We start from the raw sequence: 185,090 nt of genomic DNA, 5'->3' as shown, positions 1-185,090 counted from the left end.
GTTCCGCTATGCGGTTGTCAATTTGCGAAAGAAATTATGCGTCACCCTGTGGCACGCCGCCCCAGAACTCGTACATGTGCACGTGGCAGCGCAGCCAGGTGCGCTCCCTCATGTCCAGCGTCGGCTCGAAGTAGGCCTTCTGGCTGAACGGGAGCACGCCGACGAACAGGTAGATCTTCGAGACCTCCCCGGTGACCGGGTTCACCAGCCCCCTGCCGACCGTCGGGCCGGACCAGTCGACCTCGCAGGACACGCCGGCCTTGTGCTCGATGCGCTTGGTCAGGTTGTTCGCCACGGTGTAGTCCCCGTAGCGCTCGCAGAACCTGGTGTAGCCCATGGCGACCATGTGCTCGCGCGAGCACTTCGACTTGTACTCGTCGTGCAGCAGGCGCAGGTTGACGCCGACCTTCGCCATCTCGGCGTGCACGTAGGACCAGTCGGGCTCCTCGAAGACGCTCTCGCGCGCGTTGCGGTCGGGGTAGAACAGCTCGTAGACCCGCTCGTCCCCCATACCCTTCACCTGGTCCCAGGTGATGCCGCGATCGTCCGCAATGTCGAACACCTCGCAGACGCTGCCCATGGACATGTGCCTGGTCTTGGCGATCGACCTCCTCGACATGCCCTGGTCGCGGAGCTCCATTATGAGCTTCGCCCTTATCTTCCTTGCCATGTGGTTTCTCCTTCCGTGGATCGGTTGCATGGCAAGCCGATTCTACGGGCGGAGGAGGGGCGATACGGAAATGGCGGAACGGGCGATACGGAAGGAGCGAAACGTCTGGATGGGAAGCGATACGGAAAGCGCGAAACAGGTGCTACTCAGAGCGCGCAATACTCACCGCCCGCGGCGCGCTTCAGTACCGCTCGCATACGCGCCCGCGCCCCACCGGTCCGCCGCCTATACGATCGAGACGCCATACCGGTAGTCGAGAGAAAGGAATGGATCATGGCGAGAAGGATACCGGCGAGGGAGGTGCCCAGGCTGAGGTCGTCGAACCTATCGCTCAACGCGATCGCCGCCGCGCTGCACGCGTCGAAAGCCAGCGTCTCCGTCGTGCTCAGGGCCGCGGCCGAGCACGACGTCGCCTGGGAGGAAGCGGAACGGATGAGCGCCGGGGAAGTGTACGCCCGCCTGTTCCCGGAGCGCGAGCAGCCGGGGCCGGTGTACCCGGACCCGGATTGGGACGCGGTCCACGCCGAGCTCGCGAAGGTCGGCGTCACGCTCAGGCTCCTGCACGGCGAGTACCGCGAGGAGTGCGCCGCGCGGGGCGAGGCGGCCACGTCCTACGACCGCTTCTGCAAGCGGTACAGGCAGTTCACGGTCAGCAGGAACGTCGTGAGCAGGGTCGGCCGCAAGGCGGGCAGGAACATGGAGGTCGACTGGTCCGGTCCGACCATGTCCCTCGTCGACCCGGCGACCGGCGTCGTCTCGAAGGTCTACCTGTTCGTCGCCCGCCTGCCCTTCAGCAGGTACAGCTACGTCGAGCCGGCCCTCGACATGAAGCAGGACACCTGGCTGCGCTGCCACGTCCACGCGTTCGAGTTCCTCGGAGGCGCCACCCCGTGCATCGCGCCCGACAACCTCAAGACCGGCGTCACCGCCCACCCGAGGGAGGGCGAGGTCGTGCTCAACGCCGCGTACGAGGACCTCGCCGCCCACTACGGGTCGGCGGTCATGCCGGCGAGGGTCCGCAGGCCCCGCGACAAGGCGACCCGGCGTCGTCGACCTCCTCGGTCAGCCACTAGTCTATAACCAGCAGCTCGCCGCGTGGCTGGCCACCAAACTACCAGATTACTATGAAATAATACGAACATGCTGCGGAGAAAAAGACCATAATTGACGTAAGAAGCAGCATAGTTATTCTTGTCGTGCTTTCTTCCTTTATCAATTTGCCTGAATTACTGATCTGTATGCCCCCTGTAGAAAAAGAAGGGGCAAGCAAGGCAGCGTATAGCAACAGCGGAGTAAGGTATCGTGCTTGACAACCTGCAATGGTATCCGATCCAACTGATGTAAAGCTCACATATAAAGCCGTGCAAACAAGAGCAATCGATGATGCGACTATAGTAAGAACCCACAACCTACCACACAGGCTCAATCCAAAAGTCTTCGTTTTTGGACTATCAATTAAAGATCCAACGACGAGAACCGTAAAGGGCAAGGCTGAGCTCCATTGCAACACAACCGGAAGAGAGACGCCCATATAAGAGAATGAAAGCGAGTACATATCGGAATTAACAGGGGAAATATAGCCCAATATGAAGTTGATGAGCGTGTATGCGTAATCCAACGGATGAGAGAGAATATACGCGATTTGACCTGACGCACTAACATCAGATCCCCCGCGGGCATCCCCTGCTTGCGCATCAGCGCTAAATAGCATTGGCAACACAAATGATAAAACCATTACGAGCCCGAAGGCGACTACGAAACCGATATAGCGTTTGTAAGCGGTGCGCGAGGAAAACTTGGCTCGGGGCATAAGAAGTAGCAGACCAATGACTGGAAAGTAAATTGCCTTTGGAGCAAGCCCTAGGAATAACGCAGTGACGATTTTTAGCAGGCTTTTGATTGTAAGTCGCTCGAGCGGACGGCTAATTTCTCTCACTACCAAAGCAGCTGCAAGCATGAGAAATGACGTCACAACAGGATCATACGAATAATTTGAAGCGAGAAAAATACTCGTCGGAAGAAGACCAATGAGCATCATGGACAACTTTTTAGTAGGGATAATACGGATGGCGAAAGCAACAACTACTGCATATGAAATAAGGTTGCCCATCTTACCAAACATGAAGCTCACCAAAATTGGAACATGGAATACGCGAGCTACCCACAGACCGATTGCCGATGGAACATACCCGAATGTGGAGACCGTAGTGAGGCTGCTTTTCGATATGGGCGATGCAAAACTTGCCTGCTCCATATATTCGCCCGACTGTTCAGCAGAAGCACCCGCTTCAGCGACCTCATCCACCGACTCGCGGAGCAATTCATGGTCTAAATTCACCGCAGCCCAGGGCTTGGTGACGAGCAGTTGATCCGCGTATGAATACTCCGAATGTCCTAGGTATGACAAACCGAGAGCCCTGTCGTAATGAATCTCGTCATCCCAAGAAATCGCGGTTACCGGAGGTGCGATGAAAACTAAGAAAGATCCCAATAGTAGGCAAGAGCTGAGAAAAAAAAGCTCGACCCTTCCCTTCTTCCAGAAATAAAAGAACGCACCAACGCCGACAAGGAACAAGCAAATCAACAGATAAGTTAAACGACCCGCAACTACACCGATTATCTTAGAGACAAAGTAACTAGGCACCAAGCAAATTATTGCGACAAAGAGGGTCATCAGCGTGACACCCGGAATAGAGTAGACAAACAGTTTGCCAATAGACCTTTGATACGAATGCCCTGAAGGCCCGATCTTGGGAACCGCGGCGTACGAATTGGAGACATGTACGATTATGCAGCCCGAAATAGCGACGAAAAAGATTAGAATACGTCGCTTGCTCCAATCTGATAACTCTAACGGGGTAGACAACGGCGCTCCCCAAAGCGTAAACACCTCAAGAAGAATGGCACCTATAGCGCTTAACCCAATGATACAAGCGAGCATCTTGGGAGAAGAAACGCCATATTTGGTCTGTTTCGGAGTCCTAAGAAAGAAATGATACGAATAAGCAATGAGTACAGCTCCGACAAACGCAGCCAGGGCATAGACAAAAGCCGCGGAAGGACGTAGCTTGATAAAGGCCAGCGACGCAGCAGATAAAACGCCGACGAGCAACGCGGCAATTACCCCAATATCCGCCTTACTCAGATCGGCCTTCCCAATAGTCATCTTTCTTTATCCTCCAAACCTCAAGCGGGGCTAAGGGCAGTTTCAGAGTTTTCCCCTCACTTGCTATTCTGCACTGGTTAGTATCGATACAGCATGCCTGGGCTCAATCGATTTCTCATCATCTGATGATACAGTGAGCCCTCTTGGCTATTTGCTCATTCTCAAGTTCTTGTTCCAAGATTAGCAACATCCCGCGCAATTTTGAACGGCGCCTTGCAAGGCATGCCCTAGACGCAATAAATAAGATGAGAATTACACATGAAGCGGAAAACCAAATAATCAGAGAGGCAATGGTGCTATCCGCAGAAATCTCACCATTGCCTCCCTTGTACCATTCTGAGAAGGCCCAGCCGATAGTAGCTCCCGGAAAACCCATGCCACTGACATAAGCGAAACGATCTCGCCGTCCCCATTTGCGGCATCAAGCAGTGCAAGCAGGATTCTTACTTACTGCGCCAAACCAAGCTCCATCTTTTGAGGAGCCTCGGATGTGCAGCTTGAACAAAAAGAAATTCTAACCAAACGCCTCCCGGAAACTTTCTTATCGTTGTTACTCATTTTGAGCTCATACTCCGCACAGCCCAAAATCCCAGAATCGCCGTGACATCGTTTATGCGAAAGCATATCCGGGATTTTTATATTTGGCTATGTCACAACAAACAGTTGATAAATAGCCATTTTTATAGGGGAGTATCAGAACTCCCCTACAAACTGTTATTTGCAGTTATCTATACTCATTTGGAATTTCGATATGAAGTGTCTCACACAATAACTTCACATCATGTGCATCATTTTCATCAAACTCGTATCCCAGATGGAACATTACTTGACTATATGGTTCAATACAGGAAACCTCTATTTCCTCAATTCTTCCTTTACCCGAAAAAGTTTCTACCGGAAAACAATCCCCATCATAAAGAATTTCACCTTCGTCCGTATATTCAAAACAATGCAAATCAATAATTCTGTTTTTCAAATCTTCCCATACAGTATGGTTCAATGTTGTATATTCCATCTTAATCTCATAAAAGCCATTAGCTTTCATTATTTCTATAAAGTTCTGATAATCGTTCTTTTCTACAAAAATGTCAATATCATTATGGGCTCTTGACTGATATCCAAGAAGAGCATCTACACCCCAGCCACCATCAAGAAAGACTTTAATCTCCGCATCTATTGCAAATTGAAGAATCTGTTTTACATCTGTTATATTGACCATCTTATCATCTCCACAAATTCTAATTAGGCGACCAGAGGAACTGCTGGTCTGTTTGATAAATCTCTGCATTTAGCAGTTTTCAATGTTGCCAAAACGAAAGTTAAGAAGATGTTCCTTTTCTCCATGTCGCTTTCTTTGGCGTAATTTACAAGGTTATTCCACACAAGATAGTTGTTCAGATACTTGGTAGAAACACCGTTAAAGCCACGCATAAACCTCTTTAGCTGGCTATGGTAGCTATTGATATGTTGGATATTATAAATGCCTTTCTTGGCTTTGCCAGTCTTTAACTGCACAAGGTCAATGCCATTGGCATTTGTAAATCTCACATAGGAGTTCATCTTGTCCGTAACAAGAGTGGAATTGGTCTTAATCCTACCATCATAAATATGATGTAAATCTCTTGTAGAAACTCTACCAGTATTCGTAATCTTGGAGATAGACAAGCCATTCCTATTAACCGCACAAGGAACACATACCTTTTCTTGGGACAAGCCTCTGATATGTGTAGAATGACCACGCTTATGAGCCTTGCGTGGCATAGCAAATGTCTTACTCTTGCTATGATTGCCCTTGTACGAGATGGCGAAAAAAGTTTCGTCAGCCTCAATAATGCCGTCAAGGGTAACATCGTCTGCCATATTCTGAAGTGCATCCAAAATCTTGTGTCTCCAAAGGAATGCGGTGTTTCTGTGAATCCCACAAGCAACAGCAGTCTTACGAATGGATAAGCCATTCATCATACAATCAATGTACTGCTCCCACACGGACAAGTCTTTTCTTGTACCAGACACAATGGAGTTCGTAGCAATCACGAAGGACTTGCCACAATCCTTACATACATATCGCTGTGTGCCATCTTTACGATGACCATTGCGAACCACATGGATACAGCCACAAAGAGGGCATACACGACCATTTGCAAAGCGTTCCTTTGCTACGAAATCTTCAATATTCAAAGACTTTACAAAGGCAGGACTTAAAAGCATTGTTTTAAGGCTTTCCTGCTCTGCGACAGTCAACTTACCGATAATATCTAATGCGTCTTTGATAGTAGGCATATCCAATTACCTCCTTCGGTGGTACTGTTTCTTACTATTATTATACGCTATTTCTCGTCAAAATCAACCATTTGTTGTGACAGAGCCTTATATTTAATATCCCTAACACACTCCCCAACTCGCCTGCAGCGCTACGTATCTTCTTGATCGTCCAATCACTTCATAAGCGCAAGCTATTCAACGCGAGAATTCTCGCGGCGTTTCAGTTTGGGGATTTTTACCATGGTTGACTCGTCAGGAGATGACGAGTCTAGCACCGGGGCTGCGCCGCGAGGTGGAGTATAATCACTTTTCGTTGAACGTTTTGTCCGTGAAAGGCAAGTGCATGCAAAGCGATGATACTCAGACTCCGTCCCCGAAGCCGATTCTGTGGATGGTCATTCCTTGTTACAATGAGGAAGCTGTCTTGCCGGAAACATCTGGGACGTTTTTGTCTGAGCTCAGCGGATTGATTTCGGCCGAAATCGTAAGTGATAAAAGTAGCATTCTGTTTGTAGACGATGGGTCGAGTGATAGCACATGGACCATCATTGAAAGACTCTCAAACGACGATGCTCATTTCAGGGGAATATCACTGTCAAGAAATCGAGGTCATCAGAATGCCCTTCTTGCGGGGCTTATGGAAGCGCGTAAGTACTGTGACGTCTCCATTTCTTTGGATTGCGACGGGCAAGACGATATCTCGGCCGTATCTAAAATGATTGAAAAGTACCTGGACGGTAGTGACGTCGTATATGGCGTTAGAAACGACAGGTCTACCGATACGTTCTTTAAAAGGATGACTGCGGAGGCTTTCTACGGCATGATGAAAGAGATGGGGGTAGATACCGTCTTCAATCATGCAGATTATAGGCTCTTGAGCCTTGCCGCTCTGGATGGGTTGTCGGAATATGGAGAATCAAATCTGTTCTTGCGCGGAATGGTTCCGTTGATTGGGCTTCCCAGTTCAACCGTTGAGTACTCGCGCGCAGCTCGCGTTGCGGGTGACAGTCACTATCCCCTACGAAAGATGATAGCTCTCGCTGTTGACGGGATAACGAGCCTTTCGATTAAGCCTATCCACCTAATTAGCGCGGCGGGCGCTGTAATTGGCTTCGTTGGCCTATTGGGGACCTTTTGGGCGATCCTCTCTTATTTCTCTGGGGCGACGGTTTCGGGCTGGACGAGTACCATCTGTGTCATCTTGTTTTTGGGTGGCACGCAACTCCTGAGCCTCGGTGTTATCGGCGAGTATGTGGGCAAGGCGTATCTTGAGACAAAGAGTCGCCCGCGCTATCTAATCGAAAAGAGAACGTATGAAAGCAACCGACGAAACCTAAGGGGCTAACGTGGTCGAATCTTGTCCTGCGACACGTGGAGTCGTTAAGATTCCGTGGTTTTTGCGTTTTGGCAGATGTGTCGCTTTGGCGTATTTCTCGCTTGCCCTGCTTGCCGTTGCTTTCCTTGCCCCGCGCCTGCCTTATGCCTGCAAAGGGGAGGAGGCATCCCTTTCTTTACCTAGTCTGGCTGTGGTTGTGATAGTGGGGCTCGTTGTCTCTGTGGCATTGGCTAAGAGACGGCCAAAGGCGAACGTGGACTTCCTTGGTCTTCAAATGTTTAGACGCGTTAGCATTTCATTGGCCGTGGTAGTTTTCGTGCTTCAAATCTGCCTAATCAATAGCATATATTTTGAGACAGGCTGGGATGTCGGTGTGCTGATGTCGGGGTTGTCCGATGAGGGAGCCACGCTGGATTATTTCTCGCGCTATCCCAACCAGCTGTTTTTGCTTTTTATCTTCAAGACTGTGGGCCACTTTTGCCAACTTATTGGATTCCAAAACGTATACCTCATGCTTGACGTGGTGGGAGCAGCGTGTGTTACTTTGGCTGTTGTTCTGACCTCCTTTGTTGTGGCGAGGCTGGCGGGTTTTGGTCCTGGGTACTATACGCTTGCGTTCGGCTGTTTGTACTTGAGCTTCTCTCCTTGGATTGCGGTTCCTTATTCAGATACGTATGGAACTATCTGCCCCGCGCTGGTCTTGTTTCTGTACAACAATACTGGCCGAAGCCCGTTACGCACATTCGGCATGCTCTTTTTCGGCGTGGTCGGATACTTTATTAAGCCTACGGCCATCTTCGTTGTTGTCTCAATTGTGCTTATAGAGGCTGCATGCGCGATAAGTCGTCGAAGGTTTGTCGTTGACGGGCAGTTGGATTGCTCTCAAATCAAATCGCTCTTTTTCCAATTCGCTGCGATCACATGTGCTCTTGTTCTCTCGTTTGGCGCCAACTCACTCGCAAGGGAGGCGGGTCCGGTGATTGACGCCGATAAATCCTTTTCGATGGCTCATTTCTTGATGATGGGATTTAATGACGAGACTTATGGGTGCTACTATGAAGACGACGTTATCTATTCCGCCTCATTTGGTAGCCAACAGGATAGATCACATGCAAATTTCGAAAAGTGGGCTGAGAGGTTAGAGTCTCTGGGTCCCCAGGGTGTTTTGAAGTTGATGGTCCAGAAGACTATTTCGAACTATTCGGACGGTACTTTTGCGTGGGCTGCTGAAGGAAACTTTTTTTTGAGTACTCCTCATTCTGACAACACGCTGTCAAAGTTCTTTGGAGAAGACGGCTCTTTCACGCTGTTCCAGGTTTTTGCCCAGCTTTGCTGGATGTTTGTCCTGGTCGGTATGTGTCTGAACTGGCTGAAGTTCCCTAGATCAAAGACGGAGTATGTGGTTTTATGTTCGGTGTTCTTGCTCAGCGTGTTTTTGATGCTGTTTGAGTGCAGGGCCAGGTATATGTTTCTCTATTCTCCATTTTTTATTGCGCTCGCGGTGCTTGGATGGAGAAACCTGATTGATGTGTTTGCGAAGCGATTCTCGGAAAACAGACTGTCTGGCCGAGAAAGACTCCGCGGGGTTTAACTTGCGGCGAGAAACCTCTTTCTAGACCAGTAGTTCTACATCATAACAACGGCTATGGCGGCAATCTTTAACTATTCTGTAGTCCAGGTTCGCCAAGTAGGTTCTAATCCACATGCAAATCTCATTGATGACCAGACCTGGTAGTGCAAGGGGTTGAATTGTCACTCTTGGATATTTAAATGAAGGCCGCATTTAGATGGTAGCTATCGAGGAGGGACCTGCCGGCATCCGTAGCGCATTGAATGCCGTGAACATGTCGTGCATGAAGCGAGGGCTAAGCTGTGGGTGAGCTTGTCGAGCACGGTCACGTGCACCCCGGGGTAGTTCTTCACTACGTAGTGCACGAAGCTGGACCCGATGAAGCCGCAGCCACCGATGACGATGATGTTGGTGGGTTCGAAGGGCATAAAGACTGGTGTCATGCTACTTGAGAGCGAGCTCTTCAACAAGTGCGTTCACGCGACGTCTGAGCTCTGCAATCTTTACCGTGTTGGAGAACTCTCGATAAAGAAGCAGCGCAATTGCATAGAGGAATACGAAGTTCGACGGGCTTTCGAAGCCAAGGGCCCCTGCGAGCCAGAAGGCAATCTGGGGAACGGCTGCAAACACGACAAAGCTCAAAGCAAAGAACAACCAGAACACGGAGTCGAGAACCTGTATCTGAGCCTTACGGAGCTTCTTCACTATCACGAACAAGATGGCAAATGCACCCAGAATGAGTACGACCCTTAAAACGCTAGACATATAATCACCTGAACCACTGAACGAAAAGAATGGAGATGCAAGCTCGCGCCATGTAAGCAATCGACTTGGAGATATTAAGATAGCTCTCCCCCGCCTGGCGTTCACGCATCTCAACTTGAACCTCGCTCACCTTCGCCCCCTTTTTTATAAGAAGCGAAATGCTCTCGGGCTCAGGGTTAAGCGAGTCGTCCTGCGCGAAGCGCTTAATCATTTCCTTGCTAAACATTCTCATTCCCGAGGTAGGGTCAGCTACGCGCTTTCCCGTAGTCAGCTTGATCATGACTGTAATAAGGCGTGAGCCAATCATTCGAGTGGAGATTTCCTTTTTCACGTGGAGGAAGCGTGAGCCAATTACGATATCAGCGTTTTCATTAATAGCGGTCTCGAGCATTTCATCGATATACTCAGGCATATGCTGACCGTCCGCATCAAACTGAAGGGCATAATCGTAGCCGTTGCGGAGCGCGTACTTCATGCCCGTCTGAAATCCAACGGTGAGGCCAGAATTGACTGGCAGTGTTACGTAGTTGTACCCACGATCGCGACAAATCCGCTCAGTTAAATCCTTGGAGCCGTCGTTTACTACGAGATAGTCAACACTTGGAGCGACACCTACCAGCTCGTCAACCGTGGCCTCGAGCGATTCTTCCTCATTATACGCTGGAATAATAACCAGCAATCGATGATGCTTATCCATACATCCACCTTACCTTTTATCTTCCGAAACGTAATCCAGGCATCACATACTATTTCCAGTAGCCTTTTAGCTGAATAACTAACACGGTTGCCATGAAGCCTATTCCACAAAGAGCAGAAATGAGACAGACATATGTAACACCATCCATCGAATACAGAGCAATTAAAGGTAAGGCGCAGAGAGAGGAAATTAGAGCAGCAACATTCCCAACAAAGGCACCCCGGAAGTTTCTGATAGCCATTAGCAAATCGTTTACAAACCACATATACCCCGTAAGCATCGCAAGCGCCACAAGCGGAGGAAGTAGATATGAAAAGCCAGACATCTTTTTCCCATACACAAGAACAAGAACCGGCTCACCTAAAACCATTACTCCAATAGCGCACACCAGCCCCAGAACAACGATCCCGACCGTCGCCTTTGTCAAAAGCGCATTGAAGCCTTTCCTGTCCCTAGCAGCAAAACTCTCCGAAAAATAGCCTAGAAGAGGATTGTAGATATAGGAGGCGCCCGTCTGAATAAGCGCAACAGGAGCAGCTGCGGCAGCATAAATGCCAAGAGCAGCCTCCCCTTGAACACCAACAAGGTATTGCCTTGGAATCGAAGATGCTGACGCCGCGGCAATGGACGCAAGAACGATGGGGAGACATCTCAAGGCCAGTCGAAGGCACTTTTTGAACGAGATGCTTGGGGCCAATGGGCCGAATTGAAGGGTCCTTGGCAAATCGTAGACAGCACCAACGAGGATCACGACAACGGTCATTGCAACTATCGCCGCCTCGAGCGATTCGCATAAGCCAAACACTACGGTAAAGGCAACAAGAGATAGAATCCCCTGAAAAGACAGAGACTTACCGATGTAATCCATTCGATGATGGCGCTGATCGCACGCGTGAAAGACGTCTACAACCAAGGAAATAGACTTGTAGACGGCATAGAGCAGAATAGCTGCAATCGCTCCCGATTCGCATGTAAACAGCGAATAGCCGGTGCACAGAGCGAGCGCGACTCCGCAAGTGAAAAACCGAAACGCCAGGTATTCACCCGTGGTATTCTCATTCTCAACATCTGAGACCTGGTACGTATACATGCGATACTGAGCGATAGGGGCAAAGATGTTGTAGATGGACATTGCCAAAGAGAAAACGCCGGATGCCTCGTAACCTGAACCAAGGCGAACGATCAGAATCGTAATCAGCCATTGGCAAGCAAGGTTAACGATGGAACCGAACGAGTTCCACAGCATATTCTCTTTAAGAGAGAGCTGCTTAACCTCACTCATCTACCGAACCAATGCTTCCCCGAGACTTTGCAGCCCCTTCTCCAGAACATCAGCAATTCGCTCACTCGCATGACCGTCACCATACGGGTTGCTGGCATGAGCCATGCGGGAATATGCTTCTTCATTCTCTAAGAGGTCGCAACATGTTGAGAAAATAGCATCTTCACTTGTGCCAACAAGCTTAAGCGTGCCCGCCGCAACGCCCTCAGGGCGCTCGGTCGTATCACGCATCACCAAAACCGGCTTACCCAAGCCCGGGGCCTCTTCCTGAATGCCGCCTGAATCGGTAAGAATCAAGTAGGAGCGGGCCATGAAATTATGAAAATCAACCACGTCTAGAGGATCAATTAGATGAATGCGGTCGCAGCCGTCCAACTCTTCATGAGCCGCCTTGCGAACGACAGGATTCAAATGTACAGGATAAACAGCGCGCACGTCATCATGCTTTTCAACAATTCTGCGAATAGCCCTGAACATGTGGTGCATGGGCTCGCCAAGATTCTCTCGACGATGAGCCGTAATCAAGATCAGGCGCCTATCTCCAACCCAATCAAGCTCGGGATGCGAATAATGATCGCGCACCGTCGTACGAAGCGCGTCAATGCCAGTATTTCCCGTCACGAAAATTCGACTGGAATCCCGATGCTCAGAAAGCAGGTTGTTGCGAGCTGCTTCAGTTGGAGCAAAGTGCCAAGCGGCAAGTATGCCGGTTGCCTGCCTATTAAATTCCTCGGGATACGGTGAGTGGATGTTGTATGTACGCAGACCCGCCTCGACATGGCCCACGGGAATGCCCTTGTAGAAGCATGCAAGTGCGGCGGCAAAGGACGTCGTCGTATCACCGTGAACAAGAACAACGTCGGGCTTGAGCTGATCCAGCACGCCGTCCAAGCCATTAAGAACAGCCGTGGTAACATCGAACAAAGTCTGTCTTTGTTTCATGACGTGCAAATCAAAATCGGGCACAACCCCAAACTCCTCAAGGACCACGTCGAGCATCTGGCGATGCTGGCCGGTAACGCAAACCTTCGCGTTAAGGCCAGATCGGTTCTTCAGCTCCTTTACGAGAGGACACATCTTGATTGCTTCGGGCCTTGTTCCAAATACCAACAGGACCGTCTTCTTCGACAAAGAGCTCATGCTGCACTCCATACTTCACTCAAGCCTATTTGCACAAACCAAACATTTTCAATAACGAACGGTACATAAATCCACAAAACGGAATGGCTTTTGCCCTTATTCCGACTGTGCTATGCATCAACTCTGAAACGTACAGGCGATATCCCTTCCAGTTCGTAATGAGCAGCCGATCAGTATTCTTCGTGTAGCCATCGGCAAGGTATTCGCACACGTAGAGAGGAAAGGCGTACCCACGAATTAGATATCCATCGTTGCTGAATCTATTAAAGACAACTGCTTCAGGAACAAACCGCTCATCTTCAAAAACCGGGAATCGGTACTTCCTCAACCGTTCCGTCACAAAGGCCTCGGCAAGGTCACCCGTAATCCCCTTCGATCGGCGATCAATTGACGAATAATCGATGTACGAACCCACATTGTCTTGCAGAATTCCTCCCGTAAGCTTGTTGCCCGGAAAAATACGAACTCCCGACAAGGCAATCAGGCGCTCGTTAGACATAACGGTTTCACAGTTCTCCCCAATACGCTCCAAGGCATCATCGGTTAGATAATCGTCGCTGTCTACCGGGAAAAACAAGGCTCCCTTCGCCTCATCAAGACCCTTATTCCATGCAACGTGCTTTCCGCTATTGACCTGGAAAAAATAGCGGATAGGAAATTTCACCTGACAATCTTGCTGCATCGCCTCGACGAGCTTTCGCGTATCATCCGTGCTTCCATCATCAACAATTATCCATTCGAAATCTCGAAAAGATTGTCTTTTCAGACTTTCGAATAGCTTGGGAAGGATATATGCGCGATTATAAGTCGGGGTAAAAACCGTTATAAGCATAGACGACCCGCTCACTTTAGCAACTGGACCCAACGCTTCCCAAATCCCTGGCAAACGGGATGAGGGAATTTGCAAAAGAAACCTTTTGCACCAGGCGATCACATGAATCCCTGTCGCATACCGCATTGTCCATTTTCAAAACGAGATCATCCACATCCCCGTTATACAGAAGTCCAACACCATGTCTATCAATCTCTTCGGCAATGTCGTAAACGTAAGGAGTAGTGATTACCGGCCTGTGCGCCGCGACGTATTCCAAGAACTTGTTAGGGTAAGCAAAGTGGTTCGTTGGAACGTCCTCTCTCAACATCACGAAGAAGTCCGCAGCACAGAACACGCTAGGGAGGTCAGATGGCTTGAAGCTATCGAATTCAACGTCGTCACAATCACCGATTGCGGCGCGTGCAGAAGTAACGTCACCAGACAAAACAAGTAGCTTTGCCCCACGCCTCTTCAGTATTTCGCGATACAACTCTGCAGTTTGCGGAAGGCATTGCCACGACGAAGCTCCGCCTGAGTAAACGAGCAGCCACTCGTCATCTTCTACGCCGTACTTCCTCCTATAATCCTCTCGATACTTAAGCTCCTCCGCACGACCAAAGCTTGGCTTCGCCCCCGTCGCACACGGAACAATGTAGAACTGACCCTCTTTGCAGCCGCACTCTCGACAAAGGAAACTGCGATACGCTCGAGAAACACAAAAGATACGGTCGAACTTACGCAAATATTTGCGCTGCTCGTATCTCTCAACAAAAGCGGCGGCACGGTGGAATGAGCCAAGGAAGAGGGGCTCGTCGCGTGCAAGAAGGGAGCCGTCGCCGTAATAACCATGAACATCAGCACATACAAAAGCTCCCGACGCCTCGGCGGCGCGCTTCATCCGGTCGACATAACGAAACAGCCCCACGCCAGAAAGGATGATCGCCTTGTAGGAGCCACTCAAAACCTTTTTTTCCGCAGTGGTAATTAGCTCTTCATATCCCGACAGCAGCTGCATGGGATTCATAAAATCCCGCCGAACATAAACGCCGGGTCCAAAAGCTTCACCACCCTCAGAAACACCCAAGCGAACATTGCAAAGAGCCGCAACATCAGACTCAATGCCCCACCCATTCTTTAGAGCATCTGCTCTATTTTTAATCAGGCTAAACTCGCCGCCCGAGGTGGCAACATTCCTTGAGGTCACAATAAGAATATCGTGCATCACTATACCTTCTCATTCTCCTACTTCTGAAGAAAACAATATCCGAACGAGGAAACAAAACCGCGGCAAACCCCAGTCAACGGAAAAGCAACACCAACGTAATTGCTACGCACCAAGAAGTTCAACGAGCCTCTCTGCAGTATTGCCCCACGTACAATACTCTCGAACTCTACTCTGGACCAGCCGTCCCTTTCGCCGCGTCTCCGCTTTCGATGCGCACGCCACTCGTATTGCTGCGGCAATTTGGTCGGGAGCACAGCCATCCAACAAAAAACCGCAATCTTCCTCACCAAATACTTCGTCAACTCCGCCCACCAAGGGAATGATTGCCGGGGTGCCGCACGCCGAAGACTCGAGAAGGGTCGTACAAAAACCCTCTGATCTCGTAGGAAGACACAGCACGTCTGCGGCCTGAAGCAAGGACGACACATCCGCCGGACGCAAAGGACCAACATAGGAGACATTCTCAGGAGTAGAATCCATCAACTCACGCAGGGGACCATCACCCGCAACCACCAACTTTACGGGCGTTTCATTCAGTTGCTTCATAGCCGCAAGAAGGGAGTCGATACCCTTCTCGGGAATCAACCTTCCAACAAAACAGGCAAGAACAGAATCCGTCCCGACGCCCAATTCGGCACGAAAATCTCGATTTGAGGCATTGGAGCAATAAGCATCAACGTCAATCGCGTTAGGCAGGATATCAATGCCAGAAATACCAAATTGTCGAAGCCAATCCAGGCTTTTCTTAGAAACACCGCAAAACACTGGATGAAACCGCTTGGCAATCGAAGTAATTATGTGTTCATAGGCGCGAACGAACACATCCAATACTGCGTTTCCGAATGTAAGATACTGCGATCCATGGTCAAGAACGATGGGGGTAAGATGATGGCGCCTGGCGAACCGAAGCCCACAGATTGAATGGGGATAAAACCTCGTATTAACTAGGACGCCATCGAAGCACTCGCCATCAAGAGCCCTCAGCATGCTCCGATAAGCTCTTCCAAAACGCGAGACAGGGAACCTGCCACCAAGCAATGGAAAACACGGCAGTCTTACAACCTCAATACCATCGTCTGTTACCTCTCGAGACGGCAGCGAATCGCAATTACACGTGACCACGACCGGCTTATGGCCCATGCCAATGAGCGTAACTGCGAGGTTTCTGGTATAGGACTCAACACCGCCAATGTGAGGCAGATATTGAGCGGAAAAGATTGCTATTCTCAGCGCTTCAGCCATTGATTCTTTCTTACTCTCTCGTCATCTCTATCTCGCTCTAGAAAAGCCAGAACGAGCTTGAATCTTGGCATAAGAGCTCCCAATCTCTTAGCAAAAGATATAGTTTATGGTAGCAGACCGCCCTACAAACAAAAGGACGGAGCTCACGCTCCGTCCTTTTGCTACTTGACGGTCACGGGATTAGTCGTAAAACCGTTACCCAGATACTCGCTTGGTCGACGAGGGACATGGTCGGACCGGACCAGTCGACCTCCATGTTCCTGCCCGCCTTGCGGCCGACCCTGCTCACGACGTTCCTGCTGACCGTGAACTGCCTGTACCGCTTGCAGAAGCGGTCGTAGGACATCGCCGCCTCGCCCCGCGCGGCGCATCCTCGCGGTACTCGCCGTGCAGGAAACTGAGCGTGATGCCGACCTTCGACGCGTGCAGTGCAGAGGCGATCACGTTGAGCGACAGGTTCGACGACGTCAGCCTGAGCACCACCCTCGCCGGTATCCTTCTCGCCAAGATCAGTTCCTTTCTCTCGACTACCGGTATGGCGTCTCGAGCGTATAGGCGGCGAGCCGGTGGGTCGCGGGCGCGGATGTGAGCGGCACTAAAGCGCGCTACAGGTGGTACAGAGAAGGACGATTACTCATGTAGACCCATTACATGCACAAAACATCAAGGACAATTGCATTTAAGCCTTCGCCGTAACCTTTACCGGGAACGGCCCAACGTCCATTTAGGTCCGTCGTCTTGGGAGCACACCCACGGGAAACAAGATTAAAGCGTGGGTCAATACACGGATTATTCAAAGGTTCAGTTGTTGCGTACGCTTTTAAATGCTGCGCCTGAACCCTAAGCCCTTCTCTAACGGAAGAAAAAGTATATCCGGGATTTCCAGGACCGGTGGCTCCAACACCTCCAAAATTGCACTGATTTGCCTGGACCAAATTTCCGAATCTTAAATAGCCCGTCTCTTTCATGACTTGAGCATATAAAACTTCAGGACATACTCCCTCAAATGAGGCTTCTTCGTAAAGGATCTTACAAAACTCATCAATAGAGGCGCTGCCTTTGCTTTTATACACGCTTGTTGGATAAGTATGCTTCCCAACAGTCCTGCCGTAATGAACGGCAGCATCCTCGTAAGAAGTGAAAGACGAGGACATTATATAGCCCTCAAATCCAGTCATGCTCGAACCATTACGGTGCTCTTTCATCCCATATTCGAGATAGTGGAGATAATACTCTTTTAAATTACTTCCGTAAGCCTTCCTAAGATCGAGGTACCTCGTTCTATAACTATAAACGTCGAACGCCTCGGAGCCGCGGCGGCCCTCCGACATTCCGTAGTTGATGAAGTGCCGCAGGACGGCCGAGTCGTCGACCACAGTCACGCCGCCGTAGGTCGACTTGGTGAAGGCCTTCTCGACGTCGCCGTTGCGGGAGAGGTAGTACTCGGGGTCGTAGACGGGAGCGTAGTCCACGCCGCCCGCCTTGGTTGCGGCGCCCTTGAGCTTCGAGCAGCCGGTGGCGTGGCGCCCCTCCTTCTTGCCGTACATAAGGTAGTGCGAGTAGTAGCTGGCGAGGTCGGTGCCGAAGGCGGCGCGGAGATCGGGGTACTCATTGTAGTAGCTCTGCACGTCGAACGCCTCGGAGCCGCGGCGGCCCTCCGACATTCCGTAGTTGATGAAGTGCCGCAGGACGGCCGAGTCGTCGACCATAGTCACGCCGCCGTAGGTCGACTTGGTGAAGGCCTTCTCGACGTCGCCGTTGCGGGAGAGGTAGTACTCGGGGTCGTAGACGGGAGCGTAGTCCACGCCGCCCGCCTTGGTTGCGGCGCCCTTGAGCTTCGAGCAGCCGGTGGCGTGGCGCCCCTCCTTCTTGCCGTACATAAGGTAGTGCGAGTAGTAGCTGGCGAGGTCGGTGCCGAAGGCGGCGCGGAGATCGGGGTACTCATTGTAGTAGCTCTGCACGTCGAACGCCTCGGAGCCGCGGCGGCCCTCCGACATGCCGTAGTTGATGAAGTGATCCAGGGCCTTATCTTTGCTTCCGTTTGCCCATTCGTTAACATCTGGATACTTATTGAGATAGTAGTCGGCATCGAAAACAGACGAATAATCAAGCCAAGAGGATTTGGGGAACTGCGCGATGATGGCATCCGCATCAGCTTCTCCAAGACGTTTGCACCCGGCATCACTAAAGTACTTGTTCGCATCGCCCCAATTGGAGATAAATCCGTGTTCAATCAAAATACCGGGGATTCCAGCTTCACGAGCACAACGAATAACGGCGAATTCGTCGCCTACCTGCATCTGAAAGACACCACGGTTTGTAAGTCCGAGAGCAACAAGATTGTTCTGAACCTTCTGGGCCAGTTCGTACGAAACCTGGGTATAGTCAGCCCCGTTCACGGTAGGCGAATATACCTCGGCACCATGAGCTGCTGACGAACCCGAATTGATATGGAAACTGATATAGGCCTGAGCGCCCTGTTTGACGCAACGCTGAACGCGGTAAAGGAAGTCGTTGCTTCCGTAACTGCCCGACTGCTCACGAGCGAGAATTACCTTAAATCCGTAATTCTCAAGCTTGGTCTTACACGCGCTAACAATCTTCCAAGTTAAGTCGGCTTCGCTCTTCCCATTGCCCTGAGCGCCAGAATCGGATCCACCGTGACCGGCATCAAGTGCAATCACACGAACGTTTTTACGAGCTGAACGGGAATCGATGCTATAAGCCGCAATGCCGTCATCATCTTCAGAACCGGAAAGCGCCTCTTCAATAGAGAAAGCCTCGACAGGATTGCCGTTCTCATCGGCATAGTAGACCGACATATCATCGGAATTGTCAACGCGATCAGATGAAGAAGACGAACTGACTACGTCAAAGCTGTAATCCTCAGACGAGAGGTCCACTGAATAGACTGCTTTCGAATCCTTCACCTGATACGTAATACCGGTTAAAAAATACCGCGCTACCAACAAATCTTGTCCGAATGTAAAGCCCGCAGCATTCCCAGAGAAAGCCGAAGCTTCAACGGAGCGCTCTTCGCCAAAATTGCTGACGAATGATAGGGACGCAGAGGTCAAAACATCAGAATCAGATGCAGTTGCGAACGCCGCCTCTTGCATAGCACCCAAAGAAAGAGAGGGCTGCGCAATGTACAAGTATTGGAAAGAGGCATCGACAGAAGAGGAATCGGGAGATTGGGCCGGCTGAGCGGCCGATTCGACTTCCGAATTACAAGAGTCGGCTTCGGCGGTCTCCTCAGTATCCTCACAAGAGTCGGCTTCGGCGGTCTTCTCAGTATCCTCGGAAACGAAATCCGAAAGTGAAGAGGAGCTAGAGGTCTCGGCTTCATTATTTGAGAGCGAGGAAAACTCAAGTGCATAGGCCGACGAAACGGGAGCAAGGAAGGAAGAGGAAACCAGAACAGCGGTAACCAAATTAGCAACTGCGCAACGAACCTTTTTCATATATGCACTCCCAATAAATTACGTAAATCTAAATAGTAGACTTTAACCAAAACAAAATAGAGCTCAAGCAATTCTAACTGAATTACTTGACCTACTGTTAACCCAATTTCGCCCTTACACCATTATCGGAACCGAGCTGAGGAAGGCAGCGTAGGAGAAACGCGATTACGAATTTGTGCACAGCTTGGGACTTGGCCCAACAATGGCCTACCTTGGCAAAGAGACCCCTGCAATCTTGTCCCACAAAACATCAAACACCCTACCCGGATGCTTGAACAGCGCCCGATACAGAACCTGTCGAATCGCCTCGACGCAGGACGCGACAACATACACGCCGGTCACTACAAGCATTACGGACAGCAGCCCCCACGCTGGGTGGCAGTGGGAGAACACAAGCAAGTTCTTCCACAGCAGCTCCTGCATGTACGCGCTGTCCGTGGCAAGGTACACGCCAAACGACAACGTGGCCAAGTAATTGACAGCAGGCCAATGCGCAGGTTGAGCATTAAAGACAAACAAGCACACCGGAAGTGCGATCGCAAGCGACAAGAGGCTTCCAGGATTAGTCACCACCGATCCGTACACGCTGGAAGCGAAAGCGCTCAAAAGGAGCACGTCCTTTTGAGCCACAAAGTAGCAAACGTACACAGCAACGTACGAAAGAACGGGCAGCACCAAAACCCTCGGACCCGCCCCACCGCAATAATGCCACTTAAACCAACATGTCACGCACGCGATCACGACCGTCTGACCCGTCAGGGAGGAAACAAAGCCACCAATTGTCGAATACGGCACAACGGGCAAGACCCCATATAGCACGACCAGTAGCATACAGAGCTCGCCCAGCCGCCGGCTCGTCAACGCACGCAACCCGTCGAACAGATAGGGTGCCACAAGAATCAGCAGAATATACACCGTAGGAAACCACCACAGCGAGGCGAGCGGAGCAAAGACGGCAGCCATCAGCTCTCCAGCTTGCAGCCCATCCCCCGCATTAAACACGCCAAAGTACAGGACGAGCGGCACACTGTAAAAGAGCATCTGCCCCAGCAGGGTCCAAGCCCTTCGCAGCTGACCCTTAAGTGTCAGTTGTGCGTCGGCCAGATACCACACCGTAATGATAAAAAACACGGCAACGGCAATACGCCCCGAAGGGTACAACACGCCGTGCAGTACCATGCGTGCAACGGTCCCGGGGAAAACGGAAATAGGCTCAGCATTATGAATCACGAAATGATGAGCCACTATGAACCACATCGAGATGATGCGCAGAAGCTCAACCTTTGAATTGCGCCCTTTTGAACGTCCCAAACTCTCCCCCATCAACCGTGCAACTTTTATGAGTCGCTAACGTATCCCGCATACCAACAATTTAGCCAATTACACCTGGAGGGCAAGTTGTGTCACGAAAAGTGGTGTAAGCCCCTCCAGGGCCGTTGTCGGCCGATATCCTACGCGACCTTACCGAGCTTGTCCATGAAGGCGGCCTTCAGCGCGGCAACGGTGGCGCCCCCGACGCGCTTGTGGCGGCACCACTCCGCGACGTTGCGCTCCAGGTGGACTGCTTCTGTCAAGGCTAAACTGAACACCGGGGACTGCAGTGGAAACCCCGGACTGTGTTCCTACGCTACAGGACCTAGGCTTCTTCGGAACTGCATCGGGCTCATATAGCCCAGGTCGCTCTTGCGGCGCTTGTCGCGGTACCAGAACAGATAGGCGTCCGGCATCTCCATGAACTCCCCCATGCCAGCATCGTCCCAGCCCCTTCCGTGGAAGGACTCCACCTTCAGCCTGCCGAAGAAGCCCTCCGCCCTTGAATTGTCGGGTGAGCACCCCTTCCTCGTCATCGAGCGCACGATGCCGTGCCCATCGCAGATGGCGATCCAACCGGGCCACCGGTAATGGCTGCCGCGGTCGGAGTGCACCCAGTGGTGCTCACCATACGCAAGCTGCGAGCAGGCCCGCAGGAGCGATGAGTTGGCAAGCACCGCGTTCGGGGGCGTGCCGATGGACCAGCCGACGGGCATTCCGTTGAAGCAATTGATCGCCGGCGAGAGGTGCACTTGCCGGCGGGGATGCGGAATTCCGTGATGCCTGTGACCCACAGCCCGTTTGGCTGGCCGCGAAGCGGTGTCTGCCCCTCTCGTCCAGGCAGGTGTTCCCAGGCGCCACGTAGACCTCGCCCACGTACGGGCTGTACCTGCGCCTCCTCCGCGGCGCGCAGGCGACCAGCCCCTTTGAATTGCCCATGGAAGGAGAAGACCTATGGGCATCAACTGGAGGGTCCGCACGAAGCCGCTGGCGTTCTGGCTGGGCATCGCGGGCGCGGCGGCGACACCGGTGCTCGCGTACCTGGGACTCGGCTACGAGGCCATTCCACGCGCATGGGCGGCCCGCGGCGCGACCGACCCAGCTCGGCACCCGGAGCGAACGCAAGTTCGGCGCGGGCGGCCCCCGACGGGCGAGCACGTGGCAGTGGTTGCTCCGCTGGGGGGCATAATAATGAACGGTTGGCCTGCGTCCCGTGGCGGTTGCTGCAAAGGCTCCGCTTGGGAACAGATGCAATATTGCGTCCGCACCTTCTGTTAGAATTGTTCACTAGTGTTTTATGCTGCGGTTTTCTGATCCGCCGGCATGGGCTAAGGGGTGTTTTTTGGCTGTACAGGGTAAATCAAAGGAGCGCGTTCAGGACGTTGGCGAGGTCTTCACCAACGAGTGCGAGGTGAACGCCATGCTTGACATGGTGAAATCCGAGACGGAGCGCATCGACTCCCGGTTCCTGGAGCCGCCGTACGACAACGGCAACTTCCTCGCTGAGGTGCTGCGACGCAAGCTTTCCGTGGTGGCCTCGCGCTACCGCAAGAGCGCGACCGACTGCATACACGGTGCCGTCGCGGCGAGAAAGGCTGGCGCAGAGAAGCCGAAAACCGCGGCCGACAGCGGCGCGGCCGGCGTCGAACAAGGCCCAGTTGAACGCACTGGGAGCCGGGTGCAAGGTGCGCCACAAGGCATGGGGCGCCGGCACCGTGACGAGGATAGACGGCGGCTCGATCTACGTGAGCATCGGGGGCAAGGAGCGGATGTTTCAGTTCCCGGGCGCGTTCGAGCAGGAGTTCTTGAGTTTATTGGGAGCATGCATGTCTGACAACGCAATAAACATACCGGGCAACGTGTCCTCCGATATGCAGAAAGAATCCTCCAAACCCCTTTTTACCTTGCAGAGGGGTGCAACAAGGCGTGAGGTAAACGCGGTAGAAGCCAGACATTTTGTTCAAGGCATTCTTTCCAGGTCGATTAACCTAGCCACGCTTATCGGCTCTGGCGCATCTACTCCGGCCATTCCCCTGATGGGTGAAACCTTCAGGAACTTGCGAGCGGACCTCAAGCTCAACGATCCCGATCTATCTATCCTTCTGGAAAGTCGGATAACTAAAATTGCCTGTCGAGATAACGAAGACCCTGCGAAGTACTCGAACATAGAGAACCTCCTCTCGTGGCTGAGTCAGCGCATCGAGGGCTCTCTAGATAGCGCCGATGACGACAAGAGGGTTTCCGATGCAGTTCGCAAGGCCTTTCTCGAGTCCGTCGACATCAAATACAGCGCGGAGCACTCCGACGTCCTTGATAGCTATCGTAAGTTTGTTCAGGGACTTGGCGTATCGCGACAGATCCTTGCGCGCGGTGGTCAAGCTGCCTTCGACGTCGTTAATCTCTTCACAACAAACTACGACCTATTTCATGAGATGGCCCTTGAATCGAGCGGCTACGCCTATGTGGACGGGTTCTCGAACGGGCTGATACCCACATTCAACCCGCGGGAATACCATCGCAGGCCGATTGACCTCGACGAGAGATTCAGGGATCACTACGAACCGGTGAACCCCTTCTTTCGCCTTTACAAGATGCACGGGTCCATCAACTGGAGGATTTATGACGGAAACGTCGTAAAGGTCCCCAGGTTTCCCGACATCACCGACGAGTACCAAGGCGACAGACAACTTATCGCCCCGATGACTTCCAAATACGCCTTGACCCAGGGCTCCCCCTATAGCGATATGTTCCGCGAGTTCGTAAATGCCCTCGCCGTCCCCAACACAGTCCTTCTGACTTGTGGATTCAGCTTCGCGGACTCTCACATATCAAACCTTATCAGCCAGGCTCTTGCGAGGCCCGATTTCACGCTCCTCGCCTTTATCGGCAACCCGGCAGAAGCAGATGTCGGTTCCCCTACACGTGTGTTCTACGATAAGGCAGGTGGCGCGAACACCTATTTCGTATATCCAAGTGAAAGGGAACTGGACCGCAAGCGCCCGCTATACTTCTCGGAATTTGCTGACTTTATCGGGCCCGAGATCACCTTCGGAGACGATGTGGCATCTGGATCTTTGGGGCTTGGTGACAAGAATGACTAATGAGGTTCCCAATCCGGGTTGGCTCATCGGCACCATCTGCTATATGGATCAGGAGAAGATAAGACTACGCGCATCACGTTCCGACTTTTCAGACCGGATGCTCGATGGCGAGCCAAGGCATCTAAACGGGCTCAATCAATATCTCTTTTCCTATCTCTCTATCTCGACAAAGATCATTTTTCGCGTGACTTCCGTAGAAGAGGCCGAGAGGCCGTATTCCGACCAGCCTTCGTCGAGGTTTAGCACGAGCTATATCTTCACCGCCGTCCCCATTGGAGAGATTGAAGGATCTTCCTACGTGCCCGGCGTAGTTGACCTCCCCATGGTCGGCTCCAATGTCTATGCCTGCGATGAATCAATCCTCAAGAGGGTCTTTTGCGTGCGGGAAGGAGTCGAGATTGGGTCCCTCGCTGGGTACGATTCAGTAAGACCCACTTTTGATATCGATTCCCTGTTCTCTGGTCATCTCGCTATTCTCGGTAATACCGGCTCGGGAAAGTCCTCAACCGCGCGGCTCCTGCTTGATAGGGCGGCATCGCTCTTAGATGCCGAGGACGCGCTCGATGCAGAGCCCCGATTCTTCGTCTTCGATCTGCACGGCGATTATGACTTTCTCACGCGCGGCGGTTACGGCTGCACGAGACGAATCGGCGCTGATGAGTACCACCTCGCGCCCGGAGAGTTGTCGATGGATGACTGGTCAGCTATTCTCGACCCCTCGCGACGCATCCAGAAACCTCTGCTTGAGAGGGCCGTGAGATACTCCCACCTCAACGAGGAGGGCAAGAAGAAGCTATTTGCTGCCTTTGCATATACCGCAATTCGGGACACGAGCATCGATAGCCACGCAGCGAGGAAGTTTCAGGTCTCAAAGTATTACCAGCCGATTGAGGGAGAACTTAACAAGATTCTCGAACGCGAGTCCGGACCTTTCTCTCGCCCTCAGACCGCTCATAACCTGTTAGTGTCTTTCAACCTGGAATACGGAAACATATCGAAAGATGTCGTCGAAGGGCTTGAGTCCCTTTTGAAGGAGTTCATCGAGGACGAATACATGTCCGATGGACTTCCCAATATCGAACGCATCTTATGTGAGTACGAAAAACCTAAAAGCGAGGTCTCAATCTCTGACGTCGTTGATGCGCTTGACTTCGTGTTCGACGAAGAAGAAGTGCGGGGCAACCGTCAGATAAGGTCGTATTCAGAGGGGCTGGTTACTCAGCTTAGAAACCTTAGGGAAAGGTATTCGCAAGACCTCTTCTCACTTGAGCGGGGCGAGTCAATTGCTGCCCTCTTAAACAAGGGGCATGGCATTCTTGTGCTAGACGTATCTCAGATAATCGACGAGTCAGGATTGAAGTTGTTTTCCCACTACGTTGCGCGCACCCTCTTTCAGGCTAGCCTAGATGCAGGAAGAGGCTCCTCGACACCCATCTATCTCATTTTTGACGAGGCGCATCGCTATATCAGGGATGCAGACCTGACAGACGACTCAGTGTTCAATCGAATTGCACGGGAGGGCCGTAAGTTTGGCATTTACCTTACCGCCATCAGCCAAATCCCCAGTGAGCTTTCCCGCGTCGTGCTCTCTCAGACGGGAACCTTCATAATCCACCGCATTCAGAACTCTTACGACCTCGATTACGTTCGCCGCAATATCCCTTCCATATCAAATGGCCAGGTCATGCGCCTTCCCGCATTCGCCCCGGGAACCGCGACCGCGCTGGGAAGCTCCATTACGGTGCCCCTTGAACTACAGATAGACGATGACTTTGCCGACGAGACGCCAACGATCCGGATGATGAAGAGCAATCGGATTCGATAAAGCTATTTGTGGCCGGCCCGGAGAATGCCCGCAACGGAGACGTTGTGGGCATTTCCTTTTGCCCGCTCGGGGCATGGGAGTCATACGTGGGTGAGTAGGATGGTAAGCCGCAGGGCAGCAAGGGCAGCCGGAGGAGCCGCAGGAGCAGGCGCCGCAGGTAGAGGCGGTGTCGAACTACTGCGAGCTTCTCAACCGGCGGGACGCGCGCTACGCCTAGCAACAAGCCAGAACAAGCACAGTAATTTTCAGCGCACCATACACGCACTCGCTGCTAAGGTTCGGCCCCAGCCACGGATCACCCGTCAAGAAGAACTCCAGCCAGTGCTGCATAAACAGTGCCTGCTCGCGCTTCCAACGGCGCAGCTTTTCCTCGCTGGCCTCTTCCCTGCTGCGCGAAGTGAACTCGTAGTGGTGCAGCTCAGCATAAGGTGTAAAGATGGTGCGGTAGCCCCCATACGCGCAGGCAAAAATCCGCATCGTTAAAACCGACGGCAAACTTCTCGTCGCAGCCTTCAACCCGTTCATAAACGTCGCGACGGACCATCTGGCAGGCGCCCGTAACGGCGCTGAAGTTGCCCGGGTGCACGGCACGGGCAAGATATCCCTCGCGCTTTGCCGAAAAGTCCCAGTTGGCATGGGCAAGGGCGCCGCGCACGCCGACCACAATGCCAGCTAGCTGAACCAGATGGCCAGCAAAGTAGAGCTTGGCACCCACTAAAGCCCATTACTTGCTCAGGATGACCAGGAAGGTCAAGAGAAGTAGGAGAAGGATAATCCTATCCATCTGGCTACCCCCTGCCTTGTAGAACCGCGGCCCGGAATACAGCTGGCTTCGGAGAACAAGGCAGAGGACGACACACCGCCGCGTCCAGCTAAAATTTAAACAGAAATACGTACGCATGTTCGCGTTTCGTGGTACACTGTATCTACCAGAATAAGACAGAGTGAAAGTCGCTTCGGAGGCCCCCAATGGTACGAAGCGCCGGCGCCGCGGATCCCCGCTGCCCCGACCCTGGCTTAGCCGGCGCACGCGACGCCGACTGACCGGCGGGATGCCGGTTGAAGCTACGCAATACCGGCATGTTGAAACCACTCGTCCTCCGGCGTGCGGATCATAGCATGTCGACTAAACCGAAGGGGCATACATCATGGACAATTCCAACGCAAGCCAGCAGATCGCTTTGTACGAGGACCCCGACCACGCAGTCCACCTTGACGTGCGCGTCGACGGCGATACGGTCTGGCTAACCCAGCAGCAGATGGCGACGTTGTTCGGGCGCGGAGTGCCGACTATCTCCAAGCACATTCATTCCGCAGCAAAGGAAGAGCTTGCCGGAATTCGAACTATTTCATTTTTTGAAATAGTTCGCTTAGAGGGAACAAGAACGGTCAAACGTCAGGTCGAGCACTACAACCTCGACATGATCATCTCGGTTGGCTACCGCGTGAAGTCTCAGCAGGGCGTGTACTTCCGCCGGTGGGCAAATGGCGTGCTCAAGCAGCATCTACTCCAGGGATACTCCATCAACCAAAAGAGACTCGAGGCGCTCGGAACGGTCTTCAAGGTCCTCGAGAGGTCGAGTACTCCGGAACTCTCCGGTGCGGCAGAAATTCTACAGAAGTACCTTCCGAGCCTGACTCTGCTCGATGAATACGACACGGGAAGGATGAAGGCGCCCCGGGGCAACGAGCCCAACTGGGAGCTCGGTTACACCGAAGCCCTCGAAGTCATCCGCAGCCTACCGTTCTACTCGTCGTCCACCCTGTTCGGACGAGAGCGGGACAACCAGTTCGCCGGAATCATCAGCGCCCTCTATCAGGGCTTTGGCGACCAAGACCTATATCCCTCCGTTCAAGCAAAGGCCGCCAACCTTCTCTACCTCGTAGTGAAGGACCATCCATTCTTGGATGGCAACAAGCGCTCTGCAGCGGCGCTCTTCATTCACTTCCTCGACAAGAACGGGATACTGCGCAACGGCGAAAGACTCCGCGTGGAGGGCAACGCGCTCGCGGCCATGACGCTCATGATTGCCCTCTCTGACCCAAGCGAGAAGGACTCCATGGTTACGCTGGTGGAGAATTTCATCGCGTAGCGCCTTCGCCCGAGCACCAGAATCGACGTTCCTTCATATAGCAGATGCAAACGAGGAAAGGGCCATCAAAGTAAGGCACCGTCATGGCGAGGGAGGTGCCGCAATGAGTCGTTCCATGAAAAGCCATATAAGCCTACAATTGTCATCAGATGTAGGCTTATATGGCTTTCGAGGGGAGGCCGGCATGGTGATCACCTACCGGGAGGCGCTGGCTGAACTCGGGAGCAGGTACCGCGTTCGCAAGGCGGTGTCGGAAGGGACGCTCCACCCCGTCGGCCGAGGGATGTACTCGACCAACCGGGACGAGGACGCCCTCGCCGTGATCGCGAAGCGCTACCCCGGGGGCATCCTGACCGGGCAGACCGCGCTCTACGCCCACGGGCTCGTGACCGCGCCCCCCGACCGGATCGACCTGGCCACGAAGCGCGGTGGGACCAAGATACGCGACGCCGCCGTGCGCCAGCACTTCATCCCGGAGGGATGGCTGGGCGTCGGGAGGTCGACCGTCTCGGTGGACGGGACCGAGCTTGCCGCTTACGACCCCGAGCGCATGCTCCTCGAGCTCATGCGCTCGCGCAACAAGCTGCCCTACGACCTCTACCGGGAGGCCGTCGCCTCGTTCCGCAGGCGGTCGGAGCGGCTGGACATATACAGGCTGCAGGACTACGCGGAGGCAATCCCGCACGGCGAGGCACACCTCGAGCGCGCCATGGAGGAGGTATTCTGATGGACCTGAACGAGATGAGGGCGCGCTACGAGCGCGAGGAGGGCTACTCCTGCCTCAACGCGACCGCGCGCGTCTGCCAGGACGTGATCCTCTCAAAGCTGGCGGCATCCGGCATGCGCGACCGAGTGACGGTCAAGGGAGGGGTCCTGATGTGCGCGCTGTCGGGGAGCGGGCGCCGCGCAACCCAGGACATAGACCTCGACTTCGTGCGGTACCCGATGACCGACGCCTCCATTCGCTCCTTTGTGTCCGCCCTCTCGAACCTCGGCGACGGCGTAACCGTCCGCATCGCCGGCGAGATAGAGGAGCTGTCGCAGCAGGACTACAAGGGCAGGCGCGTCAACCTCAAGGTCAGCGACGGGCGCAGCACGTTCGACACGAAGCTCGACCTGGGGGTCCACGCGAGCGCTGCGATGGAGCAGGACGAGCTGTGGTTCGACGTGGCACACCGGCAGGAGGGCGTCTGCCTGCTTGCGAACTCGAAAGAGCAGGTGTTCGCCGAGAAGCTCAAGTCCCTGCTGCGCCACGGCATCCGAACGGCCCCGGAAACTCGTTTCATGGAGCGTTTCATGGAAAATCCCCCCAATCTAGCAACGGTTCAGAGTCTACTAGATTGGGGGGGACGCGAGCCAAGTCGACAAGGGCAGTTAACCGGCGGCTATTCATGCCTCGATTTAGAACCGCTCGAGAATCTCCGCGGCGTTCTCTCGCAGATAGATATCTAGGTCCGGCACGGCAAACTGCACGTAGCCCCTCTGCGGAGCTTGAATAACCTCTCTTTGAAGCAGCTTAGCCCTAATAGAGCTGACCTCATTGGTCTTTTTACCCATGCGTTTAGCAATCTCAGATGATTTGGACTGCTGCTTATCCTCGCACATGGCCAAAAGGTATTTGATATCGTTGAGTCCAAGTCCAGAAATCGCGGGCTCGTGAACAACATCGTGAAAACGAGCCTCTGCCAGCGCAATGCCTTCGGTGACGTCGCCCTCGCTCACAATGGCACTTTTGGCACGATGCAAGTTGGCGCGTTGCCAAATGGAGTAACCGACCAGTTGCACCAGATAGGCATAGCCCTTAGTGGCCTTAGCGGCTCTCGACAGAAGATCGTCCTCTATGGTCAAACCAGTCGCGACAAAGCTATCGCCCATAGAGAGCGCTACCTCCACCTGGTTGATAGGCGCCAGATCTTCGGAGAGGGCACGACGCAAGAACGTAAGCGCCTTGCCGTTAATAAGATCCATAACGCCGGCGGGTAAGCCGGCAAAGGCAAGTGCGATATCTACTTATATCGAATAATATCGAGCTGTATAAGCTTGTATAAACTTATCGCGGAAGTATCGAGCTTTCGTAATATGACTTAGTTAGTAGTCCACCATTGCTTTCTTCCAAGCTCATAGCGAAAGAAAGTTCAGGACTTCCTAAACCCATTGCCTTAGACCGAGAAATACTCACTCTCGGCAGATAGGTTTGGCCCCAACCACGGATCGCCATCGAGGAAGAACTCCGGCCAGCGCTGCATGAACAGTGCCCGCTCTCGCTTCCAGCGGCGCAGCTTTTCCTCGTTGGCCTCTTCCCTGCCGCGCGAAGTGAACTCGTAGTGGTACAGCTCGGCATAAGGCGTAAAGATGGTGCGGTAGCCCGCCTCCCATGCGCGCAGGCAAAAATCTGCATCGTTAAAGCCAACGGCGAGCTCCTCGTCGTAACCTTCAACCTGCTCAAACACCTCGCGTCGGACCATCTGGCAGGCGCCCGTTACGGCACTAAAGTTGCCCGGACGCACAGCGCGGGCAAGATAGCCCTCACGCTTTGCCGAGAAGTCCTGGTTAGCATGGGCAAGCGCACCACGCACGCCAACCAAAATGCCGGCATGCTGCACCAGATGATCGGCAAAATAGAGTTTGGCACCCACCACGCCCGCATCGGGACGCTGCAGATAACCCATCATCTCTTCGATAAAGTCCGGGCTTATGACCTCGGTATCGTTGTTGAGCAGCAGTAGATAGTCGCCCTTAGCATGCTCAACGCCAAAGTTGATGATCTGGGAGTAATTGAACTCACCCGGCCAGTACACAACGCGCGCAGTGCCCTTACCGCCAGACGTAGCGGTCACGCGCTCCGGCAGGATTTCGTAATACGCAAACGTCTCCGGGGCTTCGCTGTTGTTCTCCACCAAGACGATCTCATAGTTGGCATACGTGGCCTTCTGGGCAATCGACATCACACAGGCATCGAGCGTCTCAACGTGGTCCTTGGTGGGAATCACAATGCTCACCAGCGGCGCAGGCTCCGGCAGCGCATAGCGCATGCGATAGACAAACGGCGTCTCGGTCTCCTCGACCGTTCCGCAAATGCCCAGCTCGTTAAAGTGACGCTGCAGCGCAAGGCGCCCGGCTTCAATGGCATACGGCTTGCTATCGGCAGAGCCATCGGCGGTCGACCCCGGATGAACGCGCCAGTGATACAGCACGTGCGCAACATGCTCAAACCGCGCGCCCGCCGCAAGGCAGCGAAGCGTCAGGTCGTAGTCCTGGGCGCCCGCAACGTCTTCTGGGGACATGCCAATACGATCGATAAGCGCCTTCTCCACCATCAGGAAATGCGTCACGCAGTTATGGCTATAGAGCAGGTCAACGTTGAGCTGCGTCTTAAAGACCGGCTGGCCCCACTCCCCCGTTTTCTGGAACATGTCCTCGTCGCAGAACAGGACCTGGGGACGCTCGCCCTCGGCAGCCTTGTTCAGCGCGGAAACATACTGGAATAACGCGTCCGGTTCCAGAATGTCGTCATGGTCCAAGAACGCGATGTAGTCTCCAGTCGCCTGCTGAATACCAGCGTTGGTGTTGAGCACAATGCCGCCGTTGCCAGGCAGCTCAATACGACAAACCCGCTCGTCATTGGCGGCAGCCGCAAGATTGGCCACCGCATCCCATTCGGGCGAGGCGTCCATAAGCAGCAATTCCCAGTTGTCATAGCTCTGGGCTAGCACCGAGTCCAGCAGCTCGCGCAGGTAGACCCGATCGGTTTTGTAGCACGGCACCACAATGCTCACGAGCGGCCTATAGGCAAAGGTCACCGAAGCGACACGCTGGCACGCCAAATCGCCCGACTTTGCGCGATGCTGCTCAAACCAACGTCGATAAGCTGCGTCGTCTGCACGCGCGTCCTTCATGCGGTTCCAACTGTCGTCGACCATGCCGTTGTACAGGCGACCATCCATAGCGCAAAAACCACTCTGAATCTGCTCCGTGAGATCGCTCGCAATCGCGACAAAATCTCGTATATCCCAAGGCATCTCAACGCTCAGATACGTTTTATTGACACGGCATCCGTTCTGTTGCGGCACATCGGTCTGCGACTCAAACACATGCACGGTGACATCGATGGCGTTCATATGCGTATCGAAGATCTGGAACTCAGGTGCGCACTGGGGGTCTCCCGCCCAGGTAACCTCATAGCGCCACACCGCGCCGGCGTCTGCCGGCAAATAGCGAATGGCATCGATCTCGTAGCGACCGCTGCATTCGCCGCGCTGCGCATCGCGAATCAGTGCGCACAACGCAGACTTTGCTTTGTAGTTAATCTTGGATTCCAGCTTGGCCACGCGGCTATCGAGGCGAATGGAGCCCAACCTTTGGCCACCGGATGCAAAAACGACATCCATCGACGAGCTGTCCAAAAAGGGAAGCACCAAGACGGCGAGCTCGCGCTCGTAATCGGAAACGGAAGGGCAAAGCGCCAGCACACGGCCATGATCGACCGGGAGCACCAGCGACGGCACACAAGAACCGCTCGTCGTCGCATGGGCAAACGCTTGAGAACCCTCCCGTTCAATAAGCGCGGCGACATCCTGACCGGCAAAACGAAGCAGCACAAACAGACGGCCCTGACTGCGGCAAAGTGCCAAACGCTTGATACTCATCTACACTTCTCGCTTTCCCAGGGCGTTCGCTGCCATACGTTTGCAGGCACCCAGGCGTCCAAACCTCAAGACGTCGTAATCGAACATGAGCTTTTTGCACTCACGGGCATTGGGGGCCTTGCTGGTAAGCGCCGCACGCACCATAGCGGCAACAGAAGGAGCGCATTGTGCGAGCGCAGCATCGCTGCCCACGGCAGAACCGGCAAGCGCCGCGGCAACGGCGGCAAACACCTTGCTGCAGTCCGAACCCAGCAACCTGAGCGCATCGTACAGCACCAGATCGCATAGGAAGTACGCCAGGTCATCGGCATACTGGACATCGAGACCGTCGCGTTGCCAGTCAGCCAGCACCGCGGAGTAAATCTTCACGTGCTCCAGCAGTCGCGTCTCGTCGTCATAACGCATGGTGTCCATAAGCGAGCCCTTGCGCGCCACGCGGTAGTCATACAGCTTGTTCGAGATAAGCGCGGTCTTACGCGAACGACCGTACACGGCAAAATCGAAGACCTGGTCCTCGCCATACTTAACGGTTTCGTCAAACACGATCCCGTTGCCCAGCAAAAACTCACGCTTGCAGGCGGTGCGCCATGCAAAGGGGCGAGACGCTTCCTTAAACAGCAGGTCAGAGCTATAGCCTTCAAACGACACATCGCGCGGGCTCAGCACATATTTAAGCCACGGATACCCCGCCTCGAGCGGATACGGATTCGCGCCAAAGGTCAAAACGTCGCAGTCCTCGCGCTCAAAGGCATCGACGATCACGCGGCATGCATCGAGCGTAAACCGGTCGTCGGAATCCAAAAACGCAACGATAGGCGCCGTGGACGCAGCAATGCCCGCATTACGCGCGCTCGACAGGCCGCCGTTCTCCTTATCGACCAGCGTAAAGCGCGCGTCCTTTTCGCAATAGGCAGCCGCAATATCGCGCGAACCATCCGGCGAGCCATCGTTAACCAGTACGCCTTCCCAATCGGGCATGTCCTGCGCAAGCAGGGAGTCCAGGCACCAGGCCAGGCACTCCTCCACTTTATAGATGGGAACGACAACAGAAATCTTGGAAGTAGCCATAGTCAAGTGCTCCTACTGTGCGGCCGGAACGTCATCGGGGTGCGGATTGTCGCCGTAGACGTGCTGATACGTCAGCACGCGCCAGACCAGCGGCAGGCCGCCGATCTTAAAGTAGTGCTTAAACGTATTGAGCTTGCCCGGTTTCTTAAAGTCAAAGCGCGAATCGATATAGACACGGGGCGATTTGACCATCAGGCGCAAGTCGGTCTCGCCACGCGGATCGAACAGCGACAGGTCAAAGCGACCGGCATCCCAATCGGCCTTGAGCTCGGGCGAGGCTTTCTTCCAAAACTGCTCACGCAGCTCATCGACCAGGCGTTCATCATTCCAACGGTACGCATCGACCTTCATGCGCATTAAAATGCCCTGGAGCTGAGCCTTGAGCTCGGGACGCTCGTCCAAAAAACGTTGCATCTCGGCATATTCGTCGCACACGCAAAACACCTTGTTGGGCGAATTAACGGAGCTCTTCTCGTTATCCTGGCGATAGCACAAAATGGGGTCCGCAATAAACGCGGCACGCTCGGCGCAAGCCCAAACCTTAAAGTTAAAGCCTGCGTCCTGATACGAGGCACCCGGCGTGGGAAGGAACCGAATCTGATTGTCGTTGAGGAACTCGCGTCGATAGATAGCCGACCAAATGGAAGGTTTGCGGTAGAAGATCCCCGGACGATCGACGGGGCGATACGCCGCGCCTGTCATGTGCTCGTCAATAATCCCAAACAGTTCACGGCGCTCGCTGGGCGTGGACCAATACAGGTAAAAGTCGCCCTTTACCACATCGGCATGTTCAGCATCGGCCTTGGCGACCAGCTTTTGGAGCGAGTCCTCAAACATAAAGTCATCGGACTCAAGGATGCCCACGTACTCACCGCGCGCCATCTCCAAGCCGCGGTTCATCGAGTCGCCGTAGCCGCTGTTGGCCTTGTCGATCATCTTGACGCGCTCATCGCGCTCCATGTACTCGCGAATGATATCCGGCGAGCTATCGGTAGAGCCATCGTTGATGCAAATGATCTCAATGTCCTTGAGCGTCTGCGCCACGGCGGAATCGAGGCACTCGCGCAGATAGCGCTCGACATTGCAGATGGGAACAAGCAGCGAAACTTTAGGGGTATCAGAGTTCTGCAAGAGAACCTCCTGTTGAATAACGTGTAACAGGGTTATTTTAGCAGCCGAGTTGCGGCGGGCGGCAGCGCTTGGAATTAGATAAAGCGCTCCAGGCAGGCTTTGAGACCGCGAGTCGAAAGATAGAACAGCGTGGCGTCTGCCATCGAAACGCCCGAGGTCGCCGCAACGAGCTTGTGGGCAACACGGCAAACGGCGCCCTTAGCAGGCATATCCGCCCACTCCGTTCCCAAAAACGTCGTGAGGTCCATGTTGACGCGAGCCGCCACGCGATGGAAGTCATCGGCATCCAAGCGCGCCAGGTCGAACACAATGAGGTCTAAAAACCAAGTTATCAGCTCGCCGGGACACAGGTCCAAAAGACCGTAGGCCGCCCAGTCCTCCAAGACCTCCTCGAGCATCCTCATGTGGGTGTCAAGCTTTTTGGCGCGAGCCTCGGCACTGTTGAACTCGTGCGTCGCCGATTCGCTCTCCATCACGTAGTGGTAGAACTTGTCCGGCATGACGACGGTCTTGCGGGCAAGCGCATAAGCCGCAAATTGGAAGACGACGTCCTCGCCCAAAGCCAAACCGGGGGCGAAGCGAATGCCTTCGCGATTGAGCAGCTCGCGCGAAAAAGCCGCACGACAGGCATAGGGCTGCGCATTCGAATGGAACAGCAGTTGGGGATCAAGGGCGCCGAAGGTACCGGCTTTGGGGCTCATGAGTTGCTGGACGCGTTTGGGGGCAGCATCGGCAGGTTCACAGACGCCGCCAAAAACGGCGGCCTCGGCATCTGCAGACTCCATGGCATGCAGCACGCGCTCGACCGTCTGGGCATCGATGCAATCGTCGGCGTCCACAAAAAAGACGGTCTCGCCCTCGGCGGCATCGATACCGGCATTTCGAGCACACGAGACGCCCGCGTTTTCCTGGTCAATCACCAGCACGCGATCGTCGGCCTGCGCGATCTGGCGCAACACGTTCAACGAATCATCAGTCGAACCGTCGTTGACGCAGACAACCTGAATCGAGCGCTCGGACTGGGCCAACAACGAATCGAGGCATCGCTGAATGGAGCGCACGGAGTTGTAAACGGGGACGACAATGGTAGCTTTAGGACACGAGGCCTCTCCCATGCCGACCTACCCCCTCAGCGATTCGATGAGGAAGGCGGCGACCACGCCAGGGCCTCCAACCGAGGCGTAATACTTAGCGCGCCCCAAGGCACCATCCGTCGCAAAACTCGGATGCTCGTCAACCCAGCCCTCAGGATCTTTGAGGATGGCAGCGAGATTCGCGCGCTTCCACGGCTTGAGGTCGTCAAGCGAAAACTCCCCCGCGTCCAAGGCCGCCTGAAATTCCTTAGCCATCTGAACCAGGAACTCCTTATAGAACTTAGGCGCCAGGCGCACGTAGTTCCACATGTACGAATCGTACTTAATGAGCTGATTGAACTTGAGCATACGCTCGACGTCATCGCTTGTGTGATTGCGAGCATAATCCTCTCGAATCCAACGCTCAATCTCGGCATACTCGGTATTGACGCAAAAGACCTTAGCCGAAGAATTGACCGAGGAATTCTCGTTGTCCTGGCGATACGACAACACGGCATCATGCAGATAAACAGCTTTATCGGCACACGCGATCACCTTAAAGGCAAATGACGTGTCCTGAAAGGATGCCCCCGGAGTCGGCAGGAACTTGATACCGTTGTGCTCAAGAAAATCGCGACGGTACACGGCCGACCAAATCGACGGCTTTTGCTTAAAGAACTGCGTCGTATCGCTCGGGTTCACCGGCTTGCCGCAATCCTGAGGTCTAAACATCTCGTGCAGCGAACGGCGCTCCTCGGGCTTAGACCAGTAGAAATCAAAGTTCGCCTTTGCAAAGTCGGCATTATTGGTATCGGCGGCCGAGACAAGCTTTTCGAGTGCGTCGGGCGCCATAAAGTCATCGGACTCCAAGATGCCAACGTACTTGCCACGCGCCATCTCCAGGCCGTGGTTCATCGAGTCGCCGTAGCCGCTGTTGGCCTTGTCGATCATCTTGACGCGCCCATCGCGCTCCATATACTCGCGGATAATCACCGGCGAGTTGTCGGTCGACCCGTCGTTAATGCAGATGATCTCAATATCCTTGAGCGTCTGCGCCAGGGCGGAATCGAGGCACTCGCGCAGGTAGCGCTGAACATTGTAAATGGGAATAAGCAGCGACAGAACAGGGCTGCCAGAGGCGTTAGTAGACAAATGTGCTCCTTAGGAAATACCTGTCGTTTCATAGTATCAAAGGGTCAGCTCGCCAGCAGGCGTTTATATAATCTATGGAGCCTCTTGCGGGCAAAGTAGCCGCACGTCATGCGGCGGGCCCATGGCAGGTTCCTGCGTTTTATTCAAAGCTTGCCGTCAAGGTGCGCCGAGCCTTTACAATAGGACAGTCCCAAGGACGTATTCGATAGCTTCCGCGCAGCGCTCGCCCGCCGCGCGTGAAAGGATATATTGCCCCATGCCTTCAACCCTTCCCGCCCCCATCGATAAGCTCGCCATCGTTGTCGTTACGTACAAGCGCCAGGAACTCCTGGCCAACTTGTTCGACTCCATGACCGAGCTCACGGCAACGCCCTGGCGCATCGTGATTGTCGATAACGAGAATTCGCGCGAGACCGAGGCCATGTGCACCGCATTTAACGAGCGCCTGGCCAACCTGTGGGGCATCGACACCGAGCAGCCCGACGCGCAGGGCGGCACCGACCGTGTCATCTACGCCCCGCAGCTCGAAAACGGCGGCGGTGCGGGCGGCTTCTCCGCCGGCACTAAATGCGCCTACGATCTGGGGGCCCAGTGGTTCTGGGTGATGGACGACGACGTGCTCGTCATCCCCGAAGGCATCGAGCGTCTTGCCAAGTGGACCGACCGCTACGATGTCATCCAGGGTTCGCGCCTGGACTTTGACGGCGGTGCCTTCTTTTGGCAGTACCAGCTCATCCTTTCGCTCGGCATCCCTAACCCCATCGCCAAGTGGGACTTGGGGCCCGAGGGCTACCGCACCATGAACCAACTGTGCTTTGAGGGCGGCATGTTCTCGCGCCGCGTGGTCGACAAGATTGGCCTGCCCGACGCGCGCTTCTTTATCTACGGCGACGATGCCTGCTACGGCTACGTGGCCAGCCAGCACTTCCCCGCCGCCGTGGTTGCCGACGTGGTGCTCAAGCGCGCCCGCGCCGTCTCCAACTGGGATATCGCCGGCAAACGACAGCTCAACTCCACGAGCGACACCAACCGCTACTACATCATGCGCAACCGAGGCTTCCTCGCTCGCTATATGCAGATCTACGGTGACTACCACCCCATGCTGTTCCGTCTGGGCAATGCCGCGACCTTCTGCAAGGAGTTCATTCGTCTGGCAGCAGTCGACAAATGCTTTAAGACCGGCATTCCGGCGCTGCGCCGCGGCATGAAGGACGCCCGCAAGATCGTTAAGGATCCTAACTGGAAGCCCATGCCGCCCCTGAAGGACGCGGAGTAGTAAAGGGCTTTCGCCCGCCGCTACAGTCGTTGGCACACCACGGACACACGCTGACCGTCAAAACCAAAGCCCCAACGCATGCGCCCGACGGCGGGGCGCGGCACGCGGATATCATCGATGCCGTCGCGCTCGATTTCGAGCAGCGCCTGAACCGCCAACAGTTCCAGGCCCAGGGCATCGACGCCAGGGTCGTACATCATGTTGATCGTAATGAGCGGTCGCTCATCGAGCATGCCGAACGTGTCAGCCACGTCAAACACCCGACCGGTGGGAATCACCTGGATATCCCAGCGATCCGAGACGCCACTTCGCTTGGAGCTGGGATTGCAATAGCCAGGCAGTCCAAAGCAGAGCCCCTGAAGCACCAGATGATAGGCTGTCGGCATATCTGATTGGCCCACATCGATGCCCAGATCGCCGATAGCACAGCTCAAAGCTTGCTTTACAGCGTCCTCGTCTCCTCGACACAGCCCGTCATGGAACGAGTCGATAACTCCAACGTCCTCAACGGCGCACTCAAACCATTCCAGAATTACAAGACGGAGCGCCTGACGCACTTCGTTGTTAGGCAGACGCAGGGAACGAAGGCACGCGCCGTTTTCCGAATGCCCCGTCATGTCCGTCGTAAGAAATCCAGACAGATACAGCGCTGTCCAGATATCTTCGGGCTTGGCGGCATCGGCCTCCTCGGCATGCACATGCACTGGCACCTCAATAAACCCATGCGCCTCAAGTAAATCGAACAATGCGGACAGGCGCATGAGATTCCAGTCGCCGACGCATGCGCTCAGACGGTCGGCGTAACCATACAGATCTGCCCGAACGGGCGCGACGCAACCGCGATGTGCGTAGTCCACCACGCGCTCCGGGCTCGAGCAATAAAAACCGCCAAGCAGATAGCCCTCGAGCCACTCACGCGCGTCATCCAGACAGCCGTTGCGACCGATGCAATCCAACAGCACTTGGACTTCGTCGTCCGAAAAACCGAACCATCGATCACACCAACTCGACAACGCTGTCGCCGACCGATAGGAAACCCCACGTTGGGACAACGCAAACTCGGCATGACCGGGGCGTTCGCACATCAGACACGTCAATCGCAACGAGTCGCCGGCATCGGCAATGGTGTCGAACAACATTCGGCTGAGCGACTCTAGGGAATCCACGCTACCGTCGTCCTTAGCGTCCAAACGCTTTGGACATACCGCGTCGTAGTCGTCTATCAGAAGAACAACCTGCTCATCGAAAGCTGCCTGGAGCAGTTTAATAAGCACGCCAAGCGCCGCATCGATCTCCTTATCGCTGGCCACCCCACGCGCCGCCCTCTCGATAAGACGAACCTCACGTCTTGACAGATCAGGCGCGGCAAGCAGCGGCAGTAATCGGGCGCACTCGCGCACGACAGCCCCGCGAATTGCTGCCGCAGCACCAGCGCCATGCCTCGAAGCGGCAGCTGTAAAGTCGAGCATGATGACCGGATAACTCGCGTACTCATCACGATAGCGACCGCCGCCCGCCTGCCAAATCTGGGTACCAGCGAACAGGCTTCGATCCGGCAGCCGGCGATCAGGTCGTTCCAAATAGCACTTGAGCATCGATAAATTCATGCTCTTGCCAAAACCCTTGGGCCGACAGCAAAGCGCAACAGGTGCTTCACTGTCCAATATATCGGCAATAAACATAGTCTTATCGACGAGTAAACACCGATTGATTGCATCGGAAAAGTCGCGTGCATCAACCGGTAGAGCTGCGCTATCCGCATGATTGAGCAACCGTGCACCAAACGCATGAGTAAAACCACAATTCACCTGTTCAGACACCGTAAACTCTCCTTCTAACGCAGCACGATGCCCATTGTAGCGAGCGGGTAGAGCGCAACAATATCGACATGCAAACGTTTCGGGCAGCGGTAGCAACAGACCCCCGAGGGGGCATAACAAATCGTTGCACAACAAAAAAAGGGGGGGCCGATGCCGCCGCACCGGACCCCGTCCCAAACTCTTATAGAAAACGATCTGGAAGATTACTCCTCCAAGCCGTCCTCCCCAGAAGCCTTCTTCTGCTGATCGAGCTTATGCTTACCACTTACGATAGACGTAGCGCCCAGTGTGGCCAAGCTTGCACTGGCAAGGCTCGCCATCACAATCAGATCGCCCGTCTTGGGCATGTTGCCGCCCGAGGACTTGGTAGTTGTAGTCGTCGTGGTCGTGGTGGTCACCGTTTTGGAGTCATTTTGCTCTTGGACCTGGTTGTCAGCACCGCTCTTGTCGTCGTCTTCGGACTGTTTCTTTTCGCCCTCGGCCTTGCTCTTGTCCTTCTCCTCAGATTCAGACTTCTTATCCTCGTCCTTCTTCTGTTCGGACTTGTCGCTCTTCTCCTCAGAGCTAGAACCCTTATCGGATTCGGTCTTCTCGGAAGCCTTGTCCTTGGAGTCGCCCTTTGCGGCTTCGATCTTTTCCGTGGAAACCTGATCAGAGTTGCCCTTGTTCTGGGTCGAGCCGTTATTGACGCCAGCCATCAGCGAAGAGCCCAGCGTAGAACCAAGCTGCTCGGAGAAAGAAGGCTTCTTGTCCGGCGAAGCAACGGGAACGTCCGGCGCCTTATTCGAGTCATCCTTGGAAGCATCGGAACCAGGGGTTGCGTCAGAGCCGGAGCCGTTGTTAGAGCCGGTGCCAACGGACGAATCGCTCGAGCCGGTGGATGAGTTAGAGGTGCCAGCGCCGGTCGAACCAGAAGCGTCGCTGTCCGTATTGCCTGCAGAGCTTGAAGACGAATCGCCCGCAGCAGAGCCGTTCGAAACGGAGCCGTTCGAGGTAGAGCCGTTGTTGGTAGTGCCACCAGCAGAGCCATCACCGTCAGCATCGGTCGAGGGCGAATCCATCCTGTCATCGTTGGCATCGTCGCTCGAGTCGTCATTCGAATCAGGCGTCGGCGTGGGCTCGGGCTGCACGGGCGTCGCAGCGGCAGCGGCCTCGTCCTCGGCGATATAAACCAAGCAGTCCTTCAGCTCGTTGCGGTAGCGGTTCTTCCAGCCCTCATGATACTGGGGCTGGCTCGAATACTTGGTCGCCACGTTATTGACCACACTGTTGGAAAGCGCCGTCACAAACTCGCGATCAGTCATACTGTTAGAAAGGTTTGCCCAACGGAAGAAGTCCCTGCAGCCACCGGTGCCGCACATGTTGGTGATGCTCCACACCATGCCCTTAACGCAATCGGCACGGCCCGAAATATCAATGCCCAGGCCGCTCTTGAGCCACGCCTCGGTCACCGCATAGTACGAGTTGTACGCATACGCATCCTGCAGAGCCGAGAACTCAACAGGGTCGGTGTTATAAGCACCTTGGAAAGCCTCCTGCGCAATACGGCCCAACTCGGTGAGCTGGCCGTTCTCGTACATGGCATTGCTCGTGTTGGAAATCTCGCTGCCGCGATCAATCGCATCCTTGAGCATGCTGTATTTTTCGGGGTTGTAGTTGTAGGCCTGCTTCATAAACGGAATGAGCGACCATCGACGGTCGAACTGGTAATAACCCAGCGCGTTATAGCCGTCGCCATACGAAAAGCCCTGGTTATAGTTGCCATGGCTCTCGTACTTGGTAAAGTACTTCATCTCGGGGGTAACGTTAACAAACGAAACGCCCTGGACCGACCTCAGCACGCCCGAGAAGGACTGCTGGGTATAGAGACCCTTATCGATATCGGTGGCACCCGAGGCAACGCCCGGCGTGGGCTCCTCGGCGGCAGCGGGCGCGGGTGCGGTAACGGCGCCAAACGAAAGCGCCAGCGTCAGGCCCGCGACAATCGCAGAATGCTTGGGCTGCATAAAATCCTCCCTGCATTGGTGTAGTTAAAGTGCAGTTTGCAAAGATAAAAGTAAGTATTGCAGCTCGCCCGTTGTTGCACAACAACCCCTCGGTAAACGGCAACAACCCTCCGCGAAAACTTAAGGAATTAAACAAACTGGTCGTCGGGCGCCATCAGAAGCTCGCCGTATCGCTCCATCAGCCCGTCCCTCAACTGACAAAAAGCGGGAATATATACGTTCAAGATGCGCTGAATCAAATCTTGAGCGAGCTTGTTGTCATAGATATGGACGTTCGTATTGCGGTCTTTGAGCATATCTAGCCAGGCCGCCTCATCAATAAAGTCGTAGAATCGGTAGGACTCCTTCAAGATGGCACGAGGAGACCCCGACGCGGCAAGCGTGGCGCCCTCATACTCGAGCAGACGCTTAAGGAGCTTCCAGCTCAGTTCAAATTGAAGATTGAACTTATTAATCAAACCACTCTGAACAAAATCATTGTTGAGATCCTGATTGGGCGCATCCTCAAGATTCGCCAAGGCGCTGACAAAGTTCTCATATTTTTTCATACAGAATCACACCATCCCTGGCAATTTCATCGAGCAATTGACGCGATAAGGACTCGTCGAGATTGACGACATCTACATCTAAAAGAGTATCAAGACGCTCCTCGATCAAATATGACAACCGGCCGAAATCCCGGCAACCTGCTACGGCGATGTCAATATCGCTCTTAGGCAAGTTGTCACCTCGAGCGCGGGAACCAAACAGCACAACCTTCTCGGCGTCACATTCCCGAGCAAAAACTTCAATTTGCTTATACACCTTGTCGAGAGATGTCATTTGCAGCCCTATAGTTTGATGTCGAAGTTGATCTCGGGGACGGCAGCAAGGTCGGCCAACGTCACGCCGTCGACGTAGTTTTCGATCACGTCGTCCAGGCCGCGCCAGAACTTGACGGTTGAGCACAGATCGCTACGGGCGCAGCTGTTGTCGATGCCGTCGCACGCCACCGGAGCCGTACTGCCCTCGACAGCGCGCAGGATGTCGCCAGCACGCACCTCGGCCGGGTCCTTGGCCATCATGTAGCCGCCGCCCTTGCCGCGCACGCTCTTAAGTAGGCCCGCCTTCATGAGCGGACGAACCAGCTGCTCCAGATACTTTTGCGAGATACGCTCGCGGTCGGCGACCTCGCGCAGAGCGATCTTGCCCTCGGCGTCGCCCAGCGCTGCGATATAGATCATCAGTCGGAGGGCATAGCGGCCCTTAGAAGAAATGAGCATACCTACCCTCCCATCGCATCTTGGACAACATAACCAGGTTTGTTTGTCCCAAATCTTAAGTAAGTGGGACAAACACAACAGGTTATTATGTCCCACATCTAGAAAAGTCGAGTGGATTAGTCGGGTTTTCCCTTGACTAACGCCGAACCCATAGTAACTTTATTCCGAGAAGATTCCTAGGGTTTCGTACACCCATGAGTACACCATATACAGAGAGGGACAGCATGAGCGCAAATCCGCTGCTTTCCATCGAAGGTCTGACCGCCTCCGTGGACGAGAAGACCATCCTCCACAACGTCAACCTTAACGTCGCCGCCGGCGAGACCCACGTGTTGATGGGACCCAACGGCGCCGGCAAGTCCACCCTTGGCCACCTGGTCATGGGCGACCCCGTCTACACGGTCAACGACGGCCGCATCGTCTTTGACGGCCAGAACATCACCGAGCTCACCACCGACAAGCGCTCGCGCGCCGGCCTGTTCCTGAGCTTCCAGGCCCCGATCGAGATCCCCGGCGTGCCACTGTCGAGCTTTTTGCGCGCCAGTATCGCCGGCCGCCCCGGCCTGGAGATGAAGGGCAAGGAATTCCGTCGTCGCGTCAAGGAGCTCGCGGCCGAGCTTAACATGGATACCGCCTACCTCAACCGTGAGCTGGGCGTGGGCTTCTCGGGCGGCGAGAAAAAGAAGGTCGAGATGCTCCAGCTTCTGCTGCTGCAGCCCAAGCTCGCCATCTTGGACGAGACCGACTCCGGCCTGGACGTCGACGCCCTGTCCACCGTCAGCCACGGTATGGACGCCTACCGCAAGAGCTGCGACGGCTCCATGCTCATCATCACGCACAACACGCGCATCCTGGAGCACCTGGATGTCGACCGCGTCCACGTTATGGTCAAGGGCCACATCGTGCGCGAGGACGATGCCTCGCTGATCCCCTGGATCGACAAGAACGGCTTTGAGACCTTCGAGCGCGAGGCCGCCGAGCAGCGCGCCCAGGCCGAGGCCGCCGCTGCCGAGCAGCAGGCGTAAAGGGGCGACGCAATGACCAAGAACCGCACCGAGGTTGCGGACATCGACCGCAGCCTCTACGACTTCACCTACGGCGAGGAGGGATTCGAGCGCCTCGACGCCGGCATCACGCCCGACATCGTGCGCGAGATCAGCGCCAAGAAGGACGAGCCACAGTGGATGCTCGATCTGCGCTTAAAGTCCCTCGAGATCTTCAATCGTTTTCCCGACCCGACGTGGGGCCCCTCGATCGAGGGCCTGGACATGGACAACATCGTCACCTACGTCAAGCCCAACACCGACCAAAAGCACGACTGGGAGTCGGTGCCCGACGACATCAAGAACACCTTTGAGCGCTTGGGCATCCCCGACGCCGAGCGCAGCTACCTGGCAGGCGTCGGCGCGCAGTACGACTCCGAGCTGGTCTACCACAACATGCAGGACACGGCGTCCAAGATGGGCATCGTCTATTCCGGCATCGAGGAGGCCCTGCACGACCCGCAGTGGGAGCCGCTCATCCGCGAGAAGTTTATGACGCTCATCCCGCCTACCGACCACAAGTTTGCGGCCTTGCACGGCGCCGTATGGTCGGGCGGCTCGTTTGTCTACGTGCCCAAGGGCACCAAGTTAGACTTCCCGCTGCAGAGCTACTTCCGCCTTAACGCCAAGGGCGCCGGTCAGTTTGAGCACACGCTCATCATCGTCGAGGACGATGCCGACCTGCACTTCATTGAGGGTTGCTCAGCGCCCAAGTACAACGTGGCCAACCTCCACGCCGGCGCCGTCGAGCTCTTTGTGGGCAAGCGTGCACACCTTCGCTACTCGACCATCGAAAACTGGTCCAAAAACATGTACAACCTCAACACCAAACGTGCGCGCGTGGACGAGGATGGCGACATCGAGTGGATCAGTGGCTCCTTCGGCAGCCACGTGGGCTACCTCTACCCCATGAGCGTGCTCAACGGCCGTCGCGCCCGCTCGAGCTTTACCGGCATCACCTTTGCCGGCACCGGCCAGAACCTGGATACCGGCTGCAAGGTCGTGCTCAACGCGCCCGAGACCTCGGCAACCGTCGAGACCAAGGGCATCTCCAAGAGTGGCGGCATTCAGACCTTCCGCAGCTCTATTGTGGCGACACCCAAGGCCGAGGGCTCCAAGGCAACCGTGAGCTGCCAGTCGCTGATGCTCGACGACCAGAGCCGCTCCGACACTATTCCGGCCATGGACATCCGCGCCAAGAACGTCGACATCGGCCACGAGGCTACCATCGGCCGCATCGGCGACGACAAGGTGTTCTACCTGATGAGCCGCGGCATCTCGGAGGAAGAGGCCCGCACCATGATCGTCAACGGCTTTGCCAACCCGGTCTCCAAGGAGCTGCCGCTGGAGTATGCCGTCGAGATGAACAACCTGATCAAGCTCGAGATGGAAGGAGCGATCGGATAATGAAACAGACCACGAACACCGCTGCTACCACGCTCGAGCAGGTTAATGCGATGCCTGCTGCCACTTGGGGTTGGCTCAAGATGAACCAGACCAAGCTTGAGCTTTCGGACGAGCTTGCCGTCGCTCCTGCCGAGGCCGTCGAGGTCGAGGGCTTGGACGAGCAGTTTGCCGGCGCTGCCGACGCGTTTGGCACCGCCATGAACGCCATGGCCGAGCGCTTCCCCGAGCGCCGCGCCTCCGCCCCCGGTGATGCCGCCGACCGCGCCCGCATCACGCCCGAGACCGAGCTCGACGTGCCCGCCACCTCCGTCTACCAGGCCGGCGCCATCAAGCTCGAGGAGGAGCTCTCCCCCGCCGAGGCCTTCGAGACCGGCATGGGCGAGGCTGCCTACGCCTACTTGGCCGAACACGCTACCAAGCGCATCGTCATCGATGTGCCCGCATACAAGCACGTTACGGTTGCTGTGCGCGTGAGCGGTGTCGATGCCGCCGCGGCCATCGCCGCCATCGACATCGTCGCTCGCCCGCAGGCAACGCTCGACCTGCAGATCGCCCTGGACTCCCCCGTTGCCGGCGAGGGTGTCGTGGGCTCCGTGCTACGCGTGTGCGCCCACGAGTATGCCACCGTCAACGTGACCTGCACGCAGACGCTCGACGATAGCTGGATCGCGCTCGACGACACCGGCCTGTTCCTGGACGAGGGCGCGCGCGTCAACGTGCAGCACACCGTCCTGGGTGCCGGCGCCAGCGCCACCGGCCTTGCCGGCGACCTGCTGGGCGATACCGCCAAGGTCACCATCGATACCGATTACCTGGGTGCCCGCGAGCAGGTGCGCGACTTTAACTACGAGCTGCGCCACCGCGGTCGCAAGACCGAGTGCGAGATCGACGCCAACGGCGTGCTGACCGGCACGTCCAAGAAGGTCTACCGCGGCACCATCGACCTCGTGCACGGCTGCAAGGGTGCAACCGGCACCGAGCGAGAGACGGTGCTTTTGGCCAACAGGGGCGTCGACAACAAGACCGTTCCCGTCATTCTCTGCGACGAGGACGACGTCGCCGGCAACCACGGCGCCACCATCGGTCACGTCCGCGACGAGCAGCTATTCTACCTCGCCTGCCGCGGCCTTGACCAAAACGCCGCCGAGGACCTGTTCATCCGCGCCAAGCTGGAGGACGCCGCGCTTTCCGCCACCGACGAGCGCACCCGCGCCGCCGTCGTCCGCCTGGGAAACAACCTGATCGACAACTTTGAAGAGGAGCTCGCATGATCGACACCGAGCACGTTAAATGCGATACCTGCACTGCCCCCGAGCCCATGGAGCTCGACGCCAGCGACGAGGCTTCGCGCGGCTGGCCCACCGTGGACATCGAGACCAACCCCTACAAGGGCCAGTTCCCGCTGTTCCAGCAGCACCCCGAGATCGCCTTCCTCGATAGCGCCGCCACCGCGCAGCGCCCTGCCTGTGTGCTCGACGCCGAGCGCAACTTCTATCAGCGCATGAACGCCAACCCCCTGCGCGGCCTGTACTCGCTGTCCGTCGAGGCCACCGAGGCTATCGCGAAGGTGCGCCAGCAGATCGCCGACCTCATCGGCGCCCCACAGGCCAACGAGGTCGTCTTCACCCGCAACACGAGCGAGTCGCTCAACCTGGTCGCCAAGAGCTTTGCGCCCACAGTGCTCGAACCGGGCGACGAGGTCGTCATCACCATCATGGAGCACCACTCGAACCTGATTCCGTGGCAGCAGGTCTGCCGCGAGACCGGCGCCAAGCTCGTCTACCTCTACCCCACCAAGACCGGCCAGCTCACCACCGAGGAGGTTCTTGCAAAGGTGGGTCCCAAGACCAAAATCCTGGCCGTGGGACAGGTCTCCAACGTGCTGGGCGTCGAGAACCCGGTCAAGAACCTCGGCAAGCTCGTGCACAAGTACGGCGGCTACCTGGTCGTCGACGGTGCGCAGTCGCTGCCGCACATGCCGGTCGATGTGGCCGACCTGGGCGCCGACTTCTTTGCCTTTAGCGCGCACAAGGCCATGGGCCCCATGGGCATCGGCGTGCTGTGGGGCAAGATGGACCTGCTCAACGCCATGCCGCCCATGCTCACCGGCGGCGAGATGATCGATTCGGTCACCGAGCAGGACGCCGTCTGGGCTCCTGTCCCCGAGAAGTTCGAGGCGGGTACGCAGGACGCCGCCGGCATCTTCGCCACGGGTGCGGCACTCGACTACCTGGTCAACACGGTGGGTTACGAGAACATCCAGACCCGCGAGCAGGCACTCGTCCACTATCTGATGGGCGAACTCATGCAGCTCGACTTTGTCCAGATCATCGGCTCCATCTATTGGGACAACCACCACGGCGTTGTGAGCTTTAACGTCAAGGGCATCCACCCGCACGACGTCGCGAGCATCATGGACATGGACGGCGTCTGCATCCGCGCCGGCCACCACTGCGCGCAGCCACTGCTCACCTGGCTGGGCGTCGAGAACCTTGCCTGCTGCCGCGCCAGCGTGGCCTTCTACAACGACAAGGCCGACATCGACAAGTTCATCGCCGGTCTGCATCACGTTTGGAGCACGTTCAATGGGTAACCTTTACACCTCCACCACATTTATGGAGCACAACTCGCACCCCGACTATAAGTACGAGATGGATGCTCCCACGCACGAGCACGACGGCATCAACCCCAGCTGCGGAGACGAGCTCACCTTGCAGTTGCGCGTCGAGAACGGCGTGATCGAGGAGGCCTCCTTTACCGGCCACGGCTGCGCCATCAGCCAGGCCAGTGCCGACATCATGGCCGACCTCATCACCGGCGAGACCGTCGAGGAGGCACGTCGCTTGGCGGGACTCTTCCTCGCCATGATCCGCGGCGAGAAGCTCTCCGAGGAGGACTTGGAAGACCTGGACGAAGCCGCCCAGCTTCAGGACATCTCGCACATGCCCGCCCGCGTCAAATGCGCCGAGCTCGCCTGGCGCACCCTCGACGGCATGCTCGAGGGGCAAGCAAACCAGTAGCGTATGCCCCGAATCCAAGGTTTTTGATTGCCGAGCCGCCCGATACGGGCGGCTCTGTTTTTTCTAATGAGCGCGAACGCACAAAGTCCGCGCGTCCGGCACCCCGTCTGTCATTTACCACACAGCCAGACGCGAACACGGGCGTTTTCCACAGCACCAAAGGCCTGCGGCAGGGCCACGAGCACGCCTAGCATCGTCCCATGCCCCATCCAGCTGGGCTCCGATTCGCTTCGCGCCTGCTGCAGACGGGTCCCATAGGGAGCGGCGTGCATTTTTGCGAGTATTCAGCACGCCAAGCTGTGTGTATACGCATCGAAAGCGTTAATCAACGTCTCCAGGCGCATATATAGTGCGTTTTAAAACAAGCATCGTGGTCTCAGGGGCGCAAACATGAGCTTCGGGAGTGCATCGGCAGACATAAATAGTTTCGGGGCCCGTATGTTGCAAAATTGCGACGGTAGTGGCAGTACCGCGATGCTGAAAACTCCGTTTTTTGCACGGCGCAGATGGGGGTAGGCACGGGCAAACCCGGACTGAGCCCTTATTTTATGCAAGATGGCGATTGTTCTATGCATATTAAGAAGTGCAGTTACCGCACCAAGCTTTTGAACGCTTGTTGCGGCGTATGGACGACCCCATCTGCGGTGCACAGGCGACCCTACATCACGTTTCCGCCAGTCCGCATCGCCGTCCGCGCGCGGGCACGCACAATACGAGAGACGGTACTTTTGCCAATCCCGGTATAGCGCTCAATCTGGCGCACCGTGAAACCGGCATCGTGTAATCCAACAATAACGGTATCGCGCCGCGCCGGCGGTGCGGCTTTAACCCCGCGGAGCGGAACCCCGAGGCTCTTCGCCAACTTGTCGGCAAAGGCGTGGCGTTCCCACTCCGTCTCTTTCATATCGCCCAGCGTTGGCTCGCCGCCCTCGGGCGTCGAAAGCGAATAGGCAGCAAAGGCCTCGGCAGAACCAAAAAGCTCAAGCATGCAAGAAGGATCGGAAAATCCCCTCGTGGCATCTGCCGCATCACTGTCGTAAGCGCGCAGATGCTCCGCAAAGCTGCTCCAGGGATAACGCTCGATTAGGCCAACGCCCGCCTCCTGTGGATCGGCGTGTACGGAGCGAATAGCCTCCATCACCTGCCAGTCGGTATCGAGCGAGCGCCGGTCAAAACGGTTCTGGAACAGATGCCCCGTGCGCCCCGTGCGTTTATTGAACCGCCGCGCGTACGTCAAAAGCAGCCGGTGCATCGCCGCGCTCATCGCGTCCTCGTAATCTGCAAGCACCAGATGCACGTGATTGCCCATAAGGCACCAGGCGATAACCGTCACGCCCGCCTCGCGGCAGCACTCGCGCATCAGCTCCAAAAACTCCCACCGGTCTTCATCGCCCTCAAAGATGAGCTGCTTGCCCGTACCGCGGGCACAGACATGGTAAAAGCCGGTAACCGTTCTCCAAACGCGCTGCATGGCGCTCCCTTCGCCGGGATCTGATTGCCATCCAATACAGCACGATTGAAGCGTGCCATCAAAACATTCACGCAAAACAATACACTCGCGCGGCCAAAGGCAGTAAACGGGCGGCGAACGGCACCGTTGCAACAGGTCAGACCCCGCAACGCATACAAGAGCTGACCAAAAGCTTGCCCAAGACGAACCCCCTCTACGGAAGTTCGCGACCACAGAACATATAGTTAAACCGTTTCAATTAAAACTTCCGGACTTCTCGCTACGAAAACTGAGCCGTTCGCCGAATATTCCGTGCATTTCGCGGTATTATAGGGGCTGCATGTCATGTCCCTTTCGAAGGGTCGCCCGGCAATCGCCAGCCACGACCCCCAGACGGGACGCCAACACGATAGAGAGGAGAGGCATGCAGTACTCACAGGAAGTGGAGAACATGTGCCCCGTTGCCAAGGGTGCATACCACGGCCCCGCACCCATCCCCGAGGAGGGCAAGTGGGTCCAGGCTAAGGAGATTTCCGACATCTCCGGTCTTACGCACGGTGTGGGTTGGTGCGCACCTCAGCAGGGCGCCTGCAAGCTCACGCTGAACGTCAAGGACGGCATCATCGAGGAGGCCCTCGTTGAGACCATCGGCTGCTCGGGCATGACCCACTCTGCCGCCATGGCTTCCGAGATCCTTCCCGGTAAGACCATCCTCGAGGCCCTCAACACCGACCTCGTCTGCGACGCCATCAACGTTGCTATGCGCGAGATCTTCCTGCAGATCGTTTACGGCCGCAGCCAGACCGCGTTCTCCGAGGGCGGCCTGCCCGTGGGCGCCTCCCTCGACGACCTCGGCAAGGGCCTTCGCTCTCAGGTCGGCACCATGTTCGGCACCAAGGCCAAGGGCGCTCGTTACCTCGAGCTCGCTCAGGGCTACGTCACCCGCATGGCTCTCAACGACAAGAACGAGATCATCGCATTCGAGTTCCTGAACCTCGGCAAGTTCACCGACGCCGTCAAGGCCGGCAAGACCCCCGAGGAGGCCATCGCTGGCGCTATGGGCCACTATGGTCAGTGGGAGAACGCTGCCAAGTACATCGACCCGCGCACCGACGAGGAGACTCACTCCGTCGCCAGCGTGTTCCCGGTTCACGAGTAGAAAGGGAGGGAAATAACTATGACTGTTACGTTCGAAGGTTACGAGCGCCGCGCTGACAAGATCAACAAGTGCCTCGCCGACAACGGCATCGCCTCCCTCGAGGAAGCTCTGCAGATCTGCACCGACAAGGGCTTCAACCCGCGTGAGATCGTCAACAACACCCAGTCCATCGCCTTCCAGAACGCCGAGTGGGCCTACACCCTCGGTTGCGCTCTCGCTGTCAAGCGTGGCGCCAAGACCGCTTCTGAGGCTGCCGCCATCATCGGCGAGGGCATCCAGGCCTTCACCGTTCCCGGCTCCGTTGCCGAGGACCGCAAGGTCGGTCTGGGCCACGGCAACCTGGGCGCTATGCTGCTCTCCGACGACACCGAGTGCTTCGCCTTCCTGGCTGGCCACGAGTCCTTCGCTGCCGCTGAGGGCGCTATCGGCCTGGCTCTGAACGCCAACAAGGCTCGCAAGAAGCCGCTGCGCGTTATCCTCAACGGTCTGGGCAAGGACGCCGCTCAGATCATCGCCCGCATCAACGGCTTCACCTACGTGAAGACCCAGTTCGACTACTACACGGGCGAGCTCAAGGTCGTCGAGACCATCCCCTACTCCGATGGTCCCCGCGCTGCCGTTAACTGCTACGGTTCCGATGACGTCCGCGAGGGCGTTGCCATCATGTGGCACGAGAACGTCGACATCTCGATCACCGGTAACTCCACCAACCCCACGCGCTTCCAGCACCCCGTCGCTGGCACCTACAAGAAGGAGCGCCTCGAGGCTGGCAAGAAGTACTTCTCCGTCGCTTCTGGTGGCGGCACTGGCCGTACCCTGCACCCGGACAACATGGGCGCCGGCCCTGCCTCTTACGGCATGACCGACACCATGGGCCGCATGCACTCCGACGCCCAGTTCGCAGGTTCTTCCTCCGTGCCTGCGCACGTCGACATGATGGGTCTCATCGGCATGGGCAATAACCCCATGGTCGGTGCCACCGTCGCCTGCGCTGTCGCCGTCGAGGAGGCCCTCAAGGCCTAGTCGCGCCCGCGCGATGCTCACATAGTTGAGCTTTGGAGCCGCTACCTTTCGGGGTAGCGGCTCTTTTTGTTTACGCTGTCGCAGGGCAGCTAATGCCGATATATCAGTTGGGGCGAAATACGAGATGTGATGAGACGGAGCGTCAGAACGTCCATGACGCCCACCTGCCATATGTGCCCTTTACCGATTTGCCGAGTCTTTGCGGCCCCATTGCCGATCACCCGTGCGACAATGCGCCGGACGAGAAAGGAATCCGATGGAATCGACTGATGTACTGGTAATTGGATCTGGCATTGCGGGACTTTGCGCCGCCATAGAGGCAGCGCGTACGGGCGCAACCGTCACTGTAGCAAGCGCCGGCAAGACCATGAGCGGATCGAGCTTCTTCCCGGGCACCTGGGGTCTGGGCCTTATTGGCCCCGTCGACGAGGGCGACGAGCAGGACCTCATCGACACCATCCAGACCGTCGGCGGCGGTGTCGCCGACCTCGAGCTTGTCCAGACGTTTGTGCACGGCATTCCCCAGGCAATTGAATGGCTCGAGCAAGACCTGGGCGTTGAGCTCCAGCGTCCGCAAAGCGCTGAGAGCGCTCAGCAAAAGCAGTTTATCCCCTGCTTTGACCACAAAACGCGCATGTGGCGCGGCCTCACCCGCAAGCCCCTTGAGGACGCTCTGACGGCCCGGCTCGAGTCGCTCGGCATTCGTCTGCTCCCCCGCCATGAGCTTATCGACCTTGTTGAGGACACGAACGGCAGAATAACCGGAACCGTGCTCTACGACCTCACCGAAAATCGAATCGTGCCCTTTGCTGCCAAGGCCACGATCATCGCAGCCGGTGGCACAGGTGGCCTGTTCGAGCGCAGCCTTACGTCGGCTGATGTGCTCAGCTCCTCGCAGGCCATCGCGCTGGCGCACGGCGCAACACTTACTAATATAGAGTTCATGCAGATGATGCCCGGCTTCATCGAGCCCAAGCGCAACCTGGTCTTCAACGAGAAAACCTGGCGCTACGTACATGTTGACCAGCCGGTAGATATTGCCGACAACAAGCTGGACGACCTGCTCGAGCAGCGCTCTGGATATGGTCCCTTCACGTCACGCTTGGCCTCCCGCGCTATCGATCTCGTCATCGATCAGGCAGGTGTCGAAGGCCTGGCACTCCACTACGACTTTCCCCGCGAGGATGTCCCAGAGTTTGTGCAGACCTTTGCCACCTGGCTGCAAGACGAGCACGGCATCGCCCCGACTGACGAGATGCGCGTTGCGATGTATGCCCACGCCGCTAACGGCGGCATCAAGATCGATAAGACCGCGCAAACGGGCGTTGAGGGCCTCTACGCTTGCGGTGAGGCGACAGGCGGCATGCACGGCGCCGACCGCATTGGTGGCTTGTCAAGCGCCAACGGCATCGTGTTCGGGCGCATCGCGGGCGCATCGGCAGCCCAAGCAGCACAGAAAGAGCCCGAGACAGCCCTGAAGGCGGATATCGCCCTCCCCCAGTACGGCATAGCCGCAACAGATGCCGAACGCCTGACACACAGCCTAAGGCACACGATGAGCACCTATTGCATGATCAACAGGACCGAAACAGGCCTATCCGAGGCACTACACGAGCTTGAGGGCTTGAAGACGGAGGCAACGACCTTGAGCACACAGAAAGCCCAGGACAGCGAAGTCGCAGCCCTCGCCCGCCTGCAATCGCAGATTCAACTAGCACAGGAAATGATCAAAGCCATGCGTAAGCGAACCGAAAGTCTCGGATCGCACTATCGAGCAGACTAATTCGATTCTCACTTAGAGTTTAATCACAATTTCTCAACATGTATCGAGCCCTGTAAGCATGATTCCCCCAAGGAGAACACGCTTACGGGGCTTTAGCCGTGTTTTCCCTAAGGGAATCACGGTGCAGATAGCTCAGCTCCGTGCCCTTTCGGGTTCGACCGCATGCGAGGTTAACAAAAAAGCGACCAGCCTAAGCCAGTCGCTTTAACATACTTTGGGTGGGCCGTCAGGGGGTCAGCCTGCTTTGCAGGCGGCCGCTTCGGCGCTTTGCGCCTTGCGCGCTGCGCTGGTAAATGCTCACGCATTTCCTCAGCTCCGCGCCCCGACGGGTTCGACCCCATGCGAGGTTAACAAAAAAGACGGCCAACTTTCGCTGACCGTCTTAACATGCTTTGGTGGGCCGTCAGGGGGTCGAACCCTGGACCTTGGGATTAAGAGTCCCCTGCTCTACCAACTGAGCTAACGACCCAAAGCTAAAGTCCGTGGTGGCGGACTTTAGAGGAGATATCGTGTGGTGGGCCGTCAGGGGGTCGAACCCTGGACCTTGGGATTAAGAGTCCCCTGCTCTACCAACTGAGCTAACGACCCGATATCAACACGAAGCAAGAACTGGGGTGGGTAAAGGGACTCGAACCCTCGACCTACGGGACCACAACCCGTCGCTCTAGCCAACTGAGCTACACCCACCGTGTCCTGTGCGCTTCGCGCTCGACTATTATTGCAAGGAACGCCACGCGATGCAAGCCCCAATTTTCAAGAATTTTGAAAAGAGTTTTTCGAGGCCGTTTCGAGCAAATCCCACCGGTTCCATAGGAGTAAACTTGCTCCACCCAATGCTCGAAAGGATAGGCATGAAAGAACTCTCCAACCGCACGGCGGCGTTTACCGATTCCGTCATCCGCCGTATGACGCGCATCTCCAACAAGTATGGCGCCGTCAACCTGTCGCAGGGCTTCCCTGACTTCGATCCCCCGGCGCAGCTGCTCGATAGCCTCAGCACCATCGCCACCGACCCCAAGCCGCTTTACCACCAGTACTCCATCACCTGGGGCTCCCAGGCCATGCGTGAGGCGCTTGCCGCCAAGCAGGAGCACTTTATGGGCATATCGATCAACCCCAACGAGAACATCGTGGTCACCTGCGGCTCCACCGAGGCCATGATGGCCGCCATGATGACGATCACGAACCCCGGCGACAAGGTCGTCATCTTCTCGCCGTTCTACGAGAACTACGGCGCCGACACGATCCTTTCGGGTGCGGAGCCTATCTACGTGCCGCTCAACCCGCCCACCTTTGACTTTGACCGTGAGGTCCTGGAGGCGGCCTTCCGCGACAACGATCCCAAGGCGATCGTTCTATGCAACCCGTCCAACCCCTGCGGCAAGGTCTTTACCCGCGAGGAGCTCACCCTTATCGCCGACCTGTGCAAAAAGTATGACGCCTACTGCATCACCGACGAGGTCTACGAGCACATCGTCTACGCGCCCCACGAGCACGTGTACATGGCCACGCTGCCCGGCATGTTTGAGCGCACCATCAGTTGCAGCTCGCTATCCAAGACCTACTCCATCACCGGCTGGCGCCTGGGCTACACCATCGCTCCTGCCGAAATCACCGAGCGCATCAAAAAGGTTCACGACTTCCTCACCGTGGGCGCCGCCGCTCCCCTGCAAGAGGCCGTCGTCACCGCCCTCAACTTCGACGACAGCTATTACCAGGAGGTCCTCGACCTCTACACCGCCAAGCGCGACCTATTCTGTCAGGGACTCGACAGCATCGGACTCACGCACAACGTGCCGCAGGGCGCCTACTACGTGATGATGGATATCTCGGAGTTTGGCTATAACAGCGACCTCGACTTCTGCGAGGATTTGGCCTCCAAGGTGGGCGTGGGCGCCGTGCCCGGCTCGAGCTTCTTCCGCGAGCCCGTCAACCATCTGATTCGTTTCCACTTTGCCAAACGAGACGAGACGCTTAACGCGGCACTGGAGAACCTCAAGTCTCTGCGTGATAAAATCGAACCGCGCGGGTAAGGACGGCCCGGCACTAAATGCACCCCGAGGCCGGCCACATCCTGGTCACTCGCGACCCGCGCGACACCATTGGCGAGCACAGCGCCTGCCCCTTCCATGACAACTGCCTCGATGGCCTCATCGCCGGCCCCGGCGTTAAAAGGCGCTGGGATGGCAAGAGCGCCGGAGAGATGGCCGATGACCCGGAGGCCATGGGCCTGCTCGCCGGCTATCTGGCGCAGGCGCTCATGACCTACATCCTGTGCTACGCACCGCAAAAGATCGTCATCGGTGGCGGCGTGGCCGACCACACCCCCATCGTGCCGCTCGCGCGCAAGAAGTGCGCCGAGATGCTCAACGGCTACATCGTCACGCCCGAGATGGCCGACATCGATAACTACATCGTCAACAACAGCCTCGAGGGCAAGCAGGGCATTATGGGCTGCCTGGCCCTGGGCGCACAGGCGCTTCAGTAGCAGACGCACCCACAGGGCGTGGCGCGCCCGGCAAATCCGACCTACGGAACGACGCCACCACGTCTCATATAAGCCCTCAAATAAAAAAGGCCGCCTAGGACCAAACAATACGTCCTAGGCGGCTTTTTTGGCGCGCATCAGCGGCCGTAAGAGATATCGGAGCACAACGCCCGTTGCCGCTCCGCAGCAGTCGATCATCACATCGGTGATCATGCCGGCGCGTCCCGGCACAAAGAGCTGAATCGTCTCGTCGATCGAAGGAATCAGCAGCAGGAACACCGCCGTGGGCAGCAGCACGTCAAAGGTGCGCCGGCCCTCAAAATCAAAGGCGTGCGTTGCCAAGATGCCGAGCACCATATACTCGGTAAAATGCGCGCATTTGCGAACAACAAAGTTGGTCACCCATGCATATGGAAGTCCCACGCCGTGCAGGAAACCGCGGATAGCTTCCATGACCGTTAGGCTCAGCGAGCCCGACCCCGAGCCGGGAACCAGCGAATTGCCCCAGATCAAGAGCGCCATCAGGCAGGTCACGACCGCCCATTTTCGATTGATCTTAACCATGCAGAAGTTATGCCTCCGCGCGGAGCGGCGCGAAGCTGGCGGTACCGCCCTCGATAACGCTCAGATAGGCACGGCCCGTACGCTTGGCGGTAGAGGACTGCAGGCGCTCGATCTCTTCCTCGAGGATCTGATTGACGCGCTCGTGACGACGATTTTCCATAATGCCGGCGGCAATAGCCTCGGCTCGCTCGATGCTCTCACGCGAGATGCGGGCAGTATCCTCGGGGAACACAGCGCTGTGACGGCCGACATAGGCGGGGGCAGCAGGCTGAGGGGCAGTGACGGGAGCGGGGGCTGCAACAGGAGCAGGCTCGTCAATCTCATCCAGAATCGCGGTGGCGGCGGCCCACATGTCCTCGTGGCCCGAGTAATCGGCCATGGGGACATCAACCTCGAGCGAGGCGTCCGGAAGGTCGCCGGTGTCGATGCGATCTTGGGCATCAATCGATGCGGTGATGGCTGCAGGCTCATCGAGGTCATCGAGATCGATGTCCGCGGCACCGGAAATGATAGGCATGCTGGCGAGGTTTGCGTTGTACGGCGCAGCCTCAGCCGCCTGCTGCTGGGCAGGAGCGCCCCAAAGCGAGCTTTCGGCGGCACGGCGGGCGGCAACGGCCTCCTCGTCCGCGGTCATGGCTTCATCAACGTACGAATTATCGGCAGAAACGTTCGCGTCCGCCGAGGTAGCGCTGTAGGCGTTATTGGCTGCCGCGTTGGCAACGAGTGCCACAAAAGCCGCCGTGCTGCCCGCAGGGGCGGCCTGGGAGCCCGACACGGCACGCGCCGCGGCGGCGATGTCGTCGCGATTGAAGGAGCCGGTCTGCCCGCCGTTGGTGAGCTCGTCGATGGCGACTTGATAGACGTCGCGCGAGCGCGCAGGGTCGCAGCTAACCGGCGAATCGTCGTCGAGCATGCTGTCGATCATGGACCAAGCCTCGGCCTCGTCCATAGCATCTGCGGCACGAGCAATGGTAGGAACACCATCGTCGGCATGACGGCGCTGGAACGCACCAGTCAGGCCGGAAAGGAATGCCGAGTTAGACTGCTCCGACTGAGCCTGAGAAGCAGAAGTCGCAGCGTAAGGAGTCGCATCCTGCTGCTGAGCTGGAATCGAGGCGGTCTTGAACTCGCTTTGATGCTGATTGAGATTGGCGGCACCGCCCATGGCATCGGGCTGGAACAGACGCTCTTCACGCTGCGCACGATACTCGGAGATACCCAGCGAGGCGGCATAGATACCCACGCCCGCCACCGCGCCCACGGCGAAGGGAACTGCACCCGCCACGACCGTCTCGTTCACCGACGAAAACGGCAGCGTCGCGGCATACATAACCACGGGAGCGGCAAGGCCGATCCCACACGAAAGTCCGGCAAGGACTGCTCGTTGTGTTGCATCAGAAGAAGCCATGAGCTCTCCCCATCTTCCAGCACCCAAATCGCATCATTCAGTTGGCTGCGCGAGAGAAGATGAAGCGGGGCTATGCCCCAAAGCAACGGTATATGGTTCGTTTCATCTGCGTTTTCCGTCGCGAAGCTTAAAAGCTATTATGCGAAACCGCCCTGCCGATTGCAAGCGACGATGTCGGATTGAAACGGGAAACCTGCTGCTCGTCGGTCTTACGGTCAAAAATAAGCGCGGAGCGGCGCTATGGAAAGGGCCGAGGCTCAAAGCCCCGACCCTCTATCGCATTGATGACTATCGTTGCGTGTGGATGACAACCTAGAACGTCTGCTCGTAGTCGCTGTGTTTTTTGGCCGAACGCACCAGGAACTCCTGGTTCGTGTTGGTGCCCTTAAGACCCTTAATAAACGATGCGGCCGCGCGCTCGGTGTTGTTCATGCCGGCAAGAATGCGACGCAGACCAAAGACAAACGGACGCATCTGCTCGTCGACCAACAGATCCTCGTTACGCGTACCGGAGGCAACGGGGTCGATAGCCGGGAAGATGCGGCGGTCGGCCAGGTCGCGGTCGAGCTTAAGCTCCATGTTGCCGGTGCCCTTGAACTCCTCAAAGATGACCTCGTCCATCTTGGAACCGGTGTCGATGAGGGCAGAGGCCAGGATGGTGAGCGAGCCACCGTTCTCGATATTGCGGGCTGCGCCTAGGAAGCGCTTGGGCGGATACAGGGCCGCCGAATCGACGCCGCCCGAAAGGATGCGGCCTGAGGCGGGCGCCGCCAAGTTGTAGGCGCGGGCGAGGCGCGTGATGGAGTCGAGCACCACCACGACGTCGCCACCCAGCTCCACGATGCGCTTGGCGCGCTCGATGACGAGCTCTGCCACGCGAGTGTGGTTGTCGGCGGGCATATCGAAGGTCGACGCCACAACCTCGCCCTTGATGGAACGCTGCATATCGGTGACCTCTTCGGGGCGCTCGTCGACGAGCAGGCAGATGAGGTGCACCTCGGGGTTGTTAATCGAGATGGACTGGCAGATCTTCTTGAGGATCGTGGTCTTGCCGGCCTTGGGCGGGGACACGATCAGGCCACGCTGGCCCTTGCCGATCGGCGACACGATGTCGATGGCGCGACCGGTAATGGAGTCCTTGCCGTGCTCCATGCGCAGCGGCTCGTTGGGATAGACCGGGGTGAGGTCGCCGAACTTGGGGCGGTTGCGAATCTGCTCGGGGTCCAGACCGTTGACGGTCGTGATTTTGGCGAGGCCGGCGCGCTTGTCGCCGCCGCGCGAAGGACGCAGCGAGCCCTCGATGACGTCGCCCGTGCGCAGGCGCGCGGAGCGGATGAGGTAGGCGGGCACGAAGGCGTCGTCGTTGGACTTCATGTAGCCATGGGCGTGGATGATGCCGGAGCTATCCGGGCGAATCTGCAGAATGCCCTTGATGTCGCGGAAGCCCTCGGCCTTCGCGGCGGTGACGTAGATCTCCTCGACGAGCTCGGCTTTCTTCTTGCCGGTCGTCTCGATCTCGAACTCCTTGGCCTTCTCGCGCAGTTCGGCGACCTTCATGGCAGCGAGCTCCTCACGCGAAAGCGTGGGCTCGGTGGGGGCGGCGTTACGCTCCTTGTTGCGCTGTTTGCGATCGCGCTGGCGGTTGCGACGGTCGTTGTTGCGCTCGTCCTTGCGCTCGTTGCGCTCCTCGTTGCGCTTGTGCTGGCGACGGTTGGGGCGAGCGTTGTCATCGGCCTCAGCGGGCGCGGCGCCATCGGTTGCGGCGGCGTCGGCATTGGCCGCAGCGGCGTCATTGGCCTCGGCGCCGGAATCAATCTGCGCTTCGACATCAGCCTGCTGCTCGGCGGCCTTGGCCTTAGCGGACTTCTTACGACCGCGCTTGGGCTTCTCGGACGCAGACTGTTCGACGTCTTGGGACTCGGCGGCATCAGTCGATGCATCGGCGGTCGTCTCGGCGGAATCCTCGGACGCACCCTTCTTGGCAGCCTTGGCCTTGGACGTGCGCTTAGCAGCAGTACGATGGCTGCGACCGGGACGGACGTCGGCGGGCTCGACATCGGCGGGAGCGGCCTCGGAAGTCGTAGCATCCTGGACGGGTGCGTCGGCGGCGGTTGCAGACTCGGCGGTCGCCGCAGCATCCCGAGCGGCTGCAGCTGCGGCTGCGGCCTTCTCTGCCTCGACGAAGGCCTTGGGCTTGCGACCGCGACGGTGCGGGCGCAAAGCCGGATCGACAACGGGAACTTCGCTGGCCTCGACAGGCGCAGCGGGCTCAGCAGGCGATGTGCCCTCCCCTGCCGCGGAACGGACCGAAGCCTCAGTGAGCTCGGGGGCTGCCTGTTCAGCAACCTGCTCGGCTTTAGCAGCCGTGAGACGGCGTGTGCGCGGTGCCGGCTTCTCGGTCGGCTGGTCGGCGGCAGGCGTCTCGGGCACAGACGGAGCTGCGAGCTCGGTCAGAGCCGCGGCCTCGCGCTCGGCAGCACGACGGCGGGCGCGCACCACCTGAGCCTCGCTAATCTGCGCCAACGCACGTGCCTGCGCGACCTCATCGGAAATCGGCGCCGAAGAGTCAGCTGCAACGGTGCGCTTGGCGCGCATCGTGCGCGTGGTACGGCGCTTGGGCTTGGTGGCCTCCTCGCCGTCAGTGGCAGGTTTGGCCGTGCGGCGCGTACGCTTGGGCTTTGCCGGAGCAGCCTCCTCACCAGTTGCAGACACGGCCTTCTCAGCCGCTGCAGGCGTAGGCGTCGAAGCAGCCTTGGGCATCTCAGGAGCCGAGGCTTGCGCGGGCGCCGCGACCTGGTCCGACGCAACCGGTGCAGCGGGAGCGGCCTGCGTCGTCGTTATTTCGTTTTCTTGCTGTTGATCAGACACAGTGTTTGCTCAACTTTCTTTTCAAGCCCTGTGATCACATGCTCCCTGCATAAACCTTCAGGGCGGCTAAACAGTCTAGTTCCGTTCAAAACGACGGACATCATTGATCTGTATCGAGATGATTGCGTCAACTACGCAGCGTTAGTGTAACACAACCGCCGCCACCTGCAACTTAGTCATTGGGGGCGTTCTTAAACGACTAGTCAAAAGGGACACTCTTTGGTCTACCACCCACAAATCAGACTGCCTCCGCCAAAACTATGGCGGTTTACTACGACGAATCGCTCAACCGCGACCACTCCGAAACTTGTTGAACTAAAACCGCAGGTAGATGCCTTGCGCTTTTTTGCGAAAAGCCGGCGTGGTTGGAAATTCCCAATTCATCGTAGTAAACCGGCATAGTTTCGTATTTCCAGCAGTTCCAAATTCGTCAATACGTCGGCATTTGCGAAAAAAGCCCGACCTCCGTGGGAGATCGGGCTTATAGGGCTCAGTTAAACCAAACCTACACGGTCAAATGACCCGCAGGTTACATCTGCTCGGGCGCGGAAACGCCAACAAGGGTGAGCACCAGGGCGAGCGTCACGCGGACGGCATCGCAAGCGGCCAGACGGGCACGCGAAAGCTCGGGGTCGACGGGACGGCCCTCGCTCGGCAGCACCTGGCAGGCAGCATAGAAGCTGTGGAAGTCACCAGCGAGTTCCTCGGCAAAGTGCGTCAGACGGAACGGGGCGCGGTCGCGAGCGCAGCTGGCAATCAGGTCGGTAAGCTCGTTGAGCTTGCGCGAAAGGGCGAGCTCGGTCGGGTCGGTCAGCAGCGAGTAATCAACTTTCTCGCCGATGGCCTTGGCGGCGACGGCCTTCATACCCATCTCGTCAGCCTGCTCGGGCGTAACGTCGGCGGCACGGCGCAGGATGGAGCATACGCGGGCGTGAGCATACTGCACGTAATAGACCGGGTTGGAGTTGTCGCGCTTCTTAACGGCCTCAATGTCGAAGTCGACCATCTGGTTGGAGCTCTTGGAGATAAGCGTGTAACGGGCAGCGTCGGAGCCGACCTCGTCGACGAGCTCCTGCAGGGTCACCATGGTGCCCTTACGCTTGGACATACGGACGGGCTTGCCGTTGCGCAGCAGGTTGACGAGCTGGCCCAGTAGAACCTCAAACTTGCCGGGGTAACCCAGAGCGTCGCAGACGCAGCGGACGCGCTCGATGTAGCCGTGGTGGTCGGCGCCCCAGATGTCGATGACGTGGTCGACGCGCTGGAACTTATCCCAGTGATAGGCAACGTCGGAGGCGAAGTAGGTGTACTCACCGTCGGACTTGATCAGGACGCGGTCCTTATCATCGCCCAAGTCGGTGGAGCGGAACCACAGGGCGCCGTCCTTGGTGTAGAGGTAGCCCATCTTGTCGAGCTTCTCAAAAGCGCGGTCGACGGCGGAGGTACCGGCGGTCTCGCCCTCGGTGTCCTTCACGTACAGCGAACGCTCGGAGTACCAACGATCGAAGTCGCAATTGACGGCGTGGCAGAGGTCGCGCATGTTGTCGACCATCTTTACGTAGCCGCGCTCGCGGAAGCTCTCCATGCGCTCCTGGGGATCGGCGTCGACCCACTTATCGCCGTCGGTGCGCCAGAACTCGGCAGCCTCGTCGATGATGTAGTCGCCGCCGTAGGAGTCCTTGCCCAGAGTCTCGGCAAAGTTGTCCTGATACGGATGGGTCTCGGGGTGCTCGTCGTTCTCGTCGGCAACAAAGGCGTCGCGGTCGGCGATCAGCAGCTTGTGAGCCTCGTCGATATCAACGCCCTGCTTGGCGATGATGTCGGCAAGCTGCATATAGCGCGTGCTGATGGAGTTGCCGAAGGTGTTCATCTGAGAGCCGTGATCGTTGATGTAGAACTCACGCTGGATGTCGTAACCGGCGTGGTCCATAACACGGCAGAGCGAGTCGCCCAGCGCGGCCCAGCGGCCATGGCCGATGTGCATGGGGCCGACGGGGTTGGCGGAAACGAACTCGACCTGGGTCTTCAGGCCACCACCAACGTTGGACTTAGCGAAGTCCATGCCCTTCTCGCGAGCCTCGCCAAAGATGGCATTCTTGACGGCGACGGAGAGGTAGAAGTTGATGAAGCCGGGGCCTGCGATCTCGACCTTCTCGATCGCGGGGTCCTCGGGCATATGGGCAACAATGGCCTCGGCGATCTTACGCGGGGCGCAGTGGGCCAGCTTGGCGGACTTCAGGGCCATGGTAGAGGTCCACTCGCCATGAGAAGTATCAGCCGGTCGCTCGATAGCGCAATCGTCAAGTTCAAATGCGGAAAGGTCGCCGGCCTCCTGGGCCGCAGCAAGCGCAGCGCGTACCAGCTCTTCAATCTTCTCGGGCATAGATCCTCCTTGTGTTAAAGCCCCCGAGCTCTTGGTCACTCGTAGGGCAAAAGCCAGAGTTTGTAGCACTCTATCACAAGCGACGGGCACTGTCGCAGGGTAAAGCCAATCGATATTGCATATGCACAAAATTGACTACAGCTTGTATGGAGTCACTCAAAGATGCCGGTCTGCCTGCAGATTATGCAGGCGTTGAAAATGCATAAAGGTGTGAATGAGCTGTGTCTGTTATCGAATACTCTTACCTATCGGAGTTGTGTGCTTTTCCTGCATAAAGTGATGGTTTGCGCACGTCAGCGTGGTATTCTTAACATACGTAAATACGTATAAGTTGGAGGTAGCATGTTCTCAATCGGTCAACACGTCATTCATCCGGGTCAGGGAGTCTGCACCGTCGTCGGCTTTAGGGACGACACGCCGCAGCCCATGTTGTTGCTCGAGGCCAAGCAGGGGCATGCGCAGACGATCCTTATGTACCCCGTGGCGCAGGCCGACCGTCTGCATGCCGCCATCTCTCAGCAAGATGCCGAGCATCTGTTGAGCCACTATGACGAGCTGGAGTGCGACACCTTTACCGAGCGCAACAGCTCGCTTGAAGAGACACACTTTAAGCAGCAGCTCAAGCTGGGCGCGCCCGAGACGGTCCGCGTGGCAAAGACCATGATGCACCGCATTCGCCAGGCCGAGGAAGCCGATAAAAAGCCCAGCTCTTACTATATGCGTGTACTCAAGGAAGCCAAGCGCCGCTCCATCGAGGAGTTCGCCGTGGCATTGGGCGTCACCGAGGAGGCCGCCGAAGCCCGCCTAGCCCAAGCCGCCCTCAACTAACCTGCCAAAAAGGGACAGGTTTATTTTGGCAGGTTCTATCTGGCCAAACATCAACAAACAATCAGTAAATGGTCGGGTGCTCCGTTTTGTTTAAGAGCGCCCGACCATTTTTCTATCGCCGCAAAAATGCGTGAAGCCCATTTGCGATGACATCACGCGAGGGCCGTCCAGATCGACGTAACCAACGCCCGCATCCACAACAAGCGCGCCCGTCTTACTCAATTACCATTAAAAAGCATCAATTTGAAAACGCAATTATATTTCGGCAGGTAGCAGCTATAGTCGGTGAACTGAATCTCGACAACCGAAGCCCCCGAATGAGGAATCTTCAGCCCATCCAAGCTAAAGGAGGGGCCATGCCGAGAAAACCTCGTTCAAAGTCACCAACCGGTTATTTCCACATCACGTTGCGTGGAAACGGAGGGCAATTGCTGTTTGACGATGCCGAGGACCGAATCGCCATGCTTCAGATCCTCGATGCGATCCTCCCCAAACACAATATCGAGCTTATCGCTTGGTGCCTTATGGGAAACCACATTCATCTGCTCATCGACGATCCGGACGACCGCAAGAGCGACGCGATGCATGCGATAGCCGTATCGTATGCGGGCAGGTACAATGCGCGGACGGGGCATATCGGCCACGTGTTTCAGGAGCGGTTTTGGGATTCGCCCATTAAGTCAGAAGTATTTTTACTCGAGGCAATTCGATACATTCATTTGAATCCACAAAAAGCGGGACTGGCAGCATACGACGAATATCCCTGGAGCAGCCATCGCGAGTATCTCATGAGTGCCAGGTCACGGCCGCATGTTACCGGCAGCGTTGTCGGTGTTATATTCCCAACACCTCGCTCATACCTTCGGCTCATGGAAAGTACGCCGTCGCTTCCCTATCGCCCCAGCGCAACAGCCAAGGTTCGCGAGGAAGATCTATGCGAATTTGGCACGGCAATCGTGCAGAGTGTCGCAGGATGTGCTCCGACGGAACTCAAATCCGCCTCCAAGCCACTTCGCAATGAGGCGATTCTCGCGCTTCGAAAACAAGGGCTAACGATTAAGCAGGTTCAGCTGCTGACCGGACTGGGAACATGGATTATCAAGAACGCGTCGTAGCGTCGCGTTTGCCGAGTTACGGATACGGCGAAGCGCAGCTGTCTGCCGCGAGGCGCCGCCATTCGCCAGCTTCACCATGTCAAACAGAAAACGCTTCCGCTGAATAACATCCAACGGAAGCGTTTTCCCAGATAAAACCTACCAAAATAAACCTGTCCCTTTTTGGCAGGTTAGGCCTGGAAGGTGTCGCGGTCGGGCGCGAAGGACTGCATGGCCGCGATGGTGCGGTCAAAGAGCTCGAGGAGCTCCCAGCCGAGCATCAGGGCGCCCTGCGAAATCACGTCGCGCGAGCAGCCGGCGGCAAAGCGCTTGTCCTTGAACTTCTTCTTGAGCGACTTGGTCGTAAAGTCCATAACGCTCTTGCTCGGGCGCATGATGACGGCGGCGCCGATCAGGCCGGTGAGCTCATCGCAGGCAAACAGGATCTTTTCCATCTGCAGCTCGGGTTTGGGCAGCGAGGTGTTGAAGTCCGACGTGTGCGTCTGGATGGCGCGAATGAGCTCGGGAGACGCACCTTCACCCTTAAGAATCTCGGCAGTATAGATGGTGTGGTTCATGGGGTCGTCCTCATGCTCCTCCCAATCCAAGTCGTGCAGCAGGCCGACGATGCCCCAAAACTCCTCGTTCTCGGGGTCGAACTCGCGCGCAAAGTAGCGCATGGTGCCCTCGACCGTCTCGCCATGGGTGATGTGGAACGGGTCTTTGTTGTGCTCGTTAAGCAGTTCAAACGCGCGGTCGCGGGTGATTCCGGCGGAAAGCGTCTGGGACATGGCAATACCTCCAGGTGAGTCGATGTTAGGACACGGTGTCACTATCGTATATCGCCGCGACTCAAGCCGAAAGGCAAAAAAGTTATGCGGAGAAAAAAGCCGGGCGAACGTGTCGCCCGGCAAAACCGCAGATAAAACCTGCCAAAATAAACCTGTCCCTTTTTGGTAGGTTTAGGGGCGGACCTGGCCGGTGCCTCGGAGCTTGTATTTGTAGGTGGTGAGGGCCTCGGCGGCAAAGGGGCCACGGGCGTGGAGCTTTTGGGTCGAGATGCCGATCTCGGCGCCCAGGCCAAACTCGCCGCCGTCGGTAAAGCGCGTGCTGGCGTTGGCGTACACGGCCGAGGCATCGACCGCGTCCAGGAAGCGCTCGCAAGCATCCGTATCCTCGGCAACGATGGCCTCGGAGTGCATCGTGCCGTAGCGATTGATGTGTGCGATGGCCTCGTCCTCGTTTGCCACGACCTTCACGCTCATCTCGAGCGCCAGGTACTCGCGACCCCAGTCCTCCTCAGTCGCGGCGACGTAGTCATCGCCCTCCACAAAGCCGGCATCGGCGCACGCGGCGCACGTGGCCTCGTCGCCGTGAATGAGCACGCCGTGGTCGTGCAGCACGGCAACGACCGCAGGCAAAAACACATTGGCCACAGCATGGTCGACCAGCAGCGACTCGGCGGCATTGCACACGCCTACACGCTGGGTCTTGGCATTAACGATAATATTGAGCGCTTTATCGAAGTCGGCGGATTCATGCACGTAGATGTGGCAGTTACCCGTGCCCGTCTCGATCACCGGCACAAGCGACTCGCGCACGCAGCGCTGGATCAGGCCCGCACCGCCACGCGGAATGAGCACATCGACGACGCCGCGGAGCTTCATGAGCTCGCCAGTGGCCTCGCGGTCGGTGGACTCGATCATCGAGATAGCCTCGCGCGGGAAGCCCTTGGTCTCGAGCGCATCGGCCAGCAGCTCAGAAATCATGGCACACGAGTGATAGGCCAGCGAGCCGCCGCGCAGAATGCAGGCGTTGCCGGTGCGGATGCAGATGCCCGCGGCGTCGGCCGTCACGTTGGGGCGCGCCTCGTACACCATGGCGACCAGGCCCAACGGCACGCTCACGCGGGTGAGGTCCACGCCGCTTGCGAGCACGCGGTGGTCGAGCACGCGGCCGACAGGATCGGGCAGCTCGGCGAGCTTCTCCAGGCCGGCGGCCATACCCTCAACGCGCTCGGGCGTCAGCAGCAGGCGGTCGAGGAGCCCCGCCGAGGTCCCCGCATCGCGCGCGGCGGACATATCGAGCTCGTTGGCGGCAACGATGGAGTCGACACCGTTGCGCAGTGCTGCGACCATGGCGCGCACGGCCTCCTGGCGCTGCTCGTCGCTCGCCGTGGCAAGCGAGGCCGACGCTGCCTTAGCGGCAACGGCAAGATCGTGGACATACGTGGCTATATCGACCGACATGGGCGGCCCTTTCTCCTAGAAGTTTGCAACCATGGTAGCCGATTTGCGCATGGCCTCGCCCGCGGCGGTAGAATTGGTCAACCCGAAACACCGCAACGAACGGAAGACTCACATGGCCCTCATCACTTCGTACCACGTCCCCGGCCTGTATGTCGAGGACCACAGCATCGACGTCCCCCTCGACTGGCGCGGCCTGGAGCCGATGCTCCTGGCCGTCGGCAGCACCATGCGCCGCGGCGCCATGCCGGCGCCCATCGCAGGTGCGCCCGAGAGCATCAAGCTCTTCTACCGTGTGGTTTGCGCGCCCGACCGCATCAACGACGATCTGCCACTGCTCCTGTTTTTGCAGGGCGGCCCCGGCGGCGAGAGCCCGCGTCCGCTGTCACCCACAAGCGACGGCTGGATCGAGGAGGCCGTCAAGCACTTCCGCGTCGTCCTGCCCGACCAGCGCGGCACCGGACGCAGCAGCTGTGTAGACGGGCGCACGATTGCCGCACTGGGCGAGCGTGCCGAGGCAGCCGGCGCCGATGCGGACCGCTCGCAGGCGGACTTCCTCAAGCGCCACCTCGCCAGCTCCATCGTGCGCGATTTTGAGTACCTGCGCCTGGTGGGCTTTGGCGGCAGGCCCTGGGTCACGCTCGGGCAGAGCTACGGCGGCTTTTTGACGCTGAGCTACCTGTCGCTCTTCCCCGAGGGCGTGGCGGCAAGCTTTACCTGCGGCGGCATCCCCCACGTACCGGCGAGCGCAAGCGAGGTCTACGCGCACACCTTCCCGCGCATGGCCGCCAAGACGCAGCAGTATTACAACCGCTACCCCGCCGACGTCGAGCGCGTGGCGGCCCTGGCAGATGCCCTCGAGGAGCAAAAGCCCGTGCTACCCGACGGCTCGCCGATGACGGTCGAACGCCTACAGCTCATGGGCAGCGACTTTGGCATGAAGCCGAGCTTTGAGCGCATGCATTGGATTATCGATCATGCTTTTGTTGACGGCGACGGCACGCTGGCCTGCGGCGCCTCGGTATCTGACAGCTTTTTGATGCGCGCCTTCGAGCGCACCAACACGCGCACGAATCCGCTGTACTGGACGCTTCAGGAGTTCATCTACGCCGACGGCGACACCATGCCCATTCGCTGGGCCGCGGCAGAAGAGAAGGCCCGTCGTGCCGAGTTCGACACGCTCACGCGACCGCTCATGTTTACCGGCGAGGCCATGTTCCCGTGGATGTTTGAGCAGATGCCCGAACTTAAGCCCTTCAAGCCGGCGATGGATCTGCTTATGGAAGACACAAGCTGGGACAAGATCTACGACCCGCAGCGCCTGGCGTGCAACGAGGTGCCCCTGCAGGCCGCGGTGTACTTCGATGACATGTACGTGGACTCGGGCATGCAGCTCGATACGCTCAGTCGCGTGGGCAACTCGCATGCCTGGGTGACCAACGAGTTCGAGCACGACGGCTTGCACGGCAGCGTGGTGTTCAAGCACCTCTTCGACGAAGCCCTCAACCGCGGAGACCTGCGCCAGATCTTCTAGCAAAGGAGTGTCCCAAAGTACCGGCACATAAGGAACGTCCCCAAGTGCCGGAAAAGGAGAGGCAGCACTGCTGGCAAAACGAGCCGCAGCGCTGCCTCTCTTTATGCAAACACTATCAAGTTGTCCCTATGGATCGCGGGCTTCTCGGCCAGGTCTGCGAGCAGGCGGTTGCTGGCAATCTGGTCCTGGCGGCGGCCGGCGGCAAGCTCCAGCACGTCCGAATCGGCCTCGGCGATACCACGGGCGACAACCATGCCGCTCGGGTCGCACACGTCGAGCACATCGCCCTCGGAAAACACGCCATCGACCTCGCGAATACCCACCGCGAGCAGCGACGAACCGCGGCTGACCAGCGCCTTCGCGGCGCCGTCATCGACCGTCACCGAGCCGTGCGCCTTGTCGCCCAGTGCGATCCACAGCTTGCGCGGCGCAATGTCCAGGCGCTCCGCCGGCGGATCGAACAGCGTACCCACGCTCTCGCCGCGGGCGAGACGCACGAGCGCATCGGGCTCCTCGCCCGAGCAAATCACGCTCTGAATGCCCGCCGTCATGAGAATGCGGCTCGCGCGGATCTTGGTGATCATGCCGCCCGTGCCCACCGATGTGGAAGAATCGCCCGCCGAGGCGATGATCTTGGCGTCGATCTTATGCACGACCGGGACGAACTCGGCCGTGGGATCCTCGTGCGGATTGGCGGTGTAGAGGCCATCGATGTCCGAGAGCGTCACGCACAGATCGGCAGAAACCAGGCAGCTCACAAGCGCCGCCAGCGTATCGTTGTCGCCAAACTTGATCTCATCGACGGTGACGGTATCGTTCTCGTTGACGACCGGCACCACACCCAGCTCCACAAGGCGCAGCAGGGCGTCGCGCGCGTGCAGGTAGGACGTGCGGCGCGCCGTGTCGTGACGCGTGAGCAGCACGAGCGAGGTGAGCAGGTCGCGCGCATGGAACTCCTCGTCGTAGGCCGACGAGATGATGCACTGACCGGCCGAGGCGCAGGCCTGCAGGCTCGGCAGGTCACCGACCGGCTTACGGTCGAAGCCCAGCACGGGATAGCCGCAGGCAATGGCGCCCGAGCTCACCACGACCAGGCGCCAGCCAAGCTCGCGCAGCGCTGCGGCCTGATCGGCAAGCCCGCCGATAAAGGCGCGGTTGACCTTGCCGTCGGCGCCCACCACCGTGGACGAACCGATCTTTACCACCATCGTTTTATAAGAAGTCGTCATACGTCAAACCAATCAACTGTTCAGCGAACGGCCGAGCCGGCGGCAAGGGAAGCGTAACTCGCCCCTACCGCCCAAGGAATTAGTGAGCCCAGGGAAAGGCAGAGGCCGCGGCCATGTTCTTGCGCACGAGCTCGTCGCGCACCTGAGCCAGGCCCTGCTCCATACCCACCACATAGGTCTGCGGGTACAAGAAGCGCTTGAAAGCTGCGTCCAGATGGTCGAGCGCCCAAGCACAGCGCTCGCGCGCGTCCTGGATGCTCTCACGTGGAGCCACCGCACTGCCATCGCGCACGATCGGCACCAGCAGCTCGCGATACTCAAGTTCGGACACGTCGGTCACCAGGGCGGCATCGTTCACGGCCACAAGGGTATTGCCGCGCGCGGCGCCCTCCCCTGCCAGATGGTCCTCGTCGTAGATCATGTCGCAGACCGGGCCGCCAAAGCCGTCGTAATAACGGCGCACGCGTTGCACACCCGGGATCGTGCGCTTGTATGGCTGCTCAGAGAGCTTGACCACCGGCGTCCATGGATCTGCCTCGCTCGCACGGCGGGCGGAAAGCTTGTACACGCCGCCCAGCGCCGGCTGGTCATAGCAGGTCGCAAGCTTGGTACCCACGCCAAAGCTGTCGATGGGCGCGCCCTGGTCGAGCAGCGACTGAATCGTGTACTCATCCAAATCGTTAGAAACCGAGATCCCCACATAGGGCAGGCCCTCGGCATCAAAACGGCCGCGCACATACTTGGAGAGCTTGGCGAGGTCGCCGGAGTCGATGCGAATGGCCGACAGGCGCTCGCCCACCGCTTCCATCTCCTTGGCAACCGTAATGGCATGCTCGCAACCCTCGCGTACGTCGTAGGTGTCGATGAGCAGCGTGCAGTTCTTGGGACTCGACTTAGCAAAAGCCCGGAATGCCTCGAGCTCGGAGTCGAAGCTCATGACCCAGCTGTGCGCATGCGTGCCAAAGACGGGAATACCGTAGCGGCGGCCGGCGAGCACATTGGACGTAGAGGAGCAGCCGGCAACGTAGCTCGCGCGCGCGACGGCCAGCCCGCCATCGGGACCCTGGGCGCGGCGCAGGCCAAACTCGGCAACGGGACGGCCGTCCGCCGCCAGCACCACGCGCGCCGTCTTGGTGGCGACAAGCGTCTGGAAGCCGACGATGTTGAGCAGCGCCGTTTCGAGCAGCTGGCACTCCAGCGCGGGACCGGTGACGCGAACCATGGGTTCGCGCGGAAAGACGAGCTCGCCCTCGGGGACGGCGTCGATGTTTACATGTGCACGAAAATCGCGCAGGTAGTCGAGGAATGCAGGCTTGAACATCGCGCCGCCGGCCGGGGCCTGGAGCGAGGCGAGGTAGTCGATGTCCTCGGGCGTAAAGTGCAGATTCTCGACCAGCTCGGGCAGTTCGGCGGTGCCGCACATGACGGCATAGGCGCTGCCAAAAGGATGGTCGCGGTAAAACGCGGTAAAACAACCCTGCTCATTGGCCTTGCCGCTCTCCCACAGGCCCTGGGCCATAGTGAGCTCGTACAGATCGGTGAGCATTGCAATGTCGGTGGGATGCGAGATGTCGGTCAAAGCCATGGGGCGACCTTTCGGATGCGTTGTGCAGAGGTTGAGGGTTGGAAAAGGGCAGAGTGTTCGGGCATGGCACCCAGCGCGAATGGGCTAGAGCAGGCCCATGCTGGTCAGGATCGTGTAGCCCATAAAGATGACAAACGCGATGAGGGCAAGGACAATGATGATTTTTTGAGCCGGCGCCATGCCAGGGATCTCGTTCTCGCCCGTAGGCTCCTTGGAGGTAACCATGCGCTGGGCAAAGGTCATCTCGTCACGGCTCGGCTTGGGCTCGACGGACTTGGAACGAGCGACCTTTTTAGGCTGAGGTTTAGGTGCGGTGGGCGCGGGCTTCGCGGCGGCGGGCTTGGGCGCGGGGGCGACGTTCGCGGCGGCCTCCTCGGCCTTCGCACGCTCGGCACGCAGGGCGGCCAGCTCCTCACGCTCGCGGCGTGCCTCTTCCTGGGCCTCGCGACGAGCTTTCTCGGCGCGGAGCTCTTCCAACTCGGCGCGTTCCTCGGCAGACAGTGGTTGGGACTCAAGCTTGGCCATGGTACAGCCCTTTCTTTTAAAAAAAGCCGCCGACACAATGTCAGCGGCTTATCAAATCCAAGGGTGGAGACGAAGGGAGTCGAACCCTCGGCCTCTGCCATGCGACGGCAGCGCTCTCCCAACTGAGCTACGTCCCCAGGACAAGTCGATATTTTACCTACGGCTCGCCAACTGTCAACGCCCAATAATCAGTCTTTTTGGGGCGCGGCTATTTTGACAACTTTTCGAGCAGGCGATCCTCTCGATGATTTTTCTGGGACGGGGATTAAAAAACATTGTGTACCGAATGATTTTTTAATCCCCGTCCCAGAAAAATCATCGGCGAATGCGTTACTTTGTGCTGGTAAGGACGCCGGTGGTATCGAAGGCTGGGGTGAAGCTCTCGTCTACCGCGCCGCCCTCTTGCCAGAACATCGTCGTAAAGCCCAGGTCGTCGGCATGGTCGAGCACCTGCTCATACTCCTCGCGCGTCACGGCGCGCGCCAGGTCGCCGCCTTGTTCGCGCATGAGCGCATTGGGCGTGTACTGGTTCATGACCGAGATCGGCACGTCGCCCACCGTCTGCCACACAAGGTCTAGCACGCGGCACGAGTCATCCGCATGCCCCGGCAGCACCAGGTGGCGCACGATCATGCCGCGCTTCATGAGCCCATTCTCGTCCACTAGCTCTCCCCCGCGGCGCTCGATCTCGCGTGCCATCTGCGCTAAGCCCGACACGGCCACACGCGGGTAGTCCTTAATGTGGGAGAGCGACTGCGCAAGCCCGGCATCGGCATATTTAAAGTCCGTAAGCCACACGTCGACCAGGTCGCCGAGCGCCGCCACGGCACTCGCGCGCTCATAACCGCTCGTGTTGTAGACGATTGGAATGACCAGTCCGCGCTCCCGAGCTGCGGCAATCGCGGCCGGCAGCAGGTGAGCATAATGCGTCGCCGTCACCAGATTGATGTTATTGGCACCTTGGTCCTGCAGCTCCAGCATAATCTCGACCAGGCGCTCGGGCGAAATCTCAAGCCCAAAATTGCCCGTCGAGATCTCGTGGTTCTGGCAATAGATACATTTGAGCGAGCAGCCGCTAAAGAAGATCGTGCCCGAACCGGCCTCGCCCGAGATAGGCGGCTCCTCCCACATATGAAGCGCCGCGCGGGCCACCTTGAGCGTGTCATCGGCACCGCATACGCCGTGCGCACCCTCGTCGCGCACCGCACCGCAACGGCGCGGACACAAATGGCAGGCGGGCGAAAAAAGTTCGGTCAACGGCGTCGGCATAAAAACATGCTCCAAAACAACGATTCAGCAGCTCAAACGTAAAGGGACCAACCGCACAGACGGCTCGAGCCCAAGGCGCCGTAATCGTCCGACACGATTTTTGTAATGTCAAGACTGGAATCGATAAAGTGCCGCTTTATGATGTAGGTATTCCGCCCCCCGCGGAGCAACTGGGTGAACCGTCGCGTTTATTTAGGGAGCCCACACAGTCGTACCTAGTACAGGTATCCTTCGTTGTTAAGGACGCTGGAACAGTCGATGAGGGCACCCACCTGTTTTAGGTGGGTTCATTTTCGTAACGTGGGGGGTGGTTTTTATTTGCCGAAAACCACCATTACAGCCCATATGGATCCCCGCCGGTATCCCGACAATCCATCGACAACATCCCATTATCTGGTAAGCGCGTGATTATCGCTGCGTGCAATTCCATGCACCCCCCTTGGTCGAGTATCATGGTTCGGCTATGCCCTTTGCGCTTAGCAACCTTTGACCTTTTCCTTCGACGCTTGGCGGTTTTTAGATTCATGGCTTCATCCCCGAGCTACATACCGTATCTATGCGTGGCAGCGGCGGCCTTTATCACGACCTTCCTCATGGTGCCCCTGGTCAAGCGCTTGGCAATTAAGCTCGACGCCGTCGACTATCCTTCCAAGCGCCGCATCAACACCAAGCCCATCCCGCGTTTGGGCGGAACGGCGGTGTTTTTGGGCCTGGTCGTTGCCTGCATTGTGCAAATCCTAGGCACCTGGCACCTAGGCTGGCCGCCCGTCCTGGTGCCGCACCCGCGCCTTCACATTAGCTATCCTATGCTGGCCCTCTCCTTTACCGTCATCTTTGCGACCGGCGCTATCGACGACGTCTTCCAGCTCAAGCCCAAGCAAAAGCTAGCCGGACAGGTCCTCGCTGCGCTTATCGCCTGTATCGGCGGCCTGCGGATCGGCGTCATCGTCAACCCGTTTGCCCCCGGCGAGATCATGCTCGGATGGCTCGCCTACCCCATCACCGTGATCTATCTGGTGGCATTCACCAACATCATTAACCTCATCGACGGCCTCGACGGCTTGGCCACGGGCATCTGCGGCATCGCGTCGTTCACCATGTTTTCGATGGCCGTTCTCTCGGGCCGCATCGACGCCGCCGCGCTCTCCATTGCGCTCTTTGGCGCCTGTCTGGCCTTTTTGCGCTACAACTTCAACCCCGCAAGCATCTTCTTGGGCGACTCGGGGTCGTTGCTTCTGGGCTTTGCACTGGGCTCCATCTCGCTGCTCAACGTGAGCCGCACCGCCGCGCTCACCTCGCTTATCATCCCGCTCATCGTTGCCGGCGTGCCCATCATCGACACGTTTAGCGCCATCGTGCGCCGCAAGCGCGCCCACATTAGCATCGGGCAGGCCGACAAGGGCCACATCCACCACCGCCTGATCCAAGAGGGCTACAACCAAAAGCAGGCAGTGCTCCTCATCTACGCCTGGTGCATCATGCTTTCGGCCGGCGCCGCCGCGATTAACCAGGTCGAGGTGCCCATGCGCGTGCTCATCTTTACCGTACTCGCCATTGGCTCGGCGGCCTTTGCCAAGCACCTGCACCTGTTTGAGCCCGTGCTGCGCCACCATTACAACAAGCGCACGCACGAGGACGAGCTCGTCACCCCCGACGATCCCGCCTTTAAGCAGGAGGAGCAGGCGGCAGAAGAACGCAAGGAGGAGCGCCACCACAGGCGCTAGGGTAAGCTGCCGAGGATGCGTCCAGACGCCGCCGGCCAAACGTGCAGCCACGCCGCGCCCATCGCACAAGCCGCCGCTCTCCCGCCCCTCGCCTACTTACGACCTGCCCCTCCAATAAACGCGTTATCATCTTGACCCATGAACATACGTTAGGAGCAATCATGCCAAACGAGAACAGCTACGAAGTCGCGCTGCAAAAGAGCAACGCCATTCGCGAGGGCCTGGCAAAAACGCCCGAGAAGTTCACCATGCTTACCGGCGACCGCCCCACCGGCCGCCTGCACCTGGGTCACTACTTCGGCACCCTCAAGGGCCGTGTGGAGCTGCAGAACATGGGTGCCAAGACCAACGTACTCATCGCCGACTACCAGGTCATCACCGACCGCGACACGACCGAGCATATCCAGGACAACGTGTACAACATGGTCATGGACTACCTTGCCTGCGGCATCGACCCCGACAAGACCATGATCTACGCGCACTCCGCCGTGCCCGCCGCCAACCAGCTCATGCTGCCGTTCCTGTCGCTGGTGTCCGAGGCCGAGCTGGCGCGCAACCCCACGGTCAAGGCCGAGATGGAGGCCTCGGGCCACGAGCTCACCGGCCTTCTGCTCACCTATCCGGTGCATCAGGCCTGCGACATCCTGTTCTGCAAGGGCAATGTGGTGCCCGTCGGTCGCGACCAGCTGCCGCACATCGAGCTCACCCGCACCATCGCCCGCCGCTTTAACAACCGCTACGGCAAGGTGTTCCCCGAGGTCGACGCGCTGCTGTCCGAGACCCCGCTGCTGCCCGGCCTGGACGGTCGCAAGATGAGCAAGAGCTACGGCAACGCCATCAATATTTCGATGACCGCCGAGGAGACGGCCAAACGCATCAAGAAGAGCCAGACCGACTCCGAGCGCATGATCACGTTCGATCCCGAGAACCGCCCCGGCGTGTCCGGCCTGCTTTCAACCGCCGCCATCTGCACTGGCCGTTCCGAGGTCGAGATTGCCGAGGAGATTGGCATGGGCGGCTCCGGCCAGCTCAAGAAGTACGTGACCGAGGCCGTCAACGAGTACTTCGCGCCGATCCGCGAGCGTCGTCAGCGCTACGAAAACGACCTGGACTATGTGAAGGACGTGCTGCACGAGGGCAACCGTCGCGCCAACGAGATTGCCGAGCAGACCCTGGCCGAGGTTCAGGACGCCATGGGCATGGTGTACTAGCGACATGCCCTGCGGTGCTGTCGCCAGGATTTGAACACATAAAGACGGTGAGGCTAAATCCTCCCCTAACAGGAACAGGCCCGCTGGCAGTCAGTTGCCAGCGGGCCTGTTCCCGAAGTACACCGTTGAATCGCACAGAGGGGAGGAATGCGAATCAAACTCAACAGGGCAGGCTTTTTCATCGCCTATTGCCTGCTCCGTTGCTGAATACAATATAGTTCACCGTGGTTTACTTTGCTGCGACAAACCGCGCCGCCACACCTTCTCCATAAGTTAACTCAGGTAAACTAAAACCACCACAAAGGGAACAGGCACCTTTGTGGTGGTTTTGACACGAACGAGCCGCTAGAGCCCTCCTGGCCAGCGACAGACGGCCAAGTCGACGTGCATGTCGTCCTTAAATGCCACACCCTCCCCTAGCAAAAGCTCACGTTGAGCATCGGGGCCGCCAAACGCAAAGCCCTCGCAAATGCGGCCATCGGCAAACACCACACGATGGCAGGGAATCTGACCAGGGCGCGGATTGCTGTGCAGCGCATAGCCCACATAGCGCGCGCTTCGTGGACGACCGGCGAGCAGCGCCACCTGACCATACGTGGCGACCATCCCCTCGGGAATCTGCTCGACCACCTCGTACACCCGCTCAAAAAAGCCCTCAGACGCCATTGCTCGCTCCCTTCCACCCGGAATAGCATAAACCACCACAAAGGTGCCTGTCCCCTTTGTGGTGGTTTTGGCAGGTGGGCTAGTTAACGGGCTGGAAGAAGGCTACGGCTACGGCGCCGGGGCCTACATGGGTGCCGATGGTGGCGCCGATGGTGTGAACGGGCAGTTCGCCCTCGGTGTGGCCAGCCCACAGTGCCGCGCTGTCCTCGATATACTTCTTGAGCACCGCATCCGAAAGGCCCGTATAGCCGAGCGCCAGCGGCATGGAAAAGTCGATGCCGCCCGCCTTTTCGACCTTCTGGTTGAGCAGGTTACGTCCGTTCTTGGAACCGCGCGCCTTGCCCAGCTGCACGATCAGACCGTCCTCGGCAGCCACAACAGGCTTTACGTTGAGCAGCGTACCCACGGCACCGGCAGCAGCAGACAGGCGACCGCCGCGCACCAGGTACTCCAGCGTCTCGAGCAGACCAATAACCACCACGCGGTCACGGACGGCCTCGACAGCCGCCGCGATCTGGGCCGCGCCCTGGCCCTCGTCCACTAGGCGCAGGGCATACTCGACCAGCACGCGCTCACCCAGGGTAACGTTATTGCTATCAACCACATACACGTCGCCGCCCGGCGCCTCGGCAAGTGCGGTACGGGCGCTCTGATTGGTCCCCGAAAGTTTGGCACCCACGGTAATAATCACCGCCTCGTCGCCGGCCTCACGTGCTTCGGCAATCGCCTGCGAAAAGGCGTACGGGTTGACCTGACCGGTCTTGGGCAGCTCGTCGCGCTCCACGAGCATCTCGTAAAAGCGCTGGTGATCGATGTCGACGCCATCCATATACACATCGGTGCCAAAGGTAACGGACAGCGGCAAGACGGACAGCGCCGGGTGCTCCGCCGGCGACATATCGCTGGCGGAATCGGTAATAATGCGGACGGACATAGCGAATCCTTTCTTGCGCAGGTCTCGCGCAGGGAATTTTGACAGCAATGTCCCGGGACGGCATACGCGCTCAAACGGGACGATGCAGTTTTTAATGGGAAGCAAATGCCTTGGCGGCCTTAGATCTCACGCAGGGTGTTGAGAATCGTACGCAGCGACGCATACATCTGCTCGCGCTGCTCCACACCCATAGCCTTACCGGTGGTGTCGAGCACCTCGCGAATGATGCGGTCCGCCTCGCTCATGCTCTCGCCGCCCAGAGCGGTCAGGCGCACCGGGGCACGATACTTAACGGCCGCATCACCCGAGTCGTCGACCTCGACGTAGCCGCCCTCCTCCAGATGCGCGAGCGTGCGCGAGACGGCGGCACGGGTCACGCCTGCCATGCGAGCCAGGTCAGCGCCAGTCAGGCCGTCCTTGCTGCGCTCAAGATAGTACAGGCACATAACGTCGGAGCCCTTGAGGCCCAGCCTTGCGCCCTCGGATGTCTTAATGCGCTGGATCTCCTTGTAGAGCCCGCTGATCAGTCCGACAAAGTCCTCGAAACGTGTCTCGTCGTTCTGCTGCATGGGAGACGACCGCCTTTCGCTTACATGATGCTAACGGGTAAACATCTTAGCCGCACGAGGCAACACCTCTACCCAAATATCCCATTTGTTAACCCATCAACATAAAAACCACCACAAAGGGGACAGGCACCTTTGTAGTGGTTTTGACCGGCGAACATGATCCGCAGGCGTCGTTACAGTTCCACGCAGGGATTGTCGCGGGTCACAAGCGTCTTAACGACAACCGTCGCTCCCAGATAGCGCTCGAGCAGCCAGGCCAAGCGATCGATGGCGGCCTGACAGTCCCCCATCCGCTCGGGCTCCACGCACTCAATCGCCAGGAAAGCATCGGCCGAATCGTCGGACAGGGCCGTTCGAACGCCGTCGCGCCAGTTCCAGCAGCGGCATACGGCGCCCGCATCATCGATGTAGGCGAGCTCGCCGGGAAGCGTCGGGTCATCTGTCTCCTCGCCAAGCGGCAGAAATGAATCGCCACCGTCGGTCACCTTCAGGCAAAGGTCTCCCTCAATCGCGTGCAAATCCTCGCCGCCTACGGGCAGCGCGTAGGACAGCGACACCGTGTTGTAGATGTCCACCGCGGGCGTAATGTGGCCCACCGGCTTGCCTTTGAGCACGCGCTTGAGCAGGTTCTCAATTGAGCAACGCACGCCCTTCTTGGTCTTGAATAGGCGATATGCCTCGCGCCATGCCTTAACCGGCGCATTCTCGCTGATGGTATCACTCGTCAGGTGACGCTCCGCATCGATATTGACGCGGTCGAGCAACGCGGCAATCGCATCAACGTCCTCTTGAGGAATCTGAGCCGCGGGCTTCATGCCCTTTACGACCACAACACCGATAGCCGCCTGCGGAAATAGCTCCCAAAACGAATCCTCGGCAACGAAACTCTTCATGTGCTCTCCCTTCATAGCATGCGCCCGAGCCCGGGTGCCTAAACAAAAAGCGCCCTTACGACGGCCACCTTCAAAGTCCTACGGTGCCGCCACAAGAGCGCTTACGCTGCCCCCATCCGGAGAAGGGGGCGATATGTCAGGCGTATTGTAACCCGAGTCATTCGCCCAAGCAAAACCGCCACAAAGGTGCCTGTCCCCTTTGTGGCGGATATGGACTCGCGGCGACGCTAGTGTCGGAGTCCCAGCAGGCCGCGGCCGCGATGACGGGCGTCGGCGTGCACCTGAGCGTGCGGACCGGCGGCCTTCACGGACTCGGGCAGGTGCGAGTACTTCTTCTCGAAGTTCTCCTCGAACATCACGGCCAAGTTGTGCGCCGCCTCGTCGTAGCGCGCGGTGCTCTGCCAGTACTGGCGCGGCACCAGGATGCCGTCGGGCACGCCGTGGCACGTGGTGGGAATGTCAACGTTAAAGATATCGTCATGCACGAATTCGCTGTCCTCGATGGTACCGTCGAGGGCGCGGGCCACCAGGGCGCGCGTGTAGGCAAGCTCGATGCGATGGCCCACGCCGTAGCCGCCGCCAATCCAGCCGGTGTTGACCAGGTACACACGCGTGCGGCCGTCGGCGATGCGCTCACCGAGCATCTTGGCATAGACCATGGGGTCGAGCGGCATAAACGGCTCGCCAAACAGCGAAGAGAACGTGGGCGTGGGCTCGGTGACGCCGACCTCGGTGCCGGGGATCTTGGCCGTAAAGCCCGTCACAAAGTGATACATGGCGGCGTCGGCCGTCAGGCGCGAGATGGGCGGCAGCACGCCAAAGGCGTCGCAGGTCAAAAACAGCACGACGCTCGGAGTGGTGCCCATGCCCTTGGTCCACGCGTTGGGAATGTGCTCCACAGGGTAGGCCACGCGCGTGTTGTGCGTGACCGAGACGTCATCGTAGTTGGGCTTGCGGCTCTCGTCGAGCACCACGTTTTCGCAGATCGCGCCAAAGCGGACGGCGTTGAAGATCTCAGGCTCGTGGAACGCGTCCAGGCCCTCGCATTTGGCGTAGCAGCCACCCTCGATGTTGAAGATGCCCATGTCGGACCAACCGTGCTCGTCGTCGCCGATCAGCAGCCGCGTGGGGTTGGCCGAAAGCGTGGTCTTGCCGGTGCCCGACAGGCCAAAGAACACCGCGGTCTCGTGCGTGACGGGATCCATACTGGCCGAGCAATGCATGGGCAGCACGTCGTCCTCGACGGGCAGCAGGTAATTCATGACGCTGAAGATGGACTTTTTGATCTCGCCGGAGTAGCCGGTACCCGCGACCAAAATCACGCGCTCCTGGAAGTTGATGACCACGGCGGCGCTGGAGTTGAGGCCCTTGATGGCGGGATCGCACTGGTAGCCCGGCGCGGCGAGCACACAGAAGTCCGGCTCGCCGGTGCGCGCGATTTCGCGGGCAAGCGGGCGGGCGAGCATCTGCTTAATGAAGAGTGCCTGGCTGGCGCGCTCGCAGGCGACGAGCAGTCGGCGCGTGTGGTTGCGGTCGGCGCCGGCCATGCCGCGGGTGACGAACACGTCGCGCTCGTTGAGGTAGTCGACGATGCCGGCCTTGATGGTCTCGTAGCTCTCGATCGAAAGCGGTCGGTTGACGGCGCCCCAGGCGATCTTGTCGTGCACGTCGGGCGTGTCAACGATAAAGCGGTCATTGGGGGAACGACCAGTGCGCTCCCCCGTCTTGATCACCAGCGCGCCGTTGGATGCCATGCGGCCTTCTTCGCGGCGGATAGCGTGCTCGACGAGCTCCGCGGCGGGTAGATCGACCAGCAGACGGGGCTGATTCTCGGCGGGATCTTCGACCAGCGTAATACCAAAGTTGGACAAAACATCTGCAGGGGTAACACCAGGCATGGGGCCTCCTTTAAAAACGCGACACGAGGACACGACGCGCACTTTACTCACGTAAAGCCCGTTGTACCCGATATGCAAAAACGTTTTTGCGGCAAGGGCGGCAAGCCCGCCCAACGGTCAAAAATCGCAGGCAAGCGGCCTAGTCATTGGGGACGTTTTTAAACGACTAATCGTTGGGGACACTCTTGAACAGGCAACAACCAAGGAGCGTCCCCGGATGCCGGCACTCGGGGACATTCCTAAAGTGCCGGCACATAAGGAACGTCCCCGAGTGCCGGCTACTGAATGGCGCCGCCGAAATTATCGAACAACCTGTTCAAAAACACGAACGAACACCGTCGCGTCTATACTAGAGCGCAGCAATAGAAAGGACTCCGCTTTGAGCATCACGCCCATCGATAGCATTCGCCGCGCCATCGCCCGCCGCAATGGCGTCGCCGACCCCACCGTATCGGACGGGGCGCACGGGCAGGGCGGACGCATCGAGAACGGCCTGTTCCCCGCATCGCACACCGCCGAGGAGCTCGCACGAATCCAAGAGCTAAGCCAGCGTAACGCCGGCGGTCCCGACAGCAGCCAGGCCACACGCCGTCGCCGCGAGCGCGATCGCCAGCCCGGCCCCATCCACCGCATGGTCAATGCCTGGTGGAACCGCCTGCTCGGAGCCGTCTACGGCGGCGGCTTCTCCACGCAAGAAGCCGAGTACGAAGATCACGCCACCCGTCGCGACTACCTTTGGAATACCCTGGGCACCGCCGTATGGGGCATGGCGTTTCCGTTGCTCACCATCGTGTCCACACAGCTCGTGGGCGCCGAGGAGGCTGGCAAATTCTCCATCGCCTTTGTCACCGGCACGCTCATCATGATCGCGTGCAACTACGGCGTGCGCAATTTCCAGGTCTCGGACATCGACGAAAAGACGTCCTTTGCCTCTTACCAGCTCAACCGCTGGATCTGCGGAGCGCTCGCGCTGGCATGCGGCCTGGTATACAGCAGCGCCCGCGGCTACGATGCGCAGATGGCCACAATCGGCCTGGGCGTCTACCTGTATAAGGTGATCGACGGCATTGCCGACGTGTACGAGGGCCGCCTGCAGCAGGCCGACAAACTCTACCTGGCCGGCATGAGCCAAACGCTACGATCCGTCGGCGTCATCGCGGTCTTTAGCGTGGTACTGTTCCTCACGCGCAGCATGCCCATCGCCGCCATGGCCATGGGTGTTACCGCGATCGCCTCGCTCGTTCTGGTCACCGCGCCGCTCGCCCTGCTCGAAACCGAAAAATCGCGCCGCGTGAGCCTGCGCGAGGTCGGTCACCTGTTTATCCAGTGCGCCCCGCTTTTTGGCGCGCTGTTCCTGTTCAACCTTATCGAGAGCATGCCCAAGTTCGTGATGGAAGGCACGCTGGCCTACAAGTATCAGCTGTACTTTAATGCCCTGTTCTTTCCGGCGCAGGCTATTTTGTTGAGCATTGGATTTATCTATAAACCGCAGCTCCTGCGTTTGTCGAGCATTTGGGCTAATCCTCGCAAGCGTCGTCGCTTTGACCTGATTATTGTTGCCGTTATGGCACTGATCGTGGTCATCACCAGCGTGTGCGCCGCATTTATGGCAGGTCCCGGTATTCCCCTCATGAGCTTCATGTACGGCCTCAATTTTGAGCGCTACCGCACGCTGGCACTGCTGATGGTTGTCGCCGGCGGCGTCACCGCGGCCATCGACTTTCTCTACGCCATCATCACGGTGCTGCGCCATGCCGGCGACGTCACCAAAATCTACCTGATCTGCTTCGCCGTAAGCGTAGTGCTGCCGGTGATCCTGATCAACCTGCTGGGTCTGATGGGCGCCGTGGTGAGCTACCTAGCCATCATGGCCCTACTCCTGGTGCTGCTGATTATCGAATACGCCCACATCCGCCAACGCATCGAGCGCGACCGCAACCCGTACGGCGCCTAATTGGCGCAATGGGGGGTCTCGTTGCGGACGATTTGCGACACGCAAAACTAAGTGAGTAGACTTTTGCCGAATCCCTGACCACACCGGCAAAACACAAGTCAGTGACCTGCGGTTTTGTTGAGGCAAATTTGCCGGCTGCTCGGCATTTCCAAAAAAGTCTACTCACTTAGCCAGCGGGCAGCCAAAAAAGAACCGTCGCAACGTCGTTTGACTCCGTTGCGACGGTTTTTCGAGCATTTTCGCACTGCCGAGGACGCAGACGTTCCTCATTTCTCGCGCTTACCGAGCAAGAAGGCGCTATTCTCCGAAAGTAGTCAAAAAAGCTCCGTCCCAAATTAGCTACCCTTTGCACCGATTATTCGCCTGGGTTGATATTCGCGTAGAACTCCGCGCCATCATCCAGGCGCAGGATCCCGACGCGGCCGAACTCGGAGCCGGTGGCGGCGGCGCAGTCGATATCGATACGATCGGGCACGCCGGCGGTATCCTCGCCACCCAGGCGCACAATCTGCCCGCGGCCCGACTCCTCATCAAGCCCCGCCAGGCCGCCAACCTCGCAATAGCGCCCAAGCGACACCGTGGGCGTGTGGCCGCTCACCACGACCGGACCCTCGCCCTCGGCAGAAAGCAGTCCCGTCGGCGCATCCCAATAGCCGTGACGAATCCACAGCAGGTCATCGGACGACTGCACCGCGAGCATCTGCTGCAGCAGCTCGCGATCGGCACCCACCGCTCCGACGCCATCGGCACAATCGACGCCATGCTCAAGTAAAAACGCGCGCGCCGCCTTCATCTCGATTCCAGCATGTACCAGCAGATACGGGCGCTCCTCGGTCTCGGCCACCGCGTAGAGCGGCAGCGCGGCCATCCATCGCACGAGCTCCTCGTATGCCTCAAATTCCATGTCGTTGAGCTGCTCGCGCGTCGTCCAGCCACCGTTGATATCCCAGGTCTCGGCATCGAGCGGATCCTGGCCAATGATGGCATCGAGCATGATCTGCTCGTGATTGCCCTTGAGAACGCGGGCGTTAGGCAGCGAGCGCACGAGCTTAATAACGCCGACCGGATCGGGCCCGCGATCGATCATGTCGCCCAGCACGTACAGCGTGTCGTCGGACGTCAACGAGATCTTAGACAGGGCCTCGTCAAGCGCATGCACGTGTCCGTGAGCATCAGATGTCACATAGATCGCCATGGAACGCCTTTCCCTACCTTGCGACCGAAGCCCGGAACCGCAACTAAAACTTCAAGTTGAACTTAAACGTTACCCATTGTACTCCGTTGCAATAAAGCTGGAAAGGGTTTCCGAGCAGAGGCAAAGACGGCAGCCGTCTATGACGATATCGCGCACGCCCGCAATCCAACCCCATAAACCCACCATCTTTGGGTACAAATAACCGCAGACAACTAACCGTGCCACGCCAACCACCCAGGAGCGGACACCATCCATGAACCAGATCCTTCTTTTTACCGGCCTCGTCATCATTTTGTGCCTGACCATCAAACCCGTCGGCAAAAAGCTCCCCTTCCCCACCCTGCTTATCTTTATCGCGCTCGGCATGCTGTTGGGCGTCAACGGCCCGGCGCATATCGACTTTAGCGACTACGCACTCACCGAAACCGTCTGCAGCACGGCGCTATTGTTCATCATGTTCTACGGCGGCTTTAACACCAACATAGACCGCGCCAAGCCCGTCGCCGCGCCGGCGGTGCTGCTGAGCACGCTCGGCGTCGTCATCACCGCAGGCATCACCGGCGTGTTCGCCCACTTTGTGCTGGGCTTCGACTGGATCGGCGGCCTGCTGCTGGGATCGGTCGTGGCGTCCACCGACGCGGCCAGCGTCTTTAGCGTTCTGCGCGAGCACAGCCTTTCGCTGAGGGGCGGCACCGACTCGCTGCTCGAGGTCGAATCGGGCTCCAACGACCCCGTCGCCTACATGCTCACCGCCGTGCTCGCGACCCTCGCGGCGGGCGGCAATATCGACATTCCCGTGCTGCTGACCAAGCAGATCATCCTGGGCGTGGGGTTGGGCCTTGCCATCGGCTGGACATCCAGCCGTCTGATTGAGCGCGCACACGCAACGGCCGAAGGCGCGCAGACCATCTTCTTGTTCGCCGTGGCCATCGTCGCCTACGCGCTGCCGAGCTACCTGGGCGGCAACGGCTTTTTGGCCGTATACCTTGCAGGCATTGTGCTGGGCGCAAGCGACATCACCGGTAAGGTCGAGATGGCGCGCTTTTTTGACACCCTCACCGAGATGGCCGAGATGACCATCTTCTTTTTGCTGGGCCTGCTCGTGACGCCCGCCCGCCTGCCGCAAATGCTGCTGCCGGGCCTGGCGCTCATGGCGTTTATGCTCTTTGCGAGCCGCCCCATCGCCGTCGGTCTGCTGCTGGCGCCCTTTAAGACGAGCCCTCGCCAGGTTGCGCTCGTAAGCTGGGCGGGCTTGCGCGGCGCGGCTTCGGTCGTCTTTAGCCTCTTTGCTGTGGTGGCCGGCGTTCCCGGCGGACACGACCTATTTGACCTGGTGTTTGTGATTGCCGTATCGAGCATTGTGGTGCAGGGTTCGCTACTGCCGGCGGTGGCGAAGAAACTCGATATGATCGATGCGGCCGGCGACGTGCGCCGCACCTTTAACGACTACCGCGACGAGGACGGCATGTCGTTTGTAAAGCTCAAGGTGGGCGCTGGCCATCCGTTTGCCGGGCGCTCGCTCGCCGATATTGGCAGCGCGACGGACATGCTCGTGGTCTTGGTGCTGCGCGACGGGGCGCACCCGGTACTGCCCAACGGCGATACCGTCATCGAGGAAGGCGACCTTCTGGTGATGGCAGCCCCAACGTTCGAAGAGCGTGCCGAGGTTACGCTGCGCGAGGTCACCGTGACGCCCCACGGTCGCCTGGCCGGTCAGCGCCTGCGCGACGTGCCGCAGGGCAAGCACCCGTTTATCGTGGTGATGCTCAAGCGCGACGGCCAAACCATCATCCCCGATGGCAACACCCTAATATACGCCGGCGACGAAGCCGTCATCGCCACGCTAGCTTCCTAGCAGCCCGTCCCTCTTCAGCTACTAGCTGTCACCCACAGCAAAGTCGCGGAGGTCGAGGCCTTCGCGTTCGGCTCGGGCTAGGAGCTCTTGGGGCGACTCGTCCTCGATATCCATCACGTCGAGCATGGCAGCGGGAAAGCCCACGCCAGCCGCGCTCCCCGCGTAGTCGAGCAAGCCCTCGCGCAGCTGGTCTACATCAACTTCAATCTTCACGGTGAATCCTCCTACCGGGCAATCGCGGCCGGACAAACCGCACGTCCCAACTGATGTGCAATAAACTCCAGATACGGCCATAATAAAATAATGAACATCAGGGAGGTTACGGATGATGGACAAGCTCACTGCCATGACAGAACAAGTCAGAGATTTTTGTGATGCGCGCGATTGGCGCAAATATCACACTCCAAAGGAACTTGCCATCGGCATAGCGACAGAGTCCTCCGAACTCCTTCAGCTTTTCCGCTTTATGAGCGACAAGCGCATTGCAGAAATGTTCGATAACCCTGATCAGCGCCAAGCCATCGAAGACGAAGTCGCTGACACGCTCCTCTTTCTCCTGCGTTTCGCCGATCTAAACGGAATCGACCTCCCAAAGGCGCTCTCGTCCAAACTCAAACGCAACGGCGAGCGCTATCCCGTCGACACCAGCTCCAGCGAATACAGAAAGGCGGACCACCATGAGTAACGAGTTCGCCCTTCGGCAATACACGCTTCCCCTGCCCCAGCCCTTCGAGACAAGCGAATCGCTGCAAGACTTTGGCACACCAAATCCAGGGTCGCACCACGACGAAAGCTGGCCTGTTCTCTACATCCTGACCAACAGCAAAAACAAAACGGCGTACATCGGTCAAACGACCAATTATCGACGCCGCATGAAGCAACACGCCGCAAACGTGGACAAAGACTTCGACCGGACCCTTCTGATTGACAATCCGACCTTCAATCAGTCAGCAACATTTGAGTTTGAGAATCGACTTATCGAGCTGTTCTGCGCTGACGAAAAATAGCAGGTAACCAACGCCAACAATGGCTATGCCCAGTTCGATTATTTTGAGCGACCCCAGTATCGCCAGAAGTTCAGAGACCTCTGGTCGAAACTTCGCGAAGAGAACTATGCGATCCACCCCATCGAAGAGCTCGAGAACACTGACCTGTTCAAATTCTCGCCCTTCAAAACGCTCACGCCCGATCAATACGAAACGATTGAGGCGATTTACAGGCGGCTCGAGCAAGAGCATGAAGACATTAAACACGGCGGGCCCAAGAAAGAGCGCATAAACGTCGTGAACGGCGCGCCAGGAACAGGCAAAACAATCCTCGCCATCAGTCTCATGTTCAAAATCAAAAATGAGCCGAACCTTTCCGGCCTGCGGGTCGGCTTTGTCACCCCCATGGATTCCCTAAAGAAGACCCTCAGGAAACTCACGCATTTCCTTCCAGGGTTAAAGCCTGGCGATATCTTGAGCCCCAGTGACGTCACAAAAAATGATCGTTATGACATCCTACTTGTCGACGAAGCACATCGACTGGGTAATTATCTAAGTATGGGCTCCGGCATCAAGGCCTTCTATAACACCTGCGATCGCCTCGGCCTTCCGCACACGAGCAACCAGGTTGACTGGATATACAAATGCTGCGACAAGACGTACCTGTTCTATGACCCCAAGCAGCAAGTCAGGGCATCCGGCCTCAATCGAGACGGTCTTGAGCGGCGACTTAACCAACTCGAAGAAGCGAAAATTGAAACCGAAGAATTCAACTTGAGCACCCAAATGCGAGTACGCGGCGGCGATGAGTATCTCGACTTTGTATATGATCTACTCGACAACAAGGCATACATGCATGCCGGCATGAAGTTCGAAGAACTCTTTTCATCGGAGCCTTACGATTCGCGGGCCGGGGATCCGAACAGTGATGCTCCCAGATACCAGTTTGGAATCATCGACCGATTTGAGGAATTCTGTTCCCTGCAGCAAGCCAAGGAAGAAGAAGTTGGTCTATCCCGCATGACGGCAGGTTTTGCGTGGAAGTGGGAAACGAAGAAACACAAAGACGCGTTTGACATCGTCATCGAGGGTATCCCCAAACGTTGGAACTCGAGTCAAAAGGATTGGGTCAACTCCCCCAACGCCGTCAATGAGGTCGGATGCATCCACACGGTACAGGGCTACGACCTCAACTACGGCTTCGTCATTCTGGGACCAGACATTTACTACGACGCCGAAAAAGGAGCTGTCTGCGTTAACAAAGCGAATTTCAAAGATGCCGTCGCAAAGAAACAGGCAAGCGACGACGACCTACGAAAGATCATCGTCAACGCCTACTATGTCCTCATGACGCGTGGCATGCTGGGAACGTTTCTTTATGTATGTGACCCGACGCTCAAGGAGTATTTGTCACGGTATATCCCGGTGATTTAGCTGCTGCCCGCCATGGCATGAATAGCAACGGAAGCAGCAGCGAAGCTCCTAGGAAACAATCTCGGATTCACAAAGGGCGGCGGGGCGCGCTGGCGCCCTATCCAACCAATACTGCCCCCAGAACATTTGCGAGCTTCTTGGCGGGGCGCCTATTCGCTTTTTCGCCCATCGCCACGAGCGCGTGGTTGCAGGCGTCCTCATTCATGTCGCAAACAATTCTAAGCTCATGCCGCGCCCTTGAAGCAGCCGTATAAAACAAAGTCCCAGGCTCTGGCATGTAGCTCATGGACGGCTGTTCCCATAAGGCTTGATCAACATCAATCAAAATTACCGCAGCAGCCTCCATCCCCTTGAACTTCCTCACCGTATGGACGGGAATCTTCTGACCTTTCCACCTCTTTAAGCTCTGATCGCCAGTGAAACAGCCCGACAGCTTAGAATTTTCCAGTGTCTTGCATGTGATAATCACAATGTCATTAATACCGGCACTCTTGAGTAGAGTAATATGCTTATCCACATATGCCTCTTGCGCGGCGGCGTCACAATCAATCATAAGCAATGGAGGCTTGCCAAGCTTAGCCATAACCTGTGTTCTAAAACCGTGCGCTTCACCAAGAGCACTCAGGGAAGACTTCTCGATAGCCTCCGTATTCCGGCAGTTTACATAAAGCGTTAGCTTGCAATCGGCATCCATAAGGAAGCTGGGCATAGTTGAGCCTTGGACAAACTGCCTTTTGTCGTAAAAGAGATACATGGTGCTTTCCGGCTTTGAATCCACAATAGAACGTAGCGTTTCGAGCACCATCGCGTCCTCGATAGCCTTGAGGCCAAAATCTTGGCCTTCGTCTATTACGATGTGCTGATAGGGAAACGAGTCAGGGTGCTCCATGAGCTCTTCGGTCAGGCTGGCATAGTTTGGCTCGAGAGAATTGCAGACCTTGCAGGCGTAGCCCGGAATTGTATAGACGTCGATTTCCGGAACATCCTTGCACCTTCTAGCAATCTCTTCCTTCAAAAGCGAATTAAAGCACAAAAAGAGAACCCTGCCCGTACAGGCGGCCTGCCTAGCCCTCTCAATTGCAATGAGGGTTTTACCAGTTCCTGCCGCCCCATTAATTACCGCCGTCTTCTGATCCTTGATGAAATTCAACACGCGAGCCTGCGAGTCCAGCAGCCTTGCGAACACGAAATCGTTATATCGATAGTCTACCGAATTCGTCGGGACGATATCGAACTCCGGCAAGAGCACTTTATGCAAAACCTCTTGAGCCTCGGTCTTGGAGAGTCTCGTCTCCCTTCCCCCGACTTCCATACTCATGATGCGAACTATTTGAGCAGTTGGATCCCCAAGGTCTGTCTTGCACAGAGTAATATCGCGAGAAGCCTCAGGAGAGTAGTCAATAAAACCAAGCTCGTGGGCGCCCAAGGACGGAAGCCAAACCGCATGAGTAACCTTGCACCTATCGCACAGCTCCCTCAACCCTACATCTTCAAATCGGTTAATGAGCTTCCATTTAATGCTATCCGCCTGCCGATAAGGCCCTCCATGCCTCCGCATCGATATGCCGCTACCGTATAGCCACTCGCCGTTTTCGCAGCGGATCTTTCCCGCCTTCGCCTCGATGACAAGGATACCGAGTCTGCGATTAAACACGACGAAATCGGCTTCCCTCTGCTCAATAGCGTTTCCATCCACAACATCCAACATCTTGTATGAATGGATAACCGTAAAATCATCGGGAAGCTTACTCAGTGCGTAATAAATCTCCCCCTCACGGCTCCGATCGTCGTATTCAGCTGGGCCAAGGCTCGGTATCATTCTTGCAGCCATGGCTATGCCTCTTTATCGATCTCTCTCATTACATCTTCAGCGGAGCACTCGCCGGCAACAAACAGACTCCAGCCTGACGCAAATCGCCAAGCGGAGCCGAAGGCATTGTCAAAATCGCCCGCCGCTTCCTCGTCAAGAAGAATGACCTTGGACTTGCGCCAAACAAGCGTGGCATAAGCGCTGTCGTCGCCAGCATCAGATAGCTCCACATCTATGCCCGGAGTCTCCCAGCGCAGATGCGAGTCGTAGCTCGTCATTTCACGAATCAACTCGATCCACTCCTCCGAAGAATCAGATCGGATTGACAGCTTCATCGCTTCGGCCAACGATAGCGCCTTGTTGTTTGCGCCATCATCAGAGGCATATAGCTCAAACCCAGCAACCGAGTCCGAGGCATCCAGCTCGCAATCGAGTTCTTTATCCTCATCGGAATTGCCGGCAGAACAAACGGAAGGCGATACAGCAAGAAGAGTCCCCAAAATTCGCTTTGCAGCGCCTCGAGAAAGGTTCGCCTGCACAGCTTGGTTGTAATAATTTGCAATACAACCGTAGCAGCAAGTTTCTTCACCGCATCCACAATGACCGTCTACGACCTTATAAGCCTCTTCAATTAGCTCCGCCACCTCTTTGCTGGGCTGGCGCACATGACCGGCTCCTCCAGGCACGTCATCATAGATGAGTATTGAAAAGCTGCCTGCATCATTTTTGTATGTAGTCCCTCCGAGTTCGGTCTCGGGAACCTCAAGGATTTTAGCCGCAGCGGTAAACAGCGCCCACATCACAGCTTCCCAGTCGCCATCGCAGCAAACCGTCGCCGCATCAAAATCAAATACGAGCTCGAGAACGTCGCTCACAAATGCCGTACCCAGTGCGCTGAACCTATTAATCTTTGGAGCAGTGCCGCTCTTCTCGCACCAGTAGGTATGTTGGATCTTCTCTCCACCAACAGCAGCGCGATTGCAGTAAGAGCAGACTTGGAAGCCCTTAGCAGGGCTATTGAGCACACAAAGTTGCCCGTTCTCGGCATATTTTACTTTCACCGCACCGCCAGGAAAACAAAACTCTCCGGTCGCAGTCTCGTTAGGCCAGTGCTGGCTAAAGTGCACCGATGCATACCCCTTTGGCCTCGGCCTTCTAAGCCCGATGCCTTTTTTGTTTTCCGTGCCGACAAAACCATAGGAAGGTATGAGCATATTCTTTTCGAGAGCAAACTCGGTATGGCAAACGGGACACTCGCCTTTATCACTGTAGTTTTCAATAGGCCATACAAATGTTTCGCAATTTGGACACTTTCCATACCTGCGCTTTCGCAACTCTTGTCCTTTCGGCTTTCTGAGTCCAACGGACTTCCAAAGCGTCTTGCCGGCAACGATTTCCGCCCCCGGTGCATATTCCCTAATGGCTTGACGCATACCCCTAGAAAGCTCGAGCCTGTTCTCACCTACAGAATTCTCGATATCAAGAAGATGGAGCTCTACGAGATCAGTCGGAAACCCGTACTTAGGCAATACTCCGTTCTCGGCAAGAATTGCGATAGTTCTCTCCTTCTTGAGCGCATCCCTGGACTTTAGAAGCTTGGATGCGAGAATGTCGTTGACGCCCATATTCAGCTCAATACCATCCTGAACACGCTCAAAATCAGCATGCTTAAGGCTATGTGCAAGGAGAAGCCTGCCACCGCCTCCATTCTCAGCCGAATCGATTGGCCCAACGAGCTTTGCTATCCACCCCCACTCGTTTACGCCAACTTCTTCCGCCACGGGCATGCCTTGCGGAACAACGCGGACGAGCTGTTCATAGACACTCTTTGGCCGCGATGCAAGGAAGCTGCGAAGATCTTCGAGGCCTTCCGGCTCCGATTTAGAAAGATCCATAAAGTCGTTGTATCCATGAGAGTAGTCTTTGCCCAAGCTCCGGCTCGCGTAGCGAAAGAACTCAGACATAGCGACAGCGAAAACATGCCGTATCGCAATGGCATCGTTATTCAGATAACACATTGGCACTCTCGTGTTGCCGCCAATTATCTTGGCTGGGTCCTCAAAGTACGCGACATCATGGGGCCGCAAGCGAGCAAACGTGATGGCATATCCAGGCTTGCCAGCGCGGCGTCCAACGCGACCGGCTCGTTGCGTATAATTCGCGGTACTAGGTGGAACGTTTCTCATAAAAATGGCCCTCAAATCGCCAACGTCCACACCCAGCTCAAACGTGGTCGTGCAACTCAAAACATTAACGTTGCCTTTGATAAATTCGCTCTGTATTTCTCTAGCCTTTTTGGATGACAGCTGTGCAGTATGTTCCTCGATGTCGAGGGGAAGCGCCTCATCTTGATATACGGTTTTATAGAAGCGGTCTTTGTCTCTTGCCTCTGCGAAGCTCATTTTCACCATCGTGCCGTTGCATTTCGTTGTCATGCAAACGCCATGCGTGTCCAGATGAGTCTCACATCCACATGCATCGCAACGATAGACAATATCATCGTTGGAATGCGGATACATAGTCCAAATATCTCTGCCAAGCCTAAAGTGTTCACGCGAATCGATCAAATATCCTTCGCCCCTAAATAGCTTGCAACTTAGATACTCCCCCATAAACTGGAATAGACTTTGCAGAATCGGGCGAACGTCCTCACGGGTCAGCTCGATACCGTGGACCCTTTTGACGTACTTGCGAATAAAGGCACTGCGCTTATTTTCTGTACCACGTACCGCATCTCCCGCAAACTGAACAATATCCTTTGACGCAGAGCCGCCTCCCTCAAGCACGACAAGGTTACCGCGCTTCTCATGATTGTTTCTTAGCTCAGGGACCCCTTCAGGAACCTCGATAACGTTTTTCTCTCGGAGCAGTTCAAGACAGGTCCTTGCAAACAAAATGTAGTCTTCGAATGAAAGCCAGGCTGCCCCATCGGCATTAAGTCTATCCACCTGTCTTTCGACAAGTTTTTTCGCCCCAGGATGGGAAAACCCCTTGTTAAATTCAGTAGGCTCGATCCTTACAACGCCAAGGCCTTCAAGGCTGTTCCGCGAATCCTCAGCCGCAAGCTCATCGAGAATCCAGGCCGTCGCCTGGCCCCTCTTGTTGGAACCCAAGACCCCCGGATATCGCCTCTTTGCAACACTTGTTATCCAATCAATAACTGAGCTCGGCTTACAACCCTCACCGTCGCGAGACAGGGTTTCCACCGCTTCTCTTATCAGCTGACGACGTGTGATGTTCCCATAAGTTCTATCCATTGCGGGCGCGAAGAAAGCCGCGTCCTGGCGCTTATCCGAGAAGCAAATAATACTTCCTGCCCTGCGCTCCTCATCGAGGTCTGCGAACAAATCATCCTCGTCAGCTTCTTCCTCATCAAAAGGCGGAATATCCCTGACCAGGTCGTAACAGACGACACTGCCTGCAGCTTCAGGCGAAACGCGCATTGGCTGAATTGCCACAACGGACTGATATCCGCAATGACGACAACGCGCCTCTGCTTCATCTGATTGTTTTTTCTCGTTTTGGTTGAGCGCAATTGGGATGCGCGCAACAATCTCATGCTCGAAACGATGAACACCACCCTCGGCTTCATGATACAAAGACCCGCATATCGGGCACAGCCATTGGATCTTTTCATCGGGATCCCTCTCCGATTCGTCAGAGAGAAGACGGTAGTAGACTCTCGGAAGAAACTCGTCGTCGGAATCCGTTCCTTCATGTCGAGGACTTAGCCACGCAGTCTTCACCTCGGGATCAGAGCTCTCCTCACCAAGGATGTATGCCTGCCCACAATGGCGACAGACCGACACCTCATATACAGGAGTATCGTTTTCATCGTCATAATGCTCCGCAATCGTTTTGTGAGGAGTCAGCTTACGTGTATGCAGATTTAAATAGATGCCCTCAGGAGCACGCAAGAAAGAATGGTAGCGACTCGTAAGAATGGGAACATCCTTGGAGCGCTGTGCAGAGGAAAGCACCTCAACCATGGCAGTGAGGATTTCCACACCCCTCTTATCTCCCGTGAGCCCTTCGATCTCAAGCTCCTCAATAGTGTCAAGATCAGTGAGGTCGAAAAGACGCTCACAGCGTCTCACCAGTTTTGTCGCAGACGATTCACCCAGAAGGATCTTTCCTAGTCCCATTAGGGGGGACTCGCCGTCTAGTCTCGCTACAACCTCTTCAGGAGCTCCACCAGATGCGAGTGCGCTGCGAATGTCTTCTACGTTTGCGTTTTCGGGATAGGAAAGTTCCCTGCGAAGTTCCGCCCAAGTGTCTAGAGAAAGCGCGCCCCAAGGCTTTTCATCAAGAGCATCTTGGGGCTGATCTTTCTCGCTCGTGATGACATCGAGATCCGCGGGATCACCCGAGAAAGGCTCGCCAAAAAGATCCCGAGCAAATTTAGCCACCTTCGGCATATCTTCTTCTGAGCCGATTGTTGCGGAAGTTGCGTAACAATGAAGCTTGGGCAGCTCCCCCGTTTCCGATTCGATACGAGCCTTTACTCGACGCAGCAAATATGCGATTTCGGTGCCAAGCGCGCCTGAATAAACGTGCGCCTCATCGATGGCGATATGCCGCCAGTTTGCACCAAATGCTCCTTCGAACAGCGGCGCATCCTCCGGACGTAGAAGGAGATACTCAAGCATAGAGTAGTTTGTAAGCAAAATGTTGGGTGGGTTCTCACGTATTTTCTCGCGAGAGATGATTTCATTTGGCAGTCTAGTTTGATCCGGGTTTTCGTCTTTCCACTTACGGAGAGCCACGGACTCTTTCTCCTCAGTATCTCCGGTATAACGCCCGAAGGAGATATCGGTCCCCTTCAGCAACAGTCGCAATCGTTTAAGCTGATCGTTTGCGAGAGCATTCATCGGGTAAAGTATCATGGCACGGACGCCAGCGGAGGGCCCGCTCTTTTCGAATTCTGAGAGGATGTCATTCAGAATCGGAAGCAAAAAGCACTCAGTCTTACCCGAACCCGTGCCCGTAACGACTGCGTAATTACGCCTGGCAACGCTCTTTTCAATAGCCTTAACTTGATGCACATATAAGGGGCGATAGGGGTCAAAATTACGCTCTTCTCCGCCGCCTAAACTCATCATGCCCCTGCAGAGAAGCCCCTCGTCCACCAGGTCTGCCACAGTTTTATCCTTGCGGTACGGAGGCGCCGCCTCAAGAAACGGTCCCTTTGCAAGATATCCCGGCTCGCAGAGAATCGTCTCAAGCTGCTTCTGCAAATCCGCGTCATCAAAGTGAATAGTAGTGGCAATGTACTCGCGATAAGAGTCCTCCACTTTGCGCGCAGTCTCAATGGGGTTGAATTCTTTTGCATCCATCATTATTTGCTCCTGCTATTTAAGAATGATACTGGTCGCGTATTCTCGCCGAGGGTCTCCAAAGAAGTCGCTCGGTGACATTTCAACTGCAACCTCTCTCTTATTGCTCAGCTGCCTCACCACGCTTAATGGAAGAGTAACCTCCGCAGAGCCCTTTTCCGCAAAGGCCGTAGCAATCGGCTTTTCGTCTCTTTCCTTATACTTGGAACGCCTAAAGAACCTGAAATGAATGTCGCACAAGGGCTTGCCTTCAAACCGAAGAACATATCCAAGGGATTCTCCCGGCGATAGCTTCCAGCCGTTAATACCGAGCCCCTCGGCACAATCAAGCATTTGAACATCGGTCCAAGCTGGAATCAGTTCTCCAGTTGATACGTCATCGCCATAGCACAGGGACAGCCTCAGAGGAAGACGGCTGGATGCCCTATAGTCAGTCTGTTGAAAGAGGCTTGCATGTCTAAATAGATTAAATCCGTATTCGCCAGGCTGTTTGAGGTTCTTGAAGAATAGGGGTTTTGAACCGAGCATCACCAGCGCAGCCCTGTTGTACCTCCAACCATAGGAGATAATCTTAAAGTTTGCCGCACTGGGGCCGAGTTCCAACGCATCTGCCAAACAGATTGGACGCTCCTTGGATAGATTTGCAAGTCTTTCTGGTATGTCAACGCCTATTGCAGCAAGAGCAAGTTTGGCATCGGTTTCTTTGCCGCTCTCCCTCGAACGAATACGGAGATGCAAGAACTCATCCTTCAGGAGGGCCTTCGCTTCATACCGCTCCCAAGCATTGAGGGAATTAAGCCTGTCGCATTCGCCTTCCGCATCGGCTTCTTCATAAATACGCACAACATCAATGGGAAGACACGCCTGGAAGCCATATTCGGCTACAGCACGCCCGTGATCAATGCTGATGGACAGAGGCCTAAATTCTTGTATGGGCACCACTGCGAATCGGTAGCGGAAAACAACCTTACCACCGGCAGATTTCTGCCTCGCCTCCAGGACGCACTCTTCGATATGCCAACTGAATTGACTCGTTTTTGAGGGATTGAATTCTATTCTTGCAATACCTGAATTTTCAGTATCGTCCTCATATATGGCGCAACGAGGCATCGACACCAGCTCGCCATCGCAGCAGCACATGATGTCCAAGTCTTTTAGGGCGCTCGCGCCATCAAGCGCTTCAATGCTCACAGAGGGCAGGCCGTCGCTGGTATTGAGTTCGTTCGGAACGCACCCATACAAGTCAACGCCGTCGCTCGTTTCTCCGATAATGCGATGCTTATCAACCTTTGCGACATAACGTTCTTGCCAAACGGCAACTTCCTCGCCCGTAAGCTCGTCAACAACCGAACCTGCCGAACCGGGCTCAACGTCGTAGATAAAAATCTGGTTATCGTTCCAATCGCCAGAAGCCTCATACTCCGAAACGGCTTTCATGCCTTGCCCGGGAACAATCTTGTATCCGTCTTTAACAATGTATGCGATACGACGCTTTTTCGTTAACCGCTCGTTCTTGCCACGCAAGCGGCAGAAGCCCTTAGCGTCCTTTATAAATTCAAAACAACCGGGCTTGTTCCTACTGAACGACTGGCTCAAAGAACTAAGCTCGATGTAGTCACCCGCTCGCTCATCTTTCTGCATGAGCTTCAATTCCACGTCGTAACGAGCCCGAGGGTTAACGGCAATACCGACGGCATTCAAAATGCATTTTCCGACACTCATATCGAATTCAGAGCTTGCCTTTAGCTCGCCGTCAACATAATAGTCAATCTTGTCACCAGCAAAATGCAGCGGGAACTGTTGGCGCGGCCAGCGCATGGTCACAACACCCTCAGATAAATCCAGCTGCAAACTGGCAATCGGAAGATAGATCAATCGGTGGGCGCCACTTCTCCGCTCTTGCGTCTCAGCAGCAGCCCTTCCTCCGGTCGCCAAGGGCGGCACACGCTCTTGGTTGTCACGAAGGGCCTGCATTGCGGCTTCAGGCAGACCGAAACTAGATAGCATCGTGTAGCGGCTTCCAGCCCTATTCGAGTCAACAATTTGCGCCGCCACGCGCATGGACGCCTCAAATAATGGAGCAATGGTTGAATCGGGCGCTTTCTCAAGAATGTTAAGGACTGCCTTTTCGGGAGCATACCGACTCTCAGGGTTCTTTAGCTCCCTAAGAACGGAGCGCCCGTCCATCTCTCCGCCAAAACCTAGACTGCCTTTAGAAACTTCTTTCGCAAGCGGAAGTAATTTCTCCCACAGGTTTGACCAAGAATCTTCCGATAAGCCTCCGTGGAGAAGAGCAGTGTAGTAGTAGTGATTAACTTCCTCATCGCGACCATACAAAGGCATTCCACGCTCTTCAACATGTTTTATAAAAATGTGCTTTACTATCCCCTGCACACTACCGTCACGAATGCCAAGACTGGCAAAAAAGTTGCCCCACAGGTTATGGCCATTGAATACCCTGCGCGCTTTGTCGGCAACATAGACCATAAAAGCGTTCGGCAAACACCTATCAATCAGCATCAGAACAATGCGAGGTTTTGTCGGGTAACGCTTTATGAGTTCTTCAAAAGCAGTGCTGAGCCCATCAAGGTCTACCGAGAATTCCTCAAACGCTTGATAAACCATGACGTTTTCAGACCTTGAGCCAAGGTCGTCAAAGGCACCCCGAGCTCTTTCTTCAAATTCCTCCAATTTTGCCGAAAACAGCCCATGGGAGCGCGTGAGCGGAAAATGGCTCAAGTCGTATTCATATTGCTCTATCGAAGACGCTGTCTCGATATTTGACTCGTGAGGAGGTCGGCTTTTCGGCGAGGCTTTCACGTTCGTCGGATTCTCGACCATCTTGGGCTGAAGCATGGATGCCGCGAAGGCTTCAGGAACTGCGCGGTATTTCTTTCGCATCTTAATGATTGAATCGGCATATCTGCCATCAAAACGAGCGTCTATCTCTTGATCGGTAAGAGACAAAAGATCGGGCAAGTAGCAGAAACCAGCATTCTGGATTAAACGCCTTAGCCCCACATCATCAAAACTAAGCTCCGAGATGGGCGCTTTCTTCAGCCTCTCCAAGTAGTTCGCTTCGCTCATCAGCATCCCCTATGCCGTAATTGCATTCGATGCCGCCATTTCTGACCTTTTATTGACACCGGTCTGACACGACGTGCTTTTAATCATACCGTGAGGGACTTGCGCAACTCGAAGAACAAAGATGTCCAATGGAACCGTTTCTGCAGACGGTCACTATCACCCGGCGAACAGTTCCCTAAAAGGTCGACCATGGTTCAAGCACGCTTGATTGCGCAACAAAACTACCGCTAAAATGATTCAATTGTGAACATAGATGCACGGATCAGCCGGCTGGGGGTCCAAGTTTTTCCTACCGCCCATCGCTTTGCCCCAATCCTGCAAGGCGCCCGCACGCTATCATCGATATAGATTGAATGGGCAAGCAATACAGGTGGCTCTGCATGCCAATTGAAAAAGTTCCATTCTTGCAAAACACTTCAGGCTCGGTAATTGACAACCGCCACGAAGCTTATATGGCTGCCCAGCAATCCATCGCCCGCGGCTACGATGACCTCGTAAACGACCGCGTGCGTCCCTGGAAACAAGCGAAGACCGAGGCGGATCGGATGCGAGCCATCAGGTAAGGTCGCCCCTCCCCCATGTAACCATCCTGTAAATCATAGCGGCGCAGTCGAGTTTTACCGTGATGCGGTCGCGCCCGGCGCTCCACTGTGCTAAAGTATCCCGAACGTCCAAACGACTACGAGGGGGAACTAGAAGATGGCACGTGTGCACAACTTCTCAGCTGGCCCGGCCGCGCTGCCTACAAGCGTGCTCGCCGAGATCGCCGACGAGATGATGGACTACCGCGGTTGCGGCATGTCCGTGCTCGAGATGAGCCATCGATCTAGCATGTACCAGCAGATCATCGACGACGCCGAGGCAACTCTGCGCCGCCTGCTGAGCATCCCCGACAACTACCGTGTCCTGTTTTTGCAGGGCGGTGCCACACTGCAGTTTGCGGGCATCCCCATGAACCTTATGCGCTGCGGCCGCGCCGGCTACGTCGTGACCGGCAACTTCGCCAGCAAGGCGTACCAGGAGGCCGCCAAGTACGGCGAGGCGGTGCTGCTCGCGAGCTCCGAGGATACCAACTTCGACCGCATCCCCGACATGGCCGACATCAACGCGCGCATTGCCGCCGAGGCTGCGGGCGACGGGCTCGACTACGTCTACATCTGCCAGAACAACACCATCTTTGGCACCATGTACCATGAGCTTCCCGCTTGCGGCGATGTGCCGCTGGTTGCCGATGTCTCGAGCTGCTTTCTGTCGCAGCCGCTCGACGTTGAACGCTACGGGCTCATCTACGCCGGCGCGCAGAAAAACGCCGGCGCCGCGGGCGTCACCGTGGTCATCGTGCGCGACGACCTTATCGCCGAAGGCCCGGCCTATGCGCAGACGCCGCAGTACATGGACCTTAAGACCCAAGCCGCCAAGGGCTCCATGCTCAACACGCCCAACACCTTTGGTATCTACGTGTGCGGCAAGGTATTCCGCTGGGTTGAGCAGACCGGCGGACTTGCCGCCATGGCCGAGCGCAACTGGGCCAAGGCCAACCTGCTCTACGACCTGCTCGAGCGCGGCGAGCTGTTCCACGGCACCGCGCAGACCGGCAGCCGCTCCATCGCCAACGTCACGTTCCGTACCGGCGATGCCGACCTCGACGCCGCCTTTGTCGCGGGCGCGGCAGAGCACCAGATTCAAAACGTCAAGGGCCATCGCCTCGTCGGCGGCATGCGCGCCAGCGTGTACAACGCCGTCACCATGGAGGACGTGCAGGCGCTGGCCACGTACATGAAGGACTTCGAAGCGCAGCATAGTTTGAGCCCGCGATCTAACTAGCCCGCAACGCGCGGGCCAACCAGCCACTTCAAACCACCCTGTTTAGATCAAAACCTGCTAAGGAGTTTTCCATGCGCAAGATTAAGACCATCGACGACATCACCAAGGACGGCAAGGTCGAGTTTGGCGAGGGCTACGAGTTTGTGGGCACCGCCGAGGAGGCCGACGCGATCCTGATGCGCTCGACCGACCTGCACGACTACGAACTGCCCGAGGGCATCCGCGCCATCGCCCGCTGCGGCGCCGGCGTCAACAACATCCCCGTCGAGGAGTACGCCAAGAAGGGCGTCGTCGTCTTTAACTCCCCCGGCGCCAACAGCAACGCCGTCAAGGAGCTCGTCCTGGGCATGTTGGTGCTCTCGAGCCGCGGCGTGGTGCAATCGATGAACTGGGTGCGTGACAACGCCGACGACCCCGAGATTCAGGTCGATGCCGAAAAGGCCAAGAAGGCCTTTGTGGGCCGCGAGCTCAAGGGCAAGCGCATCGGCGTCATCGGCCTGGGCAACGTGGGCTCCAAGGTCGCCAACGCCTGTGTCGATCTGGGCATGGACGTCTACGGCTACGACCCGTTCATTTCCGTCGAGCACGCATGGGTGCTGAGTCGCGAGGTGCAGCGCGTGGGCACGCTCGAGGACCTCTGCCGCGGCTGCGACTACCTCACCGTGCACGTGCCCAGCAAGGCCGATACCATCGGCATGATCAGCACCGAGCAGATCGACCTGCTGGCGCCCGACGCCGTGCTCATCAACTACGCGCGCGAAACCATCATTGACGAGGACGCCGTCGATGCCGCCCTGCGCGAGGGCAAGCTGAGCTGGTTTAGCTGCGACTTTGCCACGCCCAAGACCGTCAAGATGCCCAACACGTTTATCACCACGCACTCGGGCGCCGGCACCGGCGAGGCCGAGGCCAACTGCGCCGACATGGCCATCAGCGAGCTCAAGGATTACCTGGAAAACGGCAACATCGCGCACAGCGTCAACTACCCCGCCTGCAGCATGGGCAAGGCGCGCGCCGCAAGCCGCATTGCCTGCCTGCATGCCAACGTGCCCAACATGATCGGCCAGATCACGGCCATTCTCGCCAAGGACAACGCCAACGTGCAGCGCATGACCAACGAGTCCGCTGGCGAGAACGCCTACACTATGTTCGACACCGATGAGCACCTGGACGGCAGCACGATCGAGGCGCTCAAGCAGATTCCGTCGATGTATCGCGTGCGCGTGATTAAATAGCGCCGGTGCCAAGCCTGCCAGACAGACCACGAAGCCCATTCGCCCCCCGTTTTCACGAAACGGGGGGCGATTTTGTTGCTCCGGACGACTTTAAAATGATACCCGGAACAAGTTTTTTCAGATAATCGATAGTGAGGCTCCAGTCGCTAAGCACACCCGCTTTGATAAACAGCTTTATCAGGGACTTTAGTAGGTAAAAATCGGTCTCTATGTGCCGAATGTAAGTTGACTGTCTATTTTCCGAAACAACTTATTCTAGATAGCATTTTTAGGGTCCCTCCAAGGCAAAATTGAAGCCTTTTTGCGACCAGAACTCTAGCTCGCGCTACCGTTTACCCACCGCGCGACTACATTCCCGCCCAATCGATAAAAATCTCCTCACGAAGCCGCCGTTCGAGCTCCTGCTGTCGCGGCGTCTTGTCTTTCAGCGGCACATCGAGATAGGACATGATGAGCTCCATCACCACGCGGAAGGCATCGAAGTCGGCCAGCTGACCATAGGTCATCAGAACGACGGGATATCCCATGGCTTGCAAGGCCGTCGTTCGATCGGAGTCCGAGATCTTGGATTCAATGGATCCGTGAATGGCTTTACCTTGGCATTCAACCAGACACTCTCGACTGCCGTCCTTATTTGCCAGCAGGATATCGGCATAGCGCCTATCAAGCCCCGAAATCAGGCGGGCGCTGCGCGTCATACGAATCTCAACGTTATTGGTAAGGCTCAGCCCTTCGCCGCCGCGCAACCTCGTAAGGCCAAACAGCATCGAAGCCTGGACCTCGAGCGGCGATGCCGCCACCCCCGTAATGCACTTCGCGGCACGTGTGAACGATTTAGCGCCGCGGAGCCCCTGGATCTTATCGACGTACTCTGTAAGCTCAGAGAGCTCGATCAAGGGAGGTCGTTTCCACAAGTCCGTTGGATTCCCCGAGACATCCTTTACGTTTTCCCAGCCCGACCGTGCGTCACCCCACCGGCCCCCGTATGCCTGCTCAAGTGCCGACTTTACCTGAGGTGCAATCTTGCACACGGCAAAGGTGCCGCACATCTCATACATGCACATGATTAGACGCTCGTTTGAGACCGAGGAAGCCAGGGTCAGCAGGGTAAAGAGTGGGGACGCAACATCGAGGCCAAACTCCGTCTGCCGCACGGAATCAAACGGCCTCTCCCCGTTCCAAACATGCCTGACAATGCGATCGCCCTTACGTCCGCAGCTGCCCTGCGCCAACACGTGTAACGGGGTGCCCAGGAAATGCGTGACGAGCGGATGCTCACATAGGTGCTCCCTGCGCGGATCGTCCGCAGAATCGGGCAGGTCCGGCATTATTGCCAAGACCTGTGGAGGTATCCGGTGATACCGAAAGGCAGATATGTCGCACAGCATGTCGTCCATGAAGGGTACGTACCCGCTGCGTCGCTTGTGAACCCGCTCGGACGGCAAACGCGCTGGCTCGGCCTGCGAACGGTAAATACTGCCACGCCCACGTCGCGGATCTCTCAGGAGGCTTACAATCGGTTTGGAAAGCAAACTGATTGTGAGGTTGCATATGGTTGATGAGGACTTTGCCTGGCGGCTTACGCAAGGACTCGTGCGGATCGACAGCTCAGACCCGGGCGCGTATGAGGATGAAATTGAGCGCTTCATTAAGAGGCTCATTGAGCAGCAGCTGGCACAACTTGATAGTTCTGCGCTCGATGCCGTGCAGATTGAGGAGCTCGAAGTGCTGCCCAGGCGCCGCAACCTTAAAGTCACCGTGCCGGGCCAAAGCGACGAGCCGCGGCTGGTCTATATCTGCCACATGGATACCGTCACCTTGGGCGATGGCTGGGACGCAGACATCGCACCGCTTGGGGCGGTTGTGCGCGACGATAAACTCTATGGCCGCGGTGCCTGCGATATGAAGGGTGGCCTGGCCTGCGCCATTGCCGCACTGGTCCATACGCTCGAGCGCGTGGCGGCGGATGGCGCGCTGCCACGCCGCGGCTTTTCGCTCATCTGCTCGGTCGACGAGGAAGACTTTATGCGCGGCTCCGAGGCGGCCATCAATGCCGGCTGGGTCGGCTCGCGCGAATGGGTGCTGGACACCGAGCCCACCGACGGGCAGATCCAGGTGGCGCACAAGGGGCGTACGTGGTTCGAGATTGAAATGGCTGGCGTGACGGCGCATGCGAGCCAGCCTTGGAAGGGCGCGGATGCCGTCGCCGCCATGGCCGAGGTCGTTTGTTCGCTTCGTCGCGCGTTTGCGGCGCTGCCCGCGCACGATGAGCTGGGGCCTTCGACCATCACGTTTGGCCAAATCGAGGGCGGATATCGCCCCTACGTCGTACCCGACCGCGCCAAAGTTTGGGTCGACATGCGCCTGACCCCGCCGACCGATACGGCCGCCGCAATCAATATGGTCGAGCATGTCATCGCCGTCGCCGAAGCCACCGTTCCCGGTTGCCATGGCAGCTACACCGTGACGGGCGACCGCCCCGCCATCGAGCGCAACCCGAACTCTCCCCTTCTAGCAGCGCTCAAGCGTGCCGCCGATGACGTAACGGACGCGGACACGACCGTCGGCTTCTTTACCGGCTACACCGATACCGCCGTCATTGCCGGCAAGACAGGCAACCGCAATTGTATGAGCTACGGCCCCGGCTCGTTGGCGCTCACGCACAAGCCCAACGAGTATGTGTCCCATGCCGATATCGTTCGCTGCCAAAACGTGCTCATCGCGCTTGCCGATAACACGCTCTGGGACGCAAGCGGCCAAGTTGGGGCATAATAAGCCGCGAACAAACCGACTCGCGCGTTAGGACCGTCCATGAAAGCTCTTCCGTTTCCCTGCATCCGCCCGGCTCAGGACCGCGTGCTCGAGGCGCTGCCTGCGATGGACAGCATCCTGAGTGACAGCGGAGCCCTGCGCGGCGCGATTACCGATGGGCTTATGCTCAAAGATCCGGGCGCGGCGTATTACGTGTACGAATGCTCCGGAGAGCCGGGACGCGTGACGGGTGTCGTGGCGATTTGCCCGGTTAACGTGCTGACGGGCGGCGACGAGGCTGCCGCCGAGAGCATCGACGCACTCGCCACCGCGCGCGCGATCGCCGAGCTCAAGGTGCAGCCGCGCCCCGTGTCGCTCGCCTACGAGGCGTCGCCCGTCATGGATATCATTTTGAGCGCTGCCAAAGAGGGCGCATCGCTCTACGCCGTCACCGATCCCGCGGGCGTCACACATCGCGTGTGGGAGGTCAAGCGCGAGGACGCCGTTGCCGCCATCCGTGCCATGCTCGATCAGGCGCCCGACCCGGTGTTCGCCGGTGACTCCGCCTATGTCGCCGCACTGGCTGGGGCATCGCAGATTCTGGCCGACGAGGCCCGCGCTGCCGGCGCCTACTCTGGCAAAGAGCCGTTCAACTTTGCTGTAGCCGTGCTGTTCCCCGCCGCGCAGGTCAGCGGCAGCGCGCCGCAGGTTCCGACGGGTCTGCTCACTCACCAGGTCTCACGGTTCTAGCGAACCCAAACGCTAAGCTGGAAAACCCAGCATCCAAACAAACAAGGGGCGGAGATGCAGCAAACGCATGCACCTCCGCCCTTTTCGCATCAAACAATTACGCCGGTAAACCGGGCCGCAACGTCAGCGTTATCCACGCTGCGGACCTGCCGCCGCCACGAGCGGCTCTAGCCCCAGCTCGCGCGCGTAGTCTTCCTGCGTAAAGACTTCGACCAGTTCAAACGTATCGGCCGCATCGTCAAACGCAAAATGCAGCACTGAGCAGTTGCCCGGCACGCGTTCGCGCTCGTCAGCCGCCGCGCCCCGCACGTGGTCCAAAAACTCCTTGATAGCTGAGCCATGACTTACCGCGAGCACGCACGTATGGTCCGGACGCTGCATAAGATCGGTCAGCGTCGCCACCATGCGCGTGCGCACCTGGATCTGGCCCTCGCCGCCAAACTGCCGATAGAAGTCGCGCCACGGGCGCTCGGGCATAAGCATCACGCGCTCGGCCTCAAAGTCGCCAAAGAACCACTCACGCAGGCCGTCCAGGCGCTCGTACGCCAAGCCCGGCCACAAGTTGGCGATAGTCTGCTCGGTGCGATGAAGCGTAGAGGTGTAGGCATGATCGGGCTCAATGCCGCGCGCACGTAAAAACATGCCGGCGCGCGCCGCCTGGTCGCAACCCAACTGCGTAAGCGGCGAGTCACTCCACCCCTGAATGATACGCTTAAGGTTGTATATCGTCTGTCCATGACGGACCAGATACAGATCTTTATTCATAGGGGTCCTTTCGTTCGTTACCAACCCAAGAGCGAAAACGCCCCGTCGCAATAGCCAAAATGAAGCACGGCACCGTTGTCGGGTAGCTCTCCCCCGCCAGTCACATACTCAAGAAACTCCTGGCAGGCTGAGCCGTGGGAAACCGCCAGCACGCAGTCGTGCTGCGGCCGGGCCATAATACGGGACAGCGCCGCGACCATGCGCGACTGAAGCTGCACTTCCGACTCGCCGCCAAAGGCCACCGGATAATCGCCCCAGGGCTGCGGCGGCATCTCGCGATTTGATGTGCCCTCCAGCGAGCCAAAATGCCACTCACGCAGGTCATCGACCAGCTCAATGGAACGGCCCTCGCCAACGATAAGCTCGGCCGTATGCCGCGCCCGGCCCAACGGCGAGGAATACACATGATCAAAGGCCACGCCACGCGCCGCAAACGCCGTACGCGCCGTCAGCGCCTGCTCGCGCCCGCGCGCCGTAAGCGGCGAATCGTGCCAGCCCTGCAAAATGCTCTGCACATTGAGCTCAGTCTGCCCATGCCGCACCAAATACAGATCTGCCACACGCCCTCCCCTCGTACCACCACAAAGGGGACAGGCACCTTTGTGGTGGTTTACCGTCTGATCACGCCGCGGTGACGCTCAGCTACACCAGCACGTCGGCGAGCGAACGCTTGGGTACGTGGTGCACCTGTGCCTCGTCGCGCCAATAATTGATGGAGCCATCGGGGTTGGAATCGATCGCATCGATCACCTGTATCTCGGCCGGAACGCCAAAGGCCATGATCAGCTTGAGCTCATACTTGTCGTTATCGAGCCCCATGGCATCGATCGCATGGGGCGTAAAGGCCTTGAACATGCAGGCTGCCACCTCGGGCGTAGCGCTGCGGGCGGCGAGCATCATCGTCTGCGCGGCAATGCCCGTGTCGACCTCGGTAATGGGAGCGGCAGGCTTGCCCGGAACGGCGCGCTCAGCCAGAATCGCGATGTAGCCGGTCGGGCGCTCGCCCTCGGCAGGACCCGGCCAATCCTTGAGCGCACCGGCCCATGCAAGCTCGTCAAATACACGCGCGCAGTCCTCTGCACCGCTTACCACATGAAAACGCAGACGCTGAGCATTGGCACCGCAGGGAGCCAGGTGCGCCAGTTCCGCCAGCTCGAGCAAAAACTCGCGCGGCACGCGCATGGACTCGTCAAAGCGACGGCACGTACGGGCACGACGGACCAGCGCATCAAACGCTTCCAGACCGAGCTTTTCGCAGCCCTGCTTTGCCATCGATTCTGCGCTTACCGGCGCTGCGGGAACTGCTTCGTTCATAGGGACCCCCAATTCAAGCCAATTGTCTTTAGGAAAATCTAACCTAAAACGTAGGCAATAACGAACAGGGCTGCAATGTTCTACACCTGTTGAATAGAAAATCGCGACGTGGGGAACAACGGAAACAATTCGGGACCTTTGGGTTACGTTTCGCCCTCCCCGACCCATACGCCAGCGCCTTTAAGCGATACTGGTTGTAACGATCAAGGCTTACGCCGCACGGAAAGGAGACATTATGGGCATCTTTAAGAACGATGACCAAAAATCGAGCCAGTTTGGATTTGACGAGAAAAGCATGGCGGGCAAAGCCGTCAAGGCCGTACGCTGGATCTACGCCATCACGGGCGTCTTAGCACTCATTGCTGGTATCGCGCTGCTTTTTGCACCCGCCAAGTCCCTCGTCTTTTTGACGACCGTCCTGGGTTTTTACTTTGTAATCACTGCTGCCATCAGACTGTTCACTGCCATTTTTGAGCCGCTGCTGCCCACCGGCTGGCGCGTGACGAGCATCATCTCCAACCTACTCATTATCTTGGGCGGCGTCATAATCCTGCGCAACCAGGCCTTCTCGACCGCGACGCTCACCACGATGGTGGTTATCGTGGCCGGCTTTGGCTGGATTGTCGAAGGTGTCATGTCCATTCTGGAGTCCGAGCTTTCGTCCAACCGCGCCCTCGCCATCCTGAGCGGCGCACTTTCCATCATCGCCGGCATGTTCGTGTTTATCTATCCGCTGTGGTCGGCCAAGATGCTCGTCATCTTTAGCGGCGCCGCGCTGCTGGTGTTTGGCGTAACGCTGATTGTTCGCGCTATTCAATTTGGCAAACTGGTGCGCTAGATGCCACGAACGCTCTTTATTGATGCAGACGCCTGCCCGGTCACGCGCGAGTCGATTGACTGCGCGCGGCGGGCGGGCGTCGCCGTTGTTATCGCCGGCAACAGCACGCAAAACCTGGAACGGCACATTCGCCGCGACGACCCGCGCGATGCCGAGCACGCGCGACGCGGCTTTTGGGTCACGACGCTCGACGTGAGCGTGGGCGCCGACAGCGCCGACTTTGCCATTGTCGAACGCCTGCAGGCGGGCGACGTGGTCGTGACGCAGGACATTGGCTTGGCGAGCATGGTGCTCGGGCGCGATGCCGCCGCTATCGGTGTGCGCGGGCGCGTCTACGACAAAGCAACCATCGACATGCAGCTGTTTATTCGCCACGAGGAAAAGAAGGTGCGCCGCGCCGGCGGACGCACTCGCGGGCCGGCGGCATTTACCAGCGAAGACCGCGCCCGCTTTAAACGCAACCTCACCGAGCTGCTGCGCTAACCAAGGTAGATTTTTGGGACATGTCCGGAAATCTACCTTTTTGTTTTGGCGGCGGGGAATGCCCTGGTCACAGGGGTAGATCGTAAGACATGTCCCAATAATCTACTTAAAGGCCAACGGCGGAGAGGATGAGGCCCCAGCCAGCGCCGATGACGTACATCATGATCAGGAACACGGCATTTTCGCGGGCGCTGCGGTTGGTGCGGAACAGCACCAGATAACCCACGCCGGCGGAAATGAGCGTGCCGGCGAGCATCGGGGCCAGCTGCAGCGCGCCTTCCAGGTACAGTTGCGTGATGACAACGCTGGCCGAGCAGTTGGGGATCAGGCCGACGAGTGCCGAGCCCAGGACCGCAAGCGTCTCGTTGCCGCGCAGGAACTGCTCGATTGCGGACTCGCCGAACGTCTCGAGCACGGCAACCAGAATCAGCGTCACCAGGAAAATGAATACCGATACCTGCACGGTGTGGGAGATGGCGCTGCGGATAATCGACAGGACAGGCGTCCCTTCGTGGGAATGGGAGTGACCGTGACCATCATGGTGTTCATATTCGCCCTCATGACCGTGATCGTGGCCATGTCCGTGTTCGTGCTCGTCCTCGTCTTCATCACAACCGCAATGATCGCGCTCGCACAGCTCGTGGATGTGGTCGGCGCTCACGCCCGCCTCGGCCACCTCGTCGATGATGTCACCGCCGCTGTGGTCGTCGTGCGCGCAGTTCACATGAGCCGGATTGGCAGCGGTTCCCAGCACGGTACGGCGAATCGCCGCGTGCGCGCGGGCGTTACGGCGCAGGCCGCGAATGGCAGCGTCCACGATAAAACCCGTGACCAGTGCGATCAGCGCTTTCGAAGCCAAAAGTATCGCCATAGTCTGCACGGGAACCTGCTCGGCAAGTAGCAGCGGCAGCATCTCGTCGGAGGTCGAAAGGAACACCGCCACCAACGTGCCCAAGGTCACGACACGGCCGGCGTACAGCGTTGCTGCCATGGCCGAAAATCCGCACTGCGGTACCATGCCCAGCAGCGAGCCAACCACGGGACCCGCAGCGCCGGCGCGCTTGATAGCGCCGTTGACGCGGTCGCCCGCAACGTGCTCAAGTGTCTCGAGAGCAAGATACGTCACCAACAAAAACGGCACCAGCGACAGCGTGTCCTTGCCGGCGTCGAGCAGAATATCAATCAGTAAATCCATGAAGGATGGAACCTTTCGTGTCTTTCGGCAGCATTGTAAAAGTCCTAGCGGTCAACTAGGGTATTGTAGTTGACCTAGGCGTTGTGCCAATAGTTGCCCATGGTAAACTATCATCTCGCCATAACTCAATGCCACCGAGCCGCGCGACGCGGCCCGTCCAAGGAGCAGTCTATGAACGTTTCACAAGCACTCGAATACGAGCGTCAGCCGTTTATCCCCATGTTTATCTATGGCGATCACGGCGCCATGGAGTCCGAGCGCCAGAAGGGCGAAGAGGCCCTTAAGGTGCTCGAGACCGAGTACTTTACCGCCGAGGGCGACCCCGGCTTCGACTTTGCCACCGTGCGCGACCTGGCCGACCGCAACCGCGACCTGTGCGACCAGATTGGCGAGGCGCGTCTGCGCAACGTGACGCCCGCGACGCTCTCGCGCGGCCTGTCCGATGCCGACACCTGCGCCGCCATCGGCAAGATGCAAAAGCGCACCGCCGCGTCCGTTATGCGCGAAATCCGCGGCGACCGCGACGCGCTCGGCGTGGCCTACGCCCGCAAGCCCATCCAGGGCACCGTGCTCGGTATCGACATCGAGACCACCGGCCGTGCACCCGAGCGCGGCTATATCATCAACGTGGGCTGGGAGATCATGGAGCTCACCAGCGACGCCGTCCCGCATGACGCCGAGGCACACTACTGCGGCCTGCCCGACATCTACCGCGGCGAGGATGTGCCGTTGTCGAATATCCACCACATCACCTGGGACGACATCGACGGCAAAAAGCCGTTCCGCGAGAACAAAGAGCTGCAAAAGCAGCTGCTCAAGCTTATGAAGAAGTACCCGTACATGGCACACAACGCCGCCTTTGAGGACAGCTGGTTCAAGATCCACCTGGACGGCTACGCCGAGGCACGCCGCGCCGGCAAGATCATCGTCATCGACTCGCGCCAGATCTGCCGCAGCCTGGACGCCGACGTGCGCTCGCTCCCCCGCGAGTCCGCCCCAGCCGCGCTCGAGAACTGGGCGCGCCGCCGTGGAACCCTCGCCGCCGACGCCAACGAGCAGCACCTGGGCTTGGACGACACCGACCTCATGCTCCGCACCGTCCAAGCCGAGTTCAACCTCAAGAACCTATTCGCGAAATAACCGATCCATCTGCGGGAGCGCCTGCCAGGCACAGCGCAATCCGTCTGGGCACACCGGCACGCAGTAAACTAGGGCGCAGCCTTATGGCTGCACCCTAGTTTTCATCAAAACGAGCAAATACGCGTGCTTCACATAGTCGGCAGGTTGGCCCACCTACATTTTTCGAGTTGTTCGGCCAGCTGAACCACTAGTCAAGGCCCCTTGAACCGCAATCGAGCGCTATAGTCGCCCCAATTTCGCAACCAAGCCCTATAAATCTATCTGAATCAATTCGAATAGGACGTTGCGATCGCACCATTCGTATAGGATAAGGCCGAATAACTCAAATTATGTTGGTGAGGCATCTGAGCGGTCGGCAAAAACGCTTAGAAGCTACGAATCCGCAACTAAAGTTCACCAAAATGGGGCAGCCGACAGAAACCTCCCCAGCCGAAGCTGCCCCCCCCCTCAATACGACAGCTCAAAAACCCACCGTTCGCAGAAGATAAGCCGCGCCCCAATACCGTTGCCCGAAGTTTCGAGCGTATATGGCGTCCGCTATGCCATCATGCGCGTATGGGAATCGTTCTGTCACATACCACGGCACGCGCTGTATACCAAACAGTCAACTCGCTCGCAAGCCACGCGACCGATCCCATATCTATGGAAAAGATCAAGGTGTCTGCGCCGACCACGTCCAACCTGGAAGCGGCGCGAGCATGGCTCAACAGAAAGAATGTCGATTCTGAAAGCATCCATGTGCTGACGTTTTCCAATAATGCCAAAAGGCACCGCAAGGGCTGCATCTGCCACTGCACGCGCTATACGTTTGATGCAGAAAGCTACCTAGAACTCGAGCCGAACGTCTACATCGTCGATATCAAGCTGTGCGCGTTAGAAGCAGCAGCCGACCTCAACCTTTCGGAGCTCGTTGAGTATTACTTTGAAATCTGCGGCTCCTACGCGCTTGGAACGTCCGACGAAACTCAATATCGCGAGCGCCCAGCCCTAACCAGCGTTGAAGAGCTCAGAGCCTTCTTTTCAGAGGCATCGGGGTATCGTGGATCTAATAAAGCACTTAAGGCACTTTCTTATGTACGCGAAGGCTGTCGCTCCCCACTCGAAACGGCGTTTGTCATGATGCTGACAATGCCCAAGTCAATGGGTGGCTTAGCCATACGCGCTATCAAAACGGACTATCCGATCCCAGTCCCCAAAAGATACGCCGCCCTAACGCGACGGACGGTTTTCTACCTCGACGCGCTGCTCGAAAATTCGATGACCGATATCGAATACAACGGCTTTTACCACGACGAGCCCGAACAGCAATCAATTGACGAGGAACGCCGAAACACGCTGCGAAACATGGGATATGCCGTTATCACAGCTAGTCGTCATTCGTTTTTCAAGCAGTCCGCTTTTAGGCGGGTCATGGAAGCGATTCGCATTCGCGAGAAGATATGGCCCGGTCGACTCCCGGATAACTTCGCCATCCTGCAAGAAACTCTTCGTCAATTTGTCTTGCGGCGCTACTTCGAATACGGTCGCCGCGTCCTGGAGACACTCAAAGAAGAAGAGGCCGCCAAGCGCGAAATTGCAAGCCAATATCCGCAAGCTGATGACCCGAGCATCAACGATGTGCCAGAACCCGACGACATGCAACACGTCGGGGCCCTTGCTGAGGAAATCAATGGGCCTTGGGAATGCGACATGTTCGCAAAAATCGATGAAAACCGCACGGAAGACGACACGATTATTGATCTAATTGAGAATTCGCTCTTCTAAAGGCGATCTCTGCGGATGTCCACCTACATTTTTCGACTTATTCGGCCACCGATGTGCCAGATTGGCTGCAGCAATGCTCAATATAACTTTAGATAAAACTGATTCTGCAGGAACTCCCGTAGAGGAAGAACTGATTCTCGCGGTATTTAACACGATAAAGTACAAATATGAACAGTTCTAATGCTTCTCAAGGTGGCTTTCTTAGCATGCTGGCCGAACATCTCGAAATATGTTGGCGAGCATTGCGTCGATGTCTCCCAACCCGCAGAAAATCGCAGAGGCGGCAAGCAGTCATCGAAATTAACGTAAATAGTATTGACATATGAACATGCGCTCATATAATCGGAAGTAAGTTATATGAGCGCATGTTCATATGAAAGGATATTGCAATGAGCATCCGCGTTGATGAAACAAAGACTGGCATCGAGGCCACCGAGCTGATCGTCCCCACCACCTGCTCGCCCGAGGACCTTCCCGACGAGGAGCTGTTGTACGACCTGGCCGACCTGTTCAAGGTCTTCAGCGACACCACACGCATCAAGATCCTCTATGCCCTCATGGGCCGCGAGCTCTGCGTGGCTGACATCGCCGAAGCGACCGCAACCTCGCAGTCGGCAGTATCGCACCAGCTGCGCACGCTTAAGCAGTCGCACCTGGTCAAGTTCCGCCGCGACGGCCGCAACATTCTCTACTCGCTCGCCGACGATCACGTCTACACCATGCTTAACCAGGGCATGAGCCATATCTGCGAATAGCAATCACCCACGGTATCAGCGCGGCCGGCACCCAGACCGCTAACACAGGGAAAGGAACCCACCATGAAAAAGCAGTTTAAGCTCGACGAGATCGATTGCGCCAACTGCGCGCGCGAGCTTCAGGACGAACTTGCCAAGCTCGAGGGCGTCAAGTCCGTTTCGGTCAACTTTATGACCCAGAAGCTGACGCTCGAGGCCGACGACGCCAAGTTCGACGAGGTCCTGGACCGCGTCGTTGAGTTCACCGCCGACGCCGAGCCGGACTGCGAGATCATTCTCTAACCCGCGCATACGTTGACCTGCGAGGCCGCGCTTGCCGCGGCCTTTGCTCGCGAAATTATATGAGCGAGTGTTCATAAACTCAAATGAGAGGTTTGAATCATGACAGCCGCCGATCCCAAAAAGAAAAAGAAGAAGCGCAAGAAGAAAGAGTCCCTTGAGCATAAGCGCAACCGCATCCTGGTAGCACTGGGCATTTTTGCCGTTGTTTATGCCCTCGACGAGCTCGGCGCCCTCACTATCGCATTTGGGGAGCCCGGCAACATCTACGCCAGCTTTGTGCTGTTCCTCGTGCCGTTTTTGATTGCCGGCTACGACGTACTGCAAAAGGCATTCAATAACATCCGCCGCGGCAAGGCCTTCGACGAGAGCTTCCTCATGGCCGTCGCGACCATCGGCGCGTTTGCCATGGTGCTCTTCCCCGACACCGACCCGCACATGGCCGAAGGTGCCGCTGTCATGCTGTTCTACCAGGTCGGCGAGTTGTTCCAGGCATACGCCGTGGGCAAGAGCCGCAAGTCGATCAGTGCCATGATGAACATCGCGCCCGACTACGCTAACGTTGAGCAAGCCGACGGCACACTCGAACAGGTCTTTCCCGATGACATCGCCGTCGGCACCGTGATCGTGGTCAAGCCCGGCGAGCGCGTGCCTATCGACGGCGTCATCGTCGAGGGCGAAACCCAGCTCGACACCGCCGCACTCACGGGCGAGTCGGTCCCCCGCCCGGCCAAGACCGGCGACGATATCATCAGCGGTTGCATCAACATGACGGGCCTCATCCACGTGCGCACCACCAAGCCCTTTGGCGAGTCAACCGTCGCGCGTGTTCTGGAGCTCGTGGAGAATGCCAGCGAAAAGAAGGCGCGCACCGAGAACTTCATCACGCGCTTTGCCCGCGTCTACACCCCCGCCGTCACTGGCGCTGCCGCGGTGCTCGCGCTTGGCGGCGGCCTGGTGACTGGCGCTTGGTCCGATTGGATCCTGCGCGGCCTGACCTTCCTGGTCGTCAGCTGCCCGTGCGCCCTCGTGATCAGCGTACCGTTGAGTTTCTTTGGCGGCATCGGCGGCGCGTCCAAGCTGGGCGTTCTCATCAAGGGCTCCAACTACCTCGAGACGCTCGCCGACGTGGACACCATCGTCTTCGACAAAACGGGCACCCTCACCAACGGCACGTTCTCAGTCGTCGCGGTGCACCCCGAGGCTTGCTATACCGAGCAGTCGCTGCTCGAAGTCGCAGCCCTTGCTGAGTCGTTCTCCGATCACCCCATCGCGCAGTCCGTGCGCGACGCCTACCAGGGCGAGGTCGACCCCAAGCGCGTGAGCGACTCCGCCAACGACGCGGGCCACGGCGTGACGGCAACCATCGACGGCAAGCACGTCGTCGTTGGCAACGCCAAGATGCTCGCCGCGGCCGGCGTTGAAGCACCGGACTGTGAGGTTGTCGGCACGATCCTCCACGTGCTCGTTGACGGCGTGTACGCCGGCCACATCGTGATTGCAGACACCGTTAAGGCCGATGCGGAGCAAACGATTCGCGACCTGCATGCCGCCGGTATCAACCGCACCGTCATGCTCACGGGCGACCGCGAGGAGGTTGCAGCGTCTGTGGCCAAGCAACTCGGTCTCGACGAGTTCCACGCGCAGCTCCTGCCGGGCGACAAGGTCGAGCGCGTTGAGGCGCTACTCGCGGCCGAAAGTGGCAAGGGCAAGCTCGCCTTTGTCGGCGACGGTATCAACGACGCGCCTGTGCTTACGCGCGCCGATGTGGGCATTGCCATGGGCGCCATGGGCTCCGACGCCGCAATCGAGGCCGCCGACGTGGTGCTGATGGACGACAAGCCGTCCAACATTTCCCTCGCGATCCGCGTGGCGCGCAAGACCATGTCGATCGTTTGGCAGAACATAATCTTTGCGCTGGGCATTAAGCTGCTGATCCTTGTGCTGGCAGCGCTGGGTATCGCCAATATGTGGCTTGCCGTCTTTGGCGACGTAGGCGTGGCGATCATCGCTATCCTGAACGCCATGCGCGCGATGGGTGTCAAGAACCTGTAGCGCCTGTGGTCCCTCCGGCCGGGACCGGGCTTGGTTTTGAAAACGTCCTCGACCAATGAAGCGCCCCCGTTCTGCTCCTTCGGAGCTACGAACGGGGGCGCTTCTGGTCTGCGGAGTGTTTTCAAAACCAAGCCCGGTCCCGGCCTGCGGTAACGTTGCTGGCGGTTCTTGGGCATCGCTTGGTGGCGGGGTTCCTTGTCTGAGTTGGACTTGGTTGGCGGGGCTACTGGTCCCGGTCGCTGTCCCGTCCCAGCATCGCCCTCAGCTTCTCAAAGCTTTCCTCGCTCAGGCAGTGCTCCATGTGGCAGCCCTCTTGCGACGCGACCTCAGCCGAAACACCCGCATCCTCCAGCAGCCCCACGAAAAAGCAGTGACGCTCCCACATTTGGCGAGCGACCTCCAGACCACGCTCCGTCAGATGAACGTCGCGCTTGCCCATTTCGACATAGCCGTTGCTTTCCAACGTCGCCATGGCCTTGGAAACGCTCGCCTTGGTTACGCCGAGGTACTCCGCAACGTCGATCGAGCGCACGATGCCCTGACGTTCCGATAGAACGTAGATCGATTCGAGATAGTCTTCTCCGGATTCACGCAGGGCCATGGGCCGCCTTTCGCGATGGCTTCTAGTTAGCCTTTGGATACTTTTGCTTGATTTACTTTACCGCAAAAGTTGCCCATGTCTTACTACTTTGCCTAAAAGTTAGCCGTGTTTCACAAAACATGCGGGACGAAAACAAAATGGGGACGCCCCGCAAGGAGTGTCCCCAGGCGCCGGGTGCCGGCCCGCAGTTACATCAATCCAAAGTGCTTCGCGGCTTTGTAGATGCCGTCGTCGTCCACGGCGGTCGTCACGTAGGTCGCCGCGGCCTTCACGGTATCCTGCGCGTTGCCCATGGCCACGCTCGTGCCCACGGCGGCAAACATCGACAGGTCGTTCTCGCCGTCGCCAAAGGCAATCGCCTCGCTCGCATCGATACCAAGCCGCTCGAGCGTCGCCGCCACGCCCAGGTCCTTGCCGCCGTTAGCGGGAATAATGTCGCAGAACAGGTCGCACCAGCGCGTGGTGAGCGAATGCGACACCGCGTCGGTCACGATATGTTCGTCGGCAGGGTCCACAAAGGCGCAGAACTGGTAGACCGGCGCATCGAAGGCATGCTCAAACGGCTCCTCGTGGTAGACGATTCCCGCGTTGCTACCGGCCGTCACCACGCGCTCGGACAGGCGGTTCACAAACGAGTTCTCGCCCTGCATGCACAGCGAGTCGTAGCGCCCCTCGGCCACCTGGTCCACGATCGCCGCGACGTCGTCCGAATCGATCGGGCAGCTGCGGTAAACGCCCTTGGCATCAAAACAGTGCTGACCCGAAAGCGTGATGTACGCATCCCAGCCCAGGTCGAACAGCCAGTCCGGCATCTGGTAGGTCGGACGGCCCGTGGCGATCACGCACGCGATCCCCTGCTCGCGAAAGCTGTCGAGCACCTGCTGCGCCGACGCCGGAATCCGATGGGTCTTAAAGCTCAGCAGCGTACCGTCGATATCGAAAAACGCGGCCTTGATCATCCTCGCCTACTCCTCGCCCTCGAGCTTCTCGCTCGCCTCGAGCCACGCCATCTCCAACTCGTCCATGGCGGCGTGGGCCTCGTCGATCTTTGCCTGCTGCTCGCCCAGCGCCGTGTAGTTGGTGGGATCGACCTGGGCCATTGCTGCCTCGGCCTCCTCAACGCGGGCGCGCTGCGTCTCCATTTTGCGCTCGAGCGAGCTCACCTCGCGGCGAAGCTTCTGGCGTTCGGCGTTGGAAAGGCCATTGGGCTGGCCGCTCGACTTGGGCTTTTCGGCCGCAGCCGCCGCGGCACCGGTGTCAAACGTGCCGGTCTTGGCGCTCGGCGCACCCACGGGCTCGCCCTCGGCGGTAGCGTTGCACAGGCGCAGGTACTGGTCCACGCCGCCGGGCATATGCGTCAGGTGGCCGTCGAGCAGCGCCCACTGCTGGTCGGTCACGCGCTCCATCAAGAAGCGGTCGTGCGTCACCAGGATCAGCGTGCCGGGCCAGCCGTCGAGCAGGTCCTCGACAATCGCGAGCATGTCGGTATCCAGGTCGTTGCCGGGCTCGTCCAGGATAAGCACGTTGGGCTCGTCCAGGATCGTCAGCAGCAGCGACAGGCGACGGCGCTGGCCGCCCGAAAGATCGCCGATGCGACTCCAGAGCTGCTGTGTCGTAAAGCCCAGGCGCTCGCAAAGCTTCTCGGGCGAAGTCTCCTTGCCGTCGATGACGTAGTACTTCTTATAGTTGCCGAGCACCTCGCGGATCGTGTCACCCATGTAGGGCTCGAGTTCCTCGAGCTGCTGCGACAGAACGCCAAAGCGCGCCGTCTGGCCAATCTTCACACGGCCGCGCGTGGGCTCAATCTTGCCCTGGATCACGTCGAGCAGCGTCGACTTGCCGGCGCCGTTCTCGCCCAAAAGGCCATAGCGGTCGCCCGCGCCGATGAGCCAGGTCACGTCGGAAAGCACCTGCTTGGGCGCGCCATCGGTATCCGCATAGCCGGCGTCCACGTCGACCACATCGATAACCTGCTTGCCCAGGCGGCTCACCGCCAGGCGCTTGAGCTCCAGCTCGTCGCGCACGGGCGGTACGTCGGCGATGAGCTCGCGAGCGGCATCCACGCGAAACTTGGGCTTGGTGGAGCGCGCCTGGGCACCGCGGCTCAGCCACGCGAGCTCCTTGCGCGCCATGTTGCGACGGCGCTCCTCGGTGACGGCGGCCATGCGATCGCGCTCCACGCGCTGCAGGATATATGCGGAGTAACCGCCCTCGAAGGGATCGACCTGGCCGTCGTGGACCTCCCACATGCTGGTGCAGACCTCGTCCAAGAACCAGCGGTCGTGCGTGACCACGAGCATCGCGCCCTGACCGCGCTGCCAGCGGGCCTTTAAGTGACGCGCGAGCCAGTTGATGGTGCGCATGTCCAGGTGGTTGGTGGGCTCATCGAGCATGAGCACGTCGTAGTCGCCGATCAGCAGGCGCGCAAGGTCCACGCGACGGCGCTGGCCGCCCGAAAGCTCGCCCACCGTGCCCTCCCAGGGCACATCGCTAATAAGACCTGCCAGGATCTGGCGCGTACGCGGGCTCGACGCCCACTCGTACTCGGGCGTGTCGCCCACAACGGCATGATGCACGGTATCGGTGTCGACAAGCTGGTCCTTTTGGCCGAGCAGGCCGATCGTGGTGTCGCGGCGGTGCGTCACGCGGCCGTCGTCGGGCTCCAACGTGCCGGCAAGCACGCTCAGCAGCGTCGACTTGCCGTCGCCGTTTTTGCCGACGATACCAATACGGTCGCCCTCGTCCACGCCGAGCGTCACGTTATCGAAAATATGTTTGGTGGGAAACTCTAGGCTGACGGAATCGCATCCCAAAAGAATCGCCATATGCCCTGCTCCTTCGTAGAAATTCAACGTTGTCCATGATAGCAGCGAGCCCCACCCCAAACCACCACGAAGGTGCCTGTCCCCTTTGTGGTGGTCGTTTCGGTCGCAGAGCAAAAAGGCGGGCCATCTCCCGCAAGAGATGACCCGCCTCTCCAATCAGTCCCGTGGCGACCGTGGCCGCCGCGGGCCTCAAGCATGTCCCGGACTAGGAGAACATGCCGGTGAGGTAATCATTCAGCCGCTTATCCTTGGGCCGTTGGAAAATCTCATCGGTCTCGTCGTACTCGACCATATCGCCCATGTAGAAAAACGCCGTGCGGTTGGACACGCGCGACGCCTGCTCCATGTTGTGCGTCACGATAACGATGGCGCGGTCGGCCACGATCGACGACATCAGGTCCTCGATCGCCAGCGTCGAGATGGGGTCGAGCGCCGAGCAGGGCTCGTCAAACAGAATCACATCGGGGTTGAGCGCCAGCGTGCGCGCGATGCACAGACGCTGCTGCTGGCCGCCCGAAAGCGCGTAGGCGCTCTTGTCGAGCTTATCCTTGACCTCGTCCCACAGCGCCGCGCCGCGCAGGCTTTCCTCGACCATGCGATCGAGCTCGTCGCGGTCGGTGATGCCGTGGCGCTTGGGCGCAAACGTGATGTTGTCGCGAATGGACTTGCGAAACGGATTGGGCTGCTGAAACACCATGCCGATGGAACGGCGCAGCTCGTACGTGTTCTCGGTCTTGGTGTTCACGTTGCGCCCACGGTAGTTGATCTCGCCCTCCACGCGGCAGCCGCGAATCTCGCGATTCATCAGGTTGAGGCTGCGCAAAAAGGTCGACTTACCGCAGCCAGAAGGCCCAATGAGCGCCGTGATCTCGCCTTTATGAAAATCGAGCGACGTATCGTGCAGCGCATGGTGGTCGCCATAGTACACGTTGACGTCCTTGGTGGAGAGCACGACCTCGTCGCTCACGGCCTTGCCGCTCACGCGCACACGCTTTTCGCTCTCCCCCACACTCGACAGAAAGTCCTGGGTCTCGGACGTGGCCGCTTCGGTTGCGGGCGTTGCATTCATCTCGCTCATTCGGCCGTCATCCTCCTTGCCAGTTGCTTGCCCACGATACGGGCGACTACGTTAAACAGCAGTACGCAGATCATCAGCAGTGCCGCGGTGCCCCAAACGATCCGCTGGGCCTCGGGGCTGCCCTCGCCATAGATCTTGTAGATGTGCACGGCGAGCGACTCACCGGGACGGAACACGTTCCAGGCGCAAGTGGGGCTCGACAGGTTAAAGCTCAAGAAGTTCAGACGCACCGGCGAGCTCATGCCCGAGGTAAAGAGTAGCGCCGCGGCCTCGCCAAAGACACGGCCGGCCGAAAGCACGATGCCGGTCACGATGGCGGGCATGGCCTCGGGAATCAAGATGTGCAGCGTTGCCTCCCAGCGGGTGAGGCCCATGGCCAGGCACGCATCGCGCTGGGCCTGCGGCACGTCCTCGAGCGCCTGCTGAATCACGCGCACCAGGATGGGGATGTTGAACATGGTGAGCGCGACGGCGCCGGAGATGATGGAGTACTTCCAGCCCAGCTGCACCGAGAACACCAGAAAGCCGAACATGCCTACGACAATGGAGGGCAGCGAGGACAGCGTCTCGATGGCGGTCGAGGCGATGTCGCGAATAGGCCCATCGGGCGCGTACTCAACCAAAAAGACCGCGCCGCCCAGGCTGATGGGCACCGAGATGATCAGGGTGATCAGCAGCAGATAGAACGAGTCGAACAGCTGGTAGAGCACGCCACCCTGGGTGCCGTTGGCGCGCGACGGCTCCGTGAGGAAGCCCGGCTTAAACAGTGTCGAGATGCCCTCGAACAGGATATAGGCCACCATGGAGACGACGATGAGCATGACGATGGCAACGATCGCCGTCAGCACGCCCGTGGCGATGCGGTCCTGCTTTTGGACACGCCCGAGTCTCGCCTCGTCGATGTGGATGCGCGTGCTAGCCACGAGCCTTCGCCCCCTTGCGGCCAATGAGATGGATGATCAGGATGAAGATGAGGCTCATGCCCATCAGTAGCAGACCGAGTGCCCACAGGACGTCGTCCTGAGCCGAGCCCTCGGCATAGACCGCCATGGACGTGGTGAGCGTGGTGGTGATGGTCGACGCCGGCGACAGTAGCGACGTCGGCATGGCCTCGATACCGCCGATGACCATGCGCACGGCGAGCGTCTCGCCAAAGGCGCGGGTCATGCCAAGGATGACTGCGGTCATGAGCGACGGCATGGCGGACTTGAGTACCACGTGCCAGATGGTCTGCCAGCGAGTGTAGCCCAGCGCGAGCGAACCCTGACGGTAGCTATCGGGCACGGCGCGCAGGCCGTCGACCGAAAGCGTAGTCATCGTCGGCAAGATCATGACGGCCAGCACGATGGCGCCGGGCAAGATGCCCAGACCCGTGCTTACGTGGAAAACGCTCTTCATAAGGCCGACGACCACGTGGAAACCGATCAGGCCAAAGACGACCGAGGGGATACCGGTCAAAAGCTCAATAAGCGGCTGAAAGACCTTGGAGCCAAACTTAGGCTGGATCTCGACCGCAAAGATGGCAGAGCCGATGGCGATGGGCAGCGCGATGAGCGTGGAGAGCACCATGACCGCAAACGAGGTGACGATCAGGGGCAGGGCGCCGGTGTAGGGCAGGCCGTTTTCGGCTGTGTTGGCCAGGTCCCACTTGGTGCCGGTGAAGAACTCGACGATTGAAACGCCGTCCTTGAGAAAAGCCGAGAGGCCCTTTTGGGCGACCATAAAGATGAGCGCGGCAACGACAAGCGTCACGAGCGCTACGCACGCGCCCGTGACGCCCAAGCCCACGTTCTCAAGGTCGCGCTTTGGCAGCTGTTTTGCCATTGCAAACCTTTCCGGGGGCGATTGCTTATTTAGCAGAGACCTTGCCGCTGGCGTCCTTGACGACCTTCATGGCAGAGACGGGGATAAAGCCCTGCTCCTCGACGAGCTTACCCTGGACGTCGTCGGAAAGCATGAACTCCAGGAAGGCCTTGGTGGCCTCGTCGGCGTCCTTCGCGCAGTACATGTGCTCGGTAGCCCAGATCTTGAAGGAGTCGTCGGTGACATTTGCGCTCTTGGGCTCGACGCCCTCGACCTTAATGGCGTTGAACTTGGAGTCGTCGAAGTGCGAGAAGTCGAGGTAGGAGATGGCGTTGTCGGTGCTGCCCATCTGAGTCTGGACGTCGCCGGACTTGTCGAGCTCGGCGTCGCCCTTAAAGTCGACGGCCTCGTCACCAAAGACGGCGGCCTCGAAAGTGGCGCGGGTGCCGGAGCCGGCCTTGCGGTTGAGGACGACGATGGTGGCGTCGTCGCCGCCGACCTCCTTCCAGTTGGTGATCTGGCCGGAGAAGATGCCTTTGAGCTGCTCGAGGGACAGGTCGTCGACCTTGACGTTCTTGGAGACGACGGGGCCCATGCCCACGACGGCGACCTCATGGTCGACGAGGTTCTTGACCTGGTCGGCCTCGAGCTTGGTCTCGGCGAAGACATCGGAGTTGCCGATGGTGACGGTGCCGGCGGCGACAGCGGTCAGGCCCTTGCCCGAACCGTTGCCCGAACCGGAGACGGAGACGTCGGGGTTGGCGTCCATGAACTTCTCGGCAGCGGCCTCGACGAGAGCCTGGAACGAAGAGGCGCCGTCGTAGGTCACCTCGCCGGAGACGGACTCGGCGGCGGCGCTACCCTTGGCGGCGGCGTCGGATGCGCCGGAGCCGCCACAACCAACGAGACCGAGACCGACGATGCTGGCAAGACCACCAGCGAGGCCGAGGAACTGACGACGAGAATAAGCCTGATCGAGCATGATCTTCCTTTCATACATGCGACTCGCGGGCACCCTGCCCGCTTTGCTGTTTGGAAAGATACGGCCCCGACCGGGCAGCGCCCGCGCCAACTGCGGTTTTTTACGGGCATCTGATAGACCCTTACCGCAAGCGCGGCGGGGCTTTACAAACGAATAACAAACCCCGTCGCAAGCATGCCTCACCTTTTACAAGCTAGTCATTGGGGACGTTCTTAAACGACTAGTCGTTGGGGACAGTCTTTGTAGATTGCCAAAAAGGAGTGTCCCAATCTGCCGGCACTTGGGGACGTTCCTTATCTGCCGGCACAAAAGGAACGTCCCCAAGTGACGCAAAAAGCCCGGGCAAAAGCACCGGGCTCGTAATACAAGTTTGTATCCAAACAGGATATAGGGGTTTCCCAGGTCCCTGGGGAAGCCCTACAGCTCCAGCTCATTCAAGCGCAGGATCGCCACGATGTAAATCTTGAGCGCCTGCTTGAGCTGTTCCTCGTTGGCGCACTCGTTGGGACCGTGCATCTGGCCGCCCCACTCGGGCAGCTCCAGACCGGTCTCCTCGGGGCCAAACGAGACGGCGCGGGCAAAGTTGCGCGCGTACGTGCCGCCGCCCATGGCAAAGGGCTCAACATGCTTGCCCGTAAACTCGTTATAGGTATCAATAAGCGCCTTCACGGCCGGATCGTCGGCAGAGACCGAGAACGGCACCTTCGCACGACCCACACGGCACGTCACGCCAAAACGGCCCACGAGCGGATCGAGCTGCTCGCGGATGGTATCGGCACTCATGCTGTCGGGGAAGCGCACGTCGATGGCCTGCTCGATGTGGCCATCCACCACACGGATGACGCCGGGATTGCAGGTGAGCGGGCCAAACGCGGGGCTCGTCGCATCGATGCCCAAGCCGCGGCCATAGGCGTCCGCATGCACAAAAGCCAAAAACTTGACAAACTCGTGCTCCGCAGGCGTCAACAGGCGCTCGTCGCGTGCACCAAACGCGTCCTCGGCCTCGCGCAGATACGCCACGATCAGCCCGACGGCGTTGATCGTTCCCTCTGGCATCGAGGCATGACCGCCGATACCGTGGGCGAAAATCTGCGCATGCCCGTTATCGAGCGCCGTGATCTCCAGGCGGTCGCCGTTCTCGACCGGCGCCGGCAGCTCATCGGCGGCAATCGCAAGCTCGCAGATAGACTGCGACGGAATGGCGTTGCTCGCCTCGGCACCGCTCCAGGACACAATGCGCCCGCCGTCGATCTTGGAGCTCACAAATGTCGCCCCAAACTGGCCCTTCTCGGCATTACAGACCGGGAACTCGGCATCGGGCGTAAACAGAAAGTCGGGGTTCGCGTGGTTCTCCAGATAATGGTGAACGTCGGACATGCCCACTTCCTCATCGCAGCCCAGCAGCGCGCGGAAGGTATAGCGCGGCACAATGCCGTGCTTGAGCAGGTAGGCGCCGGCGTAGAGCGACAGCACGGCCGGGCCCTTGTCGTCGATCACGCCGCGGCCGAGCAGCCAACCCTCGCGACGCTCCATCGCAAACGGATCGGTGTTCCAGCCGGGGCCGGCGGGCACCACGTCCACATGGCAAATGGTCGCGAGCTGCTTGTCGCCGCGACCCGGGATATCGGCAATGCCCACATAGCCCTCGTCGTCGCTCGTCTGGTAGCCGAGCTTCTGCGCGATGCCGAGCGCGCAATCGAGCGCGTCACGGACCGGGCGGCCAAACGGCGCACCGGGCTCCGCATCGGCGGCAACGGCCACAGACGGATAGCTCACCAAGCGCTCGATATCGGCGACGACATCCTCCCAGACTTCGTCGACGTACTCGGCAACGCTCTGCTCCACCTGATTCATGGACGACCTCCTTATCAATGAGCGGCGAACCGGCCCGCCCCTCACATTACGTCATTAGATAGCGAAAAGTTTAGCAAGCTCGGCCACCGAGTGCACCACCGCATCGGCACCCGCCGCCTCGTGCTCGCCCGGCGCCGCCGCGCCCGAATAGATGCCAATGCACGGTACGCCCATCGCGTGCGCGCCCTCCACGTCATTAAAGCGATCGCCGATCATCACGGCATCGTTGGCGCTCGCACCTAGCGCCGCCAGCGCATCGCGAACCGAATCGGCCTTAGTCTCGCGCCCCAGCGGCGGATTCATGCCGACCACGGCTTCGAACTGAGAAAGCCCCAGCTCACACACCATGTCAATACACTTTGCCTCCATGCGAGAGGTCGCCACGGCCAGGTGGTGTCCCTGCGCGGCAAGGCCATTCAGCAGCTCGGGGATCTCATCAAACACGGGATACTCTTCCGGTCCCAACTCATCAAAAAAGGCACGGTACTCATCTGCCACCACGAGCGACTCCTCACGCGAGAAACCATAGAAGTCGTGGAAGCTCTTCCACAGCGGAGGCCCGATCATGCGACGCAGGTCACCCATCTGCGCCTCCGAAAACCCGCGCGCAGCCAGCGTCTTGCGCGTCGAGGTCATCACTGCCCGACCCGTATCGGCCACCGTGCCGTCAAAATCGAACAGCACGACCGGCCGCTTACCTATCTCCAGTGCCTCCACCGGCACCCACCTCTTCCCCAGTTGACGACTTCCACACCGACACTTCAAATTGTTGACTATTCAACAATTGAACCTAGCAATGTGGAACGACTCCACTATACTTGTCGCACTTTGCTCTCAGAAGGCGGCGCACAAGCGCCCCAACGAAAGGTGCAACTATGTCTTTTGCCATCATAACCGACTCCACGTCGGACATCTCCCCCGCCCGCGCCCAAGAGCTCGGCATTTACGTGATTCCGCTGCATGTGATTATCGAAGGCGAGGATCTACTCGACCAAGTACAGATTACCGCCGAGGAGTACGTCGCCCGCATGGCCGGCTCCGAGCAGCTGCCGCACACCTCGCAGCCGAGCGCCGGCGAGTTCAGGGCGCTCTTTGACCGCGTACGCGCCGACGGCCACGATAGCGCGATCTTTATCTCGCTATGCAGCGAGTGGTCCGCCTGCTATTCCAACGCATGCCTGGTCGCCGACACCCACGAGCTCGACGTACGTTGCATCGACTCGCGCACCGGCTCGGGTGCCGAGGGCCTGCTGGTGGAGTATGCGCTGGCCATGCGCGAGGACGGCCGCAGTCTGGACGAGACCGAGGCGCAGATCCGAGCGACCCTGCCCGACGCCCACCTGCTGCTGATTCCCCGCACGCTCGAGAACCTCATTAAGAACGGCCGCGCGCCCAAACTCGCCGGCCAGCTCACGCAGATGCTCAACATTCGCCTGGCCGTCTCGCCGGAGTGGAAATCGGGCGAGATCAAGGCCATCAAAAAGGGCCGCGGCGCCAAGCGTATCGTCGCCAACACCATGGCCGACTGTCTCGCATTTTTGGCGGAGCATCCGGGCTCAAGCGTGCGCGTGCTCACGACCGGCGCCGCCGAGGAGCAAGAGCTCGTCAGCCAAGCGCTCACAGGCCAGGACTACGTAGACGCGGGCACCGGCCCCATCGGCTGCACCATCGCCACCCACGTAGGCGTCGACGCCATAGCCATCAGCTACTGTCCCCGCTACCAGCCCATCCACTAGGGGCACCTTTACCACTTGCGGTGGAATAGGAACTGTTTTTGGCTTATCAGCCGCAAATCAATCCCTATTCCACCGCAACTTAGAAATCGGCGATCAGCCCAGCGGACCCTGAAACAGTTCCTGATGAGTGCCCATTCTCACCAGCCTAATCACTGGGTTAGTCTTATGGGGAAGATAAAGAACGACCACATCGACCAAGCCATCGGATAGGTGGAAATCGATGTGGCCGTTGTAGTTTCCGCCCGGGTTTGAGAGCTCGTGGGCGCCATACTCCGCCGGAAGTGACCCATGAGCCACAAGCTCTGCAACCGCCGCTTTAAACTCACTTTTTAGCTGCGGATGCATGCGCATCGTTCGTTTGTAGTCCACCTTAAATTGAGCCTCGACTTTAATCTCGAACATCGCTATTCCTCATCGAGGAATGACATAAGCTCATCAGCGTTATTGAATGACAGGCTATCGTCCGGCAAAATCCCCAGCTCATGAGCATCGGCGATCACCATGGCGCGCCTCGTCACCTCGTTGGGCACCTCCGCCCTTCCTACAATCTCAAAAGGAATCTTTCGCTGATTTACCAGCTGCCGAACGGCAAGATTGAGATAGGAATTGAGGCTGAGGCCGACCGAATCCAAGAACTCAGTCGCCTGCTCCTTGAGCCCCTCTTCGATTCGAACCGTCGTAGGCTTAACTGTTGCTGTAGACATTTGCGACCTCCTCGCCCTCGTCTTTTACACCAGTATACCCAATATAAATGGCAATCTGATGTTAGATAACATCAGATTGCCATGCGTATTCATGTCGCGTGGGCACGATTGATCTACATCAGCCCGCTGAGCGCAATGTCAACGGCCTCGTTGAGGTCGTCGGTAATGTGTACCAGATCCGGATCGAGCGGGCTAATCATACCGGTGCTCATCACCGGGCCGTTGAGCCAGTCGAATAGGCCCTGCCAGTACTCGGTGCCCACCAGCACGAGCGGCATGCGCTTGACCTTGTGCGTCTGCACCAGCGTGAGAACCTCGAACATCTCGTCGAGCGTGCCAAACCCGCCGGGAAACACAATAGCGCCGGAGCTGTATTTGACGAACATAGTCTTGCGCACAAAGAAGTAACGGAAGTCCATGCCGAGGTTCACATATTTGTTGAGCCCGTGCTCGTGCGGCAATTCAATGCCTAGGCCAACTGACTTGCCGTTGACACTCGCTGCTCCCCTGTTGGCCGCTTCCATGATGCCGGGGCCACCACCGGTGATGACCGCCACGCCACGTTGCGCGATCTTGCGCCCGACGGTACGCGCCGCCCTGTAGAGCGGATCGGTCTTGGGCGTGCGGGCGCTACCGAAGATGGTCACCGCAGGTCCAAGCTCGGCAAGTGCGCCAAAGCCATCGACAAACTCTGCCTGAATGCGCAGCACGCGCCAGGGGTCGGCGTGCAGCCAGTCAGTCGACTCCTCGGGCGCCAGCAGGTTGGCGTAGGTGTTGTCCTTAGGAATCATGGGGCCGCGCATGACCACGGGGCCGCGGCGGTACGTCTCGTCGTAGGCAGGCTCGCCCTCGACGTTCTCATTCTTAATCATGGGTACTCCTATCGAGAAAAAGAAAAACGGGCGGGGTCGACGCCATGCGTCAAACACCCGCCCGAACATCAACTATTCGGTATGGTACCCACGATGCATCAAGCACTTGCAAGCTATCGGTCAGCGGTCGCGCAACCGGTGTCAGCGAATGTGACGACCGGCTGGCGCTCGACCATTGCCGTGCCCACGCTCTGCAAGCGTGTCTGTCGCTCTTAGTAGTCCACCGCCGCAGGGCTGTTCATCCAGTCGCTCACAAACGCGCCGTAGCGGCCCTCGATAATGGCCTGGCGGGCGCGCTGCATCAGGTTGAGCAGGTAGTAGATGTTGTGCATCGACAGCAGAATGCCGCCGAGCATCTCCTTCTGCGTGACCATGTGACGGATGAGCGCGCGGCTGTAGCCGCCCGTGCATACCGGGCAGGTGCAGGTGGGGTCGATGGGGCCGTCGTCGTGCGCAAAGCGCGCGTTACGGAAGTTAAGGCGACCTTCACTGGAGAACGCCGTACCCATGCGACCGGTGCGCGTCGGCAGCACACAGTCGAACATGTCGATGCCCACGCCCACGCCGCGTACGAGCGTGGTGGGGTTGCCGACACCCATCAGGTAGCGCGGCTTATGCTTGGGCATGTACTCGCTCACGAGCGGCGCCAGGGTCTCGAACATGGTCTCGTGATCCTCGCCCACCGAATAGCCACCGATACCATAGCCCGGGAAGTCGCCGCACTCCTCCAGATGGCGCAGCGAACGCAGGCGCAGATCCAGGTGCATGCCGCCCTGAACGATGCCAAAGAGCGCCTGGTCATCGCGGGTATGCGCCTTATAGCAGCGCTCGGCCCACATGCTCGACAGCTCAACGGCGCGCTCAACGTAGGCGCGCGTGGCGGGATAGCCCGGGCACTGGTCGAGCTGCATGCAGATATCGGAGCCGAGTTTCATGGCGATTTCCATGTTGTCCTCGGGCGTCCAAAACACGTGGCGGCCGTCGTAATCGTTGACGATAAAGCGCACGCCCTCGTCGGTGAGCTTGACGGCATCGTTGTGGCTGAAGACCTGGAAACCGCCCGAGTCGGTGAGGATGGGGCCGTGCCAGTTCATGAACTTGTGCAGGCCGCCCAGCTCGGCGATGGTGTCCTCGCCGGGACGCATGGACAGATGATAGGTATTGGCGAGCACGATCTGGGCGCCGAGCTTCTTGACAGTCTCGGTAGGAATGCCCTTGACGTTTGCCTTGGTGCCCACGGGCATAAAAATCGGCGTCTCGATGTCGCCGTGCGGGGTGTGCAGTACGCCGGCACGCGCGTGCGTCGTCGGGTCCTCGGCGATCAGGTCGAATTTAAAAAGGTTCTGGTCCATAAACTGGAACTCCTTGGTTGCGGTTCATACGCAAACCATTATACGGGCAACCCGCAAGAAGCACCGACTCGACAGAAACTGGCGCGAGGAGGATACGGCAGGGACACGGCAAATGAGCGTGGATTTTTGGACGCTTACCGGATGAGCGTGGATAATCTCCCACTTTTGCCCAAAGCACAGCCCAAAAACGGGAGATTATCCACTTTCATTCTGCGGGCACTCATTTAAGTACGTCCCCGATGAGTGGAGCTATTTACCAGCCACGCCAACGCCGATGTTTTGGCAACGCCGATGTTTTGACAACGTCAGCGAGCGGTCACCAGGGCGAACAAATTGGCATGAAAAGAGGGCGGCATTGACCTTCTGGTCATGCCGCCCTCTTTGAATGACAAGTTGTCGCCCTGGTGACCGCGCAGCGTCGACCCGTTACGCGGTTTGGTAAAACCGCGTAACCCTACGGACGCTGGCCCATGCCACCCTCGAGGGTGACGGTCTCGCCGTTCATATACTTAAAGTCGGGACCGCAGAGCTGAACGACAACGCGGCCGATTTCCTTCTCGACGTCGCCGTAGTGACCCGCCGGCGGCATGTGGACGTTGGCCTTGAACGCCTCGGGATAGGCATCCTGGAAGTTCTCGAGCGCGGCGGTCCAAGCAAGCGGGCAAACGATATTGACGTTGATGCCGTCCTTGCCCCACTCGTTGGCAGCGACGCGGGTCAGACCGCGGATGCCCTCCTTGGCAGCGGCGTAGCTGCACTGGCCATAGTTGCCAAACAGGCCGGCGCCCGAAGCAAAGTTGACCACGGAGCCCTTGGTCTCCTTCAGGTGCGGGTAGGCCTTCTGCATGTACAGGTAGGTGGCATACAGACCGGAGTAAATGGCGAGGTTGAACTGGTCCATGGTGTGATCGGCGATCGTCACGCCCGAAGCGCTGGCCTGAGCATTGTTGACGACGGCGTCGATGCGGCCGAACTCCTCAATGGCCTTGTCGATGACGTTCTGGACGACGGCCTCGTTGTCCTGACCAGCCGAGACATCGGCCTGAACAGGCAGAACCTTGACGCCGTACTCGGCCTCGAGGGATTCCTTGGCAGCCTCGAGCTTGGCAACGTTGCGGCCGGTAATGACGAGGTTTGCGCCCTCCTTGGCAAAAGCGATATCGATACCGTAGCCGATGGAGCCAGCGGAGCCGTCCTTGAGCGTGGCCTTGCCGCCGCCGGTGACGATCACGGTCTTACCAGTGAAAAGTCCCATATAAAGTCCTTTCAAATCGCGACGGGCCTGCCCGTCGACTGCGCGCATCCAACTTCACGCGCCAAAAGCTGAAATGCAACTTTAGCGGGTTCAAGTGAAAAATAAAGCCCATGGCAGGCGAACGGCGCAACGTCTTTCGGCGAAGGGAATGTCAAGTACAAACTGGATAAAGTGGCCGAGTTTTTGCTATCGACGCGAGCCATCGAACACGTTTTGAAACTTTGCTGCAGCGCGCGGGATGTCGGCGCGAGACTTTATCATAGGGTGACAAACAACGATGAGGAGCACATGCCTATGACAGACGAGCTGGACCCCCAGACTCAACAGCATATTGATGATTCCGCAGACGTCACTGCAGATGCCGACGCTGTGACCTGCGATGATATTGACCTCGACGGCCCATTCTTGGACGAAAGCGCTACGGCGGAAACCCCTGGCGCCGAAGATGCAGACGAGCAAAACGACGATGCGCCCGCTCAGGACGACCGCCCCGTACAGGATGCTGCTCCGCAAGCTGCGGGCCCTATCGAGGTTTCTTCGGAAGAAGAGCTCGACGCCGTCATGGACTCCATGATGGATGCCGTCAAAGCGATGAAAGACGCCGTGGCCGACGCTGACGTTGACGCCGAGGAAGAGGAGGCCGCCGAGGCAGCCTCGACCTTCGTACCCGGCGAGACTCCGGTTGCCGACCAGGGCAGCACCATGCCCTCGTTTCTGCAGCTCGAGCATCCCACGATTGGCACCGATGCAGTCGACCCGCACGCAGCAGGCTTTTCTGTGATCGAGGGCGGTACCGGCAATATCGCCGTGCCGCAGACTGCCGATGCGGACGCTGCCGACACCGCTCGCCCGACCGCCCCGCACTCCTCCGCCGCGAGCCGCGATCTGGGGACCGCTGTCTCGAACACTGCGAACGCCGTGGGCACCTTTATCGCCCAGGGTGCCTCGGCCATGCGCGAGATGAACGCCGCGAAAAAGGCACTTGCCGATGCCCGCGCCCACCTGGCCGAACTTGAGCAGCGCATTGCCGATCAGGCCGAGGAACTCGAGACGCGCCAGGATATCGCAGGCCGCTACGACCAGATCGTCGCCGACCAGCGCCAGGCGATTGCCACGGCCCAAAAGACTGCAGCGGCCGCCGAGATTGACCGTGATACCCATGCCGCCAAAGCGACAGAGCTCAAGGGTCAGCTCGAACAAATGAAGACAGAGGATGACGCGACTGAGCTCCGTCTGAAGGCCGCGCTCGACGCCGTGGAGGCCCGCGAGGCGAGCTCGCGCGAGACCGGCAACCGCCTCGTTCGACGTCTTGAGGATTCCAAGCGCATCCGCGACAAGGTGAAGGCCGAGCGAGACGCCGGCATTGCCGCCGCACAACAAACCGTCGACGCCACGCGCGCCCAGCTCGAGACGCTGCGTCATGAGTATGCCGAGCTGCAACGCAATCCCTCGGCAAATCCCGCCAACTATACGGTGCGCACCAGCGAGCTCTCGATGCAGATTTCCGACACGGCAGATGCCCTGCGTAAAGCCGAAGAAGATGTCCCGCGCATCACCGCCGACCTTGAGCACTCGCTTGCCGCAGCCGAGCAGGCCGTCGAGCAGGCTCAAGCCCCTATCGCCGACGCAAAACGCGCGCACCAAGCCGTGACGACCGAAGCCGATGCCGCGCGCGACGCGCTGCAGACGGCAAAGACCGCCGCCGCGACTCGTCAGCGCGAACTGCGCGAGAAGATCGCCGCGGAGGACAAGGCACGCCGCGAGCAGGAGCAGACCATCGCCAACGCCCAAGCAGATGCCGCACATGCACAGTCGATCATCGAACAGGCGACCGAGGTGCACGACCACCCAGAAATCACTGAGTCGCTTGCAGGATCCTTGGCCCGAGACAAAGCCGAACACGCCGAGACCGAGCAAGAAGTCGACCAGCTCGAGGCCGCCGAAGACGACGTACGAGAGCGCACCCGCGACTCACGCGTCAAATTCACCGGAGCCATCGCCTGCATCATCGCCGCAATCCTGGTGATCATCCTAGTCTGGCTGTTCGCAAGCAAGTAGTCATTGGGGACGTTCTTAAACGACTAGTCAAACAAGAACGTCCCCAACGACAAGCCCAATGACGAGAGTGGATAATCTCCCACTTTGAGCCCCCAAGCAGGCCAAAAACGGGAGATTATCTGCTCTCATTCTGCAGGCACTCATTTAAGTACGTCCCCAATGAGTACCTGCCGATGCTTTGGCAAAGTCAGCGAAAACGCCCCTAAGCGAGCAAGGTGACGTGAAAGAGGGGGGCATTGACCTTCTGGTCATGCCCGACGATTGAACGTCAGATTGCCGCTTAGGGGGGTTTGCAGCGTCGGCCGGTTACGGCGTTTGTAAAACGCCGTAACCTACAAAATGAGCATGGCGTCGCCAAAGCTGAAGAAGCGGTAGCGCTCCTCGATGGCGGCGGCATAGGCATCCATGATCTGGTCGCGGGTGGCAAGTGCGCTCACGAGCATCATGAGCGTGGAGCGCGGCACGTGGAAGTTCGTGATCAGCGCGTCGACCACGTGATAGGTCGAGCCGGGCATGAGGTAGAGCTGCGTCGTCGCGTTCTCGCGCACCACGATGTCGCCGCGGCCGAGCGTGTCGGCCCCATCCTCGCGGCCCTCAAAATAGCGCGCCGTCACGGCCGGATCAGACACCGGTGCCTCAGCGTCAAAGGCGCTCTCGAGCGAGCGTACTGCGGTGGTGCCGACGGCGATCACGCGGTGCCCCTCGGCCTTCGCCTTATGCACGGCGTCGACAACCTCCTGTGACACGTGGTAGCGCTCGGTGTGCATGACGTGCTGCGTGGGGTCGTCCTCCTCCACCAGACGGAAGGTATCAATACCCACCTCGAGCTCGACGGCGGCAAACTTCGCGCCCTTGGCCTCGATAGCGGCCATGAGCTCGGGGGTAAAGTGCAGACCCGCCGTAGGAGCGGCAGCCGAGTGCTCCTCCTTCATGGCGTAGACGGTCTGGTACTTCTCGGGATCGCCCTCGTAATCGGTAATGTAGGGCGGCAGCGGCACGTGACCGGCAGCATGAATGGCCTCGTCGAGCGTGCGCGGCTCGCCGGCGGCATTGCAGCCGGCCGGCTCAAAGCGCACCAGACGGCCACCACGGCTATCGGTGACAAAGTCGATGACCTCGGCCGTCAGCACCACGGGAGCCCCCTCGGGCGCATGGGCGCCACCGGCGCGATACTCAATCTGGGCACCGGGCTTCAGGCGCTTGCCCGGCTTGACCAGGCACTCCCACACATGGCCGAGCGGATCCACATCCTCACGGCGCTTGAGCAGCAGCGTCTCGACCACGCCACCCGAGCCGGCTTTGCGACCGATCAGGCGGGCCGGCATCACGCGCGTCTGGTTGATGACGAGCACGTCGCCCGGCTCGATATAGTCGATGATGTCGCGAAAGATGCGGTGCTCAACGGTACCGCCGTGCTCCAGCGGCTTCCCCGCCTGGGAGCCTTTGCGATCCACCACCAGCAGGCGGCAGGAGTCGCGCGGCTCGGCAGGAGCCTGGGCAATCAGTTCCTCAGGAAGGTTGTAGTCAAAATCATCGGTACGCATAGACACGTCGGATACTCCTTATATAGCTAAAGTCCGCTCTACATCCTAGCAGGCTGACGTCCCAAACGAACTACTTTTTGGCGGCTTTGCGCTCGTCGCGGATGCGGGCGCGGTCCATGGCCGCCTCGACAGCAGAAAAGCGGCAGCCGCAGTAGTTCTGTCGATACATGCCCAGTTCGCGCGAACGGCGCGTAGCCTCGGGATAATACGGGCGAAAATCGCGAATCACCGGAGTGAGACCGCGGGCGGCAGCCAAACGCTCGAGCACGTCATTGCAGGTGTCGAACAACTGATACGGAGAGACGGCGAGCGTCGTGCCCACGTATTCAAACCCGCGCTCCCGAGCCACGCGGCACGCCTCGGCCAGACGCAGGGCATAGCACGCGCGACAGCGACGGGGCCGATCGGCACCCAGCGGGGCCACGCCGGCCTCCCAGCGCTCGCGATCCTCCTCGGCCTCGATGAGCTCGATGTCGCCGTCGGCACACCACCGGCGCAGCTCGTCCAGGCGACGCTGCCATTCATTGTGCGGCTGAATATTGGGGTTGGTCCAGCAGATCGTGGGTTCAAACCCCTCCTCGCGCAGCAGGCGAACCGGCTCAAGCGAGCATGGTGCACAGCACGCATGCAGCAACAACGACTTCATCGACATCTCCTCACCCAAAAAAGCGCACGCCAAAGGACGTATCCTCGCAGGCGACAATGCGGCGGTCGCGCAGGATGGTCCGCACGTAATACCAATCGCCCACGCAGCCCGACAAGTGCAGACCAGCCGCCAGGTAGCACAGCAGCGGATAGCCCGAGAACGCAAACCCCAGGGCAAACGCCACCGTCAAAACAACCGTGGGCGCCAGGCAAATGGCCATGTACCGCCGACGCGAATACACAACGCCCTCGGCGCAGGCATAGATCATCGCCGTCTCACGATTCGCGCCAAAGGTCACATGCGCGCCCGCAGGCGCCAGCAGCTTAAAAAACACCGCATGCACCAGCTCGTGCACGGCAAACGACGCTGCAGAAACCGCAGCCACACCGACCATCCAGCCCACGACGGTGGTCCAGCCGCCCGCCTCAGCCGCGTCCAAGTCCGCAGGCCCGCCCAGCAGCATAAACACCGGCACCAGGCACACGGCAAACACCACAAGCACGGCCATCCCCCACACGAAGCAAGCGTGCAGAAAATCCTCGTCTTCAAACGCATGTATGTTGGAAATCTCATTCATAGCATCTTAGGATAGCGCCCCTGCCACGTACCCGTCCGCATGTGCGATAATGTCGAACGATATGCACGAATTGACCACCGCGCCGCCAGGCCTTGCGCCCGGCCGCGCTCTCACCATATGCGAAGGAGTCCCATGGCATCCAAATACTCCATGAACGACCGTCCCAGCTGGCCGCGCCGCGCCATCGTTACCGCCGGCGAGCCCTACGGCAACAAGGGCCTTCACTTTGGCCACGTTGGCGGCGTCTTTGTCCCGGCCGACTTCTTCGCCCGTTTCCTGCGCGACCGTCTGGGCCGCGAGAACGTCATCTTCACCTCGGGCACCGACTGCTACGGCTCGCCCATCATGGAGAGCTACCGCAAGCTCAAGGAGAACGAAGGCTACGATAAGTCCATCGGCGAGTATGTCGAGTCCAATCACTCCCGACAGGCCGCGACCCTCAACAACTACAACATCAGCTGCGACATCTACGGCGGCTCAGGCCTTGAGCCAGCTGCGCAGATTCACAACGAGGTTACCGCCGAGATTATCGAGCGCCTGCACGAGCAGGGCACCATCTCCAAGCGCTCCACGCTGCAGTTCTACGATGCCAAGGCCGGCACGTTCCTCAACGGCCGTCAGGTGATCGGCCGCTGCCCCATCCAGGGCTGCAAGTCCGAGAAGGCTTATGCCGACGAGTGCGATCTGGGCCACCAGTTTGAGCCCGAAGAGCTCATCGCACCCAAGAGCCAGCTCACCGGCGAGGTGCCCGAGCTGCGCCCGGTCGACAACCTCTACTTCGACCTACCCGCCTACCTCGACTTTATGAAGACCTATACCGCCAAGCTCGCCCAGAACCCGCAGGTTCGCTCCGTGGTCTCCAAGACCATGGAGGAGTGGCTGCTGCCGGCACAGCTCTACATCCAAAACAAGTTCCGCGAGGCCTTCGATGCCGTCGAGGATCAGCTCCCCGAGCACACCGTGCTGGAGCCCGAGGGCAACAAGAGCAGCTTTACCGTCACCTTCCCCAGCTGGAAGGAGCGCGACGATGCCCACGCGGTGCTCGCCAACGGCGGCGTGCGCTTCCGCAGCGGCAAGGCGCTCGTGCCCTTTCGCATCACCGGCAACATCGACTGGGGCGTTCCGGTGCCCGAGGTCGACGGCGTGAACGACGTCACTTGCTGGTGCTGGCCCGAGAGCCTGTGGGCGCCCATCAGCTATACGCGTACCGTGCTCGCACGCGATGCCAAGGCAGCCGGCGTGACCGAGGGCGTCGCCGCCCAGGATGCCGCCCTCATGGGCGAGCCCGCCGCCGACTCCACGCAGGTCCCCGCGCCCACCTACCAGCACAGCTCGCTCGACTGGCGCGACTGGTGGTGCTCTGACGACGCTCAGATTTACCAGTTCATCGGTCAGGACAACATCTACTTCTACTGCATCGCGCAGACCGCCATGTGGGAGGCCCTGGGTTGGGACCTTACGCAGAGCACCGTCAGCGCCTGCTATCACCTGCTCTACATGGGCAAAAAGGCCAGCTCGTCCTCGCAGACGCCTCCCCCGCCGGCAGACGACCTGCTCAACCACTACACCTGCGAGCAGATGCGCGCGCATTGGCTGTCACTCGGCCTGTCCGAGAAGCCGGTAAGCTTTAGCCCCAAGGCATACGACACCCGCGTGACCGGCAAGGACAAGGACGGCAACGAGGTGCGCGCCTGCGACGACAAGCGCGTTATCGATCCGGCCCTTAAGGAGAGCGCCCTTTTGACCGGCGTCTTCAACCGCCTGGCCCGCAGCTGCTTCTACGGCGTCGCCGTCAAGGAAGGCGACGAGAGCCCCTATCGCAACGGCTGCATCCCCGCCGGCGCGGCCTCTGCCGCCGTGGTCGAGGCCGCCGAGCAGGCCGCCCTCGCCTTTGAGCAGGCCATGTACAAGTTCGAGACGCACCGCGCGCTCGCCGTGTGCGACGACTACCTGCGCGCCGCAAACAAGCGCTGGAGCGATGCCTCCAAGGCCGCCAACAAGCTCGAGGGCGAGCCGGCCAATGCGGCGATGACGCAGGCCCTCGTCGATGCCTTCACCGAGCTGCGTGTGGCAACCGTGCTCATGCACGGCATCGTCCCGACCGGCTGCGAGCTCATCTGCGAGTACTTCGACGTTGACCCGGTCGCCTTCTTTAGCTGGGATAACATCTTTGCCTCCACGGACGAGTTTGTGGAGGGCCTGGGCGAGAAGCCCGGCGAGCACCGCGTGAAGCCACTGCCCCCGCGCTTCGACTTCTTCAGCAAACACGAGAGCCAGTACTAGGCAACCGCAATGCGCCCGGGAATGATTATTCTGGGACGGGGATTAAAAAATCATTCCCGGGCGCCGCAAAGCAGTCTTTTTGGGACGGGAATCATTAAATGATTTTTTAATCCCCGTCCCAGAATAATCATTTAGGTGGAAGGAAAGACGGATGTCCAAGCCGCGTCGTCGTAAGCAGAAAAAGCAGGTTAAGCCCGAGCTCAAGCTCAGGCAGTTTGCCGCCACCGAGCTTTCCGACCAGCTTGCCGCCCAACACTCCGCCGCCGACCTGCCGCGCTTTATGGTCGACACGGTCGCCGGCGCCTATGCACCCGCCGATGCTCAGCTCATGATCGAGGGCTTCGGCGCCGCTGCCACGCGCCCGGTCACGCTGCGCGCCAACACGCTCAAGGCGACCGCCGAGGACATCGCTGCGGCGCTCGATGCCGCCGGCATCGCCCACAACCCCGTCACCTGGTACCCAGACGCCTTCATCCTGCCCGAGGCCCAGGTTTCCGACCTGTGGGATCTCGACATCTACCGCGACGGCAAGATCTACCTGCAGAGCCTGTCGTCCATGATGCCGCCGCTGGTCCTGGGCGCTCAGGCAGGCGAGGACATCCTGGACATGTGCGCAGCCCCTGGCGGCAAGACGACGCAGATCGCCGCCCTCACCCAGGGCCAGGCACACCTCACGGCCTGCGAGATGAGCATTCCCCGCGCCGAAAAGCTTGAGTCCAACCTCCACCGCCAGGGCGCCAAAAACGTGCCCGTCATGCGTATCGACGCACGCGAGCTCGACGAGTTCTTCCGCTTTGACCGTATCCTGCTCGACGCCCCCTGCACCGGCACGGGAACCGTCATCAGCGGCAACGAAAAGAGTCTGCGCAGCCTCACCGAGCAGCTGCTTTGCAAGTGCGCCCGCTCGCAGCGCGCGCTTCTGGACCGCGCCATGGGAGCCCTCAAACCGGGCGGCACGCTCGTCTATTCGACTTGTTCGATCTTGCCGCAGGAAAACGAGGACGCCCTGCAAGAGGCCCTCGACAAGCACATGGACTGCGAGCTCATCCCCCTCGACGGCACGCCGAGCAAAAGCGAAGCACGCCGCGCCCAGGATGCCGGCGAGGAGCCGCGCATCGAGTCCAACGCTCTCACCGAGGCAATCGCCGCGGGCCAGGTATCGGCCATCACCAACGGCATGCCCGGCACGCTCACCATCCCGCCCAGCCGCGACTTTGAGGGCTTCTACATCGCCCTGGTCCGAAAACGCGGCTAGCGCACGGATTCAAAACTCAACAAGCTATTCCCGTGCGCGCTTGTCCTGCTGGTCACGGTGCTGCTTAAGCGCCTCGCGTTCCTTGCGCTCGGTCCTTTTGCCTTTAATGGCCGTAACCACAAAATAGATGACCGCGGCGGCTACGATTGCGCCCACGCATAGGCCAATCGAGCCCAACATTGCTGTTAATTCCATACCGCGTCACCTCTCTTTTAAACGGGACATTTAAGATAGCACCTCAATACCCGCCACCACAGCTCCTTCACGTTCGACGAGCGTTCGGTCTAACGGATGGCGCAGCGGGGAAAAATCAACTCATCAAACGATTTAGCAAGTACAACGCTGCCGGCACCCTGCCGGCCGTCATCACATAGAATCGAGCCTCCATGGATACCCTCAACGATCTAAACGAGCGCGTCGACGCCTTTGTCGGCACCAGCTCCTTCGACACGCCGGCCACGGCAAACGACCAAGCCCCCATCGATGTTCCTGCCGAGGTTCACGAGGACATCGTCGCCTCGGTCGATTTTTCCGAGGTCGAGCTCGCAGACGAGTTCACCGAGCCCCAGGTAGCCGTGACCCCCAACGGACTGCTCCCCATGGAGCCGCTGCCCATCGACGGGCGTCTGCGCAAGGCGGCCCTCCGTATGCCCGATGAGATCGAGGAGGCCAGCGGCTTTACGCTCTTTGGCCGCCGCATCAAGTCGCTCATCTACACCACCGACGTCGCGGTCATCCGCAACTCCAATGCCGACGCCGTGTTTGCCGTCTACCCCTTCACGCCGCAGCCCGCCATTACGCAGGCGCTGCTGACCGTCGCCGAGTGCCCGGTCTTCGTAGGCGTGGGCGGTGGCACCACCACCGGTAAGCGCTCCGTGCAAATGGCAGCCGTCTCCGAGATGCAGGGCGCGGCGGGCTGCGTGGTCAACTCCCCCGCCACTGCCGAAATGGTCGAGCACATCACCAACATCGCCGACATCCCCGTCATCGCCACGGTCGTTCGCTGCGACGACGATGCTCACGCCAAGGTGCGCGCCGGAGCCAAGATTCTCAACATCGCGGCCGGCAAGAACACGCCCCAGGTCCTGCGCGAGCTGCGCGAGCACTATCCCAACCTGCCGCTCATCGCACCGGGCGGCAAGACGCCCAAGAGCATCCGTGAGACCATCGCCGCCGGCGCCAACGCCATCATCTGGACGCCGCCTTCGGCACAGCAGCTGCAGACCGACATGATGCAGCGCTACCGCAAGATGAAGGAAGACGCCACACCTGCCATCTCGCGCGACGATGTGCCCATTATCGACCAGGTCGCCGCCGCCGAGGTAAGCCAGGTCGAGAACATGAATCCCGACGTGCCGATTCCCGACGAGGTCATCGAGCGCGTCGCTTCGATCCACGATCATATCGAGGAACGTCGCGCCAACCGCGGACTCAAGCCCTCGCTGCACGGCTTCTTCTTCCGCGGAAAGAAACGCTAGCAAAACATCTTGGCCCGCCCCACAAACGTGAGGCGGGCCGTTTTCGTTTGAGCAATCATGCAGCGATGTGATGGGGCAAACTAATCCACGCGCTTGTCGCCCATAAAGAAGAGCGCCACCGTACCAGGTCCGGTATGCGAGCCAATCAGAGTACCGATGTTATTGATCTCAATCTTGCCTTTAAGCTGCGGAATCTGTTCCTCGATCAGCGCCGCAACTGCTTCGGCATCCTCGCGGCACGCCGAGTGCGACATGATGCACTTACCCGAATAATCCGCACCGTCCTGCACGTGTGCCATCATGGTCTTAGCCATCTCGGAAATCGCGCGCTTCTTAGTGCGAATCTTCTCACGTGGCGACAGCCCACCTTCGCAATCGACCGTCATAAGCGGGCAAATCTTAAGCGCCGTGCCGATGATCGCGCTCGCAGCCGAAATGCGACCGCCGCGCAGGTAGCTCGACAGATCGGTCGAGAAGAACCAGTGGTGCAGGTTGAGCTTGTGCTCCTCGATCCAGGCAGCCGTCTCGTCGAGTGAAGCCCCGCTATCGCGCACGTCGGCGGCACATTCCGCCAGCAGGCCAAAGCCCGAAGACGCCGCCAGCGAATCGATGACGCGCACCTTGCCGCCCTGGGGATAGCGATCGGCGAGCATCTGCGCCGCAACGCAAGCCGAGCCATACGTACCCGAAATACCCGACGACAACGTCAGGTGCAGCACGTCTTTGCCCTCGGCAACAAACGGCTCCCAAAACTCCTCGTACTCACCCACGCTCACCTGAGACGTCTTGGGCATGGCGCCCGCGGCAATCTGGGCAAAAAACTTGTCCGGCGTAATCGACTGATACAGATCGTCCGTATAGACAACATCGTCGATCTCGTAATGAAAACACACGACAGGGATATTGCGCGACGCAAAGAACTCACGGGTTCGGTCGGCGGCGGATTCACAGGTCAGGACAAAATCACTCATATGAGGCTCCTTACTCATTGCTGCGCAAATTATCGCACAGTGAGCCTACATACGGTACATATGTCCACTATTTACCAAATCGAACCAAAAATAGCGAACATCTTTACCACCATCGTCTCCACCGGCCCCACGCATAAATATCTGAGAAAACACCCTCTGTCGTCTCCACTCAACCGCCATATCTACCTCCACTAAATCGATTTACCAAACCGTTCGGCTAACAATTCGGCTGCCCATCCCCAATCGAAACAAAAGCGGCGCATACTGATAAACGTTTTACGCTGTTTATCAGTTTTACCAGCCCTATCGGAAGGTGTTTCATGGTCGCATTCGATCGCAATCCGCAAGACTTCAAGTATCTGCGCCTGCTGTCGAGACAGTTTCCCACCGAGCAATCCGCGTTTACCGAGATCATCAACCTCTCGGCCATCCTCAACCTGCCCAAAGGCACTGAGCATTTTATGAGCGACGTGCATGGCGAGTACGAAGCCTTTATGCACATCCTCAACAACTGCTCGGGCGTCGTGCGCGAGCATGTCGACGAGATTTTTGGCGAAACGCTCTCCTTTGACGAGAAGGGCGAGCTGTGCACGCTCATCTACTACCCGCGCGAGAAGATCGAGCTGGTCCGCAGCCAGCGCGAGGACTCGCCCACCTGGTACAAGACGATGCTTGACCAACTCATTATGGTTGCCCGCTCGCTTTCGAGCCGTTATACGCGCTCCAAGGTGCGTAAGGCCATCCCACGCGATTACGCCTATATCATCGACGAGTTGTTGCACACGCACCCGGACGAGAACAACTATCGCGTGCGCTATCACGAGCGCATCGTGGAGTCCATCCTGGAGACCGCAAGCGCCGACGACTTTATCGAGTCGCTTGCCTCGCTCATCAAGCGCCTGGCCGTCGACCACCTGCACCTGGTGGGCGACATCTTCGACCGCGGTGGCGGCGCGGCCAAGATTATGGACCGCCTGCTCACCTACCATTCACTCGACATCCAGTGGGGCAACCACGACCTGCTGTGGATGGGCGCTGCGGCCGGTGAGCCCGCCTGCATCGCCACGGTGCTGCGCAACAACCTACGCTACGACAACTACGAGATCCTGGAGAACGACTACGGCATCTCGCTGCGTGAGCTTGTCGCCTTTGCCGATGCCACCTACACCGCCGGTGAGTCCATCACCCCGCTGATCAAGGCCATCAACGTGCTGCTCTTTAAGCTCGAGGGTCAGATTATCCAGCGCCATCCCGAGTTCGACATGACCGACCGCCTGTTACTCGACAAGATCGACCACGACACCGGCACGGTCACGCTCGCCGACGGCAGCGTGTGGCCGCTCACGACCAACGACTTCCCCACCGTCGACCCGACGGACCCCTATACGCTCACGCCCCAGGAGCAGCACATCATCGACAAGCTCGTGTCCGAGTTTGTCACCGCCGATCACCTGCATCGCCATATCGATTTCCTCTATTCCCACGGCTCGATATACAAGGTCGCCAACGGCAACCTGCTGTTCCATGGCTGCGTGCCGCTCAACGAAGACGGCACCTTTAGCAGCATGAACTGCCTGGGCACCTGGCACGCTGGCCGCGATTATCTCGATTTTTGCGACCACATCGCCCGCCGCGCCTGGCGCGTGGGCGACCGCGACGCTCTCGACTGGATGTGGTACCTGTGGATTGGCTTTAACTCACCCGCCAGCGGACGCCTGGTGCGCACCTTTGAGCGCGCCTATATCGCCGATAAGAGCACCTGGGTCGAGCCGATGGACCCGTACTTTACGCTTACCAAGTCGCCCTCGGTCTGCAATGACATCATGCGCGAGTTTGGCGTCGCGCCCATGGCATGCTCACCGACCGGTCACATCATCAACGGCCACACGCCCGTCAAGACCACCAAGGGCGAGCAGCCCATCCGCGCCGAGGGCAAGCTGCTGGTCATCGATGGCGGCTTCTGCCGCGCCTACCACCCCAAGACGGGTATCGCCGGCTATACGCTCATCTCGAGCTCGCGCGGCTGCCGCCTCAAGTCGCACCGGGCCTTTACGACGGTTGCCGAGGCACTCACGCGCAACGTGGACATCGAAAGCGAGACCAACCGTTTTGACCAAGCAGACCGTCGCCGCATGGTGAGCGACACCGATTCCGGAGCCAAGATCCGCAGCCAGATCCAAGACCTGCGCCAGCTGCTCGATGCATATAGAAACGGTGCTATCGAGGAGCGCGCCTAGCACCACCCGTGGGGATTGGCTAAACTTGCTGAGTTTATCATCCCCACGGCGTCCCGGCGCCACCCTAAGGCAGGTACCATGCAGAAGCTCCTTGCGCAGATCATGAAGTTTGGCGTCGTCGGCATCGTCGCCACGGTCATCGACTTTGGCATCATGAATCTGCTCCACTACGGTCTGGGCCTTAACATCCTAATCGCCAACACCAGCGGCTTTATCATCTCACTCATCTTTAATTACGTCGCCAGCATGAAGTACGTGTTTGCGCACAAGGAAGGCATGAGCCGCCGCCGCGAGTTCATTATCTTTGTCGTGCTGTCCGTGATCGGCCTGGCACTCAACGACGGTATCGTGTTGACACTCAACGCCGGCCTGGGACTCGAGGCCAATATCGCCAAGATCTGCGCCACCGCGCTTGTCATGGTCTACAACTTTGTGACCCGAAAGATCTTCCTGGAAGGCGATGAGACCAAGTAACTCGCAACCTTACAGCTTTACAATGCCCACGGATGACGCGCGTCAAGCGCTGTGTTGTTCGTGGGCTTTGCTCGTTTACGGGCAAATTTTCAACGTTTGCGGATTAGCTCTTGAAAATTTGGCGAGTTCGTATAGTTCTTGGCAAAGACCTTACGCTTCCCTTGCAAAAGCTCTAAAGTATCCTCTGCTCGATTCATCAACGCATTGGATGTGATTACGTGCGCAAGGCACTGGCACAACCTCATACCAAGCAGTTCCTCAAGTTCGCTGTCGTGGGTCTTATCTCCTTTGGCATCGACTGGGGTATGCTCATTGCGCTTGTCGAGCTGTTTCACCTCGACTTTTTGATGAGCACCACGGTCTCGTTTACCACGTCCGTCGTGGTCAACTACTGGCTCAGCATGAAGTACGTGTTCGACCACCGCGAGGGCATGAGCCGCAAGCGCGAGTTCACGATCTTCACCATCCTGTCGGTGATCGGCCTGGGCCTCAACGACCTATACATGTTTGTGGGCGTCACGTTTTTGAGCATCGGCTACCAGGCCATGAAGGCCATCGCCACGTTCCTCGTCACCTGGTACAACTACTTCAGCCGCCGCTTCTTCCTCGAGGGCGCACGGTCGTAGTCGATTCATTATTTGCTTGAATGTATAACCGGTTGGAATTCCCGTTCCAACCGGTTTTTTGTTTGCCGAGAGACCCGGCGACCCAATCCCATTCGCATGAAAAACGGGCGGCCCGGATGTTTGTCCGAACCGCCCGTCTGGCGCGCTATGTCGAGGCCTCTAGCCTGTAACGTAATACCAGACCACGTTGTCGCCGTTGGAGAGAACGTAGTTGCTGCAGGCCGTCATGGGCGTTGTGCCGTTGACGGAGTACATCCAGCCGCTCGTACCGCCGTACTGTTTCTCGGCCAAACCACCAATCGCGGAGACATACGTTCCGTACGACGAGCCATGTGCGTTGACAGAAAGGCCCAGCGCGCACAGGGCATCGTAGACGGTAGCGCCTTCGTTAAAGGTAAAGGTGCCACCAGAAGACACAGGATTGCCCACAGCGCTCGATGTGACCGAAACCGTCACTGTTACGTAGCTGGACTCCTGCGAGCCGCTCTGGCCGCCCGAGGAGGCGTTTCCACCATTAGAGGATGAAACTCCATCAGACGACTGGCCACCGCCCGAAGAAGCACCGCCAGACGCATTGGAAGTATCACCGGCTCCCGTATTTTGGGCAGCGGATTTATCGCCAGACTTCTTGCCGTCCTGGTCCTCGGACTTCTTGTTATCCGAGTTCTTGTCCGATTCCTTGTTTGAAGACTCGGAATCGTCCTTGGACTTGGACTCATCAGAATGCTTGGACTCATCTTTTGCGTCATTCGATGACTTGGAATCCTTGGAACTGGCCTCGCCCGAAGCGGCAGACGAGCCAGACGCCTTGGTGTCCTTGGTGACGACGCTCTCCCCCGTCACGGCCTGAATGATCCAGTCGATAGACCAGGCACCGCTTGCGGAAGGATGGACGAAACCCAGCGAGACGACGATCAGAATGGTGCACGCGGCAGTCAGAACGCCGAGGAGCGCCTTGCGGCGAGGGGCGGACGCCGCCGAAGCGGCGCCCTTTTGCTTTGCATCGTCAAGCTGGATAAACGAGGAATCTGGTTGCTTGGGGTCAGCGTCCTTGGATTTATTGGACACAGCCCTCACCTACCGACGTTTGGTGAACACGAACACGCCGACGATGGCGAGACCGATGACGCCGGCGGCGATGCCAACGATGGCGAGCGGGTTGGTGCCAGTCTCCTGCTCGGAAGCACTAGAGGACTTCTTAGCAGTGGTCGTGGAAGCAGCACCCGTATCGGACTTGGAATCGGACTTCTTGTCGGACTTGCTGTCCTTCTTGTCAGACTTCTTCTCGTCCTTCTTATCGGACTTATCGGAGTCCTTCTTGTCGGACTTGTTGTCCTTGGTCTCGGTCTTGGTCGACACCGTCGTCTTGGTCACCGGCTTCTGACCCGGGGCGATAGCGCCGCCGGCCTGCTGGCCCTTCGTGCCGGAGCCGGAACCCGTGCCAGTGCCAGTGCCAGTGCCAGCGCCAGCGCCGGAACCGTTGCCAGCGCCACCGTTGCCACCATTAGTGCCAGAACCGCCATTGCCGCCAGGGTTAACGGCATTCTTGGTCCACTTGGCATACAGCGTCAGATCGGCCGTCACCGGCGTACTGAAGTCATACGCCTGCGTGCAAGCCTCATCGGTGAACCAACCGCCGAAAGTGTAGCCATCGCGCGTCGGATCGGCCGGCTTGACCAGCTTGCCGTCGGCCGTAGCCACAAACTTAGTGTCGCAAGCAGACCCGCCGTTGGAATTAAAGGCAACCGTCCAAGACTCAACAGCCCCGAGCTTGAACAGCATGCCCGAATCATTGATGTAGTAGAGGTTGCCAGAAGCATCGGCAATGACCGGAGAGTCACAGTATTGGTAATGGCCGGCCGCATCATAAATCTGCGTCGCCTCTGCGTCGCCGAGCGTATAGCGATACACGCCACCACCAGCAGAGTAGTTGACGTAATCCTTGCTATCCGCGCTGTTCACGGTGAAGTACACGTAGGTCTTGCCGCCCTGAACACTCACCAGCGGAGTAGCAGCAATACCGTTGAGGCCAGCCGGCAGCGCCTTGCCGTCGGCAGCAGCGACCATCGTGGTCTTACCCGTCTTCAGGTTATAGAGAACCAGAGCAGAGCCCTTAGCCGTCTGTCCGCCGACAATCAGATTGTCACCAGACACCGCAGGGGCGCTCAGATTATTCGTAAGGCCCAGATCAACCGTCTTCTGTTCACTCAGCACGCCCTTTGCCGAAAGCGAAATCACATGGAGCATTCCGTCGTGCGTCATCTGATAGAAGGTCGAACCATTGGACGGATCGGCAATGCAATCGGCATTTGCGACAGCGCCGAGCTTCATGGTCGAAACGACATCGCCCGTCGTCTTATCAATGCACTTAAGCGTGCCCGCGCTCGTAGGAACAATGGTGTACTTATCCGTCAGCGCAGCACCAGTCCAATAATAGCCCTCGGAAGGGTCAATGTTCTGCCAAGAGACTTCGCCCGTGGCAATCTTGATACGCTTCAGGGAGCCGTTGCCGTAGGTCGCGTTGTAGTTCTCGTCATACGAAATATCGACCGTACCAACATAGATGTACTCGCCATCCGAAACCACGGTGCAGGAGCTCTGCGTCAAGTCCGTCAAACCAGGCGTCAGCCACTTGCAGATCAGCTTGTCTGCAGTAATCGCCTGGACCGCACCGCCGTTGAGCGGAACGATGATAAGGCCGTTGGTATAGATCGGACGAGAGGTATAGCTCACCTTGGAGGCAAGCGGCGCAGAGGCAACCTTTTTGCCCGTGGACGAATCGATCTTAATGAGCTCGTTCTCGGTCGCGATGTACACAAAGCCGTTAGCGATGACAGGTTCGCTGCAGTTGGCATACTGCTGACCAGACTCGGCCTTCCAATCGAAGGCCCACTTAAGACCGGCGGCCTGCGCAGGTGTCTTGGCATCCGTTACGGTCGAACCGTTGCCACTGTTGCCGTAGCCGGCCCACTCGGCATCCCAATCAGGAGTCGTTGCACTCGGGTCCACGACAATCTTGTCGGGATCGGGCATGGGCGATTTATCGGTGGTGTAGGCAAACGTAGCCTTGTCGCCGCTCTTGAGCGTGACCTGGTTGGCGCAGAGAGATGAGGGCTCTCCGTTGATAAACAGACGCCAATATTTCTTGGTCGCACCATCCCAGCCATACGGCTTGTGATCGAACGGCGAAGTAATGGAATTCAGGAACCAGTACTCACCACTCTGGGAGCCGTTGTACGTAACGCCCTTCGCCTTCAGAACCGTCTCAATAAGGTCCTGGGCCGTAGAGCCTTCGGGCAGGGAAACATTGCTTGCCGAGCCCCAGCGAGTATTGTTGCCGTTGACATCGGGACCGATAACATCGACGGACCCAAGAACCTGACCGGGGAGGGCATCGGCGTCAGCACCATACATAAAGGTGACGGCGTCACCCTCTTGGAGTTCGTAGTTGCCGGCCCCGACCTGGGCGAACTTGCCATTTACATAGAACTGCCAATAACTTTTGGTCGCAGGATCATACTCATAGATCTTACCGTCAAGCGGCGAGGTAATGCCGCTGAGGTACCAACCCCAAGACTCTTCTGTAGCATGGAGGGTAAGACCAGTCTGCTCCAGCAAATCCTTAGCAGTGGAACCAGCCTTGAGACTCGTCTGGCCCGTCGAGGCCCAAACCTGCTGCTTGCCGTCCTTGTCCTTACCGAGGACCTGAACGGAAGCATGAACAGAATCGGATGGCAACTGGTCGCCCCAGCCACCGTAGAACCACGTAACGGTATCGCCAGCATGAATGGTGACATTGTCTGCCGTGCGGTCGCTCGACTTGCCGTTGATAAACAGCTGCCAAGAGGTCGAATAATCGAACGGCGTACCCAGCTCAACGCCGTTGTACTTAAGGCTCAGAATGAAGGAGCCCGCAGCAACGGCGTCGATGCCATTCGCCTCGAGCGCGACCTTCGTAAGGTCAAGTGCGCTCGAGCCGGACGTCACCACATACTGCGCGTTATCGACCCAAGTCTGAGTCTTGCCCTGGGCATCGCGACCAATGACGGTCACATTTGCGGCAACCTGGTCCTTAACGACAGGGGACGAGCTACCAGCCGTATAGGCAAACTCAATCTTCTGCCCCTGGGTGAGCTTGATGCTGCTCGCGCCAACCGAGGAAGACGCGCCGTCGACGAACAGCTGCCAGTAGGCATAAGTCGCCGGATCGAAGGCAAGCGTGCGGCCATCGCTCGGGGATGTGATGCTTTCGAGGTAGAAACCGTATGCCGTGTTCGGATCGTAGTCCGCCTTGAAGCCCGTCTTCTCTTGCAGCTTAATAAAGGCATCCGCAGCCGTCGCGCCCTCGTCGAGCTTGAGCTGCGTAGGTGCCACCCAGGTCTGAGCCTTGCCGTCGGCATCGGTGCCGATAATCGAGAACGAGACCTCGACTTGCTTCTTGGCGACATCGCCGGTTTCTGTCGGGTTCTCTGCCTGGACGGCAGCCACGGCGGCAGATCCTGCTTGGCCAGCGGATGCCGTCGAAGACTGCTCACTCGCGGCAGGGTTCTCCCCCGTCGCCGAGCCTTCGTCGCCAGCTACCGCCCCTGTTGTGGCGGTACTAGCTGCGGGCGCGCTCCCAGAATCCGAAACCTCGGCGCCGCTCTGCTCAGCGGCACCGCCCGCAAGCGCTGCGTCCTCACTCGGTGTCGCAGCCTGAGCCACAGCCCCGGCAATGCCCTCGGCGCCCTCGGCCCACAGCTGAGCCGGCGTGGTGCCAAAGGCCATCGCGAAGGCCAGGAATGCCACCAGGCCGCGCTTAGCTACACCGCGTGCAATCGCGCCACGGCGATGCGAGACGCGCTGGCGCTCGTCCACAAACATATCCATTTGTCTCCCACTGTCTGTACTTGGAGCGTTGCCTTGAGGCTGCCCCACGTCATCGCGCATGTTGCGCTCGAGTTCCCCCATCGGGGTCCCCCTTCCCTCCAGAGCCCTATGCACACCGGCGGCATACGCCGCCGCCGTATGCAAGATGGGAGGCGATCCGACTTAACCTTAACGACTCGGGCACGTCGTCCGATCTGCGACGCGAACATCCCGAGCCAAGAGGAATTACGGTTACTGGTACAGCCGGGGACTTGCACCCCGATTCTCCCAAACGCGCAGGAAAACCGCGCATTCGTGCGTCTCCGCACCACCATCTAGGCCATCGATTATTACCGTCGATATGGTAGCACGCAAAAGGGCCTCGCACGCAGGCGAAGCCCAAGGTAAAAGCTATTGTTTGCGATAGGAAAATGCGGTGACGGTCGCGGCCTCTAGTGCTTGCCGCCGTGACTGTTGAGCCAGATATTGCGGCCCAGCATAAGCGCCAGCACCAGTGCGCTGACGTAGCCAAAGAAGCCGATGACCGGAATGCCGAGGACAACCGGCTCGATGCGTGCGTAGTACACCACCGACGAACCGATAAACAGACCGGCGATCACAATTGCCATCGACATGCGGTCGATAATTCCGCCCAGCTGTCGCAGCGCCTTATCGCTGCTCATGATCTGCGTGTTCACCTTAAGCTGGCCGCGCGTAAGCATGCGCGAAGCCAAGCCCAGATACTCGGCCGCCTCGAGCGAGCCTTTTGCCGCGCGATAGCTGCTCGCGGCAAGATCGCGTCCCATATCGCGCACACGCGCATAGGTGCTTTTTTCGTTTTTGATGTGCGTCTGGATGATCTGGATCATGTTGACGTTGGGCATGTACTCGGTCAGCAAACCCTCGAGCGTCACCATGCCGCGCGCGAACATCGTCACCACGCTCGGCAGCTCAACGTCATTCTTACGCGCAAGGTTTAACAGCGAGGTCAAAAACTCGCCGATATCCAGGTCCTTCAGGTCAAGGCCCGCAAAGTCAGCCACGATAAAGTCCAAATCGGACAAAAAGGCCGAATGATCGAGCTCGGCCGAGTCGCCACGCGTCACGGCGAAGCGCATGAGCGAATCCTTGAGCTTGGGCACGTCACCCTCGGCCACGGCGAAAATCATGTCCTTGACGATGCCGCGATCGTGACTCGACATGCGTCCGACCATGCCCAAGTCGATAAAGTAAACGATGCCGTCCTTGAGAATAATGTTTCCCGCATGCGGGTCGGCATGGAAAAAGCCGTCATCGAGCACCTGCGTCGAGTAATCCTCGACGATTGCGGCACCGATCTTTTCCAAGTCATAGCCCTCGGCCACCAAGCGTTCAGGATCGGCGATCGAAATGCCGTCGACGTAGTCCATAACCACCACGTGCTCGGTGCACAAGTCCAGATAGGATTTAGGGCACGTCACGCCATGAACGCTCTTATGGAACTCGTAGAAGTCGTTGAGGTTTTTGGCCTCGGCCAAAAAGTTGGTCTCCTCGCGAAACGAGGTCCACAACTCCTCGACTACGCCGTGCAGGTCAACGAATTGATCGGTGTTGACGAACTTGGAAACGATACGCACCACCGAGCGGATGATATCGATGTCCTGTGCCATAACCTGCTGCGCACCGGGGCGCTGCACCTTGACGGCCACGTCCTCGCCCGTCACCAGACGAGCGCGGTGCACCTGCGCGAGCGATGCGCTACCAAGCGGATTGGGGTCGATCGCATCGAACATCTCCCCCAGGCGCAGGCCGTATTCTTCTTCCAGACAACTGAGTACGACCTCGTACGGCACCGGCTCCACGTCGGAGCGCAGACGACGCAGCTCATCGCAAAAACGTTGCGGCAGAATCTCGGACCGGTTAGCCAGAATCTGCCCCATCTTGACGAACATGGGGCCGAGTTCCTCGAGCAGGCGGCGCAAACGAACCGGCGTGAGGTTATCCCACACGCGGTACTTTTTGACCAGGCGAACAATCTGCCCGATGCGTTCGCGACGACCCGCCGGCGTGAGCTGGTATTCTTCATCCGGCGCCATCGCGTCGGGCTCCTCGGGGACCATATCGACAGCGCGCGGCTTCTTGCGAGCGCCCGAGACGGCGGCGTCGACCTCATCGACAACCGCCGCCTCGTCACCTAAGGGATCTAGATTGTTGTAATCGGTGGTGGAATCTGCCATCTGCGCTGCTACTCGGCCTCTTCGGCGTCCTCTGCGTCGTCGGGTTCAACGGACTCGACGGGCACCGAGGTCACGTTGTCCTCGACCGAATCGACGATGTCGCGCACATGGGCCAGGAAGGCCGTACGCTCGGGGGCGGTCATAACGCGGACGCGCGCCAGGATGAGCTCATCGAGCACGCGCTGCGCCGCAGTCTCGCCCTGCATGCCCAGGCGCTCGGTCAGGTCGGAGATGGTGCCACCCGCCTGCTCGAACATATCGGACACGCTGCGGGCGATATCGGGGGTGCCGGCATCCTTGCGGACCTGCTCGCCCTTGGTACCGAGGTCGTCGAGAACCTTCTTGCCGCCCTCGACGGCAACGGCGGCGGCGCCGAAGCCCACGTTGATGGCACCGTTAACAAGCTGATCGAGTTTCATAACCATGGTTGGCTCCAATCATGAACAACTGCATTGGACTTCTTGTACCCAAGATTGAGTGAACGACACAAAATCGTTTTACCGCCAAGATAGAAATCGAGCGGGCCAAAGCCTTTGACGGCGTTTGCCCCGCTCGTTCGCTGCAAGGTTGCCTTTACCTTACGTTGTCGTTCATCGCGAAGGAGTTCTTCATGGCACAGCTCGTGGTGTAGAGCACCTTGCCCAACAGAGCATCGGTCTCCACCCGCACGCGCTCGGCAAACTCCTCGTTGGCGCGGGCGAGCTCGGCGGGCACCTCGGCTTCGGGCAGCGCGGCCACGGCGGCATCGACGTCGTGAATCTGCTTGTGGCCCATGCCGCCGACCTTCTCCTGATAATCCTCGACCGCGCGACCGCACTCATGGAAGCGAGCATCGGCCAAGGCACCGATCAGGCGGTTGGCCCAATAGAAATTCTCGGACGTCACGCGAGCCTGCGTGCCGGCATAGTACTCGGGCATGGTCTCGACATTGGCGTACAGCGGTACGAGCGCGTTAAACGAGTTGGAGCCAAACGCCATCCACTGCACGGCGCGATACGCCGGCTGCGCATAGGGACGCAGCTGCAACACGGCGAGCTGGCCGTTGCGGTTGATGCCGATGGGACGATAGGCGCCGCGCGTGGCGGGCGTTCCCTTGCTGCCGTAGCAATCGTACTCCGTGCCCTGGTAGTGGCTCGAAAGCACGTACTTGATGTCCTCGATGGTCACCTTGCGCTCGGGCACGCGGCTCCAGGGGATGTCGTCGCTCTCGGGCGTGTAATCGGCGTCGGGGCCGTCCCACACATCGCTGGGATTGAGGCAGCGCTGCATATACCAGGCGCGCGGCGTGTTGTAGACGTGGTCGCTGTCGCTGTGCGAGCCAAAGGCCTCGCGCGGGTTAAAGACCGTCGCCGGACCGTCGCCCTCGACGCCCAGCGTCAGGTCCAGATGCCACTCGGCCATCCAGGAACGCAGGTTGGCAGAGCACATATGATCTGTCTGGGCGCCCTCGGCGTCATCCAGGTCAAAGCTATCGATACCCAGCTGGTTGGGCATGGTCACATAGGCGTCATCGGGCACGCGCTTGGCGATCCAGTGGTGGCCGCCGATGGTCTCGAGCCACCAGATCTCGTCCACATCGCTAAAGGCGATGCCGTTGTTCTCGTAGGTACCATAGCGCTCGAGCAGGTCGCCCAGAATGCGTACGCCGTCGCGGGCGGATTTGGCATATGGCAGCACCAGGGTCACCATGTCCTCCTCGCCCAGACCGCCGGGCTGCGCCGGAACATAGCCGTCCTCGCCCTCGTTGCCCTTGGCGGGCACGTAGTCGACGAGCGGGTCGGCGCCGCGAACGCGCTCGTTGGTGGTGAGCGTCTCGGTTGCGGACATGCCCACATTGAGCTCGTTGAAACCGGCCTCGGCCCAGATGCCGTGGCCCGGGACAACATCGGGGACGCTCGTGTAGCGCATGGGGTTATCGGGCAGCTCAACGGTCAGGTGACTCAGGACGCTCGTGTAGACGCGCGGCTGCTCGTCGGGATGCACCACGCGCATGCGCTTGGGCTCAAACACCCCGTTGGACGAGTCCTCGTTGCGAGCAACCAACGTCGACCCGTCGTAGCTCGCGTTCTTACCAACCAAAATCGTTGTGCACGGCATGCGCATCCTCCTTGAGCGAAGAAATCAAACGATAACAGTGTATCGCTTCGGCGCAGAAAGGGCGAAACCGCGGCGCTGGCAACCCCTGTGGTCAAAAAATGCCAAATATGAGTACTGTCACCAATTTAGTAACAGCAATTTTGCTACGTATGGGTGTCGAAAGTCTACATTTGTTCAAAAATTAGATGATGTAATTCCTCATAGGTCCAATAAAATAAGCTCTCTATCGATAATAAATATCGTTAGAGAGCCTATTTGACCTAAAATATATGTGACTATCTTGGCAACAGTACTCATATTTGGCATTTTTTGTCCACGGGGTATAGAACTAACCCCTCAAACAGCCCAAAACGCCTATTTCGATGCGCGCTCGGCCGCTTCGATCACGTGTTTGGCGAGGATCGCCGTCGTCACAGCGCCCACGCCGCCCGGCACGGGCGTGATGGCGTTAACGACCGGCTCCGCAGCATCAGAATCGACGTCACCCACCAGCTTGCCAGCGGCCTCGTCCCAATTAATGCCAACATCGATGATCGTCTGGCCCTCGCGAACCGCATCCACGCCAATCGTACGTGCGCGTCCAACGGCGGCAACCACAATGTCGGCAGCACGGCACTCGGCAGCAAGGTCGTGCGTATGCGTATGGCACGTCGTCACGGTCGCATTGCTCGCCGTAAGCATGGCGGCAACGGGACGGCCAATCACCAGAGACCGACCGACCACAGCAACCTTAGCTCCATCCAGCTCAACGCCGTAATGATCCAGCAAAGCAAGCACGGCTTCGGCTGTGCAGGGGGCAAAACCCTCGCCGCGCCCCGAAAGCGTGGTGAGCAGCGAAGCCGGCGTCATGGAGTCAACGTCCTTGGCGGGATCGAGTGCCGAGGCAACCGCGTCCTCGTCAAGGCCGGCGGGCAGCGGGCGGAACATCAGGCAGCCATGAACAGCGGGGTCGGAATTGATGTCCTCGATGGCCGCCAACAGCTCGTCCTGCGAAACATCGGCGGGAAGCAAAACGCGGCGAGCTTCAATGCCAACCTTCTCGCAGCGCCTGAGCGCACCGCGCTCGTAGGATAGGTCGTCCTCGCGTTCACCCACACGCACGATAGCCAACGTCGGAACAACGCCCCGCTCGCGCAGGGCTGCGCAGCGAGCAGCAAGTTCCTCAGTCAAAGCGCGAGCGACGGGAGCACCCTTCAGCAGTTCAGCCATGGCTATCCTCTCTTCCTTGCAGCGTCGGCGGCGCGGCGCGCCAGCGCATCGGCGCGCGGCAACCACATGTCGAGCAACTCATCACACGCCGTCTCGAGCTCCTCAGCACGAGCGCGATCCTTCATAGACGTGGTGTTCGCAAAGAGCGTCAAGCTCGCGCCCTGCATAGCGGAACGGCAGAACACGGCGCCGCACGCCACATCGGACAGCAGCTGACGCGAACCCTTGTCGGCCATGTCCTCGAGCAGCGCCAGCGCGCGCCCGCAGGCATCCATAATGCGATACGGCGGCATAGCGGCCACATGCAGCGCATCCTGAATCGCGGTCGCTCGAGCCGGATCGTCACGCGGAATACCGTATGCCGCGGACACCTGCCCATAGGCACGAACGTCCTCGGCAACCAACTCGACAAGCTCCTGGGCCAGCTCATCAGCATGGGCAAACGCACGCGTCAGGTCATCCGCACGATCAGCAAGCGCGGGGTTCGTCGCGCCATAGCGAGCAACCATCCCGCACAGCGAGGCGCCCAGTGCTCCCACAAACGCACTGGCGCTACCGCCGCCGGGAACGGGCTCGCGTGCAGCCAACGCCTCGGCAAACCCTCGGCAGGTTTTGTCCATCATCTCTTGGCTCATCGAAACACCTCTGCCCACCGCGCCGGCCACCATGGGCCGCACGCATAATAAAAAATGGGACAACGACGCCAGGAAGCGGTTGTCCCATTCATCGATCTTGTCCAAGCCAGTCTAGCCCATAAGACAAAGGCTGTCAGGAGCTCTGGCTATCGGTGTTTCCGATTGCCTGCTATAGGCACGGACGCCTAGTCCACCTGGAACGTCGGCAGCAGCGTGTCGATAATCTTCGAACCCATGTCGCGGTTTGCAGTCGAGTACTCCAAATGCGCCGTGGCAATTGTCGAATCCGTAACGATCGTCTTTTCGTAAATGATCGTATCGCCGTCGCGCCACGAAACCACGTACCAGTTGTCGCCCTCCGCGGTATAGAGGTCAGCCTTGCCCGAGGTGTCCGCGTCGACGAACATCTCGTGCGAGGTTTCGTCGTTAATGTTGACGTAGCCAAACAGGTTGATTACAAAGCCCGTCTCCGGATCCTCATACCTGGCGCCACTGCCGCTGGGAGTATCTTCCATCTCAAAGCGATTGGGAATCGACATGCTATAAGGATGCATGTCGTTCGTGTACGTATACACGTCGGTTAGGTAATCGTCCGAATCGCCCGAGCCGTAGTATGCCGATTCGTCTTCGGGAACGGCCTCGTCATCGGACGACGAAGACTCCTTGTCCTTGGACTTGTTGCTCTTCTTCTTGGCAGAAGAATCTTTCTCGTCCGAAGACCCGGTATCGATCACCGAAATCTGCGTGCCGGAGTTCTTTGACCCGTTGAGCACCGTAAGCGCAAACACCGTGCCGCCCCCGATGAGGGCCACAGCAGCACATGCCACAGCAATGATGATCGGTGCCTTGCTCTTGGGCTTTTGAGGCGCAGGCGCGACCGGCGGCATCGACTGGGTCAGGCCCGGGGCAGAGGAAGGACCAGCGCCCGCAGGCGTCGGCGCGGAGCCACCCGCAAGCGACGCCCCGCAATGCGTGCAAAACGTCGATCCATCAGGCACTTGCTGTCCGCATTTTCTACAGAACATCGTTCGACCTTTCGTGGTTTAGCTTTTGTCACAGCCAAGTCTATACGCCCCCACCCAGGGCGCTGTTGCGCAACATGGAAAAGTCGATGCCGAGCCGTGCCGTCCCATGCGCCCAGTGCCCCAAACATGGGACATATGGCCCACCTTTCGAGACTCCCGGGCAACACAAGCTGGGGCATATCTATAGGTAAGGAACCCGTTGGGGCGCGGCCGAGCGACGGCCGCAAACAACGAACGGAGGTATCGCCGCACAGTACACAGAGACATCCGCCGCCAGCGCAATCAGTACCCCAACAACCCGCGGCGCCGTGATGTCATCGGCAGACAAGGAGGACGCCATCATGAAGAAAAAGACCCTATCAATCCTTTCCCTCTGCATCGCCCTCTTTGCCGCGTTTGCCCTTGTCGGCTGCGGCGGGAGCGCATCGGGCGGCGGCAGCGCCCTCAAGAGCGAGAGCAAGGAAAAGGCCCCCGTCGCCAAGAAGACCGACTTCATCTGGTTTAAGGTCGAGATGCCCGAGGGCGTCGGCGTAAGTGACTCTGCCGGCAAGAATGCCGACAGGGTCCAGCTCACCTTCCCCGAAGATGAGAACGCCTCGGCCGATCGCTTTATCCCCGTTTGGAAAAAAGCGCTGACGGCCGAGGAATCCCACGCCGACCAGGCGGAAAAGAAGGGGGACACGTTCCAGTGGAAGGATGGCGGGTCCGTCGAGTATAACGGCAGGACGTGGCTCGTCGGAACATACGAGGACAACAGCGGCATCTCAACCATGCTTTTTACCGACGTTGAGCCGGGAAGCGTCTACGTCCTCATCTCGAACTTCGACCAGCACGAGAAAGAAGCCGAGGCGCTCCTCAACTCCATCGAGTTCCCCGATGACATGGAAGAGGCAGTTTCCGAGGCACGCGAAGTCGAAATTTCGAGCATCGAGATCAAGTAACGGGGCACCCGCACGCGCCCCATTAAAACAACGGGCGCCCAACCCGGGGAGGGTCGACAGCACCGGCCCTCCCCTCTTTTGCGCCCGGACATATTGCCACTTGCCGGCGCAAATCCGGCCCCCAGAATGGGACACATGGCCCACCCGAACGAGCCGCTCGCGCGTACAGTAAAGGCAAGTAATCCATGGGCGGTTACAGATCGAGGAGGACACGACCATGAAAAAGAAGGCCTTTGCGATTCTCACCCTCTGCATCAGTCTCTTTGCCGCAGTTGCCCTGGTGGGTTGTGGCGGAAGCGGCGGCGCTACCGGCAGTGGCGGTGGCGGCGGAGCAGAAAAGCCAGCCGTGGATATGAGGACCGACTTCATTTGGTTTAAGGTCGAGGTCCCCGAGGGCGTCGAGATTACCGACGTTGCCGGCGACACGGCCGACAGGGCCCAGTTTAAGTTCACCAAGAGCGAGCACGCCAGCGACCGCTTCATCCCCGTCTTCGACCCTGACAAGAACGCCGACGAGCTGTTTGACTACGAGGCCAAGTGGAAGACCGACTTTGAGTGGACCGAGAATGATCCCGTCAAGTACAACGGCAAGACCTGGCGCAACGCTTCCTATACACACTCGGGCGGCGTGACGACTGAGTACTTCACCGACGTTGACGGCGGCAGCGTGTACGTGCGCATCGACAATGTCGAAGAGCACAAGGACGCCGTCGAGACCATGATGAAGTCCCTGGAGTTTGCCGATGATATCGCCAAGGCCAAGACCGAGGCCATGGACGTCAAGCTCGACGATATCGAGATCAAGCGCTAAGCGACTCGCGAGCGTAACGGGAAACACGAGCGCAGTGCAAACAAGCGACGGTGCCCCAGCGTTTCGTACTAAGGGAGGATCGGCTCGCCGGCCCTCCCTTTCTTATGCCGATAGCCGGCGAACGCGAGGGTGCTGGACGGCAAAACCACCCCCAGCGCGGTAGCAACACAAATAGACAAGCGCCCCAACGCGTCCGCCCGCCGATTAATAGCACCGCGCAGACAATTAAGCCAACACGTTTAGACATCCGGGCAGTATAGTGACCAAAACGAGCGCATAACCGCACCCCGCGAATGGAGGAGTTATGACCGAACACCACGCCATCAGTCGTCGAGCATTTACGCTGGGCCTAGGACTCGCAGCATTGTCGCCATTTGCAAGCCTGCCCGAAACCGCGGCGCTGGGCCTTCCCGTGCGCGCGGCATTTGCAGAAGACACGCCCACACCGGCGGCCACCCTCGACAAGTTCGTCATTCGCCTTCGCCCCGCGGGCTATTTTCGCACCGCGAGCGTCAACCAAGACGGCAACGTTCGCGGCAACGTCTGCCACCTGTTTAATGACGGCACGTCCAGCAAACTCATCCTTGAACACGTAGTGACCGATGCAGATAATACAAATTGGTATGCCATCCGCACCTTACTCAATTTCGAAGAGCATAATAAGACGGGCTACAGCATTTGGTCGGTCGACGGCGACTCGGACAAAGATGGAAAGGTCATCCACGTATGGAGTGGCGAGTATGACGACAAGCCCAGCCGCGCTTTTGCGTTTAAACGCCAGTCAAACGGAACCTATATCATCCGAGACCGGACGGTCGAGAAAGAAACCGAGAAAAAAGACATTAAGTACCTGGCAATAGAATCGGACGGCAAAGACCAGGACAGCAATAAGATCTGCCATAAGAGTAAGAGCATTCCGTGGGAGCTCGAACTTATCGGTTACGATATGAAAAAGAACGATGCCACGGTTAGCAGCCTCGACTGGATCACGTACAGCAGCTACGTCGACGGGCCCTGTTGGATGAAATACGTCGACAACAGCAAGTTCCTCGACGAACTGAGCATCCCGGGCACGCACGATTCGGGCACCTGCAGCGTGGACAATGACACCGAGCCCCAATCCTCCCAAGCAAAATGCCAGCAGGATTACATCCCCACGCAGTTGCTCGAAGGCATTCGCTACTTTGATATCCGACTTGGAAAGAACGACGAGAACGGCGACCCCGGCATCGACCACGGAGCTTGTTACCTGCTCAAAAAAGACGGGAACATTATGCATCTCTCCGATGTCATCGGGTACTTCAATACGTTTTTGAGCGAAAACCCGACAGAAGCGCTCATCATGCTCGTGTCGCGGGGCAATGGCGAGGCTACCAACGAAAGCCTCACGACGGCCTTTGGCAAGGTTTTGGATGAGAACCCCGACCTGTTCTACACATCGAGTCGCATCCCCACGCTGGGCGAGGTTCGCGGAAAGATCGTCCTGCTGCGTCGGTTTGGGCTCGCCGGCAACAGCGTAAGCAGCCACACATGGGGCCTCGACCTCACCCAATGGGACGACAAAATCGCAGCACACACCGACAGCACCTCTATGTGTCTCGTTCGAGACGAGCGGGGCTTTGAAGCCGTGGGGAAAACGGGTAACGAAGAGCCCTATTGCACCAAGGTATACGCCCAGGACCATTACGAATGCACAGGAACCGACAAAATCGGCTGGGTCGATATGGCGCTGCAGGAGACAACCAAGCTCGCCCGCATCATGGTGGACGTCGAGGACAATGACGGGGCCAAGGTAAAGGTCCTGGAGCACAGCTGGTGTATCAACTACACCAGCTGCACGAACTACAAGCAAGGAAGCAATCCTTTTACCGCAGCACGAGTGGTCAACGAGCATCTATACAAGAGCCAGTATATAAACAGCACCGGAAATGAGAGCACAAAGGAGGACTGCCTCAAGCACATTGGCATCATTGCGTCCGACTTTGTTGATGCGGCACTGGCCCGAAGCATCTACCAGCGCAATTACGATGCGAAGCACAAGCAGACCGTTTCGTACTACCTCCCGACCCGTATGCGCATGACATACGGCGACTCGTTGAGCGATGCCTCGCTCCAGGATGGAAAGACCGTTGGCGAGGGTCGTTTCCGCCTTGTCGACAGCAGTAACGTACTCAGCGTGGCGGCTTCGGGCAACACGTTTGCTATCGAATACGTGGATGTCGACGCCCTGGGCAACGAGACCGTTACGGAACTGCAGGGTTCCGTGCCCATCGATATCGACCCGCGCGCACTGACGCCCCACTTTGAAGGGCTCGAGGGCCTTAAGGCCGGCGAGGACGTGCGCGCAAAGATCGCGGCGCCGCTCGAGGGCAAGCTCGAAGGCGATGCCTGCACCGCCCAGCTCGAGTTTATGCACGATGCAAACGGTGTGCCGGGCACGGCAATGGCCGAAGGCGAGGCATTTACCGCAGGGACGTACTGGGTGCGCGCGAAAGGCCTTTTGGGCGACGCGGCGCAGAACTACGAGCTTGCCACCGACGGAGCCGCAAGCTTTACTGTGACGACTTCGGGCGACGCGGGCGGTGCAGGCAACACCGGCACCGGCACCAACGCGGGCAGCGCCGACAAGAACGGCAAGGGCAACAAGAGCAAGGGATCGGGCGAGAAGCTCGCCGGCACGGGCGACGGCTCTGGCATTGCCGCCGGGCTCGCTGCCGCCGCCGTGGCGACAACGGTCGCCGGTGCGGCAATGCTTGTCAACGATCGCGAAGACAGCGAAGGCGCTAGCGAATAGGCAAGCCGGCTTTCAGACGCATCGGCTCAATCAGGAGCGCAGAATATCGTTCTGCGCCCCTATTTTTGACATGAAGGGGTAGCAAAGTGTTGTTGTCCATGCATGTCACCCCCATGAGGTTCGCTAAAACTGCCTCTATGGCCACATTTTAGTCACCGCAAGGCTCCCATGCGAAGGTGCCAGACAGCACAGCAATTCGTGTCCGCGCGAGGCTTTAAACTAAATGCGATAAAGATGCATTCCACAAGAGGAAAGTGGGGCGACAGTGATGGGCGAACTGGTAAACCGTGGAGAATCGGCAATCGTGCCAGAATTTTTTTACAAGCAGGTTTCCTCGATTCTCAACGCCGCTCGCGACAAGGCCTATACCGCCGTTAACTTTGCGATGGTTGAGGCGTATTGGGAGATCGGCAAGAGCATTGTTGATGAGCAGGGCGGAGAGGAGCGCGCCAAGTATGGCGATGCACTGATCGACGAACTTGCCGTTAGATTGACTAAGGATTTTGGCAGAGGCTTCAACGCCAGAAGCTTAAGATACATGCGTCAGTTTTATCTTGCGTTCCCAATCCGGAACGCACTGCGTTCCGGATTGAATTGGACACATTACCGCAGGTTATCGCGTATAACCGACCCTGATGCTCGAACATGGTACATGAACGAATGCGCCGATTCTCGCTGGAGCACGCGTCAGCTCGAACGCCAGATCAACACCATGTTCCGCGAGCGCCTACTTACCAGCAAGGACAAAGAGGCCGTCACCCAGGAAATCCAAGAGAGCGCCCCGGCTCGTCGCCCCGAGGATATCATCCGCGACCCATATGTACTGGAGTTTTTAGGTTTCTCGGACGATGCTACGTTTCGCGAGAGCGATCTAGAGCAGGCACTCATCACGCATCTTCAGAAGTTCCTGCTGGAGCTTGGCCGTGGTTTCGCTTTCGAGGCGCGCCAAAAGCGCATCACCTTTGATGGGCGCCATTTCTATATTGACCTTGTGTTTTACAACTATCTGATGCGCTGCTTCGTGCTCATCGACCTTAAGACCGATGACCTTACGCACCAGGACCTGGGCCAGATGCAAATGTATGTGAACTACTACACGCGCGAGCTCATGAACGAAGGCGACAATCCGCCCATAGGCATCGTGCTCTGCGCGGACAAAAGCGATTCGATCGTCGAGTACACGCTGCCCGAAGACAACGACCAAGTGTTTGCCGCCAAATACCTGCCGTATCTTCCAAGCAAGGAAGAGCTGGCGCGCGAGCTGAGTGCCGAGTACCGCGCCATCAACGAAGCGACCAATGGCGAAACGCAAGGGTAGCAATGAGGCTCCAGCGAGCGCGACAACGGCAACGGATCGCTCATGCGCATCGCTCCCCTGGCGTTCACCGATGCGACAGACGAAGAGGTCAGCAAGGTCTCCGCGATTACGCACGCCCACAGAACGTCGACCGATGCATGCGTCATATTTGTCGAGCAGATGAGAGACGTGCTGAACGGCGCACTCCCCTCGTGGGCGCTGCAGCTGAAAAGCGCGCCCGACCACGAAATCAGGTCCGGCGGTTTCGTGCGCGACACCCTTAAGGCAGCCGCCTGGTGCTTCGTCAACACCAACAGCTACGAAGATTGCGTGCTTGCCGTCGTCAACCTAGGCGACGACACCGACACCACCGCAGCCGTCGCAGGCGCCCTCGCCGGCACGGCCTACGGCATCGCTGCAATTCCGCAGGAGTGGGTCGACGCCCTACGCGGAAAAGAACTGATTGAGAATTGCTTGTTTTAGGTCGCCATTCAAGAAATAAGGTAGGAGGCATCATGGAGAGGAAGATCGCGAATATCGATGAGTTCAAAATGGACGAAAACGAGACCCCGATACTCCCAACGGGACTGAGGGAGGAAGAAAACCTTTATGTCCTCCCCGACGGGCGTCACCTCCCCTGCGGGGTCTACCGGACCGAAGATGGCGGCTCGCTCATTTATGAGCCATCCGAACTAAGCTTCTTCGGGCAGATGCTTGCCCAATTCAAAGAGAGCTAGAGGCTTGATTGCCCGTTAGATCGACACTGCTCAAAACCAGGGGGCCGGCTATCCTCCACCGCGGCCCGTGAGGTAGGATTAAGCCTGCCGCGGAATCCGCCTGCGGGCAACGCTCCGATCTCCGATTGGGGTGAAGCCTATGAACTTGTTTCTTGAAATCCTGCGCCTCTCGATGTATGTGACCGGCATTGCCCGGAACCTCTACTCGATCTGGCGGGAATATAAGCAGTAACGGATAGCGAAGGGAGTCATAGAAAAGGGCCGGTTGCAGCCGACCCTTTAAGACGATAGCACCTGCGTTGCCCGCGTCTCCGAAGTTTGAGTAGCTGAGGAGCGGGTTCCGCGGCACATCCTGATTTTACCCAGTGGCAAGGCTCTTTTACAGCCGTTCCACCGTTTATTTACATCTGCCATCACGGGCGGGATGTTGCGCACTCTCGCGAGCCAACCGGCACCACTCCCCTACTTACCAAAGATCGCAGCGAACAAGCCCTTGCGTTTGGGCTTTTCTTCTCGGTAAGAACCCTCGGCGACCGCTGCCACCTGATGCTGCTGCTCGCCGCCTCCACGGCGTACGATCTGGTATAGGAAGGGCGATTTAACGTATTTGACCTCGATGGGCGTGGCGTGTACGGTGCTCTCGCCGGACAGATGCAGGCTCGGGTTGAGCGGCGCCACGATATGCGTCTCGCGCTTGTCGCTAACCACCACCGCGGCCGCACGACCCGTCTGGCCGTTCACGGCGATGCGCACCTGCTCGCCATCGCGGCTGTCCGTCGCCGGACGATCGACAAAGTAGACCGGCACCATCACCAGGCCGTCCTTATGCTTGCGGGCCTTGCGCGCCCAGGTTCGGATGCTCTTTTTATTGAGCCCCAGTACGGCCTCGGCATCGTTGCCCGCAACGTCGAGCGCCAGCTTATCAATGACCACCTGGTCCTTGGTAGACGCATCGACGGAGACAACGCGGAAGTCGCCCTCCTGCATGGCAGGATCGAACGGGCCCACCTTGGCAAAGTCCCACGGCTCCAAAATGCCCATAAGGCGAACGTCCAGGTAGTTTGCCCTGGGGTATGCCCAGTCGAGCACCTCGTAGTACACCAAGGTCTCCTTGCTCAGGCCCTTTCCCGGGAAGGACGCCATCATGCGCAGGTCCGCCAGCGCCATGGGGAAATAGAAGAGCATCATGTCGTTTTGAATCGCGTCTTCCACGTCGTGCCCGGCAAAGGCATCAGGGTACTGGCGCACCAGCTGCAGCGCGTTGGCACGTGCCTGCTGCGGCGAGATTTCGCAGGGAATACCCTGCTCAGGTACATACTCCGCACCAACACCCATGGTCAGGCGCTTGCTGAAGGTGCCGGGTTTAAGCAGGTCGGCAACGCCGATCTTATTACCGCAGGACGGGCACTCAAACACGCGCTGGGTCGATGACCCCTCAAAGGACGCACCGCAGAAGGGGCAGGGAATGCTCACGTGCGTGGCTTCTTGGAACTCCTGAGCCGTGCCGCGGTCCTCCCACAGTAGATGCTCCAGAACCGACTGATTGCGCCAGTACGAATTAAGGAAATACCAGTCCGGGTCCTCCGGGCGCTCGAGCTGCGACACATGCGTGAGCTTGAGCAGTCCATCCACCACCGTCAACGGCGTATGACGAATGCCCAGGGCGCTCTTGGGCTCCCCCGCATCGGCCTGCCACGGAACGACCGTGCCGCAATAGGCGCACTCAAAGCTGCGTTTAGCCTGGTGTGAGTACATAGGGCCGCCGCAGTTTTGGCATTTAATGGCAAACATCTCGTCCATGGATACGTCCTCCTTTACGCAGGGGCTGTCGACATTAAGTATGTCGAGCAAACAGGCACATGCCCATACCCATGTGGCCCAAAATGGAGCACTCGGTCAGACAAGAAGCCCCACTCGTTAGCGCGGGCAGACCATTGCTGCATTTTCTGAGCACCGGCGCACGGTGCGCCCATGCGAGCTACACTATCCCCTTAACGAGAATGCGAGGAGATACGCCATGCTATTTGTAAATCGGCTGGTACATACGCTTGTTCCCGGCGGCGAGGGCGAGCCGGTCGATACCTCCTGCCGCACCAACGCGGGCTTTGCCGCAAGCCTCATCTGCATTGGCCTCAACATCACCCTGTGCCTGGCCAAGGGCATCGCGGGCCTGCTCGCCGGCTCCGTCTCCCTCATCGCCGACGCTTTCAACAACCTCTCCGATGCCTCGAGCAACATCGTGAGTCTGCTCGGGTTCCGCCTTGCCAGCCGCCCGGCAGACGAGGGCCACCCTTACGGCCACGGCCGCTACGAGTACCTGGCCGGTCTGTTTGTCGCCGTCTTGGTTTGTGCCGTCGGCATCAACCTAATCCTCGAGTCGGTCACCAAGATCATCAAACCTTCCCCCACTGCATATTCGGCGCTCTCCTTAGCCGCCCTCGTCTTGTCCATGCTCGTTAAGCTCTGGATGGCCGCGTTCAACCGCACGCTGGGCGACCGCATCGACTCGGAGACGCTCATCGCCACGGCGCAGGACTCCAAAAACGACGTCATCACCTCGGGCTCGGTCTTAGTGGCGGCACTTATTTCGCAAACGACCGGCTTTGACCTCGACGGCTGGGCGGGCCTGGGCGTGGGCATCTTCATCTGCATCAGCGGCATGGGCCTGGTGCGCGACGCCATCAGCCCGCTGCTGGGACAAGCGCCCGACCCCAAGCTCGTCCAGGAAATCCGCGATAGGATTATGTCGTATCCGCAGGTCCTAGGCACACACGACCTCATGGTGCACGACTACGGCCCCGGCCGTCAGTTTGCCAGCGCACACGTGGAAATGCCCGGCGAGGGCGACGCATTTGAGCACCACGAGATCCTGGACACCATCGAGCACGACATCAAGCGCCAGATGGGCATTGGCATCACGCTGCACTGCGACCCCATCGCGACAACCGGCGATGATCTGCGCGGCTGGGTCAAGCGCGGCGTCATGCAGATCGACCCCGCGCTCTCCATCCACGACCTACACGAGCACGACGGGTTCGTTTCGTTTGACCTGGTGCGTCCCGACGGCTTTGACATATCCGACGAGGAGCTGCTGGAGCTCGTCACGCGCATCGTGCACGAGCGCCGACCCGACGTCTCGTGCGTCGTCACGTTTGATTCGGGCTTTAGCTCGCCCGACCGTCCGGCTGAACAGCTGTAGCCCGCTTAACAGCTAGTTTCCCTGCGCGCCCGAGATGCCGTTTTGTAGGGCGTTCCAGGCATCCGTCGCCAAGCCGCCCAAGTTCTGCGCGGCATCGCCCAGGTTTTGTGCCGTATCGCCCAGCTCTTGCGCCTTGTCTCCCAACTCCTGTGCCTTGTTGCTCAAGTCCTCCAGTGAATTGGAGCTCGAGCTGTCGGTACCGCTTTGGCCGTCGGACGAGTTGCCCGAACTGTTCTTGTGCGTGAGTTGAATTTCGAGGTTGCCGTTGTCGTTATAGTGGGCAGAAGTAACGACCCAGTTGGCATCGACAACGGGCGTCGAGCCGTCGTCGGTCAGAATCACGGCATTCGAAAGATCGGCGCCGCGCGACTTGAGGAGCTTCTTGGCGTTGGACCAGTACTGCCCCGGGATATCGCTCAGATCGACGGTGCTAGACGAGGCGAACTCGGTTTGCTCGGCAGTGGTATCGGCCGTTGAACTCCCTCGCTTGTTGAGCATGCCCGACACGATGGCAAACACAACCGACAGCGCAAAGAAGATCGCCAGTACGATGAGGATCTTCTTGATCACGCTCGACGAACGCGACGGCTTCTTCTCCTCGTCCTCGCCATATTGCGGAATCGACTTGGGGTACTCGCGATACGGCTCGCGCGACTCGTAGCGAGGCTGCGCAGTGCGAGGCATATACGTCGTCTGCTGAGGCTGCGGAATGGGATTCTGCGGCAGGTTGTCATAGGGATTCGGCGTCGAGGCAGCATAAGAATCCTGCGGCGTGTAATCAAACGGATCCGGAGCTGCGTTGCCATAGGGGCCTTGCGAAGATGCAGCGTAAGAATCCTGCGCCGTGTCGCCATAGCCCATAACCCGGGTGGGCTCGGCAGAAGGCTGCGTCGCGGCGGGGTCGGTATAACCGGGGTTGGGAACAACGCGGGTCGCATCGGCGCTATCGCCAGCCTGCGCGGAACCGTAGCCGCCCATCACGGTTGTTTTGTCCTGATCCATGCAACGATTCCTTTCCGTCGCTCGTGAGCATCAAGTTATCCATGCATTCTACCCGCGCAAAAACCTATGATGGGCAGAGCCCGTCGGTATCTACAAGACATGCGCGGGCCTAAGGATAAAAAAGCCCCGCCGGGCCTTGTGGGCACGGCGGGGCGGGCTAGCAGCTATGGACAGCAGACTTAGAACAGGCCGGTGATGTTGCCGTCGTTGTCGACGTCGATGTTTTCGGCCGCGGGCACCTTGGGCAGGCCCGGCATGGTCAGAACACTGCCGGTCAGCGCGACCACAAAGTGGGCGCCGGCAGAAACCTTGAGCTCGCGCACCGTGATGCGGAAGTTCTCGGGAGCGCCCAAGGCCTTGGCGTTGTCGCTAAAGCTGTACTGCGTCTTGGCGACGCACACCGGCAGGTTGCCAAAGCCGTTCTCGCGCAGCTCGGCGAGCTGGCGCCTGGCAGCCGGCGTAAAGTCGACGCCGTCGGCGCGGTAGACCTTGGTAGCAACGGCCTCGAGGGCGTCGGCCACATCGGCACCGTCCTCGTAGGCAAACTTGAGCTCGCTCGGCTGCTCAATCAGGCGCATGACCTCATCGGCCAGGTCGAGCGCGCCCTCGCCACCCTTGGCCCAAACCTCGGACAGCTTAACGTTAACACCGAGTTTCTGGCATTCGGACTCGATGAGCTCGAGCTCGGCCTCGGTGTCCGTCGGGAAGCGGTTGATGGCGACCACGCAGGGCAGACCGTAGACATTCTGAATGTTGTCGACGTGGCGCAGCAGGTTGGGCATGCCAGCCTTGAGGGCCTCGAGGTTCTCCTCGTTGAGGTCGGCCTTGGCAACACCGCCGTTGTACTTAAGCGCGCGGGCAGTGGCGACGACCACGACAGCGCTGGGGCGAACGCCCGTCATGCGGCACTTGATGTCGAGGAACTTCTCGGCACCCAGGTCGGCACCGAAACCGGCCTCGGTAATCGCGACGTCGCCGAAGCGCATGGCCATGCGGGTGGCCATGATGGAGTTGCAGCCGTGGGCAATATTGGCGAAGGGACCGCCGTGAACAAACGCAGGCGTACCCTCGAGCGTCTGGACCAGGTTGGGTTTGAGCGCGTCCTTGAGCAGTGCGGCCATAGCTCCCTGGGCCTTAAGGTCGCGTGCGCGGACGGGCTCGCCGGCATAGCTGTAGCCGACAACGATCTCGCCCAAGCGCTCCTTGAGGTCATTGATGCTCGTGGACAGGCACAGGATTGCCATGACCTCGGAGGCAACGGTGATATCGAAGCCGTCCTCGCGCGGCACTCCCTGGGCCTTGCCGCCAATGCCGTCGATAACATGGCGCAGCTGACGGTCGTTCATGTCGACGACGCGCTTCCAGGTGATGCGCTTAACGTCGATGCCGAGCTGGTTGCCCTGCTGAATATGGTTGTCGAGCATGGCTGCCAGCAGATTGTTGGCGGCACCAATGGCATGGAAGTCGCCGGTAAAGTGCAGGTTGATGTCCTCCATGGGGATGACCTGAGCCCAGCCGCCGCCAGCGGCACCGCCCTTGACGCCAAAGACGGGGCCGAGCGAAGGCTCACGCAGGGCCACAGCGCTCTTGACGCCGCGACGGCGCAGGCCATCGGCCAGACCGATGGTCGTGGTGGTCTTACCCTCGCCCGCAGGCGTGGGGTTGATGGCGGTCACGAGGACGAGCTTAGCCTGGTGATCAGTTGGCTCATTGAGCAGAGAGTAGTCGACCTTAGCCTTGTCGAAGCCGTACGGAATCAGGTGCTTTACGTCGACGCCGGCGTTCTTAGCCACCTCGGTAATGGGCAGCGGCGTGACGGAACGTGCGATTTCGATGTCAGTAGGCATGGACGGTCCTTTCGTTACCGGATGAGAAAAAGACCAATTCAGCATAGCACGGGCGCGCAATAGTAAAGCACCCGCAACCGACAAACGGCGATATGTTTATCCAATGCTCAGCGATAGCCTACAAACCCGTCCTAAACGGTCGGCTCAATTCCCAAATGCTCAAAGGTGCGAGGCGTTGCCTGGCGACCCTGCGGTGTGCGAATCATCAATCCGCACTGCAGCAGATAGGGCTCGTAGACGTCCTCAAGCGTACCCGGGTCCTCGCCCACCGCACTGGCAAGCGTGGTCAAGCCAACGGCACGGCCGGAGAACGTCTTGGCGAGTGTCTCCAAGATACGAATGTCCATCCAGTCCAAACCAAGCTCATCAATCTCGAAGAACTCGAGCGCCTGACGGCAAATATCAAGCTCAATAGGACCGTTGCCGCGCACCTGCGCGTAGTCGCGCACGCGCTTGAGCAGACGGTTGGCCAGGCGCGGCGTGCCACGCGAGCGTGAGCCGATCTCGAGCGCGCTCGGATGGTCTATTGTCACGCCCAGGATGGTCGCCGAGCGCGTCACAATCTGGGCAAGCTCCTCGACGGTGTAGTAATCCAGGCGATACGAAATGCCAAAACGGTCGCGTAGCGGGCCGGTCAACATGCCCGAGCGAGTCGTTGCCGCCACCAGCGTGAACTTGGGGATATCCAGGCGAATCGAGCGTGCAGCCGGACCCTTGCCGATCACGATATCGAGGGCAAAGTCCTCCATCGCAGGATACAGAACCTCCTCGACCGAGCGGTTGAGGCGGTGAATCTCGTCGATAAACAGCACGTCACCCGGCTGCAAGTTAGTCAGGATAGCCGCCAGGTCGCCGGTACGCGCAATAGCGGGGCCGCTCGTCGTCTTAATCTGAGCGCCCAGCTCGTTGGCGATAACCGTGGCCAGCGTGGTCTTACCCAGACCCGGAGGGCCCGAAAAGATAACGTGGTCGAGCGTCTCGCCACGGCTCTGCGCCGCCTCGATGAGCACGCGCAGGCTCTGCTTGATATGCTCCTGACCGCAATAGTCGTCCAAGCGCTGGGGACGCAGGGTGCGGTCGACATCGAGGTCCTCGGCCGTCAGCTCCGAGCCCACCATGCGCTCGCCGTGCGCCATGGATGCCGCCGGCGAGTTGCCGGGCGTCGCCCACAGGTCCTGAGAGTCATCGGCTTCCCACATCACGCATCCATTCCGAGTCGCTTAAGCGCCGCGCCGAGCAGATCCTCGACACGCATATCCTGCCCATCATACCCGCTCAGGGCGACATCGGTCTCCTGCGGGCTAAAGCCCATGGAGAGGAGCGCCGCGCGGGCGTCATCAATCGCCGAGGGAGCGGCGGCGGGAACCGGCATCGCAACCTGACCGGGAATCACGTCGACCGGCACAAAGCCCTTGTCCTTGGCAAAGGTGCTCTTGAGTTCCAGGATCAGACGCTGCGCTGTCTTTTTGCCCACACCGGGTACCTTGGCCATGCCCTTGTCATCCTCGGCCATTACCAGGGAATACAGTTGCCCCACGGTATAGGTGGAGAGCACAGCAAGCGCCAGGCGCGGACCGACGCCCGAGACGGACACGAGCCGATCGAACATCGTGCGCTCGTCCTTGGAGGCAAAGCCAAAGAGCGTCATGGCGTCCTCGCGCACCTGCATGCGCGTGTAGAGGCGCACCTCGCCGCCGGGCGTCGGCAACGTGGCCGCGGTGCTGCCCGAGATGCCGAGCTCAAAGCCCACGCCCGATACATCGACAACGGCCGAGCTCATCGTGGCCTCGACAAGCGTTCCATGGAGCTGGGAGATCATCAGTATCCGGTTCCTCTCTGTTGATAGAACTCGCCACCGGTAAGCGCCCGGGTGCGGCTGAGGTTAACGTGGCAGATGGCGCAGGCCAGGGCATCGGCGGCATGGTCGGGATTCGGGTCGTGATCGAGCTGTGTGAGCGTGCGCACCATGTAGGCGACCTGCCGCTTATCTGCGGCACCGGTGCCCACCACAGCCTGCTTGATCTGCATAGGCGTGTATTCGCCTATCTCGAGCGCGCATTCCGAAAGCGCCACGAGCGCGGCACCGCGGGCATGCGCCGTGGGGATGGCCGAGCGGACGTTGGCGCCAAAGTAGATGCTCTCGATAGCAGCGGTATCGGGGCGATAACGCTCCACGACACCCTTGAGGTCGCGGGCAATATGCGACAGGCGCACCGCGAGCGGACTACCCGCGCTCGTCTCGATACAACCATAGGCACGGCAGCGAACCTCGCCGCGTCGCTCCTCGATAATCCCCCAACCCGTATGGGCCAAACCGGGGTCGATACCCAAAATGACCAAGCCAACCTCCCCTCGCCACAAGTACGGCGCAAGACAAGGCCCCGCGCATCATTCACGAACGTCTGTTCTAGAATAACACAACGCTAGCCCTATAAGTCAGCCGAGATAGAATTGTAGGTTGAGCATACGCAAGCGGGCACGCAGAGACCTAGTTCTGGCTAAAGAACGGGAACTGTCGGGGATCCACCGGCGGTTGCGGCATCGGCCCGCCTTGCGGGCCACCCTGCGGGCCACCCTGGCCGCCCATCATCTTTTCGATGGCGTCCTGGACCTCGCCCTCAAACTTTTTCATACCCTCATGCAAACGACGCTGGCCGTCCTCGGAGCGCAGCTCCTCCATCTGCTCGGGCGAAATACCCAGCAGCTCGCCCAAAATGCCCATCATCTCACCACGCATACGGTCACTCGTATCGTCGTCGGCAAAGCGGCGCACCTCGACGCGCGCCAACGAATCGACCGTCATGCGCTCCTTGCCGCTCAGCCCTAGGTCGGACCACGCGAGCATATACGGCCAAGCACGCTCGGCAAACGAACGGGCCGAGACAATCGGCGTCGTCGGCAGCTGGCGGCGAGCCGTCTCTCCCTGGCGCACGAGCATCAGCAGCAGCGAGCAAGCCTCGGGCTTGCCGGTGGCCATTGGGATGTCGTCGAAGGGTCGGTTGCGGTCCACGTGCGCCTCGAGCGTGCCATCGACCTCGTCCGGCTCAAGCCCGCCGAGCAGCTGCGCCGCGCGGTCGAGCATGTCGACCGGACCGTCAAGCGTCGAGAGCGCTTGCGCCAGCACGCGCTCCATGCAATCCTCCACCGCGTTGAGCGTCACGAGCTCCTGCGGCACCACGGCAGACGTACGGTTGCGCACGCGCGCCACAAACTCGAGCGTCGACAGGTATACGTCGCCAAAGGGCGCGTAATCGCCCTGGTAGCCACCGCAAAGTGCCGGTGCCGCCAACGCGTACTCGGTCTTGGAAAGCGGGCTCAACGCCATCGCACCCAGCTCGAGCGCTGTGTCCTCTAGCATGAGACCCAGCGTGCGAGAGCGCAGGCGCTCGGCGTCGCCCGCCGACACATCGCGGTCGAGCACACGCGCGGCATCCGGCGCATCGCGCTCAACCGTGCGAATATGTAGGCGCTCGGCAATCGCGCGGACGGCGGCACAGCGAGCAGCCTCGGCCTCCTCCTGCGCCGGCGTAAAGATGCGGTTGCGTCCCAGCACCAGGCCGACCACATTACGCGGACCCAGGGCGTCAACGGCAAGCGCCGCCAGCAGGGACGACGGCAGATCGCCCTCGAGCGCCACCACGGCGCGCGACGTACCGCGGGCGCGGGCATTATCGCGAACGGCGAGCACCAGCGCCTGCCACAACCACTCCTCGGAACGAAACTCGGGCAGCTCGTGGTCCTCCAAGGCATCGAGCATCACACCGCGCTGAATCTCCTGAACCAGTAGGCTCTCTTCAAAACATGGTGCTTGGGCCACCACGCGACCGCAGTCGTCGAGCACAAACGAGCCACCGGTATACACCGACTCGTCGTACGCACCAACCGGCGCCATGCAGGCAAACCACACGCTGCGCTTGGAGGCAATCTTGCGGTAGGCTCCGCTGCGCACGGCGGCGATCGCGGCGGTCTCGCGGTCGGTCATATCGAATGCGTTGAACTGGAAATACGCAATGAGGTCGACGCCGGTCGGCAGCATCTCGAGCTCGCGGTCCAAGTCGAAGATCACGGCGATGCGCACGCCGTCCACGTCGAACACCGGCGGCGCCCAACGCGCGTCGTTGTTCTCGCCACGCTGCAGGGCAATGCTCGAACGGGCCGGCACCACATGGCCGTCCTTGAGCATCATGTAGTCGAGCAGGGGCTGGCCCTCAAACGAAACCGCCGCGGGCACGATGCAGATCATATCGAGCTCTTGGATACGCTCGGCGACGCCGGTCAAGCCGGCAAGCATGTCGTGCTCAAAGTCGGCAGCGCCCACCAGGCCGCCGGGCAGGGCCCCCATAAAGAGCGGAGCCGGCACGCACAGCACGCGCGCACCGCGCTCGTGGGCCAGGCGCGCCTGGTCCTCGATGCGACCGCAGATACCCTCAATATCACCCAGGCGCATATCGATCTGTGCAAGTGCGAGCTTCATGGCTCAGCCCTTTCCGTCGTAAACCATCGTTGTCGTAGTAAAAGCGCCGGCCGCATGATGCAGTCGGCGCTCGCATGTGCATATGCTAGCTATGATACCCCGAGCGGGGGCGCGCTCCTAGAACGTCGCGGACCACAGCCCGTGCAGGTTGCAATAGGCGTAGACGGTACCGGTCTTGGAACCGCCGGCAAAAAACGTCGCGGGCTTCATGCCGGGCTGGAGGTAGTGGACCTCCAGACGGCCCTCGGCCTCAAGGGCGATCCACTCGATGTAGTGCTCGGGCACCATAGGATGCTCGACCGAACCCACGCGTGCGCGGATCACGTGACCGTCGCGCTCGCTCTCGACGACTGGCACGTGCTTCTCGTGCGCCGCGTCCTCGGTGTTCGCGGTCAGCTCCGTGCAGCCGGCAGGGGTTGCAACGTCGTTGCCAAGGGCGGCAATGAGCTTGCCGTCGGGGTCCTTAAAGAATTTTGCCATGATGTTCTCCTTTGCTGATGTGCCGGTGTTCTCGATGCTTCTTATGCCCAAAGGCAGGCAAACCATCCACGGCATGGCAAATGAACACATAACGAGCGAGACTAGCGCCCGTCGCCGCCGAGCAGCGCCAGAACATCCTCGCGGGTAAACAGCGCCGACGAGATGCCGTCGCCGCCAAGCACGCTGTTGACCAGGTCGCGTTTGGACTCCTGCATCTGCATGATGCGCTCCTCGATCGTGTCCTTAGCGATGAGCTTGTACACGGTCACGGTATGTTGCTGGCCAATACGATGCGCGCGGTCGGTCGCCTGGTCCTGCGCGGCCACGTTCCACCACGGGTCGTAGTGGATGACCACGTCGGCCGCCGTCAGGTTAAGGCCCACGCCACCCGCCTTGAGCGAAATCAAGAACACCGGCACCTCGCCCGCTTGGAACTGCGCGACCATCTTGGCGCGGCTCTCCTTAGACGAAGCGCCCGTGAGCTTAAGAAAGCCGATGTCCTCCTTGGCCAAGCGCTTGCCGATAATATCGAGCATGCCCGTAAACTGGCTGAACAGCAGAATGTGGTGCCCGCCGTCGAGCGCACCGTGCACGAGCTCCATACAAGCGTCGAGCTTGGCGCTCCCCGCCTTGTAGTCCTCGTAGTGCAGGTGTGGGTCACAGCAGATCTGGCGCAGTTTGGTGAGCTCGGCGAGCACCTTGAGCTTGTCCTTCTTAAACTCGGATGCCTCACGATGCTGCACCTGCCGGGCGATGCGGTCCTGGTTGGCCAGATAGAGCTTGCGCTGCTCGCCGGTGAGCTGTGCCATGACGGTGTCCTCGATCTTCTCGGGCAGGTCTGCCACCACGTCTTCCTTAACACGGCGCAGCACAAACGGCGACACGAGCGACTGTAGGCGAGCGGCGCTATCGCCCTCGGCATGCTCGACGGGGCTCTCAAAGCGCTTGGCAAACGACTCGCGCGTCCCCAAAAGGCCCGGCATCAAGAAGTCGAAGATGCTCCAGAGCTCGGACAGGCGGTTTTCGATGGGCGTGCCCGTCAGGGCAAAGCGCACGCCGGCCGGCAGGCGCTTGGCGGCGCGCGCCACCTGCGTGAGCGGGTTTTTAATGTACTGGGCCTCGTCGAGCACGACGCGGGCAAAGTCCTGCTCGGCATACTCGTCGATATCGCGGCGCATGAGGTCGTACGACGTCACGACCACGTTATGCTCGGCCACGCCGGCGATCTGCACGCGGCGTTGAGCCTTGGCGTCCACAATGGCGCACACGTCGAGCGAAGGCGCAAAGCGCTCCAGCTCGGCAGTCCAGTTATACACGAGCGACGCGGGGCATACCACGAGCGTGGGCTTGGCGTCTCCCGCTTCCACGCGCGCCAGGATATGCGCGATCATCTGCAGGGTTTTGCCCAGGCCCATGTCGTCGGCCAAAATGCCGCCGAGGCCCAGGTGTTCGAGCGAGCCGAGCCACTGGTAGCCGTCGACCTGATAGCCGCGCAGTGTGGCCTTGAGCGAGGCAGGTACCGTAAAGTCCATCTTGCCGAGCGTATCCAGGCGCTCGACGGTGCGGCGGAACGCGGCGTCGCAATCGGCCTCGAGCGCCGGCGTGCGCGCGAGCATGCTATCGACAAACAGGGTACTCGACGCGGGAAGCGACACGCCATCGAGCAGGTCGACGGCGTCGACACCCAGGTCCTCGGCAAGACCAAACGCGGCGCGGGCACCCTCGTCCAGGCGTACAATGTCGCCGGACGTCAGGCGCGCAAACGTCTGGTGGCGCTTGTACGAGTCCAGATAGATGGCAAGATCTGCCGCCGAAAGACCGCTCGCGCCCAGTTCGACATCGAGCAGGTTGCTCTTGACGGTCGCGCGCACCGAAAGCTTGGGCGCAGGGCGCACCGAGATCTGGCGCAGGCGGTCGCTGAGCATGACCTCACCCAGCTCGGACAGGGCAGACAGACCCTCGGTAAGCAGGCAGAACAGGCTCTCGTCATCGCGTTCCTCAAACGCCAGGCCGCCCTCGTGGAAATCGAAGTACATGGCAGCCGTGTCCATAACGCGAAACTCTGCCACCTCATCGCGCGGCGGCACGCCCGGGCGCTGGTCTTCGAAGGGGCTTCCCGGAGCACCCAGGCTAAAGAGATCTGCCGACCAGTCGCCGTAGCTAACCGTAATCTTGCAGGTCACGAGCCTATCGTCGACGCCAATCGCCATGGCAAAGCTCGGCTCGGGCGCCACGGTATCGAGCGCGGCGGGCGCGGTGAGGTCGGTGTAGTCGCGCAAAATGGGCAGCGCCATGCGGCAGAACTCACCCACCTGCTCGACGGCGATATGGACCGGCGTGCGACAGGGCAGCAGACGCGACAGAAACGGTGCGGCATGCTGGGCAAACGCCGCATCGGCGCGGCGCGCGCGGTGCGTGTCAACCAGATAGGCAACGTCGCCCGAGACAAAGCAGTACATATCGGCGGGCAGGCGCAGGTCGTAGCTGCCACCGGCCGCCGGCGCGATCTTGGCGGCAAGGAGCGGCGGTTGTTTTGCCGAGGCCTCGTCCTCCCCCACCGGCGACAACTCAACCGCTACCTCATAGGAACGATGCGTTGTCGTTCCCCGCGACCAGGCGGGCTCAAAGGAAATGGTCCGGCCAGGTAGCAAGTCCAGCATGTATACGATGTCATGCTCGGACAGCGGCAGCTGGCGCTCGGCGACAAAGCCGCTGCGTGCAAAATCGTACGACGCCGAACGCGAACTCGTGATGTCGCTCAGATACACAACCGTTGCCACAACAAGGTCGAGCAGGCGCACCGAAACCTCGTCAAAGGCTTCGGGCGTATGGACAAACGTGAGCTTCTTGCCGTACGAGAAGGTGCCGCCTCGGACATAGGCATCGGCCATGCCGTCGATATCCTTGACCACGTAGGACACCGAGCCACAGCGGATGCGAAGCTCGAGCGCCCAGCTAAAGCGGTCGGCAAACAGCGGATTGTAGTACGGCACCAGCGAGGGCTCCAATACCGCCTTGGGGGCATCGGGGTCGACTGTGCCGGCGAGCTTGCGGCGCATGCTCGCCAGCTCATCCATGCGCGCGTCCGAAAGATCGGAAAGCGCCGCCACAAGGCTCGGGCTCGTGGGGACGGGCGCCGGGAAGGGAAAGTTGGGGTTGACGGCCGGCGCGGCGGACGCGGCGCGCGCGGGCTGTTTCGGCTGCGCCGTAAACGTGCGAACCGGCGTGCGCAAACCTTCGACGGGCTCGGCGCCGCTGGCATCCAAATACGCCAGCGCCGTGGCAATAGCGTGCTTACACATACCGGGATAGCGGTATGCGGCGGGGCAGTCGCAGTCGTAGTCGATAACCTCGTGCTCGTCCATGTCGAGCGCCACGTGCGTCTTGTACAGGTCGCCGCGCGAGCCGCGCACCGAGCCCTCAACCGTCACGTTTTTGGAGAAGCGCGAGCCGCTGTCCTCGATCGACAGCACGGCGCCGTTAAGCATGAGCGAACGCCCCTTCATAAAGGTGCCGCTCAACGCCGCCTCTTTGCGAAGCGCCTGCACAAACGTCCCCTGCGCCATCACTTCCTCCAATCTCACCCGGGGTAGCTTAGATCACCGTCACGCGGCCTTGGTTACCCACGATGGCCTTAGCCTCGGCCAGCAGCGGAATCGAGCGCGCGTTGACCTTGGCAGGCACCTCGGCGCGCAGCACGCGCCCGTCCACCTGCTCGATAAAGATCTCCACGCGATCGCCACCCGGGTTAGCGGTGAGCACCGTGGCCAGGCGCGCCATATTGCCCTGGCTAAAGCGGCTGTTGGGCACCATGACCTCAAACACCTTGGGCTTGTTATTCTCCTCGTTGAGCTCCAGCGGCACAATCTCCTGCGCGATGATCTGGTCACCGCGGTCCGAGCGCTCGAGCTTGCCCTTGATGCGCACAAAGGCGTCGGACAGCTGCGCGCCTGTCTCGGGATCGACCTCGCCGTACAGGTACCCCTCGGCCTCCTTGTAGGTCTTGGGGAACACCACGACGGTGGCCTCTCCTTCCATGTCCTCGAGCTGCACGATGCCCATGGGGTCGCCGTTTTTGGTCACGCGCTTGGACACGCTCGAGACCATACCGGCCCACCACAGCGCCTTGCCCTCGGGAATCTCCTGGTTGATGGTGCCGCCCGTGGGGTTTTGTACCTCGTAACCGGTGTCGATCTGCGAGAACGAAAAGTCACGCGCCTTGGCTAGTGCATACTCAAACGGGCGCAGCGGGTGGTCCGAAACATAGATGCCCAGAACCTCTTTCTCCTGGCTCAGCTTGAGGTGGCGGTCCCATTCCTGGCCGTCCGGATCTGGCACGCTCACCTCGAAGCCCGAGCCCTCAACGTCGCCAAACATATCGAAGAACGAGGTCTGGCCGCTCGCGCGGTCCTTCTGGCGCTTTATCGCGGCATCGATGATGTTCTCGGGGTTGTTCTTATCCACAAAGTGCATCATCTGGCGACGCGGATACCCCGTGGAGTCGAAGGCGCCTGCCTTGATCAGCGATTCGATTACGCGACGGTTGGCCTGGCTCGAGTCCACGCGCTCGACAAAGTCGTGCAGCGTCTTAAACGGGCCGCCCGCCTCGCGCTCGGCGATAATCGCCTGCGCCACGCCGGTACCCACGCCGCGGATGCCGGCCAGACCAAAGCGCACGCCCTCCTTGGTAGCCGTGAACTCGGTGCCGGACTCGTTGACATCTGGCGACAGCACGGGGATGCCGTCGTGACGGCATGCCGAGACGTAGTGCACGATTTTGTCGGTCTTACCCGTATAGGACGTCAGAACGGCCGCCATGTACTCGTGCGGATAGTGCGCCTTGAGCCACGCCGTCTGCATAACCAGGATGGCGTAGCCGGCAGAGTGCGACTTGTTAAAGGCGTAAGACGCGAACTCGAGAACATCGTCCCAAATCTTCTGGGCGACCTCGCGCGTGTAGTTGTTCTTGATAGCGCCGTTCATCCAGTGGTCGTAGGTGGTCTCGTCCGAGCCATCCTCCCAGTGCAGCACCGTCGACGTGAGCAGTTTGATCTTCTTCTTAGCCACGGGCTTACGGATACGCGAGTCCGATTCGCCCTTGGAGAAGCCGCACATCTCGACGGAGATGAGCATAACCTGCTCCTGGTAGACCATGGTGCCGTAGGTTTCGCCCAGGATGTCGTCCAGACGGTCGTCGTAGGAGACCGCCGGCTCCTTGCCGTTCATACGGTTGATGTAGGACGAGACCATGCCGGCGCCCAGCGGGCCCGGGCGGTACAGAGCGATCAATGCTACGACGTGCTTGTACTCGGTGGGCTTCATGTTCTTGATCGTGGCCGTCATGCCGGCGGACTCGACCTGGAAGACGCCGGCGGTATGGCCGGAGCCCATGAGCTTAAAGATCTCGGGATCGTCAAAGGGAATCTCTTCCTCTTTGATGTCGATGCCGAAGTTCTTCTTGATGTTTGCCTTGGCCTTGGAGATAACCGTCAGCGTGCGCAGGCCCAAGAAGTCCATCTTGAGCAGGCCCATGTCGGCAACGGTATGGCCCTCGTACTGAGTAATCTCGACGCCGCCCTTGGTATCGAGCTTGGTTGGCACGTGCTCGTTGACGGGGTCACGGCAGATCAGAACGGCGCACGCATGCACGCCCTCGCCACGGGTGAGACCCTCAATCGAGAGCGCCGTGTCGATGATGCGGCGAGCGTCGTCGTCCTTTTTATAAGCCTCGGCAAAATCGGGGTTATACAGATCCTCTTTGCCGGGTTGTTTGTCGAGCACCTGCTTGAGCTTGACCTTGGGGTCGCTCGAGACCATCTTGGACAGGCGCTGACCCATGTAGACCGGGTAGTCCAGGACGCGCGCGGCGTCGTTGATGGCCTGCTTGGCCTTGATGGTCGAGTAGGTGATGACGTGGGTGACCTTCTCGGGGCCGTAGAGCTGGCGAACGTGCTCCACGACCTCGAGGCGCCGCTCATCGTCGAAGTCCATATCGATATCGGGCATCTCGGTACGCTGCGGAGACAGGAACCTCTCGAACATCAGGCCGTTCTCGAGCGGGTCGAACGCGGTGATGTTCATGGCGTAGGCGACGATAGCGCCGGCGGCCGAGCCACGGCCGGGGCCGACGCCGATGCCGTTGTCCTTGGCCCATTGCACGTACTCGGCGACGATCAAAAAGTACGCGGCAAAGCCCTTGTCGCAAATGACCTTGTATTCGTACTCAAAGCGCTCTTTGATGTTGACGCCACCGATCTCGCGCGTGGCCCAGTCGTCGCCGTAGTGCTGGCGCAGGCCCTTCTCGCACTCGCGGCGGAACTGGCTCTCGTGCGTCTCGCCGGGATCGAGCAGCGGGAAGCGCGGCAAGATGATGGAGTCCCAGTCCAGCTCGACGTAGCACTTGTCGGCAATCTCGAGCGTGTTGTCGCAGGCCTCAGGGCAATACGGGAACATCGCCCGCATCTCCTCCTCGGTCTTCATGTAAAACTCCGAGCCGGTCATGCGCATGCGGTTGGGGTCGTCGACCTTGGCGTTCATGCCGATGCACATGATGACGTCCTGCACCGGCGCGTCCTCGCGGCGCAGGTAGTGGAAGTCGTTGGTGGCGATGACCTTGACGCCCACCTGCTTGGCGATATCGATGAGCGTGCGGTCCATCTGCTCGTCGGTCAGGCCGTTGTCGGTGGTAATGCCGTGTTCCTGGATCTCGATGTAAAAGTCGCCGGGGTCAAAGGTATCGCGGAAGGTCTCGGCCCACTTGATGGCGCCTTCCATGTCGCCGCGGTCGATGTATTTGGGGATGATGCCCGCGATGCAGGCGCTCGTGCAAATCATGCCCTTGGCGTGGCGGCGCAGGTTGTCGAGCGTCACACGCGGCTTGTAGTAAAAGCCCTGCACGGCGGCCTCGGAAACCGTCTGCATCAGGTTGACGTAGCCCTCCTGGTCCTTGGCCAGGAGGATCATGTGGTAGAGCTCGGGCTTGTGGTCGCGGGCGAGCGTCTCGTCCGGCGTAAAGTAGACCTCGCAGCCAAAGATGGGCTTGATGACCAGGGGCGGCTTGAGCTCGTCGATGTTGCCCTTTTCGTCCCACATGGCCATGTCCTTCACATACTGGGCATGCTCGCGCGGGTTTTCCTCGGGATCGGGCTCCACCAGCTCGTCGCGGCGGTCCTTTTCCAAGAAGGCCTTGTCGTGGCTCCAAGTTTTGTACTCGGGCGTATTGTGGTTGACGGCGTCGCAGGCCAGCGCCAGATCGGGCACGCCATACATGTAGCCGTGGTCGGTAATGGCCACGGCGGGCATGCCCAGCTCTACGGCGCGATTGACCATATCCTGGATACGGGTTGCGCCGTCGAGCATGGAGAAAACAGTGTGATTGTGCAGATGGACGAATGCCATGTGATGAGCTCCGATGCGGGTTCGTGTTCTGACTGAACGATTTTACCGCACGGCACGGACAGCACCCGAACCTAGCCAAACCCACACGGGTAGTCAATTTGGGACCTTCAAAAAGGGAATGAGGGCATCCCGATGCATCGAGTATTACTGGAACCCCGGCGATACGCTGAATGATTTGTGACGAATAGTCATGTCCATCAAGAAGGCTCGACGCTTCGGGCAGCTCGTCAATCGATATATCAATTCTTGGAGACATGTATTCCTACCATTTTTAAAGAAACAACGGCGGTAATTGCCATCGCGATTGCGCCAATAACACCGAGCGCTATCTGAATGGGATATAACCCCAACACATATCCAAATATGGAGAAAAACATTGCAGAAAAGAGAGCCCTTACCAGAGACGCGACGGAAAGGATCGTCGCGCGAAGATCGTCCGCTATCGCGTCTTGGATTAAGTTTTCCGAAATGATGTACACCACTTCTGGGAGAAAACAAAGCACCATGCTAAGGCCAAACAAACACAGCGGATTTGAAGCGAACCACGGAAGAATCATGAAAAGGCCAGCCTCGATTAGCATCGAGCCGAGCATGGTATTTCTTTTCCCGAAACGCGATGAGAAGAAATCTGCTGCAATGTAGGCCGTCGCATTTACTGCATAGGATGCACCGAAAAAGATTCCTATTATGGAGACGGGAGCATCAAATGCGTCGAATACCAACTGATTCAAGTTGTAATAACTCCCATAGAATCCATCGAGCATGCTTGTGCCGATTAGAAGAAGCAATACCGCAAAAGCGGATTCTCCAACACGCCAGGTTTCGCGTCTGAACATCTTGGCCGCGTCAAACCTTCCCTTTTCAGAGCTTTCAGAACGGGTCGCTTCCGTCCTCTCAATGGGATACAGAAGGAAAAGCTGCAGGAGATAGAAAACGGAGACACATACGTAGAGGGCGCTCCAAGATACTTGGGCAATGAAAGATCCGAGCACAATTGCCATTCCCGTAGCGATTGATTGCGCGGCAAGCAGCCGAGCATTGATGGTGAGGAAGCGCTCTCCTTGACCGGCATTCCGGGCAATTTCATATAAAAGTGCTTGTTCGGACCCCGATTGAAGGGAGTAGGCGAGTGCCTCAACAAGGGAAAGCACGACAAGAAAGGGACCTGAGAGCAACAGCATGCCAGCCGTATGGAAGAAAAGCAGCAGCACGCCCACTTGAATCGAAAACTTCTTTCCAAAGAAATCGCCTATCAGCCCTGTTGGCAGCTCGAGGACGACCGTTGCAATGTTAAACAGGGCTTGATAAAGCGCGATTTCCGTGACAGACATTCCTTTCTCCGCAAGGAAAAGTAGAAACACTCCCCGATTTAAAACAAATCCCGCGAGAACGAAAAAGACGGAATAGATGTGCAGTTGCGTAGCGGCATTCTTATTCATTTAGCACTTCCATCAACTAATTTTGTCGGGCCGCTCGCTACTGACTCGAAGCCTGAAGTGTTCACAGTTTCCGATGAAGAGCTACCTTGCCTTTTTGCGGCCTGGGCACGCTTCTCGTACTTATTGCCGTTGAGCCTGTTGCGGCTGGAGCGCTTGCCCGTGGCGTTTTCGATATCCTGCATGATGGACCCCGCTAGGGCGTCAAAAAGCTCCTCCGGCGTCACCCCAAGCGTTTTGGTGAGCTGCATATGGCTCCTTATTCGTTTGAACCGTTCGAGCTATTGTACCGTCCCAGACTCTCCCATGCGTTGCGGTGCTATTTGGACGATTGAGGGCTTTATCCGGGGCGGCCGCGTGGGTTTGCCCAAAGTAGCTAAAAAAGCCCCATTACAGTTTGAGTCGTCCGAAAGGGCGGCTCTTTTCCGTT

The 185,090-nt window shown here is 58.6% G+C and carries 149 protein-coding genes, 4 tRNA genes and 1 pseudogene; 58 read left to right on the top strand and 96 right to left on the bottom strand.

Going from position 1 to position 185,090, the window contains the following annotated elements; genetic code table 11:
• Positions 1-34: 34 nt before the first annotated feature.
• Positions 35-670: a transposase gene (locus tag DWZ15_RS00790; RefSeq protein ID WP_147352296.1), complete on the bottom strand. Its 636-nt coding sequence runs from the start codon at positions 668-670 to the stop codon at positions 35-37.
• A 273-nt stretch (positions 671-943) separates the two neighbouring features.
• On the opposite strand from DWZ15_RS00790, the gene istA reads away from it, so the two are divergent.
• On the top strand, positions 944-1,750 hold the full coding sequence (gene istA, locus DWZ15_RS00780; protein WP_118448653.1) for an IS21 family transposase: 807 nt from the start codon (positions 944-946) through the stop codon (positions 1,748-1,750).
• A 31-nt stretch (positions 1,751-1,781) separates the two neighbouring features.
• Here the strand turns inward: istA and DWZ15_RS00775 are convergent, their stop codons facing one another.
• From DWZ15_RS00775 to DWZ15_RS00765, 3 genes are all read right to left on the bottom strand, one after another.
• Positions 1,782-3,836 carry a DUF2142 domain-containing protein gene (locus DWZ15_RS00775; RefSeq protein WP_055252548.1) on the bottom strand — a complete coding sequence of 685 codons (2,055 nt, stop codon included), beginning with the start codon at positions 3,834-3,836 and terminating at the stop codon, positions 1,782-1,784.
• Between the two features lie 724 nt (positions 3,837-4,560).
• Complete coding sequence (lnu(C), locus tag DWZ15_RS00770) at positions 4,561-5,055, bottom strand: lincosamide nucleotidyltransferase Lnu(C) (RefSeq protein ID WP_019543803.1); 495 nt, start codon at positions 5,053-5,055, stop codon at positions 4,561-4,563.
• A 23-nt stretch (positions 5,056-5,078) separates the two neighbouring features.
• Entirely contained in the window at positions 5,079-6,116 is a 1,038-nt protein-coding gene (locus DWZ15_RS00765) for an IS1595-like element ISSag10 family transposase (RefSeq protein WP_002837184.1), read from the bottom strand.
• A gap of 325 nt (positions 6,117-6,441) precedes the next feature.
• On the opposite strand from DWZ15_RS00765, the gene DWZ15_RS00760 reads away from it, so the two are divergent.
• On the top strand, positions 6,442-7,443 hold the full coding sequence (locus tag DWZ15_RS00760) for a glycosyltransferase family 2 protein (RefSeq protein WP_118448651.1): 1,002 nt from the start codon (positions 6,442-6,444) through the stop codon (positions 7,441-7,443).
• A 1-nt stretch (position 7,444) separates the two neighbouring features.
• Positions 7,445-9,025 carry a hypothetical protein gene (locus DWZ15_RS00755; protein ID WP_118237750.1) on the top strand — a complete coding sequence of 527 codons (1,581 nt, stop codon included), beginning with the start codon at positions 7,445-7,447 and terminating at the stop codon, positions 9,023-9,025.
• A 423-nt stretch (positions 9,026-9,448) separates the two neighbouring features.
• Here the strand turns inward: DWZ15_RS00755 and DWZ15_RS00745 are convergent, their stop codons facing one another.
• The 11 genes from DWZ15_RS00745 to DWZ15_RS10860 all read right to left on the bottom strand — a co-directional run bounded on the left by DWZ15_RS00745 (position 9,449) and on the right by DWZ15_RS10860 (position 21,906).
• Positions 9,449-9,769, bottom strand: coding sequence for a DUF2304 domain-containing protein (locus DWZ15_RS00745; protein ID WP_055252467.1), 321 nt, complete (start codon positions 9,767-9,769; stop codon positions 9,449-9,451).
• A gap of 4 nt (positions 9,770-9,773) precedes the next feature.
• On the bottom strand, positions 9,774-10,466 hold the full coding sequence (locus DWZ15_RS00740) for a glycosyltransferase family 2 protein (RefSeq protein WP_118448646.1): 693 nt from the start codon (positions 10,464-10,466) through the stop codon (positions 9,774-9,776).
• A gap of 49 nt (positions 10,467-10,515) precedes the next feature.
• Positions 10,516-11,748, bottom strand: coding sequence for a lipopolysaccharide biosynthesis protein (locus tag DWZ15_RS00735; RefSeq protein WP_055252469.1), 1,233 nt, complete (start codon positions 11,746-11,748; stop codon positions 10,516-10,518).
• Positions 11,749-12,888, bottom strand: coding sequence for a non-hydrolyzing UDP-N-acetylglucosamine 2-epimerase (gene wecB, locus DWZ15_RS00730; protein WP_055252470.1), 1,140 nt, complete (start codon positions 12,886-12,888; stop codon positions 11,749-11,751). It abuts the gene before it with no gap.
• Between the two features lie 25 nt (positions 12,889-12,913).
• The gene (locus DWZ15_RS00725; protein WP_158570933.1) at positions 12,914-13,720 is read right to left on the bottom strand and encodes a glycosyltransferase family 2 protein; all 807 of its coding nucleotides are present in this window, start codon (positions 13,718-13,720) and stop codon (positions 12,914-12,916) included.
• A 16-nt stretch (positions 13,721-13,736) separates the two neighbouring features.
• Positions 13,737-14,924 carry a glycosyltransferase gene (locus DWZ15_RS00720; protein ID WP_055252472.1) on the bottom strand — a complete coding sequence of 396 codons (1,188 nt, stop codon included), beginning with the start codon at positions 14,922-14,924 and terminating at the stop codon, positions 13,737-13,739.
• A 105-nt stretch (positions 14,925-15,029) separates the two neighbouring features.
• Positions 15,030-16,169, bottom strand: a complete 1,140-nt coding sequence (locus tag DWZ15_RS00715; RefSeq protein WP_118270795.1) for a glycosyltransferase family 4 protein — start codon at positions 16,167-16,169, stop codon at positions 15,030-15,032.
• 647 nt (positions 16,170-16,816) lie between these two features.
• Entirely contained in the window at positions 16,817-19,633 is a 2,817-nt protein-coding gene (locus DWZ15_RS00705; RefSeq protein ID WP_118448643.1) for an N-acetylmuramoyl-L-alanine amidase, read from the bottom strand.
• A gap of 207 nt (positions 19,634-19,840) precedes the next feature.
• Positions 19,841-20,944, bottom strand: a complete 1,104-nt coding sequence (locus DWZ15_RS00700) for a hypothetical protein (protein WP_055252476.1) — start codon at positions 20,942-20,944, stop codon at positions 19,841-19,843.
• A 140-nt stretch (positions 20,945-21,084) separates the two neighbouring features.
• Positions 21,085-21,207, bottom strand: a complete 123-nt coding sequence (locus DWZ15_RS10800) for a hypothetical protein (RefSeq protein ID WP_255413388.1) — start codon at positions 21,205-21,207, stop codon at positions 21,085-21,087.
• Positions 21,208-21,255: 48 nt separating this feature from the next.
• Positions 21,256-21,906 (bottom strand): DDE-type integrase/transposase/recombinase, encoded by a 651-nt coding sequence (locus tag DWZ15_RS10860; RefSeq protein WP_226790514.1) that lies wholly within the window; start codon positions 21,904-21,906, stop codon positions 21,256-21,258.
• On the opposite strand from DWZ15_RS10860, the gene DWZ15_RS10855 reads away from it, so the two are divergent.
• The 4 genes from DWZ15_RS10855 to DWZ15_RS00675 all read left to right on the top strand — a co-directional run bounded on the left by DWZ15_RS10855 (position 21,899) and on the right by DWZ15_RS00675 (position 25,870).
• Complete coding sequence (locus tag DWZ15_RS10855; RefSeq protein WP_118270792.1) at positions 21,899-22,222, top strand: phage holin; 324 nt, start codon at positions 21,899-21,901, stop codon at positions 22,220-22,222. The genes DWZ15_RS10860 and DWZ15_RS10855 overlap by 8 nt on opposite strands.
• Before the next feature lie 64 nt (positions 22,223-22,286).
• Positions 22,287-22,778: a hypothetical protein gene (locus DWZ15_RS10620; protein ID WP_226790515.1), complete on the top strand. Its 492-nt coding sequence runs from the start codon at positions 22,287-22,289 to the stop codon at positions 22,776-22,778.
• Entirely contained in the window at positions 22,771-24,045 is a 1,275-nt protein-coding gene (locus tag DWZ15_RS00680; protein ID WP_158572467.1) for an SIR2 family protein, read from the top strand. The genes DWZ15_RS10620 and DWZ15_RS00680 overlap by 8 nt, the downstream gene beginning before the upstream one ends.
• Before the next feature lie 43 nt (positions 24,046-24,088).
• Positions 24,089-25,870, top strand: a complete 1,782-nt coding sequence (locus DWZ15_RS00675; protein ID WP_158570936.1) for an ATP-binding protein — start codon at positions 24,089-24,091, stop codon at positions 25,868-25,870.
• Between the two features lie 418 nt (positions 25,871-26,288).
• Here the strand turns inward: DWZ15_RS00675 and DWZ15_RS00670 are convergent, their stop codons facing one another.
• A complete protein-coding gene (locus DWZ15_RS00670; RefSeq protein WP_055252705.1) occupies positions 26,289-26,585 on the bottom strand; it encodes a hypothetical protein in 297 nt (98 codons plus the stop codon).
• Between the two features lie 433 nt (positions 26,586-27,018).
• Here DWZ15_RS00670 and rhuM point away from each other — a divergent pair, with 433 nt between their 5' ends.
• From rhuM to DWZ15_RS00660, 3 genes are all read left to right on the top strand, one after another.
• Positions 27,019-27,963: a RhuM family protein gene (gene rhuM, locus DWZ15_RS00665; RefSeq protein WP_118270789.1), complete on the top strand. Its 945-nt coding sequence runs from the start codon at positions 27,019-27,021 to the stop codon at positions 27,961-27,963.
• Between the two features lie 184 nt (positions 27,964-28,147).
• The gene (locus tag DWZ15_RS10450) at positions 28,148-28,690 is read left to right on the top strand and encodes a hypothetical protein (protein ID WP_055252273.1); all 543 of its coding nucleotides are present in this window, start codon (positions 28,148-28,150) and stop codon (positions 28,688-28,690) included.
• Complete coding sequence (locus DWZ15_RS00660) at positions 28,690-29,415, top strand: nucleotidyl transferase AbiEii/AbiGii toxin family protein (RefSeq protein WP_158571030.1); 726 nt, start codon at positions 28,690-28,692, stop codon at positions 29,413-29,415. Before DWZ15_RS10450 ends, DWZ15_RS00660 begins: the two co-directional genes overlap by 1 nt.
• On the opposite strand, the gene DWZ15_RS00655 is transcribed toward DWZ15_RS00660, so the two are convergent.
• From DWZ15_RS00655 to DWZ15_RS00630, 6 genes are all read right to left on the bottom strand, one after another.
• A complete protein-coding gene (locus DWZ15_RS00655) occupies positions 29,365-29,931 on the bottom strand; it encodes a hypothetical protein (RefSeq protein WP_187360521.1) in 567 nt (188 codons plus the stop codon). The genes DWZ15_RS00660 and DWZ15_RS00655 overlap by 51 nt on opposite strands.
• Before the next feature lie 191 nt (positions 29,932-30,122).
• Positions 30,123-32,609, bottom strand: a complete 2,487-nt coding sequence (locus DWZ15_RS00650) for a glycosyltransferase (protein ID WP_118448637.1) — start codon at positions 32,607-32,609, stop codon at positions 30,123-30,125.
• Entirely contained in the window at positions 32,610-33,677 is a 1,068-nt protein-coding gene (locus DWZ15_RS00645; RefSeq protein ID WP_118270786.1) for a glycosyltransferase family 2 protein, read from the bottom strand.
• A 12-nt stretch (positions 33,678-33,689) separates the two neighbouring features.
• Positions 33,690-34,808 (bottom strand): glycosyltransferase family 2 protein, encoded by a 1,119-nt coding sequence (locus DWZ15_RS00640; protein WP_158571029.1) that lies wholly within the window; start codon positions 34,806-34,808, stop codon positions 33,690-33,692.
• A gap of 74 nt (positions 34,809-34,882) precedes the next feature.
• Entirely contained in the window at positions 34,883-35,923 is a 1,041-nt protein-coding gene (locus DWZ15_RS00635; RefSeq protein ID WP_117640954.1) for a glycosyltransferase, read from the bottom strand.
• Between the two features lie 6 nt (positions 35,924-35,929).
• Entirely contained in the window at positions 35,930-37,033 is a 1,104-nt protein-coding gene (locus tag DWZ15_RS00630; protein WP_118270784.1) for a glycosyltransferase, read from the bottom strand.
• Between the two features lie 256 nt (positions 37,034-37,289).
• Between DWZ15_RS00630 and DWZ15_RS00625 the strand changes: the two genes are divergently transcribed.
• The gene (locus tag DWZ15_RS00625; RefSeq protein ID WP_117786538.1) at positions 37,290-38,309 is read left to right on the top strand and encodes a glycosyltransferase; all 1,020 of its coding nucleotides are present in this window, start codon (positions 37,290-37,292) and stop codon (positions 38,307-38,309) included.
• Between the two features lie 20 nt (positions 38,310-38,329).
• Here the strand turns inward: DWZ15_RS00625 and DWZ15_RS00620 are convergent, their stop codons facing one another.
• The 5 genes from DWZ15_RS00620 to DWZ15_RS00600 form a co-directional block, all read right to left on the bottom strand.
• Entirely contained in the window at positions 38,330-40,129 is a 1,800-nt protein-coding gene (locus DWZ15_RS00620; RefSeq protein ID WP_089572000.1) for an AAA family ATPase, read from the bottom strand.
• Positions 40,130-40,332: 203 nt separating this feature from the next.
• Complete coding sequence (locus tag DWZ15_RS10445; RefSeq protein WP_158572466.1) at positions 40,333-42,135, bottom strand: hypothetical protein; 1,803 nt, start codon at positions 42,133-42,135, stop codon at positions 40,333-40,335.
• Between the two features lie 128 nt (positions 42,136-42,263).
• On the bottom strand, positions 42,264-42,683 hold the full coding sequence (locus tag DWZ15_RS00610; protein WP_089572004.1) for an HI0074 family nucleotidyltransferase substrate-binding subunit: 420 nt from the start codon (positions 42,681-42,683) through the stop codon (positions 42,264-42,266).
• On the bottom strand, positions 42,670-42,957 hold the full coding sequence (locus DWZ15_RS00605; RefSeq protein ID WP_089572006.1) for a nucleotidyltransferase family protein: 288 nt from the start codon (positions 42,955-42,957) through the stop codon (positions 42,670-42,672). The genes DWZ15_RS00610 and DWZ15_RS00605 overlap by 14 nt, the downstream gene beginning before the upstream one ends.
• 8 nt (positions 42,958-42,965) lie before the next feature.
• On the bottom strand, positions 42,966-43,397 hold the full coding sequence (locus DWZ15_RS00600; RefSeq protein ID WP_117736724.1) for an Rrf2 family transcriptional regulator: 432 nt from the start codon (positions 43,395-43,397) through the stop codon (positions 42,966-42,968).
• Positions 43,398-43,621: 224 nt separating this feature from the next.
• On the opposite strand from DWZ15_RS00600, the gene sufC reads away from it, so the two are divergent.
• Genes sufC through sufU form a run of 5 tightly spaced genes read left to right on the top strand, consistent with a single transcriptional unit; the run spans position 43,622 to position 48,867 of the window.
• Complete coding sequence (sufC, locus tag DWZ15_RS00595; RefSeq protein WP_118448632.1) at positions 43,622-44,422, top strand: Fe-S cluster assembly ATPase SufC; 801 nt, start codon at positions 43,622-43,624, stop codon at positions 44,420-44,422.
• A 12-nt stretch (positions 44,423-44,434) separates the two neighbouring features.
• Positions 44,435-45,847, top strand: a complete 1,413-nt coding sequence (gene sufB / locus DWZ15_RS00590) for a Fe-S cluster assembly protein SufB (protein WP_118448629.1) — start codon at positions 44,435-44,437, stop codon at positions 45,845-45,847.
• Positions 45,847-47,118 (top strand): SufD family Fe-S cluster assembly protein, encoded by a 1,272-nt coding sequence (locus tag DWZ15_RS00585; RefSeq protein ID WP_118448626.1) that lies wholly within the window; start codon positions 45,847-45,849, stop codon positions 47,116-47,118. The genes sufB and DWZ15_RS00585 overlap by 1 nt, the downstream gene beginning before the upstream one ends.
• Complete coding sequence (locus tag DWZ15_RS00580) at positions 47,115-48,440, top strand: aminotransferase class V-fold PLP-dependent enzyme (RefSeq protein ID WP_199579997.1); 1,326 nt, start codon at positions 47,115-47,117, stop codon at positions 48,438-48,440. The genes DWZ15_RS00585 and DWZ15_RS00580 overlap by 4 nt, the downstream gene beginning before the upstream one ends.
• A complete protein-coding gene (gene sufU, locus DWZ15_RS00575) occupies positions 48,433-48,867 on the top strand; it encodes a Fe-S cluster assembly sulfur transfer protein SufU (RefSeq protein ID WP_117766943.1) in 435 nt (144 codons plus the stop codon). Before DWZ15_RS00580 ends, sufU begins: the two co-directional genes overlap by 8 nt.
• Positions 48,868-49,525: 658 nt before the next feature.
• On the opposite strand, the gene DWZ15_RS00570 is transcribed toward sufU, so the two are convergent.
• A complete protein-coding gene (locus tag DWZ15_RS00570) occupies positions 49,526-50,338 on the bottom strand; it encodes a transposase (protein WP_118256623.1) in 813 nt (270 codons plus the stop codon).
• A 403-nt stretch (positions 50,339-50,741) separates the two neighbouring features.
• Between DWZ15_RS00570 and DWZ15_RS00565 the strand changes: the two genes are divergently transcribed.
• The 3 genes from DWZ15_RS00565 (at position 50,742) to DWZ15_RS00555 (ending at position 54,282) form a co-directional block, all read left to right on the top strand.
• Positions 50,742-51,476 (top strand): iron-sulfur cluster assembly scaffold protein, encoded by a 735-nt coding sequence (locus DWZ15_RS00565; RefSeq protein ID WP_006235554.1) that lies wholly within the window; start codon positions 50,742-50,744, stop codon positions 51,474-51,476.
• Between the two features lie 18 nt (positions 51,477-51,494).
• Positions 51,495-52,499, top strand: a complete 1,005-nt coding sequence (locus DWZ15_RS00560; protein ID WP_055252290.1) for a GGGtGRT protein — start codon at positions 51,495-51,497, stop codon at positions 52,497-52,499.
• Positions 52,500-52,755: 256 nt separating this feature from the next.
• Positions 52,756-54,282: an FAD-dependent oxidoreductase gene (locus DWZ15_RS00555; protein WP_118448623.1), complete on the top strand. Its 1,527-nt coding sequence runs from the start codon at positions 52,756-52,758 to the stop codon at positions 54,280-54,282.
• A gap of 393 nt (positions 54,283-54,675) precedes the next feature.
• Here DWZ15_RS00555 and DWZ15_RS00550 read toward each other — a convergent pair.
• From DWZ15_RS00550 to DWZ15_RS00540, 3 genes are all read right to left on the bottom strand, one after another.
• Positions 54,676-54,751 (bottom strand) — tRNA-Lys (locus DWZ15_RS00550).
• Between the two features lie 43 nt (positions 54,752-54,794).
• A tRNA-Lys gene (locus DWZ15_RS00545) sits at positions 54,795-54,870 on the bottom strand.
• A 22-nt stretch (positions 54,871-54,892) separates the two neighbouring features.
• A tRNA-His gene (locus DWZ15_RS00540) sits at positions 54,893-54,969 on the bottom strand.
• Between the two features lie 164 nt (positions 54,970-55,133).
• Here DWZ15_RS00540 and DWZ15_RS00535 point away from each other — a divergent pair.
• Positions 55,134-56,315, top strand: a complete 1,182-nt coding sequence (locus DWZ15_RS00535) for a pyridoxal phosphate-dependent aminotransferase (protein WP_118448620.1) — start codon at positions 55,134-55,136, stop codon at positions 56,313-56,315.
• Positions 56,316-56,332: 17 nt separating this feature from the next.
• Complete coding sequence (locus tag DWZ15_RS00530; protein ID WP_233544587.1) at positions 56,333-56,770, top strand: ROK family protein; 438 nt, start codon at positions 56,333-56,335, stop codon at positions 56,768-56,770.
• Between the two features lie 114 nt (positions 56,771-56,884).
• Here the strand turns inward: DWZ15_RS00530 and DWZ15_RS00525 are convergent, their stop codons facing one another.
• From DWZ15_RS00525 to argS, 4 genes are all read right to left on the bottom strand, one after another.
• Positions 56,885-57,334 (bottom strand): VanZ family protein, encoded by a 450-nt coding sequence (locus DWZ15_RS00525; protein ID WP_117800435.1) that lies wholly within the window; start codon positions 57,332-57,334, stop codon positions 56,885-56,887.
• Between the two features lie 7 nt (positions 57,335-57,341).
• Entirely contained in the window at positions 57,342-58,742 is a 1,401-nt protein-coding gene (locus DWZ15_RS00520) for a hypothetical protein (RefSeq protein ID WP_118448618.1), read from the bottom strand.
• A 312-nt stretch (positions 58,743-59,054) separates the two neighbouring features.
• Positions 59,055-61,502, bottom strand: a complete 2,448-nt coding sequence (gene rho, locus DWZ15_RS00515) for a transcription termination factor Rho (protein WP_118448615.1) — start codon at positions 61,500-61,502, stop codon at positions 59,055-59,057.
• A 637-nt stretch (positions 61,503-62,139) separates the two neighbouring features.
• Positions 62,140-63,993 carry an arginine--tRNA ligase gene (gene argS / locus DWZ15_RS00510; RefSeq protein WP_118448612.1) on the bottom strand — a complete coding sequence of 618 codons (1,854 nt, stop codon included), beginning with the start codon at positions 63,991-63,993 and terminating at the stop codon, positions 62,140-62,142.
• 342 nt (positions 63,994-64,335) lie between these two features.
• Here argS and DWZ15_RS00505 point away from each other — a divergent pair, with 342 nt between their 5' ends.
• Entirely contained in the window at positions 64,336-64,821 is a 486-nt protein-coding gene (locus DWZ15_RS00505) for a CarD family transcriptional regulator (protein ID WP_089572030.1), read from the top strand.
• Positions 64,822-65,177: 356 nt separating this feature from the next.
• Positions 65,178-65,936, top strand: coding sequence for a transposase (locus DWZ15_RS00500; protein ID WP_158572465.1), 759 nt, complete (start codon positions 65,178-65,180; stop codon positions 65,934-65,936).
• A gap of 170 nt (positions 65,937-66,106) precedes the next feature.
• Here the strand turns inward: DWZ15_RS00500 and DWZ15_RS00495 are convergent, their stop codons facing one another.
• Together DWZ15_RS00495 and DWZ15_RS00490 are read right to left on the bottom strand one after the other, a co-directional pair.
• Positions 66,107-66,706 (bottom strand): HD domain-containing protein, encoded by a 600-nt coding sequence (locus tag DWZ15_RS00495; protein WP_118448606.1) that lies wholly within the window; start codon positions 66,704-66,706, stop codon positions 66,107-66,109.
• Positions 66,707-66,877: 171 nt separating this feature from the next.
• The gene (locus tag DWZ15_RS00490) at positions 66,878-68,164 is read right to left on the bottom strand and encodes a glutamate-5-semialdehyde dehydrogenase (RefSeq protein ID WP_118448603.1); all 1,287 of its coding nucleotides are present in this window, start codon (positions 68,162-68,164) and stop codon (positions 66,878-66,880) included.
• Between the two features lie 112 nt (positions 68,165-68,276).
• Between DWZ15_RS00490 and DWZ15_RS00485 the strand changes: the two genes are divergently transcribed.
• Positions 68,277-69,695 carry an alpha/beta fold hydrolase gene (locus DWZ15_RS00485; RefSeq protein WP_118448601.1) on the top strand — a complete coding sequence of 473 codons (1,419 nt, stop codon included), beginning with the start codon at positions 68,277-68,279 and terminating at the stop codon, positions 69,693-69,695.
• 101 nt (positions 69,696-69,796) lie between these two features.
• Here the strand turns inward: DWZ15_RS00485 and proB are convergent, their stop codons facing one another.
• The 5 genes from proB to DWZ15_RS00460 all read right to left on the bottom strand — a co-directional run bounded on the left by proB (position 69,797) and on the right by DWZ15_RS00460 (position 74,303).
• A complete protein-coding gene (proB, locus tag DWZ15_RS00480; RefSeq protein ID WP_118448598.1) occupies positions 69,797-70,924 on the bottom strand; it encodes a glutamate 5-kinase in 1,128 nt (375 codons plus the stop codon).
• A gap of 79 nt (positions 70,925-71,003) precedes the next feature.
• Complete coding sequence (locus DWZ15_RS00475; protein ID WP_118448596.1) at positions 71,004-72,509, bottom strand: nicotinate phosphoribosyltransferase; 1,506 nt, start codon at positions 72,507-72,509, stop codon at positions 71,004-71,006.
• Between the two features lie 84 nt (positions 72,510-72,593).
• On the bottom strand, positions 72,594-73,034 hold the full coding sequence (locus tag DWZ15_RS00470) for a hypothetical protein (protein ID WP_117635034.1): 441 nt from the start codon (positions 73,032-73,034) through the stop codon (positions 72,594-72,596).
• Between the two features lie 64 nt (positions 73,035-73,098).
• A tRNA-Ala gene (locus DWZ15_RS00465) sits at positions 73,099-73,171 on the bottom strand.
• Between the two features lie 193 nt (positions 73,172-73,364).
• A complete protein-coding gene (locus tag DWZ15_RS00460) occupies positions 73,365-74,303 on the bottom strand; it encodes a radical SAM protein (protein WP_118448593.1) in 939 nt (312 codons plus the stop codon).
• Positions 74,304-74,827: 524 nt separating this feature from the next.
• On the opposite strand from DWZ15_RS00460, the gene DWZ15_RS00455 reads away from it, so the two are divergent.
• Together DWZ15_RS00455 and trpS are read left to right on the top strand one after the other, a co-directional pair.
• Positions 74,828-76,027 (top strand): MraY family glycosyltransferase, encoded by a 1,200-nt coding sequence (locus tag DWZ15_RS00455; protein WP_118448591.1) that lies wholly within the window; start codon positions 74,828-74,830, stop codon positions 76,025-76,027.
• Positions 76,028-76,188: 161 nt separating this feature from the next.
• Positions 76,189-77,238, top strand: coding sequence for a tryptophan--tRNA ligase (trpS, locus tag DWZ15_RS00450; protein ID WP_089572045.1), 1,050 nt, complete (start codon positions 76,189-76,191; stop codon positions 77,236-77,238).
• A 345-nt stretch (positions 77,239-77,583) separates the two neighbouring features.
• Here trpS and DWZ15_RS00445 read toward each other — a convergent pair whose 3' ends face one another.
• The 5 genes from DWZ15_RS00445 to pckA all read right to left on the bottom strand — a co-directional run bounded on the left by DWZ15_RS00445 (position 77,584) and on the right by pckA (position 82,198).
• Positions 77,584-77,904: an MGMT family protein gene (locus tag DWZ15_RS00445; protein ID WP_118448588.1), complete on the bottom strand. Its 321-nt coding sequence runs from the start codon at positions 77,902-77,904 to the stop codon at positions 77,584-77,586.
• Between the two features lie 79 nt (positions 77,905-77,983).
• Entirely contained in the window at positions 77,984-78,838 is an 855-nt protein-coding gene (locus tag DWZ15_RS00440; RefSeq protein WP_117583755.1) for a DegV family protein, read from the bottom strand.
• Positions 78,839-78,957: 119 nt separating this feature from the next.
• Entirely contained in the window at positions 78,958-79,407 is a 450-nt protein-coding gene (locus DWZ15_RS00435) for a MarR family winged helix-turn-helix transcriptional regulator (protein WP_022093866.1), read from the bottom strand.
• A gap of 173 nt (positions 79,408-79,580) precedes the next feature.
• A complete protein-coding gene (locus tag DWZ15_RS00430; protein ID WP_118448585.1) occupies positions 79,581-80,300 on the bottom strand; it encodes a B3/4 domain-containing protein in 720 nt (239 codons plus the stop codon).
• Between the two features lie 227 nt (positions 80,301-80,527).
• The gene (pckA, locus tag DWZ15_RS00425; protein WP_199579995.1) at positions 80,528-82,198 is read right to left on the bottom strand and encodes a phosphoenolpyruvate carboxykinase (ATP); all 1,671 of its coding nucleotides are present in this window, start codon (positions 82,196-82,198) and stop codon (positions 80,528-80,530) included.
• A gap of 379 nt (positions 82,199-82,577) precedes the next feature.
• Here pckA and DWZ15_RS00420 point away from each other — a divergent pair, with 379 nt between their 5' ends.
• A complete protein-coding gene (locus DWZ15_RS00420; protein ID WP_233540016.1) occupies positions 82,578-84,152 on the top strand; it encodes a lipopolysaccharide biosynthesis protein in 1,575 nt (524 codons plus the stop codon).
• 355 nt (positions 84,153-84,507) lie between these two features.
• Here the strand turns inward: DWZ15_RS00420 and DWZ15_RS00415 are convergent, their stop codons facing one another.
• The gene (locus DWZ15_RS00415; RefSeq protein ID WP_117790707.1) at positions 84,508-85,347 is read right to left on the bottom strand and encodes a metallophosphoesterase family protein; all 840 of its coding nucleotides are present in this window, start codon (positions 85,345-85,347) and stop codon (positions 84,508-84,510) included.
• A gap of 253 nt (positions 85,348-85,600) precedes the next feature.
• On the opposite strand from DWZ15_RS00415, the gene DWZ15_RS00405 reads away from it, so the two are divergent.
• Positions 85,601-87,202: a potassium/proton antiporter gene (locus DWZ15_RS00405; RefSeq protein ID WP_118448582.1), complete on the top strand. Its 1,602-nt coding sequence runs from the start codon at positions 85,601-85,603 to the stop codon at positions 87,200-87,202.
• A 21-nt stretch (positions 87,203-87,223) separates the two neighbouring features.
• Here DWZ15_RS00405 and DWZ15_RS00400 read toward each other — a convergent pair whose 3' ends face one another.
• Entirely contained in the window at positions 87,224-87,415 is a 192-nt protein-coding gene (locus DWZ15_RS00400; RefSeq protein ID WP_117563971.1) for a hypothetical protein, read from the bottom strand.
• Positions 87,416-87,527: 112 nt separating this feature from the next.
• On the opposite strand from DWZ15_RS00400, the gene DWZ15_RS00395 reads away from it, so the two are divergent.
• The 3 genes from DWZ15_RS00395 (at position 87,528) to DWZ15_RS00385 (ending at position 89,622) form a co-directional block, all read left to right on the top strand.
• The gene (locus DWZ15_RS00395) at positions 87,528-87,887 is read left to right on the top strand and encodes a nucleotide pyrophosphohydrolase (RefSeq protein WP_118448579.1); all 360 of its coding nucleotides are present in this window, start codon (positions 87,528-87,530) and stop codon (positions 87,885-87,887) included.
• Complete coding sequence (locus DWZ15_RS00390) at positions 87,880-88,209, top strand: GIY-YIG nuclease family protein (protein ID WP_118448576.1); 330 nt, start codon at positions 87,880-87,882, stop codon at positions 88,207-88,209. The genes DWZ15_RS00395 and DWZ15_RS00390 overlap by 8 nt, the downstream gene beginning before the upstream one ends.
• A gap of 111 nt (positions 88,210-88,320) precedes the next feature.
• A complete protein-coding gene (locus DWZ15_RS00385) occupies positions 88,321-89,622 on the top strand; it encodes a DNA/RNA helicase domain-containing protein (protein WP_118448573.1) in 1,302 nt (433 codons plus the stop codon).
• 97 nt (positions 89,623-89,719) lie between these two features.
• On the opposite strand, the gene DWZ15_RS00380 is transcribed toward DWZ15_RS00385, so the two are convergent.
• The 3 genes from DWZ15_RS00380 to DWZ15_RS00370 are packed head-to-tail and all read right to left on the bottom strand — an operon-like array spanning position 89,720 to position 99,855.
• Entirely contained in the window at positions 89,720-91,453 is a 1,734-nt protein-coding gene (locus DWZ15_RS00380) for an ATP-binding domain-containing protein (protein WP_118448571.1), read from the bottom strand.
• Between the two features lie 2 nt (positions 91,454-91,455).
• Entirely contained in the window at positions 91,456-96,771 is a 5,316-nt protein-coding gene (locus DWZ15_RS00375) for a DEAD/DEAH box helicase (protein WP_118448568.1), read from the bottom strand.
• 12 nt (positions 96,772-96,783) lie between these two features.
• Entirely contained in the window at positions 96,784-99,855 is a 3,072-nt protein-coding gene (locus DWZ15_RS00370) for a hypothetical protein (RefSeq protein WP_147352295.1), read from the bottom strand.
• Between the two features lie 380 nt (positions 99,856-100,235).
• Here DWZ15_RS00370 and DWZ15_RS00365 point away from each other — a divergent pair, with 380 nt between their 5' ends.
• From DWZ15_RS00365 to DWZ15_RS00355, 3 genes are all read left to right on the top strand, one after another.
• Positions 100,236-100,418 carry a hypothetical protein gene (locus DWZ15_RS00365; protein ID WP_147349526.1) on the top strand — a complete coding sequence of 61 codons (183 nt, stop codon included), beginning with the start codon at positions 100,236-100,238 and terminating at the stop codon, positions 100,416-100,418.
• A gap of 136 nt (positions 100,419-100,554) precedes the next feature.
• Positions 100,555-101,679, top strand: a complete 1,125-nt coding sequence (serC, locus tag DWZ15_RS00360; RefSeq protein ID WP_118448559.1) for a 3-phosphoserine/phosphohydroxythreonine transaminase — start codon at positions 100,555-100,557, stop codon at positions 101,677-101,679.
• Between the two features lie 71 nt (positions 101,680-101,750).
• Positions 101,751-102,914 (top strand): phosphoglycerate dehydrogenase, encoded by a 1,164-nt coding sequence (locus tag DWZ15_RS00355; protein ID WP_118448557.1) that lies wholly within the window; start codon positions 101,751-101,753, stop codon positions 102,912-102,914.
• Between the two features lie 347 nt (positions 102,915-103,261).
• Here the strand turns inward: DWZ15_RS00355 and DWZ15_RS00350 are convergent, their stop codons facing one another.
• Entirely contained in the window at positions 103,262-104,068 is an 807-nt protein-coding gene (locus DWZ15_RS00350; protein WP_158572463.1) for a hypothetical protein, read from the bottom strand.
• 397 nt (positions 104,069-104,465) lie between these two features.
• Here DWZ15_RS00350 and DWZ15_RS00345 point away from each other — a divergent pair, with 397 nt between their 5' ends.
• Both DWZ15_RS00345 and DWZ15_RS00340 read left to right on the top strand, forming a co-directional pair.
• Positions 104,466-105,686: a M20 family metallopeptidase gene (locus tag DWZ15_RS00345; RefSeq protein ID WP_118448551.1), complete on the top strand. Its 1,221-nt coding sequence runs from the start codon at positions 104,466-104,468 to the stop codon at positions 105,684-105,686.
• Between the two features lie 39 nt (positions 105,687-105,725).
• Positions 105,726-106,415: a DUF1015 family protein gene (locus DWZ15_RS00340; protein WP_117797864.1), complete on the top strand. Its 690-nt coding sequence runs from the start codon at positions 105,726-105,728 to the stop codon at positions 106,413-106,415.
• Between the two features lie 129 nt (positions 106,416-106,544).
• On the opposite strand, the gene DWZ15_RS00335 is transcribed toward DWZ15_RS00340, so the two are convergent.
• From DWZ15_RS00335 to DWZ15_RS00325, 3 genes are all read right to left on the bottom strand, one after another.
• Entirely contained in the window at positions 106,545-107,180 is a 636-nt protein-coding gene (locus tag DWZ15_RS00335) for a histidine phosphatase family protein (RefSeq protein ID WP_118448548.1), read from the bottom strand.
• A 17-nt stretch (positions 107,181-107,197) separates the two neighbouring features.
• Positions 107,198-107,740 carry a histidine phosphatase family protein gene (locus tag DWZ15_RS00330; protein WP_055252053.1) on the bottom strand — a complete coding sequence of 181 codons (543 nt, stop codon included), beginning with the start codon at positions 107,738-107,740 and terminating at the stop codon, positions 107,198-107,200.
• Positions 107,741-107,822: 82 nt separating this feature from the next.
• Complete coding sequence (locus DWZ15_RS00325; RefSeq protein WP_199579994.1) at positions 107,823-108,494, bottom strand: nitroreductase family protein; 672 nt, start codon at positions 108,492-108,494, stop codon at positions 107,823-107,825.
• Between the two features lie 235 nt (positions 108,495-108,729).
• On the opposite strand from DWZ15_RS00325, the gene DWZ15_RS00320 reads away from it, so the two are divergent.
• Together DWZ15_RS00320 and DWZ15_RS00315 are read left to right on the top strand one after the other, a co-directional pair.
• Positions 108,730-109,332, top strand: coding sequence for an HdeD family acid-resistance protein (locus DWZ15_RS00320; RefSeq protein WP_117773002.1), 603 nt, complete (start codon positions 108,730-108,732; stop codon positions 109,330-109,332).
• A complete protein-coding gene (locus DWZ15_RS00315; protein WP_006235439.1) occupies positions 109,333-109,815 on the top strand; it encodes a DUF188 domain-containing protein in 483 nt (160 codons plus the stop codon).
• A 106-nt stretch (positions 109,816-109,921) separates the two neighbouring features.
• Here DWZ15_RS00315 and DWZ15_RS00310 read toward each other — a convergent pair whose 3' ends face one another.
• Complete coding sequence (locus DWZ15_RS00310; protein WP_118448545.1) at positions 109,922-111,010, bottom strand: putative manganese transporter; 1,089 nt, start codon at positions 111,008-111,010, stop codon at positions 109,922-109,924.
• A gap of 171 nt (positions 111,011-111,181) precedes the next feature.
• On the opposite strand from DWZ15_RS00310, the gene DWZ15_RS00305 reads away from it, so the two are divergent.
• From DWZ15_RS00305 to DWZ15_RS00285, 5 genes are all read left to right on the top strand, one after another.
• The gene (locus DWZ15_RS00305; protein WP_089572078.1) at positions 111,182-112,150 is read left to right on the top strand and encodes a DNA polymerase III subunit epsilon; all 969 of its coding nucleotides are present in this window, start codon (positions 111,182-111,184) and stop codon (positions 112,148-112,150) included.
• 642 nt (positions 112,151-112,792) lie between these two features.
• The gene (locus DWZ15_RS00300) at positions 112,793-113,914 is read left to right on the top strand and encodes a hypothetical protein (protein ID WP_118448542.1); all 1,122 of its coding nucleotides are present in this window, start codon (positions 112,793-112,795) and stop codon (positions 113,912-113,914) included.
• A gap of 389 nt (positions 113,915-114,303) precedes the next feature.
• Entirely contained in the window at positions 114,304-114,669 is a 366-nt protein-coding gene (locus DWZ15_RS00295; RefSeq protein ID WP_233544586.1) for a helix-turn-helix transcriptional regulator, read from the top strand.
• Positions 114,670-114,732: 63 nt separating this feature from the next.
• Positions 114,733-114,951, top strand: a complete 219-nt coding sequence (locus tag DWZ15_RS00290; RefSeq protein ID WP_089572082.1) for a cation transporter — start codon at positions 114,733-114,735, stop codon at positions 114,949-114,951.
• Positions 114,952-115,050: 99 nt separating this feature from the next.
• Positions 115,051-117,003, top strand: a complete 1,953-nt coding sequence (locus DWZ15_RS00285; protein WP_199579993.1) for a heavy metal translocating P-type ATPase — start codon at positions 115,051-115,053, stop codon at positions 117,001-117,003.
• Positions 117,004-117,226: 223 nt separating this feature from the next.
• Here DWZ15_RS00285 and DWZ15_RS00280 read toward each other — a convergent pair whose 3' ends face one another.
• The 9 genes from DWZ15_RS00280 to DWZ15_RS00240 form a co-directional block, all read right to left on the bottom strand.
• Positions 117,227-117,604 carry a metal-dependent transcriptional regulator gene (locus DWZ15_RS00280; RefSeq protein ID WP_117735915.1) on the bottom strand — a complete coding sequence of 126 codons (378 nt, stop codon included), beginning with the start codon at positions 117,602-117,604 and terminating at the stop codon, positions 117,227-117,229.
• Positions 117,605-117,792: 188 nt separating this feature from the next.
• Positions 117,793-118,563 (bottom strand): Cof-type HAD-IIB family hydrolase, encoded by a 771-nt coding sequence (locus tag DWZ15_RS00275; protein ID WP_118448539.1) that lies wholly within the window; start codon positions 118,561-118,563, stop codon positions 117,793-117,795.
• 6 nt (positions 118,564-118,569) lie between these two features.
• Positions 118,570-120,429, bottom strand: a complete 1,860-nt coding sequence (locus DWZ15_RS00270; RefSeq protein ID WP_118448536.1) for an ABC-F family ATP-binding cassette domain-containing protein — start codon at positions 120,427-120,429, stop codon at positions 118,570-118,572.
• 205 nt (positions 120,430-120,634) lie between these two features.
• Positions 120,635-121,507: a phosphate ABC transporter ATP-binding protein PstB gene (pstB, locus tag DWZ15_RS00265; protein WP_118448534.1), complete on the bottom strand. Its 873-nt coding sequence runs from the start codon at positions 121,505-121,507 to the stop codon at positions 120,635-120,637.
• Positions 121,504-122,430: a phosphate ABC transporter permease PstA gene (gene pstA, locus DWZ15_RS00260; protein ID WP_199579992.1), complete on the bottom strand. Its 927-nt coding sequence runs from the start codon at positions 122,428-122,430 to the stop codon at positions 121,504-121,506. Before pstA ends, pstB begins: the two co-directional genes overlap by 4 nt.
• Entirely contained in the window at positions 122,423-123,331 is a 909-nt protein-coding gene (gene pstC / locus DWZ15_RS00255; RefSeq protein WP_117862051.1) for a phosphate ABC transporter permease subunit PstC, read from the bottom strand. Before pstC ends, pstA begins: the two co-directional genes overlap by 8 nt.
• A gap of 25 nt (positions 123,332-123,356) precedes the next feature.
• On the bottom strand, positions 123,357-124,292 hold the full coding sequence (locus DWZ15_RS00250; protein ID WP_118448528.1) for a phosphate ABC transporter substrate-binding protein: 936 nt from the start codon (positions 124,290-124,292) through the stop codon (positions 123,357-123,359).
• A gap of 417 nt (positions 124,293-124,709) precedes the next feature.
• Positions 124,710-126,146 (bottom strand): M20 family metallopeptidase, encoded by a 1,437-nt coding sequence (locus tag DWZ15_RS00245; protein WP_118448526.1) that lies wholly within the window; start codon positions 126,144-126,146, stop codon positions 124,710-124,712.
• A 54-nt stretch (positions 126,147-126,200) separates the two neighbouring features.
• A complete protein-coding gene (locus tag DWZ15_RS00240) occupies positions 126,201-126,863 on the bottom strand; it encodes an HAD hydrolase-like protein (RefSeq protein ID WP_158572462.1) in 663 nt (220 codons plus the stop codon).
• A gap of 158 nt (positions 126,864-127,021) precedes the next feature.
• On the opposite strand from DWZ15_RS00240, the gene DWZ15_RS00235 reads away from it, so the two are divergent.
• A complete protein-coding gene (locus DWZ15_RS00235) occupies positions 127,022-127,882 on the top strand; it encodes a DegV family protein (RefSeq protein WP_118448520.1) in 861 nt (286 codons plus the stop codon).
• Positions 127,883-127,975: 93 nt separating this feature from the next.
• On the opposite strand, the gene DWZ15_RS00230 is transcribed toward DWZ15_RS00235, so the two are convergent.
• The 5 genes from DWZ15_RS00230 to DWZ15_RS00210 all read right to left on the bottom strand — a co-directional run bounded on the left by DWZ15_RS00230 (position 127,976) and on the right by DWZ15_RS00210 (position 132,065).
• The gene (locus tag DWZ15_RS00230) at positions 127,976-128,284 is read right to left on the bottom strand and encodes a type II toxin-antitoxin system YafQ family toxin (RefSeq protein WP_055250871.1); all 309 of its coding nucleotides are present in this window, start codon (positions 128,282-128,284) and stop codon (positions 127,976-127,978) included.
• Positions 128,285-128,286: 2 nt separating this feature from the next.
• A complete protein-coding gene (locus DWZ15_RS00225; RefSeq protein WP_117773020.1) occupies positions 128,287-128,586 on the bottom strand; it encodes a type II toxin-antitoxin system RelB/DinJ family antitoxin in 300 nt (99 codons plus the stop codon).
• 113 nt (positions 128,587-128,699) lie between these two features.
• Positions 128,700-129,458 carry a TIGR00730 family Rossman fold protein gene (locus DWZ15_RS00220; protein WP_118448517.1) on the bottom strand — a complete coding sequence of 253 codons (759 nt, stop codon included), beginning with the start codon at positions 129,456-129,458 and terminating at the stop codon, positions 128,700-128,702.
• Between the two features lie 212 nt (positions 129,459-129,670).
• Complete coding sequence (gene tgt, locus DWZ15_RS00215; RefSeq protein ID WP_055250876.1) at positions 129,671-130,810, bottom strand: tRNA guanosine(34) transglycosylase Tgt; 1,140 nt, start codon at positions 130,808-130,810, stop codon at positions 129,671-129,673.
• 454 nt (positions 130,811-131,264) lie between these two features.
• A complete protein-coding gene (locus DWZ15_RS00210) occupies positions 131,265-132,065 on the bottom strand; it encodes an SDR family NAD(P)-dependent oxidoreductase (RefSeq protein ID WP_006235414.1) in 801 nt (266 codons plus the stop codon).
• Positions 132,066-132,359: 294 nt separating this feature from the next.
• Here DWZ15_RS00210 and DWZ15_RS00205 point away from each other — a divergent pair, with 294 nt between their 5' ends.
• Positions 132,360-134,123: a hypothetical protein gene (locus DWZ15_RS00205; RefSeq protein WP_118448515.1), complete on the top strand. Its 1,764-nt coding sequence runs from the start codon at positions 132,360-132,362 to the stop codon at positions 134,121-134,123.
• A gap of 332 nt (positions 134,124-134,455) precedes the next feature.
• On the opposite strand, the gene queA is transcribed toward DWZ15_RS00205, so the two are convergent.
• The 3 genes from queA to DWZ15_RS00190 all read right to left on the bottom strand — a co-directional run bounded on the left by queA (position 134,456) and on the right by DWZ15_RS00190 (position 136,890).
• Entirely contained in the window at positions 134,456-135,667 is a 1,212-nt protein-coding gene (queA, locus tag DWZ15_RS00200) for a tRNA preQ1(34) S-adenosylmethionine ribosyltransferase-isomerase QueA (protein ID WP_118448512.1), read from the bottom strand.
• Between the two features lie 70 nt (positions 135,668-135,737).
• Entirely contained in the window at positions 135,738-136,313 is a 576-nt protein-coding gene (locus DWZ15_RS00195) for an epoxyqueuosine reductase QueH (protein WP_118448509.1), read from the bottom strand.
• A 10-nt stretch (positions 136,314-136,323) separates the two neighbouring features.
• Positions 136,324-136,890 carry a DUF3267 domain-containing protein gene (locus DWZ15_RS00190; RefSeq protein ID WP_118448506.1) on the bottom strand — a complete coding sequence of 189 codons (567 nt, stop codon included), beginning with the start codon at positions 136,888-136,890 and terminating at the stop codon, positions 136,324-136,326.
• Between the two features lie 132 nt (positions 136,891-137,022).
• Between DWZ15_RS00190 and DWZ15_RS00185 the strand changes: the two genes are divergently transcribed.
• Both DWZ15_RS00185 and DWZ15_RS00180 read left to right on the top strand, forming a co-directional pair.
• Positions 137,023-139,173 (top strand): class I tRNA ligase family protein, encoded by a 2,151-nt coding sequence (locus tag DWZ15_RS00185; protein ID WP_118448503.1) that lies wholly within the window; start codon positions 137,023-137,025, stop codon positions 139,171-139,173.
• Positions 139,174-139,324: 151 nt separating this feature from the next.
• The gene (locus tag DWZ15_RS00180; protein ID WP_118448500.1) at positions 139,325-140,428 is read left to right on the top strand and encodes an RsmB/NOP family class I SAM-dependent RNA methyltransferase; all 1,104 of its coding nucleotides are present in this window, start codon (positions 139,325-139,327) and stop codon (positions 140,426-140,428) included.
• Positions 140,429-140,452: 24 nt separating this feature from the next.
• Here the strand turns inward: DWZ15_RS00180 and DWZ15_RS10440 are convergent, their stop codons facing one another.
• Positions 140,453-140,623, bottom strand: a complete 171-nt coding sequence (locus DWZ15_RS10440) for a hypothetical protein (protein ID WP_158572461.1) — start codon at positions 140,621-140,623, stop codon at positions 140,453-140,455.
• 191 nt (positions 140,624-140,814) lie between these two features.
• Here DWZ15_RS10440 and DWZ15_RS00175 point away from each other — a divergent pair, with 191 nt between their 5' ends.
• Entirely contained in the window at positions 140,815-141,906 is a 1,092-nt protein-coding gene (locus tag DWZ15_RS00175) for a hypothetical protein (RefSeq protein WP_118448497.1), read from the top strand.
• A gap of 80 nt (positions 141,907-141,986) precedes the next feature.
• On the opposite strand, the gene DWZ15_RS00170 is transcribed toward DWZ15_RS00175, so the two are convergent.
• A complete protein-coding gene (locus tag DWZ15_RS00170; protein WP_118448494.1) occupies positions 141,987-142,877 on the bottom strand; it encodes a DegV family protein in 891 nt (296 codons plus the stop codon).
• Between the two features lie 320 nt (positions 142,878-143,197).
• Between DWZ15_RS00170 and DWZ15_RS00165 the strand changes: the two genes are divergently transcribed.
• From DWZ15_RS00165 to DWZ15_RS00155, 3 genes are all read left to right on the top strand, one after another.
• Positions 143,198-145,114, top strand: coding sequence for a fructose-bisphosphatase class III (locus DWZ15_RS00165; RefSeq protein ID WP_055250890.1), 1,917 nt, complete (start codon positions 143,198-143,200; stop codon positions 145,112-145,114).
• A 78-nt stretch (positions 145,115-145,192) separates the two neighbouring features.
• A complete protein-coding gene (locus tag DWZ15_RS00160) occupies positions 145,193-145,588 on the top strand; it encodes a GtrA family protein (protein WP_055250892.1) in 396 nt (131 codons plus the stop codon).
• 218 nt (positions 145,589-145,806) lie between these two features.
• Positions 145,807-146,214, top strand: coding sequence for a GtrA family protein (locus DWZ15_RS00155; RefSeq protein WP_055250894.1), 408 nt, complete (start codon positions 145,807-145,809; stop codon positions 146,212-146,214).
• A gap of 159 nt (positions 146,215-146,373) precedes the next feature.
• Here DWZ15_RS00155 and DWZ15_RS00150 read toward each other — a convergent pair whose 3' ends face one another.
• The 8 genes from DWZ15_RS00150 to DWZ15_RS00100 all read right to left on the bottom strand — a co-directional run bounded on the left by DWZ15_RS00150 (position 146,374) and on the right by DWZ15_RS00100 (position 158,244).
• Positions 146,374-147,282 (bottom strand): DUF4430 domain-containing protein, encoded by a 909-nt coding sequence (locus tag DWZ15_RS00150; protein ID WP_231500726.1) that lies wholly within the window; start codon positions 147,280-147,282, stop codon positions 146,374-146,376.
• A gap of 9 nt (positions 147,283-147,291) precedes the next feature.
• Positions 147,292-151,083, bottom strand: a complete 3,792-nt coding sequence (locus DWZ15_RS10435; protein WP_158572460.1) for a DUF4430 domain-containing protein — start codon at positions 151,081-151,083, stop codon at positions 147,292-147,294.
• A gap of 431 nt (positions 151,084-151,514) precedes the next feature.
• Positions 151,515-153,278 carry an AarF/ABC1/UbiB kinase family protein gene (locus tag DWZ15_RS00125; RefSeq protein ID WP_117655841.1) on the bottom strand — a complete coding sequence of 588 codons (1,764 nt, stop codon included), beginning with the start codon at positions 153,276-153,278 and terminating at the stop codon, positions 151,515-151,517.
• An 8-nt stretch (positions 153,279-153,286) separates the two neighbouring features.
• Entirely contained in the window at positions 153,287-153,703 is a 417-nt protein-coding gene (locus DWZ15_RS00120) for a hypothetical protein (protein ID WP_117637319.1), read from the bottom strand.
• Positions 153,704-153,851: 148 nt separating this feature from the next.
• Complete coding sequence (locus tag DWZ15_RS00115; RefSeq protein ID WP_118448491.1) at positions 153,852-155,375, bottom strand: C69 family dipeptidase; 1,524 nt, start codon at positions 155,373-155,375, stop codon at positions 153,852-153,854.
• A 354-nt stretch (positions 155,376-155,729) separates the two neighbouring features.
• Entirely contained in the window at positions 155,730-156,584 is an 855-nt protein-coding gene (locus DWZ15_RS00110) for a bifunctional 5,10-methylenetetrahydrofolate dehydrogenase/5,10-methenyltetrahydrofolate cyclohydrolase (protein WP_117769551.1), read from the bottom strand.
• Between the two features lie 2 nt (positions 156,585-156,586).
• A complete protein-coding gene (locus DWZ15_RS00105) occupies positions 156,587-157,219 on the bottom strand; it encodes a cyclodeaminase/cyclohydrolase family protein (RefSeq protein WP_158549281.1) in 633 nt (210 codons plus the stop codon).
• Positions 157,220-157,404: 185 nt separating this feature from the next.
• Positions 157,405-158,244 carry a zinc ribbon domain-containing protein gene (locus DWZ15_RS00100; RefSeq protein ID WP_118448486.1) on the bottom strand — a complete coding sequence of 280 codons (840 nt, stop codon included), beginning with the start codon at positions 158,242-158,244 and terminating at the stop codon, positions 157,405-157,407.
• 341 nt (positions 158,245-158,585) lie between these two features.
• Here DWZ15_RS00100 and DWZ15_RS00095 point away from each other — a divergent pair, with 341 nt between their 5' ends.
• The 6 genes and pseudogenes from DWZ15_RS00095 (at position 158,586) to DWZ15_RS00070 (ending at position 164,824) form a co-directional block, all read left to right on the top strand.
• Positions 158,586-159,185, top strand: coding sequence for a hypothetical protein (locus DWZ15_RS00095; protein WP_118448483.1), 600 nt, complete (start codon positions 158,586-158,588; stop codon positions 159,183-159,185).
• Between the two features lie 217 nt (positions 159,186-159,402).
• Entirely contained in the window at positions 159,403-159,996 is a 594-nt protein-coding gene (locus DWZ15_RS00090) for a hypothetical protein (protein WP_118448480.1), read from the top strand.
• 304 nt (positions 159,997-160,300) lie between these two features.
• The gene (locus DWZ15_RS00085) at positions 160,301-162,790 is read left to right on the top strand and encodes a phosphatidylinositol-specific phospholipase C (RefSeq protein WP_118448477.1); all 2,490 of its coding nucleotides are present in this window, start codon (positions 160,301-160,303) and stop codon (positions 162,788-162,790) included.
• A gap of 268 nt (positions 162,791-163,058) precedes the next feature.
• A complete protein-coding gene (locus tag DWZ15_RS00080; RefSeq protein ID WP_118448474.1) occupies positions 163,059-164,108 on the top strand; it encodes a YhcG family protein in 1,050 nt (349 codons plus the stop codon).
• Between the two features lie 27 nt (positions 164,109-164,135).
• Positions 164,136-164,570: pseudogene (locus tag DWZ15_RS00075) on the top strand (ADP-ribosylglycohydrolase family protein); the annotation flags it as partial.
• Between the two features lie 32 nt (positions 164,571-164,602).
• Complete coding sequence (locus DWZ15_RS00070) at positions 164,603-164,824, top strand: hypothetical protein (RefSeq protein WP_118448471.1); 222 nt, start codon at positions 164,603-164,605, stop codon at positions 164,822-164,824.
• A gap of 462 nt (positions 164,825-165,286) precedes the next feature.
• Here DWZ15_RS00070 and DWZ15_RS00065 read toward each other — a convergent pair whose 3' ends face one another.
• Entirely contained in the window at positions 165,287-166,624 is a 1,338-nt protein-coding gene (locus tag DWZ15_RS00065) for a hypothetical protein (RefSeq protein ID WP_118448468.1), read from the bottom strand.
• A gap of 217 nt (positions 166,625-166,841) precedes the next feature.
• Between DWZ15_RS00065 and DWZ15_RS00060 the strand changes: the two genes are divergently transcribed.
• On the top strand, positions 166,842-168,023 hold the full coding sequence (locus DWZ15_RS00060; protein WP_118448465.1) for a cation diffusion facilitator family transporter: 1,182 nt from the start codon (positions 166,842-166,844) through the stop codon (positions 168,021-168,023).
• 12 nt (positions 168,024-168,035) lie between these two features.
• Here the strand turns inward: DWZ15_RS00060 and DWZ15_RS00055 are convergent, their stop codons facing one another.
• The 11 genes from DWZ15_RS00055 to DWZ15_RS00005 all read right to left on the bottom strand — a co-directional run bounded on the left by DWZ15_RS00055 (position 168,036) and on the right by DWZ15_RS00005 (position 184,911).
• Complete coding sequence (locus tag DWZ15_RS00055; RefSeq protein ID WP_118448462.1) at positions 168,036-169,025, bottom strand: hypothetical protein; 990 nt, start codon at positions 169,023-169,025, stop codon at positions 168,036-168,038.
• Between the two features lie 179 nt (positions 169,026-169,204).
• A complete protein-coding gene (locus tag DWZ15_RS00050; protein WP_118448459.1) occupies positions 169,205-170,872 on the bottom strand; it encodes a formate--tetrahydrofolate ligase in 1,668 nt (555 codons plus the stop codon).
• A 131-nt stretch (positions 170,873-171,003) separates the two neighbouring features.
• On the bottom strand, positions 171,004-172,071 hold the full coding sequence (gene ruvB / locus DWZ15_RS00045) for a Holliday junction branch migration DNA helicase RuvB (protein WP_118448457.1): 1,068 nt from the start codon (positions 172,069-172,071) through the stop codon (positions 171,004-171,006).
• Entirely contained in the window at positions 172,071-172,691 is a 621-nt protein-coding gene (ruvA, locus tag DWZ15_RS00040) for a Holliday junction branch migration protein RuvA (protein WP_118448455.1), read from the bottom strand. The genes ruvB and ruvA overlap by 1 nt, the downstream gene beginning before the upstream one ends.
• A complete protein-coding gene (ruvC, locus tag DWZ15_RS00035; RefSeq protein ID WP_117862023.1) occupies positions 172,691-173,212 on the bottom strand; it encodes a crossover junction endodeoxyribonuclease RuvC in 522 nt (173 codons plus the stop codon). The genes ruvA and ruvC overlap by 1 nt, the downstream gene beginning before the upstream one ends.
• Positions 173,213-173,360: 148 nt before the next feature.
• Positions 173,361-175,346 carry a hypothetical protein gene (locus DWZ15_RS00030; RefSeq protein ID WP_118448452.1) on the bottom strand — a complete coding sequence of 662 codons (1,986 nt, stop codon included), beginning with the start codon at positions 175,344-175,346 and terminating at the stop codon, positions 173,361-173,363.
• Between the two features lie 117 nt (positions 175,347-175,463).
• Positions 175,464-175,826 (bottom strand): desulfoferrodoxin family protein, encoded by a 363-nt coding sequence (locus DWZ15_RS00025; protein ID WP_117862021.1) that lies wholly within the window; start codon positions 175,824-175,826, stop codon positions 175,464-175,466.
• 101 nt (positions 175,827-175,927) lie between these two features.
• Entirely contained in the window at positions 175,928-179,392 is a 3,465-nt protein-coding gene (locus DWZ15_RS00020; RefSeq protein WP_118448449.1) for an SNF2-related protein, read from the bottom strand.
• Positions 179,393-179,420: 28 nt separating this feature from the next.
• Entirely contained in the window at positions 179,421-183,224 is a 3,804-nt protein-coding gene (gene dnaE / locus DWZ15_RS00015; RefSeq protein ID WP_118448446.1) for a DNA polymerase III subunit alpha, read from the bottom strand.
• Between the two features lie 239 nt (positions 183,225-183,463).
• Positions 183,464-184,663 (bottom strand): MFS transporter, encoded by a 1,200-nt coding sequence (locus DWZ15_RS00010; RefSeq protein WP_118270917.1) that lies wholly within the window; start codon positions 184,661-184,663, stop codon positions 183,464-183,466.
• Entirely contained in the window at positions 184,660-184,911 is a 252-nt protein-coding gene (locus DWZ15_RS00005) for a DUF3284 domain-containing protein (RefSeq protein ID WP_118270916.1), read from the bottom strand. The genes DWZ15_RS00010 and DWZ15_RS00005 overlap by 4 nt, the downstream gene beginning before the upstream one ends.
• Between the last annotated feature and the right edge of the window lie 179 nt (positions 184,912-185,090).

Source organism: Collinsella sp. AF29-7AC, from assembly GCF_003475665.1.
Lineage (GTDB): Bacteria > Actinomycetota > Coriobacteriia > Coriobacteriales > Coriobacteriaceae > Collinsella.
This window is presented reverse-complemented; position numbering and strand designations above follow the sequence as displayed.

Bases quoted from the DNA above. Each gene is read 5' to 3' on its own strand.
- DWZ15_RS00270 (WP_118448536.1), bottom strand. From the start codon at position 120,429: ATGGCGATTCTTTTGGGATGCGATTCCGTCAGCCTAGAGTTTCCCACC.
- trpS (WP_089572045.1), top strand. From the start codon at position 76,189: ATGCCAAACGAGAACAGCTACGAAGTCGCGCTGCAAAAGAGCAACGCC.
- DWZ15_RS00320 (WP_117773002.1), top strand. From the start codon at position 108,730: ATGGGCATCTTTAAGAACGATGACCAAAAATCGAGCCAGTTTGGATTT.
- DWZ15_RS00060 (WP_118448465.1), top strand. From the start codon at position 166,842: ATGCTATTTGTAAATCGGCTGGTACATACGCTTGTTCCCGGCGGCGAG.
- DWZ15_RS00335 (WP_118448548.1), bottom strand. From the start codon at position 107,180: ATGAATAAAGATCTGTATCTGGTCCGTCATGGACAGACGATATACAAC.
- DWZ15_RS00720 (WP_055252472.1), bottom strand. From the start codon at position 14,924: ATGCACGATATTCTTATTGTGACCTCAAGGAATGTTGCCACCTCGGGC.
- DWZ15_RS00210 (WP_006235414.1), bottom strand. From the start codon at position 132,065: ATGGGACTTTTCACTGGTAAGACCGTGATCGTCACCGGCGGCGGCAAG.
- DWZ15_RS10445 (WP_158572466.1), bottom strand. From the start codon at position 42,135: ATGCAGCCCAAGCATTCTGCGATTGTCGCGGGCCTGACGCTGGCGCTT.
- DWZ15_RS00775 (WP_055252548.1), bottom strand. From the start codon at position 3,836: ATGACTATTGGGAAGGCCGATCTGAGTAAGGCGGATATTGGGGTAATT.
- DWZ15_RS00195 (WP_118448509.1), bottom strand. From the start codon at position 136,313: ATGAAGTCGTTGTTGCTGCATGCGTGCTGTGCACCATGCTCGCTTGAG.
- DWZ15_RS00490 (WP_118448603.1), bottom strand. From the start codon at position 68,164: ATGTCGGTCGATATAGCCACGTATGTCCACGATCTTGCCGTTGCCGCT.
- pstB (WP_118448534.1), bottom strand. From the start codon at position 121,507: ATGAGCGAGATGAATGCAACGCCCGCAACCGAAGCGGCCACGTCCGAG.
- DWZ15_RS00355 (WP_118448557.1), top strand. From the start codon at position 101,751: ATGCGCAAGATTAAGACCATCGACGACATCACCAAGGACGGCAAGGTC.
- ruvA (WP_118448455.1), bottom strand. From the start codon at position 172,691: ATGATCTCCCAGCTCCATGGAACGCTTGTCGAGGCCACGATGAGCTCG.
- DWZ15_RS00680 (WP_158572467.1), top strand. From the start codon at position 22,771: ATGTCTGACAACGCAATAAACATACCGGGCAACGTGTCCTCCGATATG.
- DWZ15_RS00790 (WP_147352296.1), bottom strand. From the start codon at position 670: ATGGCAAGGAAGATAAGGGCGAAGCTCATAATGGAGCTCCGCGACCAG.
- DWZ15_RS00535 (WP_118448620.1), top strand. From the start codon at position 55,134: ATGAAAGAACTCTCCAACCGCACGGCGGCGTTTACCGATTCCGTCATC.
- DWZ15_RS00650 (WP_118448637.1), bottom strand. From the start codon at position 32,609: ATGAGTATCAAGCGTTTGGCACTTTGCCGCAGTCAGGGCCGTCTGTTT.
- DWZ15_RS00245 (WP_118448526.1), bottom strand. From the start codon at position 126,146: ATGAATCAGGTGGAGCAGAGCGTTGCCGAGTACGTCGACGAAGTCTGG.
- tgt (WP_055250876.1), bottom strand. From the start codon at position 130,810: ATGGACCAGAACCTTTTTAAATTCGACCTGATCGCCGAGGACCCGACG.
- DWZ15_RS00375 (WP_118448568.1), bottom strand. From the start codon at position 96,771: ATGATGGATGCAAAAGAATTCAACCCCATTGAGACTGCGCGCAAAGTG.
- sufB (WP_118448629.1), top strand. From the start codon at position 44,435: ATGACCAAGAACCGCACCGAGGTTGCGGACATCGACCGCAGCCTCTAC.
- DWZ15_RS00705 (WP_118448643.1), bottom strand. From the start codon at position 19,633: ATGAAAAAGGTTCGTTGCGCAGTTGCTAATTTGGTTACCGCTGTTCTG.
- DWZ15_RS00565 (WP_006235554.1), top strand. From the start codon at position 50,742: ATGCAGTACTCACAGGAAGTGGAGAACATGTGCCCCGTTGCCAAGGGT.
- DWZ15_RS00625 (WP_117786538.1), top strand. From the start codon at position 37,290: ATGCCTTCAACCCTTCCCGCCCCCATCGATAAGCTCGCCATCGTTGTC.
- DWZ15_RS00160 (WP_055250892.1), top strand. From the start codon at position 145,193: ATGCAGAAGCTCCTTGCGCAGATCATGAAGTTTGGCGTCGTCGGCATC.
- DWZ15_RS00475 (WP_118448596.1), bottom strand. From the start codon at position 72,509: ATGGCTTTGACCGACATCTCGCATCCCACCGACATTGCAATGCTCACC.
- DWZ15_RS00645 (WP_118270786.1), bottom strand. From the start codon at position 33,677: ATGGCTACTTCCAAGATTTCTGTTGTCGTTCCCATCTATAAAGTGGAG.
- DWZ15_RS00520 (WP_118448618.1), bottom strand. From the start codon at position 58,742: ATGGCTTCTTCTGATGCAACACAACGAGCAGTCCTTGCCGGACTTTCG.
- DWZ15_RS00745 (WP_055252467.1), bottom strand. From the start codon at position 9,769: ATGTCTAGCGTTTTAAGGGTCGTACTCATTCTGGGTGCATTTGCCATC.
- DWZ15_RS10855 (WP_118270792.1), top strand. From the start codon at position 21,899: ATGGGCATCAACTGGAGGGTCCGCACGAAGCCGCTGGCGTTCTGGCTG.
- DWZ15_RS00090 (WP_118448480.1), top strand. From the start codon at position 159,403: ATGAAAAAGAAGGCCTTTGCGATTCTCACCCTCTGCATCAGTCTCTTT.
- DWZ15_RS00010 (WP_118270917.1), bottom strand. From the start codon at position 184,663: ATGAATAAGAATGCCGCTACGCAACTGCACATCTATTCCGTCTTTTTC.
- DWZ15_RS00230 (WP_055250871.1), bottom strand. From the start codon at position 128,284: ATGTTCGAGATTAAAGTCGAGGCTCAATTTAAGGTGGACTACAAACGA.
- DWZ15_RS00055 (WP_118448462.1), bottom strand. From the start codon at position 169,025: ATGGATCAGGACAAAACAACCGTGATGGGCGGCTACGGTTCCGCGCAG.
- DWZ15_RS00030 (WP_118448452.1), bottom strand. From the start codon at position 175,346: ATGAAGCTCGCACTTGCACAGATCGATATGCGCCTGGGTGATATTGAG.
- proB (WP_118448598.1), bottom strand. From the start codon at position 70,924: ATGACGACTTCTTATAAAACGATGGTGGTAAAGATCGGTTCGTCCACG.
- DWZ15_RS00415 (WP_117790707.1), bottom strand. From the start codon at position 85,347: ATGGCGATCTATGTGACATCTGATGCTCACGGACACGTGCATGCGCTT.
- DWZ15_RS00120 (WP_117637319.1), bottom strand. From the start codon at position 153,703: ATGGTTATGAAACTCGATCAGCTTGTTAACGGTGCCATCAACGTGGGC.
- DWZ15_RS00440 (WP_117583755.1), bottom strand. From the start codon at position 78,838: ATGTCCGTCCGCATTATTACCGATTCCGCCAGCGATATGTCGCCGGCG.
- istA (WP_118448653.1), top strand. From the start codon at position 944: ATGGCGAGAAGGATACCGGCGAGGGAGGTGCCCAGGCTGAGGTCGTCG.
- serC (WP_118448559.1), top strand. From the start codon at position 100,555: ATGGCACGTGTGCACAACTTCTCAGCTGGCCCGGCCGCGCTGCCTACA.
- DWZ15_RS00275 (WP_118448539.1), bottom strand. From the start codon at position 118,563: ATGATCAAGGCCGCGTTTTTCGATATCGACGGTACGCTGCTGAGCTTT.
- DWZ15_RS00655 (WP_187360521.1), bottom strand. From the start codon at position 29,931: ATGGATCTTATTAACGGCAAGGCGCTTACGTTCTTGCGTCGTGCCCTC.
- DWZ15_RS00315 (WP_006235439.1), top strand. From the start codon at position 109,333: ATGCCACGAACGCTCTTTATTGATGCAGACGCCTGCCCGGTCACGCGC.
- DWZ15_RS00180 (WP_118448500.1), top strand. From the start codon at position 139,325: ATGTCCAAGCCGCGTCGTCGTAAGCAGAAAAAGCAGGTTAAGCCCGAG.
- DWZ15_RS00280 (WP_117735915.1), bottom strand. From the start codon at position 117,604: ATGGCCCTGCGTGAATCCGGAGAAGACTATCTCGAATCGATCTACGTT.
- DWZ15_RS00175 (WP_118448497.1), top strand. From the start codon at position 140,815: ATGGATACCCTCAACGATCTAAACGAGCGCGTCGACGCCTTTGTCGGC.
- DWZ15_RS00635 (WP_117640954.1), bottom strand. From the start codon at position 35,923: ATGGGAGAGGCCTCGTGTCCTAAAGCTACCATTGTCGTCCCCGTTTAC.
- DWZ15_RS00390 (WP_118448576.1), top strand. From the start codon at position 87,880: ATGAGTAACGAGTTCGCCCTTCGGCAATACACGCTTCCCCTGCCCCAG.
- queA (WP_118448512.1), bottom strand. From the start codon at position 135,667: ATGCGTACCGATGATTTTGACTACAACCTTCCTGAGGAACTGATTGCC.
- DWZ15_RS00080 (WP_118448474.1), top strand. From the start codon at position 163,059: ATGGGCGAACTGGTAAACCGTGGAGAATCGGCAATCGTGCCAGAATTT.
- DWZ15_RS00445 (WP_118448588.1), bottom strand. From the start codon at position 77,904: ATGGCGTCTGAGGGCTTTTTTGAGCGGGTGTACGAGGTGGTCGAGCAG.
- DWZ15_RS10440 (WP_158572461.1), bottom strand. From the start codon at position 140,623: ATGGAATTAACAGCAATGTTGGGCTCGATTGGCCTATGCGTGGGCGCA.
- DWZ15_RS00305 (WP_089572078.1), top strand. From the start codon at position 111,182: ATGAACGTTTCACAAGCACTCGAATACGAGCGTCAGCCGTTTATCCCC.
- DWZ15_RS00125 (WP_117655841.1), bottom strand. From the start codon at position 153,278: ATGGCAGATTCCACCACCGATTACAACAATCTAGATCCCTTAGGTGAC.
- DWZ15_RS00365 (WP_147349526.1), top strand. From the start codon at position 100,236: ATGCCAATTGAAAAAGTTCCATTCTTGCAAAACACTTCAGGCTCGGTA.
- DWZ15_RS00095 (WP_118448483.1), top strand. From the start codon at position 158,586: ATGAAGAAAAAGACCCTATCAATCCTTTCCCTCTGCATCGCCCTCTTT.
- DWZ15_RS00560 (WP_055252290.1), top strand. From the start codon at position 51,495: ATGACTGTTACGTTCGAAGGTTACGAGCGCCGCGCTGACAAGATCAAC.
- rho (WP_118448615.1), bottom strand. From the start codon at position 61,502: ATGCCCAAGGCTGCTTCGACGCCTACGCCTGCAGCGGCTGAGAAGGCC.
- DWZ15_RS00105 (WP_158549281.1), bottom strand. From the start codon at position 157,219: ATGAGCCAAGAGATGATGGACAAAACCTGCCGAGGGTTTGCCGAGGCG.
- DWZ15_RS00715 (WP_118270795.1), bottom strand. From the start codon at position 16,169: ATGGCTGAAGCGCTGAGAATAGCAATCTTTTCCGCTCAATATCTGCCT.
- DWZ15_RS00405 (WP_118448582.1), top strand. From the start codon at position 85,601: ATGAACCAGATCCTTCTTTTTACCGGCCTCGTCATCATTTTGTGCCTG.
- DWZ15_RS00310 (WP_118448545.1), bottom strand. From the start codon at position 111,010: ATGGATTTACTGATTGATATTCTGCTCGACGCCGGCAAGGACACGCTG.
- DWZ15_RS00005 (WP_118270916.1), bottom strand. From the start codon at position 184,911: ATGCAGCTCACCAAAACGCTTGGGGTGACGCCGGAGGAGCTTTTTGAC.
- DWZ15_RS00760 (WP_118448651.1), top strand. From the start codon at position 6,442: ATGCAAAGCGATGATACTCAGACTCCGTCCCCGAAGCCGATTCTGTGG.
- DWZ15_RS00295 (WP_233544586.1), top strand. From the start codon at position 114,304: ATGAGCATCCGCGTTGATGAAACAAAGACTGGCATCGAGGCCACCGAG.
- DWZ15_RS00065 (WP_118448468.1), bottom strand. From the start codon at position 166,624: ATGGACGAGATGTTTGCCATTAAATGCCAAAACTGCGGCGGCCCTATG.
- DWZ15_RS00585 (WP_118448626.1), top strand. From the start codon at position 45,847: ATGAAACAGACCACGAACACCGCTGCTACCACGCTCGAGCAGGTTAAT.
- DWZ15_RS00235 (WP_118448520.1), top strand. From the start codon at position 127,022: ATGTCTTTTGCCATCATAACCGACTCCACGTCGGACATCTCCCCCGCC.
- DWZ15_RS00325 (WP_199579994.1), bottom strand. From the start codon at position 108,494: ATGAACGAAGCAGTTCCCGCAGCGCCGGTAAGCGCAGAATCGATGGCA.
- DWZ15_RS00165 (WP_055250890.1), top strand. From the start codon at position 143,198: ATGGTCGCATTCGATCGCAATCCGCAAGACTTCAAGTATCTGCGCCTG.
- DWZ15_RS00345 (WP_118448551.1), top strand. From the start codon at position 104,466: ATGGTTGATGAGGACTTTGCCTGGCGGCTTACGCAAGGACTCGTGCGG.
- DWZ15_RS10450 (WP_055252273.1), top strand. From the start codon at position 28,148: ATGGTGATCACCTACCGGGAGGCGCTGGCTGAACTCGGGAGCAGGTAC.
- DWZ15_RS00300 (WP_118448542.1), top strand. From the start codon at position 112,793: ATGGAAAAGATCAAGGTGTCTGCGCCGACCACGTCCAACCTGGAAGCG.
- DWZ15_RS10435 (WP_158572460.1), bottom strand. From the start codon at position 151,083: ATGGATATGTTTGTGGACGAGCGCCAGCGCGTCTCGCATCGCCGTGGC.
- DWZ15_RS00115 (WP_118448491.1), bottom strand. From the start codon at position 155,375: ATGCCGTGCACAACGATTTTGGTTGGTAAGAACGCGAGCTACGACGGG.
- DWZ15_RS00020 (WP_118448449.1), bottom strand. From the start codon at position 179,392: ATGGCGCAGGGGACGTTTGTGCAGGCGCTTCGCAAAGAGGCGGCGTTG.
- DWZ15_RS00430 (WP_118448585.1), bottom strand. From the start codon at position 80,300: ATGAAGAGTTTCGTTGCCGAGGATTCGTTTTGGGAGCTATTTCCGCAG.
- wecB (WP_055252470.1), bottom strand. From the start codon at position 12,888: ATGAGCTCTTTGTCGAAGAAGACGGTCCTGTTGGTATTTGGAACAAGG.
- DWZ15_RS00485 (WP_118448601.1), top strand. From the start codon at position 68,277: ATGGCCCTCATCACTTCGTACCACGTCCCCGGCCTGTATGTCGAGGAC.
- DWZ15_RS00205 (WP_118448515.1), top strand. From the start codon at position 132,360: ATGACAGACGAGCTGGACCCCCAGACTCAACAGCATATTGATGATTCC.
- sufU (WP_117766943.1), top strand. From the start codon at position 48,433: ATGGGTAACCTTTACACCTCCACCACATTTATGGAGCACAACTCGCAC.
- DWZ15_RS00455 (WP_118448591.1), top strand. From the start codon at position 74,828: ATGGCTTCATCCCCGAGCTACATACCGTATCTATGCGTGGCAGCGGCG.
- DWZ15_RS00170 (WP_118448494.1), bottom strand. From the start codon at position 142,877: ATGAGTGATTTTGTCCTGACCTGTGAATCCGCCGCCGACCGAACCCGT.
- DWZ15_RS00605 (WP_089572006.1), bottom strand. From the start codon at position 42,957: ATGACATCTCTCGACAAGGTGTATAAGCAAATTGAAGTTTTTGCTCGG.
- DWZ15_RS00085 (WP_118448477.1), top strand. From the start codon at position 160,301: ATGACCGAACACCACGCCATCAGTCGTCGAGCATTTACGCTGGGCCTA.
- DWZ15_RS00675 (WP_158570936.1), top strand. From the start codon at position 24,089: ATGGATCAGGAGAAGATAAGACTACGCGCATCACGTTCCGACTTTTCA.
- DWZ15_RS00070 (WP_118448471.1), top strand. From the start codon at position 164,603: ATGGAGAGGAAGATCGCGAATATCGATGAGTTCAAAATGGACGAAAAC.
- sufC (WP_118448632.1), top strand. From the start codon at position 43,622: ATGAGCGCAAATCCGCTGCTTTCCATCGAAGGTCTGACCGCCTCCGTG.
- DWZ15_RS00505 (WP_089572030.1), top strand. From the start codon at position 64,336: ATGTTCTCAATCGGTCAACACGTCATTCATCCGGGTCAGGGAGTCTGC.
- DWZ15_RS00735 (WP_055252469.1), bottom strand. From the start codon at position 11,748: ATGAGTGAGGTTAAGCAGCTCTCTCTTAAAGAGAATATGCTGTGGAAC.
- DWZ15_RS00250 (WP_118448528.1), bottom strand. From the start codon at position 124,292: ATGCTCGATCAGGCTTATTCTCGTCGTCAGTTCCTCGGCCTCGCTGGT.
- DWZ15_RS00500 (WP_158572465.1), top strand. From the start codon at position 65,178: ATGCCGAGAAAACCTCGTTCAAAGTCACCAACCGGTTATTTCCACATC.
- dnaE (WP_118448446.1), bottom strand. From the start codon at position 183,224: ATGGCATTCGTCCATCTGCACAATCACACTGTTTTCTCCATGCTCGAC.
- DWZ15_RS00555 (WP_118448623.1), top strand. From the start codon at position 52,756: ATGGAATCGACTGATGTACTGGTAATTGGATCTGGCATTGCGGGACTT.
- DWZ15_RS00610 (WP_089572004.1), bottom strand. From the start codon at position 42,683: ATGAAAAAATATGAGAACTTTGTCAGCGCCTTGGCGAATCTTGAGGAT.
- DWZ15_RS00110 (WP_117769551.1), bottom strand. From the start codon at position 156,584: ATGGCTGAACTGCTGAAGGGTGCTCCCGTCGCTCGCGCTTTGACTGAG.
- DWZ15_RS00740 (WP_118448646.1), bottom strand. From the start codon at position 10,466: ATGGATAAGCATCATCGATTGCTGGTTATTATTCCAGCGTATAATGAG.
- DWZ15_RS00100 (WP_118448486.1), bottom strand. From the start codon at position 158,244: ATGTTCTGTAGAAAATGCGGACAGCAAGTGCCTGATGGATCGACGTTT.
- DWZ15_RS00660 (WP_158571030.1), top strand. From the start codon at position 28,690: ATGGACCTGAACGAGATGAGGGCGCGCTACGAGCGCGAGGAGGGCTAC.
- DWZ15_RS00285 (WP_199579993.1), top strand. From the start codon at position 115,051: ATGACAGCCGCCGATCCCAAAAAGAAAAAGAAGAAGCGCAAGAAGAAA.
- DWZ15_RS00460 (WP_118448593.1), bottom strand. From the start codon at position 74,303: ATGCCGACGCCGTTGACCGAACTTTTTTCGCCCGCCTGCCATTTGTGT.
- DWZ15_RS00370 (WP_147352295.1), bottom strand. From the start codon at position 99,855: ATGAGCGAAGCGAACTACTTGGAGAGGCTGAAGAAAGCGCCCATCTCG.
- DWZ15_RS00290 (WP_089572082.1), top strand. From the start codon at position 114,733: ATGAAAAAGCAGTTTAAGCTCGACGAGATCGATTGCGCCAACTGCGCG.
- DWZ15_RS00380 (WP_118448571.1), bottom strand. From the start codon at position 91,453: ATGGCTGCAAGAATGATACCGAGCCTTGGCCCAGCTGAATACGACGAT.
- argS (WP_118448612.1), bottom strand. From the start codon at position 63,993: ATGCCCGAGAAGATTGAAGAGCTGGTACGCGCTGCGCTTGCTGCGGCC.
- DWZ15_RS00185 (WP_118448503.1), top strand. From the start codon at position 137,023: ATGGCATCCAAATACTCCATGAACGACCGTCCCAGCTGGCCGCGCCGC.
- DWZ15_RS00190 (WP_118448506.1), bottom strand. From the start codon at position 136,890: ATGAATGAGATTTCCAACATACATGCGTTTGAAGACGAGGATTTTCTG.
- DWZ15_RS00765 (WP_002837184.1), bottom strand. From the start codon at position 6,116: ATGCCTACTATCAAAGACGCATTAGATATTATCGGTAAGTTGACTGTC.
- DWZ15_RS00225 (WP_117773020.1), bottom strand. From the start codon at position 128,586: ATGTCTACAGCAACAGTTAAGCCTACGACGGTTCGAATCGAAGAGGGG.
- DWZ15_RS00570 (WP_118256623.1), bottom strand. From the start codon at position 50,338: ATGCAGCGCGTTTGGAGAACGGTTACCGGCTTTTACCATGTCTGTGCC.
- pstC (WP_117862051.1), bottom strand. From the start codon at position 123,331: ATGGCAAAACAGCTGCCAAAGCGCGACCTTGAGAACGTGGGCTTGGGC.
- DWZ15_RS00495 (WP_118448606.1), bottom strand. From the start codon at position 66,706: ATGTCCCAGACGCTTTCCGCCGGAATCACCCGCGACCGCGCGTTTGAA.
- DWZ15_RS00725 (WP_158570933.1), bottom strand. From the start codon at position 13,720: ATGCTTATAACGGTTTTTACCCCGACTTATAATCGCGCATATATCCTT.
- rhuM (WP_118270789.1), top strand. From the start codon at position 27,019: ATGGACAATTCCAACGCAAGCCAGCAGATCGCTTTGTACGAGGACCCC.
- ruvB (WP_118448457.1), bottom strand. From the start codon at position 172,071: ATGTGGGAAGCCGATGACTCTCAGGACCTGTGGGCGACGCCCGGCAAC.
- DWZ15_RS00600 (WP_117736724.1), bottom strand. From the start codon at position 43,397: ATGCTCATTTCTTCTAAGGGCCGCTATGCCCTCCGACTGATGATCTAT.
- DWZ15_RS00220 (WP_118448517.1), bottom strand. From the start codon at position 129,458: ATGATTAAGAATGAGAACGTCGAGGGCGAGCCTGCCTACGACGAGACG.
- DWZ15_RS00435 (WP_022093866.1), bottom strand. From the start codon at position 79,407: ATGCAGCAGAACGACGAGACACGTTTCGAGGACTTTGTCGGACTGATC.
- DWZ15_RS00395 (WP_118448579.1), top strand. From the start codon at position 87,528: ATGATGGACAAGCTCACTGCCATGACAGAACAAGTCAGAGATTTTTGT.
- DWZ15_RS10860 (WP_226790514.1), bottom strand. From the start codon at position 21,906: ATGCCCATAGGTCTTCTCCTTCCATGGGCAATTCAAAGGGGCTGGTCG.
- pckA (WP_199579995.1), bottom strand. From the start codon at position 82,198: ATGCCTGGTGTTACCCCTGCAGATGTTTTGTCCAACTTTGGTATTACG.
- DWZ15_RS00340 (WP_117797864.1), top strand. From the start codon at position 105,726: ATGAAAGCTCTTCCGTTTCCCTGCATCCGCCCGGCTCAGGACCGCGTG.
- DWZ15_RS00525 (WP_117800435.1), bottom strand. From the start codon at position 57,334: ATGGTTAAGATCAATCGAAAATGGGCGGTCGTGACCTGCCTGATGGCG.
- DWZ15_RS00050 (WP_118448459.1), bottom strand. From the start codon at position 170,872: ATGCCTACTGACATCGAAATCGCACGTTCCGTCACGCCGCTGCCCATT.
- DWZ15_RS00470 (WP_117635034.1), bottom strand. From the start codon at position 73,034: ATGGCCAAGCTTGAGTCCCAACCACTGTCTGCCGAGGAACGCGCCGAG.
- DWZ15_RS00580 (WP_199579997.1), top strand. From the start codon at position 47,115: ATGATCGACACCGAGCACGTTAAATGCGATACCTGCACTGCCCCCGAG.
- DWZ15_RS00025 (WP_117862021.1), bottom strand. From the start codon at position 175,826: ATGGCAAAATTCTTTAAGGACCCCGACGGCAAGCTCATTGCCGCCCTT.
- DWZ15_RS00530 (WP_233544587.1), top strand. From the start codon at position 56,333: ATGCACCCCGAGGCCGGCCACATCCTGGTCACTCGCGACCCGCGCGAC.